At 60.8% G+C, this 228,207-nt stretch carries 207 protein-coding genes, 3 tRNA genes, 1 other RNA gene and 2 pseudogenes (2 of these 213 running past the window's edge); 115 read left to right on the top strand and 98 right to left on the bottom strand.

The window, feature by feature from the left end; all coding sequences use genetic code 11:
* From chrA to AC0KW6_RS02925, 5 genes are all read right to left on the bottom strand, one after another.
* Positions 1-780: the 5' portion of a chromate efflux transporter gene (chrA, locus tag AC0KW6_RS02945; protein WP_323783228.1), read on the bottom strand. The gene continues 492 nt to the left of window position 1, outside the view; only the first 780 of its 1,272 coding nucleotides appear in the window; it begins with the start codon at positions 778-780; its stop codon lies off the left edge, out of view.
* Positions 777-1,592 (bottom strand): chromate resistance protein ChrB domain-containing protein, encoded by an 816-nt coding sequence (locus AC0KW6_RS02940; protein WP_474034026.1) that lies wholly within the window; start codon positions 1,590-1,592, stop codon positions 777-779. The genes chrA and AC0KW6_RS02940 overlap by 4 nt, the downstream gene beginning before the upstream one ends.
* A 140-nt stretch (positions 1,593-1,732) precedes the next feature.
* Positions 1,733-2,158, bottom strand: coding sequence for a nuclear transport factor 2 family protein (locus tag AC0KW6_RS02935; RefSeq protein ID WP_474034025.1), 426 nt, complete (start codon positions 2,156-2,158; stop codon positions 1,733-1,735).
* 305 nt (positions 2,159-2,463) lie between these two features.
* Positions 2,464-2,816: a transfer-messenger RNA gene (gene ssrA / locus AC0KW6_RS02930) on the bottom strand.
* 297 nt (positions 2,817-3,113) lie between these two features.
* Complete coding sequence (locus tag AC0KW6_RS02925) at positions 3,114-3,842, bottom strand: FadR/GntR family transcriptional regulator (RefSeq protein WP_474034024.1); 729 nt, start codon at positions 3,840-3,842, stop codon at positions 3,114-3,116.
* 493 nt (positions 3,843-4,335) lie between these two features.
* Here AC0KW6_RS02925 and AC0KW6_RS02920 point away from each other — a divergent pair, with 493 nt between their 5' ends.
* From AC0KW6_RS02920 to AC0KW6_RS02910, 3 genes are all read left to right on the top strand, one after another.
* On the top strand, positions 4,336-5,430 hold the full coding sequence (locus tag AC0KW6_RS02920) for a dimethylsulfoniopropionate demethylase (protein WP_474034023.1): 1,095 nt from the start codon (positions 4,336-4,338) through the stop codon (positions 5,428-5,430).
* Between the two features lie 94 nt (positions 5,431-5,524).
* Positions 5,525-6,517 (top strand): acryloyl-CoA reductase, encoded by a 993-nt coding sequence (gene acuI / locus AC0KW6_RS02915; RefSeq protein WP_323784197.1) that lies wholly within the window; start codon positions 5,525-5,527, stop codon positions 6,515-6,517.
* 264 nt (positions 6,518-6,781) lie between these two features.
* Positions 6,782-8,377 (top strand): BCCT family transporter, encoded by a 1,596-nt coding sequence (locus AC0KW6_RS02910; RefSeq protein WP_474034022.1) that lies wholly within the window; start codon positions 6,782-6,784, stop codon positions 8,375-8,377.
* A 59-nt stretch (positions 8,378-8,436) separates the two neighbouring features.
* On the opposite strand, the gene AC0KW6_RS02905 is transcribed toward AC0KW6_RS02910, so the two are convergent.
* Positions 8,437-8,850, bottom strand: coding sequence for a VOC family protein (locus AC0KW6_RS02905; protein WP_474034021.1), 414 nt, complete (start codon positions 8,848-8,850; stop codon positions 8,437-8,439).
* Positions 8,851-9,062: 212 nt separating this feature from the next.
* Between AC0KW6_RS02905 and AC0KW6_RS02900 the strand changes: the two genes are divergently transcribed.
* The 9 genes from AC0KW6_RS02900 (at position 9,063) to AC0KW6_RS02860 (ending at position 19,103) form a co-directional block, all read left to right on the top strand.
* On the top strand, positions 9,063-10,298 hold the full coding sequence (locus tag AC0KW6_RS02900) for an aminotransferase class V-fold PLP-dependent enzyme (RefSeq protein WP_323784148.1): 1,236 nt from the start codon (positions 9,063-9,065) through the stop codon (positions 10,296-10,298).
* Positions 10,299-10,315: 17 nt separating this feature from the next.
* On the top strand, positions 10,316-11,740 hold the full coding sequence (locus AC0KW6_RS02895) for a cryptochrome/photolyase family protein (RefSeq protein WP_474034020.1): 1,425 nt from the start codon (positions 10,316-10,318) through the stop codon (positions 11,738-11,740).
* Positions 11,741-11,818: 78 nt separating this feature from the next.
* Positions 11,819-13,024: a class I SAM-dependent methyltransferase gene (locus tag AC0KW6_RS02890; RefSeq protein WP_474034019.1), complete on the top strand. Its 1,206-nt coding sequence runs from the start codon at positions 11,819-11,821 to the stop codon at positions 13,022-13,024.
* Between the two features lie 30 nt (positions 13,025-13,054).
* The gene (locus AC0KW6_RS02885) at positions 13,055-13,495 is read left to right on the top strand and encodes a TrgA family protein (RefSeq protein WP_323784205.1); all 441 of its coding nucleotides are present in this window, start codon (positions 13,055-13,057) and stop codon (positions 13,493-13,495) included.
* Positions 13,496-13,524: 29 nt separating this feature from the next.
* Positions 13,525-14,649: an NUDIX domain-containing protein gene (locus AC0KW6_RS02880; RefSeq protein WP_474034018.1), complete on the top strand. Its 1,125-nt coding sequence runs from the start codon at positions 13,525-13,527 to the stop codon at positions 14,647-14,649.
* A 68-nt stretch (positions 14,650-14,717) separates the two neighbouring features.
* Entirely contained in the window at positions 14,718-15,752 is a 1,035-nt protein-coding gene (locus AC0KW6_RS02875) for a cysteine synthase A (protein ID WP_474034017.1), read from the top strand.
* Entirely contained in the window at positions 15,749-18,223 is a 2,475-nt protein-coding gene (locus AC0KW6_RS02870) for a DUF3772 domain-containing protein (protein WP_474034016.1), read from the top strand. The genes AC0KW6_RS02875 and AC0KW6_RS02870 overlap by 4 nt, the downstream gene beginning before the upstream one ends.
* Positions 18,210-18,935: an alanyl-tRNA editing protein gene (locus AC0KW6_RS02865; RefSeq protein WP_474034015.1), complete on the top strand. Its 726-nt coding sequence runs from the start codon at positions 18,210-18,212 to the stop codon at positions 18,933-18,935. The genes AC0KW6_RS02870 and AC0KW6_RS02865 overlap by 14 nt, the downstream gene beginning before the upstream one ends.
* A 78-nt stretch (positions 18,936-19,013) precedes the next feature.
* Positions 19,014-19,103 (top strand) — tRNA-Ser (locus AC0KW6_RS02860).
* Between the two features lie 31 nt (positions 19,104-19,134).
* On the opposite strand, the gene AC0KW6_RS02855 is transcribed toward AC0KW6_RS02860, so the two are convergent.
* Positions 19,135-19,338, bottom strand: coding sequence for a hypothetical protein (locus tag AC0KW6_RS02855; protein WP_323783591.1), 204 nt, complete (start codon positions 19,336-19,338; stop codon positions 19,135-19,137).
* Positions 19,339-19,928: 590 nt separating this feature from the next.
* Between AC0KW6_RS02855 and AC0KW6_RS02850 the strand changes: the two genes are divergently transcribed.
* Complete coding sequence (locus AC0KW6_RS02850) at positions 19,929-22,163, top strand: Hint domain-containing protein (protein WP_474034014.1); 2,235 nt, start codon at positions 19,929-19,931, stop codon at positions 22,161-22,163.
* Between the two features lie 106 nt (positions 22,164-22,269).
* Here the strand turns inward: AC0KW6_RS02850 and AC0KW6_RS02845 are convergent, their stop codons facing one another.
* The 7 genes from AC0KW6_RS02845 to AC0KW6_RS02815 all read right to left on the bottom strand — a co-directional run bounded on the left by AC0KW6_RS02845 (position 22,270) and on the right by AC0KW6_RS02815 (position 31,263).
* Positions 22,270-22,851: a nucleotidyltransferase family protein gene (locus AC0KW6_RS02845; RefSeq protein WP_474034013.1), complete on the bottom strand. Its 582-nt coding sequence runs from the start codon at positions 22,849-22,851 to the stop codon at positions 22,270-22,272.
* A 243-nt stretch (positions 22,852-23,094) separates the two neighbouring features.
* The gene (locus AC0KW6_RS02840) at positions 23,095-25,512 is read right to left on the bottom strand and encodes a GcvT family protein (RefSeq protein WP_474034012.1); all 2,418 of its coding nucleotides are present in this window, start codon (positions 25,510-25,512) and stop codon (positions 23,095-23,097) included.
* Between the two features lie 108 nt (positions 25,513-25,620).
* On the bottom strand, positions 25,621-27,255 hold the full coding sequence (locus AC0KW6_RS02835) for an MFS transporter (protein WP_474034011.1): 1,635 nt from the start codon (positions 27,253-27,255) through the stop codon (positions 25,621-25,623).
* Between the two features lie 13 nt (positions 27,256-27,268).
* Positions 27,269-28,579, bottom strand: coding sequence for an HlyC/CorC family transporter (locus AC0KW6_RS02830; RefSeq protein ID WP_474034010.1), 1,311 nt, complete (start codon positions 28,577-28,579; stop codon positions 27,269-27,271).
* An 81-nt stretch (positions 28,580-28,660) separates the two neighbouring features.
* On the bottom strand, positions 28,661-29,605 hold the full coding sequence (locus tag AC0KW6_RS02825) for a site-specific tyrosine recombinase XerD (RefSeq protein ID WP_323783311.1): 945 nt from the start codon (positions 29,603-29,605) through the stop codon (positions 28,661-28,663).
* A 1-nt stretch (position 29,606) separates the two neighbouring features.
* A complete protein-coding gene (locus AC0KW6_RS02820) occupies positions 29,607-31,124 on the bottom strand; it encodes a hypothetical protein (protein WP_323783314.1) in 1,518 nt (505 codons plus the stop codon).
* Entirely contained in the window at positions 31,114-31,263 is a 150-nt protein-coding gene (locus AC0KW6_RS02815) for a hypothetical protein (protein WP_323783317.1), read from the bottom strand. The genes AC0KW6_RS02820 and AC0KW6_RS02815 overlap by 11 nt, the downstream gene beginning before the upstream one ends.
* A gap of 81 nt (positions 31,264-31,344) precedes the next feature.
* Here AC0KW6_RS02815 and AC0KW6_RS02810 point away from each other — a divergent pair, with 81 nt between their 5' ends.
* Together AC0KW6_RS02810 and aroB are read left to right on the top strand one after the other, a co-directional pair.
* Positions 31,345-31,935 carry a shikimate kinase gene (locus AC0KW6_RS02810; protein WP_323783320.1) on the top strand — a complete coding sequence of 197 codons (591 nt, stop codon included), beginning with the start codon at positions 31,345-31,347 and terminating at the stop codon, positions 31,933-31,935.
* Positions 31,935-33,041 (top strand): 3-dehydroquinate synthase, encoded by a 1,107-nt coding sequence (gene aroB / locus AC0KW6_RS02805; protein ID WP_474034216.1) that lies wholly within the window; start codon positions 31,935-31,937, stop codon positions 33,039-33,041. Before AC0KW6_RS02810 ends, aroB begins: the two co-directional genes overlap by 1 nt.
* Positions 33,042-33,113: 72 nt before the next feature.
* On the opposite strand, the gene ssb is transcribed toward aroB, so the two are convergent.
* Positions 33,114-33,635, bottom strand: coding sequence for a single-stranded DNA-binding protein (gene ssb / locus AC0KW6_RS02800; RefSeq protein ID WP_323778104.1), 522 nt, complete (start codon positions 33,633-33,635; stop codon positions 33,114-33,116).
* A 233-nt stretch (positions 33,636-33,868) separates the two neighbouring features.
* On the opposite strand from ssb, the gene AC0KW6_RS02795 reads away from it, so the two are divergent.
* Complete coding sequence (locus AC0KW6_RS02795; protein ID WP_323778106.1) at positions 33,869-34,453, top strand: lytic transglycosylase domain-containing protein; 585 nt, start codon at positions 33,869-33,871, stop codon at positions 34,451-34,453.
* A 116-nt stretch (positions 34,454-34,569) separates the two neighbouring features.
* Positions 34,570-34,944 (top strand): hypothetical protein, encoded by a 375-nt coding sequence (locus tag AC0KW6_RS02790; RefSeq protein WP_474034009.1) that lies wholly within the window; start codon positions 34,570-34,572, stop codon positions 34,942-34,944.
* Positions 34,945-35,155: 211 nt separating this feature from the next.
* On the opposite strand, the gene AC0KW6_RS02785 is transcribed toward AC0KW6_RS02790, so the two are convergent.
* From AC0KW6_RS02785 to miaA, 6 genes are all read right to left on the bottom strand, one after another.
* Positions 35,156-37,246 carry an ABC transporter ATP-binding protein gene (locus AC0KW6_RS02785; RefSeq protein ID WP_323778110.1) on the bottom strand — a complete coding sequence of 697 codons (2,091 nt, stop codon included), beginning with the start codon at positions 37,244-37,246 and terminating at the stop codon, positions 35,156-35,158.
* Between the two features lie 93 nt (positions 37,247-37,339).
* The gene (locus AC0KW6_RS02780) at positions 37,340-38,554 is read right to left on the bottom strand and encodes an ABC transporter permease (RefSeq protein ID WP_323778111.1); all 1,215 of its coding nucleotides are present in this window, start codon (positions 38,552-38,554) and stop codon (positions 37,340-37,342) included.
* A 15-nt stretch (positions 38,555-38,569) separates the two neighbouring features.
* Positions 38,570-39,622 carry an ABC transporter permease gene (locus AC0KW6_RS02775; protein WP_024090301.1) on the bottom strand — a complete coding sequence of 351 codons (1,053 nt, stop codon included), beginning with the start codon at positions 39,620-39,622 and terminating at the stop codon, positions 38,570-38,572.
* Positions 39,623-39,745: 123 nt separating this feature from the next.
* Positions 39,746-41,410 carry an ABC transporter substrate-binding protein gene (locus AC0KW6_RS02770; RefSeq protein WP_474034008.1) on the bottom strand — a complete coding sequence of 555 codons (1,665 nt, stop codon included), beginning with the start codon at positions 41,408-41,410 and terminating at the stop codon, positions 39,746-39,748.
* A 306-nt stretch (positions 41,411-41,716) separates the two neighbouring features.
* Entirely contained in the window at positions 41,717-42,523 is an 807-nt protein-coding gene (locus tag AC0KW6_RS02765) for a helix-turn-helix transcriptional regulator (RefSeq protein ID WP_474034007.1), read from the bottom strand.
* A gap of 139 nt (positions 42,524-42,662) precedes the next feature.
* Positions 42,663-43,523, bottom strand: coding sequence for a tRNA (adenosine(37)-N6)-dimethylallyltransferase MiaA (gene miaA, locus AC0KW6_RS02760; protein WP_323778116.1), 861 nt, complete (start codon positions 43,521-43,523; stop codon positions 42,663-42,665).
* Between the two features lie 129 nt (positions 43,524-43,652).
* On the opposite strand from miaA, the gene pyrH reads away from it, so the two are divergent.
* From pyrH to lpxB, 13 genes are all read left to right on the top strand, one after another.
* Positions 43,653-44,402: a UMP kinase gene (gene pyrH / locus AC0KW6_RS02755; protein ID WP_024090297.1), complete on the top strand. Its 750-nt coding sequence runs from the start codon at positions 43,653-43,655 to the stop codon at positions 44,400-44,402.
* A gap of 266 nt (positions 44,403-44,668) precedes the next feature.
* Complete coding sequence (gene frr / locus AC0KW6_RS02750) at positions 44,669-45,232, top strand: ribosome recycling factor (RefSeq protein WP_129370698.1); 564 nt, start codon at positions 44,669-44,671, stop codon at positions 45,230-45,232.
* Positions 45,233-45,240: 8 nt separating this feature from the next.
* A complete protein-coding gene (locus tag AC0KW6_RS02745) occupies positions 45,241-45,999 on the top strand; it encodes an isoprenyl transferase (RefSeq protein WP_323778117.1) in 759 nt (252 codons plus the stop codon).
* Entirely contained in the window at positions 45,996-46,772 is a 777-nt protein-coding gene (locus tag AC0KW6_RS02740; protein ID WP_474034005.1) for a phosphatidate cytidylyltransferase, read from the top strand. Before AC0KW6_RS02745 ends, AC0KW6_RS02740 begins: the two co-directional genes overlap by 4 nt.
* 16 nt (positions 46,773-46,788) lie before the next feature.
* Positions 46,789-47,961: a 1-deoxy-D-xylulose-5-phosphate reductoisomerase gene (dxr, locus tag AC0KW6_RS02735; protein ID WP_474034004.1), complete on the top strand. Its 1,173-nt coding sequence runs from the start codon at positions 46,789-46,791 to the stop codon at positions 47,959-47,961.
* Between the two features lie 4 nt (positions 47,962-47,965).
* Positions 47,966-49,315 carry an RIP metalloprotease RseP gene (gene rseP, locus AC0KW6_RS02730; RefSeq protein ID WP_323778122.1) on the top strand — a complete coding sequence of 450 codons (1,350 nt, stop codon included), beginning with the start codon at positions 47,966-47,968 and terminating at the stop codon, positions 49,313-49,315.
* Between the two features lie 118 nt (positions 49,316-49,433).
* Positions 49,434-49,583 (top strand): hypothetical protein, encoded by a 150-nt coding sequence (locus AC0KW6_RS02725; RefSeq protein WP_474034003.1) that lies wholly within the window; start codon positions 49,434-49,436, stop codon positions 49,581-49,583.
* 125 nt (positions 49,584-49,708) lie between these two features.
* Complete coding sequence (bamA, locus tag AC0KW6_RS02720) at positions 49,709-52,123, top strand: outer membrane protein assembly factor BamA (RefSeq protein WP_474034002.1); 2,415 nt, start codon at positions 49,709-49,711, stop codon at positions 52,121-52,123.
* 73 nt (positions 52,124-52,196) lie between these two features.
* Positions 52,197-52,742: an OmpH/Skp family outer membrane protein gene (locus AC0KW6_RS02715; protein ID WP_323778129.1), complete on the top strand. Its 546-nt coding sequence runs from the start codon at positions 52,197-52,199 to the stop codon at positions 52,740-52,742.
* Positions 52,743-52,817: 75 nt separating this feature from the next.
* Entirely contained in the window at positions 52,818-53,288 is a 471-nt protein-coding gene (fabZ, locus tag AC0KW6_RS02710; protein ID WP_323778131.1) for a 3-hydroxyacyl-ACP dehydratase FabZ, read from the top strand.
* Position 53,289: 1 nt separating this feature from the next.
* On the top strand, positions 53,290-54,075 hold the full coding sequence (gene lpxA / locus AC0KW6_RS02705; RefSeq protein WP_323778132.1) for an acyl-ACP--UDP-N-acetylglucosamine O-acyltransferase: 786 nt from the start codon (positions 53,290-53,292) through the stop codon (positions 54,073-54,075).
* A 4-nt stretch (positions 54,076-54,079) separates the two neighbouring features.
* Positions 54,080-54,868, top strand: coding sequence for an LpxI family protein (locus tag AC0KW6_RS02700; protein WP_323778134.1), 789 nt, complete (start codon positions 54,080-54,082; stop codon positions 54,866-54,868).
* Positions 54,865-56,031 carry a lipid-A-disaccharide synthase gene (gene lpxB / locus AC0KW6_RS02695; protein WP_474034001.1) on the top strand — a complete coding sequence of 389 codons (1,167 nt, stop codon included), beginning with the start codon at positions 54,865-54,867 and terminating at the stop codon, positions 56,029-56,031. The genes AC0KW6_RS02700 and lpxB overlap by 4 nt, the downstream gene beginning before the upstream one ends.
* A 232-nt stretch (positions 56,032-56,263) precedes the next feature.
* Here the strand turns inward: lpxB and mnmA are convergent, their stop codons facing one another.
* Positions 56,264-57,409, bottom strand: coding sequence for a tRNA 2-thiouridine(34) synthase MnmA (gene mnmA, locus AC0KW6_RS02690; protein WP_323781660.1), 1,146 nt, complete (start codon positions 57,407-57,409; stop codon positions 56,264-56,266).
* Between the two features lie 158 nt (positions 57,410-57,567).
* On the opposite strand from mnmA, the gene sciP reads away from it, so the two are divergent.
* From sciP to AC0KW6_RS02665, 5 genes are all read left to right on the top strand, one after another.
* A complete protein-coding gene (gene sciP / locus AC0KW6_RS02685; RefSeq protein WP_024090283.1) occupies positions 57,568-57,855 on the top strand; it encodes a CtrA inhibitor SciP in 288 nt (95 codons plus the stop codon).
* 117 nt (positions 57,856-57,972) lie between these two features.
* Positions 57,973-58,692, top strand: coding sequence for a response regulator transcription factor CtrA (gene ctrA, locus AC0KW6_RS02680; protein WP_323781657.1), 720 nt, complete (start codon positions 57,973-57,975; stop codon positions 58,690-58,692).
* Between the two features lie 202 nt (positions 58,693-58,894).
* A complete protein-coding gene (gene ligA, locus AC0KW6_RS02675) occupies positions 58,895-61,114 on the top strand; it encodes an NAD-dependent DNA ligase LigA (RefSeq protein ID WP_474034214.1) in 2,220 nt (739 codons plus the stop codon).
* Positions 61,111-63,201 (top strand): ATP-dependent DNA helicase RecG, encoded by a 2,091-nt coding sequence (gene recG, locus AC0KW6_RS02670; protein WP_323781654.1) that lies wholly within the window; start codon positions 61,111-61,113, stop codon positions 63,199-63,201. Before ligA ends, recG begins: the two co-directional genes overlap by 4 nt.
* Before the next feature lie 148 nt (positions 63,202-63,349).
* Positions 63,350-63,472: a hypothetical protein gene (locus AC0KW6_RS02665; RefSeq protein WP_024090279.1), complete on the top strand. Its 123-nt coding sequence runs from the start codon at positions 63,350-63,352 to the stop codon at positions 63,470-63,472.
* A 290-nt stretch (positions 63,473-63,762) separates the two neighbouring features.
* Here AC0KW6_RS02665 and AC0KW6_RS02660 read toward each other — a convergent pair whose 3' ends face one another.
* Positions 63,763-64,215, bottom strand: coding sequence for an iron-sulfur cluster assembly scaffold protein (locus tag AC0KW6_RS02660; RefSeq protein ID WP_323781651.1), 453 nt, complete (start codon positions 64,213-64,215; stop codon positions 63,763-63,765).
* Positions 64,216-64,272: 57 nt separating this feature from the next.
* Between AC0KW6_RS02660 and hisI the strand changes: the two genes are divergently transcribed.
* Positions 64,273-64,662 carry a phosphoribosyl-AMP cyclohydrolase gene (gene hisI, locus AC0KW6_RS02655; protein ID WP_323781648.1) on the top strand — a complete coding sequence of 130 codons (390 nt, stop codon included), beginning with the start codon at positions 64,273-64,275 and terminating at the stop codon, positions 64,660-64,662.
* Between the two features lie 43 nt (positions 64,663-64,705).
* Here hisI and gluQRS read toward each other — a convergent pair whose 3' ends face one another.
* The 4 genes from gluQRS to AC0KW6_RS02635 form a co-directional block, all read right to left on the bottom strand.
* Positions 64,706-65,566: a tRNA glutamyl-Q(34) synthetase GluQRS gene (gene gluQRS, locus AC0KW6_RS02650; RefSeq protein WP_474034000.1), complete on the bottom strand. Its 861-nt coding sequence runs from the start codon at positions 65,564-65,566 to the stop codon at positions 64,706-64,708.
* The gene (locus AC0KW6_RS02645) at positions 65,563-66,177 is read right to left on the bottom strand and encodes a class I SAM-dependent DNA methyltransferase (RefSeq protein WP_323781643.1); all 615 of its coding nucleotides are present in this window, start codon (positions 66,175-66,177) and stop codon (positions 65,563-65,565) included. The genes gluQRS and AC0KW6_RS02645 overlap by 4 nt, the downstream gene beginning before the upstream one ends.
* A 33-nt stretch (positions 66,178-66,210) precedes the next feature.
* Positions 66,211-67,566, bottom strand: coding sequence for a methylenetetrahydrofolate--tRNA-(uracil(54)-C(5))-methyltransferase (FADH(2)-oxidizing) TrmFO (trmFO, locus tag AC0KW6_RS02640; RefSeq protein WP_474033999.1), 1,356 nt, complete (start codon positions 67,564-67,566; stop codon positions 66,211-66,213).
* A gap of 383 nt (positions 67,567-67,949) precedes the next feature.
* Positions 67,950-68,738 carry an enoyl-CoA hydratase gene (locus AC0KW6_RS02635; RefSeq protein ID WP_474033998.1) on the bottom strand — a complete coding sequence of 263 codons (789 nt, stop codon included), beginning with the start codon at positions 68,736-68,738 and terminating at the stop codon, positions 67,950-67,952.
* 58 nt (positions 68,739-68,796) lie between these two features.
* On the opposite strand from AC0KW6_RS02635, the gene AC0KW6_RS02630 reads away from it, so the two are divergent.
* Positions 68,797-69,219: a PaaI family thioesterase gene (locus tag AC0KW6_RS02630; RefSeq protein ID WP_323780561.1), complete on the top strand. Its 423-nt coding sequence runs from the start codon at positions 68,797-68,799 to the stop codon at positions 69,217-69,219.
* Here the strand turns inward: AC0KW6_RS02630 and asd are convergent.
* The 4 genes from asd to AC0KW6_RS02610 all read right to left on the bottom strand — a co-directional run bounded on the left by asd (position 69,216) and on the right by AC0KW6_RS02610 (position 72,150).
* Entirely contained in the window at positions 69,216-70,106 is an 891-nt protein-coding gene (gene asd / locus AC0KW6_RS02625) for an archaetidylserine decarboxylase (protein WP_474034213.1), read from the bottom strand. The genes AC0KW6_RS02630 and asd overlap by 4 nt on opposite strands.
* A 187-nt stretch (positions 70,107-70,293) precedes the next feature.
* On the bottom strand, positions 70,294-71,169 hold the full coding sequence (speE, locus tag AC0KW6_RS02620) for a polyamine aminopropyltransferase (protein WP_323780564.1): 876 nt from the start codon (positions 71,167-71,169) through the stop codon (positions 70,294-70,296).
* Entirely contained in the window at positions 71,166-71,672 is a 507-nt protein-coding gene (gene speD, locus AC0KW6_RS02615; protein WP_024090268.1) for an adenosylmethionine decarboxylase, read from the bottom strand. Before speD ends, speE begins: the two co-directional genes overlap by 4 nt.
* 244 nt (positions 71,673-71,916) lie before the next feature.
* Positions 71,917-72,150: a DUF1127 domain-containing protein gene (locus AC0KW6_RS02610; RefSeq protein ID WP_323780567.1), complete on the bottom strand. Its 234-nt coding sequence runs from the start codon at positions 72,148-72,150 to the stop codon at positions 71,917-71,919.
* A gap of 95 nt (positions 72,151-72,245) precedes the next feature.
* On the opposite strand from AC0KW6_RS02610, the gene AC0KW6_RS02605 reads away from it, so the two are divergent.
* From AC0KW6_RS02605 to AC0KW6_RS02585, 5 genes are all read left to right on the top strand, one after another.
* Positions 72,246-73,649 carry an aminotransferase-like domain-containing protein gene (locus AC0KW6_RS02605; protein ID WP_323780570.1) on the top strand — a complete coding sequence of 468 codons (1,404 nt, stop codon included), beginning with the start codon at positions 72,246-72,248 and terminating at the stop codon, positions 73,647-73,649.
* A 166-nt stretch (positions 73,650-73,815) separates the two neighbouring features.
* On the top strand, positions 73,816-74,274 hold the full coding sequence (gene rplM, locus AC0KW6_RS02600; RefSeq protein ID WP_024090265.1) for a 50S ribosomal protein L13: 459 nt from the start codon (positions 73,816-73,818) through the stop codon (positions 74,272-74,274).
* A 5-nt stretch (positions 74,275-74,279) separates the two neighbouring features.
* Positions 74,280-74,765 carry a 30S ribosomal protein S9 gene (gene rpsI / locus AC0KW6_RS02595; RefSeq protein WP_035920078.1) on the top strand — a complete coding sequence of 162 codons (486 nt, stop codon included), beginning with the start codon at positions 74,280-74,282 and terminating at the stop codon, positions 74,763-74,765.
* A gap of 145 nt (positions 74,766-74,910) precedes the next feature.
* The gene (locus AC0KW6_RS02590) at positions 74,911-75,279 is read left to right on the top strand and encodes a group I truncated hemoglobin (RefSeq protein WP_474033996.1); all 369 of its coding nucleotides are present in this window, start codon (positions 74,911-74,913) and stop codon (positions 75,277-75,279) included.
* Positions 75,276-76,334: an adenylate/guanylate cyclase domain-containing protein gene (locus AC0KW6_RS02585; RefSeq protein WP_323780579.1), complete on the top strand. Its 1,059-nt coding sequence runs from the start codon at positions 75,276-75,278 to the stop codon at positions 76,332-76,334. Before AC0KW6_RS02590 ends, AC0KW6_RS02585 begins: the two co-directional genes overlap by 4 nt.
* Positions 76,335-76,358: 24 nt before the next feature.
* Here AC0KW6_RS02585 and AC0KW6_RS02580 read toward each other — a convergent pair whose 3' ends face one another.
* The 10 genes from AC0KW6_RS02580 to guaA form a co-directional block, all read right to left on the bottom strand.
* Positions 76,359-76,976 (bottom strand): TetR/AcrR family transcriptional regulator, encoded by a 618-nt coding sequence (locus AC0KW6_RS02580; RefSeq protein WP_323780582.1) that lies wholly within the window; start codon positions 76,974-76,976, stop codon positions 76,359-76,361.
* The gene (gene ppk2, locus AC0KW6_RS02575) at positions 76,969-77,838 is read right to left on the bottom strand and encodes a polyphosphate kinase 2 (protein ID WP_323780585.1); all 870 of its coding nucleotides are present in this window, start codon (positions 77,836-77,838) and stop codon (positions 76,969-76,971) included. The genes AC0KW6_RS02580 and ppk2 overlap by 8 nt, the downstream gene beginning before the upstream one ends.
* A 61-nt stretch (positions 77,839-77,899) precedes the next feature.
* Positions 77,900-78,880 carry an alpha/beta fold hydrolase gene (locus tag AC0KW6_RS02570; RefSeq protein ID WP_323780588.1) on the bottom strand — a complete coding sequence of 327 codons (981 nt, stop codon included), beginning with the start codon at positions 78,878-78,880 and terminating at the stop codon, positions 77,900-77,902.
* Positions 78,855-79,772, bottom strand: coding sequence for a homoserine O-acetyltransferase MetA (metA, locus tag AC0KW6_RS02565; RefSeq protein WP_323780591.1), 918 nt, complete (start codon positions 79,770-79,772; stop codon positions 78,855-78,857). Before metA ends, AC0KW6_RS02570 begins: the two co-directional genes overlap by 26 nt.
* A gap of 59 nt (positions 79,773-79,831) precedes the next feature.
* Positions 79,832-80,695 carry an ATPase gene (locus AC0KW6_RS02560; RefSeq protein WP_474033995.1) on the bottom strand — a complete coding sequence of 288 codons (864 nt, stop codon included), beginning with the start codon at positions 80,693-80,695 and terminating at the stop codon, positions 79,832-79,834.
* 55 nt (positions 80,696-80,750) lie between these two features.
* Entirely contained in the window at positions 80,751-81,665 is a 915-nt protein-coding gene (locus AC0KW6_RS02555) for a DMT family transporter (protein WP_323784440.1), read from the bottom strand.
* Positions 81,666-81,772: 107 nt separating this feature from the next.
* Positions 81,773-82,867, bottom strand: coding sequence for an OmpP1/FadL family transporter (locus tag AC0KW6_RS02550; RefSeq protein ID WP_474033994.1), 1,095 nt, complete (start codon positions 82,865-82,867; stop codon positions 81,773-81,775).
* 111 nt (positions 82,868-82,978) lie between these two features.
* Positions 82,979-83,857, bottom strand: coding sequence for a DMT family transporter (locus tag AC0KW6_RS02545; protein WP_474033993.1), 879 nt, complete (start codon positions 83,855-83,857; stop codon positions 82,979-82,981).
* Positions 83,858-83,994: 137 nt separating this feature from the next.
* A complete protein-coding gene (locus AC0KW6_RS02540; protein WP_474033991.1) occupies positions 83,995-85,500 on the bottom strand; it encodes a hypothetical protein in 1,506 nt (501 codons plus the stop codon).
* 116 nt (positions 85,501-85,616) lie between these two features.
* Positions 85,617-87,185 carry a glutamine-hydrolyzing GMP synthase gene (gene guaA, locus AC0KW6_RS02535; RefSeq protein ID WP_323775656.1) on the bottom strand — a complete coding sequence of 523 codons (1,569 nt, stop codon included), beginning with the start codon at positions 87,183-87,185 and terminating at the stop codon, positions 85,617-85,619.
* Positions 87,186-87,428: 243 nt separating this feature from the next.
* On the opposite strand from guaA, the gene AC0KW6_RS02530 reads away from it, so the two are divergent.
* Positions 87,429-88,973, top strand: a complete 1,545-nt coding sequence (locus AC0KW6_RS02530) for a trimethylamine methyltransferase family protein (protein WP_474033989.1) — start codon at positions 87,429-87,431, stop codon at positions 88,971-88,973.
* 21 nt (positions 88,974-88,994) lie between these two features.
* Here AC0KW6_RS02530 and AC0KW6_RS02525 read toward each other — a convergent pair whose 3' ends face one another.
* Positions 88,995-89,354, bottom strand: coding sequence for a DUF6477 family protein (locus AC0KW6_RS02525; RefSeq protein ID WP_323775654.1), 360 nt, complete (start codon positions 89,352-89,354; stop codon positions 88,995-88,997).
* A gap of 269 nt (positions 89,355-89,623) precedes the next feature.
* On the opposite strand from AC0KW6_RS02525, the gene AC0KW6_RS02520 reads away from it, so the two are divergent.
* A complete protein-coding gene (locus tag AC0KW6_RS02520; protein ID WP_323775653.1) occupies positions 89,624-90,676 on the top strand; it encodes a DUF6456 domain-containing protein in 1,053 nt (350 codons plus the stop codon).
* Between the two features lie 74 nt (positions 90,677-90,750).
* Here the strand turns inward: AC0KW6_RS02520 and AC0KW6_RS02515 are convergent, their stop codons facing one another.
* Together AC0KW6_RS02515 and AC0KW6_RS02510 are read right to left on the bottom strand one after the other, a co-directional pair.
* Positions 90,751-91,299 carry a peroxiredoxin gene (locus AC0KW6_RS02515; RefSeq protein WP_323775652.1) on the bottom strand — a complete coding sequence of 183 codons (549 nt, stop codon included), beginning with the start codon at positions 91,297-91,299 and terminating at the stop codon, positions 90,751-90,753.
* Positions 91,300-91,484: 185 nt separating this feature from the next.
* Entirely contained in the window at positions 91,485-92,399 is a 915-nt protein-coding gene (locus tag AC0KW6_RS02510) for a hypothetical protein (protein ID WP_323775651.1), read from the bottom strand.
* 221 nt (positions 92,400-92,620) lie between these two features.
* Between AC0KW6_RS02510 and lipA the strand changes: the two genes are divergently transcribed.
* Positions 92,621-93,574 (top strand): lipoyl synthase, encoded by a 954-nt coding sequence (gene lipA, locus AC0KW6_RS02505; RefSeq protein ID WP_323775650.1) that lies wholly within the window; start codon positions 92,621-92,623, stop codon positions 93,572-93,574.
* Positions 93,571-94,713 carry an amidohydrolase gene (locus tag AC0KW6_RS02500; protein ID WP_323775649.1) on the top strand — a complete coding sequence of 381 codons (1,143 nt, stop codon included), beginning with the start codon at positions 93,571-93,573 and terminating at the stop codon, positions 94,711-94,713. The genes lipA and AC0KW6_RS02500 overlap by 4 nt, the downstream gene beginning before the upstream one ends.
* 3 nt (positions 94,714-94,716) lie before the next feature.
* Here the strand turns inward: AC0KW6_RS02500 and AC0KW6_RS02495 are convergent, their stop codons facing one another.
* Positions 94,717-95,091 carry a hypothetical protein gene (locus AC0KW6_RS02495; RefSeq protein ID WP_323775648.1) on the bottom strand — a complete coding sequence of 125 codons (375 nt, stop codon included), beginning with the start codon at positions 95,089-95,091 and terminating at the stop codon, positions 94,717-94,719.
* A 243-nt stretch (positions 95,092-95,334) separates the two neighbouring features.
* Entirely contained in the window at positions 95,335-95,880 is a 546-nt protein-coding gene (hpt, locus tag AC0KW6_RS02490; protein ID WP_323775647.1) for a hypoxanthine phosphoribosyltransferase, read from the bottom strand.
* Between the two features lie 74 nt (positions 95,881-95,954).
* Between hpt and AC0KW6_RS02485 the strand changes: the two genes are divergently transcribed.
* Positions 95,955-96,401 (top strand): type II toxin-antitoxin system RatA family toxin, encoded by a 447-nt coding sequence (locus AC0KW6_RS02485; RefSeq protein ID WP_323775646.1) that lies wholly within the window; start codon positions 95,955-95,957, stop codon positions 96,399-96,401.
* Between the two features lie 93 nt (positions 96,402-96,494).
* Positions 96,495-97,136: a thiopurine S-methyltransferase gene (tmpT, locus tag AC0KW6_RS02480; protein ID WP_474033987.1), complete on the top strand. Its 642-nt coding sequence runs from the start codon at positions 96,495-96,497 to the stop codon at positions 97,134-97,136.
* 98 nt (positions 97,137-97,234) lie between these two features.
* On the opposite strand, the gene AC0KW6_RS02475 is transcribed toward tmpT, so the two are convergent.
* From AC0KW6_RS02475 to AC0KW6_RS02460, 4 genes are all read right to left on the bottom strand, one after another.
* A complete protein-coding gene (locus AC0KW6_RS02475) occupies positions 97,235-98,416 on the bottom strand; it encodes an ammonium transporter (protein WP_474033986.1) in 1,182 nt (393 codons plus the stop codon).
* 163 nt (positions 98,417-98,579) lie between these two features.
* The gene (locus AC0KW6_RS02470; protein WP_323775643.1) at positions 98,580-99,053 is read right to left on the bottom strand and encodes a CinA family protein; all 474 of its coding nucleotides are present in this window, start codon (positions 99,051-99,053) and stop codon (positions 98,580-98,582) included.
* Positions 99,050-99,547, bottom strand: coding sequence for a phosphatidylglycerophosphatase A family protein (locus AC0KW6_RS02465; protein WP_474033985.1), 498 nt, complete (start codon positions 99,545-99,547; stop codon positions 99,050-99,052). The genes AC0KW6_RS02470 and AC0KW6_RS02465 overlap by 4 nt, the downstream gene beginning before the upstream one ends.
* The gene (locus AC0KW6_RS02460; protein ID WP_474033984.1) at positions 99,544-100,680 is read right to left on the bottom strand and encodes a bifunctional 2-C-methyl-D-erythritol 4-phosphate cytidylyltransferase/2-C-methyl-D-erythritol 2,4-cyclodiphosphate synthase; all 1,137 of its coding nucleotides are present in this window, start codon (positions 100,678-100,680) and stop codon (positions 99,544-99,546) included. The genes AC0KW6_RS02465 and AC0KW6_RS02460 overlap by 4 nt, the downstream gene beginning before the upstream one ends.
* Before the next feature lie 181 nt (positions 100,681-100,861).
* Here AC0KW6_RS02460 and dusB point away from each other — a divergent pair, with 181 nt between their 5' ends.
* From dusB to ntrX, 5 genes are all read left to right on the top strand, one after another.
* Complete coding sequence (gene dusB / locus AC0KW6_RS02455; protein WP_474033983.1) at positions 100,862-101,848, top strand: tRNA dihydrouridine synthase DusB; 987 nt, start codon at positions 100,862-100,864, stop codon at positions 101,846-101,848.
* Positions 101,845-102,924: a two-component system sensor histidine kinase NtrB gene (locus AC0KW6_RS02450; protein ID WP_323775639.1), complete on the top strand. Its 1,080-nt coding sequence runs from the start codon at positions 101,845-101,847 to the stop codon at positions 102,922-102,924. Before dusB ends, AC0KW6_RS02450 begins: the two co-directional genes overlap by 4 nt.
* 3 nt (positions 102,925-102,927) lie before the next feature.
* Positions 102,928-104,295: a response regulator gene (locus AC0KW6_RS02445; RefSeq protein ID WP_323775638.1), complete on the top strand. Its 1,368-nt coding sequence runs from the start codon at positions 102,928-102,930 to the stop codon at positions 104,293-104,295.
* A gap of 100 nt (positions 104,296-104,395) precedes the next feature.
* The gene (locus AC0KW6_RS02440) at positions 104,396-106,675 is read left to right on the top strand and encodes a sensor histidine kinase NtrY-like (protein WP_474033982.1); all 2,280 of its coding nucleotides are present in this window, start codon (positions 104,396-104,398) and stop codon (positions 106,673-106,675) included.
* Positions 106,672-108,081: a nitrogen assimilation response regulator NtrX gene (gene ntrX / locus AC0KW6_RS02435; RefSeq protein ID WP_474033981.1), complete on the top strand. Its 1,410-nt coding sequence runs from the start codon at positions 106,672-106,674 to the stop codon at positions 108,079-108,081. The genes AC0KW6_RS02440 and ntrX overlap by 4 nt, the downstream gene beginning before the upstream one ends.
* A gap of 55 nt (positions 108,082-108,136) precedes the next feature.
* Here ntrX and AC0KW6_RS02430 read toward each other — a convergent pair whose 3' ends face one another.
* Together AC0KW6_RS02430 and AC0KW6_RS02425 are read right to left on the bottom strand one after the other, a co-directional pair.
* Entirely contained in the window at positions 108,137-110,425 is a 2,289-nt protein-coding gene (locus AC0KW6_RS02430; protein WP_323775635.1) for a caspase family protein, read from the bottom strand.
* Between the two features lie 486 nt (positions 110,426-110,911).
* Complete coding sequence (locus AC0KW6_RS02425; protein WP_323775634.1) at positions 110,912-111,379, bottom strand: hypothetical protein; 468 nt, start codon at positions 111,377-111,379, stop codon at positions 110,912-110,914.
* A 113-nt stretch (positions 111,380-111,492) separates the two neighbouring features.
* On the opposite strand from AC0KW6_RS02425, the gene trkA reads away from it, so the two are divergent.
* From trkA to hflX, 4 genes are all read left to right on the top strand, one after another.
* Positions 111,493-112,869: a Trk system potassium transporter TrkA gene (trkA, locus tag AC0KW6_RS02420; protein WP_323775633.1), complete on the top strand. Its 1,377-nt coding sequence runs from the start codon at positions 111,493-111,495 to the stop codon at positions 112,867-112,869.
* A gap of 1 nt (position 112,870) precedes the next feature.
* Positions 112,871-114,406: a TrkH family potassium uptake protein gene (locus tag AC0KW6_RS02415; RefSeq protein WP_323775632.1), complete on the top strand. Its 1,536-nt coding sequence runs from the start codon at positions 112,871-112,873 to the stop codon at positions 114,404-114,406.
* 119 nt (positions 114,407-114,525) lie between these two features.
* Positions 114,526-114,765: an RNA chaperone Hfq gene (hfq, locus tag AC0KW6_RS02410; protein WP_005611588.1), complete on the top strand. Its 240-nt coding sequence runs from the start codon at positions 114,526-114,528 to the stop codon at positions 114,763-114,765.
* Positions 114,765-116,036 carry a GTPase HflX gene (hflX, locus tag AC0KW6_RS02405; RefSeq protein WP_474033980.1) on the top strand — a complete coding sequence of 424 codons (1,272 nt, stop codon included), beginning with the start codon at positions 114,765-114,767 and terminating at the stop codon, positions 116,034-116,036. The genes hfq and hflX overlap by 1 nt, the downstream gene beginning before the upstream one ends.
* 47 nt (positions 116,037-116,083) lie before the next feature.
* Here the strand turns inward: hflX and AC0KW6_RS02400 are convergent, their stop codons facing one another.
* Positions 116,084-118,561, bottom strand: a complete 2,478-nt coding sequence (locus tag AC0KW6_RS02400; protein ID WP_474033979.1) for a penicillin acylase family protein — start codon at positions 118,559-118,561, stop codon at positions 116,084-116,086.
* A 115-nt stretch (positions 118,562-118,676) separates the two neighbouring features.
* Here AC0KW6_RS02400 and AC0KW6_RS02395 point away from each other — a divergent pair, with 115 nt between their 5' ends.
* Entirely contained in the window at positions 118,677-119,549 is an 873-nt protein-coding gene (locus AC0KW6_RS02395) for an NAD(P)-dependent oxidoreductase (protein WP_474033978.1), read from the top strand.
* Between the two features lie 104 nt (positions 119,550-119,653).
* Here the strand turns inward: AC0KW6_RS02395 and AC0KW6_RS02390 are convergent, their stop codons facing one another.
* Together AC0KW6_RS02390 and hemB are read right to left on the bottom strand one after the other, a co-directional pair.
* Positions 119,654-120,229: a lipid-binding SYLF domain-containing protein gene (locus tag AC0KW6_RS02390; RefSeq protein WP_323775628.1), complete on the bottom strand. Its 576-nt coding sequence runs from the start codon at positions 120,227-120,229 to the stop codon at positions 119,654-119,656.
* A gap of 151 nt (positions 120,230-120,380) precedes the next feature.
* Complete coding sequence (gene hemB / locus AC0KW6_RS02385) at positions 120,381-121,379, bottom strand: porphobilinogen synthase (RefSeq protein ID WP_474033977.1); 999 nt, start codon at positions 121,377-121,379, stop codon at positions 120,381-120,383.
* Positions 121,380-121,563: 184 nt separating this feature from the next.
* Between hemB and AC0KW6_RS02380 the strand changes: the two genes are divergently transcribed.
* From AC0KW6_RS02380 to AC0KW6_RS02370, 3 genes are all read left to right on the top strand, one after another.
* Positions 121,564-122,085, top strand: a complete 522-nt coding sequence (locus AC0KW6_RS02380; protein WP_474033976.1) for a component of SufBCD complex — start codon at positions 121,564-121,566, stop codon at positions 122,083-122,085.
* A gap of 44 nt (positions 122,086-122,129) precedes the next feature.
* Positions 122,130-125,594 (top strand): transcription-repair coupling factor, encoded by a 3,465-nt coding sequence (gene mfd / locus AC0KW6_RS02375; protein ID WP_474033975.1) that lies wholly within the window; start codon positions 122,130-122,132, stop codon positions 125,592-125,594.
* Positions 125,595-125,684: 90 nt separating this feature from the next.
* Positions 125,685-126,068 carry a hypothetical protein gene (locus tag AC0KW6_RS02370; protein WP_474033974.1) on the top strand — a complete coding sequence of 128 codons (384 nt, stop codon included), beginning with the start codon at positions 125,685-125,687 and terminating at the stop codon, positions 126,066-126,068.
* Between the two features lie 86 nt (positions 126,069-126,154).
* On the opposite strand, the gene AC0KW6_RS02365 is transcribed toward AC0KW6_RS02370, so the two are convergent.
* The 3 genes from AC0KW6_RS02365 to AC0KW6_RS02355 all read right to left on the bottom strand — a co-directional run bounded on the left by AC0KW6_RS02365 (position 126,155) and on the right by AC0KW6_RS02355 (position 129,709).
* Positions 126,155-127,390 (bottom strand): MFS transporter, encoded by a 1,236-nt coding sequence (locus AC0KW6_RS02365; protein WP_474033973.1) that lies wholly within the window; start codon positions 127,388-127,390, stop codon positions 126,155-126,157.
* A gap of 151 nt (positions 127,391-127,541) precedes the next feature.
* Positions 127,542-128,198, bottom strand: coding sequence for a DsbA family oxidoreductase (locus AC0KW6_RS02360; protein WP_474033972.1), 657 nt, complete (start codon positions 128,196-128,198; stop codon positions 127,542-127,544).
* Positions 128,199-128,203: 5 nt separating this feature from the next.
* On the bottom strand, positions 128,204-129,709 hold the full coding sequence (locus AC0KW6_RS02355; protein ID WP_323775622.1) for a class I adenylate-forming enzyme family protein: 1,506 nt from the start codon (positions 129,707-129,709) through the stop codon (positions 128,204-128,206).
* Positions 129,710-129,773: 64 nt separating this feature from the next.
* Here AC0KW6_RS02355 and AC0KW6_RS02350 point away from each other — a divergent pair, with 64 nt between their 5' ends.
* Positions 129,774-130,397, top strand: coding sequence for a helix-turn-helix domain-containing protein (locus AC0KW6_RS02350; RefSeq protein WP_323775621.1), 624 nt, complete (start codon positions 129,774-129,776; stop codon positions 130,395-130,397).
* A 29-nt stretch (positions 130,398-130,426) separates the two neighbouring features.
* Here the strand turns inward: AC0KW6_RS02350 and AC0KW6_RS02345 are convergent, their stop codons facing one another.
* The 3 genes and pseudogenes from AC0KW6_RS02345 to AC0KW6_RS02335 form a co-directional block, all read right to left on the bottom strand.
* Positions 130,427-130,657 (bottom strand): hypothetical protein, encoded by a 231-nt coding sequence (locus AC0KW6_RS02345; protein ID WP_323775620.1) that lies wholly within the window; start codon positions 130,655-130,657, stop codon positions 130,427-130,429.
* Between the two features lie 128 nt (positions 130,658-130,785).
* A pseudogene (locus AC0KW6_RS02340) lies at positions 130,786-131,316 on the bottom strand (aquaporin); the annotation flags it as partial.
* Positions 131,317-131,677: 361 nt separating this feature from the next.
* Positions 131,678-133,393 (bottom strand): extracellular solute-binding protein, encoded by a 1,716-nt coding sequence (locus tag AC0KW6_RS02335; protein WP_474033971.1) that lies wholly within the window; start codon positions 133,391-133,393, stop codon positions 131,678-131,680.
* Positions 133,394-133,818: 425 nt separating this feature from the next.
* Between AC0KW6_RS02335 and AC0KW6_RS02330 the strand changes: the two genes are divergently transcribed.
* Positions 133,819-134,592, top strand: coding sequence for a 3-hydroxybutyrate dehydrogenase (locus tag AC0KW6_RS02330; protein ID WP_323775618.1), 774 nt, complete (start codon positions 133,819-133,821; stop codon positions 134,590-134,592).
* A 100-nt stretch (positions 134,593-134,692) separates the two neighbouring features.
* Positions 134,693-135,721, top strand: coding sequence for a patatin-like phospholipase family protein (locus tag AC0KW6_RS02325; RefSeq protein WP_323782853.1), 1,029 nt, complete (start codon positions 134,693-134,695; stop codon positions 135,719-135,721).
* A gap of 1 nt (position 135,722) precedes the next feature.
* Here the strand turns inward: AC0KW6_RS02325 and AC0KW6_RS02320 are convergent, their stop codons facing one another.
* The 4 genes from AC0KW6_RS02320 to AC0KW6_RS02305 all read right to left on the bottom strand — a co-directional run bounded on the left by AC0KW6_RS02320 (position 135,723) and on the right by AC0KW6_RS02305 (position 139,184).
* Positions 135,723-136,433, bottom strand: a complete 711-nt coding sequence (locus AC0KW6_RS02320; RefSeq protein WP_323782857.1) for a DUF502 domain-containing protein — start codon at positions 136,431-136,433, stop codon at positions 135,723-135,725.
* Positions 136,434-136,513: 80 nt separating this feature from the next.
* The gene (locus AC0KW6_RS02315) at positions 136,514-137,428 is read right to left on the bottom strand and encodes a pseudouridine-5'-phosphate glycosidase (protein ID WP_474033970.1); all 915 of its coding nucleotides are present in this window, start codon (positions 137,426-137,428) and stop codon (positions 136,514-136,516) included.
* A complete protein-coding gene (locus tag AC0KW6_RS02310) occupies positions 137,425-138,333 on the bottom strand; it encodes a PfkB family carbohydrate kinase (protein WP_474033969.1) in 909 nt (302 codons plus the stop codon). The genes AC0KW6_RS02315 and AC0KW6_RS02310 overlap by 4 nt, the downstream gene beginning before the upstream one ends.
* Before the next feature lie 41 nt (positions 138,334-138,374).
* Complete coding sequence (locus tag AC0KW6_RS02305; protein WP_474033968.1) at positions 138,375-139,184, bottom strand: DUF4198 domain-containing protein; 810 nt, start codon at positions 139,182-139,184, stop codon at positions 138,375-138,377.
* On the opposite strand from AC0KW6_RS02305, the gene AC0KW6_RS02300 reads away from it, so the two are divergent.
* Entirely contained in the window at positions 139,183-140,334 is a 1,152-nt protein-coding gene (locus tag AC0KW6_RS02300) for a HupE/UreJ family protein (protein WP_474033967.1), read from the top strand. The two genes, AC0KW6_RS02305 and AC0KW6_RS02300, sit on opposite strands and share 2 nt — an antisense overlap.
* Before the next feature lie 15 nt (positions 140,335-140,349).
* Here AC0KW6_RS02300 and AC0KW6_RS02295 read toward each other — a convergent pair whose 3' ends face one another.
* Entirely contained in the window at positions 140,350-140,982 is a 633-nt protein-coding gene (locus AC0KW6_RS02295) for a thiamine phosphate synthase (protein ID WP_024090198.1), read from the bottom strand.
* A gap of 181 nt (positions 140,983-141,163) precedes the next feature.
* On the opposite strand from AC0KW6_RS02295, the gene AC0KW6_RS02290 reads away from it, so the two are divergent.
* From AC0KW6_RS02290 to AC0KW6_RS02280, 3 genes are read left to right on the top strand one after another with little or no spacing between them, the layout of a single operon-like run.
* Positions 141,164-141,916: an RNA methyltransferase gene (locus tag AC0KW6_RS02290; RefSeq protein ID WP_323782876.1), complete on the top strand. Its 753-nt coding sequence runs from the start codon at positions 141,164-141,166 to the stop codon at positions 141,914-141,916.
* 60 nt (positions 141,917-141,976) lie between these two features.
* The gene (ctaA, locus tag AC0KW6_RS02285; protein ID WP_474033966.1) at positions 141,977-143,122 is read left to right on the top strand and encodes a heme A synthase; all 1,146 of its coding nucleotides are present in this window, start codon (positions 141,977-141,979) and stop codon (positions 143,120-143,122) included.
* A gap of 4 nt (positions 143,123-143,126) precedes the next feature.
* Complete coding sequence (locus tag AC0KW6_RS02280; protein ID WP_474033965.1) at positions 143,127-144,596, top strand: carboxypeptidase M32; 1,470 nt, start codon at positions 143,127-143,129, stop codon at positions 144,594-144,596.
* A 195-nt stretch (positions 144,597-144,791) separates the two neighbouring features.
* Here AC0KW6_RS02280 and AC0KW6_RS02275 read toward each other — a convergent pair whose 3' ends face one another.
* Positions 144,792-145,142 (bottom strand): DUF6614 family protein, encoded by a 351-nt coding sequence (locus AC0KW6_RS02275; protein WP_323779665.1) that lies wholly within the window; start codon positions 145,140-145,142, stop codon positions 144,792-144,794.
* A 130-nt stretch (positions 145,143-145,272) separates the two neighbouring features.
* Positions 145,273-148,014, bottom strand: coding sequence for a DNA gyrase subunit A (gyrA, locus tag AC0KW6_RS02270; RefSeq protein ID WP_474033964.1), 2,742 nt, complete (start codon positions 148,012-148,014; stop codon positions 145,273-145,275).
* A 193-nt stretch (positions 148,015-148,207) separates the two neighbouring features.
* Between gyrA and AC0KW6_RS02265 the strand changes: the two genes are divergently transcribed.
* Together AC0KW6_RS02265 and AC0KW6_RS02260 are read left to right on the top strand one after the other, a co-directional pair.
* Positions 148,208-148,477, top strand: a complete 270-nt coding sequence (locus AC0KW6_RS02265; RefSeq protein WP_323779668.1) for an usg protein — start codon at positions 148,208-148,210, stop codon at positions 148,475-148,477.
* Between the two features lie 54 nt (positions 148,478-148,531).
* A complete protein-coding gene (locus AC0KW6_RS02260) occupies positions 148,532-149,773 on the top strand; it encodes a hypothetical protein (protein WP_474033963.1) in 1,242 nt (413 codons plus the stop codon).
* A 22-nt stretch (positions 149,774-149,795) separates the two neighbouring features.
* On the opposite strand, the gene AC0KW6_RS02255 is transcribed toward AC0KW6_RS02260, so the two are convergent.
* Entirely contained in the window at positions 149,796-150,749 is a 954-nt protein-coding gene (locus AC0KW6_RS02255) for a radical SAM protein (RefSeq protein WP_474033962.1), read from the bottom strand.
* 148 nt (positions 150,750-150,897) lie between these two features.
* On the opposite strand from AC0KW6_RS02255, the gene zwf reads away from it, so the two are divergent.
* The 3 genes from zwf to pgi are packed head-to-tail and all read left to right on the top strand — an operon-like array spanning position 150,898 to position 154,666.
* Complete coding sequence (gene zwf / locus AC0KW6_RS02250) at positions 150,898-152,373, top strand: glucose-6-phosphate dehydrogenase (protein ID WP_474033961.1); 1,476 nt, start codon at positions 150,898-150,900, stop codon at positions 152,371-152,373.
* Positions 152,370-153,041: a 6-phosphogluconolactonase gene (gene pgl / locus AC0KW6_RS02245; RefSeq protein ID WP_474033960.1), complete on the top strand. Its 672-nt coding sequence runs from the start codon at positions 152,370-152,372 to the stop codon at positions 153,039-153,041. Before zwf ends, pgl begins: the two co-directional genes overlap by 4 nt.
* Positions 153,042-153,058: 17 nt before the next feature.
* The gene (gene pgi / locus AC0KW6_RS02240; protein ID WP_474033959.1) at positions 153,059-154,666 is read left to right on the top strand and encodes a glucose-6-phosphate isomerase; all 1,608 of its coding nucleotides are present in this window, start codon (positions 153,059-153,061) and stop codon (positions 154,664-154,666) included.
* Between the two features lie 45 nt (positions 154,667-154,711).
* Here pgi and AC0KW6_RS02235 read toward each other — a convergent pair whose 3' ends face one another.
* The 3 genes from AC0KW6_RS02235 to AC0KW6_RS02225 form a co-directional block, all read right to left on the bottom strand.
* A complete protein-coding gene (locus AC0KW6_RS02235; protein WP_474033958.1) occupies positions 154,712-155,050 on the bottom strand; it encodes a hypothetical protein in 339 nt (112 codons plus the stop codon).
* A 301-nt stretch (positions 155,051-155,351) separates the two neighbouring features.
* The gene (locus tag AC0KW6_RS02230) at positions 155,352-155,783 is read right to left on the bottom strand and encodes a Calx-beta domain-containing protein (protein WP_474034212.1); all 432 of its coding nucleotides are present in this window, start codon (positions 155,781-155,783) and stop codon (positions 155,352-155,354) included.
* Positions 155,784-155,785: 2 nt separating this feature from the next.
* Entirely contained in the window at positions 155,786-155,971 is a 186-nt protein-coding gene (locus AC0KW6_RS02225; RefSeq protein ID WP_474034222.1) for a hypothetical protein, read from the bottom strand.
* An 834-nt stretch (positions 155,972-156,805) separates the two neighbouring features.
* Between AC0KW6_RS02225 and AC0KW6_RS02220 the strand changes: the two genes are divergently transcribed.
* Positions 156,806-157,003: a hypothetical protein gene (locus tag AC0KW6_RS02220; RefSeq protein ID WP_474033957.1), complete on the top strand. Its 198-nt coding sequence runs from the start codon at positions 156,806-156,808 to the stop codon at positions 157,001-157,003.
* A 78-nt stretch (positions 157,004-157,081) separates the two neighbouring features.
* On the opposite strand, the gene AC0KW6_RS02215 is transcribed toward AC0KW6_RS02220, so the two are convergent.
* The 3 genes from AC0KW6_RS02215 to AC0KW6_RS02205 form a co-directional block, all read right to left on the bottom strand.
* A tRNA-Gly gene (locus AC0KW6_RS02215) sits at positions 157,082-157,155 on the bottom strand.
* A 73-nt stretch (positions 157,156-157,228) separates the two neighbouring features.
* The gene (locus tag AC0KW6_RS02210; RefSeq protein ID WP_474033956.1) at positions 157,229-159,277 is read right to left on the bottom strand and encodes an ASKHA domain-containing protein; all 2,049 of its coding nucleotides are present in this window, start codon (positions 159,275-159,277) and stop codon (positions 157,229-157,231) included.
* 146 nt (positions 159,278-159,423) lie between these two features.
* On the bottom strand, positions 159,424-160,590 hold the full coding sequence (locus tag AC0KW6_RS02205) for a CaiB/BaiF CoA transferase family protein (RefSeq protein WP_474033955.1): 1,167 nt from the start codon (positions 160,588-160,590) through the stop codon (positions 159,424-159,426).
* Between the two features lie 185 nt (positions 160,591-160,775).
* On the opposite strand from AC0KW6_RS02205, the gene guaB reads away from it, so the two are divergent.
* The 3 genes from guaB to AC0KW6_RS02190 all read left to right on the top strand — a co-directional run bounded on the left by guaB (position 160,776) and on the right by AC0KW6_RS02190 (position 165,844).
* The gene (gene guaB, locus AC0KW6_RS02200; protein ID WP_323782525.1) at positions 160,776-162,224 is read left to right on the top strand and encodes an IMP dehydrogenase; all 1,449 of its coding nucleotides are present in this window, start codon (positions 160,776-160,778) and stop codon (positions 162,222-162,224) included.
* Positions 162,225-162,260: 36 nt separating this feature from the next.
* Complete coding sequence (locus AC0KW6_RS02195; protein ID WP_474033954.1) at positions 162,261-163,436, top strand: RsmB/NOP family class I SAM-dependent RNA methyltransferase; 1,176 nt, start codon at positions 162,261-162,263, stop codon at positions 163,434-163,436.
* Between the two features lie 92 nt (positions 163,437-163,528).
* A complete protein-coding gene (locus tag AC0KW6_RS02190; RefSeq protein WP_323782529.1) occupies positions 163,529-165,844 on the top strand; it encodes an ATP-binding response regulator in 2,316 nt (771 codons plus the stop codon).
* Between the two features lie 55 nt (positions 165,845-165,899).
* On the opposite strand, the gene AC0KW6_RS02185 is transcribed toward AC0KW6_RS02190, so the two are convergent.
* The gene (locus tag AC0KW6_RS02185; protein WP_323782532.1) at positions 165,900-166,499 is read right to left on the bottom strand and encodes a gamma-glutamyl kinase; all 600 of its coding nucleotides are present in this window, start codon (positions 166,497-166,499) and stop codon (positions 165,900-165,902) included.
* 192 nt (positions 166,500-166,691) lie between these two features.
* On the opposite strand from AC0KW6_RS02185, the gene recA reads away from it, so the two are divergent.
* From recA to AC0KW6_RS02165, 4 genes and pseudogenes are all read left to right on the top strand, one after another.
* Positions 166,692-167,759, top strand: coding sequence for a recombinase RecA (gene recA, locus AC0KW6_RS02180; RefSeq protein WP_474033953.1), 1,068 nt, complete (start codon positions 166,692-166,694; stop codon positions 167,757-167,759).
* A gap of 156 nt (positions 167,760-167,915) precedes the next feature.
* Complete coding sequence (alaS, locus tag AC0KW6_RS02175; RefSeq protein WP_474033952.1) at positions 167,916-170,567, top strand: alanine--tRNA ligase; 2,652 nt, start codon at positions 167,916-167,918, stop codon at positions 170,565-170,567.
* 77 nt (positions 170,568-170,644) lie between these two features.
* The gene (locus AC0KW6_RS02170; protein WP_024089895.1) at positions 170,645-170,932 is read left to right on the top strand and encodes a DUF1330 domain-containing protein; all 288 of its coding nucleotides are present in this window, start codon (positions 170,645-170,647) and stop codon (positions 170,930-170,932) included.
* A 158-nt stretch (positions 170,933-171,090) separates the two neighbouring features.
* Positions 171,091-171,405 (top strand): annotated as a pseudogene (locus AC0KW6_RS02165) (MOSC domain-containing protein); the annotation flags it as partial.
* A 48-nt stretch (positions 171,406-171,453) separates the two neighbouring features.
* On the opposite strand, the gene typA reads toward AC0KW6_RS02165, so the two are convergent.
* From typA to AC0KW6_RS02140, 5 genes are all read right to left on the bottom strand, one after another.
* On the bottom strand, positions 171,454-173,274 hold the full coding sequence (typA, locus tag AC0KW6_RS02160) for a translational GTPase TypA (RefSeq protein ID WP_474033951.1): 1,821 nt from the start codon (positions 173,272-173,274) through the stop codon (positions 171,454-171,456).
* A 93-nt stretch (positions 173,275-173,367) separates the two neighbouring features.
* The gene (locus AC0KW6_RS02155; protein ID WP_323780600.1) at positions 173,368-173,703 is read right to left on the bottom strand and encodes a DMT family transporter; all 336 of its coding nucleotides are present in this window, start codon (positions 173,701-173,703) and stop codon (positions 173,368-173,370) included.
* 396 nt (positions 173,704-174,099) lie between these two features.
* Positions 174,100-175,269, bottom strand: coding sequence for an HD domain-containing protein (locus AC0KW6_RS02150; protein ID WP_474033950.1), 1,170 nt, complete (start codon positions 175,267-175,269; stop codon positions 174,100-174,102).
* On the bottom strand, positions 175,266-175,508 hold the full coding sequence (locus AC0KW6_RS02145; protein WP_474033949.1) for a hypothetical protein: 243 nt from the start codon (positions 175,506-175,508) through the stop codon (positions 175,266-175,268). The genes AC0KW6_RS02150 and AC0KW6_RS02145 overlap by 4 nt, the downstream gene beginning before the upstream one ends.
* The gene (locus AC0KW6_RS02140) at positions 175,508-176,161 is read right to left on the bottom strand and encodes an alpha/beta hydrolase (RefSeq protein ID WP_024089900.1); all 654 of its coding nucleotides are present in this window, start codon (positions 176,159-176,161) and stop codon (positions 175,508-175,510) included. Before AC0KW6_RS02140 ends, AC0KW6_RS02145 begins: the two co-directional genes overlap by 1 nt.
* Positions 176,162-176,347: 186 nt before the next feature.
* On the opposite strand from AC0KW6_RS02140, the gene iscR reads away from it, so the two are divergent.
* From iscR to AC0KW6_RS02090, 10 genes are all read left to right on the top strand, one after another.
* Positions 176,348-176,806, top strand: a complete 459-nt coding sequence (gene iscR / locus AC0KW6_RS02135; protein ID WP_024089901.1) for a Fe-S cluster assembly transcriptional regulator IscR — start codon at positions 176,348-176,350, stop codon at positions 176,804-176,806.
* Positions 176,807-176,935: 129 nt separating this feature from the next.
* Positions 176,936-177,979 carry a cysteine desulfurase family protein gene (locus tag AC0KW6_RS02130; protein WP_474033948.1) on the top strand — a complete coding sequence of 348 codons (1,044 nt, stop codon included), beginning with the start codon at positions 176,936-176,938 and terminating at the stop codon, positions 177,977-177,979.
* Positions 177,980-177,993: 14 nt separating this feature from the next.
* Positions 177,994-179,517: a Fe-S cluster assembly protein SufB gene (gene sufB / locus AC0KW6_RS02125; RefSeq protein WP_474034211.1), complete on the top strand. Its 1,524-nt coding sequence runs from the start codon at positions 177,994-177,996 to the stop codon at positions 179,515-179,517.
* A gap of 39 nt (positions 179,518-179,556) precedes the next feature.
* Positions 179,557-179,871 (top strand): heavy metal-binding domain-containing protein, encoded by a 315-nt coding sequence (locus AC0KW6_RS02120; protein WP_024089904.1) that lies wholly within the window; start codon positions 179,557-179,559, stop codon positions 179,869-179,871.
* A gap of 11 nt (positions 179,872-179,882) precedes the next feature.
* The gene (locus tag AC0KW6_RS02115) at positions 179,883-180,485 is read left to right on the top strand and encodes a hypothetical protein (RefSeq protein ID WP_323780610.1); all 603 of its coding nucleotides are present in this window, start codon (positions 179,883-179,885) and stop codon (positions 180,483-180,485) included.
* A 41-nt stretch (positions 180,486-180,526) separates the two neighbouring features.
* Entirely contained in the window at positions 180,527-181,282 is a 756-nt protein-coding gene (gene sufC / locus AC0KW6_RS02110) for a Fe-S cluster assembly ATPase SufC (RefSeq protein WP_024089906.1), read from the top strand.
* Entirely contained in the window at positions 181,283-182,563 is a 1,281-nt protein-coding gene (locus AC0KW6_RS02105; protein ID WP_323780613.1) for a SufB/SufD family protein, read from the top strand. It abuts the gene before it with no gap.
* Positions 182,563-183,048: a YIP1 family protein gene (locus AC0KW6_RS02100; RefSeq protein WP_474033947.1), complete on the top strand. Its 486-nt coding sequence runs from the start codon at positions 182,563-182,565 to the stop codon at positions 183,046-183,048. The genes AC0KW6_RS02105 and AC0KW6_RS02100 overlap by 1 nt, the downstream gene beginning before the upstream one ends.
* Entirely contained in the window at positions 183,045-183,629 is a 585-nt protein-coding gene (locus tag AC0KW6_RS02095; protein WP_323780618.1) for a YIP1 family protein, read from the top strand. The genes AC0KW6_RS02100 and AC0KW6_RS02095 overlap by 4 nt, the downstream gene beginning before the upstream one ends.
* Positions 183,622-184,842 (top strand): cysteine desulfurase, encoded by a 1,221-nt coding sequence (locus AC0KW6_RS02090; protein ID WP_323780621.1) that lies wholly within the window; start codon positions 183,622-183,624, stop codon positions 184,840-184,842. Before AC0KW6_RS02095 ends, AC0KW6_RS02090 begins: the two co-directional genes overlap by 8 nt.
* Positions 184,843-184,984: 142 nt before the next feature.
* On the opposite strand, the gene AC0KW6_RS02085 is transcribed toward AC0KW6_RS02090, so the two are convergent.
* The 3 genes from AC0KW6_RS02085 to tmpA form a co-directional block, all read right to left on the bottom strand.
* Positions 184,985-185,143 (bottom strand): cupin domain-containing protein, encoded by a 159-nt coding sequence (locus AC0KW6_RS02085; protein ID WP_323780623.1) that lies wholly within the window; start codon positions 185,141-185,143, stop codon positions 184,985-184,987.
* Between the two features lie 353 nt (positions 185,144-185,496).
* Entirely contained in the window at positions 185,497-186,102 is a 606-nt protein-coding gene (gene tmpB, locus AC0KW6_RS02080; RefSeq protein ID WP_474033946.1) for a (R)-1-hydroxy-2-trimethylaminoethylphosphonate oxygenase, read from the bottom strand.
* 3 nt (positions 186,103-186,105) lie between these two features.
* The gene (tmpA, locus tag AC0KW6_RS02075) at positions 186,106-187,239 is read right to left on the bottom strand and encodes a 2-trimethylaminoethylphosphonate dioxygenase (RefSeq protein ID WP_323784189.1); all 1,134 of its coding nucleotides are present in this window, start codon (positions 187,237-187,239) and stop codon (positions 186,106-186,108) included.
* Between the two features lie 98 nt (positions 187,240-187,337).
* Between tmpA and AC0KW6_RS02070 the strand changes: the two genes are divergently transcribed.
* Positions 187,338-188,207, top strand: a complete 870-nt coding sequence (locus AC0KW6_RS02070) for a LysR family transcriptional regulator (RefSeq protein WP_474033945.1) — start codon at positions 187,338-187,340, stop codon at positions 188,205-188,207.
* A gap of 36 nt (positions 188,208-188,243) precedes the next feature.
* Here the strand turns inward: AC0KW6_RS02070 and AC0KW6_RS02065 are convergent, their stop codons facing one another.
* From AC0KW6_RS02065 to mepK, 3 genes are all read right to left on the bottom strand, one after another.
* On the bottom strand, positions 188,244-188,576 hold the full coding sequence (locus AC0KW6_RS02065) for a PilZ domain-containing protein (RefSeq protein WP_323784185.1): 333 nt from the start codon (positions 188,574-188,576) through the stop codon (positions 188,244-188,246).
* Positions 188,577-188,676: 100 nt separating this feature from the next.
* Positions 188,677-188,753 (bottom strand) — tRNA-Arg (locus AC0KW6_RS02060).
* 167 nt (positions 188,754-188,920) lie between these two features.
* Entirely contained in the window at positions 188,921-189,490 is a 570-nt protein-coding gene (gene mepK / locus AC0KW6_RS02055) for a peptidoglycan L,D-endopeptidase MepK (RefSeq protein ID WP_474033944.1), read from the bottom strand.
* Between the two features lie 348 nt (positions 189,491-189,838).
* Here mepK and AC0KW6_RS02050 point away from each other — a divergent pair, with 348 nt between their 5' ends.
* From AC0KW6_RS02050 to AC0KW6_RS02035, 4 genes are read left to right on the top strand one after another with little or no spacing between them, the layout of a single operon-like run.
* A complete protein-coding gene (locus AC0KW6_RS02050) occupies positions 189,839-191,467 on the top strand; it encodes a L,D-transpeptidase family protein (RefSeq protein WP_323779476.1) in 1,629 nt (542 codons plus the stop codon).
* A 39-nt stretch (positions 191,468-191,506) separates the two neighbouring features.
* A complete protein-coding gene (gene lpxD / locus AC0KW6_RS02045) occupies positions 191,507-192,580 on the top strand; it encodes a UDP-3-O-(3-hydroxymyristoyl)glucosamine N-acyltransferase (RefSeq protein ID WP_474033943.1) in 1,074 nt (357 codons plus the stop codon).
* A 48-nt stretch (positions 192,581-192,628) separates the two neighbouring features.
* On the top strand, positions 192,629-192,886 hold the full coding sequence (locus AC0KW6_RS02040) for an acyl carrier protein (RefSeq protein WP_024089920.1): 258 nt from the start codon (positions 192,629-192,631) through the stop codon (positions 192,884-192,886).
* An 8-nt stretch (positions 192,887-192,894) separates the two neighbouring features.
* Positions 192,895-194,103, top strand: coding sequence for a beta-ketoacyl-[acyl-carrier-protein] synthase family protein (locus tag AC0KW6_RS02035; RefSeq protein ID WP_474033942.1), 1,209 nt, complete (start codon positions 192,895-192,897; stop codon positions 194,101-194,103).
* A gap of 70 nt (positions 194,104-194,173) precedes the next feature.
* Here the strand turns inward: AC0KW6_RS02035 and AC0KW6_RS02030 are convergent, their stop codons facing one another.
* Positions 194,174-194,812 (bottom strand): invasion associated locus B family protein, encoded by a 639-nt coding sequence (locus AC0KW6_RS02030; protein WP_323779470.1) that lies wholly within the window; start codon positions 194,810-194,812, stop codon positions 194,174-194,176.
* A 494-nt stretch (positions 194,813-195,306) separates the two neighbouring features.
* Between AC0KW6_RS02030 and AC0KW6_RS02025 the strand changes: the two genes are divergently transcribed.
* Positions 195,307-196,851, top strand: a complete 1,545-nt coding sequence (locus tag AC0KW6_RS02025; RefSeq protein ID WP_474033941.1) for a helicase HerA-like domain-containing protein — start codon at positions 195,307-195,309, stop codon at positions 196,849-196,851.
* Positions 196,852-196,959: 108 nt separating this feature from the next.
* Here AC0KW6_RS02025 and AC0KW6_RS02020 read toward each other — a convergent pair whose 3' ends face one another.
* The 5 genes from AC0KW6_RS02020 to AC0KW6_RS02000 all read right to left on the bottom strand — a co-directional run bounded on the left by AC0KW6_RS02020 (position 196,960) and on the right by AC0KW6_RS02000 (position 202,130).
* Positions 196,960-198,282 (bottom strand): branched-chain amino acid ABC transporter permease, encoded by a 1,323-nt coding sequence (locus AC0KW6_RS02020; RefSeq protein ID WP_323779467.1) that lies wholly within the window; start codon positions 198,280-198,282, stop codon positions 196,960-196,962.
* Positions 198,279-199,289, bottom strand: a complete 1,011-nt coding sequence (locus AC0KW6_RS02015) for a branched-chain amino acid ABC transporter permease (RefSeq protein ID WP_474033940.1) — start codon at positions 199,287-199,289, stop codon at positions 198,279-198,281. The genes AC0KW6_RS02020 and AC0KW6_RS02015 overlap by 4 nt, the downstream gene beginning before the upstream one ends.
* A gap of 3 nt (positions 199,290-199,292) precedes the next feature.
* Positions 199,293-200,006 (bottom strand): ABC transporter ATP-binding protein, encoded by a 714-nt coding sequence (locus AC0KW6_RS02010; protein ID WP_323779463.1) that lies wholly within the window; start codon positions 200,004-200,006, stop codon positions 199,293-199,295.
* 46 nt (positions 200,007-200,052) lie between these two features.
* Entirely contained in the window at positions 200,053-200,838 is a 786-nt protein-coding gene (locus tag AC0KW6_RS02005; RefSeq protein WP_323779461.1) for an ABC transporter ATP-binding protein, read from the bottom strand.
* A gap of 98 nt (positions 200,839-200,936) precedes the next feature.
* On the bottom strand, positions 200,937-202,130 hold the full coding sequence (locus AC0KW6_RS02000; RefSeq protein WP_323779459.1) for an ABC transporter substrate-binding protein: 1,194 nt from the start codon (positions 202,128-202,130) through the stop codon (positions 200,937-200,939).
* A gap of 229 nt (positions 202,131-202,359) precedes the next feature.
* Between AC0KW6_RS02000 and AC0KW6_RS01995 the strand changes: the two genes are divergently transcribed.
* Entirely contained in the window at positions 202,360-203,421 is a 1,062-nt protein-coding gene (locus tag AC0KW6_RS01995) for a PQQ-dependent sugar dehydrogenase (protein WP_474034210.1), read from the top strand.
* 21 nt (positions 203,422-203,442) lie between these two features.
* On the opposite strand, the gene AC0KW6_RS01990 is transcribed toward AC0KW6_RS01995, so the two are convergent.
* On the bottom strand, positions 203,443-204,447 hold the full coding sequence (locus AC0KW6_RS01990; protein WP_323779455.1) for a GlxA family transcriptional regulator: 1,005 nt from the start codon (positions 204,445-204,447) through the stop codon (positions 203,443-203,445).
* Between the two features lie 181 nt (positions 204,448-204,628).
* Between AC0KW6_RS01990 and AC0KW6_RS01985 the strand changes: the two genes are divergently transcribed.
* Positions 204,629-206,002: a class II 3-deoxy-7-phosphoheptulonate synthase gene (locus tag AC0KW6_RS01985; protein WP_474033939.1), complete on the top strand. Its 1,374-nt coding sequence runs from the start codon at positions 204,629-204,631 to the stop codon at positions 206,000-206,002.
* A 167-nt stretch (positions 206,003-206,169) separates the two neighbouring features.
* On the opposite strand, the gene AC0KW6_RS01980 is transcribed toward AC0KW6_RS01985, so the two are convergent.
* The gene (locus AC0KW6_RS01980) at positions 206,170-207,000 is read right to left on the bottom strand and encodes a PAS domain-containing protein (protein WP_323783280.1); all 831 of its coding nucleotides are present in this window, start codon (positions 206,998-207,000) and stop codon (positions 206,170-206,172) included.
* Between the two features lie 239 nt (positions 207,001-207,239).
* Between AC0KW6_RS01980 and AC0KW6_RS01975 the strand changes: the two genes are divergently transcribed.
* The 10 genes from AC0KW6_RS01975 (at position 207,240) to phoB (ending at position 216,867) form a co-directional block, all read left to right on the top strand.
* Positions 207,240-208,136, top strand: coding sequence for a YicC/YloC family endoribonuclease (locus AC0KW6_RS01975; RefSeq protein ID WP_323783284.1), 897 nt, complete (start codon positions 207,240-207,242; stop codon positions 208,134-208,136).
* A gap of 16 nt (positions 208,137-208,152) precedes the next feature.
* Complete coding sequence (gmk, locus tag AC0KW6_RS01970) at positions 208,153-208,794, top strand: guanylate kinase (protein WP_323783287.1); 642 nt, start codon at positions 208,153-208,155, stop codon at positions 208,792-208,794.
* Entirely contained in the window at positions 208,791-209,312 is a 522-nt protein-coding gene (locus AC0KW6_RS01965) for a gamma carbonic anhydrase family protein (RefSeq protein ID WP_323783290.1), read from the top strand. The genes gmk and AC0KW6_RS01965 overlap by 4 nt, the downstream gene beginning before the upstream one ends.
* Positions 209,313-209,414: 102 nt before the next feature.
* The gene (locus AC0KW6_RS01960; protein WP_323783293.1) at positions 209,415-210,455 is read left to right on the top strand and encodes a sensor histidine kinase; all 1,041 of its coding nucleotides are present in this window, start codon (positions 209,415-209,417) and stop codon (positions 210,453-210,455) included.
* 204 nt (positions 210,456-210,659) lie between these two features.
* Positions 210,660-211,700: a substrate-binding domain-containing protein gene (locus tag AC0KW6_RS01955; RefSeq protein WP_323783295.1), complete on the top strand. Its 1,041-nt coding sequence runs from the start codon at positions 210,660-210,662 to the stop codon at positions 211,698-211,700.
* 110 nt (positions 211,701-211,810) lie between these two features.
* Positions 211,811-213,283 (top strand): phosphate ABC transporter permease subunit PstC, encoded by a 1,473-nt coding sequence (pstC, locus tag AC0KW6_RS01950; RefSeq protein WP_474033938.1) that lies wholly within the window; start codon positions 211,811-211,813, stop codon positions 213,281-213,283.
* Complete coding sequence (gene pstA / locus AC0KW6_RS01945; RefSeq protein WP_323779330.1) at positions 213,283-214,635, top strand: phosphate ABC transporter permease PstA; 1,353 nt, start codon at positions 213,283-213,285, stop codon at positions 214,633-214,635. Before pstC ends, pstA begins: the two co-directional genes overlap by 1 nt.
* Positions 214,636-214,648: 13 nt before the next feature.
* Positions 214,649-215,446, top strand: a complete 798-nt coding sequence (pstB, locus tag AC0KW6_RS01940) for a phosphate ABC transporter ATP-binding protein PstB (RefSeq protein ID WP_474033937.1) — start codon at positions 214,649-214,651, stop codon at positions 215,444-215,446.
* Positions 215,447-215,463: 17 nt separating this feature from the next.
* The gene (phoU, locus tag AC0KW6_RS01935) at positions 215,464-216,174 is read left to right on the top strand and encodes a phosphate signaling complex protein PhoU (protein ID WP_323779326.1); all 711 of its coding nucleotides are present in this window, start codon (positions 215,464-215,466) and stop codon (positions 216,172-216,174) included.
* 3 nt (positions 216,175-216,177) lie between these two features.
* The gene (phoB, locus tag AC0KW6_RS01930; RefSeq protein WP_323779324.1) at positions 216,178-216,867 is read left to right on the top strand and encodes a phosphate regulon transcriptional regulator PhoB; all 690 of its coding nucleotides are present in this window, start codon (positions 216,178-216,180) and stop codon (positions 216,865-216,867) included.
* Between the two features lie 73 nt (positions 216,868-216,940).
* Here phoB and AC0KW6_RS01925 read toward each other — a convergent pair whose 3' ends face one another.
* Positions 216,941-217,852: a LysR family transcriptional regulator gene (locus tag AC0KW6_RS01925; RefSeq protein WP_323779322.1), complete on the bottom strand. Its 912-nt coding sequence runs from the start codon at positions 217,850-217,852 to the stop codon at positions 216,941-216,943.
* A gap of 99 nt (positions 217,853-217,951) precedes the next feature.
* Here AC0KW6_RS01925 and AC0KW6_RS01920 point away from each other — a divergent pair, with 99 nt between their 5' ends.
* Positions 217,952-219,172 (top strand): acyl-CoA dehydrogenase, encoded by a 1,221-nt coding sequence (locus AC0KW6_RS01920; RefSeq protein WP_474033936.1) that lies wholly within the window; start codon positions 217,952-217,954, stop codon positions 219,170-219,172.
* 1,193 nt (positions 219,173-220,365) lie between these two features.
* Here AC0KW6_RS01920 and AC0KW6_RS01915 read toward each other — a convergent pair.
* Positions 220,366-221,916 carry a trimethylamine methyltransferase family protein gene (locus AC0KW6_RS01915; protein ID WP_323779317.1) on the bottom strand — a complete coding sequence of 517 codons (1,551 nt, stop codon included), beginning with the start codon at positions 221,914-221,916 and terminating at the stop codon, positions 220,366-220,368.
* A 112-nt stretch (positions 221,917-222,028) separates the two neighbouring features.
* Between AC0KW6_RS01915 and AC0KW6_RS01910 the strand changes: the two genes are divergently transcribed.
* From AC0KW6_RS01910 to AC0KW6_RS01890, 5 genes are all read left to right on the top strand, one after another.
* Positions 222,029-222,874 (top strand): hypothetical protein, encoded by an 846-nt coding sequence (locus AC0KW6_RS01910; protein WP_323779315.1) that lies wholly within the window; start codon positions 222,029-222,031, stop codon positions 222,872-222,874.
* Between the two features lie 243 nt (positions 222,875-223,117).
* Positions 223,118-223,699, top strand: a complete 582-nt coding sequence (locus AC0KW6_RS01905; RefSeq protein ID WP_323779313.1) for an outer membrane protein — start codon at positions 223,118-223,120, stop codon at positions 223,697-223,699.
* 300 nt (positions 223,700-223,999) lie between these two features.
* Entirely contained in the window at positions 224,000-225,547 is a 1,548-nt protein-coding gene (gene cysS, locus AC0KW6_RS01900; RefSeq protein ID WP_474034208.1) for a cysteine--tRNA ligase, read from the top strand.
* Positions 225,544-227,178, top strand: coding sequence for a citramalate synthase (gene cimA / locus AC0KW6_RS01895; RefSeq protein WP_474033935.1), 1,635 nt, complete (start codon positions 225,544-225,546; stop codon positions 227,176-227,178). The genes cysS and cimA overlap by 4 nt, the downstream gene beginning before the upstream one ends.
* A complete protein-coding gene (locus tag AC0KW6_RS01890) occupies positions 227,168-227,944 on the top strand; it encodes a squalene/phytoene synthase family protein (protein WP_474033934.1) in 777 nt (258 codons plus the stop codon). The genes cimA and AC0KW6_RS01890 overlap by 11 nt, the downstream gene beginning before the upstream one ends.
* Before the next feature lie 62 nt (positions 227,945-228,006).
* On the opposite strand, the gene AC0KW6_RS01885 is transcribed toward AC0KW6_RS01890, so the two are convergent.
* A protein-coding gene (locus AC0KW6_RS01885; protein WP_474033933.1) for an MFS transporter crosses the window boundary here: on the bottom strand, positions 228,007-228,207 show its 3' portion. It continues 1,017 nt past the right edge of the window; only the last 201 of its 1,218 coding nucleotides appear in the window; the start codon falls outside the window, past its right edge; its stop codon occupies positions 228,007-228,009.

The following is a 228,207-nucleotide window of genomic DNA, read 5'->3' as shown; positions in this document are numbered from 1 at the left end:
CATCTGCCCGGCGCTGATCCAGCCGAATTGGCTGACCACGGTCTGGCTGATATAGGCCAGCACCGCATAGGCACCGCCAAAGGTCACCACGGCCAGTTTGGAAAAGAACCAGCCGATGTCCGCCAGAAAACCTGCTCCGGACAGCGACAAGGCAATCAGCGGCAGCAGCCACAACCCGCCCCAGACCGCAATTATGCGCAGAGTGCTGCCATTGCGGGCAGGCGTGTTGTGTGCGGGATCACCGGTGCTGCTGTCCTTGCGCAGCAGGCCAAAGCAGGCGGCGGCCAGCACCACCATCGGAAACGGCAGGTTGAACAGGAACAGCGCTGCAAAGCCGAACCCCGCCAGCGCCCAGTCCAGCGGATGGTTCAGGGCTTTGCCCGCCAGCCGCCGCAGCGCTTGCAGGATAATGACAACCACCGCCGCCTTGACCCCCAGAAACGCGGATTGCACCGCGGGCAGGGTGCCGTATTGCGCATAGAGCCAGACCAGCGCCGCAATCACCGCCGCACCCGGCAGCACAAACAGCAGCCCCGCCAGCAGCCCGCCGGCGGTGCCGCGCATCCGCCAGCCGGTATAGGTTGCCAGCTGCATCGCCTCCGGCCCCGGCAGCAGCATGCAAAAGGAAAGGCCGCGCAGGAAGCTGTCCTCGCTCAGCCAGGGGCGGTCTTCAACCAGCTCCTTGTGCATCACTGAAATCTGCGCCGCGGGGCCGCCAAAGCTCAGTACCCCGATACGCCCGAAGACACGGAACATCTCCGTCCAGCTGGGGGGGCTCATGCTGTCCGGTCCGCGGGCCAGTCGTGGCCTTCGCCCTGGCCATCACGAGCCCAGCGGTATAGCGCATCATATAGGGTCATGCCTGCCTCAAGCTGCTGATGGTCGTCCTTGAACTGGCGCGACAGCCCGACCGAGAGGGCCAGCAGCCCCGCTGCCTCGGGCGCCAGGTCGTGCCGGTTGGTGTCGGCGCCTCTTACAACCAGGGACAGCCTGTCCAGCGCCGGTGTCCTCAGCCCGAATTCGTCCAGCATGGTGTCAAAAGTGCAAAGCGGCCCGCGATGCGACCAAAACACGTCCTCAACATCAAACGGCGTGGCGCCAAAGCGGTCTGCAACTCCGGCCACCTCTGACGGCGAGACATACAGAATACGCGCTTTGGGATCCACAAAGCGGCGGATCAGCCAGGGGCAAGCGATGCGGTCGATCTTGGGGCGGTGGCGGGTCACCCACAGAGTGCTGCCGCCCTCCGGGGCAGGCAGGGCGCTGGCAGGGATCCGCGGCGCATCTTTCAGGGTTCGCCAGGCAAACATGCCGCCCTGCAGATATTCCGCCTCAATCCCGTCATTGCGAAGCCAGGCGGCCATGCCTTGCGACAGTTTAATGCCCTTCTGGCAGATCACCACGCAACACCGCCCGTCGAGGCGGGCCTTGAGGCCATCGATATCCCGATGGGGATGGCGGCAGGAACCGGGTATCAGAAACGGATCCGCGGCAAAGTCCTCGTCAATGCAGATATCCACCAGCACCGGCGCAGTGGGCGTGCCGATCAGACGCAGGAGCTGGGCAGGGGTGATTTCATTCGGGGCAGCCATGAGCATGTCTCCTCGCGAGCAAGGTTAACATGCGAACCTTGGGCTTGTCGCCTCACGGGGCGTTCGCGTTTGTCCCCATAGCTCTTAGAGACCGCATTTGCGGCAGCCTTGTCAAGACTGCACGAGGCAGTCAATGCGGGTCACTTCAACCGTTCGCCTGTCATGCAAACCGCGAGGGCCTCGGGCGGCAGCTGTCCCAGTTTCTCAAACATCTGGAAGTAGTCCATATTGGAGTGCAGTTCGGCGATCCTGCCCTCCTCCACCCGGGCTATCAACTGACCGGTGATCTGGAAGGGCGTGCCATCGCTTGGCTTGCTGGTGCGAACCAAAAGCCGGATGGCAACCCAGTCGGCGGCTTCCATTGCATGGGTGAAGGTGACTGTCATCGGCCCCAGCAGGTTGCGCAGAGCCGCGACAACTTCGCCATAGTCGCATTCAGGTTCTGCAAGGGCAGCGATTGCGCCGGAAATCAACGTGTCTGGGGTCATCACTTCGGCAACTGCGTCCATATTCCCTTTGCGCCAAACCTCTTCGAACCAGTAATACAGCAGCCGGGTCACAGGCATATCAGCCGGGCTTGCGGGGTCAAAGGGGGCTGCCATGGCCGGGGCGCAATCCGCTGCATGCTGCGTTAGACCGAGCGCAGGCGCTGTCCGGCGCGGGGACACTGGGTCAAATTCGGGTTTGCTGATAGATTTGGACATCCTAATCCTGAGTGCGTTCTTCTCCGGGCAGATAGCGGCGGGTAGGGGCAGGCCGCAGACCGGTTTTGTTTCAAGCATCGGTGGTATCGCTGCCGCCAGCAGATTTGAACCGCCCATACGATAATTCCGGCAGTTTGGCGTGACAGCAATTTAGTCTCAGGGCGGAAAGTGCAGGTTTCTGTTGCCAGGTACCTGCGAACCCCGCCTTACACTGCTAGGCGCAAGGACTTAGTTTCGGCGACTCGAACTGCTTACGCAGCCAGAGCCATTGCCGGAGCACGATTGTCATTTGCAATTGTACTGTTTGGGCCGGTACGGTGGCACCCCGCCGAGACAAAGCTAACCCCTTTAGACGTCCGTCGATCCTGTTTCGACCCCATGATCCCCAAATGAAGGATGTTTGGTGGAGTCGCCGGGTACCGCCCCCGGGTCCGATCCGCTTATTACGAGCGCGTTTATGTCCATAGTTCCGCAAGGGAACAGTGGCTATATAGTCTGCTTCTTTCGGGTTGCAAAGGGGGGAACCGGAATTCTGCGAGGAATCCGGTCAGATTTCAAGCGCGGAGGACGGGTCATCTGCCGCTGGCCGAGCCGCTGAAAACCCTAGTAGGACTTTGGCCATTTCCCGCACCGGGAAACGGCGGTGTCACGCCAGCCTGCGGATCTTGGTATTGTTCCGGAAAAACAATCACTTGACTGTGGTTTTGCACTGCTTGGAAGGCACAGATATTGTGCAGCCGGATGTCAGATTGAAATCCCGAACGGGGGTTGACCTTGGCCCCGGTGTTCGGTTCACGGTCAGCAATGTGCTGCGCTTCTACTTATGCGCCCGGGCCGCAAAGACATCGGACGCCAGCTTGCGCGTTTCGTTTTCCAGGTCTTGCAGGCCTGCGGTGGCAGCGCCGCCGTTGCCTGCTTCAATGGCATCGGCAATGCGGGTGTGAAGGCCGGTGATCACCTCGCGGTCGCGGGCGGTGAAGGTGATCATGTTCATCAAGGGTTGCATCGCCTCCACCGCGCCGGCCAGCTGATAGGACAGCACCGGATTGCCGGCCCCGTCCACCAGCGCCCGGTGAAACGCCACATCGGAGGCGCAAAATGCCACATCGGTCAGCCCCGGCTGACCCTGGCGGAAGATCTCTGTCCGCATAGTGGCCAGGTGATCGGCGCTGCGCCGCGCTGCCGACAGCGGCGCACAGGCACGCTCCAGCGCGTAACGCGCCTCGCAAGCGGTATCAAAACTCACCGCGTTCATGCTCAGCAGCAGGGTCGAGGTGGTGACCTGCTGCGAATAGGCGTCCTCAAAGCTCAGACGGTTCACAAACGCCCCGCCGGAGGCGCCGCGCTGGGTGCGGATCAAGGATTGCGCAGCCAATCGCTTCAACGCTTCCCGCACGGTGGAGCGGGAGACCTGAAACTGCTCCGACAACTCGCTTTCGGACGGCAGCCGCTCATCCACGATCAGCGCCCCCGAGATGATGGCATCCTTGATAGCCTGCGCTATCTGAACCGAAAGATCGGCGGAACTGTTGGGGTCAATCTTCATGCTCAGGCCCTGACGCAGCACTACGCCGGAGGTGCCCCGGCAAAAAAACATTTGTCCGACATTTAAAAGTCTGACATTTAAAATGCAAGGTGTGAGTCGGGGGAATGCAATGCTCGGATCATCCATGCGCAACGTTCCGCGGCTTGGGTTCATAGCCGCCATACCGGCGTCCGGTGGAGGGTTTGTTCCATGAACGCCGGCATGGGGCTGCAACTAACCGGCCGTCCCGGTCCTATAGCCGGGGCCATGCGCAGGGGAGATCTCGGTGATCGCTTACTCACTCGGTGCCGGAGGATAACCAATTGAAAACCTGCCAGCGTCCAAAGGCCGCGTCAGCCGATCGGGCGGTCACGAAGGAGCTGTTTCTGAACTGCCCTTCAAACGTGCCCAGCCCCTGTGTGGACTCGCTTGGCGCGCCTCCGAAGGCGGGCGGCCTGGACCGGCACCGCCCGAGGCAAACTGCAATGTGTAACGCTCATACGGAGAATTGAGCATGGCGAATATCTTTCCGTCCCGCCGCATCCGGCGCACGCCCTTTTCCAAAGGGGTCGAGGCTGCAGGCGTCAAGGGGTATACTGTCTACAACCACATGCTGCTGGCGACAGTGTTTGAAAGTCTTGAATACGACTGCGCACACCTCAAGGAGCATGTGCAGGTCTGGGATGTGTCCTGCGAACGGCAGGTCAGCATCAAAGGGCCGGACGCGCTGCGGCTGCTGAAACTGATCAGCCCGCGCGACATGGACCGGATGGCGGACGATCAGTGCTATTATGTTCCGGTGGTGGATCATAACGGCGGCATGCTGAATGATCCGGTGGCGGTAAAGCTGGCGGCGGACCACTACTGGCTGTCGCTGGCCGATGGCGACCTGCTGCAGTTCGTACTGGGCATCGCAATTGCCAAGGGATTTGACGTCGAGATCGTGGAACCTGACGTTTCGCCGCTGGCTGTACAAGGCCCCCGGGCCGATGAACTGATGGCGCGGGTGTTTGGCGATGCGGTACGCGATATCCGCTTCTTCCGTTACAAGCGGCTTGCGTTCCAGGGTGCCGAACTGGTGGTTGCGCGCTCAGGCTGGTCCAAACAGGGCGGGTTTGAGGTTTATGTAGAAGGGGCGGATCTGGGCATGCCGCTGTGGGATGCATTGTTCGAGGCCGGAGAGGACATGTACGTGCGGGCGGGGTGCCCGAATACCATCGAACGCATCGAAAGCGGGCTGCTGAGTTACGGCAACGACATGACCCGCGAGAACACCCCATATGAATGCAGGCTGGGCAAGTTCTGCAATTCGCCCGAAGACTACATCGGCAAGGCCGCACTGGCGGAACAGGCGGCATGCGGTCCCGGCCGGCAAATCCGCCCGCTGGTGATCGGCGGAGAGATCCCATCCTGCCTGGACGCTTGGCCGCTTTTTGCAGATGGCCGCCAAGTCGGGCAGGTGGGATCAGCCATCTTCTCCCCCGAATTCGGGGTGAATGCAGCGATTGGAATGGTGGACCAAAGCCATTGGGAGCCGGGAACGGTGATGGAGGTCGACACCGGGGCAGGGATGCTGCCTGCAACGGTGCAAGACAGGTTCTGGCGCTAAGAAAGGGGGGGCGCTGACCCCGCCCCGGCAAGCCACGGCCTGCCGGGAGTATTTTTGGCAAGAGGAAAAACACCTCTGGGAAAGGGAATGTGAAATGTTCAATGCATTGGTCGTAAACAAGGATGAGGACAGCGGGAAAACCTCTGCTGCAGTTCAGCAGCTGAGCCTGGAAGATTTGCCTGAGGGCGAGGTGACCGTCGCGGTCGATTATTCCACCGTGAACTACAAGGACGGCCTGTGCATCGGTCCCGGCGGCGGGCTGGTGCGCAAGTATCCGCATGTGCCGGGGATAGATTTTGCCGGCACGGTCGAAGCGTCCTCCGACGAGCGTTACAAACCCGGTGACAAAGTGGTGCTGACCGGCTGGCGGGTGGGCGAGGCGCATTGGGGCGGCTATTCGCAAAAGGCCAACGTGCGCGCCGACTGGCTGGTCCCGTTGCCCGAGGGGCTGGATACCCGCCAGGCGATGGCGGTGGGAACCGCAGGCTTCACTGCCATGCTGGCGGTGATGGCGCTGGAGGACCACGGGCTGGAGCCTGGCCATGGCCCGGTGCTGGTGACAGGTGCCGCGGGCGGTGTCGGCTCGGTGGCCACTGCAATCCTTGCCAGCCTGGGCTACGAGGTTGCAGGCGTGACCGGCCGGCCGGAAACTGCGGATTATTTGAAATCTCTAGGCGCTGCGCTGATCGTCGCGCGTGAAGAGATCAACGAGACCACCAAACGGCCGCTGGAAAGCGAAAGCTGGGCGGGCTGCATCGATGCGGTCGGAGGCGCTATGCTGGCCCGCGTGCTTGGGCAGATGAAATACGGTGCCTCAGTCTCTGCCGTCGGCCTGGCTGGCGGGGCCGGGTTGCCCGCCACCGTCATCCCCTTCCTGCTGCGCGGAGTGAACCTCTTGGGCATCGATTCAGTCATGCAGCCTTATGACAACCGTCTGCGGGCCTGGCAGCGGATCGCCAATGATCTGCCGATGGACAAGCTGGAAGCGATGGTCCAGCCTGCCGTGCTGAGCGACCTTCCGCAGCTGGGCGCAGATATCCTCAAGGGCCAGGTCAAGGGCCGGGTTGTGGTTGATGTGAACGGCTGATCCAGCCTGGAACGACAGCATCGGAAAGGGCTGGTTCTTCCGGCCCTTTTCCAGTTCCGGACCGCTGGGCCGTCCGCAAACCGGAGGTCTGGAGACTTGTTTGCAATGCGGCATTCCGGTTGATAGTTGCGCAGTTCACGCTGGACACCTCTGTCATTAATCCGTTGCAATGTCGTTTTCCGCCGATGAGGGGTCCAAATTGCAAATCCTCCGGGCGCCATTCCCGCTGATGAAAAGCCCACAGACTATTCGGGGAGACACGCTATGACGACTGAAATCAACGAATCCGAGGCCGACTATGAGGTCGGCCAGGATAACATCCAGGTCATGGGCCTGGATGTTCACAACCCTGTCTTTGCCATTTCCGCGGTGACCATCGTCGCCTTCGTGATCCTCTCCCTGGTGTTCAAGGACCAGGCGGCGGCATTCTTTGGCTGGCTGCGCCCGGCGCTGACCAGCAAGTTTGACTGGGTCTTCATGATCTCGACGAACATCTTTGTGCTGTTCTCGCTGTTCCTGGTGGTATCGCCCTATGGCAAGATCCGGCTGGGTGGCGACGATGCGCGGCCGGACTATTCCTATGCCGGCTGGTTTGCGATGCTGTTCGCCGCCGGTATGGGCATTGGCCTGGTGTTCTGGGGGGTGGCTGAGCCGATCTCGCATTTCGGCGCATCGCTGGGCGGCACCGCTGCCGGCGGCGATGGGCTGCGCACTGACTGGGCGCCCTTGGGGGGCGCTGCAGGCGATGATGCGGCCGCGCAGAGGCTGGCAATGGCTGCAACCATCTTCCACTGGGGCCTGCATCCCTGGGCAGTCTATGCGGTGGTGGCACTGGCACTGGCTTTTTTCTCTTTCAACCGTGGCCTGCCGCTGACTATGCGCTCGGTGTTTTACCCGCTGTTCGGCAATGCGACCTGGGGCGTGCTGGGCCATATCATTGACGTGCTGGCGGTCTTTGCCACCATCTTTGGCCTGGCAACCTCTCTGGGCCTGGGCGCGACCCAGGCGCTGGCGGGATTGAACTATCTGTTCGGCGTGCCTGTCACCGACAGCATGAAGGTGCTCCTGATTGTCGCTATCACCCTGTTTGCGCTGGTCTCGGTTGTGGCCGGGCTGGAAAAGGGCGTGAAGCGCCTGTCCGAGGCCAACATGATTCTGGCTGCCGCCTTGCTGCTTCTGGTGCTGATCGTTGGCCCGACTTTGGCGATCCTGTCCGGCTTTTTCACCAATCTTGCTGATTATGTGGTGACCCTGCCGCAGCTGGCCAACTGGGTGGGCCGCGAGGACACCAACTTTCTGCAGGGCTGGACCACATTCTACTGGGCTTGGTGGATCTCCTGGTCGCCGTTTGTCGGCATGTTCATTGCCCGCATCTCGCGCGGCCGCACCGTGCGTGAGTTTGTCACATGCGTGCTGCTGATCCCGACTGTCGTCGGCGCCCTGTGGATGAGCGTCTTTGGCGGCGCCGCGCTGGATTTGGTGACAGGCGAGACCGGACAGGCGCTGCAGGATGCAGCGCTGGAACTGAAGATGTTCAAGCTGTTCGAGACCTATCCCCTGACCGGGATCCTGTCCTTTGTCGGCATCATCCTGGTGGTGGTCTTCTTCGTGACTTCCTCGGACTCCGGCTCGTTGGTGATCGACACCATCACAGCAGGCGGCAAGACCGATGCACCGACCGCACAGCGCGTGTTCTGGTGCATTCTGGAGGGCGCGATTGCCATCGTTCTCCTGCTGGGCGGCGGTCTGGGTGCGCTGCAGGCGGCGGCGATTGCCACCGGCTTTCCGTTTGCCATCGTGCTGGTGCTGATGTGTGTTTCAGTTCTCATCGGCCTGGCCCGGGAAAAGCGCGGCAACTAAGCCGGCCCAGCAGCAAGACGTCAAAAGAGGCCTCGGGAAACCCCGGGGCCTTTTGCCTGTCATGCGTTGTACTTGAAGAAGCCAAGCGAGTTGCCATCGGGATCGGTGGCATAAAAGAACCGTCCAGGCGGGATCTCGATGGTTTCCGAAACCACTTTTCCGCCGCCATCCGTGACCCGCTCCATCACATCTTCCAACGCGCCCTCAGCCGTCAAGTGCAGCGTCGGGCCGCGGCCATCGCCGGCCGGTTTGCCGGGATAAAGGTGGAGGGCAACGCCTGTTGCCTGATCTGCGGGCTTGAACATTGCGATCGGGTTCGGGCCGCTGGTGTCGATGCTCAATGCTGCACCGGTCACCTTGGAATAAAACGTCACTGCTGCATCCAGATCGCTGACGGGCAACTCGCCCCAGACCAGGAAATCCTTGGGGGTATAGGCCATATCAAATCCTCCGTAATCGCCTGGGGTTAGCATGGCAGGTGCTCCCGACAGTTTCTGGCATTAGCGCCCGGTCCGATCCACCCGCTGCAAGCGGGGGGCACAACCAGCGTGTTATTCGGAAATTCCAGCTTGCAGGGCAGCATGTGTTCCCTCAATCCTTGTGCCGGAACGCAGCCTTGCCGGGACACCTGCCAAGAACCGAAGTCCCCAGACAGGCGCGCGCAATTTGAGGAGATGGAGAAACAATGACCGCATTGGATATCGATTTTGTCCGGGCACAGTTCCCGGCCTTTGCCGAACCCGGCCTTCAGGACCAGGCGTTTTTTGAAAACGCGGGCGGCTCCTATACGTGCCGTCAGGTGATTGACAGGCTGATCCGGTTCTATACCCAGCGCAAGGTGCAGCCCTATGCCCCTTACGAGGCCTCCCGCCTGGGCGGCGCCGAGATGGACGAGGCCCGCTCCCGTCTGGCCGCGCTGATGGGGGTGGCAACTGAGGAACTGAGCTTTGGCCCCTCAACCACCCAGAACACGTATGTGCTGTCCCAAGCCTTCCGCGCGTTCATGAAACCCGGCGAAGCCATCATCGTCACCAACCAGGATCACGAGGCCAACACCGGCCCCTGGCGCCGTCTGGCGGAGGAGGGGATCGAGATCCGCGAATGGCAGATCGACCCGCAGACCGGCCATCTGGACATAGTGCAACTGGAAACCCTGCTGGACGAAAACGTCCGTCTGGTCTGCTTCCCGCATTGTTCCAACGTGGTGGGTGAGATCAACCCGGTCGCCGAGATCACGGCCATGGCCCATGCCGCGGGTGCCTTTGTCTGCGTCGACGGCGTTTCTTATGCGCCGCACGGGCTGCCGGATGTGGATGAGCTGGGCGCCGACATCTACCTGTTCTCAGCCTATAAGACCTATGGCCCTCATCAGGGCATCATGGTGGTCCGCAAGGCGCTGGGTGCGCTGCTGCCGAACCAGGCGCATTACTTCAACGCGGACGTACTTTATAAGCGGTTCACACCGGCCGGCCCCGACCACGCCCAGGTGGCGGCCTCGGCCGGGATGGCGGATTACTTTGAAGCATTGGCGGCCCATCACGGCCACTCCGGCACTCCTGCCGAAACCGGCGCCTTTGTCCACGACCTGATGCGCGCGCATGAGATCGCGCTGCTGCAGCCGTTGCTGGATGCGGTAAAGGACCGCAACGATGTCCGTCTGCTGGGCCCCTCAACAGCAGATACCCGCGCGCCCACTGTTGCCGTAGCCTTGAACCGCCCGGCGGAACCGGTTGCCGCGGCATTGTCGGAATATGGCATCATGGCAGGCGGCGGCGATTTCTACGCTGTGCGCGCTCTTTCCGCCATGGGCGTTGATCCAAGCGAAGGCGTGCTGCGTATGAGCTTTACCCATTACACGTCCGAAGCAGAAGTGGCCAAGCTGGTCGAGGCTCTGGACCGGGTGCTGAGGTCAAACACATAAGAGGAGGGAAGCAGTTTATGAGCACCCGTCCCCTGGCGATCTGGTGGATCAGGCGGGACCTTCGTCTGTCCGACAATCCAGCCCTGACAGCCGCCTTGGCCGGGGACAGTGCTGTCCTGCCCGTCTACATCCTCGACGAACAGGACGCGGCGCTGGGCGCTGCGCCCAAGTTCCGCGTTGGACTGGGTCTGGAGCATTTCGCACGGGAACTGTCCAAGGCCGGCTCCCGTCTGATCCTGCGCCGGGGTAAGGCGCTGGATGTGCTGCAACAGCTGGCCCGCGACACCGGGGCAGGGGCTGTCCACTGGTCCCGCCTGTATGATCCGCAGGCCATTGCCCGCGACACGGATATCAAACAGCAGCTCACGGCGCAGGGGATCGAGGTCCACTCGCACGGCGGGCGGGTGCTGTTCGAGCCCTGGACGGTAGAGACCAAGACCGGCGGAATGTACAAGGTCTACACCCCGTTCTGGAAGGCCGTGCGGGGCCGCAAGGCCGGCAGCTTGCTGCGGGCACCCGCCACGTTGCCAGCACCAAAAGACTGGCCTGTTAGCGAAGACCTCTCCGCCTGGAACATGGGGGCCGCCCTGCGCCGCGGCGCGGATATCGTGGCCCGCTACTGCCGCGTCGGTGAAGCAGCCGCGTCAAACCGCCTGGACGAATTCCTCGGGGATTCTGTGGACGCCTACAAGGAGCGCCGCGACTTTCCGGGCGAGGATGCCACCTCGGGCCTGTCGGAAAATCTCGCCTGGGGTGAAATCAGCCCGCACCGCATGTGGCACTTGGGCCATGCGGCGATGGAGCGCGGCAGCCAGGGCGCCGAGCATTTTCTGAAAGAGGTCGCCTGGCGTGAATTCGCTTATCACCTGATGTATCACTCGCCGCATATTCTGACGGCCAGCTGGCGCGACGAATGGCAAGCCTTCCCTTGGTCGCAGCGGATAACCCCGCGGGTACAGGCCTGGCAGCGCGGGCAGACAGGGTACGGTTTCATAGACGCAGCCATGCGGGAGCTGTATGTGACCGGCAAGATGCACAACCGGGCCCGGATGATCGTCGCAAGTTTTCTCACCAAACATTTGATGACGCATTGGAAAATCGGCATGGACTGGTTTGCGGACACGTTGGTCGACTGGGATCCGGCCTCCAACGCCATGGGCTGGCAATGGGTGGCGGGCTCCGGCCCCGATGCCTCACCGTTTTTCCGCGTCTTCAACCCCAGCGGCCAGTTGGAAAAGTTCGACCCTTCAGGCGCTTACACCGGCCGCTGGATCGCCGAAGGCCAGGCCGCCCCTCCGCAAACCGCTTTGGATTTCTTCGATGCGGCTCCCTTGACCTGGGGCCTGTCGCCAGCGAGCCCCCGCGTGGAGCCGGTGATCAGCCTGAAAGAGGGCCGCGACCGCGCGCTCACCGCCTATCAGGGCGCGCGTGAAAACCGCTGACGCATAGTTTTCTTGCCGGAAGGCCCCCTGTGGCCTAGCTTTTTCCCTAGCCATTCCGTGTCTCACAGGGGGAAGCGCATGAAGCACACGTCCGTTGAGGGCCAGGAGAATCTGCCGCGCTACTTTGCTGCGGTGTTTGCCAAGGTTAAGGCCATGGAAGTCGGGCAGCTGGATATCCACCTGCCGGACGGGCGCATATTTTCCGCAAACGGGCGCAATCCCGGTCCCGCTGCCGACTTGCACATCCGCAATCCCGACTGTTTTGCCCGGCTGATCCGCGAAGGTGATCTCGGTTTTGCCGATGCTTACCTGGAAGGCTGGTGGAGCACATCGGACCTGCAGGCTTTTATGGATCTGGTCCATATGGGCGCCAATACCGTGTATGACGGATTTCCCGGCCAAGGCCTGGCGCGCGCCTATGAACGCTTCCGCTTCTGGCTGCACCGCAATCACCGCAAACAGGCGCAAAAGAACATCTCCTATCACTACGACCTGGGAAATGACTTCTACGGGTTGTGGCTGGATGACACGATGACCTATTCCAGCGCTCTGTTCCGCAGCGGCCAGGATAGTCTTGAGGCGGCGCAGACTGCGAAATACGCCTCGATGGTTGACCAGATGGGGGTGCAGCCCGGCGACCATGTGCTGGAGATCGGCTGCGGCTGGGGCGGTTTCGCGGAATACGCAGCCGGTCAGCGGGGACTGAAAGTCACCGGTCTGACGATCAGTAAGGAGCAGCTGAACTTTGCCCGGCAACGCTTGGAAAAGGCGGGCCTTTCCGGGCAAGTCGATTTACGCCTGCAAGATTATCGCGACTGCTGTGGCACCTTTGACGGAATCGCTTCGATCGAGATGTTCGAGGCGGTGGGTCAGAAATACTGGCCTGCCTATTTCAGCACCATCCACGACCGGCTGAAGCCCGGCGGCAAGGCTACACTGCAGATCATCACCGTCGCTGACAGGCGCTGGGAGATCTACCGCAAAGGCGTCGACTTCATCCAGAAACACATTTTCCCGGGCGGGATGCTGCCGTCGCCGCAAGTCCTGCGCGGCCAAGTCGAACGGGCAGGGCTGGGGGTGGTGCGCTCGATTGAATTCGGCGACAGTTACGACCAGACCTTGCGGCGCTGGCACGACACGTTCAACACCCGCTGGGATCAGATCGCGGGCTTGGGGTTTGATGACCGGTTCCGCAAAATGTGGAACTTTTACCTCACATCCTGTGCCGCGGCCTTTAAGGCTGGCAATTGCGACGTGACGCAGATTACAGTTGCTCATCGCTGATTGAACTGGCCGCACGGATTGTAACCAGACATGCCCACCGGAGCCCGACTGACCGCCGCCTTTTGCCTGGCTTTGGTGGCGTTTGTCGTGTCCTTCTTGGTCATGCCGCAGATGCCCGAAGGTACGGATTTCGGTTATTTCGTGCATGTGAATGTCGTGCTGGGTCTGCTGAGCGGCTGGATCTTCATGGGCAAACGCGCAGGCCGGGGCCTGGTGCCCGCGATCAACAATGGCCTGACAGGCATGGCAGTCATGGTGCTGTGGGCGCTGTTCATCCAAGGCGCGTGGGAGATGTTCCGCCTGGCCATGCGCCACCGCTATGGCGGCCCGTTTGAGGCGCTGTCGCAGATCTTTGTGATTGCATTGGATTATTTCTTTGTTATCGCTGTGCCAACCGTGCTGGTGCCATTGGCCGTGGGCGGGGTTCTGGCTGGACTCGCGGCCGAGAACGCCTCTCGCCGATGGCGCTGAAACTTCTTCTTAACAACAGGTTGTAATCCGTGGCTGATCTCTTTTTCTTTGGCACGCTGCGCCATATCCCTTTGCTTGAACTGGTGCTGGGCCGCAGCGGCGCGGCGCTTAAGGCGCAGGGTGCAAAATTGTCCGGCCATGGTGTCTATCAGGTTGCCGGCCAGCCGTTTCCGGCGATAGAGGCCCGCGACGGTGCAACGGCTGACGGCGTTCTGGTGCAAGATCTGTCGCCTGCCGATCTGGATGCGCTCAATTTTTACGAGGGCGGCTTTGGCTATGCGCTGAAACCGGTTTACGTGCAATTGGAGGACGGCAGCGCCGCCCCGGCGGAGGTTTACTTCCCCGAACCTGGCCTGTGGCGGACAGCCGAGCCCTGGGATCTGGCAGCCTGGGTGCGGAAATGGGGCGCGCTGTCCCTGCGCGCAGCCGAAGAGGTGATGTCCTATCATGGCCGGATGACCGCCGAAGAGGTGGCCCGCTGTTTCCCCTCGGTCCGCCGCCGTGCTGCCGCCTGGCTGGAGGCAAAGGACCGGCCCGGTGACGGGGTGCACGACCTTGCAAAGGACGTGATCGTCCACAGCCACAACCGCGCCTATCTGAACTTCTTCGCAATGGAGGAGATGGAACTGCAATTCCGCCGCTTCGACGGCAGCATGAGTCCGGTAATGGAACGCTCTGCCGCAATGGCCGGGCATGCGGCGGTGCTGCTGCCCTACGATCCGCTGCGTGATGAGGTGCTGCTGGTGGAGCAATTCCGCGCACCGCCGTTCATCATGGGCGAAGCGCACCCCTGGATGTGGGAGCCGGTCGCGGGCGTGATCGACCCTGGCGAGACGCCCGGCGAAACCGCGATCCGCGAAGCGCAGGAGGAGGCAGGCGTCACAGTCCAGCGCCTTGAACCGGTGGCGCAAGTCTACCCCTCCAGTGGCGCTCTGGCGGAATTTATTCATGTTTTCATAGGTATATCTGATCTTTCTGATGTCAATGGCGGCGGTGGAGTTGCGGGCGAGGGCGAGGACATCCGCAGCAGGATCCTCAGCTACGATGAGCTGATGGCGGGCGTTGATGCGCAAGTCTATCAGGACATGCCGCTGGTGACTGCGGCGCTGTGGCTGTCACGCCACCGCGGCCGGCTGCGCAACGCCTCGTCCTGAGCCGCTTCCCGCCTTGTGAACGCCGGGGCGCTTAGATACACCTTGGGGGAACGATCGAAAGGGATACCATGCGCATTGCACGCGATCTGGCTGATGCCATCGGCCACACACCTCTTATCCGCCTGAACCGCGTCAGCGAAGAGACCGGCTGCGAGATCCTGGGCAAGGCGGAATTCATGAATCCGGGCCAGTCGGTCAAGGACCGTGCCGCGCTCTATATCATCAAGGACGCGATTGCCCGCGGCGCGCTGAAGCCCGGCGGCACCATCGTTGAAGGCACTGCCGGCAACACCGGCATCGGCCTGGCGCTGGTCGGCGCCTCGATGGGGTTCAAGACGGTGATCGTGATCCCGGAAACCCAGTCGGAAGAGAAAAAGGACATGCTGCGCCTGGCCGGCGCCCAGCTGGTCCAGGTTCCGGCGGCGCCTTACAAGAACCCCAACAACTACGTGCGCTATTCCCAGCGCTTGGCGGAAAAGCTGGCCAAGACGGAACCGAACGGCGCCATCTGGGCCAATCAGTTCGACAATGTGGCGAACCGCCAGGCCCATGTGGAAACCACCGGCCCGGAAATTTGGGAACAGACTGGCGGCAAGGTTGATGGCTTTGTCTGCGCGGTCGGCTCCGGCGGCACCCTGGCTGGGGTGGCGGAAGCGCTGCAGCCCAAGGGCGTCAAAGTCGCTCTGGCCGATCCGCTGGGGGCTGCGCTGTACTCCTATTACACCACCGGCGAGCTGGCCTCCGAGGGCAGCTCAATCACCGAAGGCATCGGCCAGGGCCGGATCACCAAGAATCTGGAAGGCTTCACGCCCGACTTCAGCTACCAGGTTCCGGATGCTGAGGCGGTGCCTTATGTTTTTGATCTGCTGCACGAGGAAGGACTGGTGCTGGGCGGCTCATCCGGCATCAACATTGCCGGCGCTGTGCGTATGGCCAAGGACATGGGCCCGGGCAACACCATTGTCACCGTTCTGTGCGACTATGGCACCCGCTACCAGTCCAAACTGTTCAATCCGGATTTCCTGCGGGAGAAGAACCTGCCGGTGCCAGAATGGATGACGCATACGCCCGCGTCGATTCCAGGCGTTTTTGAGGACGTATGACACCTATCATAACCGCTTTGCGGGCTGCTTTGCTGGGGCTGGTCTTAACGGCCGGCCTTGCCTTGCCTGCGCTGGCTCAGCTGACAGCTGAATCCCGCGCCTATTACCAGGACTGGCTCAAGACCGCTGAACGCGCCGAGCAGGTGATCGACGCCCGGCGCGCCTCCAGCGCCGCGCTGGAGCAGCTGCGCAAGAAACTGACCGATTACCGCCAAAGTTTCCTGACCCAGCAGCGCGGCAACAGCGACCGCGTTGAGACCCTGCAGGGCCAGCTTGACGCGCTCGGTGCGGCTCCTGGTGAGGGCAAATCCGAACCCGAGGACATCGCCGCCCTGCGCGAGGCACTGAACACCGAACTGGACCAGCTCCAGGTGCCGCGCACGGTGTCGCTTGTGGCCTACAGCCGGGCCGACGGTCTGATCGGCGAGATTGACAAGATTATCCGCGAACGCCGCACCGAGACGCTGCTCGAACGCGGCCCTTCGCCGCTCAATCCCGAGCATTGGGGGCCGGCGGCGCGCGCGCTGAAGCGGGCCGGGCAGGCGCTGTGGAGTGAAACCCTGGCTCAGGTGACCAGCGCCACCACCTTTGAACGGGTCCGCAGTAACCTGCCCGCGATCCTCATCCTGCTGCTGTTTGCCGGGCTGCTGATCTTCCGCGGCCGCCCCTGGGCGCATTCGGCGGGTGACTACCTGCGCCAGTTCGGCAGCAGCGGCCGCGGCGTCTGGGGCTTCATCGTGTCGCTGCTGCAGGTCGGTCTGCCGCTGCTGGGGATCGTCTTTGCGGTGGCGGCGGTTAACCTGGCAGGCCTCACCGGTTCGCGTGGCTCCTTTCTGCTCGATTTCGTGCCGGGCTGGGCGTTCCTGATCCTCTCCTTCCACTGGCTCGGTAACCAGCTGTTTGCCAGCAAGATCGAAAATGACCTGATCCCGGTCCAGGAGGGGCGTCGCAACATCACTAGGCTGATGGTCGATGTGCTGGCCGTGTTGCTGGTGCTGCAGGACGCGCTGGTCAAGCTCGGCGAATTCGAGAACGTCTCTGAGCCCGCCCATGCGGTCCTCAGCTTCCCGCTAATCCTGGCCACGGCCCTGGTGCTGCTGCGGCTGCACCGCATCGGTGCCAAGCGGCGCAAGCTGCAAAGCGCCCAGGGCGAGGAAGCCGAGGACGGCGCCATTGCGGCCGGGGCCGGGCATGTGTTCTCTATCGCGCGCCGGGCGATCTACCTGCTCGGCTTCATCTCGCCGCTGCTGGCGGCGCTTGGCTATGTGAACGCCGCCGAAGCACTGGTCTACCCGGCTGCAACCACACTGGCGCTGCTGGCGGCGCTCCTGGTGCTGCACCGCTTCTTCGGCGATGTCTACGGCTGGCTGTCGGGCAAGGGCAGCGAGGCGCGCGAGTCGCTGTTCTCGGTGCTGATCGGCTTTATGCTGGCTTTGCTGGCGCTGCCGCCACTGGCGCTGATCTGGGGTGCGCGGATCGCTGACCTGACAGAGCTGTGGTCGCAGTTCCTCAAAGGCTTCCAGTTCGGCGAAACCCGGGTTTCGCCCACCGCCTTCCTGACTTTTGCGGTGATTTTTGCCACCGGTTACGCATTGACCCGGGTGCTGCAGGGAAGCCTGCGCAACACGCTGCTGCCCAAGACCAAGATCGACCCCGGCGGCCAGAACGCGATCACCTCGGGCCTCGGCTATGTCGGGATATTCCTGGCTGCGGTGGTGGCGATCTCTATGGCCGGGCTGGATCTGTCGTCGCTGGCGATTGTTGCCGGTGCGCTGTCCGTCGGCATCGGCTTCGGCCTCCAGACCATCGTCTCCAACTTCGTCTCCGGCATCATCCTCCTGATCGAACGGCCGATCTCCAAGGGCGACTGGATCGAGGTCGGCGGGCTGATGGGCTATGTGCGCGACATTTCGGTGCGCTCCACCCGGATTGAGACCTTCGACCGTACCGATGTGATCGTGCCGAACTCGGACCTGATCTCCGGCACCGTCACCAACTACACCCGCGGCAACACCGTTGGCCGGGTGATCGTGCCGGTGGGCGTGGCCTATGGCACCGATCCGCGCAAGGTCGAGGCGATCCTGAAAGAGGTTGCCAAGGACCACCCGATGGTGCTGTTGAACCCGGCGCCTTCGGTGGTGTTCCAGGGGTTTGGCGCCGACAGTCTTGATTTCGAGATCCGCGCCATCTTGCGGGACGTGAACTGGGTTCTGTCGGTGAAATCCGACATGAACTATGAAATCGCCAAACGGTTTGATGAAGAGGGGATCGAGATTCCCTTCATGCAGCGCGACATCTGGATCCGTAACCCGGAGGCATTGAACCAGGCTAAAACGCCCCCTTCGGCCGGCACCGTCTTCGCCGAAGCCCCGGCTGCGGCCTCATCGGCGCCGCCGCCGAAGCCTGACCTTGAAGATTTGCAGCTCAATCCCGACCAAGATGCCGATGGAGACACGGATGCCGACAAATGACCTGCTGTTCCGCAAGGACGCCTATGCCCGGATTAGCGAAGCGATGGTGCTGGGCCATACGGAACAGGGCGGGCTGATCCTGGACCGCACCCTGTTCTACGCCACCGGAGGCGGCCAGCCGGGGGACAGCGGCCAGCTCTTGTGGGATGATGGCCAATGCACCATTGCCACAACCGTCAAAGGCGAAGACGGTGCGGCGGTTCTGGTGCCGCAGGAGGGCGGGACGCTGCCGGCCGAAGGGGCCAAAGTTACTCAGGTGCTCGACTGGGACCGCCGCTACGGCCACATGCGGATACATACGGCGCTGCATCTATTGTCAGTGGTGATCCCGCTGAAGGTGACCGGCGGCTCTATCAGCGCGGATAAGGGCCGGCTCGATTTCAACATGCCAGAGGCGCCGCAGGACAAGCAGGCGCTGCAGGACCGGTTACAGGCCCTGATCGACCGCGATCTGGAGGTGACCGAGGATTGGATCACCGGTGCGGAACTGGACGCGAATCCGCAGCTGGTGAAAACCATGTCGGTCTCGCCGCCGCGCGGGGCAGGGCAGGTGCGCCTTGTCCGCATTGGCTCCGGGGACGCGCAGATCGATCTGCAGCCTTGCGGCGGCACCCATGTGAAACGCACTGGTGAAATCGGCAGAATCCGCCTTGGCAAGGTGGAGAAAAAGGGCAAGCAGAACCGCCGCGTCTATCTGCATCTGGAGTCCTGAAAAGAATGCGGGCCTGGGTGCTTTTTTCCCATTTCGGGCCTTGCATTTCCCCCTGCGATCCTTCAAAAGCCCCCTCACGGAGAGGTGGCCGAGTGGTCGAAGGCGCACGCCTGGAAAGTGTGTAGGCGGGAAACCGTCTCCAGGGTTCGAATCCCTGTCTCTCCGCCATAACCCGCATTGTTGACTGCAATCCTTTTCTTCAGGCCCGGCCTGACAAGGCGGCAAATACATGCTGCAGCGGATGCTGAGGCGTCAAACGAAGACCGGTCAGCGGACGCCTGCCGGTGGATTGAATAAATTCTTTAGCGTTATTTACTTTCTCCGCGGCGGCGCTGACCCTCCGTTTCGGCCGGTTGATTCGAAAGAACGCTCTGGCATTGCCGCCGCGTTGAGAAACAAACATCGGAAACGGTGAGGATTGAAATCAAATCCAAGTTATTTTCCTTGGGGCCGCTTGCGGACGGAGCTGAAAGCCGACGGTATCGCCAAATCTTCCCCTTGTTTCGAATTTGGCAACCAATTTACGCCGCCAAGCAACGAATGCGGGAAATATGTGCTGGAAATGCAATTTTAGCGTCCGATTGCCTCCGGAATCAGAAACAATCTGCGTTATCCGGCATCGGCGGCACAGCTTCAATCGGCCCGTCGGTCACAATTGGGGGAATTTTAGGCAATTTTTCGGCTTTGTGGCCGGAGGCACCTAACGTATGCATGTTTTAGCCCATTGGGGGGGCGAGTTCTGCGAGCTGCTGGATTGTGGCGGACTGCTAAAATTTAGCTTGAGTCCCTGTGCTGAAAATGTCTGCACACCGCTGATCTGAGAGCTTTTGCTTTTCGGCTGCACGCTGTTCCGGTGTGCACTCCAGAGCGTTTGCGCGTTCTGGTCCTCTCTCCGCTTGGGCTGGTGTTTTTTCGCCGGAGTTCCGCATGGCTGTGCGGCTGTCCGGCAGGCCCGAACGATGGTCTTGGGGCAAGACCGGTGAGGAGAGAGTGATGGCGAAGAGTACCGATATGCCGAATGCGGCCTTGAACGGAATTGTCGAGGGCACTTCGGGGGATGACCTGATCAATGCGGGCTACACCGGCGATCCGGAAGGCGACATGGTTGATAACGCCGATGCTACCGACCCGGCAGCAGGGCCGGATGATGATGTCATCCTCGCAGGCAGCGGCAATGACAGCATCTATGCGGGCTCGGGCGATGATACTGTTGATGGCGGCAGCGGCGATGACCTGATCCTGGGCGATGGCGTCTCCGGTGCCAATGAACCGGTCAAGATCACCATTTCCTCGACCAATGCGGCGTTCCAGAACAAGGTCTTTGCCTATACCATCGATCCGTCAACCGGCGAGATCAGCAATGTCGTGATGCTGTCGCAGAATGCCAATGCGGATGTCGGCGAGTCCTATTTTTATGATGCGCCCGCAGGCGCGGTTGTCGGCGTCGGCATCGTCAGTCCGCATGGCACTTATTACTCTTCCGGCTATGGCGCAAATGCGGGACTGAACCCCGACGGTCTGGACCACACCAAGGGGGTCTATGAATTCCCGGACGGTTCCGTCCAGCTGGGTTTTGAAGACAGCCGAAACCTCGGCGACAAGGATTTCAACGACGTCAAGCTGATCGTTGACCTCGGAATTTCCGGCACGACACTCGACACTGCGCATTTCGACTATTCCTCCGATCCTCAGGCTCCGGTTGTGCCGGGCGACGACAGCCTGACCGGCGGCGAGGGCGACGACACTATTTTCGGCGGCGGCGGAGATGACACCATCGACGGCGGCGACGGTTCCGACTCGGTCGACGGCGGGGATGGCGATGATCTGATCGACACCTCCAGGGACAGCGGTCATCCGCTGCCGGACCGGGGCTTTCCGGGCTACAGCGGCACCGACCCCGACATTCCCTTCATTCCGGCGGACGCCGATCCCTATGACGACCGGGATACCGTTCTGGGCGGCGCCGGCAATGATACCATCTCCACCGGGGATGACGCGGACCTGATCGACGGCGGTTCGGGCATGGACGTGATTGACGGCGGCATCGACGATGACACCATCTATGGCGGTTCCGATGCAGACGTTCTGATCGGCGGCGAAGGTTCCGACAGCCTGCTGGGCGGCGGCGGCAACGACACCATTTATGGCGGGCTGAACCCGGCGTTGCCGGATGGTCTGAACATCACTGACGACGGCAGCGACGGCCGTCCTGCGGATCCGGACCCGACCAACGGCAGGGACACGATAGACGGCGGTTCGGGCAATGATCTGATCTTTGGCCAGGACGACGACGACGACATTTCCGGCGGATCGGGCGATGACACCATTGATGCCGGTATCGACGACGACATCGTCCGCGGCGGCGCAGGCAACGACCTGATTACCGGCGGCCAGGGCGCCGATACCCTGTCCGGCGGCGCCGGTCGCGATACCTTCCTGGGCGGCGATGCCGGCGATGAGGTTGATGGCGGCTCAGGCGGCGACGATTTCGACACGCTGGATCTGACCGGCAGCGGCCCGTTTGAGCTGACCGGCGTCACGGTGGATGCGGATGGCAACAGCATCTCCGGCACCGTCAACTTTCTTGACGGCGACGGCGAAGTGACCGGCTCGATGACCTTTGGCGAGATCGAGCAGATCATTCCCTGCTTCACGCCGGGCACGCTGATCGCGACCCCGCAGGGGGAACGCCGGGTGGAAGACCTGCAGGCTGGCGACCGGGTGATCACCCGCGACAACGGCATTCAGGAAATCCGCTGGATTGGCACCCGCACGCTGCAGCGCCAGGAGCTGGACAGTGCTGCCCATTTGCAGCCGGTGCTGATCCGCCAGGGCGCCTTGGGCAATGGCCTGCCGGAGCGCGACATGATGGTTAGCCCCAATCACCGGGTACTGGTCGCCAATGACAAGACGGCGCTGTATTTCGAAGACCGCGAGGTTCTGGTGGCTGCCAAGCATCTGACCGGGCTGGCGGGTGTCGATGCGGTGGAAACCACCGAGGTGACCTATATCCACTTTATGTTCGATCAGCACGAAGTGGTGCTGTCCGATGGCGCCTGGACCGAGAGCTTTCAGCCGGGCGACCAGTCCTTGCGCGGGCTGGACAACGCACAGCGCAACGAACTGTTCGAGCTGTTTCCGGATCTTAAGTCAGAGAAGGGCCGGGCCGCCTATTCCGCGGCACGCCGGTCCTTGCGGAAACACGAGGCGCATCTGCTCGTGCATTGAGAAATGCTGCTGCTGTTTTGGGGGAAACGGCAGACAAGAGCAAAGCGCAGGAAGGCAGGGCCATGGGCCCTGCCTTCTCTGCATATGCAGGGGGAGAGTGCAGGGATCAGCGGCGGCTGCGCCACGCCGCCCAGTCCGCGGGCGTGTCCAGATCGGTCAGCGCATGGTTTTCCGGCAGGGGCACCATCTGCAGCGGTTCGGAGGTCAGGATGCTGCGGGCACCCTGATCCCCGCTGAGGGCTTTCAAGGCGGCGAAACAGCGGCGTGGAAACAGCACCGGGTGGCCCTGGGTGCCGTCCTCGGAGGTCGCCCGCAGGACCGGGCCGCCGTCTCCGGGGAAATGCACGGCGAGATGCAGCATGTCCTGGGTTTCAACCTCTGGCATGTCGGCGGGCAGGATCATCACGGCCTCAGCCTCTGGCGGCAGTGCCGCGACCCCGCAGCGGATCGAGGCGGCCATGCCCTCATCCGCACCGGGAACGGGTACCGGGATGGCGCTGCCGATGGCAGCCGCGCGCGGATGGGTTTTGCTGGGCAAGGTCACCAACACCGGCAGACCGGTAAGCGCCGCCCGGCGGCACATCAGGGCAAGCAGGGGCTGGCCGTCAACATCCTCCATCAGCTTGTCGCTTCCTTCCATCCGGGACGAGGCGCCTGCCGCGAGCAGGAGAATGGCGATGGCGGTCATGCGTTTCCGGGCCTTTGCACTGGGCCGCAAGGTCGGATGCCTCCGGCGGGAGTATTTTGGGAAAGATGAAGGGACGGGTCCAGGGAAAATCCATTAGGTCAGAGAGGCTGACCGAATGTTTCGCGCGCGAAACATTCGGGTAAAAGGGCTGACGTATCTGTTGCGGGGTTGCCGTGAGGGCAGGGTACGCTGCTCCGGCAACAGGGGGCAGGCGGGTCAGCACAACTGACCTGCCTGGGGGAGTTAGCCGCGCATCCGGGCGCCGTCGGCGTCGAACAGCGGTTCAGTGATCAGGCGGGCCTTGTACATCTTGCCAAGGATCTCGATCCCGGCCTCAAGGCCCTCCCGGACGCGATCGGTGGGAACAAACCCCAGGGCGATGGATTTCTGCGCGTGGTGGGAATAGCCGCCGGAGGTGCAGAAGCCCGCTACGGTGCCGTCCAGCCAGACCGGCTCATAGGCGACCACATCGGCGTCGTCTGCATCGACTTCAAAAGCGCAGAGCCGGCGGGCGGGGCCTGCGTCGCGTTCGGCTTCTGCCGCGGCCCGGCCGATGAAATCCGCCTCTTTTTTGAAAGAGATGAAGCGATCCAGTCCTGTTTCCGCCGCTGTGTAGTCGGGCGAGAATTCCCGCAGCCAGGAGCCGAAGAATTTATCGAGCCGCAGGGACATCATCGCCCGCATGCCGAAGGGCTTCATCCCATGCGGCTGGCCTGCGGTCCAGAGCGCATCCCACAAGGCGCGCTGGGAGAGCAGGTCGCAATAGATCTCATAGCCGAGATCGCCGGTGTAGCTGACGCGCTGCACGATGCAGTCAACCATGCCAACGGTCAGGCGGCGCACATCCATGAAACGCATGTCAGAGATGTCCTGGCGGGTGCAGGCCTGCAGCACCTCGCGCGCCTTGGGACCTGCGATCTGGAAGCCGTTACGGGTGTCGGAGATGTTTTCCAGGCTGACACCGTCGTCCAGGTTCTGCAGGAACCAGCGCATATGGTAGGCTTGACTGCCGTAGGAGGCGGTGAGCTGAAACTCTTCTTCCGACAGGCAGGAGATGGTGAAATCGCCGATCAGCCGGCCCTTGGGGGACAGCATCGGGGTCAGCGACAGGCGGCCCGGTTTTGGCACCCGGCCGGCCATGATACGGTCGAGCCAGGCGCGGGCACCAGCCCCCTTGACCAGGTATTTTCCGAAGTTGTGGACCTCGTTGATGCCGACGTTTTCGCGCACGGCTCTCACTTCGCGCGCGATGGCCTCAAAGGCGTTGGAACGGCGGAAGGAGGGGGTCTCGAAACGCGGTTCACCCTCTGCCGCGAAGTAGTTCGGCACCTCCAGCCCGTATTGCGCGCCCCAGACTGCGCCCATGCCATCAAAGATGTCGTACATCGGGGTGGTGCGGAACGGGCGGGCGGCGGGCAGCTCTTCGTTCGGGTAGGCGATGGAAAAACGTTTTTGATAGTTTTCAATGACTTTCGGGCGGGTGTAGCCCGGGGTGATCCAGCCACCGAAGCGGGCGCAGTCCATCGCGAAGGTGTCGCGCTCGCATTCGCCCTCCACCATCCATTGCGCCAGCATCAGGCCGACGCCGCCGCCCTGGGAGAAGCCGGCCATTACCGCACAGGCGGACCAATAGTTGCGCATGCCGGGCACCGGGCCGACCAGAGGGTTGCCGTCGGGGGCAAAGGTGAAGGGGCCGTGGATCACCGATTTGACGCCTGCAGCCTCCAGCGCCGGGAAGCGTTTATAGGCAAAGTTGATGGAATCCTCGATCTTGTCGAAATCGTCCTGCAGCAACTCGTGGCCGAAGTCCCAGGGGGTGCCATCCACTGCCCAGGGTTTGCAGGGCTGTTCGTAGAAACCGATGCAGAGGCCGCGGCCCTCTTGCCTGAGGTAGCTTTCGCCGGCCGGGTCCATCACATGCGGGTGCTCGCCGCCGCCGTCGATGATTTCGGCGATCATCGGCACCTCGTCGGTGACGATATATTGATGCTCCATCGGGTGCAGCGGGAAGTAAACGCCGGCCATTGCACCGACCTCGCGCGCCCAGAGACCGCCTGCGTTGACGACATGTTCCGCGTGAACGGTGCCCTTGCTGGTCACCACATCCCAGGTGCCGTCGGGGCGCTGGTTGGTCTCGATCACCTTGCAGTGGGTCTCAATCGCGGCGCCGCCCATGCGCGCGGCCTTGGCATAGGCGTGGGTGGTGCCGGAGGGGTCGAGGTGGCCGTCGAGCGGGTCGTACAGCCCGCCGATGATGCCGTCGATGTTGGTGACGGGGGCGATCTTCTTGATCTCTTCGGGGGAGACGATCTCGGTCTCAAGTCCCATGAAGCGGTGTTTGGCACGCTCGGCCTTCAGCATGTCGAAGCGTTCCTGGGTTTCGGCCAGGGTAACGCCGCCCACGTGGTGGAGGCCGCAGGACATGCCGGTGATCGCTTCCAGCTCTTTATAGAGCTTGATGGTGTAGCCCTGCAGCGCGGCCATGTTGGTGTCGCCGTTGAGGGTATGAAAGCCGCCTGCCGCGTGCCAGGTGGAGCCGGAGGTCAGCTCCGAGCGTTCGATCAGCATGACGTCGGACCAGCCGAGCTTGGTCAGGTGATACAGGACAGAGCAGCCGACGACGCCGCCGCCGATAACTGCCACGCGTGTGGTGGTTTTCATATGGGCCTCCCAGAATAGGTGTTGCCTGTATTCTGTACATAAGTGAACAGTAGTCCAGCAGAAAAGCGGCACGGCGTGCCGCTTACTGACCTTGAGGGAAGGTAGGTCTTACGCAGAGGTGCGGAAGCGGCTGTACTGGATCACAAAAATCGTGGTGAGGGGGGCGGCTAGGAGGATCACGCCAACGGTGATCAGCAGCATGCCCAACTGGGAATAATCGGCGGGGGTTGCGATATTGCCTTCCGAATCTGTCACCTCGCGCGTCACCAGGAAGATTTCGTTCAGGTACTTAGTGCCGAGGCTGGAGGCCGACAGCGCCAAGTTGGTGAAAGAGGCCATGACCGCAAAGAAGGTGGCCTTGAGCCCCGAGGGCGCGTTGCGGGCGATCCAGGCGAGCATCGGGATCATCGCAACCTGGCCGAGCGGGGATTCGACGGCGGTGTCGACCATGGCGATGAAGCGGGCGTCGACCACGCCGCCGGTCATCGCGGCGGTCCAGTGGTGGGCTCCGTAGTAAAGCGCGATATTGGGCAAGCTGAGGACGGCCTCGGTGATGGCCAGGAAGGCGACGATCCAGGCGATCGGGCGGCTGGCCATCATCGGGCGGAAAATCAGCATGCCCGCCAGCGTCAGTAAAGAGGTGATCAGGCCCAGGACAGACAGGAATTGCTGGTCAAAGCCCAGCACGTCGATCTCAAACCAAGTGGCGCCAGGACCGCGCAGGGGCGTGGCGCGATAGACAAAGATGATGATGGCGGTGCCGATCAGGGCGCGGGCTTGCTCCGTGGGCAGGACCGAAACCAGCTGCCGCATCAGGAACAGCACAATGGCCATGGAACCGGCAAAGACGATTTCCTGCGAGTAGGGAACGTCGCCCAGGCCCACAGCGAGGGAGAGCGCAACAAAAGCACCGCCGCCGAGGAAGTACCAGTGATTGGGGGCGACCGGTTCACGCGGCAGTTCTATGCGGGCGCGAATCTCAGCCTCGGCCACACCGGCGCGGCGCAGCAGGGCGGCCCTGCGCCACTTCTGCCAGATCGCCAGGGCGACACCGGAGAGGGAAATCACCGGGATCAGAAGAGCGAGGGTGAAGACAAAGCCGTAAAGCGCGGCTTTTTCCGGCTGCGGCAGCGCGTCGGCCCCGTCGAACAGGGCGACGTTCAACGCGGCGGCAGCGCTGGAGCCGCCGATCAGCGCAATGCGGCCGAAGGTCTGCATGGTGGTGTGCAGGGACTTGGTTTCAGCCTCGGGCAAGGGGCGGCCATGGTCATCGGTATGGGGCACGGCCTCGACCGACATCGCGTCGGCCACCACATCCTGCAGCACATATCCGCAGGGGGCCAGCAACGCGGCGGTGACATACCAGGCGCCCGGCGGCATCACGGCACCCATCATGGCAGGTTCCAGCACGATGGCAGCAAGGATACCATAACTGCCGGCCATCAGCCCGGCCCCCAGCAGGATCAGCAGGTATTTCCAGCGCCAGATCAGATCGACCAGATGCCCCAGCGGCATCTTCAGCGCCCAGGGCAGGCCGACCCAGAACGCCAATCCGGCCAGAAAGGCGGCGGAGAGGTCCAGGTATTCCTTGACGAAAAACGAGGCTGCAACGGTGGTGATGCCCTGCGTTCCATAGGCAAAGTAGATCAGCAGCGGCGGCATGAAGGACCAGCGCAGCTGGCGGAACAGATCCAGGATGATGCTGTCGAACCAGCGCCAGGCCAGTTCCGCCGCGCGGGTCATGCGGGTATCCCTGTCACGACAAGGGCCGGATCTTGAGGCTGGTCACCCGATTGCCCTCGCGCTCGGTCACTTCAAAGCGGAAACCATGAAAGGAGAACACCTGGCCCTTGGTCGGGATCATCTGCGCCTCGTGGATGACCAGCCCGGCGATGGTATTGGCTTCCTCATCCGGCAGGTTCCAGTCGGTGGCGCGGTTCAGGTCGCGAATGGTGGTAACACCCTCGACCAGATAGCAGCCATCTGCGGTCTTCTTGACAATGCTTTCCTCGTCGGGATCGAACTCGTCAGTAATTTCGCCGACGATTTCTTCCAGAATATCCTCCAGCGTGATCAGGCCTTGCAGCGCACCGTATTCATCAACCACCAGCGCAAAATGCGAGCGCATCCGCAGGAACTGGCGCATCTGTTCGTCCAGCGTGGTGGTTTCGGGCACAAAATAGGGCGCCTTGGCGATCTCGGAGATGTCAAAGGACGCGAGACGGCCGGCATCGCCGTCTGCGCCGCCGGCCTGTTCGTACATCGCCCGGAACAAATCCTTGGCATGGACCACCCCAATGATGTTCTCCTGCTCGCCGCGGAAGACGGGCAGGCGTGTGTGCGGGCTTTGCAGGCACTGTTCGAGGATGACTTCGGGATCCGCGTCCGCGTCGATCATCGCGATGTTGGAACGGTGCAGCATGATTTCTTCGACAAAACGGTCGGACAGATCCAGCGCGCCCAGGATGCGGTCGCGGTCTTCCTTTTCGACCACGCCTTCGGAATGGCCCAGATGCAACGCGCCCGCGATTTCCTCGCGCACCGCCATGATATGGCTGTCTGGGTCGATCTGCACGCCGAAGATCCGCAAGACACCGCGCACCAGCAACCGGACCAAACCGACCACCGGCGCCAGCAGGGTGACAAGCACGCCGATCACCGGCGCAACGGCTGCCGCTGCCTTTTCAGCGTTGGAAATGGCATAAGTTTTGGGCAGCACCTCGGCAAAGACCAGCACCAGAACGGTCATCACCAGTGTCGCCAGGGCCACGCCGCTTTCCCCGAAAGCACGGGTGAACAAGGCGGTTGCCAGCGAGGTGCCGAGGATGTTGACAAGGTTATTGCCCAGCAGCACCGAACCAATCAGTCTTTCACTGTCTTCGGTGACGCTGAGCGCCTTTTGCGCGCCATGCGAGCCCTTGTCGGCCTGGCTGCGCAGTTTCCCGCGCGAGGCGGCGGTCAGCGCAGTTTCCGAGCCTGAGAAAAAGCCGGACAGGACGAGCAGCAGGACAATGGCCCCGGCAGTGGTCCAGAAGGCGCTGTCGAGTACGGTGGAGGCAGTGTCCATGAGGGGTCCAGAGATCCGGTCTGTTGAATGTTCGCTGTATTTATGGGGGTTTGCTGCAGGCGCTTCAAGTTCTAGCAGCGCTTAGCCCGCATCCTTGGCCAGCGGGTGATGCTGCAGCACCAGTTCCTGCAGGCGGGCGTCCAGCACATGGGTGTAAATTTCGGTGGTGGCGATGTCGGCGTGGCCGAGAAGAGCCTGGATCGCACGCAGGTCGGCGCCATTGGCCAGCAGATGCGTGGCAAAGGCGTGGCGCAGCGTGTGCGGCGTGACCTTGTCCGGAGAAACGCCGCCGGTGACCGCCAGTTCCTTGATCAGCAGGTAGAAGCGGTGGCGGGTCAGATGGCCGGATTTGCCGCGCGAAGGGAACAGGAAACGCGAGGCGGGCTTGCCCTTTGCTTCGCGTTCTGCCTCGGTGCCGTCGCGGGCGGCCAGCCAGACGGCCAGCGCTTCGCGCGCGGGCGGCGACAGCGGCACCATGCGTTCCTTGCCGCCTTTGCCGGTGATCAGCAGCATTCTGGGGTCGCCGCGGGCAGCGGAAACCGGCAGCGAGACCAGCTCGGTGACCCGCATTCCGGTGGCATAGAGCAGCTCCATCAGGCAGGTGTTGCGCAGCCGGTCTGCGGTGCTGCGGCCGGTCTGACGGGCGGCGTCGAGCAGGCGGTCGACCTCGATGACCTCCAGCGTTTTGGGCAGCCGTTTTTCGCGCCCCGGGCCGCGGATCCGGATTGCCGGATTGTCTTCGCGCCAGCCTTCCTCAAACGCAAAGCGGTAGATCTGCTTGGCCGCTGACAGCCGCCGCGCCCGGGTTGACCGCGCCAGTCCTTGCGCGTCGCAATTGATCAGATAGGCTTCGATATCGTCCTGGCTGGCGGTCAGGAAATCCAGGGTGCGGTGCTCCAGCCAGCCGGTCAGGTCCTTGAGGTCGCGGCCATAGGCCAGAAGCGTGTTCTGCGATGCACCGGCTTCGGCCGCTTGGGCGTCGAGGAAGGTTGAGATCCACTGGAAATTGTCGCGGGGGGGCGCCATGTCACTGCTGCTCCAGCAGCATCAGCTGCAGGGCGGCGCGGCGGGCGGTGTCTTCCAGCCCGACAGCGCGGAAAGCGGCCAGCGCCGCAGTCAGGTCGCCCAGATTGCCGTCGGCACCTTGGGCAAACAGCACCATGCTGCGCAGGATCGCTTCGCCCAGCTGGCCGTTGTTCAGCATTTGCCGGATCGCGGTCGGCACCGGGGCCGTTGTGTCAAACCCCAAGGATATGGCTTCAGCCATCTCCGACGGGGCGGCCGTGTCATCAGGCCGGCCCTGGGCCAGGGCCGCAAGGAACGGGTCGATCGTGCCGGCAGCCTGGGCATCATGCGCGGCGAGTTCATAGGAGGGCGACAACAGACGGATGCGCCAGGCCAGCGCGGCGGTCTGGCCGTTCAGGCTTGCGCGCGCCAGCGGTTCGCCGAAGAGGTCGGCAAAGACAGTTTCGGTGCCCGCCTGCTGCATTGCCTCCCAAGCGCGGGGCAGGGAGCGGTCAATGGCGTCCGCGTTGCCGGAGCTGAGGTCGCTTTCCAGCTGCTGAACCGCCGCAACCCGGTCCCAGATGCCGCCTGATGCGGCGGGTTTGCGGGCGCTGAACAGGCCAAGATACTGATTGGGGTTGAGCGCACCGCCACGGGCCAACCGTTCAGCCGCCTCCAGCTGCGCCTTCCAGCCGGCAATGTCGCGCAGATCCGCTGCGGCAAAGGCCGGCGGCAGGGGCGCGGTGGGCATCGCCTCGCCGATGCTCTCGAACAGGCGGAAGGTCAGCGGATCCGGGTCCGCCGGGCGGCGCAGCGGCGGTGCCTGCTCGAACAGATCGGGATTCAGGAAGCGGTCCAGCAGCTGCATATGGTTTTCGGGCAGCAGCTCCAGCGCGTGGGCGGTTTCCATCATCAGCGCCGCGGTTGGCCAGTCGCTGCGCCGCGCTGCGCAAAAGATCCTGGCGGCATAGCTGTCTGACAGATGCGGCGAGGCCGTGAGGGCGGCGCAGGAGGCGTCCTCGCTGCCGGTCAGCAGCGTGGCGTTAAACCAGCGGGTGAAGCGGTCCTTGCTGTCCGTGGGCCCTGCATGCTCAACCAGTGCCTGGGCGGGGTCTGTGGCCCCCAGCGCCAGCAGCCGGTCCAGCCGGGCCAGAAGAATCCGGTCGGCTGCCGCAGCTGGCGGCCGGGTTTCCGACAACAGCAGGGTGAACAGCAGTGCCTGCATCGCCGGGCTGCCGCGCACCGGAACGGTTTCAATCAGATGGGTGATATCGCCGGCAGCGCTGCCGCGCCACAGATCGGCCGGCAGGCCGGTTGCCGACGCCGGAACCAGCCCGATGGGAGGCACCAGCGTTTCCAAAGGTGTGACCGAGACTGACGGGAATGCAGCCGTGCCCGCCACCGGCGGCTCCAGCAGAACAATGCCGGGAAGGCCACTGCGCGGCGGCGGCTGGTTCAGCCAGTCAATTGCCGCCAGGGGTTCATTGGCAAAGGCACTGCCGGCCATCATCACCCCGGCGGCAGCCGCCTTAATCCGCATTCAGCAACACCGGCTTGCGCACCTCGGTGCTGGGCGCGCGGAAATCCGCACCGAACCACGGCCCCACATATGCATAGCCCACCAGCCCGATTGCCGCCAGAACCGCCAAATAGACCAAGTACTTAATCAATCGCCTCATGGTACATCCAAAGCCTGTTTCCTGCTCTTTTGCCGAAGTTATATATTCCCTTTTCCGCAAGATCACGTCATTCACTGAAGAATGAGCGAAAAAGAGCAAGACAGCGGCCGGAAGGCAGCAGGCCCGGTGCCGGGGAAACTGAAAAAGACCATCGTGATGGTGGGTATGATGGGGGCCGGCAAGACCGCCGTGGGGCGCGCGCTGGCGGCCCGGCTGGATGTGCCTTTCCTGGACAGCGACCACGAAATCGAGGCCGCAGCCAATATGACGATCCCCGAGATTTTTGCCCGCGATGGCGAGCCGTTCTTCCGCCAAAAGGAACGGCAGGTGATCGCCCGGCTGCTGGAGGAAGAACGCGGTGTCCTGTCGACGGGCGGCGGCGCCTTTCTGGCGGAAGAAAACCGCAATGTGATTACCGCCAAAGGGGTCTCGGTCTGGCTGCAGGCCGATCTGGACGTTCTGTGGAACCGGGTGCGCCACCGCGACACCCGGCCGCTGCTGCGCACGGCTGATCCGCGTGCGACCCTCAGCGGCCTGTTCCGCGACCGGGTGCCGCTTTATGCAAAGGCGGACCTGACCGTCGTTTCGGACAGCCAGGCGGCAATTGAAACCATGGTTGACCGGGTGCTGGAAGCCTTGCAGGCGCGCCCCGATGTATTGGAGTGGACATGATGGAACGCAAGGTTCACGTGCCTCTGGGCGAGCGGGCCTATGATGTGGTGATTGCGCCCGGGTTGCTGGCGCAGGCGGGGGCGCGGATCAAGCCGTTGCTGACGCGGCCGCAGGTGGCGGTGGTGACGGACGAAACAGTGGCGGAAAAACACCTGGAGGGATTGCGCGCCGGGCTGGCCGCTGCAGGCGTTGAGATGAGTGTGCTGGCGCTGCCGCCGGGCGAGGCGACCAAGGGCTGGCCGCAATTCAGCCGTGCGGTTGAGTGGCTGCTGGAGCAGAAGGTCGAGCGGGGCGACGTGGTTGTTGCCTTCGGCGGCGGCGTGATCGGCGATCTTGCGGGCTTTGCGGCTGCGGTGCTGCGCCGGGGGGTGCGGTTTGTGCAGATCCCGACCTCGCTGCTGGCACAGGTTGACAGTTCGGTGGGCGGCAAAACCGGCATCAACGCGCCGCAGGGCAAGAACCTGATCGGGGCCTTCCATCAGCCGTCGCTTGTCCTGGCTGATACATCCGTTCTGGAAACACTGACGCCGCGCGATTTTCTGTCCGGCTATGGCGAAGTGGTGAAATACGGGCTTCTGGGCGATGCGGATTTCTTTGCCTGGCTCGAAGAGCATGGTCCTGCACTGGCTGAAGGCGATGTCCCAGCGCGGGTCGAGGCGGTGGCGCGCTCGGTTCAGATGAAGGCGGATATCGTTGTGCGCGACGAAACCGAACAGGGCGACCGGGCGCTGTTGAATCTGGGTCATACCTTTTGCCACGCGCTGGAAGCCGCCACAGGCTATTCGGACCGGTTGCTGCATGGCGAGGGCGTGGCCATCGGCTGTGCCTTGGCGTTTGAGCTGTCGGCCAGGCTGGGGCTGTGTTCCCAGGAGGATCCCAGCCGGGTGCGGGCGCATCTGAAGGCGATGGGAATGAAGACCGATTTGACCGATATTCCGGGCGATCTGCCGGGGGCGGAGGTGCTAGTGGACTTGATGGGACAAGACAAAAAGGTCGTTGCCGGCCAGCTGCGGTTTATCCTTGCGCGCGGCATCGGCGAGGCCTTTGTCACCGCCGATGTCCCGCCCAAGGCGGTGCTGTCGGTGCTGCGTGACGCGGGCGCCTGATCAGACCTTAGTCTTGCAAAAAGAAAAGAGCAGCCGCAGGGCTGCCCTTTTTTGTTTTCTGATATCCAGCTCTTAGAACGGAATTTCGTCGTCGTCGATGTTGTGCGAGGCACCTCCGCCGAAACCGCCGCCCTGGTTGCCGCCGCCTTGCGGGCCGCTGTCATAGCCGCCGCCATATCCACCGCCTTGGCTGCCACCGCCGTAGCCGCCGCCACCCTGGCCGCCACCGCCGCCGCCTTCACCGCGGCCGTCCAGCATGGTCAGCGTGCCGCCGAATCCCTGCAGCACGATCTCGGTGGAGTAACGGTCCTGGCCGCTCTGGTCCTGCCATTTGCGGGTCTGCAACTGGCCCTCGACATAAACCTTGGAGCCCTTGCGCAGATATTGTTCACACACCCGCACCAGCCCCTCGCTGAAGACCGCGACGGAATGCCATTCGGTCCGCTCGCGGCGTTCACCGGTGTTGCGGTCCTTCCAGTTTTCCGAGGTGGCGATGCGCAGGTTGCACACCTTGCCGCCGTTCTGAAAGCTGCGCACCTCCGGGTCGCGGCCCAGATTGCCGATGAGCATGACTTTGTTGAGTGAGCCGGCCATAGGGTTCCGTCCTTTTATTCCTGAATGTCCTGTCCAGCACCGGTCCGGCGCGAATCCGTCCGGGCTGCTTTGTCGGCACAGTATAGACCTGTGCAAGGTGAGGAAAGCAGCTCTATGGAGATGGTTTTGCAGGAGTTTGCGGTGCAGTGACGGCGGATTGCGCCCGTGTTGCTTTAAATTTCCGCTGGAACGGTTATATTCCCGCAAAGTGGGACAGTGTTGGGACAGCGGAAATGCGCAAAGCCGTTGCAGGGCTGGTGATTGCCCTGGTCGGGGCAGGGCAGCCTGCCGCCGCCGATGTTTTGAGTACCAAGAACCGGCGGGATTTGTTTTCCGCCCACACCAGCGTTCTGGATGGCCGAGCGGCCACCCAGTACAGGAACTCTAACCGGCTGCAGCCCAAGACCTATCAGATACCTTCAGCCGCGGGCACGCTGCCCTACAGCGGCAAGTACCGCGGCCAGTACCTGAAGCTGGCGCGGGTGGCCGCGCGGCAGCACGGTGTGCCAGAAGATCTGTTTTTGCGCCTGGTGCAGCAGGAAAGCAATTGGAACCCGAACGCTAAATCGCACAAAGGCGCCTTGGGCCTGGCGCAGCTGATGCCTGCCACCGCGCGGGCGCTGGGGGTCAATCCGGCTGTGCCGCAGCAGAACCTGGAGGGTGGGGCGCGGTATCTGGCGCGGCAGTTCCGCAAATTCGGGTCCTGGCGGCTGGCACTCGCGGCATATAACGCTGGTCCGGATGCGGTGAAGAAATACGGCGGGGTGCCGCCGTACAAGGAAACCCAGAACTATGTGAAGAAAATCTGGGGCAGCTGAGGCCTGGTGGGTTAACCTGCGGGTAAGATCCCTTAATGCCGCGTTAACTCCGCTGCACTGTCACGCATTTGCCTTAATTTTTCGTGAATCTGCCCTCAAGTTCTGGAGGGAATGACGTGTATTTCAACAGCTTTGACGAACGCCTCAACCGGATTGACTGGCAGCCGAGCGCGGTTCCAACGCGGCAGATGATCGACAGTGTCCTGACCAGCCGTCTGCCCCGGCAGCCGCGCAGTGCGGTGTTGAGCCTGGCCGGCGCTATTGCCGGCATTCTGATCGGCACCGGCCTAAAGGGTATGGCTTTGGCCGGATCCCCTTGGGGACCGGAAACAGGCCTTGCCGGAGCTATCGGCGGAAGCCTGGCGCTGACCGGGCTGGCGGCCTCGGTAACGGCTGCGCTGATTGCTGCGGTCAAAGGGAAAGAAGCGCCGCGGCTGATGCAGTTCGCCTCGATGAACCTGTTGATGATCGTGGTGCTGCTGTTGAGCTGAACAAGACGGCCCCCGTGGGAGTGGGGAAGGGAAATGGCCCCCCATGCGTTGCCTTATAAGCCGCGCGCGGCTTTTGCTTTGCCGCGTCTGGCTTTGGCACACAGGCCAGTCCTGGCGGGCGTGTTACGCGCAGATGCGCTGCACCTGAAATGGGCGCCGCGGCCTGATGAGGCCGCGGCGCAGTACTGTCTGTCAGCCTGGCGGCAAGGGATTACTCCGCGGCGACCTTGATCACCGGTTTCATCCGCTCCAGCACCTCGTCGCTGAGGTGGCATTTAATCTGATGGCCGTCTTCCAGCTGGTGCTGCGGCGGCACCTCGCGCTCGCAGAGGTTGCCCGGCACCTCGGATTTCCAGCGGCAGCGGGTCTGGAACGGGCAGCCCGGCGGCGGGTTCATCGCCGAAGGGATGTCGCCCTCGAGCACGATGTGCTCCTTTTCGACCGAAGTATCGGCAATCGGCACCGCCGACAGCAGCGCCTCGGTATAGGGGTGGTAGGGCGGCGCAAACACCTGATCGGTGGTGCCGAGCTCTACCACATGGCCGAGATACATCACCATCACCCGGTCGCTGAGGTAGCGCACGATGCTGAGGTCGTGGGAGATGAACAGCAGCGTGGTCTTTTCCTTGCGCTGGATCTCCATCAGCAGGTCGGTGACGGCGGCCTGCACCGATACGTCGAGCGCCGAGACGGGCTCGTCCGCCACCACGATACGGGCGCCGCCGGCAAAGGCGCGGGCGATGCCGACACGCTGCTTCTGGCCGCCCGACAGCTGCCGCGGCATCCGGTCAGCAAAGGCGCGCGGCAGTTTCACCAGGTCCAGGAGCTCCAGCATCCTCTTGCGCCGTTCTGCCTCGGAATTGCCGATGCCGAAGATCTCCAGCGCCCGCATGATCTGGCGGCCGACGGTCATCGACGGGTTCAGCGTGTCGAACGGATTCTGGAACACCATCTGCACGTCGGAGATGGTCTTGGTGTCGCGCTCCTCGATCGGGATCTGTTCGATGTTGCGGTTGTCGAGCAGGATCTGGCCTTCGGTGGCGGTTTCCAGCCCCATCAGCACCTTGGCAAAGGTGGATTTGCCGCAGCCGGATTCGCCGACGATGGCGAGGGTCTCGGATTCGCGCGCCTCGAAGCTGAGCGTCTCGTTGGCCTTGACCACCTTCTTGTCGCCGCCGCCGAACAGGGCGTTGGCCGCAACTTCATAATATTTCTTGAGGTTTTCCATCTTGAGAACAACCTTGCCAGGCGCGGTTTTCTCTTTTTGCTCCCCCAGTGTAATCGGGGCGTTCCAGTCGATTTCCTGGAACCTCAGGCAGCGGGTCTCATGGCGGTCGTTGCCATGCACGGGCGACATCGGGATGACCATGTCCTGATCGCAGCGGCCCTGCTCGAAATAGTCGCAGCGCGGCCCGAAATTGCAGCCGGGCGGGCGTTCGTGGGGCAGGGGGAAATTGCCGGGAATGGCCACCAGCGGGCGCGAGTTCTTGTCGGCTCCGGGCAGCGGGATCGAGCGGAACAGCGCCTGGGTGTAGGGGTGCTGCATTTCGTCGAAGACGTCGTGGATCGAGCCGCGTTCCACCGCCTCGCCGGAATACATCACGCACAGCCGGTCGCAGGTTTCCAGCACCAGGCCGAGGTTGTGGCTGATGAACAGCATCGAGGTGCCGTATTTCTTGCCCAGATCCTTGACCAGTTCCACCACCGCGGCCTCAACCGTCACGTCGAGCGCGGTGGTGGGTTCATCCAGGATCAGCAGCGACGGTTTCGACATCAGTGCCATTGCAATCACGATCCGCTGCTGCTGGCCGCCCGACAGCTGGTGCGGGAAGGAGTTCAGCATCCGCTCCGGGTCGGGCAGGCGCACGTCGGTCACCACTTCCAGTGCGCGCTGGTAGGCTTCCTTTTCGCTGACGCCCTCGTGGATCATCGGCACTTCCATCAGCTGCTTGCCGATCTTCATCGCCGGATTCAGCGAGGCCATAGGCTCCTGATAGATCATCGCGATCTCGTTGCCGCGGATGCCGCGCAGTTCTTTCCTGCTCATCTGGGCCAGATCGCGGCCCTTGAACTTGATGGTGCCGCCGACGACACGGCCGTTTTTGCCAAGGTCCTGCATGACACCCAGCGCCACGGTGGATTTGCCGCAGCCGCTTTCGCCGACCAGACCCACTGCCTCGCCGGGCTGCACGGCCACAGAAAAATCCATCACCGCCGGGATTTCACGCAGGCGGGTGAAAAAGGAGATCGACAGCTTTTCAATCTCGAGGATCGGGCCGTCGTAGTCTTCCATTTTACTCATAGTCTTATTCTCCCTGTTGGAGCGGGAGGGGAAGGGACCCCTTCATCTGGCTCCAATTCTCCGGGGGGCTGGTGGCCCTGCCCCCCAGCCGGATCAATCCCTGAGGCTCTCTTCGCGCAGGCCGTCGGCCAGCAGGTTCAGACCAAGAACCAGCGTCAGCAGAGCGAAGGCAGGCGGCAGCGCCGGGTGCAGGTAGATCGACAACAGCTTGCGGCCGTCATTGATGGTCGATCCCCAGTCCGGGCTTTCCGGCGGCAGTCCAAGGCCGAAGAAGCCCAAGGTCCCGAGAAGGATGGTGGTGTAGCCGATGCGCAGGCAGAAATCGACGATCAGCGGCCCGCGGGCGTTGGGCAGGATCTCCCACAGCATGATGTACCAGGGGCCTTCGCCGCGGGTCTGGGCCGCAGCCACGTAGTCGCGCGTTTTGATGTCCAGGGTCAGGCCGCGCACGATACGGAACACCGTGGGCGAGTTGACGAAGACCACCGAAACAAACACCACCAGGATGCCGCCGGGAATGTCGAACATATCCATCGCCCGGGGCAGGCCCCAGATCGCGTATTCCGGCGTGTTGATCAGATAGCCGCCGTTCGAGACCAGCTGCAGGTAGAACCAGATAATGGTTCCCAGTACCAGCGGCAGCATCCAGTTGCGCAGCTTGGGGCGGGTGTAATAGCGCGAGTTCAGCAGCACCCCGACAAAGATGATCGGGAACACGAACAGCACGATGGCCATATAGTTCGGAACACCGGTGGCGACGATTTCCGGGGTCACCAGCAGGTAGAACAGCAGGATCACCGGGAAAGCCAGGATCAGGTTGGCAGCGAAGGACAGGATGGTGTCCAGGCGGCCGCCATAGTAGCCCGCGGGCAGGCCCAGGGTGATCCCCACCATAAAGGCAAAGACCGCGGCCATCGGAGCGATCTTGATGACTTCCCAGGCGCCTTTGACCAGACGGCTGAACACATCGCGGGCCAGATTGTCACCACCCAGCAGATACCATTGGTACTGGCCTTCTTCCGGGTTGCGAAGCGGCGTGCCGGGCACCTTGTTTTTCATGCCCGAAAGCTGGCTCAGCGGGTCATGGGTGATGATCATGTCCATGGCGCCGTAGACGCCGGTGAACACCCAGAACATCACCAGGCCAAAGCCGATCATGCCGATGGGGCTGTCAAACAGCTTGCCGTAAAGGCCAAGCCGCCGTTTGAAGCCGATGGAGGCTGCGTAAAGGATCACCAGGGAAATCCAGACAGGAGACAGCTGGTAGACAATACGCCCTGCAATTTCAATTGCGCTAAGAGGTTCCATTCTCTGCTGCCTTCCTTATGAGATCCGGATACGCGGGTTCAGATACACATAGCCGATATCCGAGATCAGCTGGGTGATCAGAACCACGAAGACTGAGACCACAGAGACGGCCAGCAGCAGTTCGATGTCGTTGTTGCCCGCCGCTTCCACCAGGATCCAGCCGAAGCCCTTGTAGTTGAACAGGGTTTCGACAATCACCACGCCGTTCAGCAGCCAGGGGAACTGCAGCATGATGACGGTGAAAGGGGCAATCAGCGCGTTCCGGAGCGCGTGCTTCAGAACGATGTTGTGGAAGCTCACCCCCTTGAGGCGGGCAGTGCGGATGTACTGCGCGGTCATCACCTCGGTCATCGAGGCGCGGGTCATCCGGGCGATGTAGCCCATGCCGTAGAGCGCAATGGTCAGCACCGGCAGGAAGAAGTTTTCAAAATTCGGGTTGTCCATCGCCGAGGTCGCGGTGCCCTTGAACCATTTCAGGCCGACGGTGGAGGACGTGAAGACCGCGATAAAGATAACTCCGGACACATACTCGGGCGTCGCCGTGGTCAGGATTGAGGCGGTCGACAGGCTCCGGTCGGTAACGGACCCTTCCCGCATCCCGGCCAGCACGCCGATGATCAGCGCCGATGGGATCATCAGCATCAGCACCCAGAACATCAGGCGGCCGGTATTGCCCAGCCGCTCTGCGATGATTGAAGAAACATCGTCCTTAAAACGGGTGGAATAGCCCCAGTCGCCCTGCAGAATACCGCAGAAGGTCGAGGCTTCGGCGGCCACTTCAGCCGAGACGGTGCCAGTCATGCAGCGGCCGCTGAAGCCGTCTTCGGACTCGCGGGTCCAGCCCGGCAGAACGCCCAGCCATTGGCCGTATTTCGAAACCATGGAACCGCCATAGCCATTGGCGTCCAGCCAGCTGGCCACGGCTTCATCCGACATGCGGAAGTTGCCCTGGGTCTTGGCGAGTTTTTCAAGGTTCGGGTAGAGGTTCGTCAGGAAGAACACGATGAACGTCAGGCACAGGGCCGTCAGCAGCATCACGCCTGAACGGCGGAGAATGAATAGTCCCATGAGGGTCCCCTGTCAGTCTGGCGGATCGGACCCGGTTGCCGGTGCGGGTCTCTTGTCGTCTTAGCTGGGAAGCACCGCCCCATCCGGGACGGTGCGGGAGCCAGGAGCCTGGAAGGGCTTGGCCTAGGCAGCCCAGCCCCACTTGTAGTGATGGTGTTCGAAGGACACGTGCATGTCCGCGCCGACAACGCCTTCGCGCATGTGGCGGTAGAGCGAACGCCAGTAAGGCTGGATGGTAACGCCTTCCTCTTGAATCAGCGCCTGGCCCTTGGCAGAGATCTCGCGGCGCTTGTCAGCGTCGGCGATCGACAGGGCTTCTTCCAGCAGGGCGTCGAATTCAGGGTTCGACCAGCCGAATTCATTCCAGGCTTCACCAGACTTATAAGCCAGGGCCCAGATCTGCACGCCCAGCGGGCGGTGGTTCCAGTTGGTCGAGGAGAATGGGTATTTCACCCAGTCGTTCCAAAAGGTCGAACCAGGCAGAACGGTCCGCTTTACCTTGAAACCGGCGTCGCGCAGCTGTGCGGCCACGGCGTCGGTGGTGTTCCGGCGCCAGTCGTCATCAATCGACAGGATTTCATGTTCGAAATCCATCATTCCGGCTTCTTCCATCAGTGTACGGGCACCTTCAGGGTCGACCTTCTGCGGCGGCAGTTCGGAGTATTCCGGGTGGATTGGGCCGACATGGTGGTTTTCGGCAGGTTCACCACGGCCGCCATAGCCGAGTTCAAGGCAGACAGAGTTGTCGACAGCCATCTGGATCGCCTTGCGGACGCGTTTGTCGGCATAGGGGTTTTTGCCGTCGATTTCTGCCAGCTGGTTGGTCCGGACCACGATCGTGGACATGGTCACAACTTCGGAGTTCTTGTAGCCAAGGCCGTCCATCACGTCGATGAATTCACCAACCGATTCATAAAGCATGTCGACTTCATCGGATTCCAATGCAGCCAGCCAGGACGACGGGTCGGTGCCGAAATCGACATATTCGATGCGGTCCAAAGCGGGCGTGCCGTAAATCGCTTCACCCCACCAAGTGTGATTTTCGTTGCGCACCAGCGTTGCTTTCACGCCCACGTCCAGCTCAGTCAGCAGGTAAGGGCCGGTGCCGACGTTGGACAGGAAATCATTGGTTTGGAAAGACGAGTGGACAATCGCCGCCGGATAATCCGCCATGCCTGCGATCAGCGAGATATCGGAGTTCGGCAGGTTCAGTTTCACGGTGTGGCTGTCGACCACTTCGATACCGCCTTCAACCGCTTGACCGGAGTCAGCGTCGATCAGGGTTCCAAAACGGCCGGCCATCGAATTGCCTTCAAGCCCTTTGTCACACCAGGCGGCGATATTGCGGGCAACGTCTTCGGCAGTGAAATCGTCGCCGTTGTTCCATTTGACGCCCTGGCGGACGTTCAGCGTGTAGACGGTGGCGTCCTCGTTGATCTCCCAGCTTTCCAACAGCATGCCGGTGAAGGAGCCGTCGTTGTTGTATTCCACCAGGTACTCTTGGGTTCCGCGGGATAAATTGCCCATTTCCGACCAGTCATAGGTGCGTGGGTCCTTCAGCGGCTTGACCAGCATCTGAACGCGCAGGGTTCCGCCTTCTTGCATGCCCTCTGCAGCTTTGGCCGGCGCGGCCATGCCGATCATGCCATAGGCAGCGGCGGCAGTGACGCCCAGTGAGGTGGCGCGGGTCAGGAACTCACGGCGGTCGAGCTTGCCATCGAGCACTTCTTTGGCGTGCATTTTGACGGCCCAATGTACCGGTGCTCCATTAATTGTGTCATTGGTCATTTAAGTCTCCCTGTTATACCGTTTGGTCATTTGTCTTGCGAAACGGATTTTGGCCCAGCGGAGTGCCGGGCATTTTTGCTAAGCGCTTAGGATTAAAGTTTCCCCATAGCTGTATTCGGGCAGAGATATGCCGTTTCGTCAATGCACAGTTTCGGCGTTTGAAGGTAAAATTACGACATTCTGGGTGTCGTTTTCCCGGTTTGAAACGGTATGCTGCTGAATACTGTTCAATACTGCCCAGTGACTGGAACGAAATCCGCCCTTGCTGGAAAATATACAAAAATCTGCAGGCGGATCAAACTTTTGTCACTTGTTGCGGGTGGCTTTGCGCAATGCGCTGGGTGTTTGCCCGGCGTGCTGGGAAATGAAGCGGGTGAAATAGGCGGCGCTGCCAAACCCCAGCTGAGCAGCAATGTCGCGGATCGGCAGGTCAGAGTAGATCAGCAGCGAGCGGGCGGCATGCAGCTGGCGCTCGGTCAGCAGGGCTGCGGCGCTTTTGCCGGTCTCGGCTTTGCAGACACGCGTCAGGTGGGTTGGCGTCACCTTCAGGGCAGCCGCGTGACCGGCCATGCCGGCCTGGGCGCCGGGCAGACCGGCGATGCGGCGGCAGTAGGCGTGGCACAGGCGTTGCGCCGCGGTTTGCCGGGCTGCCGGGCCGGCGGGGTCCGGTTGCCGGTGCAAGGCGATCGCAGCAAGTTCGCAATGGGCCTGGATAGAGCGGTTCCAGAGAGGGTGCTGAGCATCCTGCTCGCGGCTGATGGCTTCGAACAGGGCGGTCAGCCTGACTTGGTCCTGAAGGCTGGTGAACCGTTTCTGAACCGGCGTGTCGGGGAAGGGCAGCGTCAGCGGACCGGATAGCGACAGAACCTGCCCTAGGCACTGGCGGGTGAATTCGGCGGACCAAAGCGTTCCGGCCGGAAGGAAGATAGCATTGTAAGGGCCAAAGCCACGCTGTACTCCATTGACGCAAATGCGCCCCTGTCCGCGGGTGATCCAGATCAGCAGGTGTTCGCGGCGGGTGTGCGCCAGCCCGGTTTGCCAGGCGCCGTCGGGGGCAAGCCTGGATAAGGGGGCGGCGTGAATGTCGCCGGACAGGTTCGGATCAAATGGCATCAGATATCTTAGGCGCAGGATTAAATATGATGTGATGCAAAAGGGCATGAAACCCTGATTCTGGCAAGTTTTCGCCGGACAGAACGGAAAACGTCTAAATTTTTATCGGTCTGACCGGCTGGCTGGCCGGCGGCGGCGCTCAGGCCAGCGTCACCTGCTGCCAATCTTTCATGCGGGCGCGGAACCAGCTGCGCTGGCGTTTGGCGAACCGCCGGGTGGCGATAGCGGCGCGTTCTTCAGCCTCCGCCAGCGTCATCCGGCCCAGGGCGCAGGCCATCAGTTCGGGAACGCCGATTGCCTTGCAGGAGGGCAGGGCGGGGTCGTAGCGGTTCTGCATTGCGCCGATCTCATCCATCGCACCCTGATCCAGCATCTGGCCAAAGCGTTTGCGGATGCGGGCCTCCAGCCAGGGTTTCTCTGAATTGAGCACCAGGGCGGTGCAGCCGGTCAGCGGCAGCGCCGGGGCAGGGGTATCATCCTGCCAGCTGGCCAGCGGGCGGCCGGTGGCCTTCAGCACCTCCCAGGCGCGCTGCACCCGGGCCCGGTTCTGCAGGTCGATGCGGGATGCAGTTTTGGGATCCAGCTCTGCCAGCAGCGCTTCAAGGGACAGGCTGTCGCCTTCGGCCCGCACGGCAGCCGGGGTAGCGGGAATGTCTGCCATGCCTTCGGTCAGGGCGGTAAAGTAAAGGCCCGTGCCGCCAGTGATGATCACCCGCTCAGGCCCGTTCAGCAGCTCCAGCACTTCGCGCAGCCAATGGCCGGCGGAATAATCTGCATCATAGGGCACATGCCCGTACAGCGCGTGGGGCGCTTGCGCTTCTTCCTCGGCGGAAGGGCGGGCGGTAATCACCCGCCAGCAATCATAGACCTGGCTGGCATCGGCATTGACGATGATGCCGCCCTGGCGCACGGCAATCTCCAGCGCCAGCGCCGACTTTCCCGAAGCGGTGGGCCCGGCGATCAGCACAGGCAGATCCGGGTTGATGTCAGGCAGGTTCATTCAGGCGTGATCCGTCTGTTAGGTCGCGTTCCGCAATACTGTACGGAAAGCGCGCTGCGCGGATTGAAACCGGCAGCGATTTGCTTCATTTTACGCGCAAACTAACCCTCACATCTTCTGGAGTGCAACATGCCTCAACCGCAAGACAAGCCGGAGCTGCATCCGGCCGCCGCCTATAAACGCGTCATGCTGAAAATTTCGGGCGAGGCATTGATGGGCGATCAGGGTTTCGGCCTGCATCCGCCGACCGTGCAGCGCATCGCCCGCGAAGTGAAGTCGGTGCAGGAGATGGGGGTCGAGATTTGTATGGTGATCGGCGGCGGCAACATCTTCCGCGGCTTGTCTGGATCGGCGCAGGGGATGGAGCGCACCACCGCTGACTACATGGGGATGCTGGCCACGGTGATGAATGCGCTTGGCATGCAGTCGGCGCTGGAAGAACTCGGGGTTTTTACCCGGGTGATATCGGCGATCCGCATGGATGAAGTTGCGGAGCCCTATATCCGCCGCCGCGCCGTGCGCCACCTGGAGAAAAAGCGGGTCTGCATCTTTGCGGCGGGCACCGGCAACCCGTATTTCACCACCGACACTGCTGCGACCCTGCGGGCCAATGAAATGGCCTGCGAGGCGATCTTCATGGGCAAGAACGGGGTCGATGGCGTCTATGACAAGGACCCCAAGGAACATGCCGATGCCGTCCGCTATGACGAGATCAGCTATGACGAAGTTTTTGCCAAACGGCTGAAGGTGATGGATGCGTCGGCCATTGCGCTGGCACGGGACAACAATCTGCCGCTGATCGTGTTCCCGCTGGATGAGCCGGGCGGCTTCCGCGGCATACTGGCCGGCGAAGGCACCTATACCAAGGTGCACGGCTAAGTCGTGATCCAGGTTTGATGAAGGACGCGGGCCCATTGCGGTCCGCGTTTTTTGTTCCCTGCTCCGGTGCCCCCCCCCTGGCAGGGAAGTGCAATTTCGTGAAATCGCCTGATAGCAAACTAAATTTCCTGCAGGACAGGAGAGACCGGCAAGGGTGCAATATGCGGTCCCGGAGGCAGCAAATCCTGGCCGACATCGCTATACATCAGCCTTCCAATGGCTTATGAGCCAATGGAAGACCGCCTCAGATAAGGGGAGAGAGCAGCATGTCTGATGATTTTGAACTGGATACCGACGACCTTAAGCGCCGTATGGACGGTGCCATGGCCAACCTGCGGACCGAATTCGCATCCTTGCGCACCGGCCGGGCCTCTGGCTCGATGTTGGAGCCGGTGATGGTGGATGCCTATGGCTCGATGACGCCGATCAACCAGGTCGGCACTGTAAACGTGCCGGAACCGCGCATGGTTACTATCAACGTCTGGGACAAGGGCCTGGTCGGCAAGGTCGAAAAGGCAATCCGCGAATCCGGGCTGGGGATCAACCCGCAGCTAAACGGCACCATCATCATGCTGCCGATTCCGGAGCTGAACGAAGAACGCCGCCGCGAACTGACCAAAGTTGCCGGCCAGTATGCCGAGCATGGCCGGGTTTCGATCCGCAACGTGCGCCGCGACGGTATGGACCAGATCAAGAAGGCCAAAGCCGACGGCATGTCGGAAGACGATCAGAAGTTCTGGGAAGCCGAAGTGCAGGAGCTGACCGACAAGATGATCAAAGCTGTGGACGAGGCGCTTGAGACCAAGCAAGCCGAGATCATGCAGGTCTGACCGGCAGTATGCCAGGAGATGCAAATCCGCAATTGAGCGCCGCCGGAAACTCTCCGGCGGTCCGTTCCGGCCCGCGCCATGTGGCCATTATCATGGACGGCAATGGCCGCTGGGCGCAGGCCCGCGGGCGGCCGCGGCTGTTCGGTCACCATGCCGGCGCGCGCCGGGTGCGGGAAGTTGTCGAGTGCTGCCCGGGTCTGGGCGTGAAATACCTGACCATCTTTGCCTTCTCGACCGAGAACTGGAAACGCACCCAGACCGAGGTCGCCGGTCTGATGAGCCTGTTCCGGCGTTATATCTCCAAGGAGATGAACGCTCTGGCGGAGCGCAATGTCCGGGTGCGCTTTATCGGTGACAGGGTGCGGCTGGATGCCAAGCTGATCGACCTGATGGACAAGCTGGAACTGAAAACCGAAGGCAACGACGGCACCCAGCTGACCATCGCGCTGAACTACGGCGGCCGCGACGAGGTCGCCCGTGCCACCAAGCGGCTGGCACAGGATGTGGCGGATGGCCGGCTGGATCCTGGCAAAGTCGATGAAGAAACCCTGCCGCGTTATTTGGACACCCATGTGCTGCCGGATCCGGATCTGGTGATCCGCACCAGCGGCGAGGCGCGGATCTCGAACTTTCTGCTGTGGCAGTCGGCCTATGCGGAATACGAGTTCATCGACACGCTGTGGCCGGATTTCTCCGGCGAGGAGCTGGCTAGGCTGTGCAACAGCTATGGCTGCCGGGACCGCCGTTTCGGGGCCGTTAAAACATGAGTGCTGCCAGGGGCCGCTGGGCGGACCTGCTGCCGCGGGCCTTGTCTGCCGTGGTGATGGTGGCGGCTGGCGGATATGCCGTGTGGGCTGGCGGGCTGGTGTTTAACGTGCTGATTGCGCTGTGCAGCGGCGGCATGGTGTGGGAATTGGTGCGCATGCTCCAGCCTGCGCGCAGCAGCATTGCACTGCAGCTTGGCGCGATCTCTGCTGTTGCGTTGCTATTGGCGTCGTTCCTGCCCGCGCTTTGGGTGCTGCCGGTGCTGGCGGCCCCTGTGGCGGCAGGGTTCAGCCAGATCCGCGAGCGGCGGCAGTATTTCACCGGCTTTGCCTTGTGGGTTCTGCTGGCGGGTTTCGGCTTTGTCTGGCTGCGCGGCCAGATGGGCTTGGCTTGGATGCTGTGGCTGATCTGTATCGTCGTGGCCACCGACATTGCGGGCTATTTCGCGGGCAAAGCCATTGGCGGGCCAAAGTTCTGGCCGCGGGTCAGCCCCAAGAAAACCTGGAGCGGCACTGCGTCGGGCTGGCTGGCGGCTGCCGTCGTGGGCGCGGTCTTTGCCGGGCAGGCCGGGCTGGGTTATGGCATCGTGGTGCTGTCGGTGCTGTTGTCAATGGCCAGCCAAGCCGGTGATGCAGCCGAAAGCGCCTTGAAGCGGAAGATGGGTGTCAAGGATTCCAGCGGGCTGATTCCCGGCCATGGCGGGCTGTTCGACCGGTTCGACGGCATGCTGGGGGCTGCGGCGATGGTCCTGGCCGTGACCGCCCTCTGGGGTTAACCAGACAGGAAGAACAATGCGGAAAGTCTCGATTTTCGGCGCGACGGGCTCGATAGGTCAGAACACCATCGACCTGATCCGCCGCGCGCCGGACGCCTATGACGTGGTGGCGCTAACCGGCGGCGCCAATATTGCGCGGCTGGCACGGGACGCTGTTGCGCTGCAGGCTGATGTTGCCGTAACTGCCTATGACGACCGCCTGCCGGATCTGCGCGCGGCGCTGGAAGGGACTGGCGTCGAGGCCGCAGCAGGGCAGGCGGCGCTGGTGGAGGCTGCCGCCCGGCCTGCTGATTGGATCATGTCGGCCATCGTCGGCGCGGCCGGCCTCGCTCCGGGGCTGGAGGCGCTGAAACACGGCACCACCCTGGCGCTGGCCAACAAGGAATCGCTGGTCTGCGCAGGCCAGCTGCTGCTGGAGACGGCTGCGGCACACGGCGCCCGGCTGCTGCCGGTGGACAGCGAGCATTCGGCGGTGTTTCAGGGGCTGGCCGGCGAAGACATTGATGCAGTCGAGCGGATCGTCATCACGGCGTCCGGCGGTGCTTTCCGCGATTGGCCGCTGGAAGATCTGCCCAAGGCAAGCTTGGCGCAGGCGTCGTCCCATCCCAATTGGGACATGGGGCAGCGGATCACTATCGACAGCGCGTCCATGTTTAACAAAGCGATGGAAGTCATTGAAACACGAGAGTATTTCGGTGTCCAGCCAGAGAAGATAGAGGTGCTTGTGCACCCAGAATCGCTGGTCCATGCGCTGGTTGGTTTCACCGACGGCGCGCTGATGGCGCATCTGGGCGCGCCGGATATGCGGCACGCCATCGGATACGCGCTGCATTGGCCGGAACGGCGGGACCTGCCGGTGGAGCGGCTGGATCTGGCCCGCATCGGCCAGCTGAATTTCCGTGCGCCGGACCCGGCCCGGTACCCGGCGCTGCGCCTCGCCTATGACGTGATGGCGCGCGGCGGCATGATGGGCGCAGCCTTCAACGCTGCAAAGGAACGGGCACTCGATGACTTCATCGCGGGCCGTATCCGGTTCACTGACATGGCGGCCGTCACCGAGACCGCGCTGGAGCGCATGTCAGCGGAACGTGACCTCCTCGATGCCGCAATGACACTTGATAACGTGACCCGGGTTGACCATCTCGCCCGGCAACAGGCGGCACGCGCCGCAGAAGAACGCATAGGGTAGATCTTTGGACGTACTTGCTTTTGTCCCGCAGTTTGGCGGTTTTCTTTACACGATTGCCAGCTTTGTCATCGCCTTGTCGGTGATCGTGGCGGTGCATGAATACGGCCACTACATCGTTGGCCGCTGGTCAGGGATTCATGCGGAAGTGTTCTCGCTGGGGTTCGGCCCGGTGCTGTGGAGCCGGGTGGACAAGCACGGCACCCGCTGGCAGGTCGCTGCCCTGCCGTTCGGCGGCTATGTGAAATTTCTTGGCGATGCCGATGCGGCCTCGGGCAAGGATGACCAGGCGATGCAGGCTGCGGCTGACGATCCGGCAGCGCTGCGCCGGACCATGCATGGCGCGCCCCTGTGGGCCCGGACTGCAACTGTGGCTGCCGGCCCGGTGTTCAACTTCGTGATGTCGGCGATCATCTTTACCGCTGTGGCGATGTCCCAGGGGATCATGCGCGACCCGCTGACCATTGGCGCGCTGGCGCCGCTCCCGGGGGTCGAGAATGGATTGCAGGAAGGGGATGAGCTGATTACAGCAGGCGGGCTGGCGGTGCCAAGCTATCTGGAACCCGACGCTTGGGAAGCCTTCCGCAAAGCCCTGCCGCAAGAGCAGCCGCTGGAGTATCAAGTGCGCCGCGGCAGCAGTGAGATCAGCGTCAGCGGGCCGTATCTTTACCCGCCCTATGTGCGCGGTGTTGTGCCGCGAAGCGCTGCGGCGGATGCCGGGTTGCAGCCGGAAGACGTGATACTGGCGATGAACGGCGCACCGGTGGTGTCTTTTGACCAGCTTAAGGCGCACGTCGAAGCGGCGGACGGCAAAGTGCTGGTGCTGGATGTATGGCGGGATGGCCAGCAGGTTGAGATGGCGCTGGCGCCGCGCCGCACCGATGAGCCGCAGCCGGATGGCGGCTTTGCTACCCGCTGGCGGATCGGCATCATAGGCGGCCTGGCGTTTGAGCCGGCCACGGAATCCGCGGGCTTCGGCGCCTCACTGGCGGCCGGCACTTATCAGGTATGGGCTGTGGTGGAGACTTCGCTGTCCGGGCTGAAACATATGATCACCGGCGCCATCAGTACCTGCAATCTGTCCGGGCCGATCGGGATTGCCGAAACCTCGGGCGCGATGGCCAGCCAGGGGGCGGAGAGCTTTATCCGTTTCATCGCGGTGTTGTCGACCGCTGTTGGCCTGCTGAACTTGTTCCCGGTGCCCGCGCTGGATGGCGGCCATCTGATGTTTTACGCCTACGAGGCCGTGGCAGGCCGTCCGCCCAGCGACCGGGCGGTGCGGGTGCTGATGTCGCTTGGCATTGCCATCGTGTTGACGCTGATGGTGTTCGCGCTTGGCAATGATCTGTTCTGCTGAGCGGACTGCCCCGATACGATGGCATTGGGCGGCCATTTTGCCGCCCAAGTGCTGCCACATTCTCCCGTTAACTTTTTATCAATCCGCGGATTTCGACAGACGGGAATTTCGCGGACGGGTGGACGATAACTGGGGGATGACCATGCAGACACTCACGCAATCTTACCGGGGCCTGGGCCTGTTGGTCCTTCTGAACCGGGACCGCGCGCTGACGGGTTTTGCCGTCCTGGGCGCCTTGACCGCCGGCGCCTGGCTCGCCACATTGTGATTCCTGCAACCGGCGCGCAAGTCTGCTGTGCCGGTTGCCGCCAGAATGCGCTTTGTTGGTTTTGACAAGCGCTTTCAAACCCGGTACGCACATCCCAAAGCTGCTATAATAATCGGGTTTGAAAAATGGTTTGGGGGAAGTTCGCAGGCAAGTCCTGTGGTGAGCGCAAGACGGGCATCAACATCTTGTACCGCAAAGTTTCGGCTATTTCTCTGGCGGTTGCGCTGGGTTATGCATTGTCTCCGCTGCCGGCCGAGGCGCAAAGCTACCGCTTCAATACGGTCCAGGTCGAAGGCAATCAGCGGATTCAGACGTCTACTGTTGTCGCCTACACCGGGATCGAACGCGGCCAGACCGTCAGCGCGGGCGAACTGAACGACGCCTATCAGCGCATCCTTGACAGTGGCGCATTTGAAACAGTGGAATTGGTGCCGCGCGGAAATACGCTGGTGATAAAAGTCACCGAATTCCCGACCATCAACCAGATCAGCTTTGAGGGCAACCGCCGTCTCAAGGATGACTCGCTGGACCAGATTATCGAATCCGCTCCGCGCCGGGTGTTCAACCCCTCGCAGGCCGAGCGCGACGCCGCCGCGATCGCCGAAGCTTACAGCGTTCAAGGCCGTCTGGCGTCGCGCGTGACACCGCGTATCATCCGCCGCAGCAACAACCGTGTCGACCTGGTGTTTGAGATCTCCGAAGGCGACACCATCGAGGTTGAGCGGGTCTCTTTCACCGGCAACCGGGTCTATTCCGACCGCCGCCTGCGCCGGATCCTGCAGACCAAGCAGGCTGGATTCCTGCGCAGTTTCATCAACTCGGACACGCTGATCGAGGACCGGCTGGAATTTGACAAGCAGGTGTTGCGCGATTTCTACCTGTCCCGCGGTTACGTGGATTTCCGGGTGAACAGTTCCAATGCTGAAGTCACGCGGGAGCGGGATGCGGTCTTCCTGGTGGTTGATGTGACCGAAGGCCAGCAGTTCAAGTTCGGCAGCATTTCGGTGACAAGCGAAATGCCGGAAGCGGATGCCGACCTGTTCAGCTCAACGCTGAAGATCAAACCCGGAGTGGTCTATTCCCCGACCCTGGTCGAGAATGCGATCGACCGGATGGAAGGGCTGGCTGTTCGCAATGAGATCGACTTTCTGCGGGTTGAGCCGCGGGTCACTCGCAACGACCGGGACCTGACCCTGGATATCGAGTTCGTATTGCGCCGCGGGCCGCGGGTGTTTGTCGAACGGATCGATATCGAGGGCAACACCACAACGCTTGACCGGGTGATCCGTCAGCAGTTCCGCTCGGTGGAAGGCGACCCATTCAATCCGCGGTCCATCCGCAACAGTGCGGAGCGCATCCGGGCGCTTGGTTATTTTGCCAATGCCGATGTCGAGACCCGTGAAGGCAGCTCTTCCGATCAGGTGATCATCGATGTTGACGTCGAGGAGCAGCCGACCGGCTCCCTGAACCTTGGTGGCGCGTACTCGGTCACTGATGGGTTCGGGGTCAGCGTCGGTCTGACCGAGAACAACTTCCTGGGCCGCGGCCAGCGGCTGTCTTTCAATATCGCCACGGCAACGGAATCGGATTCCTATGTGCTGGGCTTTACCGAGCCTTACCTCTTGGGGCGGGATCTTAGGTTCGATCTGGATCTGGGTCTGAATGAAACCGACTCCAGCTTCTCGGAATACCGCACCAAACGGATCTTCTTCCAGCCTGCGCTGACCTTCAACACAGGCGAGGATACCTCGCTTCAGGTCCGTTATACGTGGGATTCGGACGAGATGCTGTTCAGCGATAACGAGGATGACGACACGACCTCCTTCCTGGCGAGCCCGGTTATCCGCAATGAAATCGCGCAGGGTGAGCGTTCGTCGAGCGGCGTCGGGTTCACCTACCGCTATGACAGCCGTCTGACGGGCCTGGATCCGAATGCCGGGTTCCTGGTTGAAATCGGTGCCGACTATGCAGGGCTGGGCGGAGATTCGGAGTATATCAAGACCACAACGAAGCTTGTCGCGCAGAAGAAGATTCTGAACGAGGAAGTCACGATCCGTGCAACCTTGGAGGCTGGCTCGTTCCAATGGGAAGGAAACGGCTCCAGCCGCTCGATTGACCGGTTTGTTCTGACCCCCACTATCATGCGCGGCTTCGAACCCGGCGGTATCGGTCCCCGCGATCAATCCGGCGGCGCGCCTGGCGGAGGCAGTTACAATGACTTCCTCGGTGGCAATTATTATGCAGTGGCCCGCTTCGATGCGGAGTTTCCCCTTGGCCTGCCGGAAGAACTGGGGATGCGCGGTGCGCTGTTCTATGACGTTGGCAGCCTTTGGGGCCTGCAGAATGTGGACACGTCCAACCCCGGTGGCGGCAATGCAAATGTAGTCGGACGCAGCCGGTCGTTCCGCCATGTCGTTGGCGTTTCTCTGTTGTGGACCACCGGGATTGGCCCGCTAAGGTTCAACTTCTCCAAAGCCCTCCAGAAAGAGGATTTTGACCAGGAGCAAAGTTTCGACCTGACCTTGCAGGCGCGGTTCTGATCCGGTGCGGCGGCCGGCGCCCAATTATCGGACAGCGCTTGGTCTTGCCATAGCGCTGTCCGGGGCGGGGACAGTGCCGGCGCTTGCCCAGGAGCCGGTTTCACCGGCCCCCAATGCCGCCGGGGAGTTCCAATTGGGGCTGCCGCAGAGCGGTATCCTCACCATCCAGCCTGACCGGTTGTTTTCAGAAAGTGCCTTTGGAAAACGGGTGGAGCGCGAGATCGAGGCCGAGGGCGCGGTGCTGACCGCGGAAAACCGCCGCATCGAGGCTGAACTGCGCGCCGAGGAGCTGGAGCTGACCGAGCGCCGCAGCGACATGGCGCCGGACGCCTTCCGCGCCTTGGCCGATGCTTTTGACCAGAAGGTGCAGGAAACCCGCCGCCGCCAGGACCAGAAGCTGCGAGAAATCAATCAGATGGGTGAGGACGCCCGGCGGGAGTTCATCACCGCTTCACTGCCGGTGCTGCAGCAGATCATGCGGGAAAGCGGAGCAGGGGCGATTCTGGACCATGCATCGGTTTTTCTGAGTGCCGATGCCGCGGACATCACCAGCCTTGCAATCGGCCGGATTGACGCGGTGCTCGGCGATGGCGCGATGGTTGAGGAGAGTGAGCGCTGAGCGTGCGAACTTGCCCAAGGGCCGTCTGCTTGCTAGGGACGGCGCAGCATAATTGACGAAAATGGGAAACCACGCATGACCACCGAGCTGCAAAGTGCTGACATTCAACTGATCCAGCGGATCCTGCCGCACCGCTATCCGTTCCTGCTGGTCGACAAGGTGGTCGATATCGACAGCTACAAATCGGCCCGCGGCATCAAGAATGTCACCATGAACGAGCCGCATTTCCAGGGCCATTTCCCGGGTACGCCGATCATGCCCGGTGTCACCATTGTCGAAGCGATGGCGCAGACCGCGGGTGTGATGCTGGGCGTTGGCATGGACCTGGTCGATACCGACCTGCTGATCTATTTCATGAACATCGACAAATGCAAATTCCGCCGCAAGGTGGTGCCCGGCGACGTGCTGGAAATGCATGTGGAGACGCTGCGCGGCAAGCCGGGCGGCAAGATCTTCAAATTCCTGGGGCGTGCCACGGTGGACGGCGAAGTGGCAGCAGAAGCCGAATTCACCGCGATGGTAGACCGCCAGGCGGAGGGCGCCTGATATGGGCAGCATCCACCCAAGCGCGATTATTGAAGACGGTGCCAAAATCGGCGAGGGCTGCGAGATCGGCCCGTTCTGCCTGGTGGGGCCTGATGTTGTGCTGGGGGACCGGGTTGTTCTGAAATCCCATGTGGTGGTCACAGGTGACACCGAGATCGGCGACGAAACCGTCGTTTTCTCCTTTTCGGTGCTGGGCGAGATCCCGCAGGATCTGAAGTTCAAGGGCGAGAAGTGCAAGACCGTGATCGGCAAGCGCAACCGCATCCGCGAGCATGTGACGGTGAATGCCGGCACCGAAGGCGGCGGTGGCATCACCCGGATCGGCGACGACGGTCTGTTCATGGCCGGCTGCCATATCGCCCATGATGCCCAGGTCGGCGACCGGGTGATCGTGGTGAATTCTGCCGCGGTTGCGGGTCACTGCGTGCTGGAGGATGATGTGATCATCGGCGGCCTGTCCGGCATTCATCAGTGGGTCCGCATAGGTCGCGGCGCCATCATCGGGGCGGTCACCATGGTGACCAATGATGTGATCCCCTACGGCCTGGTGCAGGCGCAGCGGGGCGAACTGGACGGATTGAACCTGGTCGGCCTCAAGCGCCGCGGTGTGGCCCGCAGCGACATCACCGCCTTGCGCGCCGCGTTTCAGATGCTGGCCCAGGGCGAGGGTACTTTTCAGGAGCGCGCCAAGCGGTTGGGGGACGAGGCCGACAGTGAATACGTCCAGCGGATCGTCGCCTTTATCACCGGCGGCAGCGACCGCTCTTTCCTGACCCCGGGGGGCTGAGGTTATGCTGGCAGTGATTGCAGGCACCGGCGGGCTGCCGGCCGAAGTCCTGTCCCGCGTCCCGGGCAGGCCGCTGGTTTGCGCGATGGCAGGGTCCGAACCCGATGCGGTGGATGCGGAAATCACATTCCGGTTTGAACAGCTGGGATCTTTTCTGGAACGCTTGAAGGCCGCAGACGTGACCGGGATCTGCATGGCGGGCGCGGTGCGCCGTCCCAGCATCGACCCTTCGGCCATTGATGCCGCCACGATGCCGCTGGTTCCGGTGCTGCAGGCTGCGCTGGCCGCTGGCGACGATGGTGCCTTGCGGGCCATTATCGGTATTTTCGAACAGGCCGGGTTCACAGTCCTTGCCGCCCATGAGGTGGCACCTGATCTGCTGATGGCAGAAGGCGTGCCGACCAAGGTGCAGCCGGGCGAGCTGGACAAGGCGGATGCTGCGCGGGGGGCCGAGATTGTCGCCGCCATGTGTGCGGCTGATATCGGCCAGTCCTGTGCAGTGCGCAAGCAGCAGGCAATCGCGGTCGAGAACATCTTTGGCACCGACTGGATGCTGGCCTCGCTGCTGCACCGCCCGGACGGGCAGGGCGGATTGCTGTTCAAGGCGCCGAAACCGGCGCAGGACCGCCGCGCTGACCTCCCGACTATTGGCGTTTGGACAGTGGAGGCCGCAGCCAAGGCAGGCTTGTCCGGTATTGCACTGGAAGCAGCCGGCGTCATTGTGCTGGACCAGGATGCGGTGATTTCGGCCTGTGACCGGCTTGGCCTGTTCCTGTGGCTGCGCGCGCCATGAGCCTGCGGGTGTTCATTCTGGCCGGGGAGCCTTCGGGCGACCGGCTGGGCGGAGCGCTGATGGCAGGGCTGAGACAGCTTGCACCCGGAGTGCGTTTTGACGGCATCGGCGGCGCACTGATGGCGGAACAGGGGCTGGTCTCGCGTTTCCCGATGGACGAGCTGTCGGTGATGGGGCTGGCCGAGGTGCTGCCGAAGTACCGCCACCTGAAACGCCGGATCCGGGAAACTGCCGATGCGGTGCTTGAGACCAGCCCGGATGTGCTTATCACCATCGACAGCCCGGATTTTTCTCTGCGGGTGGCACGGCTGGTCAAAGCGCAAAGCAATATCCGCACGGTTCATTACGTGGCGCCCTCGGTCTGGGCGTGGCGCCCGAAGCGGGCGGCAAAAATGGCGGAGGTCATCGACCATGTGCTGGCGCTGCTGCCGTTTGAGCCGCCCTATATGGAAGCGGCCGGGATGGCGTGCGACTTTGCCGGCCACCCGGTGGTAGCCGAGCCGCAGGCTACGCGCGAAGAGGTTGCTGCGTTCCGGCAGGAGTTTGGCCTGGGGGACGCGCCCTTTGTGCTGGCGCTGCCAGGTTCGCGGCGCTCTGAGATATCGCGGCTGGCGCCGGTCTTTGGGGCTGCCTTGAAGCAGTTTCTGGAGACGCATTCGGGTTATCAGGTGGTCGTTCCTGCCGCCGCACCGGTTGCAGGGCTGGTGCAGGAGACCTTGCACAGCTGGCCTGAGGGCACCGTTTTGATCGACCCGAACATTTTTGAGCCTGCTATTGCCAAGGCCCACAAGCGCGCCGCCTTTGCGGCAGCGGATTTGGCACTGGCGGCCTCTGGCACGGTGTCGCTGGAGCTGGCCGCCGCGGCCACGCCGATGGTGATTGCTTACAAATTCCAATGGCTGACCTGGCAGATCATGAAACGCATGGCGCTGATCGACACCGTGACGCTGGTCAATCTGGTAAGCGGTGCCCGCGTGGTGCCGGAATGCCTGGGACCGGAGTGCACGCCGGACAACATCGCTGCCCGGATGGCTGCGGTTTCAGCAGATCCTGGTGCGCAATTGGGCGCCATGGATGTGACCATGCAACGTCTTGGCAAAGGCGGTGAAGAGCCTGGCCTGCGTGCCGCCCGCGCGGTCCTGGACCGTTTGCCCAGCCGGTAGAGCGGGAGCGCGGCGGAGGCTGATGCCTCCGCCACCAGAAGCCGCAGCGATGGCGCAGAACACCAGCGTCAGGCAGAAACGTTAAGCTCCGGACTACTGGCTGGGAAGCGCTTGGGGGCAGATCTGCCCCCAAGCGCTTGTGTACTTTGTTTCAAGGCTTCCGCGTCAAGGACCGGTCGAACTGGCGCGCAAAGGCTGCGCCTTCCTTGACCCGGTGTTGCTGTGTGACGCTTCAGTAGCCGCGCCAGATCCAGCCGCCGCCAAAGATGCGGCTGCCCTCCGTCGCGTAGAACACGCAGGCCTGGCCGGGCGAGACGCCTTCCTCCGGGGTCAGCAGTTCGACTTCAGCGGTGGTGCCGCTCAAGGGGCGGATGATAGCCTCGCGCGGAGGACGGGTGGAGCGGACCTTGACCTTCACATGCCACTCATCCTGCGAGGTGAAGGGCGCGTCGCCCAGCCAGTTGATCTCGCGAACGGGGATGGTGCGGGTTGCCAGCAGCGCCTTGGGGCCGACGACAACCTGTTTCTTGTCCACGTCAAGCTTGACCACATACAGTGGTTCGCTGAGGCCGCCGATGCCAAGGCCGCGCCGCTGGCCGATGGTGTAGTGCAAGACCCCGTTGTGGCGGCCCAGCACCCGGCCGTCGGAATGGACGATGTCACCCGGTTCCGCAGCACCGGGGCGCAGTTTTTCGATCACCCCGGCATAGTTTCCATCCGGCACAAAGCAGATGTCCTGGCTGTCGGGCTTGTCTGCCACGGCCAGCCCGTATTGCGCCGCCATCTCCCGTGTTGCGTCCTTGGAGGGCAGATGCCCCAGCGGAAAGCGCAGGTAATCCAGCTGTTCCGGAGTGGTGGAGAACAGGAAGTAGCTCTGGTCGCGGTTTGCATCCTCGGCACTGTGCAGCTCTGGTCCGTTTGCCCCCATCATGCGCTGGATGTAATGGCCGGTGGCCATGCAGTCGGCCTCCAGATCCTTGGCGGTCTCCAGAAGGTCCTTGAACTTGACCCGTTCGTTGCAACGGATGCAGGGAACCGGGGTTGCACCGGCCAGATAGCTGTCGGCGAATTCGTCAATCACCGCATCCTTAAATATGTTCTCATAATCCAGGACGTAATGCGGGAAGCCGCGTTCTTCGGCGACGCGCCGCGCGTCGTGAATATCGATGCCGGCGCAGCAGGCGCCTTTCTTGGCCAATGCCGCGCCGTGATCATAGAGCTGCAGCGTCACGCCGACCACGTCATAGCCCTGATCGGCCAAGTATGCAGCGACTACAGAGCTGTCGACGCCGCCCGACATGGCAACCACCACGCGGGTTTCCGAGGGCGGTTTCGCAAAGCCGAGCGAGTTTAGGTTTGAGTCGTGGTCCAGCGCCATGGGGCAGCTCCTGAAGGCAAGGGGGCAGGCGCCGCAGAATATAGGAAAATCCTACAGACTCTCAAGGGCCGTGGTTCACGTGCCGTTAAGCCTGATCGGAAATTCTTACGCCAGACCCGACGAACAAGATCTTCAGAGGGAAGTCAGAGGGAAGAAAGATGTTTTTGAAGAAAGTTGACGGGCCGCGCGCCGTCACCCTGCCGGATGGTACCATTATGACCCGGGCGGACCTGCCGCCGGAAACCACAAAGCGCTGGGTCGCTTCGCGCAAGGCCGCGGTGGTGCGCGGTGTTCTCTACGGCCTGCTGCCGCAGAAGGAGGCCATGCAACGCTACGGGCTGAGCGAGGAAGAGTTCCGAAGCTGGGTCGCCGCGGTTGCGGACCATGGCGAAGAAGCCCTGAAAACCACACGTCTCAAAAAATTCCGGGCACCGGAAGCAAAATAGTCAGGGCCGCCCTTGAGTTGCATTTGCAAATTAACCATCATGGTAACGAGGCATTAACTTTTTTCCACCAAGGTTAACAGGACCTGAGGGAAACAGTGTACAGGCGGAGAAAATAATATGCGCATTCTGCTGGTTGAGGATGATCCAACCACGGCCAAAAGCATCGAACTGATGCTGACCCATGCCAACCTGAACGTCTACTCGACGGATTTGGGGGAAGAAGGCATCGATCTGGCCAAACTTTACGACTATGACCTGATCCTGCTGGATCTGGGGCTGCCCGATATGAACGGCCACGAGGTCCTGCGCCAGCTGCGCATGTCCCGCATTGAAACGCCCATTCTGATCCTGTCCGGAGCCGATGATACCGACAATAAGATCAAGGGCTTCGGCTTCGGCGCGGACGACTATCTGACCAAGCCTTTCCACCGCGAGGAACTGGTGGCGCGGATCCATGCGATTATCCGCCGGTCCAAGGGGCATTCGCAGTCTATCATCAAGACCGGCAAGATCGCGGTCAACCTGGATGCCAAGACAGTCGAGGCCGGCGGCAAGGCGGTGCATCTGACCGGCAAGGAATACCAGATGCTGGAGCTTCTGTCCCTGCGCAAGGGGACAACGCTGACCAAGGAGATGTTCCTGAACCATCTTTATGGCGGCATGGATGAGCCTGAACTGAAAATCATTGATGTTTTCATCTGCAAGTTGCGTAAAAAGCTCAGCAATGCAACAGGCGGCGAGAATTATATCGAGACTGTCTGGGGCCGCGGCTATGTTCTGCGCGACCCGCAGGAAGATCACATGGCAGGCGGCCAAAGGTTGGCTGTCGGCGCCTGAAAGGACGATCACCCGGGCGGCACGTGACCCCGTGCCGCCGGTTGCAAGGACCTGCCGGCTGGCAGGTCTTTTTGCTTGTTGCAGCTTGTTGCCGCCGGCCTGACGGATGCGCTGGACGCGGCCGGCCCGGCACCTTATCACGAAAGGGAAGAACGAAGAGGGACCGCGCGTGGTGCAGAAAACAGAAAAAGACGTGGCAAACCTGACGGCTGAAGACGCGCGGGCCGAGTTTCTGGCACTGGAAGAAAAACTGCGCGCGGCGGATCTGGCCTATCACCAGGCTGACGCGCCTGAGATCAGCGATGCGGAGTATGATTCGCTGAAACGGCGTTACCGGGCGCTGGCAGAGGTTCATCCGGATCTCGCGGCGGTTGCCACACAGCTGGATGCGGTGGGGGCCCCGGTTGCCTCTGGCTTTGGAAAGATCCCTCACTCGGTGCGGATGCTGTCCCTGGGCAACGCCTTTTCCAACGAAGATGTCAGCGATTTCGACCGCAGCATCCGCAAATACTTGGGTTTCGGCCCGGCGAATGCGCTTTTGTTCACTGCTGAGCCCAAGATCGACGGGCTGTCGCTGTCCCTGCGCTACGAAAACGGCACTTTGATTCAGGCTGCAACCCGTGGCGACGGCAGTATCGGGGAAAACGTGACCGCCAACGCGCGTACCATCGCAGATATCCCGCACCAGCTTAAAGGGGCGCCGGAGGTGCTGGAGGTGCGCGGTGAAGTTTATATGAGCCATGCGGATTTCGAGGCGCTCAATGCCCGTCATGCGGAACGCGGCGGCAAAAGTTTCGCCAATCCGCGCAATGCCGCAGCTGGATCTTTGCGGCAGCTGGATGCGGAAATCACCCGGGCCCGGCCCCTGCGTTTTTTCGCTTATAGCTGGGGCGAGCTAAGTGAGGATTTGGCAGAAACGCAAATGGAGGCCATTGCGCGCCTGCACGCTCTTGGCTTCCAAACCAATCCGCTGACCCGGCTGTGTGCGTCGGTGGAGGAGATGATCGCCCATTACCGCAGCATTGAGGAACAGCGCGCGACACTGGGCTATGACATCGATGGCGTGGTCTACAAGGTCAACGATCTGGCACTTCAGAGTAGGCTTGGGTTCCGCTCCACCACGCCCCGTTGGGCGATCGCCCATAAGTTTCCGGCAGAGCTCGCCTGGACCCGGCTGGAGGCGATCGACATCCAGGTCGGCCGCACCGGCGCGCTGAGCCCGGTTGCCAGGCTCACCCCTGTGACCGTAGGCGGGGTGGTAGTGTCGAACGCCACCCTGCACAACGAGGATTACATTCAGGGCCGTGATTCAAAGGGTGAGGAAATCCGCGGCGGCAAGGACATCCGCATCGGTGATTGGGTTCAGATCTACCGGGCCGGTGACGTGATCCCGAAAGTGGCGGATGTGGATCTGTCCAAGCGCCGCGCGGAGGCGGTGCCATATGCGTTCCCGCAAACCTGCCCGGAATGCGCCAGCCCGGCGGTGCGCGAGGAAGGAGATGCCGTGCGGCGCTGCTCCGGCGGCATGATCTGCCCGGCGCAAGCGGTTGAAAAGCTGAAGCATTTTGTGTCCCGCGCGGCCTTTGACATTGAAGGGATGGGCGCCAAGCAGGTAGAGCAGTTTCATGCCGATGGATGGGTCCGAGAACCAGCGGATATCTTTGATCTGCAAAAGAATTACGGGTCCGGACTGCAGCAGCTGAAAAACCGTGAAGGCTGGGGAGAAAAGTCCGCCGACAACCTGTTTGCCGCCATCGAAGAGAAGCGCACCATTCCCTTGGCCAAGCTGATCTTTGCCCTGGGCATCCGCCATGCGGGCGAGGTTGCAGGCCGTGATCTGGCGCTGCATTACCGGGACTGGCAGGCAATGGCGGATGCAGTTGACGCCGCACGCCCGGCTGCGCTGGCGCATAGGGCAGCGGATGAGGCTGAAGAGGCTGAACGCAAAGCTGCCGCGGACGCGGGCCGCCGTGCCCGGATTTCAGAAACCCGGGCCGCTGCTGTCGCTGCTTGCGATGTCCCGGCTGAGGCCGCTGCCGCCTGGGCGGACCTCATCGGAGTGGATGGAATCGGCGCGGTGCTGGGCCTGTCTCTGTCCGACGCGTTTGCCAATCCCGACGAGCGCGCGGCCTTTGACCGGCTGGCGGTAAAGCTGACCATCATTCCGCCGGATGCACCGGCTGCAGAAAGCCCGGTGGCGGGCAAAACCGTGGTCTTCACCGGCACGCTGGAAAAGATGACCCGTGCCGAAGCCAAAGCGCGGGCCGAGGCGCTGGGGGCCAAGGTCTCCGGCTCGGTGTCCAAAAAGACCGATATTCTGGTGGCGGGTCCGGGCGCGGGGTCCAAGGCCAAAAAAGCGGCTGAGCTGGGCATCCGGACAATGGATGAAGATAGCTGGCTGGAGCTGATTGCAGAAGCATGAGCGGGCGTCCCGAAATCCTGTTTCCGCTGTTCGCCGGGGCCGAGACCTTGCAGGGGGTCGGCCCGAAGACTGCGCAGTCTTTCGCTCAGTTAGAGATAGAAACGCCGCGTGACCTATTGTTTTCGCTACCGTATTCGGTGGTGGATCGGAGGCGGCGCGATACTATCCGCGGGGTGGAGTTGCCCGCCGTAATTACGGTTGAGGTAACCATTGGCAGCCACCGTCCGGCCCGGAACCGCGGCGGCGCCTACCGCATTCATGCGGAAGACGCAGAGACCGAGTTCCAGCTTGTCTTCTTCCACGGCCGCAGCCGGTATCTGGAGGCGCAGTTGCCCGAAGGAGCGCGCCGCGTGGTCTCGGGGAAACTGGAGCTGTTTGACGGGCTGGCCCAGATGGTTCACCCGGATCATATGCTGCCGGTGGAAGCGGCGCACGAAATCCCGGAATATGAGCCGGTTTACAGCCTGACCCACGGGGTCACGCAAAAGACCATGTACAAGGCGGCGCAAAGCGCGCTGTCGCGGATGCCGGAGCTGGCCGAATGGATCGATCCGGCGCAGATGCTGAAGGAAGCCTGGCCAGCCTGGCATGAGGCGCTGCAAACGGCCCATGCACCGCAGGGCCCCGATGATTTGGACCTGCAGGCGCCGGCCCGGGCGCGGCTGGCCTATGATGAGCTGTTTTCCCACCAGCTGACGCTGGCGCTGGCCCGTCAAACCGAACGCAAAGTTCGCGGCATTCAAAGCGTGGCCTCAGGACGGCTGCAATCCCGCGTGCTGAAGGCGCTTCCGTACCAGCCGACCGGCGCACAAGCCCGCGCGATCGCGGAAATTTCTGGAGATATGGCCTCGGGCAAACGGATGAACCGGCTTCTGCAGGGGGATGTCGGATCTGGTAAAACACTGGTTGCCTTTATGGCTTTGCTGGTCGCTGTCGAAGCAGGCGGACAGGGGGTGATGATGGCTCCCACGGGTATTCTGGCGCAGCAGCATATGGAGGGGCTTGCACCGCTGGCAGAGAACGCTGGCGTTGTGATTGAGATCCTCACCGGTCGCGACAAAGGGGCGGAGCGCAGGGCCAAGCTGGCGGCGTTGAAACGCGGCGATATCCAAATCCTGGTCGGCACCCATGCGGTGTTCCAACAGGATGTGGAATTCCGCGACCTGCGGCTGGCCATTGTTGACGAACAGCACCGGTTCGGGGTGCGCCAGCGGATGGAGCTGGCGGAGAAAGGCAAGGGCGCTGATGTCTTGGTGATGACTGCCACACCGATCCCGCGCTCTTTGGCGCTGGCGCAATATGGCGACATGGATGTGTCAGTGCTGGACGAAAAACCGCCGGGGCGAAAGCCGGTTAAGACAGCTGTGATCAGCACCGAACGGATGCAGGAGGTGGTCGATCATCTGCGCGAAGCCATATCAGAAGGGCGCCAGTGTTACTGGGTCTGTCCGTTGGTCGACGAGTCCGAGCTGAGCGACCTGACCGCGGCGGAGGAACGGTTCAAGCATCTGCGCGCAATTCTGGGCGAAGGCACAGTGGGGCTGGTGCATGGCCAGATGCCGCCTGCCGAAAAGGACGCCGCAATGGCCGCCTTTCAGGCTGGGCAGACCAAGGTTTTGGTCGCCACCACGGTGATCGAGGTGGGAGTGAATGTGCCCAATGCCTCGATCATGGTGATTGAACGGGCAGAGATCTTTGGCCTGGCGCAGCTGCACCAGCTGCGCGGCCGGGTGGGACGCGGCAGCGCCCAGTCGACCTGTCTGCTGATGTATCAGCCGCCGCTGACCGAAGGCGGGCGCAAACGGCTGGAAGTTCTGCGCGAAACCGAGGACGGATTCCGCATTTCGGAAACCGATCTTCAGATGCGCGGGGCGGGCGACATGATCGGCACCGCCCAATCGGGTCTGCCGCGGTTCCGCATTGCCGATCTGGAACGTCAGGCCGGGATGATGGCGGTGGCGCAAAGCGACGCCCGGGCGCTTCTGGCCGCAGATCCCAAATTGGAAGGCAGCCGAGGCAAGGCCGCCCGAGTTCTTCTGTGGCTGATGAAGCAGGATCAGGCAATTCGTTTGATTTCAGTGGGTTAATAGCCATTCTTCTGCTTGTTCCCCTGTGGTGTTCCATTCTGTTCGCAAATGTTCTCAAAAAGTTCTTTACAGGCCTCCGAAATAATGAGAACAAAGGGGCAACAAACTTGCCAGAGAGCGAAGAGACTGACCGGAGGAGGCCCGAGCCATGATTGCACAGATCAAAACCACCATTCAGAATGCCCACTCGACCTTGCTGCAGGACGCTATAGGCGCGGCATCTTTGATGGTGATGCTGGTGGCTGCGCTGCATCTTCCCGGACTGCTTTGACCCGCGATTTTCATTCCTGATTGCATCTGCTGTGCCGGGCCGGCCCTTTCCTGTCCCGGACTGCCCGAGGGATCAACCGCCTGTCCCGATCCCCAATTGGATTGCCTAAACATCCAACCTGGCCTGCCCGGGTCCCGCACAGCAGAGCATGACTGCCGCCGCCATCCTGCCCGGATGCGCGGCGGTTTTTTACAGGAGGGGAAGGAGATTCCGCAGCCCTGTGCTTTGTGCAGGTGCAGGCACTGGTACGGATTTTCCGGATCACATATGCAGGGAGGCAAAGGGCCGCGTCAGGCGCATTGCTCCTTGGCGGCGGTTTGCATCGCCTCCAGCGTTGCCTCCAGCGCCAGCATGATCGAGGCATGGCGGTTTTTGAACTCGCGTGCGGGCTGCAGAACTTCCAGTCCGTCAAATGGCGCGTCCGGCACCGGGCCGTTTTGGGTCAGCATCGCCTTCAGCTGGTCGCGGGCGGTCTCGACCTCTTCCAGCGAGCGGCCGACCACATGGGCGCCCACCACGGCGGCCGAGGCCTGCCCCAGCGCGCAAGCCTTCACGTCCTGGCCAAATTCGGCGATCCGGCCGTCTTCCACAGAAATGTCGACGGTCACGGCCGAGCCGCAGAGCGGCGAGCGTTTCTTGACACTGGCGCTGGGGGATTCGAGTCTGCCGAGATGCGGAATATCCGCGGCCAGCGCCAGAATGCGCGTGGAGTACAGCTTGATCAGATCACTTTCGCCAGACATGTTTTCCCGGGCTTTCCCTGCTTGGTGGTTCCCCATACATAGGGAGCCGAACAGCAGATGCAAAAGGTTTTTGCCATGTCTATTGCCGCACCCTTTGATCCCGCCAGCCTGGTATTCAATGATGCCGGGCTGATCCCATGCATTGCGCAGGACCAAGCCTCGGGCGAGGTGCTGATGATGGCCTGGATGAACGCCGACGCGGTGGCGCGCACGCTGGAGACTGGAAAAGTCACCTATTGGTCGCGCTCACGGCAGTCGTTCTGGGTCAAGGGAGAGACGTCCGGCCATCTGCAGGAGCTGGTGGACCTGCGAGTGGATTGCGACCGGGATTGCCTGCTGGCGCTGGTGCGCCAGACCGGAGCGGCGTGCCATACCAACCGGCGGACCTGTTTCTATACCGCGGTGCGGAATGGCGAAGAGCATGAGCTGATGAAGCCGATGGAATGACGGGGAACGGCCCTGAGGGGCCGTGCCTCCGGCGGGAGTATTTTCAACCAGAAAGAAGCGGCAAGCCTACCATTCCGCGGATGTCCTGCGGAGTGGCGCCTTGGGCGCGGTATTTGGCGATGGCGCGGGCGTCGTCGCGTTTAGCAAGGCGCTTGCCAGCCTCATCGCGGATCAAGCGGTGGTGGTGGTAGACCGGGGTGGGCAGGCCCAGAAGGCTTTGCAGCAGGACGTGGATCTGAGTTGCCTCAAACAGGTCGGCGCCGCGCACCGCGTGGGTAATGCCCTGGTCCGCGTCATCGATGACAACTGACAGGTGATAGGAACTGCCCATAGTGCGGCGTACCAGAATGATATCGCCTGCAGCTGTGATCAGCTGCTCCGGGTCCAAAGCGTGGAGGCCCTGAAACTCCGCTCCGGTTTCAGTGAAACAGCGCAGCTCAGCAGCTTGGACGGCTTTTTCCATATTCAGGCGGATCACGTCACGGTCTGAGGTTTCAGACGGCTGCCGGTTACGGCAAGTGCCGGGGTAGATGCGTCCGTCGGGGCCGAACTGCGGCACGCCCTCCTGGGGGGCTCCGGCGGCTGTTTCAATATCAGCGCGGTTGCAGCGGCAAGGGTAGGTGAGGCCCATGGCAGTCAAGCGATCCACTGCGGCGCGGTAACGCGGCAGCCGGTCCGATTGCCGCATCACTTGCCGCGGCCAGGCCAGTCCAAGCCAAGCGATGTCCTGATAAATCTGCGCCTCCCATCCGGCGCGCGCACGCGACTGGTCGATGTCTTCGATCCGCAGCAGGAAGGCGCCGTTTTCAGCCTGCGCCATATCATGCGCCAGCAGCGCCGAATAGGCATGGCCGAGGTGCAAGGGTCCAGTGGGCGAAGGCGCAAAGCGGGTGGTGAATGTCACGCTTTCTCAATCACATAAACGGTAGACTTGAGGTTGATACCGGGCAGGTGGTCGCCGTATTCCCTAAATAGCAGCCGGGCTGCCGAACAGTCCAGCCAGTCATTGAGTTTACCGGTATAGGCGCGGTCCTCCAACGCGTGGTCATTGTAGGAGAAGGCAAACAGCCCGCCACGCTCCAGCGCGCGCATGATGATGTCGAAAGTGGCAGGCGGTGCCGCCCCCTTGCTGAGCAGACCGCAGCCGATGATGGCACGGTAGGTGCCCGGCTTGACCGGCGTCTTGCCGGCAACATCCAGTTGGGTCAATTGCCGGTAGGTGTCCTTGGCCCGGGCCTGTGCCAGCATTTCGGGCGAGGGGTCCAAGCCGTCGACCACCTGATATCCGGCGAGGCGCAGCGCAAGTCCGGACAGGCCGGTACCGCAGCCGAAATCGAGGATCGGCGCGTCCGGCTCTGGCAGGTACTTCCACAGCGCCGCCGCGATCCGCCCCGGTGTGGCATAGCCGTTTTCAGCGATTTCCGCGTCATAGGAGGCGGCCCAGCTGTCATAATGATCCCGGGTCGCCTCTTCATTTTTCAGGCTGTAGGAGCTGTCGAGGAACTTTTTAATCATGTCGCAATCCTAGACCCGCAGTTTGCGCAGCGTCTAGGGAAAGTTGCTGAGCCAGTCCTGCCAGGCTTCCTTGGCGCGGTCTGTATAGGCCTTGTAACGGTCCTTGCGGCCGCGGCGGCCGCCCTTGAGGCCGTCGACCGGGCGGAACAGGCCGAAGTTCACATTCATCGGCTGAAACGTCTTGGCCTCGGCGCCGCCGGTGATGTGGTGAATCAGCGCGCCCATGGCGCTGTCCTGCGGCACCGGGGGCAGATCCCGGCCAAGAATTTCAGCAGCGGCCAGGCGGCCTGCGAGGAGGCCCATGGCGGCGCTTTCCACGTATCCCTCCACACCGGTAATCTGGCCGGCAAACCGGATGTTCGGTTTCGACTTCATCCGCATCTGTGCGTCCAGCAGAGTGGGCGAGTTGATGAAAGTATTGCGGTGGATACCGCCAAGGCGGGCAAAGCTGGCGTTCTCCAGCCCCGGGATCATTTTGAACACCTCTGCCTGGGCGCCGTATTTCATCTTGGTCTGGAAACCGACGATGTTGAACAGCGTTCCCAGCGCGTTGTCGCGGCGCAGCTGCACGACCGCATGGGCCTTGACGTCAGGCTGGTGCGGATTGGTCAGGCCCACCGGCTTCATTGGGCCGTGGCGCAGGGTCTCGCGGCCGCGTTCGGCCATCACCTCGATCGGCAGGCAGCCGTCGAAATAGCCCGCGGTTTCGCCCTCGTGAAACTCGGTTTTGTCAGCTGACAATAATGCGTCGATGAAGGCCTCGTACTGGTCCTTGTCCATCGGGCAGTTAAGGTAGGCGGTGCGCTCTTCCTCGGTCTCGCCCTTGTCATAGCGGGACTGCATCCAGGCCTGCGACATGTCGATCGACTCGGCATAGACAATCGGTGCGATGGCATCGAAAAAGGCCAGAGCCTCAGCCCCGGTTTCCGCCTGAATGGCTTGACCCAGTTCCGGTGACGTCAGCGGGCCGGTGGCAATGATCCAGTGGCCGTCTGCGGGCAGTCCGGTGATCTCCTCGTAAGAGACCGTGACATTCGGGTGCGCCTTCAGCTTGGCGGTGACGGTTTCGGCAAAGGGTTCCCGGTCCACTGCCAGGGCGCCGCCGGCGGGCAGGCGGTGCTCATCCGCGGTCGCCATGATCAGCCCGTCCGCCGCGCGCATTTCCCAATGCAGCAGGCCGACGGCGTTCTGCTCGTCATCATCCGAGCGGAAGGAGTTGGAGCAGACCATCTCGCCCAGGTTGCCGGTCTGATGGGCAAAGGTCTCCACCCTGGGGCGCATTTCGTGGATTACCACGGGCACGCCCATGTTTGCCGCCTGCCAGGCCGCTTCGGACCCGGCCATGCCGCCGCCCACGATATGCAATGTCTGTGCCGAATGATCTGTCATGCCCGCCACATAGGGCAGGGGGCGGGCTGGTGCAACAGGCTTGGCTGTCCAATAGCGGCTGCAAAAGCTGCCGCACTGCGCAGCGGAGGCAGGGAGAATGCGATTTAACCGGGAGTGAGAGAAATTTGGGGCCGCCGCTGCGGGAATGGTACACCGGTGAGAGAGAACCGGTTGGAGGGACCCTTCCGCAGCAGCAGCCCAAATTGTGCCGGTCAGTGATTAATCAGCGACCGTGCCCAATCTTTGCCATCTTTCCGCCCGAATTGAAAGGCGTTTGGCTGGCGTCTCAAGGAAACAATATGTGCGGATTGGTAAACAAAACCTAAAATTTTCGAAGAATTCCGGAGGACAGGCCGGAATTCCCGTGAATCTATCCGTAGGGATCAGCTTTCCTGCCAGTCGGGCACGCGTTTTTCGATGAACGCCGCCATGCCTTCGATGGTGTCGCGGTACATCAGATTCTCGACAATCACTCCGCTGGTATAGGCATAGGCCTGATCCAGCGGCATTTGCAGCTGTTCGTAAAACGCCTGTTTTCCGACCTTCACTGCGGACCCCAGTTTCGACGCGATGGTTTCGGCCAGCCGGGTGGTTTCGGCCTCCAATTCTTCCAATGGCACGGCGCGGTTGGCCAGGCCCAGATCCACCGCACGGTTGGCGTTGATGAATTCACCCGTGGTCAGCAGCTCAAACGCCTGCTTCCGGGGGATGTTACGCGAGAGTGCTACCATCGGGGTGGAACAGAACAGCCCGATGTTAACGCCGTTAACCCCGAATTTTGTGTCTTTAGCTGCCACCGCCAGATCGCAGGAGGCAACCAGCTGGCAGCCCGCTGCCGTGGCAATACCATGCACCTGGGCAATCACCGGCTGGGGCAGGGACTGCAGCCCCGTCATCACGCTGGTGCAGCGGGCAAACAGGTCCTGGAAATAGGCCTTGCCGCCGTCCTCCGCCGCGCGGCCCGCGGTCATCTGCTTGATATCATGGCCCGCGCAGAACCCTTTTCCGGTCCCGGACAGGATTACCACCTTGATACTGCTGTCTTCGCGCAGGGCATCAATCTGTTCCTGCAGTGCCGCCAGCATCTCGTCCGACAGGGCGTTCAGCTTTTCCGGCGTGTTCATCGTCAGCCGGGCTATCGCCCCCGTGTCGTGACGTTTCAGAATTGTCATCTTGCCCTCCTCGCAAATCTCGGGGCAACTCTATGCAGGGTTAGGGGAAAGGGAAAGCATGGCGCTGGCATTTGATGTCGCAGGTCTGACGGATTACCTGCATGAGATCTTTCCGCAGGTGAAAGACGATTTTGCCATCGACGCGATGGATGAGAAGGGCCTGCGGATGCGCCTTTTGACGGCCGAGCGGCATTTGCGGCCCGGTGGCACGGTATCGGGGCCGTCGATGTTTGCGCTGGCCGACTGCGCGATCTACGCGTTGATCCTGTCGCGGCTGGGGCGCGAGGCGTTGGCGGTCACCACCAATTGTTCGCTGGATTTCATGCGCAAGCCGGTTGCAGGCGCGGATGTGATCGCCGAAGCGCGTCTGCTGAAGCTGGGCCGGGTTCTAGCGGTCGCCGATGTGCTGATGTATTCCGAGGGTATGGCAGAACCGGTCGCCCGCGCCAGTATGACCTATTCGATCCCGCCGAAACGCTAGAGGGCTGTGGCAAGCGGCTGCCCGACCTTCACCAGCGTTTCGCGGCCCTTGGCGCTGTTTGCCACCAGATCATCGGCAAAGCGGATCCTGCCAGGCTCAAACACCACCACCACGGTGGAGCCGCCGAACTTGAAATAGCCTTTCTCGTCCATCTTCTGCACCGCGCCTTCGGTGCGGGTGTTGATGATGCTGCCAACGCCAAAGGCACCCACCTCGACAAAGCAATAGGTTCCGGCGTTCTCGCTTTCGATCAGTGTCCAGCTGCGTTTGTTTTCCCCGAATACGTCCGGCCCGGCCCCCAGCGCAATCGGGTTGACTGAGTGCAGCGCACCGGGAATGTCCTGCGCCGCGATGATCCGCCCGGTGACGGGGAAGTGGTAGCGGTGATAATCCGCCGGACACAGCCGCGCGATTGCCAGCGCGCCGCCAGTGAACCGGTCCGCGATCCCGGGCAACATGGTGCGCACCGACATCGGGTAGCCCTTGACCGGGACAAAGACGTCCTCCGCCAGCTCCGGAAACACCAGCACCCGGCCATCAGCAGGGGAGACGACATCCTTGGGGCCGGTGCTGAAGGGGCGTACTTCGGGTTTCAGATGGCGGACAAAGAAGTCATTGAAGCAGGAGAAACTCTCAGTGTCGGCAGAAGCTTCGGACATGTCGATCGACAGATCCTCGATCACTGCCTTGATCTTGCCCTTGGACAACCGCGAGTCGAACCAGGCGCCCATCAGCCGGCTGATGAGAGACGAGCGGAACAGCAGTTTCTCGATGGGCCGCGCACTGGCGTTCTGATAGGCCCAGCGGATCCATTTTTCGCCCAGCACCGCCTCTTCGAAGGTTACGCCGGTGTCGCGGTCAACAACAAGGATGGGGTCGCGCTGCATCAGTTCCGCCATGTCTTTTTTCGTCCCGCTGCGCCTAGCAAAGCGCGGCGGCCGGGCCAAGGGTGGAAATGACCTGCAACAGCAGGGTTGCGGCCCTTCAGGCCGGAGGGCGCGCACGGGGCGGCCGGGCGGGACCCGGATTGCAGGCATGAAAAAGGGGGCCGCGGCCCCCTCAATCGGATGTCCCTTACGGGAACAGCTTTTTAACGTAGTTCGGCAAGGCGAATGCGGCCTTATGAACCTCCGGATTGTAATAGCCAGTGTCGATCCCGGATGCGGCAAAGCGCTGCTCCAGATCGGCCAGGCTAACATTTCGGGCCTTGTCCGAGTGGCTGCCCCAGCCGAACGCCATCGGCCCGCCGGCATAGGTCGGCACCGTCGCCAGATAGCAGGAAGCGTCAGAGAACAGCGCCTGGAACGCCCGCAGGGTGCCGGTCAGCTCATCGCCCTGCATGAACGGCACGCCGTTTTGCGTCACGATGATGCCTTCCTCGGTAAGCGAGCGCGCGGCATGGCCATAGAAGGTGTCGGTGAACAGCACTTCGCCGGGGCCGATCGGGTCGGTTGAATCGACAATGATCACGTCGAACTTTTCGGTGTTCTCTTTCATGAAGAGCGCACCGTCGTTGATCACCAGATTCAGGCGCGAATCGTCAAACGCGCCGTCGCTCAGCATTGGCAGGTATTCCTTGGAGAAATCCACCACGCCGCCGTCGATCTCTACCATGGTCACATGCTCGACCGAGGCGTGGCGCAGCGCTTCGCGGGCCATGCCGCCGTCGCCGCCGCCGATGATCAGCACGCGTTTGGCGTTCCCATGCGCCAGAATCGGCACATGGGTCAGCATCTCGTGGTAGATGAAGTTGTCGCCTTCGGTGGTCTGCACCACGTCATCCAGTGTCAGAATGCGGCCGAATTGGCCGTTCTGAAACACTTTCAGGCGCTGATGCTCGGTGTTGCTGTCATAGAGCATTTCGTCCACGCGCAGGGCTTGAGCGTAATGCGCGTGCAGGCTTTCCGTCACCCATTCCTGTTTGCCGGCCTGTTTAGCGGTGTCGTTCATGCCGCGACCTCTTTGGCGATCAGCTCCTCGCCGCGCAGCAGTTCGCGCACTTCCACCATGTCGGTGGAGAAGGCCTGTTTCAGAACGTCAACGGCTTTCCACGGCTCGGCGTCGCCGCACATGAAGACGTCAAAGGCGCCATAGCCGATTTCAGGCCAAGTGTGCACCGAGATGTGGCTTTCCGCCAGCACGGCCACGCCAGAGACGCCCTGCGGCGAAAACTTGTGGGTGTGGATGTGCAGCAGGGTGGCACCGCAAACGTCCACGCAGTCGCGGAACGCTTTCTGGATGCGGGCTTCGCAATCCAGGCCGGTGCCTTTCATTACTTCGATGATCAGATGGGTACCTGCAAACACCTTGCCATCCTTGCGGATGAAATGGTCTTCGCGGTCCGAGTCCACAACGGAGTCGATATTCGCGGCTGTTACACCGCGGGCGGTATCTTCCTCATGGGCGCCTGTCTCCAGACCGATCCCCAGTTGGAAGAGGTTGGCGTCTTTCATGACACTCCCCTTCGTTCCAGTAGATGACAATCCAGCCGGCCCTTAGCGCCCCCCCGGATAAGAGTCCGGGGTTGGGATCGGTACCGAAAGTGAGGCGCATTTAGGCCGGGGGAAAGATTCGATCAACCACTAATTTCTGCATAGCCGGTAACACGCGGGCACCTGCATCCTGCGAATCAAAATGCCGCGCAAAAAAAAGGCCGGGGCGAACCCCGGCCGTCAGGTTGTTCTTTTGCCCAGGGGATCATGGGCGCCAGAACGGAAGAGTGGCTTCATAATGGGCGTCCTGGCGGCTCACCCCGATGTCCTTAAGCTGCGCATCGCTCAAATGTTTCAAATGGGCTCGTGTGCAGTGGCGCAGGCTCCACTTGGTCACCAGAACGGCAAAGGAAACGGCCCATTGCGCCAGTACCGGCAGGCCCGGGCGGCTGATCAGATAGGACATGTTCGAGTGTGCCATTTGCGTGTGCTGTGCCATGGGGAGGCTTCCTGTATTGTGTTGATACAATCCTGTTGATTTGTCGTGGTGTTTTGATACAAAGAGGTGATCGCGTTGTCCAAGGATGGATTGTAATGGGTACAATTTGGCCGCAAAGCCTGAGTGAGGCAAAAGGTCCCAAGTACAAAAAGGTAGCAGATACAATCCGGTCTGCCGTCGATTTGGGCAGTTTGAAAACTGGTGCAAAGCTGCCGCCGGTGCGCGATCTTGCGTATCAATTAGGCATTACACCCGGCACCGTTGCCCGCGCTTACAGCATTTTGACCGATGAGGGTGTGCTGGAGGCCGAGGTCGGGCGCGGCACCTTTGTAGCCGAAAAGAAAAAACCGGTGCCCGATGACGTATGGTCGCGGCAGCTGCATTTGCTGGAGGCGCGCGATCCCGGCCATGTCAGCCTGTTCAGCCCGCGGATCGCCGATATGGGGCAGGTGGCCGCGATGCGCGAGGCGCTGCACAAAGTGGCCGAAGGCGAGGCGCGCAGTTTTCTGAATTATCCGACACGGGACGCCTATCTGCCGGTGCGCCAGGCAGCAGCAGCCTGGGTGAGCCAATCGCCGGTCGGCCCGGTCAGCGAAAGTGACGTGGTGCTGACACATGGCGGCCAGAACGGGCTGATGGTGGTGCTGCAGGCAATCCTGACCGGGCCGCAGCCGGTGATCATGGTCGAGGACCTCACCTATGCCGGGTTCCGCCGCGCCGCAGAGTTGCTGAGGGCGCAGGTGGTCGAAGTTGCGATGGATGAACACGGGATCCGGCCGGATTCAATGGAGCTGGCGATCCGCAAGACCGGCGCCTCGGTGCTGTGCACCAGCCCTGAGGTTCACAACCCCACCGGGCTGCACACGCCGCTGGAGCGCCGCAAGGAGATTGTCCGTATTGCCCGCCGTCACGAGGTGCAGATCGTCGAGGACGACTGCTACCGGTTGGGGGAGACGCGGACGTCCAGCTACCGGGCGCTTGCACCTGAACTTGCCTGGCATGTGTCGTCGATCTCCAAGATCCTGACTCCTGCTCTGCGCGTCGGCTTTGCGCTGGCGCCCGAGGGCCGGTCCACAGAGCTGCGGCGGGCGGCCGAATACGGGTATTTCGGCTTGGCGCAGCCGCTGGCCGAACTGCTGCGGATCCTGCTCACCGATCCGCGGATGCCTGACCTGGTTGCGGCTGTGCGCGGGGAGATGGCCCGGTATGTCCGGGTGGCGGTCAACGCGCTTGGCGCGTTTGATCTGACCTGGAACCCGGACGTGCCCTTTGTTTGGCTGCGGCTGCCCTCGGGCTGGCGCGCTGCCGCCTTTACCCGCGCTGCAGAGGCAAACGGGGTGCAGATCCGCTCGGCAGATGAATTTGCCCTGCGCGACGGCCGTGCACCGCATGCGGTGCGCATCGCCATCAACGCGCATGTACCGTTGAAGCAGTTCGAGGAGGCGATGCTGCGCCTGCGCGCCCTGCTGGACAACCCGCCGGAGCAAATCAGTGTGTGAATTATTGGGGTATCAATATACCTATTTTGCAAGCCATTGAAAACAAGCTGTTTTATGTCGATCACCCCTGTTGACGTGCCTCTTTGTTGCCCGTAAACCCCCTCCATCGCATTCAGGCAGTTCCTTTCGGGGAATCTGCCGTCACGACAAACAGGATTGACCTGCCATGAAAACCTTCTCTGCTACTCCGGCAGACATCGAGAAGAAGTGGATCCTGATCGACGCCGAGGGCGTTGTTCTGGGCCGTCTTGCCTCGATTGTTGCCATGCGCCTGCGTGGCAAGCACAAAGCGTCCTTCACTCCGCATATGGACATGGGCGACAACGTCATCATCATCAACGCCGACAAGGTGCAGATGACCGGCAAGAAGCGCGAAGAGCACTTCTACTGGCACACCGGCCACCCGGGCGGCATCAAGTCGCGCACCAAACAGGAAATCCTGGAAGGCGCACACCCGGAACGCGTTGTGACCCAAGCGGTCAAGCGCATGCTGCCGGGCAACCGTCTGAGCCGTCAGATCATGACCAATCTGCGTGTTTATGCCGGTGCCGAGCATCCGCATGAAGCACAGGCCCCCGAAGTTCTGGATGTTGCATCCATGAACAAGAAAAACACCCGGAGCTAATGTAGATGTCTGATCAGATCAACACTCTTGAAGAGCTCGCAGCTGCAACCGGTGTGGAAGCAGTGGCCGAAGAAACCATCACACGTGAGCCGGTTCGCGACGAGCTGGGCCGCGCCTATGCCACCGGCAAGCGGAAAGATGCGGTTGCCCGCGTCTGGATCAAGCCGGGTTCCGGCAAGGTCGAAGTGAACGGTTTGGAAATCAACAAGTACTTCGCCCGTCCGGTGCTGCAGATGATCCTGCGCCAGCCGTTCCAGGTTGCTGGCGTCGAAGGTGAATTCGACGTCTACGCCACCGTCAAGGGCGGCGGCCTGTCCGGTCAGGCCGGTGCGGTCAAGCACGGCATCTCCAAAGCGCTGCAGCTTTACGATCCGGCTCTGCGCGGCGCGCTGAAAGCGGCAGGATTCCTGACCCGCGACAGCCGTGTTGTGGAACGGAAGAAATACGGTAAAGCCAAAGCCCGTAAGAGCTTCCAGTTCTCCAAGCGTTAAGTTTCACGCTATTGCTGTTTTTTGGAAAGGGCCGCCTGATGAGCGGCCCTTTTTGCTGGGGAAACGGGTGATTTACCGGCGCCGTTAACATTTTCGAAAAAATCACATAACATGGCAGGCGCCGCCTTCAGTTGGGGTGACAGCCATGCCGCAAACCATCTATGAAAAATACGGCGGTTTCAGTGCCATCAGCCGGGTCGTGATGACCTTTTATGAAATGGCGCTCGATTCCGATCAGATCGGCGATTACTTCGCTGATGTCGACATGGCGCGGCTGATCGACCACCAGACCAAGTTCATTTCTTCGCTGCTGGGCGGGCCTGCCTCCTTCAGCGACGAGCGGCTGGAGGCGGTGCATCGGGCCCTGGCCATAAGCCACGATGATTTTGATGAAATGAGCGCGCTTTTGAAGGCGGCGCTGGAGCAGCACGGTCTGTCAGAACCGGATGTCCGTGCTGCGCTTGCCTTGATTGAAACCAAACGCAACGTCATCGTCCACCGGGACGCCGCATGAGCATTGCCGCCATAAATGAACAGCTGCTGCGTGCTATTGGCGTAGGGATTGCCGTTGTCCGCGCCTCTGATCTTGGGTTTGTCTTTTATAATCAGTCCTTTGCGGAATGGTTTGGAACACCTGGCCCTGACGCGGCGCTGACGGATGCCATTGCGGGATTGCCGCCACAGGAACTTGGCCCGCTGCGGGCCGAAGGACGGCGCTATTCGGCGGAGCTGAAGATCAAGCGCAAGCGGCGGACGCTGGTTTTTGCCATTAATATCTCGCAGGCCAGCCATTTGAATGAGGCGCTGCTGGTGGTTGAATGCCAGAACATCACCCGCATCCGCGAGCTGGAAAGCATGATTGACAGCTACTCTGCCATGGTGGAGCGCAACACCCGCGAGCTGGAGCGCGAAAAGGAGCGGGTGGAGCGGCTGCTGCTGAACCTGATGCCGCGCTCGGTCTATGAGGAGTTCAAGACCTTCGGCGTGGTCACCCCGCAGCTTTACTCCAAAGTCTCAGTTGTGATGCTGGATTTTGTCAATTTCACCGACTTCGCCTCCCGTACCGACCCGACGGTTACACTGGGTGAGCTGAACGATATTTTCACTGCTTTTGACCGGATCGTCGAACAATTCGGCTGCGAACGCATCAAGACCATCGGGGATGCTTATCTGGCGGTTGCCGGGATGCCGGAACCAACGCCGGACCACGCCACCGCGGTGGCCCATTGCGCCACCCGGTTTCTGCGCTATCTGGACCGGCGCAACCAGAGCCATCAGCATAAATGGCAGGCGCGCATAGGCTTGGGAACCGGCTCGGCTGTCGGCTCCGTGGTCGGTATTCAGAAGTATGTCTACGACGTTTTCGGCCCGGCTGTGAACCTGGCCTCGCGTTTGCAGGTCTTTGCCAACCCGATGAAAATTGTTGCTCCGGAGGAAATGAAAGAAGCCTTGGCGGAAGAGTTTCGCGTCACCGACATCGGCCCCGAAGAGATCAAGGGCATAGGCGAGGTGCATCTGGTCAATGTCGGCCACGAATTGAGCGCCCCGCAGCCCCGCAGCCGGTTCTGAAGGACCGGTATCAAGGGGCGGGGTTTAGTCGTCGGATGCGATCAGCCCCAGCCCGCGCAGGTAGATGCCGATGCCGCTTTCCAGCAGATCTTCGGGTGGAAAGGGGGAGGCGGCGCCGGGTGAATTCCTTGCATAAAGCTCAACCACCCCGTGGCTCATCGCCAGCACATGGGCCGAGAACATCGAGGCCGGCGGGCGTTTGCCCTCCGGGATATGCTGGCTGAGGTCGGCGGCGGCGCGTTCCAGGATCGCCCGCGCCCGGGCGGCGGCATTGGCCAGCTCAGGTGTCCGGTTCACAGAAATTCCGCTTTCGAACATGGCGATGTAATGCCCCGGATGCTTGCGGGCAAAGGCGAGATAGGCGCGGCCTGTTGCCTCAAATGCGGCCAGCGCCGAAGGCTGGTATTTATCATAAGCGTGCTGCATCAGGTCGGCAAACATCACATAACCCTGCCGTCCGGCCTCGGCGATCAGGTCCTCGCGCCCCTTGAAATGACGGTAGACGGCGGCGGGGGTGACGCCGGCCTGCTTGGCAGCTTCTGACAGGGTAAAACCGGTCGGGCCCTTGGCCTCAATCAGATGCAGGGCTGCTTCGACCAGTGCTTGGCGCAGATTGCCGTGATGATAACCGCGTTTAGTCATCCCAGATATCCGGGCCTCCGCAAATTCCTTGGTCCCGTTCGCCAATCGCACCGGTGTCTTTATTGCTGTAGCTGACGCCGCGCAGCACGCAACGCATTGCCGCCAGCCGGGCCCGCCGTTTGTCATCGGATCGAATGACGGTCCAGGGGGCCTCTGCACTATGGCTGCGCGCAAAGGTCTCGGAAATGGCGGCGCTGTAAGCGTCCCATTTTTGCAGCCCTTCCACGTCGATCGGGCTGAGCTTCCACTGTTTCAATGGGTCGGACTCGCGGGACAGCATCCGGCGCAGCTGTTCTGCCCGGCCAACGTTCAGCCAGATCTTGAACAAATGCACGCCATCCTCAGCCAGAGCCTGTTCAAAACCTTGAACCTGATGAAAAAAACGTTCGCGCTGTTCGTCGGTGCAGAAGCCAAAAACCTTCTCCACCACGCCGCGATTGTACCAGCTGCGATCGAAAAACACGATTTCGCCGCCTGACGGCAGATGCTGTATATAGCGCTGGAAATACCATTGGCTTTGCTCGGCGCTGGTGGGTTTGGACAGCGCCACGACCCGTGCACCGCGGGGGTTCAGATTCTCACGGAACCGTTTGATTGTACCGCCCTTGCCGGCCGCATCGCGGCCTTCAAAAACGATCGCAATACGGGCGCCGCTGGATTTGACCCAGGCCTGCAGCTTGACCAGTTCGATCTGCAGCGTCTCCAGCTCGTTTTCATAGGCTTTCCGCTTCATCCGCTCCCGGTGCGGATAGCCGGGGCTCAGGATCTCGTCATTGTCCGCACCTTTGATGGACCTGCGGATCTCATCCGGCGCGCCGGTCTGGTAAAAGCGGCTGATGGCTCCGTCAAATGGCAGCGGCATAAGAAAAACCCTTCTGTCCTCAAACTCTTATATGGGTAAGGAGTATGGAATGTGAATCGTTTTAACGCAATTGTGCGCGCAGGGCGGCCCGCCGCACGGCTGCGGCCACGTCTTCTGTGGCCACATGCTGCGGCATATGCCCGATGCCGTCCAGCAGGGTCAGCTGTGCGCTGTTCACATTCCGGGCCAGGCCCCGGGCATGAAGCTCCGGGCTGACCAGGTCGTCAGCACTGCCGTGAAGAACCTCCACAGGAACCGAAATTTCGCCATAGCGCGGCGCCAGTTCGGTCACCTCGTCGAGCAGGTTCGCCCTTTGCCGGGCATTCGCGCGCAGGGACCCGCGCCGCAGCGTCAGGCCGGGGCCGAAATGCGCGGCATAGCCTTCGGGCACGGCTTGCGGGGCAAAGACGTCCTGCAGCGAGCGGGATACCGCAAAACCCGGCAAAAAGGCGGTCAGCAAGGGCACCACCACCGCACTGCCTGCACGCGAGGACGTGACCCGGTAAAGCGGATCCAGCGGTGTGGTCCAGGGGTAGGCGACTCCGGACACTGTCACCAGCGCCGAAACGCTGTCCGGGTAATCCACCGCCCAGGCCAGCGCGACCGCGCCGCCATAGCTTTGCCCCAGCACGATGGGTCTGTCCGCCCCCATCTGTGCCGCGGCCTGGTGCAGCAGGGCGGCCTGCTGCCGGATGCTGGCCCCGCTGCCATTCAGGCGGTCCGAATATCCAAGGCCGGGACGGTCGAAGATCAGAATGCGGAACTTTTCCGCCAGCGCAGGCGCCAGCCGAAAAGTCATGTCGCGGGTGTTGCCGCTGGAGCCGTGGATCAGCACCAGATCCGGCGCGCTGCCTTTGGGGCAGCCCATCTCCACCACGTGCACCCGGTGGCCGTCCACCGTCAGAATTTGCCCCAAAGGCGGGTGGCTTGCGACCGCCGCAGCCTCGCGGCGGCCCGCTTGCCAGACGGTCAGCGCGGCAGCGGCCGTCAGTGCAAGGCCCGCATAAATCAGCACCTTACTGACCGATCTGGTCCATTTCATATGCCGTGGTCTGGTAGATCTCATTGATCCAGTTGCCATAAAGAAGATGCGCGTGGCTGCGCCAGCGGTTTAGCGGCTGCTGGCTGGGGTCATCGTCCGGGTAGTAGTTGCCCGGCACGTTTATCAGGGTGCCATTGGCCACGTCCCGATCGTACTCCTGCTTCAGCGTATCGTTGTCATACTCAAAGTGGTTAAAGATATAGAGCGCCCGGTGCGCCTTGTCCTCAACCAGGCAGGGGCCGACTTCGTCACTGCCCAGCAGCGTCTGCAGCCCCGCTGCCGCGTTGATCTCTTCCTGCTTCATTTCCGTCCAGCGGCTGACCGGGATCACGAAATCGTCCGAGAAACCGCGTAGATAGGGCGAGGCCGGCGCCAGGTTCCGGTGCCGGAAGCAGCCAAACGCCTTGTGATCCAGCATATGCTTCTTCACGCCGTGGAAATGGTTGATCATCGCCATGCCGCCCCAGCAGACCCCAAAGGTGGAATGCACGTTGGTTTGCGTCCAGTCAAACACCTCGCGCATCTCGTCCCAATACGTCACCTCGGGGAAGTCGAGATGCTCAATCGGCGCGCCGGTGATGATCAGACCGTCGAACTTCTCGTGCTTCACTTCCTGGAACGGGCGGTAGAACTCGGCCATATGCGCGGCAGCGGTGTTCTTGGTGCGGTGCTCGCTCATCCGGATCAGGCTGAGCTCAATCTGCAGCGGCGTGGCGCCGATCAGCCTGGCAAACTGATTCTCGGTCTGAATCTTCTTGGGCATCAGGTTCAAAAGCCCGATGCGAAGGGGGCGGATATCCTGACGCGCCGCCTGATCCGGCGACATCACCATCACGCCTTCGTTCGTGAGAACGTCATAGGCGGGGAGGTCTGCGGGAATCTTGATGGGCATGTCAGCGTCCTGATTTGCGGAAGTTTGTGCGAAATAGCGGAATTCGACAGATAGGCGGGTTAGCCGCGGGCCTCAAGAGCGGAGGCGATCAAATCCTCGAAACCGGCCTCATCCTTGACGGCTGAGATCTGGTCGGCGGTGACGGTAACGCCCCAATTGTCCGCCATTGCCTGATAGCGCGGCTGGCGGTGCGCCAGGGCCTGGGCATAGGTCCAGCGGATAAAGGCGTCGGGGTCCACTTGCCCTTCAGCTATGTCATTTTCCTTGAGATACTCTTGCCAGACCCGGTCCAGGAATTCCGGCTGATAAGACATCGGTTTGGGCGCGCGGTCAAAGCGGCGCACCAGCTCGGCGGTATGATCCTCGCTGCCCTTGATCCAGACCATCAGCGTGTGCTTACTGAGTTCGGTCAGAATATTGTCCTCGGGGTCATCAGCATCGACCCATTCGCAGATCGATCCGCCAGTGTCGCAGATGAAGTTCGGATACCCGTAAAGCTGCTGGGCACGGCCTTCGAAATACTGGGTGTCCAGCAGGGCGCGGATCTCGGCGACCCGGAACTGCTCTTGGCGGCGTTTGTATTCCTTGATCGGCAACCCGCCCTTGGCAGTATCGCCGGGCTTGCCGAGGTAAGAGGCAACCGGTGTCAGGTTCTCAAAGGTGATGTTGGAGCCGATGTAGATCGAATCTGTGAGCAGAAGGTCGCGCAGGAACGGCACTTTCATCGCTTCGGCCTTGGCATTGTCGGCGATGTATTCGCCCATGTACCGGGTGCCGATGCGGTAATCGATTGAATAATGGAACCAGCGGCCGGCCCCGCGCAGGATGTTGCTGACATAGGTTTTGCCAAGCCCGGACATGCCAAAGAACAGCACCCGTTTGTTCGGCGCATCGCGCCAGTCCTGCGCAGAAGAGTACAGCATGAGATCCCAAGTCCTTGAAGGTTTCACGCCTTGCTAATCGCCTGCGCGGGCTTGGTCAATTCCGTGCGCGCTTGCGCCGCAAGACGGGTTTGCCGTTCAGGATGATCAGGCCTGCAGCCAGAAGGGCAAAGCCTGCATAGGCTTGCGGCTTCAGCGCTTCCCCCAGGACCAGCGCGCCTAACAGAATGGCCACCGGCGGGATGATCAGGGTAACCAGCATCAGGTTGCCGCTGCCCGCCAGCTCCAGCACCCGGTAATAAAGCAGATAGGCCCCCGCCGTGGCGAGCAGGGCAAAATAGGCGATGGAGGCCCAAGTGCGCATCTCCAGCGCCAGGACAGGCGCACCGTCGATCAGCAGCGCCGCGGGGGCGAGGAACAGGGTGGAGCCGGTCAGCATTCCGGCGGCCGCGACAAGCGGCGGCAGGCCGCTCAGTTTGAAACGCGCCCAGGCGCTGGCAAATGCATATGAGACGGTGCCCGCGAGCACTGCCAGTTGCGCTGTGCTGCGCAGGTCGAAGCGGGCAAGTTGCTCAAGACCGATGGCGGTTGCCACGCCAAGGAACCCAAGCCCCACTCCCAGCGCCTTGCGGGCCGTCAGCCGCTCATCCGCAAAGAGCAGTGCAGCGACGATCACCCCGAAAATTGCCGTTGCCGCATTCAGGATCGAGGTGAGGCCGGTCTCGATGTGCAGCTGCCCCCAGGCCATCAGCCCGAACGGGATCACGTTGTTCAGCAGGCCCATTATCAGGAACGCCCCCCAGATCCGCAATTCCTTGGGGACAGGTATCCGCATGGCCAGTACCACGGCCCAGAGGAACAGTGCCGCCCAGCCGCAGCGGTGCAGCACCAAAGTGAGAACGGGAATTTCATCCAGGGCGATGCGGATCGACAGGAATGAGGCACCCCAGATCAGACCGAGCAGGATCAGCTCGGCCCAGGCGCGGGGGGAGAGTGTTTTTTGCGGGCTCATGCGGTTCAGCTAGCGTGGCTGACTGTCTCAAGCGACCCGTTTCTTGCGGCAAAAGAAAACCCCGCCCGAAAAAACCGGGCGGGGCTGGATCCGGAACTGCGGCAGGATCAGAAGTGGTAGCCTACCTTGAAGCCGACCCCGACCGATGTGTTGTCGCCAAATTGCGATGTGGCAAAGGGCGCCTGGCTGACCACGGTTTGGGCACTGCCGACGCGGGTGATGTTCACACCGCCGGAGATGCTCATGTTGCCTTGCTTGTATTTAGCACCGACCGTCAGACCCAAGCGGCCGTCCTGCGGGCTGAGATTGGACTGGAAACCGCCCAGTGTTTCCTCATAGCTGACCGACACAGAGCCCGACCAGTTTTCATTGAACTTGCGGCCCACACCCAAGGTGTAGGTGTAGCGGTCATCTGCAAAAGACACCAGCGGCCGGCCGATCAGCGTGCCGCTGTAGAAGGTGGGCGAAATGTTGAACTTGGACCATTCCACCCAGCGCACGCCGCCGAACAGCAGCGTGTCCTTGGCAATGCCGGTCTGGAAATCCAGATTCACTGCCTGCGGCGTGTTGATGGCGGTTGTCGAGGTGAACGGGCCAGGCAGGCCGCCGCCGCTTTCTACTGTGCTGACGTCGTGGTCGACTTCCGAGAAGTAGGTCAGCGCAATCCGCAGTGCGATGTCCGGCCGTTCATAGGCGACGCCGGCCAGATAGCCGAAGCCTTCATCGCGGTCACCGCTGGCTGCATAGCCGCCGAACACAGGGATGGAGACTTCGGCCTCCATCGTCTGAAGCCGCACGCCGCCATAAGCGCTGAAGTTCTGGTTGAATTTATAGCGCAGCACCCCGGTTATAGCATTGGAGTTGAGTTCGGCGGTTGCGCCCTGAAACACATAGCCGGTGCCGGCAGGGTATTCCACGTCGGCGCCGAAAGGCTGATCGAAAATCAGCGCAAAACTCAGCTTGTCATTGATGTCGCGCTTGTAGGCAGCACCCAGCTGCAGGTGCGAGCCGACCATGTCGCCGGAGTTTGCGCCAAGCGCCGTGCCAGATACATCCGGGCTTACATGGCCAATCGAAAACTCGGCGTAAGTGCCCTCTTCAAACAATGCGCCAAGAGATTGGCCGGAGCGGTCGACGCCGCCCGCCATGGCAACACCGGGCAGCAGCGCCAGCGCCAAGGGCGCAGCGTGAATCTTCTTCATATGTTCCTCCCTGTACGAAAGCCTTCCCGGCTTCTTGTCACAGGACCGTAACCAGCAGGAATTCGCCAAATCAATGCTAACGGCACGGAAACCTGCCGGAATAGATCAACTCTAAGCGGGTATTGCGGGCCTTTTTGCAACTATGTTGAGATAGTTCGCAATGCAGATGACCACAGCGCCGCTCAGAATCCAGGCATCCAACGCTTCGCCATAGATCACCATGCCAAGGATCGCGATGGCAGGAAGCCGGGCAAAGTCGACCGGCACCACAACGCTGGCCGGCGCCAGCGACAGGGCAGTGGTCAGGCAGAAATGCGCAGTCAATCCGGCAATGCCGATGAGAATCAGCCAGGGCAGGGTGGTGGCGCTGGGCAGGGCCATGTCACCGTCCCAGCCTGCCGCCAGCAGGCCCATCAGCAACTGCATGGAGGTAAGCCAGAACAGAATAGAGGCCGTTTTTTCGTGCCGGGTCAGCCGTTTGGTCAGGATTGCAGTGAGCGCAAAGAAAATCGCGCCGCTGGCGGCCGCAAAGATGCCGAGGTTCAGCGTTTCCGGGCTGGGGCGGGCGACGATCAGAATGCCGGCAAAACCGATTCCCGCAGCAAGCAACCGGCGCTGGGTGAGGGCCTCTCCCAGCAATAACGGCGACAGGATGATCACCCACAGGGGCGAGGTGAACTCTAAGGCGAAGACCTGTGCCAGCGGCACCAGCGTCACCGCCAGAAACCAAAGGTTCTGACCGGTAAAATGGAAAAGGTTGCGCACCGCATGGGCACCCAGCCGGACACTGCTGACCTGATGCCAGCGGCCCGTTATTGTCAGCAGGCTCGCGACAATGACAAACCCGACCAGGCTGCGATAGGCCATGATTTCGAAGGTATCCAGCGTCAAACCGGCCTCGCGCCCTGCGATTGCCATCGCAGAGAATGAAACAATCGTGCCGATCATCCAAACGGCGGCCAGTCCCGCACGTGCTTCGCCTTGTGCCATGCTTGTCCCCTTGCTTAACCCGTGTGAAAAGAGGCGGAAAATCCGCCGAGGTCAAGGGCAACTGGCACCGGACGCGAAGGGTTCTGCGCAGGCCGTGCAAGCGTCCGGACGTGCCGGAACCGGCCGGGCGTTTGGTTTCAGGCTGCGTTGCGGCGCAGGGCCGGAGAATCCAGGGATTTTCCTGAATTTATATAGGTTGACGCCAAGGCTACCGGGTCGAAATTCAACCGGTTTAAAAGGGTGCGGATTTCCTCCGTCAGTGCCTCAGCCACGTCAGAGGCATTGCGGGTGGCGTTCTTCTTGGGCGGCAGTACGGGTTCTGCCTCATGCCCCAGGGCGGCCAGCAACCGGGCGGCGCCTTCCGGCTTGGTGGCCTCTTCCAGCCGGGCTTCGACAAAGTTGACCCGGTCACTGAATTTTAGCGCGTAATAGGCATAGCGCGCCTCCATCTCCAGTGCGTACCACATCGCCCAGCCGATCTGTCCGAGCTGGCGGAACATCTTGGGGTTCACGATGATATTGGCGTAGCTCATGTCCAGATACCATTGCCAGGGAATGGTGATATTCTGAAAATCATTGCGCCCGACATAGCTGGCGCATTGCTTGGCCAGGTCGCGGCGCAGAATGATAACGGTGCTGCGGTCGGCGATGTCGCTGTTGGCCAGCGCCTCGATCAGCCCGCATTTGCCCAGCGTGTGATTGGATTCCGCATAGGGCGCCCTTAGTCCGGCCAGCTTGTTCTGCCAGAAGGCCTGCATCTTGCCGTCCATGCCCAGCATGTTGAACCGCCGCATGTGGCTGATTTCCGGCATCTTGGTGCCGAAGTCCAGAACCCCCAGCGGTTCATGCACCGAATTCACCGACAGGTTGTCGCCCAAAAACTGCGCCAGCCAGGCGGTACCGGTGCGCCCGGCGGACAGGGTAAATATGAAATCGCTTTGCCCCCTGCCGGACACGGCCGCTTTTGCCGGTGTGATTTCCGGCTTCTGGTAGCCGAACTTCCGGATTTCCGCGGCGCAATGTTTGGCCACGATCTCCGCAGCGGCGGGAAAACGGGAGTAGAGCGTTTCCGGATCGGCACCCTCACGCGGGCGCAGCGCACCCTTGGCCCGCAAGCTGGAGAACCGTTCCCACAGCCCCTCGATCCCGAGTGCCGCGACGTCCTCTTCCAGATGTTCGTAGCGCAGGTAGACATCCAGTGCGGCATCCCCCTCCAGCGGGGCGATGCCGCAGTTTTCCATGAGCAGATTGGGGTATTTCTGCACAAATTGGCCAAAGCTGGTTTTTGCGGCAATCGCCTTCTCCCAGAAATAGCGCGAGATGGCGGCATCAAAGGGATCGCGCCAGATCGTGACCTTGGTGTAGCTGTCCCAAATCTCCTGCGGGATCAGGCCTTTGGCCTGTTTTGCCGGGATATGGTTGAAAAACTGCGACTCGGTCTCTGTACCGTCGGGCCAGACCTGCATTTGATGGTTCTGCGCACCGGGATAGCCCAGGTCAGCGCGGGTTTGCTCGTCCTCGCCGGAAATCGGAGTGATGACGCTGCTGTCATCGCAGAAGCTGGACAGGGCAATTTCGAAAGACGTGCCGCCGACCTTCTTGGTCTTGATGAAGATCAGCTTCAACGGGTGGCAAATAATCATTGGGTTCTCCAAACCGGCCGTGTTTGGGGAACTATCTCAAAAACACCTGATGGATTGGTTAACTAAGGCCGCAACAGAAAACCCCGGCCGCTGGGGCCGGGGCGATAGGGTCTGGGTCATTCCCACTCGATTGTGCCAGGAGGCTTCGAGGTGATATCATAGGTGCAACGGTTGATGCCTTTAACCTCATTGATGATCCGGGTGGCGGTCTCCCCCAGGAATTCATGGCTGAATGGGTAATAGTCGGCGGTCATGCCATCGACCGAGGTCACCGCGCGCAGGGCACAGGCATAGTCATATGTCCGCCCATCCCCCATCACGCCAACGGTGCGGACCGGCAGAATCGCGACAAATGCCTGCCAGATATCATCGTACAGACCATGCTTGCGGATCTGGTCGATATAGACCGCATCCGCTTCGCGCAGGATCTCCAGCTTTTCGCGGGTGATCTCGCCGGGGCAGCGGATCGCCAGGCCCGGTCCGGGGAAGGGGTGGCGGCCGATGAACGACTGCGGCAGGCCCAGTTCGCGGCCCAATGCGCGGACTTCGTCCTTGAACAGCTCGCGCAGGGGTTCGACCAGTTTCAGCCCCATCTTCTCCGGCAGGCCGCCGACGTTGTGGTGCGACTTGATGGTGACTGAAGGCCCGCCTGAGAAGGACACCGATTCAATCACATCCGGGTACAGCGTGCCCTGCGCCAGGAACTCGGCGCCGTCGATGGTGTCGGCATGTTTCTGGAACACATCGATGAACAGCTTGCCGATGATCTTGCGTTTGGTTTCCGGGTCGGACTGGCCGTCCAGTTCGCCCAGGAACAGATCGCTCTCGTCCGCGTGGATCAGCTTGATGTTATAATTGTCGCGGAACATTGCGACAACTTCTTCCGCCTCGTTCTTGCGCAACAGCCCGTGGTCGACAAAGACGCAGGTCAGCTGATCGCCGATCGCCTCATGGATCAGGATCGCCGCGACCGAGCTGTCGACACCGCCGGACAAGCCGCAGATCACCTGCTTGTCGCCAACTTGTTCGCGGATTTTCTCGATCATCTGCTCGCGGTAGGCCCCCATGGTCCAGTCGCCGGAGAAACCTGCCAGCTTGACAAAGTTCTCATACAGTTTGGCGCCATTGGGAGTGTGATGCACCTCCGGGTGGAATTGCACCGCATAGAAATTGCGGCTGACATCGGCGGTGATGGCAAAGGGCGCATTGGGGGAAGTGCCGTAGACCTCGAACCCCGGGGCGATCTTGCTCACGTGGTCGCCGTGCGACATCCAGACCTGTTCGCGGTCGCTGTCATTGGCAAACCAGCCTTCCAGCAGCGGCGGTGTCTCCACAGTGGGGGTGACAAAGGCGCGGCCGAATTCGGCGGTGCCATGGCCGCTTACGACGGAGCCGCCCAGCTGGTGCATCATGACCTGCTGGCCATAGCAGATGCCCAGGATCGGCACGCCATAGTCGAAAATCTCCTGCGGCGCACGCGGGCTGCCCTCGCGGGTCACGCTGTCCGGCCCGCCAGAGAAGATCACCGCTTTGGGCGCCAGCTCGCGCACAAACTCCATCGTGACTTTCTGATAAGGGTGGATTTCGCAATAGACGTTCAGCTCGCGCAGGCGGCGAGCAATCAGCTGCGTGACCTGGCTGCCAAAGTCGATGATGAGAAGGCGGTCATGGGATGTCTCTGTCATGCACGCGCCATAGGGCAGGAACAGGATTTCCGCAAGAGGGTTTGAGCTTGCGCCCGCCTGCAGGCCTGATTTTCACGGCAGAACGGTCCTGAACCCGGTAAAGGTATGCAAAAGTTCACAGCCGCGGTGGAAAATGCCCTGCCAATGTCGCTTTTCAACTTGAATGGCCGCAATCCTGCGGCGGCGCGGTGTGAGGGGGCTATAATACCCATCGCAATGAAATGCCTGTGGTGAGGATAAACCATGACAGAAGCAGCACCGCGCCGTCGCGCACGGGGTGGCGGCGGCGCCGCCCGCCGCGCCGAACGCACCAGCGTCAAGATCGAGACCGCGAAGTACATCGAGCGCAACATTCCGAACTTCGAGATCCTGAACCAAGAAGCGCTGGAGATCATCGAATACAACGCCGACACGATCCTGGAAGAGGTCGGTGTCAACTTCGTTGACAATCCGGCGGCGCTGCAGCGCTGGCGCGAAGCCGGTGCAGATGTCAACGGAGAGCGCGTGCGCATCCCCCGCGGCCTGGCCCGCAAACTGTGCGAAACCGCTCCGTCCGAGTTTACCCAGCACGCCCGCAACCCGGAGAAATCCGTTGTCGTCGGCGGCCGCAACATGGTGCTGGCACCCGTCTACGGCCCGCCCTTCGTGCGTGACCGCAACGGCGGCCGCCGCTATGCAACCATGGACGACTTCAATAAATTCGTGAAGCTCGCCTATATGTCCAAGTGGCTGCACCACTCCGGCGGCACCGTCTGCGAGCCGACCGACATCCCCGTGAACAAGCGCCATCTGGACATGCTGATGGCCCACATGACTCTCAGCGACAAGCCGTTCATGGGATCGGTCACCGAACCCAGCCGGGCTCAGGACTCGGTCGACATGGCCGGCATCCTGTTCGGCCAGGAGTTCGTGCAGAACAACACCGTGATGACCTCGCTGACCAACATCAACTCGCCGATGACCTTCGACGATGTGATGATGGGCTCGCTGGAAGTCTATGCTCAGAACATGCAGGCCTGCATCATCTCGCCGTTCATCGTCGGCGGCGCCATGGCGCCGGTTTCGGTTGCAGGCACCCTGACGCAGGTTCTGGCCGAAGTTCTGGCCGGCATCGCCTACAGCCAGCTGTGCCGCGCCGGCGCGCCGGCGATCTTCGGCGCCTTCGTGTCCTCGATCGACATGAACTCCGGCGCGCCGACCTTCGGCACCCCCGAGGCGTCTCTGGTCACCTATGGCGCAGGCCAGCTGGCCCGCCGCCTGGGCGTGCCGTTCCGTTCGGCCGGGTCGTTCTGCGGCTCCAAACTGCCCGACGCGCAGGCCGCTTATGAAACCGCCAACTCGCTCAACATGGGCCTGATGTCCGGCGTCAACTTCATGCTGCACTCCTGCGGCTGGCTCGAAGGCGGCCTGGTTGCCGATTTCGAGAAGTTCGTGATGGACGCCGACCAGCTGGGCGTGCTGCACGGCCTTGCCAAGGGCATCTCGGTCGACGAAAACGGCCAGGCGATGGAAGCCATCCGCGAGGTTGGCCCCGGCGGCCACTACCTGGGTTGCGCCCACACACAAGCGAACTTCAAATCCGCCTTCTGGAAGTCCGAGCTGCTGGACTACAAGCCGTTTGAGACCTGGGAAGAAGAAGGCGCGCGCGATACCTATGCGCTGGCGACCAACCGTGTCGAGAAACTGCTGGCCACTTACGAGCAGCCGGCCATGGATCCGGCCATCAAGCAGGCGCTTGAGGAATACGTGGCCGAGAAAAAGGCCTCGATGCCCGACGCGTTCATGTAATCGCAAAGCTCTAGCTCTAGCTCAGGGGCAGGGGGCAGCAGCCTCTGCTGCAGCAGAACGGCGGTCCTGAAGGGCCGCCGTTTCCGTTCTCGGAGGGGCGGCAGTATTGCGCAGGAAGGCGGATTCGCCTGCCAGCGCAATCAGCACATCAACATGCCGGATCAGCGAATATCCCGCTTCACCCGCCTTGCGTGCGGTGTCCTGCGTGCTTTCCAGCTCCAAGAGCTGCATTACGGCAGCGGCCGGTTTGGGCAGGGTCCCGTACCCCAGAATCCGGTGCAGATCCCGCTGCCGGCAATAGGTCTGTGCCCCTAGCCGGGCAGCACGTGCCAAAACCCGGGGGCGCCGCAGCAGCGTCAGGCGGGTGTATACGTCCTGCATGGTCCTCTCCTTTCAAATCTCTGTACCGGACGTTCTATAACACAACCTATTGTGGTGTTGCGGGGAGAGGGCTACCGGCGAACGGTGTGTTTTGTGATGATTATGGTTTCTTTGGAAGCAATGGGGCCTGATCCGCGCATTTGTTCAACTACAGTCAGGCGTACGTGGAAAAGCTTCAGGCGCTATTGATCGCGGCTGGCAGGCTGGCCTGGCTAACGACCGGGGCTTGATATATGCAAAACACACCGCGCACTTCTCTGCCTGGCTGGGTGCCGCTTGAGACATGCCGTTACCTTCTGCACACAGAAGCAGGCCGCCCGATCCGGCAGTTGGCCCGCAAGGCGGGGTGCCATCCCTCGACCATTTTGCGGCAGGTCAGGCGGGTGGAGACCTTGCGGGACGATCCGCTGATCGATGAAGTTCTGACATACCTGGCCGGGTGTTACCAATCTGCCTCCGGAAAAAGCTGCAACGCTGGCACTGGCCCGGACAAACCTGCTGGACGTGCATTGACCGCCGGGTTTGAACAGGAGGCGGCCAGTGTTCTGACCCTGCTCAGCCGCGGCGGTGCGGTTTTGGCTGCAGCCGAGGGCATGGAAATGGCAGTGGTCGTGCGCGAAGGTGCCGAGGCGGACGGGCAGAAAGTTGCGGTCTCCCGTCCCCTTGCCGGTGCGTTGGCCTTGTCCGGCTGGATTTCCTGTGCCCGCCGGGGCCGGATCAGCCGCTATACCATCACACCTGCCGGGCGCAGTGCGTTGAACCGGATCATTGCCGATCAGGAAAACCGGGCGCGGGCCCGTCTGGAGGGCGGCTTTGCCGAGGCCCAGACGCCGTTTCTGGCACCCGCAGACAGCGATAATTCCGGCTATGGCCGCAAGACGCGCTACAGCGGTTCGGAAACGCCGCTGGAGATGCTGGCCCGGCTGTCCGACAAGGACGGGAATTCCTTTTTGACCCCGGGCATGATCAGCGCCGGCAAGCGCCTGCGGGAAGATTTCGAGCTGGCCCAGATCAGCAGCCATCTGATGCAAGAGAAGCTGTATTTCAGCCAAGGCAGCCAAGGCAGCCAAGCGCTGCGCAGCAGCAGCCTGGAGGCCGGTGCCGCTGCCCGCAAACGCATGACCGAGGCGCTGCAGGCGCTGGGCATGGGGCTGAGCGATATCGCATTGCGCTGCTGCTGCCATCTGGAAGGGCTGGAAACAGCGGAGCGCAATCTGGGCTGGCCGGCCCGGTCTGGCAAAGTTGTTCTGCGCATCGCCCTTCAGCATCTGACGGACTATTACGGAGAGGCCAGTGCGCAGGAGTCTGAGATGATCGGCTGACCGACGGCAAAACCTCAAAACGAAAACGGGCCCGCGCTTGGCGGACCCGTAGATTTCGCAGAAGCGGCGGCGCCTTAGGCGGCGACTTCAGCCTTGGCTTCTTTCAGGTGCTTCAGCACGGTTTCCGGGGAGGACACGCCATAGGGGTCTTCGCCGTGGTTGTCGGACAGGCCCGGCTCTTCGAACCATGCTTCAACAACACCATCGTTGATGATGGCGGCATAACGCCAGGAGCGGTTGCCAAAGCCCAGGTTGTCCTTGGCGACCAGCATGCCCATCTTGCGGGTGAACTCGCCGGAGCCGTCCGGGATTACGCCGACGTTTTTCAGGTTCTGCGCTTCGGCCCATTTGTTCATCACAAAGCTGTCGTTTACCGACATGCAGTAGATCGCATCGATGCCTTCGGCCTGGAAATCGGCAAAGCCGTTTTCAAAGCCCGGCAACTGGTAGGTGGAGCAGGTCGGAGTGAAGGCGCCGGGCAGCGAGAACAGCACAACACGCTTGCCTGCAAAGTAGTCAGCGGTGGTTTTGTCTTCCCAGCGGAAGGGGTTCGGGCCTTCGACCGCTTCGTCACGGACGCGGGTGTGGAAGGTCACGTCGGGCAGCTTAACGCCAGCTTTCATTTCGGATGCTCCTGAAGGTGGGTGTTCGTTCGGCGGGCAGACTTAAAATGATTCTAAGCCGGTATCAATAAGGCCATGAGCAAGATATGAAGGTTCCGGACAAGACGCCGCAGTTGTACGATCCGGAAGCCGAATGGCGGCAAACCGGGTGCGGGTTTCGCGACCTTCGGAAGAAAGTCTGCCGGTCAGACTGCCGCCTTCTTGATTGTCACCCTGGTGCCGCGCAATTTACGCTCGGCTGCCGTGGTGATGTCATTGAATTTCTTCAATGTGGCCAGAAGCTTCTTCTTGTCCTTGGAATCGTTGATTTTGCCGGGAAACTTCTTTTTCACCGTCTGGTACTGGTCGTTGATTTTCTTCAGATCCTTGTACTTTGCCTCCGCCGCCTTCAGATCTGGCGCTGCTGCCTTCAGGTCCTGCCCGGATTTTTCGATCGCCGACACGCAATGCGCATTGATCGCCTTTGCCAGCACCCCGACCCGGTTGGTGTATTTCTTCAGTTTCCGGTCCACCAGCAGCTGCGGCAGCTCGGTGGCATCCAGATTCTTATCCTGGGACTCATCGCTTTCCTTCAGAATTCTGGCCACGGTTTTCTGGAAATTCGCAGCATAGAATTTCTGTGCTGCGTTCAGCTTGCCCTCATACTGCGCCGCTTTCTTCACTTCGGCGGTTTCCTTGGCCAGCTTGTCTTGCAGCGCCTCGATATCCTTTTTTGAGGCAGACGTTTTGGATCGCTTTTTCAGATCCTTGCCGATGTCCGCCAGCAGTTTGTCCATCTTGGCCAGATGCGCCTTGGCATTGCTGCAAAAGCCCAGCATCGCATCAAGCTCTTTCTGATGAATATCCACCGCCTTGTTCCAGGTGGTCAGCCCGTCCTTGAAGTTCTTGTTCTTTTGAAGGTCCGCCAGTTTCTTGGACACAACACCGTCCTTGCGCGCCTTGGCCAGGCTTTCCCGGAAGTAATCTTCGCCCTCCCAGGCGTTGCCCAACGAAATCCCGACCCGTTTTTTGAGCTTGCCGCCCTCGTCTGCGGTGTATGTCTTGGTGCCTGCTGCCAGTTTCTTATGCTCTGCTTTGAATTTCTCCAGCTCCTTGGCCATGGGCTCCTCCCTGAACGTTTTAACGGCGCATCCTTTTTTTGACAGCTGAATTATGTGGGCCTGGGCGGCGCTTTGGCAAAAGAAAACGGCATTTGCGCCTGTGTTTGGCCGGTCGTAGAGCCATGACAAGACAGCAAGGCAGGGTTGAAGATATGACCGTGCCAAGGCTGATCAGCTATGTTAAACCCGCTATGAAGCCAGAGGCCGGAAGGGAAACCCACGTGAGAGACCTAAAGATCCCGGAGCAGCGCCACCCTGAAAAGGCGCATCGTCCCGATAATGCTCAGCCAAAAAAGCCAAGCTGGATCCGGGTCAAGGCGCCGGGCGGCAAGGGCTATGCCGAAACGCATAAGATCATGCGCGACAACAAGCTGACCACCGTTTGCGAGGAAGCGGGCTGCCCCAATGTCGGCGAATGCTGGAGCCAGGGCCACGCCACCATGATGATCATGGGGGAGGTCTGCACCCGGGCCTGTTCGTTCTGCAACATCGCCACCGGCAAGCCGCCGGAGGCGCTGGATGTGTTTGAACCGGGCCGGGTGGCGGATGCGGTGCAGAAGCTGGGGCTGAACCACGTGGTGATCACCTCGGTCGACCGCGATGATATCAAGGATGGCGGCGCCGAGCATTTTGCCCAGACCATCCGCGCCGTGCGTCACCGCTCGCCGAATACAACCATCGAAATCCTTACCCCGGATTTCCTGAAGTGCGATCCGTCGGTGCTGGAAACCGTGGTCGAGGCCCGCCCCGATGTGTTCAACCACAATCTGGAAACCGTCCCCGGCCTGTACCCCGAAGTCCGCGCCGGTGCGCGCTATTTCCACTCCCTGCGCCTGCTGCAGCGGGTCAAGGAACTGGACCCGTCCATGTTCACCAAATCCGGCATCATGGTCGGCCTGGGTGAGGATGCCCAGGCGGTGAAACAGGTGATGGACGACATGCGCGCGGCCGATGTCGATTTCCTGACCATTGGCCAGTATCTGCAGCCGACGCCCAAACACCATGCGGTGGACCGGTTTGTGACGCCCGAAGAATTCAAGACTTATGAGAAAGCCGCCTATGGCAAGGGATTCCTGATGGTCTCGGCGACGCCGCTGACGCGCTCCTCCTACCACGCGGGCGATGACTTTGCGCGGCTGCGCGAGGCCCGCAACAAGAAACTGGGCCTTGCATGACGCCCGAGCGTTTGGCGCGGCTGACAAGGCTGCGCCATGCCCTGCATCGAATCCCCGAGGTTTCAGGCGCCGAGGAGAAAACCGCTGCCATGGTGGCGGACTATCTGCGCCGTTACGAACCGGATCAGCTGCTGACGGGACTGGGAGGGCATGGAATTGCAGCGGTATATGAGGGCCGGTCAGATGGCCCCACAGTCCTGATCCGCAGCGAGCTGGACGGGCTGCCGATCGAAGAGCTGTCGGATCAGCCCTATCGTTCCATCCATGCGGGCCGCGGCCATCTTTGTGGTCATGACGGTCATATGGCGATGGTTGCCGCACTGGCGGAGGATCTCTCAGCCAACCGTCCCGCAAGGGGCCGTGCCGTGCTGCTGTTCCAGCCGGCCGAGGAAACCGGCCGGGGCGCCGCAGCAGTGATTGCCGATCCCGCTTTTGCGCAGATCGCGCCCGACTATGCGTTTTCGCTGCACAACCTTCCGGGGCTGCCGGTGGGGCAGGTGGCGTTGTGTTCCGGTCCTGCCAATTGCGCGTCGCGCGGGATGCGGATCAAGCTGAACGGCAAGACATCACATGCCGCCGCGCCGCAGGACGGGGTGTCGCCGGCCGGCGCCATCGCGCAGCTTTTGCCCGCCCTTGCAGGTTTGAGCAGCAGCGCTGAGCTGGGGGCGGAGTTTGCCCTGGTCACCGTGACACATGCCCGGCTGGGCGAGGCCACGTTCGGCATCGCGCCGGGATACGGTGAAGTTTGGGCCACATTGCGCACAGTCACGGATGCCCGCATGGAGCGGCTGATATCTGATGCCTCGGCGCTAGTGGCACTGGCCTGCGCTGCAGAAGGGCTGGCATTCTCAACCGGGTTCGATGACGTATTTGACGCCTGTGCCAACCATCCCGACGCGGTCGCCGTTCTGCGCGCTGCTGCCACAGCGGCGGGGTGTCCGGCACAAATGCAGGACGTGCCCCGGCGCTGGTCCGAAGATTTCGGCAAGTTTGCCAAGCAGGCAAAAACCGCGATGTTCTGGCTCGGCTCCGGCACGGATCAGCCGCAGTTGCACAATCCGGATTACAACTTCCCGGATGCGGCGATCCCGGCTGGGGCCGGGATCTTTCTTCAAACAGTCAGAAACCTGCTGGGCTGAGGGCTACTTCAGCAGCGCGTCGACAACGGCAACCGCACCGATGATCGCGAGGGTGTCCTTGACGACTTCGAAGATTTGGTTGTCCTTTCGCACATAGCGGTGCCCCTCGCGCGGTGGCTCCAGCCCCCAGCGGCTGTAGTCGTCAACATAGACCCAATCGTCACCGCGGATGCGGCCGCCATACCGGTCATGATCATGATCATCGTCATGGTCGTGGCCGTGCTTGGCGTGATGGCGTTTCTTCACCTGGCCGGGGGCATAGTGAGCGGCGCTGTTCTTGTGGCCCGGTGCCCATTTCGGCGGCCCGGCATGGGAGGCGGCGGGGGCAAAGGCGAGGCTCGTGGCCGCCGCAGCGGCTGCCATCAGAAACTTCTGCATTGCGGATCTCCTGTGATCTCTGCGTTTGGAGTCCAGATGAGCGAGCCGGCCGGAAAAGGCAAATCGGCTGCGCCGGAATGCGCCGGCTCCGGGTAAAAACCGGCGGACCAGCGCCGGCTCCCGGTCGCGCGCAGGTTCCTGCAATCTGTGGCTTTTTCGCACGAAACCCGCAGCAGGCTGCAGGGACGGTGTACAGGGGGTGCACAGGCGGTGCACGCAGGGTGCTGCCCCTTTCAGACGGGATCAGCCCTCGTCTGTGAACCGCACCTTGCCAATGTGCGGCAGGTTCCGGTTGCGCTGCGCGTAGTCGATCCCGTAGCCCACGACAAATTCGTCCGGGATTTCAAACCCCACCCAATCCGAGCGGAAATCCACCTCGCGCCGGGATGGCTTGTCCAACAGCGCAATGGATTTCAGCCGCGCAGGATTGCGGCTTTGCAGCAGATGGGTCACGTGGTTCAGCGTGTGGCCGGTGTCGACGATATCCTCGACCACTAGCACATCGCGCCCTTCAATGGCGCCGCGCAAGTCTTTGAGAATGCGCACTTCCCGGCTGCTTTCCAACGCGTCGCCGTAGGAAGACGCCTCCAGGAAATCAACCTCGATCGGCAGGTCCAGCTCACGCACCAGATCGGCGATGAACACAAAGCTGCCGCGCAGCAGGCCAACCACGACCAGCTTGTCGGTATCGCCGAATTCGGCCTGAATTTCTCCGCAAAGCTCTTCGATCCGTGCTGCAATGGCCTTGGCCGAGATCATCACATCAATGACATATGGACGCTGTGACATGGCTGCCCCCTTGAATTTTCCGCGCGTACATAGGACATGACGCGGCACAATTGTAGCAGAAAAACAGCAGGCCGATGCCCACACACTCGGAAACCCGCCAGATGCCGTATTCCGCGCAGCAGATGTACAATCTGGTGGCCGATGTCGCGCAATACCCGAATTTCCTGCCCTGGTGCGCTGCAGCCCGTATCCGCAGCCGCGCACCGCTGGGGGAGGCCGAGGTGATGGAGGCGGATCTGGTGATCTCCTTCAAAGTGTTCCGTGAACGCTTCGGCAGCCGGGTGACGCTGTATCCGGGCGAGCGCAGGATCGATACCGAGTATCTGGACGGCCCGTTCCGCTATATGAAATCCCACTGGATATTCGCGCCGCGGGAAGACGGCACCTGCGATGTGTCCTTCTATGTCGATTTCGAGTTCAAAAACGCGGTGCTGCAGGGGATCATAGGCGTAGTGTTCAATGAGGCGATGCAGCGGATCGTGCGCGCCTTTGAGCGCCGCGCGGCGGAACTGTACAGGTAAGGCCGGGCAGGCCGGCCCCCTATTGACCTAAAGCCGGCTTCAAGCTGTATCACCGCAGGACATGCAACTATCCAACGGAAGGAACGGCTCGTAATGGATCAGGATTTCTGGCAGGCACGGTGGCGCGATAACCGCATCGGTTTTCATGAAGCGGCACCTAACTCCCTTTTGGCACGACATTTTACCCGGCTTGGTCTGCAGGCCGGGCAGTCGGTCTTTGTGCCGCTTTGCGGCAAGGCACTGGATCTGGACTGGCTGGTTGGCACAGGTTTGCGCGTGACAGGCGTCGAGTTCAATCAGGGAGCGGTGGAAGAGGTGTTTGCGCGCCAGGGGCTGGTACCGCAGGTGGCGAAGACGGGCGCCCTCACACGGTATCAGGCCGGACCGCTGACCCTGTACGCCGGGGACTTTTTTACTCTGACAGGGGAGCATCTTGCGCCGGTGGATGCAGTTTACGACAGGGCGGCGCTGGTTGCGGTTAAACCTGAAGATCGAAAGACATATGCGGCGCATCTCAACCGGATTTCAGGCACAGAAAAACAGCTGTTGATCGGGTTCGATTATGACCAGTCCCTGATGGAAGGGCCGCCGTTTTCGGTGCCGGGGCCAACCGTGCAGGCGCTCTATCAGGGCAGCCATGACATCACCCTGATCGAGGAACGTGCCGCGGACGGCCGCATCGGCGAACGCTGCAACGCGCTGGAGCAAGCCTGGCTGCTGAAACCCCGGCGCTGAAGACGCCGATTGAAACAGAAAACGGGCCCCCCAAGGGACCCGTCTGGTGCCAATATTGCACCGTCTGCCGTGAGTGGTGGCATTCGTCATCGCCGGGGTCAGCTGTTCATGTCATATGCGCGCTCACCGTGAACTGAAAGATCGAGGCCATTGGTCTCACTTTCAAGATCGACGCGCAGGGATGTGATCGCAGCGGAGACTTTCACCAGCACGATGGTCACAACAATCGTGAAAATACCGACAATCACCAGCCCGCCCAGCTGCGCAGCCCAGCTGCCGGCGCCGAAGACCGCAATCATCAGGGTGCCGAAGATGCCGCCGACGCCATGCACGGCAAACACATCCAGCGTGTCGTCGATCTGCATCTTGTTGCGCACCAAGTTGACCATCTCCTGGCACAGCACGCCGGCAATGGCCCCGATGATCAGTGCTTCCACCGGGCCGACAAAGCCGGAAGCCGGGGTGATCGAGGCAAGGCCGGCAATGGTGCCGGTGACCAGACCCACCAGCGACGCCTTGCCGTATTTGATCTTTTCCCACAGCGCCCAGCTGAGCGAGGCGGTGGCGGCTGAAAGATGTGTTGCGGTCAGTGCCATCGCAGCACCTCCGTCCGCGGCCAGTTGTGAGCCGCCATTGAAGCCGAACCAGCCGACCCAGAGCATCGCGGCGCCGATCATCACATAGCCGGGGTTGTGCGGCGGGATGCTGCGGTTTTTGCGCGGGCCAAGGTAAAAGGCGATGATCAGTGCCGCGATACCTGCGGTCTCATGCACTACGATGCCGCCGGCAAAGTCCTTGACTCCGATCGCGCCGAAAATGCCGCCATCCGCCAGGAAGCCGCCGCCCCAGATCCAATGCACCACAGGCGCGTAGCACAGCAGCATCCAAAGGCCCGAGAAGACGAGGATAAAACCAAAGCCCACGCGTTCCACATAGGCGCCTACAATCAGCGCGGGCGTGATAATGGCAAATGTCATCTGAAAGGCAAAGAACAGAACCTCGGGCAAAGTGCCGGACAGGCTGTCGGCGGTCACGCCGTTCAGGAACAGCTTGTCCAGCCCGCCCCAGAGGCCCGATGTGCCGCTGCCAAAGGCAATTGTATAGCCGAATGCGAGCCACAGGACGCTCATCAAACAGGCAATGGCATAGCAGTGCATGAACACGCTGAGCACATTGCGGGCACGCACCAGCCCGCCGTAAAACAGGGCCAGCCCTGGCAATGTCATGAAGAGGACCAGGGCCGTGGCCACAATGATCCATGCGGTATCCGCTCCGTTCATCCGAGTGTTCCTTCCCCTCAAAAACCGTTGGCCACAGGAGAAAGCCGTTCAAATGCGCAGAAAAAAGAGGCAGAGGTGCGGAAGCCGCCCAAATCGGGGGCTTTTTTGCAAGTGCTGATTTTTTGGGCGGGCATTTGCCGCTGCTGCCCGGAATGCGGCCGGTTTACGAAATCGCCTGGCGTAGCAGAGCCAGCGCATGTTCGCGCGTGGCGCTGCGCACATTGGCGCGACCGATGGCGCCGAACTCCAGCGTTTCGGTGACTGGTGGCTGGCCTGCTCGGCACAGGCCAAAGCATACGCGGCCTTCGGGTTTGAACTCGGAACCGCCGGGGCCGGCAATGCCGGTGACGGACACCGCGAGGGTAACCCCAGCATGTGCCAGCGCGCCTGCCGCCATTTCGGCCGCGACCTGTTCGCTGACTGCGCCATGCGCCTCGAGCGTTTCTGCGCGCACCCCCAGCATCCGCATTTTTGCGGTATTGGAGTAGGTGACAAAGCCGCAGTCCACCACGGCAGAGGACCCCGGCACCTCGGTCAGGGCGGCGGCAATCATGCCGCCTGTGCAGCTTTCGGCGGTGGCTATGGTGATGCCTGCGGCGCTGGCGTGGGCGATCAGTTCTGCGGTGTCGATGGTCATAGTCCAAGCACCCCATGCGAAATTCCGGCCAGCAGGGCCACACCGATGGCGGCCATGATACCGGCAATGACATCATCCATCATGACACCAAGCGGCCCCTCCTGACGGTCGGCCCAACCAACCGGGCCGGGTTTAAGAATGTCGAACAGGCGAAACAGCAGGAAGGCGGCAACCCAGCCGGGCCAGAGAGCGGTGACAGGCAACCCGTGCAGCCAGGCGGGCAGCGAAACTGCCCAGATTGCGATCCATTGGCCTGCAACTTCATCCACTACAATTTCCGAGGGGTCATGATCGGTGCTTCCCTTGGTCATACAGGCGGTGGCCCAGATGCCTGCCGGGATGCAGACCAGTGTTGCCAGTGCCAGCAGGGGAAAGCCGCCCAGCTGGTGCAGCCCATAGGCCAGCGGCAGCGCCGCCAGCGAACCCCAGGTGCCGGGCGCGGGCCGCAAATAGCCCACACCGCAGACCGTGCCGATCAGCTGCGCCGCGGTCATGGTTTCACCAGCGCTGCGGTGGCCAGTGCGGCGATGCCCTCACCCCGGCCGGTGAAGCCCAGCCGTTCGGAGGTGGTGGCCTTGATCGACACGCGGTCTGGGGTGACGCCCAAAATCCCGGCCATCACCGCCTGCATTCTATCGGCATGCGGGCCTATCTTGGGGTATTCGCAGACCAGGGTGCAGTCGACATTGGAGAGCGTATATCCCATTTTGCGGGCCAGATTGACCGCATGGCGCAGGAAAATATCGCTGGCGGCACCTTTCCATTGCGGGTCCGAAGGTGGGAAGTGTCGCCCAATGTCACCCTGCGCAAGAGCGCCATAGATAGCATCCGTCACCGCGTGCATGCCCACATCGGCGTCGGAGTGGCCCTGCAGAGTCTTCTCGTGCGGGATCTCTACCCCGCAGAGGATCACACCGTCGCCGGGGCCGAACCGGTGCACGTCGTAGCCGTTGCCAAGCCTGATATCCATCTGTGCCCCCAGAATGCGTTCCGCCCGGGCAAAATCCTCGGGGCGGGTGATTTTGATATTGTCCGGCTCGCCTGGAATGATGCGGACGTCAAGCCCTGCCGCGCGCGCGACCTCAACGTCATCCGCAGCGCCGCCGGGGTGGGCGTCGTGGGCAGCGAGGATCGCGCCGTACCGGAACCCTTGCGGGGTCTGCGCCGCAAACAAGCCGCTGCGGTCCTGGCTGCCGGTCACGCTGCCCTCTGCGCCGGTCCACAGCGCGTCAGTCACCGGAAGGGCCGGAGCTGCGGCCGGGCATTTATCCAAGGCGCTGATAATGCTGTGGATCAGATCGCTGCTGACACAAGGGCGGGCAGCGTCGTGGATCAGCACCTTGTCTACGCTGTTCTGTTGCAGCGCCCTTAGCCCGTTGACCACCGACGCCGCGCGTTCGGTCCCGCCTTCAGCAAGGATCAGGCCGGGTTTTTGCGAAAACTCATCCCAAGCCTGATGATCGTCTGCCGAAAGCACAAGCACGGTGAGATCCACACCTGCTTTTTCGAAGGCGTCCAGCGTCCAATCGATCACCCGCCGGGTTTTCAGCGGACGCCATTGTTTCGGCGTGCCGCCGCCTGCACGGGTGCCGCGGCCGGCGGCGACGATCAGGGCTGCTGTGGTCATGCGGGCCTCTTGATAAGTTCGGCATTTGTTTATGAGGTGGCGCCGGGATAGGCAATCACCCCGCGGAATGCGCCTAAAAAATAGGCAAATGATGATTTGCTGTGTCTTGCAAGGGGCAGTTTCATTGCTGCATAGCAAAAGCTTCGGGTAAATACCTCTCAATTGCACAAGGATTAGGCAGTTGTCCTTCACGCTTGGAACCACTTCCATGTCGCCGCCGATCGCCCTGGCACCGATGGCTGGAATCACCGACCGGCCGTTCAGGGATCTGGTCCGCTCTTTCGGGGCCGGGCTGATGGTGAGCGAGATGGTGGCAAGTCAGGAGATGGTGCAGGCCAAGCCAGGTGTGCGCGAGCGGGCGGAACTGAGCGCGGATGTGGAAAACACAGCGGTGCAGCTTGCAGGGCGCGATGAATACTGGATCGCCGAGGCCGCCCGGCAGGTCGCAGGGCAGGGCGCGCGGATCATCGACATCAACATGGGCTGCCCGGCGAAAAAGGTGACCAATGGCTATTCCGGGTCAGCCCTATTGAAGACGCCGGACCATGCACTGCGGCTGATCGAGGCTGTTGTTGGAGCCGTGGATGTGCCGGTGACGCTGAAGACCCGGCTGGGTTGGGACGGCAATTGCTTGAACGCGCCGGATGTGGCGCGCCGGGCCTGCGCGGCAGGCGTGCAGATGGTCACGATCCATGGCCGGACCCGCTGCCAGTTCTACAAGGGGGCGGCGGATTGGACGGCGATCCGGGCGGTGAAGGATGCAGTCAGCGTTCCGCTGCTGGCCAACGGGGATATTGTGGACACGGCATCCGCACGCCGGGCGCTGGAACTGTCCGGCGCTGACGGTGTGATGATCGGGCGCGGTGCGGGAGGCAAGCCCTGGCTGCTGGCCGAAGTGGCGCATGAACTGTGGGGAACGCCGGCGCCGAAAGTGCCGGAAGGCGATGCGCTGATCGCAATGGTTTCAGAACATTATCGGGAGATGCTCGATTTTTACGGGCTGGATCTGGGCATACGCGTCGCGCGCAAGCATCTGGGCTGGTACATGGATGAGGCCGGAACCGGTCCTGCAATGCGCCGTGCTGTGCTGACAGAAAAGGACCCGGAACACGTGCTTGCGCTGCTTCCCGAGGCGCTGACCGCGCAACAGCCGGAGGCCGCCGCATGATGGACAGCGCTGCCCTTTGGGCCTCTTTGCCGGTGCCTGCGTTTCTGATCGATGCCCGGGACAAGATCGCCGATGTGAATGCGGCTGGCGAGGGGTTCCTGAATACCTCGCGCAAGGCGCTGGTAGGGCAACCGGTTTGGGATGCGCTGGCCATTGATGCACCCATTGAGGTGGCCTTTGCCCGTGCGCGGATGCAGGGCACGCCGCTGTTCGTGAATGACATCGACGTCGGATCTGGCAGCCGGGCGCCGCTGCAATGCGGGGTTCAGATTGCGCCGCTGCATGGGCAGGAGGGGGTGATGCTGCTGATGGTCACTCCGCGGGAGCTGGCCGGGCGGATGATCCAGACCCATTCCGCCAAATCCGCTGCCGCCTCGGCCATTGGCATGGCAGAGATGCTGGCGCATGAGATCAAAAACCCGTTGGCCGGCATCACCGGGGCGGCGCAGCTTTTGAGCATGAACCTGAGTTCTGATGATTTGGAGCTGACCGAACTGATTGTCAGCGAAAGCCGCCGGATTGTGAAATTGCTGGATCAGGTTGAGCAATTCGGCAACCTGACCGGGCCGGCGTTCAAGCCGGTGAACCTGCACGATGTGCTGGACCGGGCGCGGCGCTCGGCGCTGCTGGGGTTCGGCGCCCGCATGACCATTTCGGAAAACTATGATCCCTCGCTGCCATTGGCCTGGGGGGATGCGGACCAACTGCTGCAAGTGGTGCTGAATTTACTCAAGAACGCCTCGGAAGCCGCTGGTTTGAAGGGGGGAAGTATTTCTATTCGCACTTTCTATGAACATTCCTTCCGGCTGCGCCGAAGTGATGGAACCGGCAAGCTGCTGCCGTTGCAGATTGAAATTTGCGATGATGGGCCGGGGTTGCCGGAGAAGATCAAGGATGACATTTTCGACCCGTTTGTGTCGGGCCGGGAGAATGGCACCGGGCTGGGCCTTGCATTGGTGAGCAAGATCATTTCGGAGCATAATGGCTGGATATCCGTAAGCTCGGTTCCCGGGCGCACGGTGTTCCGGCTGTCGCTGTCGCGCGTTCCGCGTGACAGAAAACCGCAGGAGAGCTGATCCATGGACGGCACCGTACTGGTCGCAGATGACGACCGCACCATCCGCACCGTTCTGACCCAGGCGCTGACGCGCGCGGGCTGCAAGGTGCATGCGACCTCTTCGCTTACCACGCTGATGCGATGGGTGGCAGAGGGCAAGGGTGATGCAGTTATTTCGGATGTCATGATGCCGGACGGGAACGGGTTGGAAATGCTGCCCAAAATCCGGGCCGACCGGCCGGGTCTGCCGGTGATTGTGATTTCGGCGCAGAATACCATCATGACTGCGATCAAGGCGGAGGAGGCAGATGCCTACGACTATCTTCCGAAACCGTTTGATCTTCCGGAGCTGATGAAGCGCACGGCCAAAGCATTGGCGTCCAGGCGGGTGGCGCCTGTAGCGGCAAAGGCCGAGTCGCAAGATCATCCGGAAGAGCTGCCGCTGATTGGCCGCAGCGAGGTGATGCAGACGCTGTACCGGCTGATCGCGCGGGTGATGAATACGGAACTGCCGCTGTTGATCACTGGTGAAAGCGGCACTGGTAAATCACTGATCGCGCAGGCCATTCACGACTTTTCCGACAGACGGACTTTGCCCTTCGTTCATGCTGATGCCGCGGCATTGATCGAGCTGGAAGGGCCGGCGCGGCTGCTGGCTCAGGCCAAGGGCGGCTCGCTGGTGATAGATGAACTGGCCGACCTGCCGGAAGAGGCCCAGGCGCGACTGGTGCGGATGATGGACACACCGGGCGACCACGCGCCGCGGTTCATCGCCTCCAGTCAGAAAGATCTGGCCGCGGCGATGGAGGCCGGGGAGCTGCGCCAGGATCTCTACTACAGGATTTGCGGCACTGCGCTGCATGTGCCCGCGCTGCGCGAGCGGGTGGAAGACATACCGCTGCTGGCGGAGCATTTTTTGATCCGGGCCGAAAACGAAGGCGCGCCGCACCGCGAGCTGAGTGAAGGCGCGCGGGACGTGCTGCGCCATTTCGGCTGGCCTGGCAACGTGCGCCAGCTGGAAAACACCGTCAGGCGGCTGGCGCTGACAGCCCGCGGCGAGGAAATCAGCCAGGCAGATGCGGCAGCGGTGCTGGGGCCGCAGAACGGGCCGGAGCCTGCGACGGCGGGGCTTGCCAATGAAAAACTGTCGGAGTCGGTGGCCCGCCACCTGCAGCGCTATTTCGATCTGCATGGCGATTTGCTGCCGCCGCCGGGGCTCTACATGCGGCTGCTGCGCGAGGTGGAAACGCCGCTTATCGAAATCGCGCTGGCGGCGACCGGCGGCAATCAGGCGAAATGCGCCGAATTGCTGGGGATCAACCGGAATACTTTGCGAAAGAAGATCACGGATCTGGATATTGAGGTGACACGCCGCCGTAAGCTGATGTAATATCGCCACAGAAATGTGGCCTTGCTGTGAATTTCCTCGGCAGGGCCACGAGATATGGCGGTGACTCGCAAAGAGTCACACATCAGGATGAGGGCAGTCAGTGGCGCATAAGTCACATCTGAGGGCGGCATACGGGCCTTTTGCGGCCTTGGACCGGTGGCGGAGAACCCGCCGGGCGCGCAATATCGGTACCATTGGCCTGGTTCTGCTGGGACCGGTGCTGGCCTTGGCGACTTTTTTCATCATCGGCCCGTTGGGGCAGGGGGCATCCTCCAGACCGCTGCGGCTGATTCTGTTGGCAGATCTGGTTTACATCCTGACCATTGCGGCGTTGGTGATGGCGCAGATCGTCCGGCTGTTTGCGGCCCGGCGCTCCAAATCGGCGGGTTCCCGGCTGCACTTGCGGCTGATCGGGGCCTTTGGATTTCTGGCGCTGATCCCCACCGTCATCGTTGCCGTATTCGCCGTGCTGACGGTAAATGTCGGGCTTGAGGGCTGGTTTTCCCAGCGGGTGCGGCAGGTGATCGGCAGTTCACTGGCTGCGGCGGAAGCGTATCAGGCGCAGCAGAAAAACGACCTGACCGAAGATGCCCGCGCGCTGGCGCGCTACTTGGACAACAGCCGTGCCCGGAGTTTTTTTATCAATGACGCTGAGCTGCGTCTGGTGCTGTCACAAGGCCAGCTGCAGATCCAGCGCGGGCTGCGCGAGGCGTATATCGTCGACAGTGCTGGCCTGATCCGGGCGCGCGGCGAGCGGTCTTACGAGTTCGACTTTGAGAAGCCGAACGACCGCCAGATCAGTGCCGCCCGCGAGGATGGCTTCCTGCTAATCGAGGACTGGAGAGATAGTGAGTTCCGCGCGCTGGTGCGGCTGGAGGCGTTTGTCGACCGGTTTCTCTACATCAGCCGTGATGTGGACGGGGAGCTTCTGAATCTTCTGGATGACACCCAGGAAACCGCGCATCTGTATCAGCAGCTGGAAAGTGAGCGCGGAAGGGTGCTGTTTGAATTTGCGCTGCTCTATATCGGTTTTGCTGTGATCCTGATCCTCGCGGCGATGTGGCTGGGCATGTGGTTTGCCGAGCGGTTGTCGCGCCCGGTCGGGCGTCTGACAGTGGCGGCGCAACGGGTTGGATCCGGCAACCTGGATGTGCAGGTGCCGATTGATGACGGTGGCGATGAAATCTCGCAATTAGGCCAGTATTTCAATCAGATGACGCGCGAACTTAAGGCGCAGCACGGCCGCCTTCTCGACAATACCCGGCAAATCGAACGCCGCCGCCGCCTGTTTGATTCTGTGTTGTCATCGGTGACGTCCGGAGTTGTTGGGCTGGACGCCGCCGGGCGTGTCACCTTTGTGAACCGGTCGGCTGAGCGGCTTTTGGACTGGCAGGAGGATCAGCAATCCCTGGCCTTGTCGGTGGCGGTGCCGGAGTTCGGGCCGCTGTTTGTCGAATTGGTGGAAACCAGCGCCGAGGTGGTACAGGAGGAAATCAAAGTCTCCCGTCAGGGCCGGCTGGAAAACCTGCTGGTGCGGATGTCGCTGCGCCGGTCGGAACAGGGGCGGCTGGAAGGCTATGTGGTGGCGTTTGACGATGTGACCGATCTTGTCAGCGCTCAGCGGATGGCGGCCTGGGGCGATGTGGCGCGCCGGATTGCCCACGAGATCAAAAACCCGCTGACTCCGATCCAGCTGAGCGCGGAGCGGATCAAACGCAAATTTGCGCCCAAGCTGGGAGAAGAAAACAGCGACCAGCTGCAATCAATGACCGATGTGATTGTGCGCCAGACCAATGATCTGCGCAGGATCGTTGATGAATTCTCGAAATTCGCCCGCATGCCGGAACCGGAGCGGCGCGAAGAAGATCTGGTTCAGTTGCTGCGGGATGCGGTCATCCTGCAGCAGCAGGGCCAGCCAGGTGTCCGGATCAAGGCAGAACTGCCAGCAGCAGCCATGCCTTCCGATCTGGATGCCACCATGATTGGCCAAGCGTTGACCAATCTAATCAAAAACGCAGGCGAAGCCATTGAAAGCCTGAAGATAAAGAAAAAACCGCAAGGGCTGGTGCCGGAGATCCGGGTGATGGCAGCCAAGGCGGGCAATTTCTACGAAATCCGTATTGCCGACAACGGCATCGGCTTGCCCGAAGACCGGGCCCGGCTGTTCGAGCCTTATGTGACTACGCGGGATGCGGGCACCGGGCTGGGGCTGCCGATCGTTAAGAAAATCATCGAAGAGCACGGGGGCACGCTGACGCTGGAAGATGCCCCGGTATTCGAGGGGCACGCGCATTACGGCGCCATGGCGGTAATCCGCCTGCCTGCCGTGAACCGGACGGCGGCGCCAAACAAGAGCACAGTGAAAGCAGGTCTGACATGAGTGACATTCTGATTGTAGACGACGAGCGCGACATCCGCGAACTGGTCTCGGACATTCTGGAGGATGAAGGCTACGCCACCCGCAAGGCGGCCAATTCCGACGAATGCATGGCCCGTTTGGACGAATCCGAGCCGGCCCTGATGATTTTGGACATCTGGCTGAAGGACAGCCAGATGGACGGTATCGATATCCTAAAGGCGGTTAAACGCGACAACCCGGAGATCCCGGTGGTGATCATTTCCGGCCATGGCAACATCGAAATTGCTGTCGCGGCGATCAAGCAGGGGGCCTATGACTTTATCGAGAAGCCCTTTAACATCGACCAGCTGATGGTGGTGATCCGCCGTGCGATGGAAACCTCGCGCCTGCGCCGGGAGAATTCGGATCTCAAGCGCAGGGATACCGGTCCGGCGGAAATGATCGGAACCTCTGCGTCGTTCCGGACACTGATAAGCCAGCTGGACAAGGTGACCAAGTCAAACGGCCGGGTGATGCTTACAGGCCCGGCCGGCTGCGGCAAGGAAATTGCCGCGCGCTACATCCATGCCAATTCAAACCGGGCCTCCGCCCCCTTTATCACGGTGAATTGTGCCAGTATCGAACCCGACCGGATGGAAGAGGTTCTGTTCGGCCGCGAGTCGTCCGAGCGCGGGGTGGAACCCGGGCTGCTGGAACAGGCCCATGGCGGTGTGGTGTTCTTTGACGAAGTTGCCGATATGCCGCTCGGCACCCAATCCAAGATTCTTCGGGTGCTGGTGGATCAGCAATTCCAACGGGTCGGCGGCTCGGACAAGGTCCGGGTCGATCTGCGGGTGGTGTCGGCAACCAACAAGAACCTCGATGCTGAAATTGAGGACGGCCGCTTCCGTCAGGAGCTGTATCACCGGCTGAATGTGGTGCCGGTTGCGGTGCCCTCGCTGGCGGATCGGCGCGAGGATATTCCGCTGCTGGCCGGCTATTTTATCGCCCAGTTCAACGAGGCCCAGGGGCTGCCGCTGCGGGAGCTGACTGAAGAGGCAGTGGCGCTGATGCAGACCATGCTGTGGCCTGGCAATGTTCGCCAGCTCAAGAACCTGGTGGAGCGGGTGCTGATTCTCGGCGATGGCAGCGGTCCGATCGAGGCCAAGGATTTGCCGCGCGAAGAAGACAAGCCGCAGGAAGAAGGCCGGGTGGTCCTGTCCGGGGCGCTGGCGACATTGCCACTGCGCGAGGCGCGGGAGGCGTTTGAACGTGAATACCTGCTGACCCAGATCAACCGTTTTGGCGGCAATATCAGCCGCACGGCGTCTTTTGTCGGCATGGAGCGTTCAGCACTGCACCGTAAGTTGAAGTCGCTGGGGGTTGTGACCTCCAACAAGGCGGGCGCCCGTGTGGCGCATGTGGAGGCCGAGGAGGAGCAGGCTTGACCAAGCCGCCATTGCGCCCGGAACTTCCGGGCGCGGGCGGTTTTGCATCGCCGGTTTAGAACAGGTCCTGGCGGACCGGATTCAGCGCGAAATGGACCTGTGCGGCCAGTTGCAACTGGCTGATGGCATCACTGGGAACAGTTGCGGGCAGACCTGATTGGCGCGCCCAATTCGCCAGCTGCTTGCGCGATGCCGGACCGAACTGGCCGTCAATGGCGATTCCCGACCCCAGCTGGCGCAGGATGTATTGGGTGCCTGCGGCGACGTCTGTTTCGGCCATGCCGGACAACAGCTCCCGCGCTGCGGCGCTTGCATCGGGGTTATTCAACGCCATCGCCTTGCCCGCCCGCGCGGCGGCGGCATGGGCGGGGATCCGGTCCGGCAGGCTGTTGAGGGCAACCCAGGCACCATTGGCGCCGCCCCAGGCGTCGCCACGCGACAGCCCCATGTCATACCATTCCAGCGCTTCGGCTGCGTCGCTGCCTGGCAGGTCGCCGTTCATGATCATCCGGCCGATTTCAGCCGGCGCATGGGGGTGGCCCAGCTGTGCTGCTTCGGCAAACAGCGCGCGCGCCTGTTCCTTGTCTACTGTCTGGCCCGCGCCGCCATCGCGGTACACATAGCCAAGGTTGGCAGTGCCATAGATATCGCCGCGCCCGGCAGAGGCCTGCAGGTAGGAAAAGCCGCGTTCCGGCTGCGCCAGTTCATCCCCGCTCCACAGAAAGAAAACCCCCAGCTCATTCATTGAATAAGTATGGCCCAGCTCCACTGCCCGGCTGAGCAGGTCAAAGCCGCGCTGCTTTTCTTCCGGCGTGCCGCTTTTGCGCAAAAGCCGCTTGCCGCGGGCGTGCATCGAGAAGGGGTCGCCCGCCTCGATCCCCTTTTCCCACAAAGCAAAGGCCTTGTCCGGGTTATAGGGAATGGGCACAGTTTCGCGGTCGACATTCGGGGTGACATGCAGATAAGCGACCGCGTTGTAGGCGCGGACATGGTTCAGTTCCGCTGCCTTTTCAAAGGCCTCATAGGCTTCGATCAAGCGCCCTTGGCCCTGCAGAGCGCGGCCAAGCTGATAGTGCAGTCGGCCGATTTCCGGCGCGGCCCCGACGGCGTCACGGCAGGCAGCCTCGGCCTCCTTGAGGTTGATTTCATTGGGGTAACGGTACAGGCCAACCCCCTGCAAATCCAGTAAATCACCGGCTTCTAGGTCGCATTGCCGGGCGATCATTTCCAGATTCACGGTCACGTCGCGCACCGCGCCGGCTTGGGCCAGGCGCAGCACCATCCGGTCTTTACGGACCTGACCGCCGTCTTTGCGGGCAGGAAGTTCGGTCAGTTTCGGCGCGTAGCTGAGGCTGAGACCGGTACTGTCCCCGGTTTGCAGCGACGTCACCCCGGAGGAGGGCGATTCAACAATCGACACCGTGGTTCCGGCGCGGACATAGGGGCTGATTTCCGGCGCCAATTCCAGCGCGCGGCCCAAGGGGATTTTCACCGACAGTTCGGCGGGCATCCGGTCAAGGCTGGCCACTTCGGTTTCGGATTCAGCCTTGGCAATGTTCAATGACCGCTCTGCCGGGCGCAGGTAGACCTTCTGCATCAGCGTCGAGCTTTCCCAAGGCACCTGGGTGTTGCCGGTCGCCGCATAGACGTCGCCGCGTATTGCGGAAAGAACGGTCATCGCATCTTCGTCAGGCCGGTCCGGAAAATGCCGCACGACTGAGGCGGTATAGGGGCTGTTGCCGCCAGGCTCGCCATCCAGCGCCGTGGCGCCGGGCGACGTGGAAAATGCCACCAAAGTGTTGAGCGGCGGGCGGAACACGTCGAACCCTTCGCGCGCTTCATAAAGCTGGGCGCCGACCTCGGCGTTGAGCTTGGCGTCTGGCACCGGGTTGTCGCGGCAGGAATCCAGCATCAGGATCTGGCTGCCCGCCTTGCCGCCGAGAATGGCAGAGACACGGTCAAGGGTGACCGACTGAAAGGGCAGATCGTGAATGCCTGTAAGCTCCGCATCGCTGGTCAGCAGGTAATTGCGCCGCCCCAGCTGGATACCGTGGCCTGCATAATAGAAGAACACCTGGCTGCCGTCGCGGATGTTCAGAGCGGCCTGGCGCAGCAGCGCTTCAAACCCGCGCTTGTCCAGGTCATAGCCCTCGTAAACCGTGTAGCCGAAGGAGCTGAGCATTTCTGCCATTGCCTTGGCGTCCTGGCGGGTGTTGGTCAGGTCGGTGACGTGGTCATAATCCTGAATGCCGATCACGATGGCGGTTTCTGAAGCCTTGCCCCGTTCGCTGGTTTCATAGGCCGCCTGGGCAGCCGAGGACAGCAGCAGTGCTGTACCGGTCAAAAGGGCTGCTGCAAGGGAGGGGAATCTAGACAGATGGGGGATCATGGCAGCGCCCGGGATTAACCCCAGCCTCCGCCGCCGCCGGACCCGCCGCCGCCGCCGCCGGAGCCACCACCGCCGGAGCCACCACCGCCGCCAGCTCCGCTGCCCGACCCGGGGTCACTGCCTCGATAGGCGGGTTCAGGCGCTTCTTCTGCCGGGATGACCGGGGCCCTGGTGGCCGCCGCAGGTGCCGGCCGCGCTGACGGTGTGATATAAGTTGCAGGTGCAGACGCCGGGGCTGCCGTTGGAGGCGGGGCAATCGGAGCCACTGGCTCACAGGCTGCTGTCACAGCTGCAAGAGGGAGCGCGGCAAACAGGAAATGTATCCGCATCGGGTACCTTTCTCTATGAAATACTGGTCACAAACAATCCGGGACCAGCTTAGGTGATCTGGTGGCGCAAATCAAAGTTAGCCTGCCGCGCACCGCCGGCAAGGGAGTGAGCCTAACCGTCTGTGCGGATGCTGGTGCTGCCATCCTTGTTGCGCTGCGCGCAGGATGCGTCGCTCAGCGGGGCCAGCTGCGGTCCGGCCACCGCGGCCGGGCTATGGCGGGTGCAGCGTTTCAGCGCGATCTGCTGGTAGCCCTTGGTTGCCATGCAGGATTTCTCCAGACGCTGGCGCAGGGGCTTGTTCACATCCACCGAGTAGATGCCGGCGTCCGCCCAATAACCGGGCCGGTAATAGCAGCTGCCGCCGGAACAGACTGTGCGGCCAGGGTAGAAAACCGGGGGATGCTGGCGGATTTCATTTGCAACGGGCGCCTCCCGCAGTGCCTGTGCCGCACAGCCAAGCTCATCACTTTGCAGGCGGGATACATCCGCCCCCTGCCTGTAGTAAACGGGAACCGGGCCGCAAGCCGCTGTGCCAAGCAGCAGAACCAGGGCCGCCATGATCGACCGATCGTTGCACATACGCAAAGAATGGCTGCAATCAGAGCAAGTTACAATTAAATTGACCGTGAAAGCGGCTTCTGTCATTCACATCGGGCGAAACTCCGCCCGAAATTCCGCCAAGGGACACGCAAATGAAGGTCATTATATGCGGTGCGGGCCAGGTCGGCTGGCAGATCGCCCGCCATCTGTCCGGCGAGCACAATGATGTGACAGTTGTCGACAACAACCCGGACCTGGTGCGGCGGGCGACAGATACATTGGACGTGCAGGGCATTCATGGTTTTGCCTCTTATCCGGATGTGCTGGACCGGGCCGGGGCGCGGGATGCCGACATGATCATCGCGGCCACCCATTCGGACGAGGTCAACATGGTGACCTGCCAGGTGGCGCATTCGGTCTTCAAGGTCCAGCGCAAGATCGCGCGTCTGCGGGCCAAAAGCTATCTGACGGCTATCTATTCCGACCTTTACCAGCGCGAGCATCTGCCGATCGACGTGGTAATCAGCCCCGAGCGGGAGGTGGCGGCAGCGGCAATGCAGCGGCTGTCGGCTCCGGCGGCGTTTGACACCGAGACCTTCATGGGCGGCAAGGCGCAGCTTTTGGGGATTCATATCGACGCCGATTGCCCGGTTGTGAATACGCCGTTGCGGCAGCTGACCGATTTGTTTTCGACGCTGCGCGCGATCGTGGTCGGGGTGCGGCGCGACGGCACTTTGTTTGCGCCGGAACCTGGCGACCAGCTGTTTGTGGGCGACAGCTGCTATGTGTTCAGCCACGCCGATGACGTGCCCCGCACCATCGAAGTGTTCGGCAAGCACGAAAAGCGCCAGGACCGGGTGGTTGTGGTCGGCGGCGGCAACGTCGGCCTGGAAGTGGCCAAGGCGCTGGAGGCCAGCACAACACGGATCCGGGCCAAGATGATCGAACGCGACCGCGCCTGTGCCGAGCGGGCGGCGGAAACCCTGGAGCGCACCATCGTGCTGAACGGCGACGGGCTGGACCGGGCGCTGATGATCGAAGCGGGCATCGAAAAGGCGGACGCGATGCTGGCGGTAACTGATGACGACAAGACCAACATGCTGGCCGCTGTGCGTGCCAAGGCCGAGGGCTGCCCGCTGGCGATTGCGCTGATCAACGACCCGACGCTGGTGCCGCTGCTGCCGCATCTGGGTATCGATGCCTATATCAACCCGCGCTCCACCACCGTCAGTTCAATCCTGCGCCATATCCGCTATGGCCGGGTGCGCCAGGTCTACTCATTGGGCGATGCCGAGGCAGAGATGATCGAAGCCGAGGTGCTGTCGACCTCGCCGATTGCCGGTCAGATGATCCGGGAAACGGATTTCCCCGAAGGCGTGCTGGTCGGCGGGGTGCTGAAAAACGGCGAGATGCTGCGACCCTCGGGACAGATGCGGATCGAGGAGGGCGATGTGATTGCACTCTTTGCGGTGGCGGCCGATGTGCCCGAGGTCGAGCGCCTGCTGCAGGTTTCGATCGACTATTTCTAAGATGCGCCGCCCTGTCAAAGCTCCCATTGGCGTGCTGCGCCTGCCTCTGTTTCTGCTGATCTGGGGCATTGCCTCGCTGGCGATGTGGCTGCCGGCCGTTCATGCGCTGGTGCTGGACGACCATCATACTTCGCGCAGTTTTTTCTATGCCGGTATTGCCGGGCTTATTCTGGTGGTGCTGATCGGCCTGTCGATGGGCAACCGGGTCCCGCGCTACGGGATGCCTGGGCAATTGCTTTCGCTGCTGGCAACCTTCACCGTGCTGCCGTTGTTTCTGGCGGTGCCGGTTCAGGATGCGCTGGTCAGCACCAGGTTTTTGAACGCCTATTTCGATATGGTCAGCGCCATCACCACCACCGGCGCCGACGTTTGGGGCGACCCGGGGCGGCTGCCGCCCAGCGTGCATCTGTGGCGGGCGCTTGTCGGCTGGCTTGGCGGGCTTTTGATGTGGGTGGCCGCGTCAGCGGTGCTGGCGCCAATGTCATTGGGCGGGTTTGAAGTCACGGCCAAAGGGGAACCCGGCGGCGGCATGGCCGGTCCATTGCATATGGAACGGGCAGACCCCCGCCGTCAGCTGGTACTGGTCACCCGCACCTTGGCGCCGGTTTATGCCGGTTTGACGCTTGTACTGTGGCTTTTGCTGATGATCACCGGCGAGCAGGCACTGGCCGGTCTCAGCCATGCGATGTCTGTCATGGCGACCTCGGGGATATCTGCGACTGGTGGCGTCGAGAACGCCGCCAGCGGTCTGGCGGGCGAAATGGTGATGTTCCTGTTCATGCTGTTCGCGTTGTCGCGGCTGACCTTTTCCAGTGACACAGTCACCGCAGGGGAGGGGCGGCTGGACAAAGACCCTGAGTTCCGAACCGGGCTGTTGATCGTCTTTGGAGTGCCGCTGCTGCTGTTCCTGCGCCACTGGGTGGCCGCCTACGAAGTGGACGCCGGTCAAGATCTGCTGCAAGCCTTGCGGGCGCTATGGGGCACCGTGTTTACGGTGCTGTCGTTCCTGTCGACAACCGGTTTTGAAAGCGCTCATTGGGAAGCCGCCCAGGCCTGGTCGGGGCTGGAAACGCCGGGGATGATCCTTCTGGGGCTGGCGGTGTTCGGCGGCGGCGTCGCCACCACTGCGGGCGGGGTCAAACTGCTGCGGGTCTATGCGCTTTACCTCAACGGGCTGCGCGAAATGGAGCGTCTGGTGCATCCCAGCTCGGTGAGCGGTGAAGGCAACCGCACGAAACGGCTGCAAAAGAACGGGGCGTTTGTGGCTTGGGTGTTTTTCATGCTTTTTGCCCTGTCGCTGGCCGTGGTCAGCACTGCACTGGCCGCGGTTGGCTCGGATTTTGAGCAATCGCTGGTGCTTGCGGTTGCCGCGCTGTCGACCACCGGCCCGCTGGCCGAAGCGGCCGGCAGCACGCCGATTGTTCTGAACCTGCTGACAGCGCCGGCCAAGCTGATCTTGTGCATTGCGATGGTGCTGGGGCGGCTGGAGACGCTGGCGTTCATCGCGCTGTTGTCGCCCAACCTCTGGCGCAGCTGATCGCTGTTCAGGGGGAATGGTGTTTTTCGGGTGGAAACTTGCAATTTCTCCGTTCATAGTGAACTTAATGTGCGCGCTGGTCCGCGGCGCGCGGCAAGAACAAAGGCGAGATAATAAAAATGGCTTCGGACAGACAGAATCTTCAGGATGCCTTCCTGAATCACGTTCGCAAAACCAAGGTTCCGGTTACAATCTTTCTGATCAACGGGGTCAAACTGCAGGGTGTGATCACCTGGTTCGACAATTTCTGCGTGCTGCTGCGCCGCGACGGACAGTCGCAGCTGGTCTACAAACACGCGATTTCGACTATCATGCCTGCCCAGCCGATCAGTCTCTATGAGGGTGAAGACTCCAATTGATGGAGCATGAAAGGACGCGCACCCGTGCCTGGGTGCTGCATCCGGAAATCAAATCCGACAGCGGGCGCCGCGAGGCGGCTCCTGCGCTTGAGGAGGCCATTGCGCTGGCAGCGGCCTTGCCCGATCTTGATGTGATCGGTTCCAATGTGGTGCGCCTGCCCAAGGCGCACGCGGGGATGCTGTTCGGCTCTGGCAAGATCGAAGAGCTGGCAGGAATCCTGAAGGCGAATGAGGTGGAACTGGTCCTGATTGACGGGTCGGTGTCGCCGGTGCAGCAGCGCAATCTGGAGAAAGCCTGGAAGGTCAAGATCCTCGACCGGACCGGGTTGATCCTCGAGATATTCTCGGACCGTGCGGCCACCCGAGAAGGTGTATTGCAGGTCGAAATGGCGGCGCTCAGCTATCAGCGGACCCGGCTGGTGCGGGCCTGGACCCACCTGGAGCGCCAGCGCGGCGGATTGGGATTTGTCGGCGGACCCGGCGAAACCCAGATCGAGGCCGACCGCCGTGCCATCGACGACCAGTTGGTGCGCCTGCGGCGGCAGCTCGATAAAGTGGTGAAGACCCGGACGCTGCACCGTGCCTCGCGGGCCAAGGTGCCCTATCCGATTGTGGCTTTGGTGGGCTATACCAACGCTGGAAAATCGACGCTCTTCAACCGTCTGACCGGGGCCGAAGTGATGGCCAAGGACATGCTCTTTGCCACGCTTGATCCGACCATGCGACGGGTGCAGATCCCGGACGGACCCGAAGTGATCCTGTCCGATACAGTGGGGTTTATCTCGGACCTGCCGACCGAACTGGTGGCTGCCTTCCGTGCGACGCTGGAGGAGGTTCTGGCTGCGGATGTGATTCTGCATGTGCGCGACATCAGCCATGATGAAAGCAAGCAGCAGGCTGCGGATGTAGAGGCAATCCTGGCCTCATTGGGGGTGGATGAGAACCGCGCCCGGATCGAGGTCTGGAACAAGCTGGACCAGTTGCCCGCAGAAGACGCCGAAGCCCGCCGCCAGCGTGCGGAACGTGAGGATGGCATCCACGCAATCTCGGCCCTGACGGGTGAGGGGCTGGATGGCTTGCTGGCCGATATCGCAGAGCAGCTTCAGGGCGTGCGGCACGAGGAGTTGTTGAATCTCACCTTTGCCGAGGGCAAGCAGCGGGCCTGGTTGTTCAGGGAGGATCTGGTTCAGAGCGAAGAACAGACCGAAACCGGTTTTGACATCACCGTGCTGTGGACCGACCGGCAAAAGGCCAAATTCGAAAGACTGTGAACCATTGGGTCATGCGAGAACGGAAAAGGGCGCCGCAGCGCCCTTTTTTATTGCCTTGGAGTGATCCGGGTGATGCCGACGGCTGCGGCGCGGGCCAGATCCTCGTCCAGCGACATCGGGATGTATTCGCCGCGGCGCCACAGCTGGGCCATGTCATCATAGTATCGCGACAGGGGATGGCCGGACTGGCCGGTTGAAACGATAAAGACGGAACTGTCGGGGTCGGCGAAATCATAGACCCCGCGGTAGCCGGCGGAATGGGTGTTCTGAAAAGGATCGGGGTCCCTGCCTGAACTTTTACCGCGCTGCAGGGTGTTGCCGCTGCCGCTGGTGGACTGGCGGATGTTCACGAAATAGCGCAGCATCGGGACCTCGCCTAGAACCGGGTGGTCCTGTGCAGCCTGATGGGCATCGCCCCAGCGCAGCGATTCCAGCGCGTCACCATAGCGTTCCTCGATCCAGGTCAGTGCATCATCCAGTGCCAGCCGGGCCATTTCGGTGCAGTTTTCCTGCGGTGCGCTATGGCGCACATTGCACCAAACGGCAGCGCCCTCAACGTCGCGGTAGACCCGTTCAATAAACAACGGCTCAACATGGCGAAAGGATTTAGCCACCGGTCCCAGCTCGTCGGTAATCAGACGGGTCTGCAGCGCCCGCAGCCAGGCGGCATATATCAGCGGTTCCGGCAGATGCTCGTTCATCTCGCCGTTCCATTCCGACAGCAGGGTCAGGGCAATCTGGCGCTGGCGCTCGCGGGTGCCGGAGGGCGCGGCCTCGCCGGTGAACCACAGGTCGGCTCCGACCAGCGGCAAAAGTGTGCGGGCGGTGTAGGAAACAGTGTCCAGCTGCGCCTCGATGAAACTGTCGCGGGTATGCACCTCGCGGTTCTGCATCAGCTTTTGCCAACGGTGAATGCGCTGGGTGTCGCCCCAGTCAAAGGAGACATGGTTCGGGAAAGGCCGGTCCAGGATCTTGTTGTTGGTATTGCCCAGAATACCGCCTGCGGGGCTGATGAATTCCGGGTTATCCGCATAAGGCGCGCGGCCCTGCCAGCGGTTCTCCGGGCGCCAGCCCTGGCTTGGCATCCGGCCTTTGCTTTGGTGCGCGGCGTCTCGCACCGGAAAGGCGCCGACGGTCTTCAGCGCAATTGTATCCTGATCCGCCAGTGTCAGGTTTTGCGAAGGGGCGACAAAGCCTTCTCCGGCTATGATTGCGTCCTGCACTGTGGTGCTGCGCATCAAGCCGATGGCGGCGCTCATCGAGGTATCCTTGGGGCTGAGCACAGTCCAGCTGAGCGACACCACATGGCCGGGCGGGGTGATCTCGGCCAGTTTGAACATCGAACCGGGAAGCACCGGCCCGTTGTCGGTCCAGCGCAGGGTCAGGGTGACCGGGGCCTTGTCCTTGATCTTGATGATCGAGGGGCGGGAGATGAACTTCTTGTAGCCGTCAACGCCGAGATATTCCTGGGGGTTTTCCGGGTTCAACCGCTCAATGAAAAGATCCTGGTCGTCGAGGTAAGAGGAGGTAACACCCCAGCCCAAAGCGTCCGACCGCCCGGTGATCACAGCCGGTATTCCGGGGATGGTGCCGCCAATCACTCCGCCGCTGCCCAGCTCCAGCCGGGCCAGATACCAGACCCCGGGAGCGGTTAGTTGCAGATGCGGGTCATTGGCCAGCAATGTGCCGCCCGCCGCTGAACGGCCAGGGGCAGCCGCCCAGGCATTCGAGGCCCCTGCCAGTCCGCGCGGCGCCACCGGGAACAACAGTTTGCCTTCCTCAGCAGGTGCGGCCAAGGCGGACTGCCGGACGCCGGGAACCAGAGCGGCATATTCCGGCAGTGCGGTCAGTCCCTTGCCGGGCGCATCCGGCAGGATGTCCTTGATCCGGGCGGTGTCATTCAGCGCCAGCGAGGTGCGGGCACGCAGGATCTCCTCCTTCATATGGCCGGAGAGCTGCAGCGCCATCAGCTTCATGACCGCGATACTGTCGGCAGGCTGCCAGGGAGCCACCGGCATGTTGAACAGGAACATTTCCGGTGCACCGCGGCCAAGCGCGTCTTCGTTGATTTCCAAAAGGCGGGCGTTGACCCCGGCGGCATATGCGCTCAGCGCGGCCATTGCTTCGGGGGATTGCACCGCCACAGATTGCTGCGCCAGGCGGTAGATATCCAGGCGGCGCAAGTAGGTATCGGTTTCCAGCGTGCGGGTGCCGAAGATTTCCGACAGGCGGCCCTGGGCGGTGCGCCGCATCACCGTCATCTGCCACAGGCGGTCCTGCGCATGGGCATAGCCAAGGCCAAAGTATACATCCTCGTCGCTGGCACCGAAACTGCCGAAAATATGCGGCACATTGGCGTTGTCGCGGACAATCTCGACGGGCGAGGAGAGGCCGGGCAGGGCAAGCTCCTTGTTATAATCTGGCAGCGATTGCGAAGCGAGGTAGTAGACCAGTGCTATGGCCAGAACGCTTAGTAGAATCAGCCCCGCAGCAAGTCGCAGAAGCCAGCGGAAAAGATGTCCCATCAGCGTTTGTTTTCCCTTAGTTTTGTTGTGTCCAGCCACATGCCAGATTGCGCCCGGCGGCGGCGGTGTTAGGGTTGGCGCCAACATAAGCGAAGACAGATCAAGGGAAAAGCAGATGGCAAAAATCGCGTTTCTGGGGCTCGGCGTCATGGGCTATCCGATGGCCGGGCACCTGCAGGCCGCGGGCCATGAGGTTACCGTCTACAACCGCACCGAAGCCAAGGCCAAGGCTTGGGCCGCCGAGCATGGCGGCAAGTTCGGCGCCACACCGCGGGCGGCTGCGGTCGGGGCGGAATTTGTAATGGCCTGCGTTGGAAATGACGATGATCTGCGCTCGGTCTGCCTGGGGCCGGATGGCGCCTTTGCCGGAATGGGCGAAGAGGCGGTGTTTGTTGATCACACGACGGTGTCGGAAACCGTGACCCGGGAACTGCATGGCGCCGCAAAGGAGAAAGGCGTGTTTTTTGTTGATGCACCGATTTCCGGTGGTCAGGCTGGGGCGGAGAACGGCGGGCTGTCAGTGATGTGCGGCGGGGACGAGGCCGCTTACGCCCGGGTTGAGCCGGTGATTGATGCCTACTCCAAAATCTGCCGCCGGATCGGCGGCAGCGGTGCGGGGCAGCTGACTAAGATGTGCAATCAGATTGCCATTGCCGGGCTGGTCCAGGGATTGAGCGAGGCGCTGCATTTTGCCGAGAAGGCCGGATTGGACGGCCGCGCGGTGGTCGAGGTGATCAGCCAGGGCGCGGCGGGAAGCTGGCAGATGGCCAACCGCTATGAAACCATGCTGGACGATCATTTCGAGCACGGCTTTGCAGTGGATTGGATGCGCAAGGATCTGGGCATCTGCCTGGACGCCGCTGATGCGACCGGTGCCAGCCTGCCGGTGACGGCCCTGGTGGATCAGTTTTACAAGGACGTGCAGAAGATGGGCGGCGGGCGCTGGGACACCTCATCGCTGTTCAAGCGGTTGCGCAAGCTGGACTGAGAAACAAACAAAATGGCCTTTCCTGAAGGAAAGGCCATGCCTCCGGCGGGAGTGTATCCGGTCAGAAAGAAGCGAAGGCCGTGCGCCCCCGCCTTTCGGGCCGGTCAGGGGATGATGCGGGTGTATTTGGTGCCTTCCAGCGTCGCGCCGACGCGCAGGCCGGCCTGGCCGAAGACCACTGCCAGAACTGGGGAGGTCAGGGTGTTTGTGTCGGCAGTCAGCGCATTGCCTTCATCTTTGATCACGTATTCCACATCTGCCCCTGCCGCCCAGCCGGTTGAGCGGCGGAAGGAGGCCAGCGCGTCCTGTGTCATGAAAAACAGCACATGGGCGTATTGCTGGGCGCCGATCTGCAGGCCGGCGTTGCCCTTGACGGTGGAGTAGTAATCCACCGTCACACCGTTGATCAGCAGCGCGCCACGGCCATAGGCGCCGCCAAAGACAAAGCCTGCCTCGGTGACCAGCGGCATCACAAGCATGCCTGTAGCCTTCTCGGCCAGGGTGCGGGTGTTGGGATACTGGCTGTACATCTGGTTCAGTGTTGCATCGACGCGGGCGTCGATCTTGGCGCCGTTGCTGTTGCCAACACCGTTGCCGCAGGCGGCGGTGACGCCGGCGCCGGCCAGGGCCGTCAGGGCAAAACCGCGGCGGGTCATGCGGGAAGAGGAAAAACTGCTCATTTTTCAGATGCCTGTAATGATTTGCTCCAAGGCCGGTATGCTCCGGCTCTGATCAAATGTATACGCGGAAAACCGCTGCCTGTCATCCGCTGCAAAGCGGATGGCGGCGGCTTCCCGCTGAACTGATCGCCTGCCGCGGCAATCGGCAGTGTCAGCCGTTCAGCAGCCGGGCCGCAGCGGGTGCGAAATAGGTCAGCATGCCGTTGCAGCCCGCCCGTTTGAAAGCCATCAGGTTTTCCATCATCACCTTTTCGCCGTCGATCCAGCCGTTTTGCGCCGCGGCCTGGATCATCGCGTATTCGCCGGAGACCTGATAGGCATAGGTCGGCACGCCAAAGGCGGATTTCACCCGGTGGCAAATGTCCAGATAGGCGATGCCGGGCTTTACCATGACCATGTCGGCGCCCTCCATCAGGTCGCGCTCAACCAGCCGCAGCGCCTCGTCGCTGTTGGCCGGATCCATCTGATAGGTTTTCTTGTCGCCCTTCAGCGCACCGGCTGCGCCGACTGCATCACGGAACGGCCCATAGTAGCCAGAGGCGTATTTGGCCGAGTAGGAGAGGATCGCCACATTTTGGTGGCCTGCCTTTTCCAGAGCGCCGCGCATTGCCCCGATACGCCCGTCCATCATATCAGAGGGGCCGATGATATCGGCACCGGCATCCGCTTGGGCGAGGGCCATCTTGACCAGCGCCTCGACGGTGGCGTCATTGACGATTTCGCCGTCCACCACATAGCCGTCGTGGCCGTTGGTGTTATAGGGGTCCAGCGCCACGTCGGTCATCACCGCGATATCCGGCGCGGCATCCTTAATCGCGCGGATCGCGCGATTGGTCAGGTTATCCGGATTCCAAGCTTCGGCGCAGTCCTCGGTCTTGAGCGAGGCATCGGTATAAGGAAACAGGCAGATTGCCGAAATCCCCAGCGCTTGCGCCTCAACTGCGGCTTCGGCAATCTTGTCCACCGATCGGCGCACCACGCCGGGCATCGCAGCGATCGGTTCCTCGATACCTTCGCCGTCGCGGACAAACACCGGCCAGATGAATTCAGCGGGGGTCAGAGTGTTTTCCCGGACCAGGTCACGGATGGCTTGGCTGGCACGGGTGCGGCGCAGGCGGGCGGCGGGAAAAGGCGCGACGGTAGGCTTCATGGCGGTCTCTCGTTTTGGCTTGCCCATGGGTGGCATGGAAGCGCCCCCGGGAACAAGAGGCACAATCGCCGCGCCGGAAAACTTGTGCAGCAGGCAGGGCTTGCCTGCGCGCGCTTCCCGGTTGATATAGGGCCGGTTGACAAATTCCAGCCCGAAGACCTGCGGGCAGAACAGGGGGGCTGGCGTGGATCTGCTTCATATTATCTATGAGATGATTGAGCTGCGGTCATTCTCCAACCTGTGGTACTGGATTGCACTGGCGGTGCTGTGGTCGACTGCCAGCCATTGGATCCTTGGGGTTCCCTATGACATGGTCCAGCGGGCGCAGCGCAACGGCGGCCAGGCGGAGCGCGATCTGGAGGATGTCGTTCGGGTCTATGTGACCCGTCTGCTGTACATTGCCGAGGTTTCAGGTCCATGGATTGTGGCGCTGTCCTGTTTCGTGATGTCGGGTCTGGCTGTGCTGGGTTTTGTATTCCTGCTGGAGATCGCCCAAGCGGTTTTCCTGCTGGTATTCCCTATGGCCGTGGTCGGGCTGATCAGCTTATTGACCGCGCGCCGGATCTCGCAGGAAGGTACCAAAGGCGAGGCTCTGCGCAAGCGATTGGCGTTCTGCCGGCTTTATGTGCAGCTCGTGGGCGTCATCTCCATAGTGGTCACCGCGTTTTGGGGCATGTATCAAAACCTGACCATCGGGGCATTCTAACTGGCGGGTTGTGACCCATTGAGGACACCTGGAAAGGATAAGGCATGGCACAGCGTGCAATCACCATGGGCGGCGCGCCTGAAGGGTTCGATGCCCGGCTGATCCTGAAGGAAGTGCAGAAATCCGGTGCGCCGGTTCTGCATGTGGCCCGCGACGACAAGCGGATGGAGGCATTGCGGTCTGCACTTGCCTTTTTCGCACCGGAGATGCCGGTGTTTGCCTTTCCGGGCTGGGATTGCCTGCCGTACGACCGGGTATCGCCGAATGCCGATATCTCGGCTGCACGGATGGCGACTCTGGCCGCCCTGGTGCACCAGATGCCCAAGCAGTTTGTGCTGCTGACCACGTTGAATGCTGCCAGCCAGCGGGTGCCAGCGCGCGAGGTGCTGCGCGAGGCGGCCTTTACTGCCCGCGTCGATCACCGGATTGACGAAGGGGCGCTGCGCAGTTTCCTGGTGCGTATGGGGTTCACCCAAAGCCCGACGGTGATGGAGCCGGGCGACTATGCGGTGCGCGGCGGTATCATCGATATCTTCCCGCCGGGTGAAAGCGGCCCGGTGCGGCTGGATCTGTTCGGCGATGTGCTGGATGGCGCGCGCCGGTTCGATCCAGCCACGCAACGGACCACCGAGAAACTGGACGTGGTGGAACTGGCACCGGTATCCGAAGTGATCCTGGACGAGGCGGCGATCACCCGGTTCCGGCAGAACTACCGGATCGAATTCGGCGCTGCGGGCACCGATGATCCGCTGTATGAAGCGGTCAGCGCTGGCCGCAAGCATCAGGGGATCGAGCACTGGCTGCCATTCTTCCATGAGAAGCTGGAAACCCTTTTTGACTACCTGCCGCAGGCGACCGTGACGCTGGACGACCAGGTAACACCGGCGCGGCTGGCGCGCTGGGACACAATCGAAGACCAGTTTGAAACCCGCAAACACGCAATGGCGCAAAAGGGGCGGATTGATACGGTTTACAAACCTACGCCCCCAGGATTGCTGTATCTGGATGATGCCGCCTGGGAGGCTGCTTCGGCAGAACACCGTGTGGTGCAATTGCACCCGCTGCCACAGGCCTCGGGACCAGGGACTGTGGACGCAGGCGGGCGGATCGGGCGCAATTTCGCACCCGAGCGGCAGCAAGAAAGCATAAGTCTTTTTGGTGCCTTGGCGTCCCATATCAAAGCACGGATGCAGGATGGGCCGGTTGTTATTGCCTCCTACTCCGAAGGCGCGCGGGAGCGTTTGACCGGACTGATTGAAGATGAAGGCCTGGCAGAAGCCATCCCGGTGATGGATGGAACGCGGATCGGAAAAAGCGGGTTGCATCTGGCGGTTTGGGCGCTGGAGCATGGGTTCGAGGCGCCGGACATGACGGTGATCTCGGAGCAGGATGTGCTGGGCGACCGGCTGATCCGGGCGCCGAGGAAACGCCGCAAGGCCGAGAACTTCCTGACCGAGACGCAATCTCTCAGCCCTGGCGATCTGGTGGTGCATGTGGACCACGGCATCGGCCGTTACAAGGGGCTGGAAGTGGTGACAGCTGCAGGTGCCGCGCATGAGTGCATTCTGCTGGAATATGCCGAAGCGTCCAAGCTGTACCTGCCGGTCGAAAACATCGAGCTGCTGTCCAAATACGGCCATGACGAAGGCCTGCTGGACCGGCTTGGCGGCGGTGCCTGGCAGGCGAAGAAGGCCAAGCTGAAGGAACGCATCCGCGAGATGGCGGACAAGCTGATCCGCATCGCTGCCGAACGCGCCCTGCGCAAGGCGCCGGTGATGGACCCGCCGCCGCACGCCTGGGAAGAGTTCTCAGCGCGATTCCCGTATCAGGAAACCGACGATCAGCTGCGCGCAATCGAAGACGTGATGGAAGACCTGCACTCCGGCCAGCCGATGGACCGGCTGATCTGCGGCGATGTTGGTTTTGGCAAGACCGAGGTGGCGATGCGGGCGGCCTTTGTCGCGGCGATGACCGGGCTGCAGGTGGCTGTGGTGGCGCCGACCACGCTGCTGGCACGGCAGCATGCCGCGTCCTTTGCAGAGCGTTTCCGCGGGTTTCCTTTGCAGGTCAGGCAGTTATCGCGGTTTATTTCCGCCAAGGAAGCCGGCAAGACCCGCGAAGGACTGGCAAAGGGAACCGTCGATATCGTTGTCGGCACCCACGCAGTCCTGGCCAAGAACATCAAGTTCCAGAACCTTGGGCTGCTGATCATTGACGAAGAACAGCACTTTGGCGTCGGCCACAAGGAACGGTTGAAACAGCTGCGCAGCGACATTCACGTGCTGACACTGACCGCAACGCCGATCCCGCGGACGCTTCAACTGTCGCTGACCGGTGTTCGGGACTTGTCTATCATCGGCACCCCGCCGGTGGATCGTCTGGCGATCCGCACCTACGTCAGCGAATTCGACACCGTCACCGTCCGCGAGGCATTGCTGCGCGAGCACTACCGCGGCGGGCAAAGCTTCTATGTGGTGCCTCGGATCACCGACCTGCCGGATGTCGAGGCTTTCCTGCAGGCACAGTTGCCGGAGCTGTCCTATGTGGTGGCGCATGGGCAGATGGCAGCGGGCGAACTTGATGACCGTATGAACGCATTTTATGACGGCAAGTACGACGTGCTGCTGGCGACGACGATCGTGGAAAGCGGCCTGGATATTCCTACCGCCAACACCATGGTGGTGCACCGCGCCGACATGTTCGGCCTCTCGCAGCTCTACCAGATCCGCGGCCGGGTGGGGCGGTCGAAAACCCGTGCTTACGCCTATCTGACGACCAAGCCGCGCCAGCGGCTGACACCGGCGGCCGAGAAGCGGCTGCGGGTTCTGGGCTCTCTGGACACGCTGGGCGCCGGCTTTACCTTGGCCTCGCAAGACCTTGATATCCGGGGCGCCGGTAACCTGTTGGGAGAGGAGCAGTCCGGCCAGATGCGCGATGTTGGCTATGAACTGTACCAATCCATGTTGGAGGAGGCGATCGCTAAAATCAAAGCGGGCGAGATGGAAGGTCTTTCAGATGCTGATGAGCAATGGGCGCCGCAGATCAACTTGGGCGTTCCGGTGCTGATCCCCGAGGACTATGTGCCGGACCTTGACGTGCGCCTGGGCCTCTACCGCCGCTTGTCGTCGCTGTCGACCAAGGTGGAGCTGGAAGGTTTTGCCGCTGAGCTGATCGACCGTTTCGGCAAGCTGCCCAAGGAAGTGAACACGCTGATGCTGGTGGTTCGGATCAAGGGAATGTGCAAGCGCGCAGGCATTGCCAAGATGGACGGCGGGCCAAAAGGCGCGACGATCCAGTTCCATAATGACAAATTCGCCTCGCCTCAGGGGCTGGTGGAGTTCATCCAGGGCCAGAATGGTCTGGCTAAGGTCAAGGACAACAAAATTGTCATAAGGCGGGACTGGAAGAAGGACAGCGACAAGATCAAAGGGGCCTTTGCCATTGCCCGCGACCTGGCGGAGAAAGTCGTGGCGGAGAAGAAGAAGGCCAAGGCAAACGCGAAGGTTTGATACTTGGAACCAAGGAAATTCAAATTTCCTTGGTAAATTTCTTCGAAGAAATTTTGCTCAGCTGCAGCTGCGGGTCGGCTTCATGGGGGCATGGGCGTGAAAACAGGCTGCAGCTACCACCTGATCGGCGCGGGCAGGCGCCCTATCGGGTTTCTGCTTTATGTTGCGGATTTCAACAGGTTCGCAGCGGACCATCTGGCAATCATGCAATTCTTTCAGGCTCCGGATTTTGACCGGATGGATCGACGCGCGCGGCAGAGTGCCATCAATGCCCAGGTCAGCCCCAGGACTCATCATAGCGCTGGCATTCGACTGGCAGAATGTCCTGCGCGTTCTTCTTGGGGCAATTTCCATCTGCGCCGGGAACATCGCGCCGAAGATGTCGAAATGGCAGTTATTTTTGCAGTAGCCGGTTTGTCGCGTTTGAGCCAAAGCGGTGCTTGCTGCGAAGGGGAGAAGAGCGGGCAGGATTAGCTGCCGAGGGTTTGATCGTGCCCCATGACTAAACCTCTCCCATCGTCTGGAAGGGTCAGGCAGGGGCGCTGATCCGGGCGAGTTGGTTATTCGGCGGGCAATTGCGCCTCCGCCCGTGCCATTCGCAGCATCAGCAGGAACGCAAGCCCGGCCATTGTCAGCAACCCGGCGGCCAGCGGCAGCAGCGAACCGTCGAACAACAGGCCCACGGGGGCGGCAATTGCGGCGGCAAGAATAGTGGAGATCGCACCGATCACCGAGGCCGCCATGCCGGCGATATGGCCCATCGGCTCCATCGCAATGGCGTTGAGATTGCCAAGCGTGGTGCCCGCAAGAAAGAACACGCTGGTTTGCCATGCGACAAACAGGCCAAACAGAGGCGTTTCCGGCAGAGCCTGGCCGCTGAGCATCAGCATGATGGCGGAAATGCAGACCTGCGCAGCCAAAGACCAGGTCACGATCCTGCGCATGCCAACGCGGACAACGATGGCTGCGTTCAGCAGGCTGGCGGTTCCTGCCATCAAGGCCACAAACCCAAACCAGAAGGGGAAGCTGCCGGCACGGTCAAAGATCACGTCATAGACTTGCTGCACCATTGTCAGCATAGTGAACAGCATTCCGAGGCAAAGGGTCTGCACCAGGATCGACAGGCGCACGGCAGGATGGGCGAACATCTCTTTCACCGCGCCCAGAAGCAGCGGCAGACGAAAGGGACGGCGGTTCGCCAGTGCCAGGGTTTCCGGGAGGCGCAGACCCATCCACATCACGATGAGGATGGCGAAAACAGCAAAGGCCAGAAAGATACCGCGCCAGCTGGAAAACGCGATGATTCCTGCACCCAGCATCGGCGCAAAGGCGGGAACCAGCGTGAAGATCATCATTGCAATCGACATCAGCCGCGCCATTTCCCGGCCCGAATAAAGGTCACGCACAATGGCAATGCCAACCACCCGCGGCCCGGCGGCACCCAGCCCCATGACGACGCGGGAGGCCAGCAGAAGTTCCAGCGATTGCGCCTGCCAGGCAACGGCTGCTGCGACAATATACAGCGCTGCGCCGCCGGCAATGACCTGCTTGCGGCCAAAGGCATCGGACAGCGGACCGGTAAAGAATGTGCCGATCCCCATGCCCAGCACAAAGGAGGTCAGCACCAGCTGGGCACGGTTGATGTCATCGGGGCTTAGCGTCTGGCCGATTTCGGGCAGCGCGGGCAGCATCGCATCGATTGAAAAAGCAATTGTGGCAAACATCATCGCAATAAGCGCAATGAATTCAGCCTTGGCCATGCCATGGGCCGGAGAGTGAACCTGGGACTGAGACATTTGAATCCTCTAACAGCTCTTCAGATGGTTCCGGGGAACAAGGCCGGTCCGGGAGCTGTCCGGTTCCGCTAGCACGAATCTGTTTGCCGGACCAGCGCCCGGCTGCACAGGAAACTGTGCATTGTTGCGATGCTAAGTAGTTTCCGCGCGGTTATTCGGCCTCTGCGGCCTTCTGCTGCTGCAGGATGTCCTCAATTACCTGTTTCCACAGTTCCGGCGGCTGGGCGCCGGGCACGGCGTGCTGGCTTGCAACAATAAACGTCGGCACCGAACTTACCCCCATTTTACGGGAGTGGGCGTCGCGGTTCTGGATGGCCTGCACATCGCTGTCGCCTTGAAGCAGCCGCGCGGTGACGCCAGCCTCCATTCCAACCCCGCTTGCGATTTCCGTCAGAACCGCGTGGTCTCCAATGTCCTTGGCGTCAATGAAATAAGCTCTGAACAGGGCGTCTACCACTTGCGTCTGCTTGCCCTCAATCCCGGCCCAATGGATCAGCCGGTGCGCATCCAGTGTGTTGGGGGTGCGTGTCATCGCCTCTAAATTGATGGCGAGGCCGGCCTTTTCGGCGTGTTCCACCACTGGCGCATAAGCCTTCACCGCGCCGTCCTTGCCGCCGAATTTACGCTCCAGGTAGTCGCGCCGTGCCATGCCTTCACGCGGCATATCAGGGTTCAGCTGGAAAGGATGCCATTCGATGACAAAGGGATGATCGGGCACTTCGGCCAGTGCCTTATCCAGATGGGTCTTACCGATATAGCACCAAGGGCAGATCGGGTCCGACAGGATGTCGAGCTTGACGTCGGTCATTGGGGTCATCCTTTGAACAGGGCGGGCAGGGCGCGGCGCAGCAGCTTGCCATTGGCACCCATAGGCAGGGCGTCCAAGTGGACGTAAGCGCGGGGCTGCTTGTAACGGGCCAGGCGCTGGGATGCAAAGGCCTGCAGCTGTTCCGGGATCAACTCTTCGGGACCGGTATAGAAGGCCGCGATGACATAGGTATCCGGCTTTACCTCAACTGCCGCGGCACCGGCCTGGGTGATGCCGGGATGGGCGGCAAGCGCGGTTTCAACTTCGATCGGCGAAACCCGGTAGCCGCCGGCGTTCATCATGTCGTCGGCACGGCCCAGATAGCGGATCTGGCCGTTCTCAGACATTGTGCCCTGATCACCGGTCAGGAACCAATCCCCCTGATAGCGGGCAGCGGTTTCTTCAGGCGCATTCAGATAGCCAAGCATCAGCCCCGGGTCCGAGCGGTGGATTGCGATGGTGCCTTCCTCCCCCATCGGAACCGGTCCGTCGCTGCCCAGTATGGCGGTTCTGCGGCCGGCTTGCGGCTGCCCGAGCGCGCCGTCCTGTGCAGGGCAGGACGGCGAAGAGGAAATGAAAGTGGAACATTCCGACATGCCGAAAGCCTCGAACAAGCCGCAGCCTGTTGCGGTCTCCCAAGCTGCGTGAAGATGGCGTGAAAGCTTTTCACCAGCGCAAAGCCCATGCCGCAAGTCCGGCAGATCGAGCGGGCCGGCGTGCAGGAATTTCCGGTAGACGCCGGGGGCGGCGGCAAAGAGGGTTGCCCGGTGGCGGTGCAACAGTGCGGGCAGGGCGGCTGGCGGGGTCCCAGGCTGCGGGATCAGCGCCGTTGCGCCTGCCGCCCAGGGGTCCAGCAGGCCGGTGCCCAGCGTGTAAGTCCAGTTGAAAGCGCCAGCATGCAGCAGCCGGTCGTCTGCTTTCAGACCGTACCAGCCCTCCACCATCATCTGCCGCGCCCAAACAGCCCGGTGTGCGTGGGCGACGGCGCGCGGATTTCCGCTGGTGCCGGAGGTGTAGACCACATAGGCGAGCCGCTCCGGGTCCACAAAAGCGTATTCACAGGGAGGCAGCCGGTGCATTTCCAGCAAGCTGGCGCTGCTGATTTGCAGCGGGTGACTCGCACAAGCCACAGCAGGGTCGCGCAGAACTGCAGCCGGGTTCAGATCGGCGATCATCCGGGCGGTTTCGGGCGCTGTCAGCTGGGCTGAGGTCGGAACCGGCACCAGCCCGGCCGCAATGGCGCCGAGATAGGCAATCGGAAACTCCACCGTGTTCCCCAGCCGCATCAGCACGATGTCTCCGGGTTTCAGCCCTGCCTTGAGCAGCCCGGTCCCGGTGCCGCGTACGGCGGATTCAAGCCGGGCGTATGTCCAAACTTCGCTGCCATCGCCTTGCAGAACCGACAACGCGGGTTTATCCGCCAGCCGCCGGGCATGGCGCAGCACATGGGCCGCGAGATTGAAGGGTGCGGGGCAGGGCGCAAAGGGTCCCTGATCAAAAACAGACAGCATGGCAATTGGGTAGCCTGCACCGTCCTGCGTTGCAAGCTGCGCCGGTGCGGCTTATAGAGTGGCTATGACTGACCGTGACCCGAAATCCCTGATTACCATCGCCCGTGCAAACGGCGGAGATGACGAAGCAGAGCCATTGGACTTGGGGGCACGCGTGCGCGAACTGCGCAAGGCGAGGGATTGGACACTGGAGCATGCAGCCAATCAGGCCGGGCTGGCGCGTTCGACCCTGTCCAAGATCGAAAATGGCCAGATGTCACCGACATATGAGGCGCTTAAGAAGCTGGCTGTGGGCTTGCAGATCTCGGTGCCCCAGCTGTTTACCCAGCCGCAGCGCGATCAGGTGAATGGGCGGATGACGGTGACCAAATCGGGGGACGGTTCGGCCCATGCCACCGCGACATATGAACACGAGCTGCTGGCGGACGGTCTGTCGCGCAAGCAGATGCTGCCTTACAGGGCGCGGGTGCGGGCACGGTCGCTGGATGAATTTGACGGCTGGGTGCGCCATGATGGCGAGGAATTCCTGTATGTGCTGACCGGGGTGGTCAAGCTTTATACGGAGTTTTATGAGCCGATCGAAATGCGCCGCGGGGACAGCGCCTATTACGACGCGGCCATGGGGCACAATGTCATATCCGTCAGCCCTGAAGACGCAATGATCCTTTGGGTGACGTCGCTGGTTTGATTCCGGGACCTGAAACAGGGGCTGTGCTGCTAATGCGGCCGCCCGTCCAGTTCTCTCAGCAGACTTTCGATATAGAGAAAATCGTCCACTTCCTCCCTGGCTTCGTTCAGGGTGAGGTGATGGGTGCGGGCCAGATAAGCAACAAATCTTTCCCGGTCATCCACAAGTGACGGCGCGTTGCTGGCTTTCAGATGCGGAAAGCGCTGTTTGATGCGGGGCATCCTGTCAATCCAGCTGGCAGCTGCTGTCTGTACAGGCATTGGGGGGCCTCCCTGACAAACGGATTTGGGTTGTTGGACCCTCATGCTAGCATTTTTCAAGCTTTGTGTAACGGCGGCCGCGGGGCATCAGCCCGGGGCCGCCGCATTCAGCGGAATTCCGCCAATGATCAACCCCGTGTAAACAGCCGAGGCAGAGTGATGTGGCCAATGCCCATCACGTACACCTGTATGGCAATGAACATCGGGATATCGCCCGGATAGATGCCTGCAAAGGTATCGCTGAAGCCGCGCGCGATGGTCACCGCCGGGCTGGCAAAGCTGGTGGAAGAGGTGAACCAGTAAGCCCCGGTGATATAGAGGCCGACCAGCGCGGACACCGCCTTGAGACGTGACCGCAGCCCGCCGAAAATCACGAACAGCAGGCCGAAAGCGGCCAGGATTTCGGAAAACCACTGAGCTGTTCTGCTGCGGAGCATGGTTGCGGATCTTTGCAAAATTGCAAGATCAAACATGATGTGGCAGGCCCAGCCCCCAGGATGCCACCAATGATCTGCACTCCGATATAGGGTGTTGCCGCGCTCCAGGATGGTCGCCACGCTACGCAAAGGCGAGCGTCACCGCCGGATCCCGGAAACCGGCCCCAGCGTGGTGATGATTGCATAGAGCATGCAGCCGGTGGCCATTAGATTGGCCAGCAGTTTCTGCCCGGTCACACGATCTCTCCTATCCGTTTGAACTGCTGTGTCAATTCGGCTGCGCCCGGCCGTGTTGTTCCAGCAGGAGGGAGCGGGCAGAGTTGCCCGCGCAGAGGAACAGGATGTTCAACGGGCGCTCACCCGATGGCATGGTCGGTCCTTTACTCGTTACAGAACTGCAGAAATCGGGTTGGTTCTGGCAGCACCCGGACAGCAGGTCATCAGCAAACGGAACAGGACCAGGCGGTTTGGATGCGCCAGAGCACTGAGTTTATCCGTGATATTAAGTTACATATTTCGCAAAATGTGGAATTAGTTGCCGTAAGTCAATTGCTCTGGCCGCAAGCTGCCGCTGGCCGGCGCGTCAGTCTGTCTGATACCACCAGACATCCGGCATGAACTCTGTCCGGTCGCCGTAAATCGGCAGATATTCCGGGAACCGCATTTCCTTGACATGGGCGATCCGCCCCGCATCGAACCGCCAGAAAGGAATGACATAGCGGCCTGCGGTTAAAACCCGGTCCAGCGCCCGCACCGCGGCTGTGAAGTCGTCCGGCTCCGACGCGGTTAGCATGGCATCGATCATCGCTTCAGCCGCCGGGCTGTCCATGCCCATCAGATTGCGGCTGCCGGGCTGGCTGACACCGTCGCTGCCCCAGTAATAGCGCTGCTCGTTTCCGGGGCTCAGCGACAACTCCAGGCGGTAGCGGGTTAGGTCGAAATCATAGGCATTCTGGCGTTCGACATATTGTGCATTGTCGACGGTTTCCGCCGTCAGCGAGATTCCCAGTCGCTCAAGTGCGCGGGCATAGATTTCAGTGATGGTTTTCATCTCACCGTCGCCCTGGCGGATTAAAACCGTGAAGTTTAATGCCGCACCATCGTTATTGCGCAGCACGCCATCGGTGACGCTCCAACCCGCGTCGGCCAGCAGTTTCATTGCTTTGCGCAGGTTTCTGCGGTTTCGCTTGGTGCCGTCACCCTGTGGCAACGCGTAGCCATCCAGAGTGCCGGGCAGCAGCGTGTCTGCAAAGGGTTCCAACAGTGTTTGAACTTTGCCGGCAGCTGGGCCGGGCTGCATGCCAAGTTCGGACCCCGAGAAATATGAGGTGATCCGCGGTTGCACGCCGCCTGTCACCGTGCCGTTGATATATTCGAAATTGAACGCCAGTAGCAGCGCCTCGCGCACGCGCCAATCGTTCAGCGGGGCACGGCGGCTGTTCATCACCAACCCGGTCATGCCCGAAGGGCGCTGATGCGGTATTTCGCTTTTGACCACATCGCCGCGGGTCACGGCAGGAAAGTTGTAGACGCTGTCCCATTTGTCGGCGTTGAATTCCCGCACCGCACTCAGCTCGCCTGCCTTGAAGGCTTCAAACAGCACGGTTGCGTCGCCAAAGAAATCCAGGCGCATTTCGTCAAAGTTCCGGGTGCCGCGGTGCAGTGGCAAATCCTTGCCCCAGTAATCCGGATCCCGGGCCAGGGTTATAAAGCGGCCGGGTTCAAAATTCTTGACCACATAGGCGCCGGTGCCGATCGGCGCGCCGGGCAGTGCATCCGTGCCGAAGTCCTTGTCCTGCCACTGCGCCTTCTTGAGGATCGGACGCATTCCTGCGATCAGCGCCAGCTCGCGGTCTATCGTGTTGAACGTCAGCCGCAGGCTGCGCGGCCCGGTCTGTTCCATCCGCTCGACCTTGGTCCAGAAACCTCGGTAGCGCGGGTGGCCTTTGGTGCCCAAAGTTTCATACGACCAGAGCACATCTTCGACGGTCACCGGACTGCCATCGGAGAATCGCGCCTCCTCCCGCAGGGTGAATTCGACCCAGGAGCGGTCCTCGGGCACCTCAATCGATTCGGCTAAAAGACCATAAAGCGTGAACGGCTCATCCCAGGAGCGGCCCATCAGGCTCTCGTATCCCCAGAACCTCAGCTGCCACGGCGCGGTCCCTTTAAGGGTGAACGGGTTCAGCGTGTCAAAGCCGCCGGTGTTGCCGAAAACCACCTTGCCGCCTTTGGGGGCATTCGGGTTGGCATAGGGTAAAGACACAAAATCCGGTGGCAGGGCGGGTGCGCCATACATAGCTATGCCATGACCCGATTCTGCCTGCGCAAAGTTCGCAGCAAAAGCCAAGGTGATTCCGGTCAGTGCCGTACGGAGCTTGACGAAATTTTCTATACACAGTTTCACAACAATCCCGCTCTGCCCTTATTTTCTTGCTTCCGCACGCTACGTGCGCTTTTTCGTCTTTTCAAACTTTTAGCTTGGACGAAAGCCGGAAATTGCTTATAAAGGGATCACTGCTCGATAGGTTTCTTGCCTGTATGAAACCTGCCTCAATAACTAACGCCCGCCTTGTGCGGGCGTTTTTTTTGGACAGTTCCACACCACCTCTGAAGGGAAATGCCCCCGCGTTGCAAGGGACGATCCGTAGTCTTACGCGTTTCTTTTGCATCTGCAGCATGGCACAGTGGCGGCAGTTTCATTCAGCCGAGGGAAAGATGCCGATGTCCTTGCAAGGGAAGACCGCCGTTATCACCGGATCGAATTCAGGTATTGGCCTGGGGGTTGCACGCGAACTGGCGCGGGCTGGGGCCGATGTGGTGCTGAATTCATTCACCGACCGGGAAGAGGATCACGCCCTGGCGGCAGACATCGCCCGTGAATTCAGCGTCAACGCCCGGTACATCCAGGCCGATATGTCCAAAGGGGCCGATTGCCGGGCGCTGATTGAGAAGGCCGGCGTTTGCGATATCCTGGTGAACAACGCCGGCATCCAGCATGTGGCGCCGATCGATGCGTTCCCGCAGGACAAATGGGACGCGATCATCGCGATCAACATGAACTCGAATTTCCATACCATGGCGGCGGCCTTGCCCGGAATGCGCGCGGCTGGCTGGGGGCGGATCGTCAATATCGCCTCAGCGCACGGGCTGACTGCCTCACCGTTTAAGGCGGCCTATGTGGCAGCCAAGCACGGGGTCGTCGGCATGACCAAGACAGTGGCGCTGGAAACAGCGGAGGAGCCAATTACCTGCAATGCGATTTGCCCGGGCTATGTGCTGACGCCGCTGGTGGAGGCGCAAATTCCGGACACCATGGAAAAATACAACATGGGCCGGGACGAGGTGATCAAGAAGGTGATGCTCGAACGCCAGCCGAGCCGCGAGTTTGCGACTGTGGAGCAATTGGGTGGCACCACGGTGTTCTTGTGTTCCGATGCCGCAGCGCAAATTACCGGCACGACGCTGAGTGTCGATGGCGGCTGGACGGCGCTGTAGGCGTCGCCTGGAAGCGGCGGGAGGGGCCGGCCCCCAATGCCGCAGCCGGGAAAATTCAGCCCCGGAGCATTTTCGCAAAGATGAAATGGGCAGGTGCATTTTGGTGAAACGCATTAATCTGGCCCTGCAGGGCGGCGGCGCGCATGGAGCGTTTACCTGGGGCGTGCTGGACCGGCTGTTGGAAGATGAGAGTACCGAGGTGGCCGGGATTACCGGAACTTCGGCTGGCGCGCTGAATGGCGCAGCATTCAAGTCCGGTATGGTTCAGGGCGGGCGCGAGGGCGCCAAGGCGGCGCTGAACAGTCTGTGGCGGCGGATGGGGGCGGTGGGGGACATGCGTTTTGCCCATTGGCTGACCCGGTTTGATGCGGTGGCCTGGGCAGGCGCCTGGGAGGCGGCAATGCCGTTTTCTCCGATGGAATCCATGAGCCAGGCGATCTCACCCTATCACTATGGTCCGTTCTACAAGAACCCGCTGCAGGAGGTTGTGGAGGCGTTCAATTTTTCGAAAGTCTGCGCCGAGGAAGGCCCGGAGCTGTTCGTTTGCGCCACCTGTGTGCGCAGCGGCAAGATCCGCATTTTCGAGGGGCAGGAGATCAGCACAAATGCGATCCTCGCTTCGGCCTGCCTGCCGGACATGTTCCAGGCGGTGGAGATCGAGGATCCGGACACCGGGCGGATGGAGGCCTATTGGGATGGCGGATTTACTGGCAACCCGGCACTGTTTCCCTTGTTCCGCGCCGGGCTGCCGGGGGATGTGGTGATTGTGAACATCAACCCGCTGGAGCGCGACGAGATTCCCAAGACGCCGCAGCAGATCCGCAACCGGGTGAATGAGATCAGCTTCAACTCGTCATTGCTGCGGGAGTTGCGGGCTATCAGCTTTGTTCAGCGTCTGCTGGCGGATGGAACGCTAGCACCCGGGCGGATGAAGAAAGTGCGGGTTCACATGATTGCCGATGATGAGCTGATGACGCAGCTGTCAGTCACCACCAAGCTGTTTCCTGTGCCGCAGATCCTGGCGCGGCTGAAACAGGCGGGGCGGGATGCGGCAGACAGCTTTCTGGCGCGGGACGGGAAGAACCTCGGAGTGCGTTCTTCGACGGATTTGCCCGCGATGTTCAGCTAGGTCAGGCGCTTTCTTTCACTGCCGCTTTCTTGCCGTTCTCCAGCGGTTTTGAGGGGTCCTTGGGGTTCGGATAGACAAGGCCTGCCGAGATTACCAGCTTGGCAGAATCCTCCACTGACATGTCCAGCTCGATCACATCTTCTTCGGGGACGAACAGCAAAAAACCGGATGTCGGGTTTGGAGTGGTTGGCAGGAAGACACTGGTAAGGCCGCGGCTGGTTTCGACCTTCTTGGCGATCTCACCCTTCGCAGCGGTGGAGATGAACCCGATCGCCCAAATGCCCTTGCGCGGGTATTGCACCAAGCAGGCCTTTTCAAAACTGCGTTCCGACTGGGCGAAAACGGTCTCTGAAATCTGCTTGATACCGGAATAGACCGTGCGGACCACCGGCATGCGTTCTACCAGGCTCTCGGCAAAACTGATCAGCGACCGGCCGAGGATACCCTTGGCAATCCAGCCAACAACGATTGTGAACAGCAGGAAGATGATCAGCCCGACACCGCGCAGGTTGATGCCGATGTACTGTTCGGGCCGGAAGGTGGTTGGAACCAGCGGCAGCACCACGCTGTCGATCCAGCCCATCACCGACCACAGCAGCCAAATGGTCAGGCCCACCGGTGCAATGACGACGATCCCGGTAAAGAAAGAGGCGCGCAGACTTGCAAACAGTCCGCGGCGGCGGTGAGGTTCTTCGTCGAAGGGCGTTGTCATGGGGCTGCTTCACCTGAATTTCGATTGGAACCTAGGCACTGATTGCGGGCGGAGCAATGGCATCCGCCCGGAAAATCAAATCATTGTGGCCGTTTGTTCAGTTCCTGTGCGATCTTTGCCGCCAGACGGGCGTTGTTGCGCACCAAGGCGATATTGGCGGTGAGCGAGCGTCCCCCGGTCAGCTCAAAGATCCGGCGCAGCAGGAAGGGGGTTACATCCTTGCCTGAGATGCCCTGTTCATCGGCCTCGGACTGGGCTTGGGCGATGACCGGCGCCAGCTCTTCGGCCGGGATTTCGGCCTCTGCCGGGATCGGGTTGGCGACCAGCTGGCCTCCGGGCAGGCCCATGGCCTTCCGGGTGGCATGGGCGCGAGCGATCTCGGCGGCCCCGTCCATACGCAGAGGCGCCTTCAGGTCGGACTGCGCGGACCAGAATGCCGGGAAGCTGTCCTGGCCATAGGCGATAACCGGCACGCCCTGGGTTTCCAGCACTTCCAGCGTTTTCGGCACGTCGAGAATGGCTTTGGCGCCCGCAGCCACCACGGTGACCGGGGTTTGCGCCAGTTCCATCAGGTCGGCGGAAATGTCGAATGTGGTCTCGGCCCCTTTATGCACGCCGCCGATACCGCCGGTTGCAAAGACTTCGATCCCGGCCAGCCGTGCGGCAATCATAGTCGCCGCAACCGTGGTCGCACCGGTGCCGCCAGTGGCGATGCAGGCGGCCATATCGGCGCGGGAGATCTTGGCAACCCCCTTTTCCTGGCCAAGCACCTGCAATTGATCGGGTTCAAGCCCCACATGCAGCACGCCTTTCATAACGGCCATTGTGGCGGGCACGGCACCGGCATCGCGGATGTCCTGCTCCACCTGGGCGGCGACTTCGACGTTCTGCGGGTAGGGCATGCCATGGGTGATGATGGTGCTTTCCAGCGCAACAATGGCCTGACCTGCGGTCTTGGCGGTCTGGACTTCGGATGAATAGCGAATTTCGATCACAACGGGGGTTCTCCTGAAACATATGTGGCCGCGGCCGCGAGGGCGGAGGCCAAAGCGGTCTTGCGGTCTTCGCCCCGTGCCTCGGCGACGATATGGGCGGCCATAAAGGTATCTCCGGCGCCGGTCACCCGGGCGACGGTCACGCGGGGCGGAACAAGGGTGATGGCGCCTTCGGCATCGGCGACGGTGGCAGAGGAGCCGCCATCAGTGACCAGCACCCGAGCCGCACCGCGATCCAGCATTGCCTGCGCAGCGGTTTCGCTATCGGTAAACTCTGCCTGGCATAGGATGCCAGCCTCTTCGAGGTTCACATAAAGCGTGCCGCGGGTGCGGTTGAGAAATGGACGCAACCGTTCCGCCTTTCCCGGTGAAGCTGGAGCGACGCGCAGGTCGGCACTGGCAAAGGCGGGACTGGCCACGATGTCATCCAGCACCGAAAGCGTCAGGTTGCCATCCAGCGCAACCTGACCCCGGTACGGGGCATCGCAGGTGCCCAATGCGCCGTCGGACAGCGGACGCAGGATCTTGTCGCCAGCGGCCTCCAGCGAGTGGGCGTCGGCAATGGCGGCAATCAGCCCGTTGGCGCCTTCGACTGCCATGTAGCGGTCGGTGGGCAGATCCTCGGACCGGTAGATGTAATCCGTGATCAGGCCAAAGTGGCTGCAGGCGTGGATCAGCTCGTCACCTTCGGGATCGCGGCCCACGGCCGTCAGCAATGCAGGCTGCATCCCGAAACGCGACAAGGTCATGGCGATGTTCATGGCAACGCCGCCGGGCAGCCGGGTGATGCGCCCGGGCATGTCCGAGCCGCGCTGCATCTCCGTACTGCAGCGACCGATAATGTCCCAAAGGACCGACCCGATGCACAGCATGGCGGGGCGCTGGGGAGCGGAGTTTTGTGTCATAATGACCTATTGCCGCCTTTGCCGGTTCATCGCAAGAGGCATCACGGTGCAGGCACCGCAAAGGTCAGCGCCGCCCAGAGGCTTTCCCAAACATAATCCTGGCCTTCACGGGCGGGACGAAGCACCACAGCGTCAAGCAGGTAAGACTGCCCTGGGGTAACGGGGATGACCGCCTCACCCCGTGCATCGGTTGGCATGGTACTGATGCTGATGCTGCCATCCGGCGCTTTTGCAAAAATCTCAACCTGTGCCTGGGGGCGTGGCTTGCCTTGATACAGCACCTGAACCGGGAGACCTGATGACAGGTCATCGGTATAGGGATTGGCGAGGGCAACGATCTCGGTCTCCAGCCCCGTGTCCTGATCGGAGCCTGCACCGCTGCCGATGGCGATCAATGCCTTGGCATAGCGGGTGTATTGCTCGGCAAAGCCCGCGTCCGGCAGGCCAAGCGCGTGGTGCTGACCGGGAATGCCGGCAAAACCCTTGTGATCGATGAAGGCCTGAAAGTCCTCCCAGGTGTCATAGATCAGCATCTGCGGCTGTGTCTGGTGGATGATCACGGCCAGACCGTCACCTTTTTCGTCGGCGGTCAATGCAGGCATGTCGCCCATCCGGCCTTCATAAGCCGTTGCAGATCCGTTCTGAACAACCTCGAACCGGGCAATCCGGTGATCCAAGTAAGGCTGTTCGGCCCCCTTGAATTCCTGTCCGTTGCGTAATCTCGCCACCACCCCGGTGCCGATAGGCACTTGATATTTTTCCGGCTCAATCCAAAACTCGTGGGATAACAGCGGGGCGGCCCCCAAAGCCAGCCCGGCGCAGAGAGTTGAGCAGAACAGGCGGTATTGCATGAAATTGTCCTTGGCTGTCAGGCGCGGTGTGACTTGGCTGCAGATCCTATTTGCGCTGCTGTTCAGTGTGGTTGCAATAGCAGCTGCAAATGTCCGCGCGCATGAGGTCACACCGGCGATTGCCGATTTCCGGGTGGAGGACGGGCAGATCACCCTGGGGCTGCGGCTGAATGTCGAGGCGTTTGTCGCCGGCATTGATCTGGATGGCCTGTCGGACACAAACCAGACGGCGCAGGCCGCTGACTACGATGAACTGCGCGGACTGGGGATGCAGGATCTGGAACCGATGGTCCGGCTGTTCGCCGAAGAATGGCTGGAAACGTTTTCCTTGCGGGCCGGCAGGGCAGTGGACCTCCGCCTGTCGCATGTCACTATACCGGAGGTTGGCGATGCCAGCCTGCCGCGCGCGTCTTTTCTGGAGCTGACCGGGAAAATTCCGGCAACGGCCGACAGCCTGCGGATTTTCTGGCCTGCCGGGTCCGGCGGCGTGGTGCTGCGGCAGAACGGGGTCAAGGAACCCTATACCGGTTACCTCCAGGGGGGAGAGACATCGCCGCCGATCCCGTTGAAGGGCGGTGCAGCCAAGACACCGGTCGAGGCCTTTGCGGAATACATTCCCGTCGGCTTTACCCATATCCTGCCGAAGGGGCTGGATCATATCCTGTTTGTACTGGGGCTGTTTTTTCTCAGCCCGCGGGTAAAGCCGCTGCTGCTGCAGGTGAGCGTCTTTACAGTGGCGCATACCATTACACTGGCGCTGGGCGCCTTGGGGGTGGTGTCGGTCAGCGCCAGTATTGTCGAGCCGCTGATTGCACTGTCGATTGTCTTTGTCGCGGTCGAGAACATCTTCGCCCGCAAGCTGCACGGCTGGCGGGCTTTTGTGATTTTTGGGTTCGGGCTGTTGCACGGGCTGGGCTTTGCCAGCGTTTTGGGCGCGTTCGGTCTGCCGGCCAGCCAGTTCCTGCCAGCCCTGATCGGTTTTAACATCGGCGTGGAACTGGGCCAGCTTGCAGTGATTGCGGCGGCTTACCTGGGCGTGCGGCTGTGGTTCGGGCAACATCCGAAATACCGCGGCCGTGTGGCGATCCCGGCCTCGGTCACCATTGCGATGATAGGGGGGTACTGGTTCGTCGAGCGGGTGTTCCTGTAAAACCCCGCTAAACGGTCAGCCCATTGCCCGCATCAGGGTTTTGATCTGTGCAAGCGGGTCCTCGGCATGCCAGATTTCGTCTCCGATGCCAAAGAAATCGGTATAGGGGGCGATGCTGCGTACCAGATCCTCGGTCAGGCCGCCCTCTGCGACCACAGGAACCTCGATCATCTGGGACCACCATTGGAACAGATCAGCCTCAGCCTGTGCGCCATCCCCCAGGCCCGAAGTGCCGACGGGCCCGAAGCTCACGTAGTCCACGCCCGCTTCACCTGCTACCATGCCGTCGTGCTGCGACGCGCCGCAGAAACAGCCGACAATCGCATCCGGCCCCAGCGCCTTGCGCGCGGTGCGCACGGATTTGGACGCGTCTGTCAGATGCACACCGTCAAGGCCCAGCCGCTCTGCCAGGATCTGATGATCCGAGATTACCAGCGCCACATCGCGTTCCATGGTGACCTCGCGCAGTGCGTCGCCTGCACGGCTGAGGGTGTCTTCGTCTCGGCTGGCCAGATCCAGGCGCACGCAGGCCACGCCGATCTCGTCCAGTACCCGTGCCAATTGGCCGGGAAACTTGCCCAGTTCAAAGCTCGGCGGGGAGATCAAGTAGATCTGCGGCTGTTCCGGTGCGTCAGAAGGGCTGTCCATGGTGGCGCTCCATTGTTCAGGCGATTGAACGGTGTTTAGCCGATTTGCCGCCGGACGCAAGGATTTGCGCAGCCAGCGCAAGCGGGAAATACCGGCAAGTCAGGTGCCGGACCTTGCCCCGGACGCCTGCGGGGATTACAGCAAGGCGGATTTTACGCGCAACAGACGGATGCCTGCAGCAATGCCCACTGATACGCCTCAACCTGCCTTTGTCCTGGTCCGCCCCCAGATGGGCGAGAATATCGGCGCCGCGGCGCGGGCAATGTGGAACTTTGGCCTCGATCGGATGCGCATCGTGGCGCCGCGGGACGGTTGGCCGAACCCCAAGGCGGTTGCGATGTCATCAGGTGCCGGCCGGCTGCTGGACGAGGCACAGCTTTGTGCGGATGTGCCCGAGGCGCTGGGCGATTGCACCTATGTCTTTGCCACCACCGCCCGCCAGCGCGGGCTGACCAAACCCGTCTACAGCCCCGAACGCGCGATGCAGATCGCAGCTGGCAAGATCGCGGCGGGCGAGAAGGTCGCGGTTATGTTCGGGCCCGAGCGCGCGGGACTGGAGAATGAAGACATCGCCAAGGCCAACGCCATCATCTCGGTGCCGGTGAACCCGCTTTATGCCTCCTTGAACCTGGGCCAATGCGTGCTGCTGACCGGCTATGAATGGATGCGCCAATCCGGTGAAGTGGAGCATGAAACCACTGACCTCGGCCGCAAGGGCGACTGGGCGAGCGGTGTGGAAGTCGAGAAACTGGTGGAGCATTACGAGAACCGCCTGGACCAGGCGGGCTTTTTCTTCCCGCCGGAAAAAGCTGAGAGCATGAAGACCAATCTGCGCAATCTGTGGAGCAGGATGCGGATGACCCGCGCGGATGTGCAGATGCTGCACGGGATCATGCGGCAGATGGTTCGTTGGAAAGAGCGCGGCGGCGAGTGAGCCGCTCTGGACCAATCCCAAATCCGTCCTTAGCTTGGCAGCAATGGTAAAGAGGCAAGCATGAGCAAGCGCAGCATTTTCGAAGAGGTTGAGGGCGAGAAGTCCGACGTGCCCGCAGTACAGCCGGGACTGATCGACCGCGGCCGCGGCGGCGCCCGCAAGGGTATCCGGGCCTGGCTTATGGTGCTGTTTGCGCTGGTGGTTGCGATGATTGTGGTGGGCGGGTTGACGCGGCTCACGGACTCTGGCCTGTCGATTACCGAATGGCGCCCCGTGACCGGAGCCATCCCGCCTATGTCCGAAGCAGAATGGCAGGCGGAATTCGACAAATACCAGCAGATAGACCAGTGGCGCATCCAGAACAAATGGATGCAACTATCTGATTTTAAATCTATTTACTGGTGGGAGTGGGGCCATCGCCAGCTGGGCCGCATCATTGGTCTGATCTGGGCAGTTGGCTTTCTGGGCTTTCTGGCCGCACGCAAAATCCCGGCGGGCTGGGCCGGACGGCTGGCACTGCCTGGTATTATGGGCGGTGTGCAGGGCGCGATTGGCTGGTGGATGGTTTCCTCAGGTGTGAACCCGGGCGAAGGGATGACGGCTGTCGCCTCCTACCGGTTGGCTGTGCATTTGGGGCTGGCGTTTGTGATCCTTGGCTTCATTGCCTGGTACATTATGATGCTGGGCCGCGAAGAACGTGAGCTGATGCAGGCGCGCCGTGCCAAGGAGGCCAAGCTGTTCAGCCTCTCGACCGGTCTCATGCATTTCGCATTCCTGCAGATCCTGCTGGGCGCGCTGGTGGCGGGGATCGATGCGGGCCGCTCTTATACCGATTGGCCGCTGATGGGCGGTCAGGTGATCCCGCCGAACCCCTTCATGATCGAGCCGGTCTGGAAGAACTTCTTTGAAAACCCGGGCCTGGTGCAATTCATTCACCGGCTGGCAGGCTATCTGCTGTTTGCCTTTGGCGCAGTGACCTGGCTGCGCGGACGGGGAAGTGCCCACGGCCGAACCCGCTTTGCCTTTAATGCAGTTTTTGCGGCGCTGTCCCTGCAGGTTCTGCTAGGGATCATTACCGTTCTATATGCCGCACCGCTGCACGCCGCGATCACCCATCAGCTGATCGCAATCGGCCTCTGGGTGCTGATCCTGCGCGCCCGTTTTCTGTCTGCCTATCCGATTGCAACTTCGATCAAGGACCATTGACCCCATGAGCGCATTTGACGAACTGATGGCCTTCCAGCGCGACACGCAAGCGCTGGGGCAGATTGCGGGCCGGCTGGGCTGGGATCAGGAAACCGTGATGCCACGCGGCGCGGCGCCGCAACGGGGCGAGGAGATGGCCGCGATCGAGGCTGTGCTGCACGCCCGCCGGTCCGATCCGCGGGTGGCTGAGTGGCTGCAGCAGGCGGTGGCGCCGAATGAGGCGGGCGAGGCCCAGCTGTGCGAGATCCGCCGAAGCTATGAGCGCACCGTCAAGGTGCCCGCTGATCTGGCCAAGAAAATCGCGCAAGTCACTTCCGAAGCGCAAGGCAAATGGGCTGCTGCGCGCGCGGACGAGGATGTCGCTGCCTTTGTTCCGGTGCTGGAGGAAGTCGTTGCGCTGAAGCGCGAGGAAGGTCTGGCGCTGGCGGAGGGCGGTAACGTCTATGACGCGATGGTCGAGGATTACGAGCACGGCATGACCGGGGCAGGGATCGCCGAAATTTTCGACGCCATGCGCCCCGGTCTGGTGGAGTTGCGCGCCAAAGTGCTGGAGAAGCCCGCGCCGAAAATGCTGCAAGGCACTTTTGACGAAGCGGCCCAAATGAAACTGACCCGCAAATTGGCCAAGGTATTCGGCTATGACATGGCGCACGGGCGGGTGGACAAGGCTGTGCATCCATTCAGCTCAGGCTCGGGTCTGGATGTGCGGATCACCACCCGGACCAGCGAGACCGACCCGTTCAACTGCTTCTATTCGACCATCCACGAGGTCGGCCACGGCGCCTATGAGCAGAACATCAGCCGCGATTACCTGCTGACCCCGCTGGGCAGCGGGGTGTCGATGGGCGTGCATGAAAGCCAAAGCCGGATCTATGAAAACCAGATCGGCCGCAGCCGCGCGTTCACCGGTTGGCTGTTTGAGGAAATGAAAGATGCCTTTGGCGATTTTGGCATTGTTGATGCGGATGGATTCTATGCCACGGCGAACGCTGTGCATAAGGGCTATATCCGCACCGAGGCGGATGAATTGCAGTATAACCTGCATATCATGCTGCGGTTCGGCCTGGAGCGCGCGCTGATGAGCGGTGAGCTGGCTGTGAAGGATCTTGAGGGTGCCTGGAACGACCGTTTTGAGGCGGATTTCGGCTACGCTGTCGACAAACCCTCGAACGGCTGCCTGCAGGATGTGCATTGGTCGGTGGGGCTGTTTGGCTATTTCCCGACCTATTCGCTGGGCAACGTCTATGCCGGCTGCCTGTACCAGGCGCTGCGCCGGGATGTTCCGGGGCTGGATGCGCAGCTGGCCGAAGGCGACACCAGCGGCGCAACCGTCTGGCTGAAAGAAAACCTGCAGCAGCACGGCAGCCTGCGCAGCCCGCGCGATACCATCGTGCATGCGTCTGGCATGGAGCCCGGCCACGCGCCGCTGATGGCTTATCTCGAAGAGAAGTTCAGCCTGCTGTACGATCTCTGAATCGGCATCAAAGCACGGCTAAGACCTTCTGGCGGCAGCGGAAATTCCGCTGCCCCGGAAATGACGCATTTTAATGGTATTCTCGGGGTCTCATAGGGGTGTGAGTTGAGAGAGTAATCCGATGCATACAGCCGTAGCCTATCTGATCTTTGCCAGCTTTGTTCTGGGAACCACCCTGACCTGACGCGTCAGCCGTCAGATCAGCGCCATCCGTTCGGCCCGTTCCGGATCCGGGAAGGGACGGTAGAGGCCGATGTCGGCGGTGGCGATCAATGCTCTGACATGGGAGTAGAGCTTCTCCACCTCCTCGTCATGTTCGCCCAGAACCCGGAAGGCCTGATCCAGCTGGGTCATGTCCCGGAATTCGATTTCCAGCAGGAAGTCGCGGCAGTTGTCGCTGGCCATGTCCAGCTTGCGGCGCAGAAGCCGCCAGCCCTGAACCACGCCGCGTTCCTGCAGGTAGCCCATCCATTGATCGACGGCGCTGGCAAAGTTCAGCGCCTTGGCTTCGTGGTGAAGGTCGATGGAGCAGTGGTACAAGTTCATTGGGGTATTTCCTTCATGAGAAAATGAGAACTTGACCATAAGAATAACTAACATCCGTTAGGGGGCCGTTAACAATGCGAACGCCGCCCCGGCAACGGGACGGCGTTCAATCTGTCCATGCGAAAGGGGCTTATTCCTCTCCGCCGCCTTCTTCCTCTTCGCCGTTCTCGGCAATCCAGGCTACTGATACCACTTCTTCGCCCTTGCCGGTGTTGAACACCCGGACACCGCCGGCCGAGCGCGAGCGGAAGGAAATCCCGTCCACCGGAACCCGGATCGACTGGCCCTTGGATGTCGCCAGCATGATCTGGTCATCCATTTCGACCGGGAAGGAGGCCACGATTTCGCCGCCGCGCATTGCTTTGTCCATCGCGGTGACACCCATTCCGCCACGGCCGCGCACCGGATAGTCATGCGAGGAGGACAGCTTGCCCGAACCACCGGTGGTGATCGTCAGGATCAGGTTTTCCGCTGCCGACATTTCCGCGTAAAGCTCGGTCGAGAAATCCGGATCCTCGACCGCATCCTCGTCAGCGGTTTCGGCATCGTCGGTCAAACCGGCCATGGCGCGGCGCATCTTGAGGTAGGCGGTACGCTGTTCCGGCGTGTATTTTGAGTGCCGGATCACGGACATGGAAACCACCCGGTCCTCGCCGCTCAGCCTGATGCCGCGCACACCGGTGGATTCGCGCGAGTTGAAGACGCGCACATCAGTGGAGCGGAACCGGATCGCGCGGCCCGAGTCGGTGAACAGCATCACGTCATCGTCTTCCGAGCAGATACGGACATTCACCAACTGAACCGATCCGTCCTCGGGCAGCTTCATCGCGATCTTGCCATTGCGGCGGACGTTGGTGAAATCTGACAGCCGGTTGCGGCGCACGTCGCCGCCGCTGGTGGCAAACACCACCTGCAGGTTCTCCCATTCTTCATCCGGCACATCGACCGGCATGATCGCGGCAATGGAAACGCCGGCCGGGATCGGCAGGATGTTGACGATGGCCTTGCCCTTTCCGGTGCGCCCGGATTGCGGCAGGCGCCAGGTCTTGAGCTTGTAGACCATGCCATCGGTGGTGAAAAACAGCAGCTGGGTATGGGTATTGGCGACAAAGAGGGTGGTGATCACATCCTCTTCTTTGGTCTGCATGCCCGATACCCCCTTGCCGCCGCGTTTCTGCGAGCGGAAGTCGGCCAGCGGAGTACGTTTGATATAGCCGCCCGAGGTCACGGTCACCACCATGTCCTCGCGCTCGATCAGGTCTTCGTCCTCCATGTCACCGGACCAGTCGACGATCTCGGTGCGGCGCGGTACGGCAAAGTTGTCGCGCACTTCGCGCAGCTCGTCGCCGATGATGCCCATGATGCGTTCGCGCGAGGACAGGATTTCAAGGTATTCCTTGATCTTGCGGGCCAGCTCTTCCAGCTCGTCTGTGACCTCTTTGACGCCGATCTGGGTCAGACGCTGCAACCGAAGTTCCAGAATCGCGCGGGCCTGGGTCTCCGACAGGTTGTAGGTGCCGTCTTCGTTGGCTGTATGGGTCGGATCATCAATCAGCGCGATGTATTCCAGGATCGGCTGCGCCGGCCAGCGCCGGGTCATCAGCTTTTCGCGCGCCTCAGCCGCATCGGCAGATTGCCGGATTGTGTTGACAATTTCATCAATATTGGTGACCGCAACCGCCAAGCCGCACAGGATGTGGCTGCGTTCACGGGCCTTGCGCAGAAGATGCGCCGTGCGGCGTGCTACCACGTCTTCGCGGAAATCGATGAAGGAGGTCAGGAACCGGCGCAGCGTCAGCTGTTCCGGCCGGCCGCCGTTCAGTGCCAGCATGTTGCAGCCGAAGTAGGTCTGCATCGGGGTAAAGCGGTACAGCTGGTTCAGCACCACTTCGGGTGTTGCGTCCCGCTTCAGCTCGATCACCACGCGCACGCCGTTACGGTCGGATTCGTCCTGCACGTGGGCGACGCCTTCGATCTTCTTTTCGCGGACCTGCTCGGCGATCTTTTCGATCATCGCAGCCTTGTTCACCTGATAGGGAATTTCGTCCACAATAATGGCATAGCGGTCTTTTCTGATTTCTTCGGTGCGGGTCTTCGCACGGATGACCACACTGCCGCGGCCCTCCAGATAGGCCTTGCGCGCACCGGAGCGTCCCAGCATCACACCGCCGGTCGGAAAGTCCGGGCCGGGCACGTATTCGATCAGCTGTTCGCTGGTCAGGTCCGGTTCGTCGATCAGCGCCAGTGTGGCATCGACGACTTCGCCCAGGTTGTGTGGCGGGATATTGGTAGCCATGCCGACCGCAATACCGCCCGCACCATTGACCAGCATATTCGGAAACCGGGCCGGCAGAACCGTCGGCTCGCGGTCCTTGCCGTCATAGTTGTCCTGGAAATCGACGGTTTCTTTTTCAATGTCCGCCAGCAGCGCCGCGGCAGGTTTGTCCATGCGCACTTCGGTGTAGCGCATGGCCGCCGGGTTGTCGCCATCCATGGAACCGAAGTTGCCCTGGCCGTCCAGCAGCGGCAGCGACATCGAGAAGTCCTGCGCCATCCGCACCAGCGCATCATAGATCGCGCTGTCGCCGTGCGGGTGGTATTTACCCATCACGTCGCCGACCGGGCGGGCCGACTTGCGGTAGGACTTGTCATGGGTGTTGCCGGATTCGTGCATTGCATAAAGAATGCGCCGGTGAACCGGTTTCAGCCCGTCCCGCAGGTCCGGGATGGCACGGCTGACGATGACCGACATCGCATAGTCCAGGTAGGACGTGCGCATTTCGGATTCAATGGATACCGTGGGGCCGTCATATACTGGCCGTTCCGGCAGGTTTTCGTCCATGTTTTCAGGAGTTTCCGGCGTATCGCTCACGTTGGCTGCCCGCTCTTTCTTCTGGCTCTATATATTGTGTTCGCACCCTATCAGATACCGTATATGGGGCGCAAGCAAACAGCCGGGAAAGCTGGAAACAGGCCGTTCACGTGGCGGTAACACACTGTTTTTGGGGAAATTAACGAATAGAAACCTAGCATCAGTAAGAGGGGGCAATTTTTGGAGGCTGTAAATGGCGACCACTGAGACCGAGCTGATGCTGAAAGGATACGGGCTGACCACGGCGGAGTTCACCTATTGTATGCCCGATTACATCCACGTTCTGAACACCTTTGTGTGGCAGGAGTACGACCTTGCCCCGGATCATCCGCGGTTGTTTGAATTTATTGAGTTCTGGCAACGGGAAATTGACGGCCCGCTGCATTCAGTCCGCTTCAATCACCGCAAGATGATTGGCCCGGGAGAATGGCGTAACGTGGTTGGAGAGTTTCAGCTGCATTGAGCCAGCTGGCATTTTAACCTGATTACAAGGCCGTAGGGCTTTCTTTGCCGTTGCGTGTATGGAGGGTTCGTCTTAACCCTATGCGTGTTTGAAGCTCCCGGCCGGGGGCCGGTCCCCGGCATTCCCGTACCGACCCCGGGGCGCACTGAAATCAGGCAGGTATTTATGCGCAAGAATTTTTTTGGAAACCAGTTTGGAAACTTCTATGCGGCGTCCTCGACGATCCGGGAGAGTTTTTACGGGCGGGGCGGCGACGATTATTTCACGCTGTACAGTCACGATCCGGATGGGGTTGATATTCCGGATCTGACCGACCGTTTCTTTGGCGGCAGCGGCGATGACACGCTCGATCTATTGAGTTTCAGCGTGACCACCGAAAGTGACAATCTCACTAGGTACAGTCAGCTCAGCTTTGATGGCGGCAGCGGTTACGACACTGTAAAATCGCAAGTATCTGCGGTCATGTCAGGCGGCTCCACTCTGGATCTGGATACTATAGAAACCAGCGTTATTTCGGTTGAACATTGGTTTTATGACATGTTTCTTTACGGAAACACGGAAAATGGCGACTTCACGATCCGGAGCGGGATGAAGGACGACACGCTGAATATCTTTCAGCAGGCTGACGCGAATGAAAACAGCATCCGTGTCAACACATTCGCGGGCGCGGACAGTGTTCTGTACACCGCGAACGCCAACGTGAACGACCTGAAAGTAAACACAGGCAGCGGCAAGGATTATTTCGAGTTTAACGGCAATTGGGGCGTTACTGCAGACATCGAAGTGAAAACCGGCAAAGGGAAAGACATAGTTGTCATCAACGGTTCGACAGTCACCTCGCCGGGCGGGCTGGACGCGGTCATCAATACCGGCAAAGGTGCTGACACAGTCGTTCTGGAAGGCATGCATTCGGAATATCTGAATGCTGGCGGCGGGTCGGATGACATCTATGTGCTGACCGGCAGCTTTTCGAACGCTGCGGATACGATCAGGACGGGCGGCGGCAAGGATCGTCTGTTTGTGGAATTGGATGCCTATTCCACCGTTGCAGTCGTCGAAGATTTTTCCGCTGCAAAAGATGTGTTTGTGTTTGACCGCGAAGAAGCCCGCCGAACGGTTCCGCGGGACACAGACGTTCTGTTCGACCGGGAGGAATGGGAGGCTTCGGAAGAAGACCGGCTGTTTATGGATAACGACGCGGACAGGCTTTATTACGGCAGCAACGTCCTGGTCGAGTTCTCAACGGATGTTGAATTGACAGCCGGCAATTTCACTGTGGGCAGCTGGGACTACTGAAACCAGCTCGAAGGAGGGGGCGCTAAGCGGAGCAGCTGGCGCCTCCCAGAACGCAGAACTTTGCGCAGTGCGGGTGGTTCAGCTGCACCGGGCGTTCTGCTTCGGCAAGGGTTTCGCCCATCTCGAACTCCGGCGCATAGGGCAGCAGCGTGCAGGCCAGCACTGCGGGCGACTTGGCCCCTTTGCGTTTGACGACCATGCGGGACGAGGCGCACATGACGCTGTCAGGGGATTTTCCCAGGATGCTCCAGCAGTCGGAGGTGATTTCGGGCACTTCCACGGTTTCGTCCATTTCCGGGAACAAGATGGTCTGACCCGGGTTGTACGCATCAATGGCAAAGCCATGTGCGGCAAACAGCGCCGCATAGCCGTCCCGGGCGTCCGCCTCGCTTTCGTCCCATAGGGTGCGGCCGGCCACAGTCATCTGGACGCCATTATCGCGCAGCCACTCCATGCCTTGGATGGTTTTGGCAAAGCTGCCGGTGCCGCGTTCCTTGTCGTGCAGTGCCTCACAGTGATGATCGACCGAGATACGCAGTGTCAGTTTGTCCCCGAACGCCTCCCGCAGGGCCAGCAATCCGGCCTGCACTGTCTTGCGCATCATCGGGCGCATGGCATTGGTCAGGATCAGTACATCAAACCCGCGTTCCAGCGCCGCCCGGGCCATGTCAATCATCCCGGGGTTCATAAACGGCTCGCCGCCGGTAAAGCCGATTTCCCGGATTGGCCAGTTGCGGTCCCCGATCTGGCTGAGAAAGATTTGCACTTCGGCCTCGGTCAGATAGACCAGCGCGTCATTGGCGGGAGAGCTGAGAATATAGCAGTTTGTGCATTCGATATTGCACAGTGTGCCGGTGTTGAACCAAAGGGTCTCCGGATTGGTGAGCGGCACCGAAGCGCGCGTCTGACCATTTGCCGTCACAAAGGCGTCTTGAAACTTGCCTAGGTTCGCAACGGGTTTTTGCAGGTCTTTCATGCGGATGTCCTTTGGGGCAGTTCCTTTCGCGGCAAGCTACCTTATACTGTGCCGGAATTGAAAGCAGCCGGGCGGGCACATGACAGGGATGTGAGCGGCAGTGTGCTGCGCCTGCACCGGCTTAGACAGTTAGACAGGAAGAATAAGAATGGTTTCGCGTGTGATACCGGTCGACCCGTTTGACCTGGTGATTTTTGGCGGCACTGGCGATCTTGCGCAGCGTAAGATCCTGCCGGCCCTGTTCCGCCGTCATTGCGCTGGCCAGCTGACAGGGGCGGAGCGGATCATCGGGGCCGCGCGCGCCGGTTTGTCCAATGCCGAATACCGCACAATCGTGGCCGAAGCGGTGCGCGCGCACGCAGGCACCAAGGCGTGCGGCGGCGGGGCGCTTGAGGCTTTTCTCGAGCGGGTCAGTTATATCGCGCTGGACGCGCTTGGGGAGGCGGGCTGGCAGGAGTTGAGCCGCCAGTTGCGGCCGGCCGGTGAGGCGCCGGTCCGCATGTTCTATTTCTCGGTGGGGCCGGGTCTGTTCGGGCCGCTCGCAGAGCGGCTGCACGGCCATGGGCTGGCCAATGCCGATACGCGGATTGTTGTGGAAAAGCCGTTCGGCCGGAACTTGGCCTCTGCGCAGGAGTTGAACCGGACGCTTGCCAGCCATTTCGATGAAAGCCAGATCTACCGGATCGACCATTATCTGGGCAAGGAAACGGTTCAGAACCTGATGGCTGTCCGCTTTGGCAACATGCTGTTCGAGCCTTTGTGGAACAGCCAGTATGTCGATCACATCCAGATCACTGTGGCGGAAACGGTCGGCGTCGAAGGGCGCGAGGAGTACTATGAACGGGCCGGCGCCATGCGCGACATGATGCAGAACCACCTGATGCAGTTGCTGTGCCTGATCGCAATGGAACCGCCGGCCAAGTTTGACCCCGACGCGGTACGCGACGAAAAACTGAAAGTGATCCGCGCGCTGGATCCGGTAGAGCCGCACCACATCGTGCGCGGCCAGTATCAGGCGCGGCTTGACCCGTCAGATCCGCATCCCTCCTACCGTGGGCTGGTCTGCAATCCGCGCAGCAGCACCGAAAGTTATGTCGCGCTGAAGGCGCATATCAGTAATTGGCGGTGGGCGGGCACGCCGTTTTATCTGCGCACCGGCAAGCGGCTGGTGAACCGGTCCTCGGTGATAAACGTGATGTTCAAGGACGCGCCGCATTCTATTTTCGGGGCCGAGGCCGGGCGCCATGCCAACCACCTGAAGATCCGCCTGCAGCCCAATGAAGGCATCACACTGAGCGTGACAATCAAAGAACCGGGGCAGGGCGGAATGCGCCTGGTCGACGTGCCGCTGGACATGAGCTTTGCAGAGGCGCTGGGGCCTGAAGGCGGCGATCCGCCTGATGCTTATGAACGGCTGATCATGGATGTTGTGCGCGGCAACCAGACGCTGTTTATGAGGGGGGACGAGGTTGAGGCGGCCTGGGCCTGGACGGATCCGCTGATTGCGGGCTGGAAGTCCCGCGGCGATGTGCCTAAACCCTATGAGAGCGGCAGCACCGGACCTGGCGATGCCGATTTGCTTATGCGCCGCGACGGGCGTGAATGGAGAGGGATAAACCCATGAAATTCAACGAATACCCTGATCAGGATATGCTTGCGATCGAAGTCGCAAATGAAATTGCCGGCGATCTGAAAACCCATCTGCTCACCCATGATGCGGCCTCTTTCGCGGTGCCCGGCGGCACCTCCCCGGGGTTGATCTTCGACGCCCTTTGCGCCGCCGATATTGAGTGGGGCCGGGTACAGGTGATGGCCACTGATGAGCGCTGGGTGCCTGCAGACAGCGCGCGTTCCAATGCCAGGATGATCCGCGCTCGGCTGCTGCAAAACCGGGCGGCTGCGGCGCACTTGCTGCCGTTTCATGTGCCGGAGGGGCAGCCCGAAGCGGTGCTTGCGGAATTGGAAGCCCAGGTTGTTCCGCAACTGCCGCTGTCCGTGCTGCTGTTGGGCATGGGCGAGGACATGCACACCGCCTCGCTGTTTCCCGGCACCGATGGGATCGAGGCCGCGCTGGCTGCCGATGCGCCTGCTCTTATCGTCATGCGGCCGGACAGCCAGCCTGAAGCACGCATCAGCCTGACAGCACGGGTGCTGGATTCCGCCATAGCCAAACATTTGGTGATTTTCGGCGACGCCAAACGGCGGGCGCTTGAGCAGGCAATGGCATTGCCGCCGGAAACTGCACCGGTCCAGGCCGTAATGTCCGAGGTAACCGTGCATTGGGCGCCTTGAATTCAGGAAAGATTGATATGTTCAAGGACTTGAAGTCGCTGCGTTCCCAGCAATGCAGTGAGAGTATTTCCGAGTTATTTGAAGACGACCCGAACCGCGCTGACATGTTCAGCGTGCGGTTTGAAACACTTCTGTTCGACTACTCCAAGACACAGATCACTGCCGCGGTGCGCGACGGGCTGATAGAATTGTGCAACCGGCAGAATGTAGCCGGGCGGCGTGAAGCCATGTTTGAAGGCGGAAAGGTTAATGAAACTGAGCAGCGTGCTGTGCTGCATACAGCGCTGCGGGACCCCGACGGTCCTGAGTTGATTGTTGACGGAGAGGACATCCGCGTACCTCTGCGCGCGACGCTCGGGCGGATGGAGCGTTTGGCACGGCATGTGCGTTCAGGCAAACTGGCAGGCCCTGGCGGCCCGTTCACCGATGTTGTGAACATCGGCATCGGCGGTTCTGACCTGGGGCCGGTCATGGCGGCGCTGGCGCTGGCACCGTATCACGATGGGCCGCGGTGCCATTTCGTGTCCAACGTCGACGGCGCTCACATTCACGATATTCTGCAACGGATTGATCCAAAAACTACTTTGGTGATTGTCGCCTCCAAAACTTTTACCACGGTTGAAACTATGACCAATGCCGCGACCGCGCGGCGCTGGGTCGAGTCCGGCGGCGGTGACCCTGCGCGCCAGTTCCTGGCGTTGTCGACATCCGAGGAGGAAACCGCGGATTTCGGCATTCCGCGGGAACATGTGTTCGGATTTGAGGACTGGGTTGGCGGGCGTTATTCGGTTTGGGGCCCGATCGGGCTGAGCTTGATGCTGGCGGTCGGCCCGGATCATTTCCAGGCGTTCCTGGCAGGCGGTAAGTCGATGGATAATCATTTCCGTGCAGCGCCTTGGGAACAGAACATGCCGGTGATGCTGGCCTTGACCGGAGTGTGGCACAATCAGGTTTGCGGCTATCCGACCCGCGCCGTGCTGCCCTACGACCAGCGGCTGCGGCGCCTGCCGGCCTATCTGCAACAGCTGGAAATGGAATCAAACGGTAAATCTGTAGCGATGGACGGTTCGCCTTTGCCCCACCTGTCAGGACCGGTCGTATGGGGCGAGCCGGGCACCAACGGGCAGCATGCCTTTTATCAGCTGCTGCATCAGGGCACCTCCGTCGTGCCTGCGGAATTTCTGGTTGCAGCCAATGGGCATGAGCCGGAGCTGGAGCAGCATCACCGGTTGCTGGTGGTAAACTGCCTGGCCCAATCCGAAGCTTTGATGCGCGGACGCAGCCTGGATGATGCCTGTGCGCTGATGCGGGCCGCCGGGTATACGGGCACCGAACTGGAGCGCCAGGCGCGCCACCGGGTTTTCCCGGGCAACCGGCCGTCGACCACGCTGATCTATCCGCAGCTGACACCTTATGTGCTGGGCCAGATAATTGCGCTTTATGAACACCGGGTGTTCGTCGAAGGCGTGATTCTTGGCATCAACTCTTTCGATCAATGGGGTGTGGAGCTGGGCAAGGAGCTGGCAAACTCCCTGTTGCCGCTTCTGTCGAGAGCGAACGGTGATGCGGAAAAGGACGGGTCCACCCGGGCCCTGCTGGACTTCGTGCGCAAGTTCAAAGCCTGAGGCAGGCCTATGTGCAGGCCGGCCCGGGCAAGCCCTGGCGTCAGTTCAGGGCATTGTCACACTGCTGGTAATGGTGTTGACGAATTTCCCGGTTTCCGGATCTGTCAATGAGGAGAAGCCGCCGCCGCCTTCAGCATCAGACCAGTGCCCGGTGCCGCCAGTCAGTTTCCAGCTGCCGGTCAGGGCACCGGACGGATCCATCGCCTCAGCGGTCCAATGCAGCACGACCTTGTCACCGGCGCTGTCGGTGAAGGCGCAAATGCCACCGCCGCCAACGTTCCCGGACGCAACTTCGACCGCTCCGAAACATGGCCCTGCCGCTCCGTTCATCGGATGGCCGGCATCTGCCATTTCCACATTCTCATAGGAACTGCTGATTTGCATCACCATGTGCCCTTCGGCGATTTCAGTGACAGAGCTGGTTGAGATACCCGTTCCAGTGCCTGACTGATCCCAGGACGTGCCCGCAATTCCGTTTCCTGCGCTGAAGGCGCAAAATAGTGCCATTGACAAAAAATGCCGTGTCATACTGGTACCCTCTCGAAACTGCCCGCCTGCACCGCGCAGACGCGCAGCGTCAGGCTAGCACAAATTTCGAAATCACGCGGTATTGGCTTGAATGCGGTAAGGCCATTTTGGCGGTGCAACTTTCAGCGTGTGCAAGCGGCTCGAACTGCCGCCGCATTCAGAATATCAGATCCCGTGCACCGAACACATTTAGACCATCGAAATCAATTCTCATTTCAGCAGCCGGATCCCCGACCAGGTTGATTTCCAAAAGTGAACGGGCGGTATCTAAGCTGACCTCGCCCGCGCCGTTGATATCGTCCTTTTTGCTTGTTCCCCTGATGTCGTCGTCTAGGACCTGGCCCTTCGCGGCAGTGATGTTGCCGGCCTCGTTCAATCCGGGCAGCAAGCTGCTTTGCTTCAGCACCATTGAGAAGGATTCAGTTCCTTCAGCCGGGTAATACGGCAGCAGTTCCACATTGACAGCGGCCGTGGTCTGACTTGGTGCAAAGGTTAATGCCCCTTTGGTTTCCACGTAGTCTTGCCCGGCCTTGGCGTTGTCTTTGGTGGTGCAGCAGACTTCTCTGCGCTGCGGAAAAAGGGCGCACAGGGTTATATCAATGATTGCAAACCGGCTGCCTTGAGCGGGGCCTCAGGCTGAGTTGAAGTCATCTGGATGCTGGGGTCCAAATCCACGCCGTCATCATCAAGGATAAAGGCATCGCTGCGCAGAACCTCGGAGCTGCCGGTGAACACGCCGCTGGAGGGGGGCAAACAGTTCGATGCCAAAGCTTTCATCGGTCTCAGAAAGGTTGTCGTGCCTGACCCGCACCTCTACCGTTTTGGAAATTTCACCCGGAGAAAAGGTCAGGATGCCGCCGAACCCGGCTCCTAGGCTTTCAGTCGCGTCTGCGGACGCGATTCTGATGGTCGCGATATTGCACCCTGCTGGCCTGCACCGCCGTTAGCTGAGCGTTACAATAGCCGCCTGGCATCCCGCAGTCGCGCTGCGATACAGCCTTTGGCGGCCCCTGACAGTACCAGCACCCCAGCCGCTGCAAAGCGGGACCGATGGAAGAACGGATATCTCGGCTGGCAGGCGAAAAGCTGCCGCCCCGCCACTAACAAGACAGTGCTGGCACAGCCGGTTTTCAATAGATTAGCATTTCCAGAATGCATTTTGCTCTGCCGTGACAGGCAGAGTGCATCGCCAGAACCATCCCCAATTACCCAAATAATCAACAACACCCAACGCGTGAGATACCGTCAAAAGGTAATGTCGTGCGGTTGTTCTTGTCAGCAGTAGCAGAGGATCTTGCGCATTGTCCTTAAAATCCCTGAACGTTGGCAAGTGATTCTGTTGTCTAAACGGTGGAGAAGATGAGGTATGCCAAGCCAGTCGTCCGGGAACTTAGTTAACGGCTTTCAGCGGCACTTGGACAAAGATGGGCAATGCGCCATCTCTCTCGGCACGCTGCAGCGGCAAAGCGGTTTTCTTTCGGCGGTGCGGCCCGCACAACTGGTTAAAAAATCATTCGTCACCTGCGGGCCGCTGCCCCTGTTGGTTAAGGGGCAATGTAAGGGTAGCGCCAGGGTTTTGCCTTTTACGGGGAATTATCGTTTCTAAATGTCATGACTGACGGCACGTCCGTTGCCAACGCCGTTGTTTTCTTCTTTCAGGTGTTCCCGGCACTTTCAGCACTAAATCGCCTGGCCGCCGGCAATTCTGGCGGAATGCCTGCAGGGGTATTTGAAATGGAGGGTCGTAGGGTGAGGCGGAGCGTCAAACCGGTAAAGAACCGCGCCGGGTTAAACGCTCCCGCAGGCTAGGAAGGGTCGTCCCTTCCTGCATTGGCCACAAGGGGCTGATTGGGTCTGGCGATCTGAAAGATGGGAAGGCGGTCGTCTTGGAGCGGGTAGCGGGAATCGAACCCGCGCGTTCAGCTTGGGAAGCTGACAGGCTACCATTACATCATACCCGCCTGTGCGATGCAGGAGTATGCTGCAGCGCCAATGACGTCAAGAGGCGCTGCAGCGTATTTTCCTGCGGAAGTATCAGCCGCGGCGGCGGCGACGGCGGCCTCCGCCAGCGCCTTCTCCATCACCGCCTCCGGTGTTGAAGTTCACCTGCGGCAGGGTCACCACGGTGGCCAGGATCGGGAACGGTTCGGCCGAGTTCGGAATGGCCGACGCGTTTACAAAATGCTCCTGGAAGCGGGGCTCCACGGCGGTTTCGATTTTCTCGATGTTGCGGACGGTTTCCTCGATCTCGCTGCGCGCTTCGGTGTTCAGGAGCGCAATGCGGGCACCGGTGCCGGCGGCGTTGCCGGCAGAGGTGACTTTGTCCAAAACACAATCGGGGATCATGCCCAGAACCATCGCGTGCTTGGCCGAGATATGCGCGCCAAAGGCACCAGCCAGAACCACCCGGTCTACCGTTTCGACGCCGAACTTGTCCATCAGCAGGCGCGCACCGGAATAAAGCGCCGCCTTGGCCATCTGGATCGCGCGGATATCCGGGTTGGTGACCGTAATGGTCGGGCCGCCGTCGGCGGAGCCGTCCCACAGCAAGTAAGCGTTGGTGCGCCCGTCCTGGATACAGCGGGCCGAGCCGGTTTGTTCTGCCGAACCGATCAGGCCGGAGGCGTCCAGCACACCGGCAAGACGCATCTCGGCAATCGCTTCGATAATGCCGGATCCGCAGATGCCCGAGATGCCGGTGGTGGCGATGGCCTCGGCAAAGCCGTCCTCGTCCGACCAGATTTCCGAACCGATCACCCGGAACCGCGGTTCTTTGGTCTCCGGGTTGATTTCGACCCGCTCAATGGCGCCAGGGGCTGCGCGCTGGCCGCTGGAAATCTGCGCGCCCTCAAAGGCCGGGCCGGTGGGGGACGAACAGGCCAGCACCTTTTCCTTGTTGCCGAGCAGGATTTCCGCATTGGTGCCGACGTCAACAACCAGCACCAGATCTTCGGATTTGTCAGGTGCCTCGGACAGGGCGACCGCAGCAGCATCGGCACCGACGTGTCCGGCGATGCAGGGCAACAGATAGACGCGGGCAGCCGGGTGGATGTTCAGGTCCAGTTCCGCCGCACGCAGGGCCAGCGCGTTGGAGGTTGCCAGCGCAAATGGTGCCTGGCCCAGCTCGAACGGGTCGATTCCAAGGAACAGGTGGTGCATTACCGGGTTGCAGACAAAGACCGCATCCACGATCAGTGTCTTGTCGATTTCAGCCTCAGTCGCGATCTGGGTGAACAGGGCGTTCATGCCTTCGCGCACGGCGCGGGTCATTTCCTGATCGCCGCCCTTGTTCATCATCGAATAAGAGACCCGGCTCATCAGGTCTTCGCCAAAACGGATTTGAGGGTTCATAATGCCGGAGGAGGCGACCACCTCGCCGGTCTTCAGATCGCACAGATGCGCGGCGATGGTGGTGGAGCCAAGGTCGACCGCCAGGCCATAAACAGTGCCTTCGTAGAACCCGGGCCAGATATGCATGATTTTGGGCGGGTGGCTTTCGTCACCCAGATGCACGGCCACTGTGACCTTCCAGCCGCCTCTGCGCAGGGCGGGCTGCAGCGTATGCAGGATATGCAGATCGGTCTTGACGCCCTTGAGGCCCCATTGGGCATCCAGCGCCTCGATCAGCCGTTCCATGTCGCCCGTGGGCTTGTGCATGTCGGGTTCTTCCACCTCGACATAGAACAAGCGGGTGGAGGGGTTCATAGTGATGTCGCGCGCCTCGGCGCGTTTGCGCACCACCTGGCGGTGGACCTGGCTTTCCGGCGGCACGTCGATGACGATGTCGCCCTGGACGGTGGCCTGGCAGCCCAGACGGCGGCCGTCGATCAGGCCGCGCTTGTCCTTGTAACGCTGTTCAACCTTGTTCCATTCGCTGAGCGCGCCTTCCTCGGCGGTCACGCCATGCTTGGAAAACTCGCCATAGGAGGGGGTGATCTGGCATTTCGAGCAGATCCCGCGGCCGCCGCAGACCGAGTCGAGGTCGACCCCAAGCTGCCGGGCGGCAGTGAGGATCGGCGTGCCCGCGGGGAAACGCCCGCGCTTGCCGGATGGGGTAAACACAACGAGGGGTTCGTCAGTCATGCCTGTAGCCTTCTCATTCCGCAATTTAGGCGGAGCATATGGGCTTTTGCGGCAGACGAAAGGCAAGGGGCGGCATTTTCCCGTCTGCTGGCGCCATTTTTCCAAATTTGATGACTTTGGGATGCGGTTTTTCGGCAGGCCGACGGTCAGGGGACGGCTTCTGCCTCAACCTCTTCCAGCCACGCCAGAACCTCTGCCCGGTCCCCATCCAGCTGCGGGGCCGGGGCGCGGGTTTCAGGGTCTTCCAGTCCGCTCATCTTTATTGGATTTCCAGCTGACAAATTTGCAGATTTGCCGTTTCTGCCTAGAATCTGGACGACCATATTGCGGGCCAGGATCTGCGGATCCAGCATTACCTGATCCACTGTCTGGATCGGCCCTGTCGGAATGCCGGCCCCGGTCAGAACCCCGATCCAGTGGTCTTTGCTGTTCCCTAAGGTTATCGCTTCGATCAAGCGTTTCAGAAGGCGCGCATTTTCGCATCGCGCCGGATTGCTGGCAAAACGCGGGTCCCTGGCCAGTGGAAGCCGCAGCGCGTCGCAGAGCCGGACAAACAGCGCGTCATTGCCAGCGGCAATCACAAACAGCCCGTCTGATGCGTGGAAGGTTTCAAACGGGGTGATCGACGGGTGCCGGGCGCCTGAGGGCTGGGGGGCTTTGCCGGTGACCGATGTGATGGCGATGGCGTGTTCCAGCAGCGCCAGCTGGCTGTCCAGCATGGCGACATCGATAAACCGGCCCTCGCCGGATTTCGCTACGTCCAGAAGTGCTGCCAGAATACCGTGCCCAAGGAACATGCCGGCAACGATATCGCCGATCGAGGCACCGACGCGCACCGGGTCGCGGTCTTTTTCACCGGTGATCGACATCACCCCGCCGCGGGCCTGGACCACCATGTCATAGGCCGGTTTCTGAGCATCGGGACCGGAGTGGCCAAAGCCGGACACAGCGCCATAGATCAGCCGCGGGTATCTGGTGTGCAGATCCTCCCAGCCATAGCCCAGCCGCTGCATCACGCCGGGACGGAAGTTTTCGAGCAGCACGTCGGCCTGCGCCAGCAGCCGCTCAAAGACGGTGCGATCGTCCGGTGTCTTCAGGTCGAGCGCGATGCTTTTCTTACCGTGGTTGATGGTGGCAAAATATGCGCTTTCGCCATCCTTAAATGGTGGAAATGCCCGCGTGTCGTCGCCTGATCCGGGGCGTTCGACCTTGATGACCTTGGCACCGAGATCCGAAAGGATCATTGAGCAGTAAGGACCGGCCAGAACATGGGTGAGGTCCAGAACAGTGACGTTTTCCAGTGGGGCGGGCATGGCAAATCCTGCATCATCTTTGCAGGTTTTCTAACACGCCATGCAGGCCAGCACGCCTTGACCCAGATCAGAACAGCACCAAAGAGATTGCTGCACTGCAGGAATTCTTGCCCGCGCCTCTTTCCCCCCGGTTGGTTCTGTGCCATAGGGTCACCGCCAAACGGGGTTATGCATGAGGATGACCAATGCAGATTCGTGAGGCTCTCACCTTTGATGATGTTCTACTGGTGCCAGGCGCGTCGAGCGTGCTGCCCAATACCGCTGACACGCGCACCCGGGTGACGCAATCGGTGTCGCTGAACATCCCGCTTCTAAGCTCGGCAATGGACACGGTGACCGAGTCACGCATGGCGATTGCCATGGCCCAGGCCGGCGGCATGGGGGTAATCCACAAAAACCTGAACGTTGAAGAGCAGGCCCGCGAAGTGCGCCGGGTCAAGCGCTTTATCTCGGGTATCGTCTATAACCCCATCACGCTGACCGCAGACCAGACCCTGGCCGACGCCAAGGCGCTGCAGGAGCGCTATCGGGTGACCGGATTCCCGGTGGTGGACGGCGCAGGGCGCGTGGTCGGTATTGTCACAAACCGAGACATGCGCTTTGCCTCAGACGACAGCACACCGGTGTCTGTGATGATGACCTCGGACAATTTGGCAATGCTGCAGGAGCCCGCCGACCTGGAAGAAGCCAAATCGCTGATGAAGGCGCGCCGGATCGAAAAACTGCTGGTCTCTGACAAGGATGGCAGGCTGACGGGCCTGCTGACCCTAAAAGACACTGAACAGGCAGTGCTGCACCCGACCGCTTGCATGGATGAGCTGGGCCGCTTGCGGGTTGCTGCCGCCAGTTCGGTTGGCGACAGCGGTTTTGAACGTTCCGAAGCGCTGATCGACGCCGGTGTCGATATCGTCGTTGTGGATACGGCCCATGGCCATTCGGCGGGCGTGATCGACGCAGTGAAGCGGATCAAGGCGCAGTATGGCGCGGTGCAGGTGATTGCCGGGAACGTCGCCACAGCCGAAGCCACCCGCGCGTTGATCGATGCGGGTGCCGATGCGGTCAAGGTCGGCATTGGTCCGGGATCGATCTGCACCACCCGCATGGTGGCCGGTGTCGGCGTGCCCCAGCTGACTGCGATCATGGATTGCGCAGAGGCTGCAGGCGATGTCCCGGTGATCGCCGACGGCGGCATCAAATTCTCGGGAGATTTTGCCAAGGCGATCGCGGCTGGTGCATCCTGTGCCATGGTCGGTTCAATGATCGCCGGCACCGATGAATCCCCGGGTGAAGTGATCCTGTATCAAGGCCGTTCATTCAAATCCTACCGGGGTATGGGCTCGATGGGCGCTATGGCACGCGGCTCGGCTGACCGGTATTTCCAGAAAGATGCCGCCAGCGACAAGCTGGTGCCCGAAGGCATTGAGGGCCAGGTCCCGTACAAAGGCGGGGCAGGTCCGGTCGTTCACCAGCTGGTCGGCGGTCTGCGCGCAGCAATGGGCTATACCGGCTGTGCGACTGTGGATGAGATGCGCAAGAACTGCAATTTTGTCCGTATCACCGGCGCCGGGCTGAAGGAAAGCCATGTGCACGATGTGCAGATCACCCGCGAAGCACCGAATTACCGGGCTGGATAAGCTGATGATGGCCGCGTCCAACCAAGGGGCAGGGGCATGACCCCCGCCGCCCGCCTGCAGGCGGCCATCGAGGTTCTAGACCAGATTCTGGAGGGCGAGCCTGCGGAGAAGGCTTTGACGTCTTGGGGCCGCCGAAGCCGGTTTGCCGGATCGAAAGACCGGGCCGCAGTGCGTGATCATGTGTTCTCTGCCCTGCGTTGCCAGCGGTCGCACGCAGCCCTTGGCGGCGCGCGCAGCGGACGGGGGCTGGTTTTGGGCGCACTGCGGGAAGCAGGGCAGGACCCGGCAGACGTCTTTAGTGGACAGGGATACGGGCCTGCACCTTTGACCGAGACGGAATGTCAGCTGCCCTCTCCGCCCGCAGGGGCCGAGGCATTGGATATTCCCGATTGGCTGTGGCCTGAATTCCGCAGCAGCCTTGGGGATCAGGCAGAAGCCGCAGCTCTTGCCCTGCGTGGCCGGGCACCGGTGCATCTGCGGGTGAACATTGCCCGCGGGACACTTGCGCAAGCGCAAACCGCGCTTGCCGCAGAAGGCGTCGCCACCCGGCCGCACCCGGCCGCTGCCACGGCGCTGGAAGTGACCGAAGGTGCCCGTAAACTGCGCAATACGAAAGTGTACCAGGACGGTCTTGTTGAACTACAAGATGCGGCGAGCCAGGCTGTAACCGCGCTTTTGCCGTTGCAAGACGGAATGAAGGTGCTGGATTACTGCGCTGGCGGCGGCGGCAAGGCATTGGCCATGGCGGCGCAGGCGAAACTCCGTCTGTTTGTCCATGATGCCGATTCCAGGCGTATGAAAGACCTTCCCGAGCGCGCGGCCCGGGCGGGTGTGCAGGTGCAGCAACTGCTGACTTCGGACCTTGACCGCAGCGGGCCGTTCGACCTGGTGCTGTGCGATGCACCCTGCTCCGGTTCCGGATCCTGGCGGCGGGCACCCGAAGGCAAATGGCGGCTGACGCCTGAAAACCTGCAGTCTCTGCACCAAGTCCAAGCAGATATCTTGCGTGAAGCGGGAAGCCTGACGGCACCTGGCGGAACTTTGGCCTATGCCACCTGTTCAATGCTGAACAGCGAAAACACAGAGCAGGTTCAAAAGTTTCTGCAAGAGAACTGGGGCTGGTCTCTGGCGGCCCAGCAAAGCTGGCAGGTCCAGAACAGCACCGATGGTTTCTTCGTTGCCGTGTTGACGCGTGCGAAGGGTGGTTGTTAGGGTCTCCGCCGGGAAACATTTGTGTTTCTTAACGTGGTTTTAACCAAATCCGCCGCGTTATGGCGTCACTTTGCATTTTCCATGGAGCCGCAATGCCCGGTCGCCAAGAGACTTCCGTTCCGGAACTGCGGGTTTATGCGCCCGAGCACGCCCGGTTAGCAGCGACGCTGCTGCTGGCGCTGATGCTGATGTTCAGCCCCTGGCTGGTGCCGCTGCCCGATTGGATGGGCCGCGGCTTTTTCATGGTAGGGCTGACATTGACGGCTGTGGCGGCTCTGATGGTCATCCAAACCCGGATGCGGCTGAATGCGCGGGCGATGGCGGCCGACCTGCTGACCGGTTTTATCGAAAAAGACGCGACACCCAGCTTTGTCACAGACGATGATGGGGTGATCCATGCCTGCAACGGGGCAGCAGTGAAACGGTTCCAAGACGGCAACCGCGACACATTGGCTGGAACCTTGCGGTCGATCCTGGCCAACCCGTCGGCGGTCTTGTACCGGCTGCAAAGCCGGGCCCGTGTCGATGGTGCCGCGCGAGAGGATATCGTGACCCGCCGCGGCCAGGTGCGGCTGGCGGTGCACCAGATGAATGGCGGCAGCTTTTTATGGCGGGTTGAGGATATTCTGGATCGCGGCGGCAATGGGCGCGGTGCTGAAACGATGCCGGTTCCGATGATCACGGTGGGCCGGACCGGTGCTGTTTTGTTCATGAACGAGGCGGCCCGCAGCCTGATTGGTGAACGGGTGAAGTCCACCGACCGTTTGTTTCCTGCACTGCCGGTCATGCCCGGTCAGGTCAACACGCTCAGCACCAAGTCCGGCCCGGTCCAGGTTCTGGTCAGCGAGAAAAACCGCACTCAGGGCCGCAGCGAGCTGTTTCTGATGGAGGTGGATGAATGCAATTTCGACCCCGCCCAAGCCGGGCTGGAGGCGCTGCCGGTGCCGTTTCTCAAGGTTGCTCCCACAGGTGAAATTCTGACCAGCAACCGCATGGCCCTGCGCCTGTTGGGGGTTGAAAGCTGCGCTAATCTTAAACTTGGCCAGCTGATGGAGGGCCTCGGACGCCCGATGTCTGACTGGCTGCGCGATACAGCCGATGGGCTGGCGCCGAACAAGTCTGAATTCCTGCGCCTGTCACGATCCGACAAGGAAGTTTTTGTTCAGGTTACCCTAACCCGGGTGGTGGAAGAGGGCACCCCGATGCTGATCGCAGTGCTGAATGACGCGACCGAGCTGAAAACGCTGGAAGCGCAATTTGTGCAAAGCCAGAAGATGCAGGCAATCGGGCAGCTTGCCGGCGGTGTTGCGCATGACTTCAACAACTTGCTCACCGCGATTTCCGGCCATTGCGACCTTTTGCTGCTGCGGCATGACCAGGGCGATCAGGACTATGGAGACCTGATCCAGATCCATGAAAACGCCAACCGGGCGGCCTCGCTTGTCAGCCAGCTGCTGGCATTTTCCCGCAAGCAGACCCTGCAGCCGGAAACCCTGGATGTGAGGGAAACGCTGTCGGACCTCACGCATCTGCTGAACCGTCTGGTCGGCGAGAAGGTCACCCTGACCCTTAGCCACGATCCGGTGATGAAGGCGATCCGCGCCGATAAGCGGCAGCTGGAACAGGTACTGATGAACCTCGTGGTGAACGCGCGCGATGCGATGCCGCAGGGCGGCGAGATCCGGGTTGAGACGGAAGTTATCGCGCTTGACAAGCCGCTGGAGCGGAACCGTGCCACAGTTCCAGCGGGCGACTGGGTCACCGTGAAAGTGTCCGACGAAGGTGTCGGAATTGCTCCGGATAAGCTGCAAAAAGTTTTTGAGCCCTTTTACACCACAAAACGTACCGGCGAGGGGACCGGCCTGGGCCTGTCCACTGCCTATGGCATCCTCAAGCAGACAGGCGGCTACATCTTTGTTGACTCGGTGAAGGGCCACGGCACCCAGTTCACCTTGTTCTTCCCGGTGTACAAACAGCAAGCCGATCAGACGTCTGCTGAAAAGCCGGCTGGGTCCTCGGAGAAAGCCGCCGCCGCCCAGCATGGCGAGGGCGTGGTGCTGCTGGTTGAGGATGAGGCACCTGTGCGGGCCTTTGCGTCCCGGGCTCTCAGGATGCGGGGCTATACGGTTCTGGAAGCCGAATCCGCCGAGGACGCCCTGCGCACGCTGGAAGATCCCGGCCTGACGGTGGATGTCTTCGTCACCGATGTGGTGATGCCCGGCATGGATGGTCCCAGCTGGGTACGACAGGCGCTGAAAGAACGTCCTGACACCCGGGTGGTGTTCGTCTCCGGCTATGCCGAAGGGGCCTTTGGCGAGGCCGATCCGGATGTTCCGAATTCGGTTTTCCTGCCCAAGCCGTTTTCGCTCAACCAGTTGACCGAAACGGTTCACGAACAACTTCACTGAGGCTGGTAAACACAGGGATGGAAAAAGCCGCCGTTCCTGGCGGCCTTCTTAATGTTCAGCGGAGCGGAATCGACTCGTAAAGTTCAAATTCCGCGGCGCGTTTTCGCCGGACATGGCTCTCGGCATCCGGGCTTAATGTCAGCCTTGCCTGGGGGCTGACATTCCTGCGCTCCAGCCGAAGGTCCAAGTCCAAGCGCTGCTCCAGAAATTTCCTGAATGCGTCTTGATCCTCATAGCGGAACAGATGGTTTACTTTGCAGCCGTTAGGCTGGGATTCCAGGAACTTTGCCTGGCTGCCGACATTGGCAAAGGCGGGCGGTTTCCCCTTGCAATAGGCATGCAGGAACTCATCAAAGCTGACATCCTTGGTCGAGTTTGCCTTGCCATCCAGCGCGGGCCGTTGCCGGTACCGGTACCAACTGCCCAGCCAGCTGACCGGTTCCCGCATCACTGCGGCCACTTCCAGTTCCGCGCCGCAGACTTTTTCAAACATCGGCCGTATCCAGCGGTTGTAGCGGTAAAGCGGCGCATGCTTCAGTTCCGGCGGATCAGTGATCACAAGATCCGCCTGGCTGCGCAAAGCCGCCTGAAAGGCTGTGGTCCCGGTCTTGGGAACAGAGAGAAGCGCCAGCCGTTTCTTGAAAAATATCATCATTCCGTCAACTGCCCGGTAAAATTTCTTGCTGCGGATTAACTATAAACCAATCTTTAACATCCGCACCGTGAAGTGGGTATACCAGTTTTCTGTTGCAATGTTCTCCCTTTGATCCCATAAGGAACAAGAGGTGAACAAAGCAGTGATTGCCGCACGCCCCGGTGTGTGACACATAGAAAGGGACAAGGGACTATGGCGGATCTTTTGACCATGAAAAATAAAGTAAGCGGTGACAAGCAAAAGGCGCTCGACAGCGCGCTTGCGCAAATTGAGCGGCAGTTCGGCAAGGGCTCGATCATGAAGCTCGGCGATGGCACCGCCTTGCAGGAGATCGAGGCCAGCTCGACCGGCTCTTTAGGGCTGGACATCGCGCTGGGGATTGGCGGTCTGCCGATGGGGCGGATTGTTGAAATCTACGGGCCGGAGAGTTCCGGCAAGACAACGCTGACGCTGCATTGCATTGCGGAACAGCAGAAAAAGGGCGGTGTTTGTGCTTTTGTCGATGCGGAGCACGCGCTGGATCCCCAGTATGCGGCCAAGCTGGGTGTCGATCTGGATGAGCTGCTGATTTCCCAGCCCGATACCGGCGAACAGGCGCTGGAAATCACTGACACGCTGGTGCGTTCGGGTGCGGTCAACATGGTGATTGTCGACTCGGTTGCCGCACTGACCCCCAAGTCCGAGCTTGAGGGCGATATGGGCGACAGCAGTGTCGGCGTGCAGGCCCGCCTGATGAGCCAGGCAATGCGCAAGCTGACCGGCTCGATCAGCCGTTCCAAGTGCATGGTGATTTTCATCAACCAGATCCGCATGAAGATCGGCGTTATGTTCGGCTCGCCCGAAACCACCACCGGCGGCAACGCGCTGAAGTTCTATTCCTCCGTCCGCCTGGACATCCGCCGCATCGGTGCGATCAAGGACCGGGACGAGGTGGTCGGCAACTCGACCCGTGTCAAAGTGGTGAAAAACAAGGTGGCGCCGCCGTTCAAGCAGGTGGAGTTCGACATCATGTATGGCGAAGGCATCTCGAAAATGGGGGAGCTGCTGGATCTGGGCGTGGCGGCCGGTGTCGTCAATAAGTCCGGGGCCTGGTTCTCTTACGGGGATGAACGGATCGGGCAGGGGCGTGAAAACGCCAAGACCTTCCTGCGGGACAACCCGGCGATTGCTTTTGATATCGAAGACAAGATCCGCGCCTCGCACGGGTTGGAATTCGACCGTCCGGATGTGGGTGGCACAGACGATATCCTCGAGGCCTAAGCGCCGGATAATTTGATCGGATCTTGGAAAAACGGGGGCGTGGCGCAAGCTACGCCCTTTTTCATGGGAGACGCGGCTTCGCGCTGTAGACAGTGCGCCGGCTGGGGGGTAAACCTGCCCGGAACGCTTATTTTAAGCCCGCAAGAGATCCTGTATATGCCGACGCTCAACGATATCCGCTCAACCTTTCTGAACTACTTTGCCAAACAGGGGCACGAAGTGGTGGATTCCAGCCCGCTGGTGCCGCGCAACGACCCCACCCTGATGTTCACCAACTCAGGCATGGTACAGTTCAAGAACTGTTTTACCGGGGTTGAGAGCCGCGATTACAAGCGCGCGACCACCTCGCAGAAATGCGTGCGCGCCGGCGGCAAGCACAATGATCTGGACAATGTGGGCTATACCGCACGCCACCACACATTTTTCGAGATGCTCGGCAACTTCTCCTTTGGCGACTATTTCAAGCACGAGGCAATCCCTTTTGCCTGGGAGTTGATCACCAGAGAACTCGACGTTCCCAAGGACAGGCTTTACACCACCGTCTACCACACTGACGATGAAGCCTTTGAAATCTGGAAGAAGATCGGGGTGCCGGAGGACCGGATCATCCGGATCGCAACCTCTGACAACTTTTGGCAGATGGGCGATACCGGCCCTTGCGGTCCTTGCACAGAAATCTTCTATGATCACGGCGATCATATTTGGGGCGGCCCTCCGGGTTCGGCTGAGGAAGACGGTGACCGTTTCATCGAGATTTGGAACCTCGTTTTCATGCAGAACGAGAAGTTCGCCGACGGCTCGATGGTTGATCTGGAGATGCAGTCGATCGACACCGGCATGGGGCTGGAGCGAATTGCCGCGCTGCTGCAAGGCACCCATGACAACTATGAGACCGATCTGTTCAAATCGCTGATCGAAGCTTCGGCAAATGTGACCAACTCGGATCCGTTCGGGGATCAGAACGTGCATCACCGGGTGATCGCGGATCATCTGCGGTCCTGCTCTTTCCTGATTGCCGAAGGCGTGCTGCCCTCGAATGAAGGCCGCGGCTATGTTTTGCGCAGAATTATGCGCCGCGCGATGCGCCATGCATCGCTGCTGGGCGCCTCCGATCCCGTGATGCACAAGCTGGTGCCCGCGCTGGTTCAGAAGATGGGCGCGGCCTATCCGGAACTTGGCCAGGGCCAGGCGCTGATCGAAGAGACCTTCGAGCAGGAAGAAACCCGTTTTCTCAGGACATTGGACCGTGGCCTGAAGCTGCTGGATGATGCCTCGGGCGACCTGGGCAAGGGCGATGTCCTGCCCGGAGAAACTGCGTTTAAACTCTATGACACTTATGGCTTTCCGCTCGATTTGACGCAGGACGCGCTGCGTGCCAAAGAAATTGAGGTCGACATCGAGGGTTTCGATGCGGCGATGAAAGCGCAAAAGGAGAAATCCCGCGCTGGTGGAATCGGCCTGGGTGAAGCGGCGGATGTGAAGGTGTACTTCGACATTCTCGATGCAGTCGGGCCAACGGAATTCCTGGGCTACGAGACCGAAAATGCCGAAGGCCAAGTTGATGCGATCGTCAAGGATGGCGCGCAGGTTCAATCGGCTGCCAAGGGCGAAACGGTTCAGATCATCCTGAACCAAACGCCGTTTTATGGTGAAAGCGGCGGTCAGGTCGGCGACAGCGGCGTGCTGACCGTCGAAGGCGGCGCGGCCCGGATTACCGACACCAAAAAGGTAGAAGGGTTGTTCCTGCACATCGCCGAAGTGACTGAAGGCAAAATTGCCGTTGGCCTTGGTGCGGCCATGGAGGTCGATCACAAGCGCCGCAGCCGGATCCGTGCCAACCACTCGGCCACTCACCTGCTGCATGAGGCGCTGCGCAATGCGCTGGGGGAGCATGTGGCCCAAAAGGGATCGCTCAACGCCGCTGACCGCCTGCGTTTTGATTTCAGCCACAATAGGGCTATGAGCGCTGTTGAACTGAAGAGGGTCGGTGCAGAAGTAAATGATTTCATTCGCCAAAACACTACTGTTTCGACCCGGATCATGACCCCGGATGATGCGCGGGGCCTTGGCGCGCAGGCGCTCTTCGGCGAGAAATACGGGGATGAAGTGCGGGTCGTTTCCATGGGGCGGGCGGCAACTGGCAAGGGCCACAATGGCGACACGTATTCGATAGAATTGTGCGGTGGCACCCATGTCAAGCAGACAGGCGATATCGGTACCTTTGTGATCCTTGGCGACAGTGCGTCCTCGGCTGGTGTGCGGCGGATTGAGGCGCTCACCGGTGCCGCAGCGTTTGAGCATCTGGAGCGCGAAGCAGGCCGGATGGCAGAGATCGCCACAACTTTGAAAACGCAGCCCGCGGATGTCATGGACCGTCTCAAGGCGATGATGGATGAGCGCAAGGCGCTGCAGAACGAGATTTCGAACCTCAAACAGCAGGTTGCGATGGGCGGCGGTTCTGGAAATGCTGCTGATGCCAAGCAGATTGGCGGCAAGATGTTCCTGGCCCAGGCTTTGAAGGGAGTGTCCGGTAAAGACCTGCGCGGCCTCATTGATGCACATAAGCAGAACATCGGCTCCGGTGTGATCCTGCTGATCGCAGAGGAGGATGGCAAGGTTGCTGTGGCCGCCGGCGTGACCGACGATCTGACTGGCCAAATCTCGGCTGTGGACGTGCTGAAAGCGGCTGTTCCGGCCGTGGGTGGCAAAGGCGGCGGCGGCCGTCCGGATTTGGCCCAGGGCGGCGGCAAGGATTTCTCTGGCGCTGACGAGGCGATCAAGGCAGCCGAGGCCATACTGGCTGGTTGACCATTTGGTCAAAAAACACTTGGTCTTTCCGGCAAATCGCCTAATCTGCCGGAAATATCATAACTTGGGAGGCTCCGATGCCTGCACTCTGGATTGCACATGTCACCGTTACCGATGCTGATGCCTACGGTAAATATGCCGAACTGGCGGGGCCTGCCATTGCCAAGCACGGCGGCACCTTTGTTGCCCGCGGCGGGCGTTTCGTGCAGCTGGAGGGAAAGGAGCGACCGCGCAATGTGGTTGCCAGATTTCCAAGTGTCGACGCCGCAGTCGATTGTTATCACAGCCCGGAGTACCAAGAGGCGCTGAGCCACGCGCGCGGTGCGTCCGAGCGGGAACTGATGGTGGTGGAAACCTCCGAATAGCGATCACCGCTTTTGCGGACATGCTGAAGCGCCGCGCCGGCCAGAGCCGGGTGGCGTGCATGGGTGTGCGACCTGCGCGGGGGCATGAAGTTCTGACACCATAAACTGCGGATGTATCGGCAGCGGGTCTTTGCGGCGATCATGCCAAAGAGGGCAAACGCGCTGTAGCCTTGATCCAGGCCGAACATCTGCCGGTGATTGCCGCGCTTGCCGGACTGAAGATTTTGCAGCCAGCGCAGCTGCGCCGGAACTTTGCCGTTTCAGGGATCAATCTGGCGGCTTTGCGCAAAGCCAAACTGCAAATCGGGAGTGCTGTTTTGCGTGTGACGGGCCCCTGTCCGGCCTGTTCGCGGATGGAAGAGGTGCTGGGCCATGGTGGCTATAACGAGATGCGCGGGCATGGCGGTTGCTACGCCGAAGTCGTCGAGCCGGGCAGGGTGGCCTTGGGGGACAGCGGCACAGCAATGATTTAGGCGGAATAAAAAACGGCGGCAGAAGTCTCTGCCGCCGTTTGATTATTATCAGGCGTTGGCCTTGGCCATCCGCTTACGTTCATGCGGGTCCAGATAGCGCTTGCGCAGGCGTATGGAGTTCGGTGTCACCTCGACCAGTTCGTCGTCATTGATGTAGGCAATCGACTCTTCCAGCGACAGTGTCACCGGGGTCGTCAGACGCACCGCGTCATCGGTGCCAGAGGCGCGAACGTTGGTCAATTTTTTACCTTTCAGCGGGTTCACTTCCAGGTCGTTTTCGCGGGAATGTTCGCCGATGATCATACCGGTGTAGACGTCGGCCTGAGCGCCGATCATCATCTTGCCGCGTTCTTCCAGGTTCCATAGCGCAAACGCAACCGAAGTGCCGTTCTCCATAGAGATCAGCACACCTGCGCGGCGGCCCGGGATTGCACCCTTGTGCGGGGTCCAGCCATGGAACACGCGGTTCAGAACGCCGGTACCGCGGGTGTCGGTCAGGAATTCGCCGTGATAGCCGATCAGGCCGCGCGACGGCACGTGGGCGATGATGCGGGTCTTACCTGCGCCTGCGGGCTTCATCTCGACCAGTTCACCTTTGCGGGTGCCGGTCAGCTTTTCGATCACCGCGCCGGAGTATTCGTCGTCCACGTCAATGGTGGCTTCTTCGACCGGCTCCATGCGGACGCCGTCAACTTCCTTCATGATCACCTGCGGGCGCGAAATTGAAAGCTCGAACCCTTCGCGGCGCATGTTTTCAATCAGAACGCCCATCTGCAGTTCACCGCGGCCCGAAACCTCAAAGGCCTCGCCGCCAGGGGTGTCGGCGATCTTGATCGCGACGTTGCTTTCGGCCTCTTTCATCAGGCGGTCTCGGATGACGCGCGACTGGACTTTTTTGCCGTCACGGCCGGCCAGAGGGCTGTCGTTTATGCCAAAAGTCACAGTGATGGTGGGCGGATCGATCGGCTGGGCGTCCAGCGGTTCATCCACGGCGAGGGCGCAGATGGTGTCGGCCACGGTTGCCTTTGCCATGCCGGCGATGGAGACGATGTCGCCCGCCTGCGCTTCTTCGATGTCCTGCTGGGACAGGCCGCGGAACGCCTGGATGCGGGTCACGCGGAACTGCTCGATCTTCTGGCCGATGCGGGTGAGTGCCTGAACGGTTGCGCCGACCTTCAGTTTGCCGGATTCGACGCGGCCAGTCAGCAGGCGGCCTACAAAGGGATCGCTGCCCAGAGTGGTGGCCAGCATCCGGAAGTCATCGTCCTGCTGTTTGATCTGCTTTGGTTCCGGCACGTGGTTCACGATCAGGTTGAACAGCGCGTGCAGGTCCTTGCGGGGGCCGTCCAGGTCCGCGTCGGCCCAGCCGGAACGGCCGGAGGCGTACATGTGTGGAAAGTCCAGCTGGTCTTCGCTTGCTTCGAGTGAGGCAAACAGGTCAAAACATTCGTCGAGCGCGCGGTCGGGCTCGGCGTCCGGCTTGTCGACTTTGTTCAATACCACGATCGGGCGCAGGCCCAGGGCCAGCGCCTTGGAAGTCACGAATTTGGTCTGCGGCATCGGGCCTTCGGCGGCGTCCACCAGCAGCACCACCCCGTCGACCATCGACAGGATCCGCTCAACTTCGCCGCCGAAATCGGCGTGGCCAGGGGTGTCGACGATGTTGATACGGGTGCCGTTCCACTCGACCGAGGTGGGTTTGGCAAAAATGGTAATGCCGCGCTCGCGCTCCAGATCGTTGCTGTCCATGGCGCGTTCCGCCACAGCCTGATTTTCGCGGAAGGCGCCGGATTGTTTCAGCAGCTCGTCGACCAGAGTGGTTTTGCCGTGGTCAACGTGAGCAATGATCGCAATGTTGCGCAAGTCCATGAAGTTCGCCTTTGTAAGGAAGTTGGGCCGCGCATAGCCCGAACCCGGTACAAAGGCCAGAGGAAATGCGTCCAAAGGCGCCGCAAATGCGGATCAATGGGCGGAAGACTTGGAAAACAGATGAATGATAACGATGCCGGACATGATCAGCACCATGCCGATCACGGCTGGAAGATCAAGCTTCTGGCCAAAGGCAAAGAAAGCAATCACAGCGATCAGCAGGATGCCAAGCCCGGACCAGATCGCATAGACGATACCCACCGGCATGAATTTAAGCGTCAGCCCCATCATATAGAAAGAGAAGGCATAAGCGACCAGAACAATCAGCGACGGCCCCAGCTTGCTGAACTGCTGGCTGGCCTGCAGGGCCGTAGTGCCAATGGTTTCTGCTGCAACCGCGATAATCAGGTAGAAGTAGTGAACCGGCATCTCTGCCTCCGTGTGCGCGTTTTGCCCAGCCTCTGGCGGAGCCGTGTTGCTTTCTCCGGTACCGTATTCAAAGCAAGGCAGGAAGTCTTAATGCGTCGCAGAATGCCTTGTTTTCGGCCGCCGCGTCTGTGAACAGATGACTGTGCGAAGAAACGCCGTGCGCCGACGTTGGGCAGTATTAGGAGATCGTTCCAATTATTGCAATCGGTGTGGGAGAAAGAACCCGAGAGCAGCTTGTTTCAAGGCGCGCAAAAAGTGCCGTCAGATTGCCTGAAGAGCCTGACGCCTACCCGGGTGCCGTGCCCCGCATATGCGCTAATCCGTTGCTATGCCGGATGAAGGGGGGGCATTGTGCTGCACGCTATTTCTCTGGCGGCACTGTTCCCCAGTCTGCTGTCAAAGGCGCCCGGTTTCCCTGAACCATGGTTCGATCATGGCCCGAACAGAACACCAAACGTTTGGTGCGCCGAGGTTGACCTTTTTGCCAACCCGCGCGTCGAGTTGCGGCAGGTTCACGTCATAATCGACCCAGCTGCCGCCGCCGTTCAGCAAGTTAAGCATTACCGGTTGAACCCGGTCAATGGCTTTGGCGAACACAGCGTCAGTGGTTTCCGCCGCTTCGAATTCGCCCCAGATGGCCCGCATCGGCACGCCTTGGTCGGCGGGCAGTAGGCCAAACAGGCGGTCTGCGGCAGATTCCTCCTTGGCAGCGAGCGCCTTTAGGGCTGCGGGATCAAATACGCCGTGGATCGGCGTATCGCCTGCATCGATTTCGACGAGGTCATGCAGCAGCAGCATTTGCAGCACCCGGTCAAGATCAAGAGGGGCTGCGCTGTGCTCTGCGAGAACCCAGGCGTAAAGCATGATGTGCCAGCTGTGTTCGGCCGAGTTTTCGTGCCGGGAACCATCCCCCAACATGGAGGCGCGGGTGACTAACTTCAGCTTGTCTGCTTCATTCAGAAAGAGCAGACGGGCGGTCAGCCGGCTGCAGTCAAAGCCAGTACCCTCATCCAGCAGGGCCAGCGCAAGGTGGTAGGCTTCGGGGAATTCCTGCTTTAGCGCTGCAGCGCGCCCGCCGTTCAGGTTTTGCCGGACCACATCGACATGCCAATCCAGCGGTTTGACGCCGCAGAGCGTTTGAAAAATCGGCTGGCAATGGTCCACCCGTTTGGCAAATCGCGCATCGGGGCTGTCCGCAGCCTCAAATTCCTGCCATAGCTCTAGGAATTCAGCGCCCTGATCCTCGGGCAGTAAGCAGAACAGGCGTTTGGCGGCGGCTTGCTCTGCCTGTGCTACCGCGCCCCAATCGACATTATCTGTAATCGGGTGGTCGCCGGCGTCAATTTCGACCAGATCATGCAGCAGCAGCATCCGGATCGCGCGGAAAATATCCACGTCCGGCGATGCAAACGGGGCCAGGACCAGCGCATAAAGCGCCAGATGCCAGCTGTGTTCAGCCGAATTTTCGCGTCGGCTGCAATCAATGATCAGGTTTTGGCGGTCAATGCGGCGAAGCTTGTCCGCTTCCAGCAGGAAGGCGAATTGTGCGTCCAGCCGGCCGTTCATGCTTCGCCCTTTGCTTCAAGCTGCTCTTGAATTTCGCTGACTTTCTGATTGAGAAACTCGCGCGCCTTGCGTTCGGCCAGACGCACGCGCATTTCTGTCAGAAACGCTTCTTCCAGCGACTGGGAGGCGGCGCCCAAAACCTGGCCCACCTCCACATACAGCCGGTCTTCGCCGCTGGCGTCCTGCACTTTGATCGTATCGACCGCCAGTTTTTGGGCCAGCGTCTCGATCGAGCTCATCAGCGGGTGTTCTCCGTCAGGCGGCGCTTCACGTAATCGGACACATCGCTGATCATCGTGTCCATATGGGGCTCCTGAAAGAAGTGATCCGCACCCTCGATCTCATTGTGAGTGATGGTGATCCCTTTCTGCTCATGCAACTTGCCAACCAGATTGGCGGTATCCGCAGGCGGCGCCACACGGTCTGAGGTGCCGTTGATGATCAGGCCGGAAGACGGGCAGGGCGCCAGGAAGGAAAAGTCATACATATTGGCTGGCGGCGCAACCGAAATGAAGCCTGTGATCTCCGGACGGCGCATCAAGAGCTGCATGCCGATCCAGGCGCCAAAGGAGAAGCCCGCAACCCAGCAATGCTTGGAATTGGTGTTCATCGACTGCAGGTAATCGAGCGCCGACGCCGCATCCGACAGTTCGCCCACGCCCTGGTCGTATTCGCCCTGACTGCGGCCGACGCCGCGGAAATTGAACCGCAGAACGGTGAAGCCCATGTTGTAGAATGCATAGTGGAGATTGTAGACCACCTTGTTGTTCATGGTGCCGCCGAATTGCGGATGCGGGTGCAGCACGATGGCGATCGGGGCGTCTTTTTCTTTTTGCGGGTGATAGCGGCCTTCGAGGCGGCCTTCGGGTCCAGGAAAGATGACCTCGGGCATGGGTGGTTCAAATCCTACTCTCGTTCTCGCGACTGCCGGCAGAAAACTTGACGGGTTCCGACGGGCATCTTAGAACAGTTCTAATCAAGGGCGCTGGCCTCGCCATACACCGTCAGGCTGAGATACGCACAGACGCGGGGAAGGTCAATGTTTTCGCACTCCCGCCCTGGTTTCGAGGGGTAAATTATGAAGCTTTCCACCAAAGGGCGCTATGCAATGGTCGCACTGGCGGATATCGCGCTGCAGCCGCAGGGCAATTTGGTGCCGCTGGGAGACATTTCCAAGCGCCAGGATATTTCGCTGCCGTATCTGGAGCAGTTGTTTGTCAAGCTGCGCCGTGCGGGGCTGGTCGAGTCGGTGCGCGGCCCTGGCGGCGGTTACCGGCTGGCGATGATACCGTCGGAGATCCGGGTGGTCGATGTGCTGTCTGCCGTGGATGAAACGGTTGATGCGATGCACAAAGGGGCAGGAGCTTCGGGCGCGTTGTCCGGCAGCCGGGCGCAATCTTTGACCAACCGCCTTTGGGAGGGGCTGAGCGCGCATGTTTATGTGTTTCTGCACCAGACCCGCCTGTCGGATGTCATTAAGAACGATCTGGCGCCATGTCCGGCAGTGCCGAACCTGTTTGCTGTCGTGGATGATTGAGGTGCCAGGAATACGCTTTCCTCATCTGCCCGGTTTCGGCGTGCACGCCGCACAATTTATGCGGGAAAGCTTTGCGAAGTGCTGCGAGGCAGCGTATGAGGCAGCAGCGATCCGCAAAAAGATGACTCTATGACTCGCGTTTATCTTGATCATAACGCCACTGCCATCCTGCGTCCCGAGGCGCGGGCTGCAATGATTGCGGCGATGGATGTTTGCGGCAACCCGTCGTCGGTGCATGCTGAAGGCCGCGCTGCCAAGGCGCTGGTTGAGAAGGCACGGGCGCAGGTTGCCGCTGCTTTTGGCGCGGATGGGGCGGATATCGTGTTTACCTCTGGCTCCACGGAAGGTGCCTCGTTGGCTTTGGCGGGCCGCGGACTGCATGGTGCCGCAGTGGAGCATGATGCGGTGCGGGCCTGGACCATGGAGGATCTTGAAGTAAGCGCTCAAGGGACGGTCAGGGTCACCGATCCCGCAGCCTGCACAGTGCAATTGGCCAATTCCGAAACCGGTATAGTGCAGCACCTGCCTCAGGGGCTGGCTGTGACTGATGCGACTCAGGCTTTTGGAAAAATGCCGGTGGCTTTCAACTGGCTGGGCGCGCAAATGGCGCTGATTTCAGCGCATAAATTCGGCGGGCCCAAGGGTATCGGCGCTGTTGTGATCAAACGCGGTACGGATCTGCCTGCCCAGATCAAGGGTGGCGGCCAGGAAATGGGCCGCCGGTCGGGCACCGAAAATGTCATTGGAATCGCAGGTTTGGGCGCCGCAGCTGAAGCTGCGGAAAAAGATCTGGCAAATGGTGTCTGGGACAGGGTTGCGGAACTTAGAAATATTCTAGAGAAGGCGCTTGTGTCTGGCGCAAGCCATACTATTTTTGTCGGGAAGGATCAGAAGCGGCTGCCGAACACATTGTGTTTTGCTACACCGGGCTGGAAGGGCGAAACCCAGGTCATGCAGATGGATCTGGCGGGATTTGCCATCAGCGCGGGCAGCGCCTGCTCCAGCGGCAAGGTGCGCGCCAGCGCGGTGTTGACCGCAATGGGATATGACGAGGCCACGGCATATAGCGCAATCCGCGTGTCGCTGGGGCCGCAGACAAAAGAAGAAGACGTGCTGCGCTTTGCCGATGCGTGGCTGCAAAAAGAACAGAAACATCGCGCCCGCGCGGCGTGAGTGAGGAGATGACAATGGCCGCTTTGGACCAGACCCAAGTCAAGGAAGGTGTTGACCAGGAAACCGTGGACGCCGTCCGCGAGGTTGGCGGTGCTTACAAATACGGCTGGGAAACCGATATTGAGATGGAATACGCCCCCAAAGGGCTGACCACGGATATTATCCGGCTGATTTCTGAAAAGAATGAAGAGCCCGAATGGATGCTGACCTGGCGGCTGGAGGCGTACGAGCGCTGGCTGCAAAAGGAAGAACCCACCTGGGCGATGGTCGACTATCCGGAAATCGATTTCCAGGATCAGTATTACTATGCCCGCCCGAAATCGATGGAAGTGAAGCCGAAATCGCTGGATGAGGTCGACCCCAAGCTGCTGGCGACCTATGAAAAGCTGGGTATCCCGCTGAAAGAACAGATGATTCTGGCTGGCGTCGAAGGCGCTGAAAATGCGCCCGCCGAGGGCCGCAAAGTGGCCGTGGATGCTGTTTTCGATTCGGTTTCTGTTGGCACCACCTTCCAGAAAGAGCTCAAAGAAGCAGGTGTTATCTTCTGCTCGATCTCCGAAGCCATCCGCGAACATCCAGAGCTGGTCAAGAAATACCTCGGCACCGTGGTTCCTGTTTCTGACAACTTCTACGCCACGCTGAACTCTGCTGTGTTCTCGGATGGTTCTTTTGTCTACGTGCCGCCGGGTGTGCGTTGCCCGATGGAACTGTCGACCTATTTCCGCATTAATGCGGAAAACACCGGCCAGTTTGAACGCACGCTGATCATTGCCGATAAAGGCAGCTATGTCAGCTACTTGGAAGGCTGTACCGCACCGGCGCGCGATATCGCCCAGCTGCACGCCGCAGTGGTCGAAATCATCATCGAAGAAGATGCCGAGGTGAAATACTCCACCGTCCAGAACTGGTATCCGGGCGATGAGAACGGCAAGGGCGGCATTTACAACTTCGTCACCAAACGCGCCGATTGCCGCGGTGACCGCGCCAAGGTGATGTGGACCCAGGTTGAAACCGGTTCTGCCGTAACCTGGAAATACCCCTCCTGCATCCTGCGCGGCAATGAAAGCCAGGGCGAGTTCTATTCGATCGCCATCGCCAACAACATGCAGCAGGCTGATACCGGCACGAAAATGGTGCACCTAGGTAAAAACACTAAATCCCGCATCGTGTCCAAGGGGATCTCTGCGGGCAAGGCGCAGAACACGTACCGTGGTCTGGTGTCGATGCACCCCAAGGCCAAGAACAGCCGCAACTACACTCAGTGCGACTCGCTTCTGATTGGCGATAAATGCGGCGCGCACACGGTTCCCTATATCGAGGTCAAGAACAACTCCTCCCGCGTGGAGCATGAGGCGACGACGTCCAAGGTGGACGACGACCAGCTGTTCTACTGCCGCCAGCGCGGCATGGACGAGGAAGAGGCAGTTGCTCTGGTGGTCAACGGTTTCTGCAAAGACGTCCTGCAGGCGCTGCCGATGGAGTTCGCCATGGAAGCGCAGCAACTGGTAGCGATCTCGCTGGAAGGCTCGGTCGGCTAAAGGCCGGCCCTTGGGGTGCCGTTACAAGGAAGCAACAGCATGATCGTCACAACCACACCAAACGTCGAAGGCTACCAGATCGCCGAATACAAAGGCATCGTGGTGGGCGAGGCGATCATGGGCGCCAATGTGGTGCGCGATGTTTTCGCATCGATCACCGATATCGTCGGTGGCCGCTCCGGGGCTTATGAAAGCAAGCTGCAGGATGCCCGTGAAACGGCCTTGGCGGAGCTGGAAGACCGTGCTCGGGACAAGGGCGCCAATGCCGTTGTGGGCGTGGATCTGGACTACGAAGTGGTTGGGCAGTCCATGCTTATGGTTTCGGCCAGCGGCACCGCTGTGGTGCTGGGCTAAGGGGCCGGGCTATGGCAAAAGACGAACAGATCATCGTGCGCCCGCAGCTTACTCTGCCGCCTGAAGAGGCCGACTGGGTTCGCAGCCATTACCGGGATGCAGGTGTCATTCTGGAGTATGGCAGCGGCGGCTCGACCGTTCTGGCGTCTGAGCTGAGCGGAAAAAAAATCTTTTCCGTCGAGTCCGACAAAATGTGGTACCGCATGATGAAGCGGTATCTGCGTCAGGCTGGCAGCAAGTCGGAAGTGCATCTGCACCATGCCAATGTCGGCAAGACCGGCAAATGGGGCAGGCCGTTAAACAATGATATGTGGCGGCGCTTTCATCAGTATCCCAATACGATCTGGGACCTGCCGCACTTCGAGGCACCGGACCTGGTGCTGATTGACGGACGGTTCCGGGCCGCCTGCTTCCTGACTGTCATGCTGCGGACGGAGAAGCCTGTAACCGTGCTGTTTGACGATTATGCCGGACGGGCATTGTACAATCAGGTCGAAAAATGGGTGAAGCCGGTTGAGATCCGCGGCCGCATGGCCCGGTTCGAACTGCTTGCCAACGAACTTCCGCGTCAGGATCTGACACAGATTCTTACGCTTTACACAAAAACCTTCTAGGCGCCAACGGCTGCCGGAACAGTACTATGCGAGAGGCAAAAATGCTCGAAATCAAAAACTTGCACGTCAAGCTTGAAGATGAGGATAAGCAAATCCTGAAGGGCGTCGACCTTAAGGTCGAAGCAGGCAAGGTGCATGCCATCATGGGGCCGAACGGTTCGGGCAAATCCACCCTGTCCTATGTGCTGTCGGGCCGCGACGGCTATGAGGTCACTGACGGCTCAGCTGAGCTGGAAGGTGCGGACATCCTGGAGATGGAACCGGAAGAACGCGCCGCAGCCGGCATGTTCCTGGCGTTCCAGTACCCGGTGGAAATCCCCGGTGTCGGCAATATGACCTTCCTGCGCACCGCGGTGAACGCACAGCGCAAAGCCCGCGGTGAGGAAGAGTTGTCGGCTTCCGACTTTCTGAAAATCATCCGCGCCAAAGCCAAGACCCTCAAGATCGACGCTGAAATGCTGAAGCGCCCGGTTAATGTCGGCTTCTCCGGCGGTGAGAAGAAGCGCAACGAGATCCTGCAGATGGCGATGCTGGAGCCGAAGCTGTGTATCCTTGATGAAACAGACTCGGGCCTCGACGTGGACGCGATGAAGCTGGTGGCCGAAGGCGTGAACGCCCTGCGCGACGAGGGCCGCGGCTTCCTGGTGATCACCCACTATCAGCGTCTTCTGGACCACATCAAACCGGACGTGGTTCACATCCTGGCGGGCGGCCGTATCGTCAAAACCGGCGGTCCTGAGCTGGCGCTTGAAGTCGAGAACAACGGTTACGCCGGCATCTTGGCAGAGGAGGCGTAAATGGCCCTGCCCGAAGTCAAGCAAAGCGCAACCGAGGCGCGGCTGTCCGCGCTGACCCTGCCGGAAAGCGGCTGCCTGACGGCAGCCCGGCAGGCAGCGCTGTCGCGGGTCCAAACCATGGGTCTGCCCAGCCGTCGTGATGAGTACTGGAAATACACCCGCCCCGAAACACTGGTTCAGGCTGAGGCAGTCAAAGCCGCGGTGTTTACTGCGGATGAGACACCGATGTTCAGCGATTTCGAGCGTCTGAATATTGTTTTTGTCGATGGTGTCTTTGACGCTGAAGCCTCTGATGATTTGGCGATGGAAGGTGTGACCATCGACCGGATCGAGGACATCTGCTGCAAAGATATTCATTGGGCCAAGGACTTGTACGGTGTTCTTGAAGCGCGCGGGCAAACCCCGGTGGAACGCCCTCTGGCGGCTTTGAATACTGCTTTTGCCACGGATGGCGTTGCCATCCGGGTGACTGGCAAGGTGTCCAAACCGATCAACTTCACCTATGTGCACTCGGATGAGAGCTCTGACGCGATCCTGCATCACGTGGTTCGCGTCGAAACGGGCGCCGAAGTGACGATCTTGGAAAATGGCCCTGCGGCCTCGCGCTTTAACAAGTGCGCGGAGATCGACATTGCGGACGGCGGCAAGCTGCATCTGGTACGTGCGCAAGGCCGGGACCACGAGCGCCGTGCGGCAACGCATCTGTTTGCCCGCCTTGGCTCCGAGTCTGTGTTCAAGTCTTTCACTCTGACCGTGAACGGCGTGCTGACCCGTGACGAGGCGGTGATTGAACTGACCGGCGATGACGCGGTCGCGCATATTGCAGGCGCATGCGTTGGCGATGGAGATTTCCACCACGACGACACGGTTTTCGTTACCCATGACGCGGTGAATTGCGAAAGCCGCCAGGTTTTCAAAAAGGTGCTGCGAAACGGTGCAACCGGCGTGTTCCAGGGGAAAATCCTGGTAAAAGAAGGCGCGCAAAAGACGGATGGGTATCAGATTTCCCAATCCTTGCTGCTGGACGGAGACAGCCAGTTCCTGGCCAAGCCGGAATTGGAGATCTATGCTGATGACGTCGCCTGCTCGCACGGGTCGACCTCTGGTGCGATCGACGAAGAAGGTCTGTTCTATTTGCGCTCGCGCGGTGTTCCGCACGCCGAGGCGACCGATCTGATGACACTGGCCTTCCTGGCCGAAGCAGTGGAAGAGATCGAGGACGCGGAAATCGCGGCCGACATCGTTTCCCGCCTCGAAGGCTGGCTGGCCCGGCGCCGCTGATGTCCGTCACCACGGATATCCCGGCGACCTATAAGGGGCCGCGCAAGGTGTTTGCGCGGCTTCTGGACATGGGCGCGCGCGAAGACCGGCTGCTGATTTTCGTGCTCAGCGGCTGTGTGCTGACCTTTGTGGCGCAGATGCCGAGGCTGGCGCGCGAGGCGCATCTAAGCGGCCAGGACCTGAATATGCTTTTGGGCGGGTCACTGCTGGGCATCGTCTTCATCGCGCCGCTGATCTTATACGTTCTGGCATTGGCGGCGCATTGGATCGCCCGCGCTGCAGGCGGGAAGGGTGAGGCCTATTGCGCCCGGCTGGCGCTGTTCTGGACCTGTCTGGCAGCCAGTCCGCTGATGCTGCTGAATGGGCTGGTCGCAGGGTTTATCGGAGCGGGACCCGCCTTGAACCTGGTGGGGGCGCTGTGGTGTGCAGTCTTTCTGTGGTTTTGGGTGTCCGGCATGATCCAAGGGTATTGGGTAAATCAATGAACGCACTGGCCGCCTTTGCCCTGCTGACGGTGAAATCGCCGCGAGATGCTGCGCAGCAGATCCTGGCACAGGATTGGCCGCGCGAGGCCCTATGGACAGGCTTTCTGCTGTCTGTGGTGCTGAATACTTGTGTCTATACTTTGCAGCAAGTGCTGTTTCCGCTGCCGCCTGAGGTTCTGATACCAAGGTTTGCGCCTGGTGCCTATTTCGCGGTTATTCTGGTGCTGCAATTCAGCTTCATTGCCATGCTTGCAACCACCGGCCGATGGCTGGGCGGTCAGGGAAGTCTGGCAGCTCTGCTTGCACTGGTGACCTGGCTCCAGTTGCTGCAGGCGGGTCTTAACGCTGCTGTTGTCGCGATGCTCCTGGTTTTGCCGGCCCTGGCTGCCCTGCTGAATATTGCGGCGAACATCATGGTGTTCTTCATCCTCTTGCACTTCGTGAATTCGGCGCACAAATTCGGCTCTGTGTGGCGATCGCTTGGGGTCGTTTTGATGGCCAGCATGATCCTGGTGTTTGCCCTTCTCTTTATCGTGGGCCTGATCGGTCCAGCCAATCTGGGACTTCCCGAACATGTATGACGTGGAAAAAATCCGTGCCGACTTCCCGATCCTTGCACGGCAGGTGAACGGCAAGCCGTTGACCTATCTCGACAACGGTGCGTCTGCGCAGAAGCCGCAGGTGGTGATTGACGCGGTAACACGCGCCTATGCCGAGGAGTATTCCAACGTTCATCGTGGCTTGCACTTCCTTTCTAACCTGGCGACGGAGAAATACGAGGCCGTGCGCGGGACTATTTCCCGCTTCCTGAATGCAGGTGATGAGAACACCATCGTGCTGAACTCTGGCACAACTGAGGGCATCAATCTGGTCGCATATGGCTGGGCAATGCCGCGGTTCGAGGCCGGGGATGAGATCATCCTGTCGGTAATGGAGCATCATGCCAACATTGTGCCCTGGCATTTCCTGCGCGAACGGCAGGGTGTGGTGCTGAAATGGGTCGACGTGGCTGATGATGGTAGCCTGGATCCGCAGAAAGTTATCGACGCGATTACCCCCAAGACCAGGCTGATTGCAGTCACGCAATGCTCCAACGTGCTGGGCACTGTGGTGGATGTGAAGGCCATTACTCAGGGTGCCCATGCCAAGGGCGTGCCGGTACTGGTCGACGGCTCGCAAGGGGCGGTGCATATGCCGGTGGACGTACAGGATATCGGCTGCGACTTTTACGCCATCACCGGCCATAAGCTTTACGGTCCGTCCGGCTCGGGTGCGATCTATATCAAACCCGAACGCATGGCGGAAATGCGCCCCTTCATCGGCGGCGGCGACATGATCAGGGAAGTTTCTAAGGAGCAGATCATCTACAACGACCCGCCGATGAAATTCGAGGCCGGAACACCCGGCATCGTGCAGACCATCGGCCTGGGCGTTGCGCTGGAATACATGATGGAGCTTGGCATGGACAACATTGCCAAGCACGAGGGCGGGCTGCGCGACTATGCACTGGAGCGGCTGACCGGGTTGAATTGGATCAACGTGCAGGGACAAGCACCTGGCAAGGCGGCGATTTTCAGCTTTACAATGGAAGGGGCCGCCCATGCGCATGACATTTCGACGATCCTCGACAAAAAGGGCGTTGCGGTGCGCGCCGGCCACCACTGTGCCGGCCCGCTGATGGATCACCTGGGTGTGTCCGCCACCTGCCGCGCGTCTTTTGGCCTTTATAACACCAAGGAAGAGGTCGACACGCTGATCGCTGCGCTGGAGCTGGCACACGATTTGTTTGCCTGATCCTATTATGCAACAAGACGAAAACGGCGCCCCCAGAGGCGCCGTTTTATGTTCAGGGGCAATAAGCCAGCCTTGGATCTTCTCCGTGCGCAGCGGGCAGCGCAGGTAGATGCCAAACTCCTTGCCCAGATCCCCAATTCCCTCACTGGCGGTCGCGGAAACGCTGGTTGTCCTCGGCAGGTAAGATTCCCTCGTGCCAGATATTCGAATGGATATAGAGCCCCTTGGCCCCGTCGCGGCAAAAGGCGACAATCTTGTCCAGCGGAAAGAACATTTGCCCGTCGCCCGGATGATAGGTCATGTGCTACAGCAGCACTTGGTTCCGCGGCGCGCTGGTACGTTTCAGCTGCGCCTGCTGCGGGTCAGCCGGCCAGCCCGGCACATTTTTGCCGTTGACCGCTACGTTCTCGCCGTAAAGTACATCGCCGCGCCATTTGCAGCGGAAGGTGCCCTCTACTCAGCCGCCTTTATCTCCGGTGCCCTCGTCAATCGGACGTCAGCCCTGGGTGGGCTATTGAATGTTGTCGATTTCAAAGGTGTCCGGATTCTCTACCAGGCAGCCATAGCCTTCGACGCAATCCTTGGTCGCCCGGACCAACAGCACCACATGCCAAGGCAGTGGGGGAACTTGCCTCAAAATGTACTCAGGCGGGCTCATAATGCGGAACCTCCTGCGGCCATGTGTTTGTCGACCATCCGTTGGACCATAGGCGCAAAGTGCCAGTAATCGGGCGTTTCCATATCAGCACGTTTGCCGGCGTCATCCAGATACCTGACAGCAATGATCTGCTTGAGGTTCGGGTTCTTTTCCAGTTCCGCTATCTCTTCCGCCCTCATTGGTCCGCCCTGCAGGTTCAAGGAGTGAATGGAAGCCGCTGATAGACGGTTTAAATATTCAGGTTTGGTGGCGCAAAGATAGCGTTTTGCCGCCACGTGGTAACGTACACAGTCGGTGATCACAGACGGGAAGAACTGTTCCAGCACCTTGGCGCCGGCCTCCTCGTGAAATCGGTCTTTGGTGTCATCCATGGAGAATGTTCCGAACTCGCTTGTGAAATGGCCGATATCGTGGAGAAGCGCCCCCACGATGATCTCTTCCGGCTGACCGTTGGCTTCCGCGATGGTGGCACCCTGCAGCATATGCTCGGTCATGGTGACAGTTTCACCAAGGTATTCCTCATCACCGCGGCGGTCAAAGATATCGCCAATGAAGGCGGCAATGTTGTCCTGGGTCAGCGTGCTGAAATCCGGCTTGCTCATTGTTCAGCCCTCCAACCGGGCGTTCAGAACGTTCAAGGTCGACAGAAGCCCATCCTTGTCGGCGTAGCATCCCTGCAGCCAGCGCGAGCCGGAACCGGAGTAGCCGAGGCGTGCGTGCATCACCCGGGTGTTGTCTACGATAAAGCTTTCACCCGGTTCCAGCTTGAAGGAAACGCCCATGTCCGGATCGTCTATGAGTTCACCCAGCCGGCGGTAGGCGGTGTAATAGGCCTCCATCATTTCAAACGGAACATCCACAAACGGGGCCGAAGACCGGTTGTTGAACCGCACACCGATCATTTCGCCGTCAGGCGACAATTCAATCATCGGGCGGCGCGAGCGAAGATGCACGCCATCAGAGCTCTTGTACTCGAACCGCGCCGGGTATCCGGCCAGCAAGGCAAAGGCTTCGGGGTTTTCGTCGCGCAGGCGTTCAGCGGCGCGGAAACCGTCTACCACAATGCTGTCACCGCCTTCAGCCGAGTTCTCTAAGCAGTAAAGGATCTGAAGGGACGGCACCGGGTCGCGGTAGGGGTTGTCGGTATGGGCTTGCAGGCCCAGGCCGGTAAAGGCCAGGTTGGTCGGGTTCACCTCAGTGCGGACTTCGAAATACTTGCCGTAGTTGGTCTCGCGGACAAAGCCGAACATTGCTGCGCATTCAATCACCGCGCCTTCGGCTACCGGGCCGTTCGCCAGCTTGGCAAAGCCGAACCGGACGATGGTGTCCAGCCAGTCACGTTTGACTTCCGGATCCGTCTGTAGGGTGTTCCAATCGAAGGTTGGGGCGGGCTGGCTGCTGCACCAGGTTTCAACGCCCGGCGCCAGGCGGCCAAATCCAGTTTCTTTTTCAACGTCGTAAGCGTGTGACTTCAACCAAACTGCAGGGAAAGTCACGGTCTTGCCTTCGGGTGCGAAGGTCACTGTCAGGGTGTCGCTTTCCACCAATGCGGTGCTGATCCTGGTGTCCGCGGGTATGCCGCCGATAGTGATCAGGCGCTGGCCGTTGCCCGGTGCGCGGGTTTCGGGATCCAGAGCATTATCGCGCAGCCATATCGCGTGGAAGCGGCTCTCTTGGCCGTCCTCAAAAGTCAGGGTCAGAAAACTGCCGGAAGTGTCAACGGTTACGGAACGGGGCATGGGATCTCTCCGGTTGGCTTGGTTCTTCCTTGCGTTGATACAGAGGCTGAGCCATCAAGAGAACGACGGATATTAAGGTGTTAGAGTTAGGTTTTCTTATGGCTAAGAAGGCAATCAAACAGGGCTTACCGCCGCTTGACTGGCTGAAGGTGTTTGAAGCAGCTGGACGGCTTGGCAGTTTCACAGCTGCGGCAGAAGAGTTCGGTGCCACACAGGCCGCGGTCAGCCAACGGATCCGCAACCTGGAAAACTGGCTGGGCAGGCAACTGTTTCTTCGCTCAGCGCGTGGAGTTTCTCTGACTGTGGAAGGGGAAAGTTACCTGCCGCTGGTGCACGATTCCCTGCGATCTCTGGAGCAAGGCACCGAGAACCTGTTTGGCCAAACTGTCCGCGAACTGCGCATTGCGGGCCTTCCATCGCATCTGGAAATGCTACTGCTTCCACGGCTTGAAGCGTTTTCAAAGGCCTGGCCGGAACTTCATCTGGTCATCGAAACGGTGCCAAAACGACTGGATTACAACGCCGTCGACAGCGCCTTACATCTCCGTTATGGCCGCGGGGGCTGGGGACGGCGGGAGGAGGTTCTCCTGGCCAATGAGGTGCTTCAGCCGATGACTGCGCAAGGGCGGGCTGAAGAGTGGCGCCAGCTGCCAGTGATAGAATTGCGCGGTGAGCGGCCGGGCTGGACGGAATGGGCCCGGGTAACGGGGGAGGCTGAACCGGAAACCGGTCCGGTTTCCGTTGATTCTATGGCGCATGCACTCCTTGCCGCCCGGCTTGGCATGGGTGTTGTACTGGGGTCTAAGGCGTTGGCCGCAGATCTGCTGCGATCCGGGCAATTGGAATGTGCCCCGGCACCGGAACTGCAGACGATAGACGGTTATTGGCTGACCTGGCCGCCAAGTTTGGGAAAATCCAAGAGGCAAAGTGAAGTACTGGCGGCATTGACCGCCGCCTTGCGGCACTGAGAAACTTGCTGCCATTGAGGCGGCAGGTTACTCTCTTCAAACCGGGTACTCGCCGCTGATGGCAAAGTAGGCATCAAGCAGGGGACGGGCCCCACGCTTACTCAAAAAGGCGAAGCCGATGTTGCCATTTTTACGCCAGCGCGCCTCTACGGCAAATTCGCCGATTCCGGAAATCGTCACGGTTTGTATCTGTGCGAGCTCAAATGTGCTCTGACCCTCGGGGAGGGAGACTGCAAACCCCTGGTAGCTGATGTTGTAGAGGACTGCTTCGACCTGCGTATCAGAAAGGTTGATCACACACGGCAGGTTCCGGCTGAGACGGGGCGCCGTCGGAATTGGGTTCTTCGCGTAAGGACTGGAAGTTGCCATGCAGTCGCACCCTGAAATTACCGCCCATCAGGTATTGGTAGGCGAAAAGGGTTACGAAAGTATGAACTGTCGGCAAGAAGCCTGCGCGATATGTGGGAAATGGCGCACCTGAGAGGATTCGAACCTCTGGCCTCTGCCTTCGGAGGGCAGCGCTCTATCCAGCTGAGCTACAGGTGCGTCGTTGAAGCGGGGTATAACCGTGCATCGCTGCCTCTGCAACGGGAAAAAACGGCTGTTTACAATTTCATGAGCTCAGCTGCAGACACCCCAGATTAGCGTGCGTATTGAAACAAAAAAGCCCGCACCAGGATGTGCAGGCTTGCATTCTCGTAAAGAAACGGTGGTCAGCCGCGCCAAGTGCGAACCACGCCGCAATCCATATGCACGAAATTCGAACGCTGGTATTTACCGACACCGCCGGCATGACAGGCCTCGGCAGCCTTAGCCATTTGCGATACCGACCGCGAGGCCAGCCGCAGATCGGCGGCTTGGCCGCGCATATGCAGGGAGTTCTTGGCGACCCCGCGTGAGCGGCTGCGCAGCATTGCATTGGTTTTCGGGCTGCGGTAGCCGGACAACAGCATATACGGTTCGTTCACATCCAGCAGATTGTGCGAAGCGGCCATGATATCTATGGTGCGCAGGTCCATATCCTTGACTTGATCAGTCCGCCAATCGCGCATGAAGTGATTGACTTCCTTCACTGCATCTTTGATGTATTGGCCATCAATCCAATAAACCATGTCCAAGCGTTCACCAGTGCGGCCAGAGTACATGCGGATCCTGCGGATATCGCCGCCGCCGCGTAGAAAGCCTGCTGCGTTGGAAAAAGTCGGGGCTGCTGCCACTGCGGTTGCAGCAAACACACCCAAAAGAGAACGCCGGGAGATACCCGTGCCCGTGGTTTTCGCCATTTTCACTGCGCCGTCCCGTACGATTCTAGTCCTGCCTAATCGCCCGATGTTACGGGCTCGCCAACGGTCTTAGTTAACGTGCGGCATGTATGGCACAGCGTGATTCAGGTTCCAACATTTCTTTGCCGCGCTATAACGGAACGCCCCTTTTTCGGCAATTTCTTGCGCAAAAGGGGAGGGCCAGGGAACTTTTCCCCAAGACTGTAGTTGCAGGGCTTCTTAGACGCGGCATCGGTGCATCAATGTTAACTTTTCGCATTTGTGAATGGACAACACCGGCTGGCATTTACCAGAATTTCAGGTAGGCACCGCTAAGATTGGAAAAAATCGGCTCAAGGACCGGATATTATGACGCGCGCATCCGCAGGAAACTTTATGCCGGGGATCAAAGCGGGGCTGTTTGCCCTGGCATTGGGCGGCCTGACCGCCGGGACTGTTGCCAGTTCAGCGCAGGCTGAAATCTCGGCGGCTTTCCGCCAAGCGGTCGCTGAAGCGGCCTCCGGCAGCGATCCTGTGGCCAGATTCTACCGTGATAACGGATATCAGGCGATTTGGACTGGTGGAGATGAGGCGTCGCGCCAGCGCCGGAACGCTCTGTTGGCAGCCTTGAACGAAACCAGCGCCCACGGGCTGCCGGACCGCTCTGCTGAAGTCAGCGCGCTGATGCAGCAGATGCGCGGCGTCCGCACCACGCGGGACATCGGTTCCATCGAGGCCGCGCTGAGCCAGGCACTGGTGGATTATGCGACAGACCTGCAAACCGGCCTGCTGGTGCCGTCGCGGATCGACGGTGGCATGGTGCGCAAGAAACACACGGTTGACGGTTCCAGCTTTTTGGCCGGCATCCGGGATCAACAGCCTTACGCCTATATGCGCAGCTTGGTACCGGTGTCACCTCAATACCGTGGCTTGATGCGCGAAAAACTGCGGCTGGAGCAGATCCTTGCGGCCGGTGGCTGGGGGCCGGCTGTCAATGCCAAGAAGCTGGAACCCGGCGATCAGGGTCCCGCTGTTATTGCCCTGCGGAACCGGCTGATGGCGATGGGTTATCTGCAGCGGAGTGCTGCACGTAGCTATGACGCGGCACTGGAAAAGGCTGTGCAAAGCTTCCAATCCGATCATGGTTTAGAGACTGACGGCGTGGCGGGTGCCGGTACAATCACCGAGGTAAACAAACCCGTTTCCAACCGCTTGAAATCCATCATTGTCGCGATGGAGCGCGAGCGCTGGCTTCAACCCGACCGCGGCGAACGGCACATTCTGGTCAACCAGACTGATTTCACTGCCAAGATCGTTGACAACGGTGATGTGACCTTCGAAACGCGATCTGTGATCGGCAAGAACACGCATGACCGCCGCAGCCCCGAGTTCTCAGACGAGATGGAGCATATGGTGATCAATCCTAGCTGGTACGTGCCGCGCTCGATCATCACAAAGGAGTATTTGCCCAAGCTGCAGAGCAACCCCAATGCAGTCGGCCATATCCAAATCACCGACCGGCGTGGCCGGGTTGTGAACCGCGGGTCCGCTGATTTTTCCCAGTATACGGCACGGAACTTCCCGTTTTCCATGCGCCAGCCTCCGAGCAGCCGCAATGCGTTGGGGCTGGTCAAGTTCATGTTCCCGAACAAATACAACATCTATTTGCACGACACCCCGCAGAAGAGTCTGTTTGCCCGAGAAGTACGGGCTTTCTCGCACGGCTGTATCCGTCTGGCGCAACCGTTTGAATTTGCTTATGCGCTGTTGGCAAAGCAGAGCGAAAACCCCAAGGATTTCTTCCACCGCATCTTGAGCAGTGGCAAGGAAACCAAAGTAGCGTTGGAGCAAAAAGTGCCTGTTCATATCATCTACCGAACGGCGGTTGTAACGCGTAAAGGCCGCGCTGAGTTTCGCCGCGATGTCTATGGCCGCGACGCCAAGGTTTGGGCGGCGCTGGAGCGGGCGGGGGTGGTGCTGCCCGGCGTTCAGGGGTAAATACAAGGCCCACACAGGATTATTCTGAAAGGGCCTGACATGTTCACAATCCGCCAGATCGCTGAGTCTCTGGGAGCCGAGGCCCAGGGCGACCTGGATCTGCAAATTGCAGGCGCGGCGGAACCGCAGGATGCCCATACGGGTCAGATCGCCATGGCCATGGCCCCGAAATATGCCGAAGGCCTGCAAACAGGCAATGCGCAGGCCGCGGTGCTGTGGGAGGGGGCGGATTGGCAGTCTTTTGGGTTGAAGGCCGTCATCTTTGCTCCGCGGCCGCGAATGACCTTGTCCGGCGTTACTGCAATGCTGGACCGCGGGCAGGGCATCCCTCCTGGCATCCACCCCTCGGCCGTCATCGATCCCGCGGCTGTCCTTGGCGAAGACGTGACCGTGGGCCCGCTGGCTGTCATCGGTGCAGGTGCAAAAATCGGTGCCCGTTCGATCATCGGTCCGCACTGTTACATCGGAACGGATGTCGTCATTGGCGAGGATGCCATTCTGCGCGAAATGGTTTCGGTCGGAGCCCGTGCAATCATCGGCAAGCGCTTTCGTGCCCAGCCCGGTGCCCGGGTGGGTGGCGACGGATTTTCCTACGTCACACCTGAGGTCTCAGGCGCTGAAAACGCCCGTAAGACATTGGGTGATCAGGGTGAAGCCAAGGCACAGGCCTGGGTCCGTATCCACTCTTTAGGCGCTGTCACCATTGGCGATGACGTGGAAATCGGCTCTAACTGCACGCTGGACAACGGCACTATACGTGACACGGTGATCGGCAGCGGCAGCAAACTCGATAACCTTGTGCATGTCGGGCACAACACGCGGGTCGGCAATGACTGCCTGCTCTGCGGCCAGACAGGTATCTCCGGCTCGGTCGATATTGGCAACAACGTGGTGCTGGGCGGCCAATGCGGCGTGGTCGACAATATTTTCATCGGTGACGGGGTGATCGCCGGCGGCGGCACCAAGATCCTATCCAACGTCCCGGCCGGCCGGGTCATCATGGGCTATCCCAGCGTCAAAATGGAAACTCATACTGAGATGTACAAAGCACAGCGCCGCCTGCCGCGTTTGATGCGTGACATCGAATTGTTAAAAAAGGCTGTTTTCAAGTAACGGCGGAATAACTACATCAGCCTAAGCTAAAACGTCGGGGGTTTCTAAATGAGCACGCAGGACAAGGTCATTGCAATTATTGCTGAACAGGCGGTTCTTGAGCCGTCGGATGTGACCCTTGACAGCACGTTGGAGGATCTGGGCATCGACAGCCTGGGCCTGGTTGAAAGCATCTTTGCCATTGAAGAAGAGTTTGATGTTTCTATTCCCTTCAACGCTAACGAACCCGAAAACAGTGATTTCAACATTTCCAATGTCGCGGCAATCGTTGCAGGCATCGACAAGCTGATCTTGGAAAAAGCGTGATATAATCGATGAAACGCGTCGTCATCACCGGGGCTGGAACCATCAATGCCCTTGGCCATTCCGTCGCCGCTACTATGGAGGCCATGCGCGAAGGCCGCTGCGGCATCGGAGAGCTGCAGTTCCGCGATGTGGACCGGTTGGCGATCCGCATCGGTGGCCAGGTCCGCGGGTTCGAGGCTGAGGGACGGTTCAACCGGCAGCAGATAAGCCTTTATGACCGGTTCACTCAGTTCACTCTTACTGCTGCCAAAGAAGCGATTGAGCAATCAGGTCTGGAGTTCCACGGCGATCTGTCGGCCAAGGCCGGCGTGGTTCTGGGCAATTCCGGCGGCGGCATGCAGACGCTGGATGAGAACTACCGCAGCGTTTACGAGGACGGCAAGAACCGGGTGCATCCCTTTGTTGTGCCCAAGCTGATGAACAATGCGGCAGCCGGTCATGTGTCAATGCAGTTTAACCTCAAGGGGCCCAGTTTCACTGTGTCCACGGCCTGCGCCTCTTCCAACCATGCAATGGCGCAAGCGTTCCAGATGGTGCGTTCAGGCATGAGTCCGGTGATGATTACCGGCGGCTCTGAATCCATGCTGTGCTTTGGCGGGGTCAAGGCCTGGGAAGGTCTGAGGGTGATGTCCAAGGACGCCTGCCGTCCGTTCAGTGCCAACCGGAATGGCATGGTGCAGGGCGAGGGCGCAGGTATTTTCGTGTTCGAGGAATATGAGCATGCCAGGGCGCGCGGTGCTGAAATTCTGTGCGAAGTGATTGGCTTTGCCATGTCCTCGGACGCTGCCGACATCGTGATGCCCAGCAAGCAGGGGGCCGCCAGAGCGATTTCCGGCGCGCTGCAGGATGCGCGCGCGGATGCTTCGGATGTTGGATATATCAATGCCCACGGCACCGGCACAGCGGCCAATGACAAGACCGAATGCGCGGCCGTGGCAGATGTGTTCGGTCCGCATGCGGACAGACTGATGATCTCCTCCACCAAATCCATGCATGGCCATCTGATTGGCGGCACCGGCGCGGTGGAGCTTCTGGCCTGCATCATGGCGCTGCGCGACGGGGTGATTGCGCCAACGATCGGCTATGAAGAACCCGACCCGGAATGTGCGCTGGATGTGGTGCCGAACGAGGCCCGGGAAGCCAAAGTTGACGTGGCGCTGTCCAACGCTTTTGCCTTTGGCGGGCTCAATGCGGTGCTGGCGCTTCGCAGGATCTGACCCCCGACATTCAAAACGCCGCGGCCCAAATGGAGCGCGGCGTTTTCTATCTCCTGACTGAAATCGCGGCTTATTGCTTGACCACATCCACTACGTCAAAGCCGGCGGTGAAGCCGCTCAGAGACAGTTTCATCTCCACTATCTGATCCGGTGCCGGCGCCGGGCGCAGCGACAGGACAGCTTCCTTGCCTTTCCGGAAGGCGTCGATATCGCCCTGGGTCAAGCCGATCTGCGCCACGCAGCCCAGCGGATTGCAAAAGGAATAGTTGTAGCGTTTGGCCGGCGCACCATCGATCGAGATTGTCAGCGCGGCAGGCAGCAGGGTTTCCAGCGGCACAATGACGGTGGCCCCGGCAACGGCTTGGCCGCCCTGCTGATCGATACGGAACAACGATACTTCGGCTATCGGGTTGCCTTGCGGGCCTGCCAGCACCTGCAGCAGCGAGCAGGGATCGGTGCCGCTTTCGGTTTTGATGCAGGCCAGGTCCCAGTCACCGTGTTTTTCCTTGGAGTAGCGGTCGCCAGCCCGGGGGCCGTCGGCGACCGGTTCGCCCAGGTCCAGCAGCTGATCTGCGGTGGATTCCGTTTGCTCTGTCTGCTCAGCAGATTCCGCCCCCGCGGTCTCTTCCGCGGCTGTTTCTTGCGCCGCCAGCGGGGCGCTCATGGCCAGCACTGCGGCAAGCGTGATCGGGGTCAGGGACTTCAACATGAATGCCTCATTTTTCTAAAGACGCTGGATTTTCGTCTAACACGCCGGCCAGGTGGTGTCAGGCCGATAACAAGTGATCAGGGGGATTCCGCTCAAAATGTTTCAAGCCCGGAAGTCACTGTATCCGCACAAAAAAGGGAACCCGATGGCCCCCTTTTTCGTGTTGTGTCTCCCCGTCGGACTGGCCGACTTAGTTATTGCGTAGGACGTTACGAAAGGGCCGTCCATCGGTCAACATGCAAGTTCAAAAAAATGTAATGCAGCTCGTATTTGTTGGACATCACTGGGTTTGCGGGAGCTTTGCGGTGTTGAATGCCCGAATTCCCGGCAGTTTCCAGGTAAAAGAAGGCCGTGCACAAGGCACGGCCAGTCTGACAGGGAGGAAATGTCCGCCACGGCAACCGCATTCGCAGGGGCGGGCAAGATTGACTATCGCACTGAAAAGTTAAGGTTGTATTGTTATCCACAGGGACAAGGAAAGGCAGGGGACAGGCATGGCAGACAGCATTTTTCTAGGTGGCGGCGGTGAGGATTACGGTGTGCCGCAGGGGCTGGCATTGAGGTATGCCAATCGGCACGGGCTGATTGCCGGCGCAACCGGCACCGGTAAGACGGTAACGTTGCAAATCCTGGCTGAAGGATTTTCAAACGCAGGCGTGCCGGTGATTCTGGCGGATGTAAAGGGAGATCTGTCCGGCCTGGCCAAATCGGGCTCGGCAGACCACAAACTGCATGGCGCCTTCACCAGCCGGGCGGAAAAAATCGGCTTTGCGGACTACATTTATCACGCTTGCCCGGTGACCTTTTGGGACCTTTATGGGGCACAGGGCCATCCCGTGCGCACGACGGTTGCGGAAATGGGGCCGTTGCTGCTGTCCCGCCTGCTTGAGTTGAGCGAAGCCCAGGAAGGCATACTGAACATCGCTTTCCGGCTTGCGGATGAGGAAGCGCTGCCGCTGTTGGATTTGAAGGACTTGCAGGCATTGCTGGTCTGGATCGGTGAAAACCGGTCGCATCTGTCACTGCGGTACGGCAATGTCTCGTCCGCTTCGATCGGGGCCATTCAGCGGCGGCTTCTTGTGCTGGAGAACCAGGGCGGAGACCGGTTGTTCGGGGAGCCGGCGCTGGCGCTAAGCGACCTGATGCGCTGTGACGCGGCTGGTAAAGGCATGATCAATATTCTGGCCGCGGACAAGCTGATGGCCGCACCGGGGCTTTATTCCACTTTCCTTTTGTGGCTGCTGAGCGAACTGTTCGAGGAACTTCCCGAGGTCGGAGACCCTGAGAAGCCGCGGTTGGTTTTTTTCTTTGACGAGGCGCATCTGCTGTTCGAGGACGCTCCGAAGGCGCTGATCGACAAGGTTGAACAGGTGGCGCGGCTGATCCGGTCCAAAGGAGTGGGGATCTATTTCATCACCCAGAACCCTGCCGATGTGCCGGAGGATATCCTCGGCCAGCTTGGCAACCGCATCCAGCACGCACTGCGCGCCTTTACTGCCAAGGACCGCAGGAACCTGAAACTGGCGGCGGAAACCTATCGCGAAAACCCGCGTTTTTCCACCGGGGAGGCCATTCGCGAGGTTGGCGTGGGGGAAGCCGTCACCTCAATGCTGCAGAAAAAGGGGGTTCCGGGCGTAGTGGAACGCACGATGATCCGCCCGCCAAGTACCCAGCTCGGACCGGTTGCAGTGCAGGAGCGGACGGCCATGCTGAAAGCGTCGGACATGGCGGGAAAATACGATCAACCGCTGGACCGGCGGTCAGCTTATGAAATCCTGGCACAGCGCGCGGCGGCGGCAGCGCAGGAAGCGGAAGCATCCGAGGTTGCGGCAGAAGAAGCTCCCCAGCCGATGACGCGGGAATTCAACGCGGCCCGCCGGTATTCCGGTTCCCGGGTCAGCCGGTCTTCTGCCAAGGTCGCCCGCAAGAAGGACAGCTTCACCTCGGCAATGTCGGAAGCGGTGATCAAGGAACTGAAGGGCACGACCGGGCGCCGGATTGTCCGCGGCATTCTCGGCAGCCTTTTCAAAGGGCGCTGAACAAACGAAAACGGGTTCGGCTGTCGCCAAACCCATGCCTCCGGCGGGAGTATTCTCCACCAGAAAGAAGCAAAGAGCGCCGCCCGTATCTGCCGGGCGGCGCTTGTTTCATTTTTCTGGAATCAAACCGCGCGGGCTGAACCTGAGAACAAGCAGCAGTATCAGGCCCATCGTGAACAGCCGCATGTGCGAGGCGCTCTCTACCAGATGCGCCTTCAGAGCGCTGCCTTCGGCCATTCCAGAGGTGACAACTTCCATCAGAAGGATGCCCATCGGCTCCACCTTGATCCAGAAGAACCAGATCAGCATGCCGCCCAGTACTGCGCCGAAGTTGTTACCGGAACCGCCGACAATCACCATCACCCAAATCAGGAAAGTGAAGCGCAGCGGATTATACGTTCCAGGCGTCAACTGACTATCGAGCGTCGTCATCATTGCACCGGCAATGCCGCAAATGGCAGATCCTAGCACAAAAATCTGCAAATGGCGGCGGGTGACATCCTTACCCATCGCCTCAGCTGCGGTTTCATTGTCGCGGATCGCGCGCATCATCCGGCCCCAGGGGCTTTTGAGGGCCATCTGTGCCATCCACAACAAAGCCAAAAGCACCACGGTGAACATCAGCGCATATCCTGCCTTGACGTAGATGGTCGAGGCCAGAACCGGATCGAGGCCAAGTCCTGCAGCGCTTTCCACAAATCCAGGATCGTTTTGCAGATCCACCTCATAAGGCAGCGGACGAGGCAGGCCGACGACGTTTTTGACACCGCGCGACAGCCAATCCTCGTTCTTGAGCACGGCAATGATGATCTCGGCAATGCCCAGTGTGGCAATCGCCAGATAGTCGGACCGCAGGCCCAAAGCTGTTTTGCCGATTAGCCAGGCAGCGCCAGCCGCCAGCAGGCCGCCTGCAGGCCAGGACAGCAGTACCGGCAAACCCAACCCGCCGATGTTGCCCTGCAGCGCGGGGTTGATGGCTTCCACCGAACCCACCGCCGGATCAAAAATCGCACGATAAACAAAGAAACCAACAATCATGATACCGGCCAGCACCAGCATCCGCAATTTTCCGGGGGCCATGAATTTGGTGATCATCACCCCGGCAGCCACAGTCATCGCGCCCATGACCAGCGCGATTACGATACTGACGCCGCCCGAAGACCAGGCTGCGGGGATCACGGGGGTTGACGTCAGCACCACTGCCAGCCCGCCAAGCGCGGTAAAGCCCATGATGCCGACGTTGAACAGCCCTGCAAAGCCCCATTGGATGTTCACCCCGATGGCCATGATGGCTGAGATTAGCCCCATGTTCAGGATTACCAGCGCCGAGTTCCAGGAGCCGGAAAAGAACAAGAAGTCCGTCATGCCTTCCAGCATGATCATCACGCCGACAAAGACGAAGAGGAGGGTATGTTTCATGGTCTCGGTCATACCGCTTTCCCTTTGAAAAGGCCGGTGGGCTTGAACAGGAGGACGACAATCAGGATCGCAAAAGAGACCGCGAACTTGTAATCGGTGCTAAGAAGCTGAACCAGCCCGTCTGGTGACAGGCTGTCAGGCAGCCCGTAGGTCAGAACCTTTTTCCAGGCATAGGTGATCGTCACTTCGGAGAAAGCGATGATGAAACCGCCCGCGATCGCGCCCAGCGGATTGCCAAGCCCGCCCACGATGGCCGAGGCAAAGATCGGCAGCAGCAGCTGGAAATATGTGAAGGGCTTGAACGATTTGTCGAGGCCATAGAGAACGCCTGCAACGGTCGCCAGCGCCGCCACGATCATCCAGGTGTACATCACCACCCGTTCGGGGTTGATACCGGACAAAAGCGCCAGATCCTCGTTATCCGAATAGGCGCGCATGGACTTGCCGGTTCGGGTTTTGTTCAGGAACCAGAACAGCGCCGCGACCACGATGATCGCGGTGATCACGGTGATGCCCTGGGTGGTCTTGACCGCCAGGCCCTCGTCCAGACCGGTCATCTGTTTAAAGGTGCGCGCCGTGATGATGAAGCGTTCGCCATCCGCAAACCGCTGGTCGCCGGGGCCGATAATGAAACGGACGATGCCGTTCAACATGAACATCACGCCGAGCGAGACCATCACAAAGATCACCGGTTTTGCCTTTTGCTGGCGATAGAACTTATAGACGGTCCGGTCGGTCAGCAGCACGAGGCCGATGGTGCCGAGGATACCAAAGGGCAGGGCAAGCAGCGCGGTCGGCAGCACGCCAAAGCTGATCCCCATAGACTGGAACATCCAGGTGACCAGGATTGTGACCATCGCGCCGAACGCCATGGTGTCGCCATGGGCAAAGTTCGAGAACCGCAGGATCCCGTAGATCAATGTCACCCCCAGCGCCCCAAGCGCCAGTTGGCTGCCATAGGCTAACCCGGGAACAACAACAAAATTGGTAAGCGCCACAAGGGCGTTCAGAAGATCCATCTATCAGCCCCCCAAGAAAGATTTGCGCACTTCGGGATCGGCCAGCAGTTCCTTGCCGGTGCCGGTATAGGCATTGCGCCCCTGCACCAGAACATAGCCTTTGTCCGCAATCTCAAGCGCTTGCTTGGCGTTCTGCTCCACCATCAGGATCGGCAGCCCGGTGCGGGCGACCTCGATGATGCGGTCGAACAGCTCATCCATCACAATGGGGGAAACGCCCGCTGTGGGTTCGTCCAGCATCAGAACCTTCGGTTTGGTCATCAGCGCCCGGCCCACCGCCACTTGCTGGCGCTGGCCGCCGGACAGCTCTCCAGCCGGTTGGTTGCGCTTTTCCTTAAGGATCGGGAACAGGCTATAGATCTGCTCGATTGTCCCGGAAAAATCATCCGTTCGGATAAACGCCCCCATCTCCAGGTTTTCCTCCACCGTCATCGAGGTGAAGATGTTGCTGGTCTGGGGCACAAACCCCATCCCCTTGACCACCCGGTCCTGCGGTGACAGCGCGGTGATATCCTCGCCGCCCAGCCGCACCGTGCCCGAGTGCACGTTCAGCATCCCGAACACCGCCTTCATGGCGGTGGATTTCCCGGCCCCGTTCGGGCCAACAATTACGGCGATCTCGCCGGGGTTCACGGCGATCGTGCAGTCATGCAGGATATCCGGCCCCTTGCCGTATCCGCCTGTCATACAGTCGCCAATCAAAAATGGTTCAGACATTCATATGCTCCGTTCCCCTATGCAGGGGGCAACGCGGCCAAAGGCATCAAGCCTTGGCCAGCTTGTCTTTGTTCTTCAGGCCGGTGCCCAGATAGGCCTCGATCACCTGTTCATTCGCCTTGATCTCGTCCAAGGTGCCCTCGGCCAGTTTTTTGCCCTCAGCCATGCAGATCACCGGGTCGCACAGGCGATCGATGAATTCCATGTCATGCTCAATCACCACAAAGGTATAACCGCGCTCTTCATTCAGGCGCTTGATGGCGTCGGCAATGGTGTAAAGCAGGGTGCGGTTCACGCCGGCGCCAACCTCGTCCAGGAAAACGATCTTGGCATCCACCATCATGGTGCGGCCCAGTTCCAGCAGCTTTTTCTGGCCGCCCGAAATTTCGCCCGCCTTCAGATCGGCGATATGGCTGATGGTGAGAAATTCCAGCACCTCATCGGCCTTGGCCCGCAGCGCCCGTTCCTCGCCGGCGATCCGCTTGCGGCCGAACCATGTGTTCCACAGGGTTTCGCCCGACTGGTTGCCGGGCACCATCATCAGGTTTTCCCGGCACGTCATCGAAGAGAACTCATGCGCGATTTGGAAGGTGCGTAGCAGCCCCTTGTGGAACAGCTCGTGCGGGGGCAGACCGGTGATATCTTCTCCATCCATAGTGACACGGCCGGAGGTCGGCGGCAGAACACCCGCGATTACATTGAATAAAGTGGTTTTGCCGGCCCCGTTCGGGCCGATCAAACCGGTTATGGACCCCTTAGCGATTTCCAGCGAAGCGCCGTCCACCGCGTGGAACCCGCCGAAGTGCTTATGCAAGTCCTCGACGACGATCATGACATTTCATCCCCTGCCGCGATTTTGCGGCGCTTTTAATTTGGAACAGCCCGGGCGGAACCCGGGCTGATCTTTCGCTGTGTGTTTTCAGTTGCTTATCAGCGGAATTTGACGGTTTCGATCTTGCCGCCTTTGACTTCGACTTCGCGGTAAGAACCTGCGCTTTCACCTGGGCCGATCAACTCAACGCCGGTTGCGCCCTGATAGTCGACCTCACCGCCGGCAGCGAGAATTTCCAGTGCCTTGCCCAGCTCACCCGGATTGATGGGTTCGCCCGGTGCGTTGGCAATTTCCAGAACCTTGCCCATGTAGTCTGCAGGTGCGGTTGAATTGGCAGCCTGCATTGCCAGCAGGAACAAGGCCGCCGCATCGTAGGACTCAGGTGCATAAGCCGAAGTGCCGTCAAAGCCTGCTTCCTTGGCCATTTCAGCAAAAATCTTGGAGCCTTCGCTGTCCGAACCTGCGATTTGACCGAAAGACCCATCCAGGTCCGGGCCGATGTTTTTCGGCAGGGAATCCCCGATCATGCCGTCGGGCAGGCCAAACATGTCAAACGCTCCGCTGTCCAGCGAGCCTTGGATGATGCCCAAACCGCCTTGGTCGAGATAGCCGGCAACGACCAGAACATCGCCGCCTGCAGAGGCCAGCGCACCAACTTCAGCCGAATAGTCGCCCTTGCCGTCTTCGTGAGCGGCAACGATGGTGACTTCGCCGCCTGCCGCCTCGAACGCAGCCTGGATCGAGTCGGCAAGACCTTTGCCGTAGTCGTTGTTGGTGTATGTCAGGGCAATCGACGACACGCCGCGCTCTTTCAGCACCTCAGCCATGATTTCACCCTGGCGCGCGTCCGAAGGGGTGGTGCGGAAGAACAGGCCATTGTCTTCCATCGTGGTCAGGCCGGGAGAACTGGCGGAAGGAGAAATCATTACCATGCCGTTCGGAATGGCCACGTTTTGCAGAACTGCGCCTGTCACGCCGGAGCAGTCGCCGCCGACAATGCCGTTGACGCCTTCAGAGATGATTTTCTCGGCGTTGGCAACAGCCAGGCCGTTGTCGACGCAGCCGTTGTCAGCGCGAACAGAGCTGACGGTCGCGCTGTCCAGCAGTTTGCCGGACTTGGTGACTTCCTCCATCGCCAATTCTGCGCCGCTGGCCATTGCCGGCGTCAGCGATTCAATCGGGCCGGTGAAACCGAACAGGATGCCGAGCTTGACTTCCTTGGCATGGCCGCCGGCAAATGCAGTGCCAGCCGTCAGCGCAGCGGCCGCGGTGGCCATCAGCAGTTTCTTCATTTGAAAACTCCCATTGTTGGAACAAAAATGTTCACATCGGACCCTAGGCAAGCCGGTTCAAAAAGAAAAGTCTTATTGAACCGGAACAGTTTTCCCTGGGCCGCTTGGTTTATGCTGCACCTCCATATGCATCCCCGGATGCAGAGCGGGCGCGGATTTACAGGGGAATCAAAAGAAGGAAAAGACCTCAATGCTGAAGTATGCACGCCTTTTGACAGCCGCCGTGCTGATGGTTGTTTACACTGCGTCTTATGCAGAAAAACTCCCGACCAGCCAGGGAAACCTTGTTGTAACGCTGATGGCCGATGGCTTTGATGTGCCTTGGGCATTTGATTTCCTGCCGGACGGCAGCCTGCTGGTGACAGAACGGGATGGGCAGTTGTTTCATGTCAGTGCGGGACGCAAGCAACGTGTTGAAGGAACACCTCGCGTGGCCGCCGAAGGGCAGGGCGGCCTGTTGGATGTGATGGTGCCAAGGGATTTTGCGCAAAGCCAAGAGATCTTTCTAACCTTCGCCAAACGTCAGGGGCGCGGCGCCGGCACCGCCTTGGCTGTTGCGCGGTTGAAACCGGACAACATGCGCCTGAACAGTCTTCGGGTTTTGTTCGAAGCTGTGCCCGGTGCCTCGGGCGGGCGGCATTTCGGCTCCCGTGTGGTGGAAGCAAGGGACGGAAGCCTGTTCATTTCGCTGGGCGAACGCGGCGACCGGCGAAGTGCACAGAACTTGCGGCTCCACCAGGGATCGGTGGTGCGGATCAACCGCGACGGTTCGGTACCCGCCGGCAATCCCTTTGCGGGCGCGGAAGGCGCACAGCCGGAGATCTGGTCTTACGGACACCGCAATCCGCAAGGTATGGCGCTGGATCTTCAAGGCAATCTATGGGTCGCTGAACACGGTGCCAAAGGCGGCGATGAGGTGAACAGGGTCCGCGAGGGGGCCAATTACGGCTGGCCGGTGATTTCCTACGGGCGTCATTACTCGGGTGGCAAAATCGGAGAAGGCACCACGAAATCCGGAATGGAGCAGCCGGAATGGTACTGGGATCCCTCCATCGCGCCGTCTGGCATGATGGTTTATTCCGGCCGGATGTGGCCCGAGTGGCGCGGAGATATCTTTGTGGGCTCGCTGAAATTCGACTATATCTCCCGCCTTTCAGAGCGGCCGCTGAAGGAAGTTGAGCAGATTCGCAGCGGTGCAACCGGGCGCATCCGTGACGTGCAGGAGGCGCCCGACGGCAGTATTTGGTTTGCTTCGGAAAGCGAAGGCGCGGTGTTCAGACTATCCCGCTGACCGGAAGACAGGCCGCGCGGCTCACACTTTGTACGTTGCCGCCTTGCTGCCGCGTTCGCGGTAGGGGGTGGTGTCGTAATGCGCCCGGTAGCATTTGGAAAAATGCGACGGTGAGGCAAAGCCGCAGGCCAGCGCCACGTTGATCACGCTCATATCCGTCTGCATCAGCAGGTTGCGCGCCTTTTGCAGCCGGATCTCCATATAATAGCGCTTGGGCGACCGGTTCAGGTAGCGGCGAAACAGGCGCTCCAGCTGACGGGTGGACATGCCGACATCCTGCGCCAGAACCGACGGGCTGATCGGCTCTTCGATATTGGCTTCCATCATCTGGATCACCATCGACAGCTTCGGATGGCGCACTCCGATGCGGGTCGGGATCGACAGCCGCTGCGTGTCCTGGTCGGTCCGTATCGAAGAATAAATCAACTGGTCCGCCACCGCATTGGCCAGCTCCTCGCCATGATCATTGGCGATCAGCTTGAGCATCAAATCGATGGACGAGGTGCCGCCGGCGGTGGACAGGCGGTTGCCATCGATCACAAAGACCGATTTGGTCAGGTCAACCTCATCGAATTCCTCGGCAAAGCTGTCGGCGTTTTCCCAGTGAATGGTCGCCCGTTTGCCGTCCAGGAGCCCCGCTTTGGCCAGTGTGTAGGAGGCGGTGCAAAGCCCGCCAATTGTGAGCCCCTTACGGGCTTCGCGGCGCAGCCAGGCCAAAAGCTTTTTGGTGGTGGATTCTTGCACATCAATGCCGGAGCACAGCATGACCACATCGTCCCGGTGCAGATCGGTCAGATCACCGTCCAGATTGAACGTGGTGCCGGCCGAACAGGTTACTGTTTCACCGCCTTCACCGATCAAGGTCCAGGAATAAGTGTCCACGCCATTCATCCGGTTGGCAATCCGCAGGCATTCGACGGCCGATGCGTAGGAAAGCATGGTGAACTTATCGAGCAGCACAAAGACGAACCTCTTCGGCTGGCCGGCCTCAACTCCAGAAACAGCAGGCTTGCGTGGCGTCTGCATTGCAAGGGTCCTTCAAGAAACAAGTCGGGCCGCGGCAGCAGGCTCCGCGGCAGGTCGGGAAACCGTGTTCACAGCTTGGACCCGGGGTCAAGTGGGCGCAATTCTAAACTGGCCACCCCGGTGCGGATTTTGTATAGAGCACCCAACCCAAATTAAAGACCTCTGATGCGGAGATAAAGTCATGAGCGAATGGCAAAAAACGGACTGGCGCAATAAGCCGCGGGTTCAGATGCCGGACTATACGGATGCGGCAGCGCTGAATGCTGTCGAGGCTCAGCTTTCCAAATTTCCGCCGCTGGTTTTTGCCGGCGAGGCGCGCCGCTTGAAACAGAATCTTGGTGCTGCAGGGCGCGGTGAAGCCTTCCTGCTGCAAGGCGGCGACTGCGCCGAGAGCTTTGACCAGTTCAGCGCGGACGCGATCCGCGACACCTTCATGGTGATGCTGCAGATGGCGATGGTGCTGACCTACGGGGCCAAAGTGCCGGTCGTAAAAGTGGGCCGCATGGCGGGCCAGTTTGCCAAGCCGCGCAGCGCACCGACTGAAACCATTGATGGCGTTGAACTGCCCAGCTATCGCGGCGACATCATCAATGAGCTGGAATTCACCTCTGCTGCGCGCATTCCTAACCCGCAAAAGATGTTGCAGGCCTATACCCAGGCCGCCGCAACGCTGAACCTGTTGCGCGCTTTCTCTACCGGCGGGTTTGCCGATATGAGCCGGGTGCATTCCTGGACCCTGGGCTTTACCGATGAGCAGGAAGTCCAGAAATACAGCGAGATTGCGACCCGTATTCAGGACACCATCGATTTTATGGCCGCCGCCGGCATCACCGCCGACACCACCCATGAATTTTCGACCGTTGATTTCTACACCAGCCACGAAGGGCTTCTGCTTGAATACGAAGAAGCGCTGACCCGGCTTGATTCGACCTCCGGAAAATGGCTGGCAGGTTCCGGCCACATGATCTGGATCGGAGACCGCACCCGCCAGCCTGACGGTGCCCATGTGGAATTCTGCCGCGGCGTGCTGAATCCGATCGGTCTCAAATGCGGCCCGACCACCACGGCTGAAGACCTGAAGGTTCTGATGTCGCGCCTGAACCCGGAGAACGAAGAAGGCAAGCTGACCCTGATCGCCCGTTTCGGTGCAGGCAAGGCCGGCGAGCATCTTCCTCGCCTGATCAAGGCCGTGAAGGACGAGGGCGCCAATGTCACCTGGGTCTGCGACCCGATGCATGGCAACACCATCAAATCCTCGACCGGTTACAAGACCCGCCCCTTCGACAGCGTTCTGCGCGAAGTGCGCGACTTCTTTGGCGTACATAATGCCGAAGGCACTATCCCGGGCGGCGTGCATTTCGAGATGACCGGCCAGGATGTGACCGAATGCACTGGTGGTGTCCGGGCGGTGACTGATGAGGATCTGAGCGACCGCTACCACACCGCCTGCGATCCGCGCCTCAATGCCAGCCAATCGCTGGAACTGGCCTTCCTGGTGGCCGAGGAACTGTCTGCCTTGCGGGCCTCGCAGAAGAACACCCGTCAGGCTGGCTGAGGCCCTAACAGACGCGCGCTGTCACGGCGCGTGGCTTGCAGATCTCTGCACATGCAAAAAAAGCGCCCCGGGGGTTATCCCGCGGGGCGCAGTCCCTTCAAGTGCTATGACCTTGGACTTGAAAAGATGATACTTTTGCGCCGCGGACGTATCGCGGCGCCCGCGTGTCAGTCCCGGCTAATCACCAGACGCAGATGCGAAGCAGCCCTGCGCTTACCGTTATCCGGGGCCGCTGCGGCTGTGTCCGCCGGTTCCCCAAGCTTCCCTGCGCGGCTGCGTTCCAGCAGCGCCTTGGCCTCGTCCAGGATTGAGCGTTCGGGTTTGAACCGGGCCTGCGTCTCCGCAAAACCCGGATTAGGCTGGTTTGCGTCCTGGCGCTTGTCGGCAACTGCGTCCCGCGGTTTGGCTTTGAACCCGGCAGCGCCAGCGGCTTTGCCGACCGTGCGCATTTCGATCGACGAGATCGAGAAACGCTGCGAGGTGGCGGCGGCCCCATCATCTGCGACCAAAACCCCCAGGACCCGGCTGATATCGCCCAGATCGCTGCGCAATGGCAGCAGCAGCATACGGGCATCGCGCGGCGCGCGCTGGCGCGGCGCTTCGATTTGCAGCATCAGTTCAACAATGGCGGGTGTTTCGAACATGTGCTCCATCGCCGAGCTCAGCTGTTTGCGGGCCCCGGTGGTAAAGAACGCGGTCACCGGCATGCCGCGCACCTCCATGCCTGCCATTTCATTCACCAGCGTTCCAGCGAGGCGGAAGCGGGCGATGCCAGGCGCGATCCGTTCCAGAATGAATGTATTGCTCAGGATGTTCTCCAGCCCGCGCGGATCAATCTGCGAGCGGCTGGGCACATCGTCGCCGCGGCGCAGCGCGGTCCAATAGGCTTCCGCTTGGCGCAGTGGCGATGGCGAGCCGCCCTTGCGGAAGCGGTTCATGGAAACAACCTTGTCCTGACCAGTGGTCACTTCAGTTCCGCTGCGGCTGCCAAAAATCATTTCTTCATCCCCTCCAACCCCGGCCTTCCCTTTGGTTGCGGCAACCGGCGGCTGCGTTAACTCTTAGGGCCGGTTTGGTTACCTTGAAGTTAAGATGACACAATATAATTCAAATTTGGACTACTTCTTTAAGCAATGGTTAACACGATGGTCGTCCCGCGGTTATGCGATTGCACTTGCACCCTATACTTTCGAGACAGTAGAGCTGTCCAATCATCAGCGACAAGAGAGCCAGTCCCATGACCATCCGCAGCATGACCGCCTTTGCCTCGGAGCAAGGCAGCGCTGACCAGCACAGCTGGAGCTGGGAGCTCCGATCTGTCAATGCCAAGGGCCTGGATCTGCGTCTTCGGGTGCCGGATTGGCTGGAAGGCCTTGAAACTCATGTTCGTTCAACCTTAGGTAAAGCTCTTGCGCGCGGAAATGTCTCGCTTACCCTGCGGATTTCGCGCAGCGAAGACGGCGCCGGGCAGATGCAGATCAACGCTGCCATTCTGCAATCGGTGATCAAGTCGCTGGCTGAGACACAATCCATTGCCAAGCAGAACAGGGTGGAAATACGCCCGGCCTCTGCCGCCGAAGTTCTTACCTTCAAAGGGGTTCTGGAGCAGTCCGCGGGTGATGATGATCCGGCGCCGCTGGTTAAGCGGCTGAGCAGGGAATTGGAAACTCTCGTGGCCGAATTCGTGCAGATGCGCGAGGCCGAGGGTGCTGCGCTTGCCCAAATCCTTAACAGCCAGCTGGAGGAAGTTGCCGCGCTGACGGCCCAGGCCGGGAAACGCGCCGAAGAGCGCAAACTGAAAATGGGTGAAACGCTTAAGGCTAATCTGGCGCGGGTTATGGACAATGCCGAAGGCGCAGATCCGGACCGCGTGGCCCAGGAGTTGGCCCTGATCGCGGTCAAGGCAGATGTCACCGAAGAATTGGACCGTCTCGGCGCCCATGTTACCGCTGCCCGCGATCTTCTGGCCAACGGCGGCGCGGTGGGCCGCAAGCTGGACTTTCTGATGCAGGAGTTCAACCGCGAGGCCAATACGCTGTGTTCAAAAGCGCAGCACAGCGCCTTGACGGCGGTCGGGCTTGAGCTGAAAACCGTGATCGACCAGATGCGCGAGCAGGTGCAGAACATAGAATAAGAAAAGGAGAGCCCAGATGGCGGACCGCCGCGGCCTTTTGATCATCCTCTCATCGCCTTCGGGCGCCGGTAAATCCACTTTGGCCCGCCGCCTCATGGCCTGGGATCCCGGTCTGAAATTTTCGGTCTCCGCCACTACTCGCGCCCCGCGTCCGGGCGAGGAGCACGGCCGCGAGTACTTCTTCATCTCCGAGGACGAGTTCCGCCAGAAGGTGGCAGAAGGCGGCATGCTGGAGCATGCTCATGTGTTTGGTAACTTCTACGGTTCCCCTGCGGGGCCGGTGAAGGACACCATCGAGGCAGGCCAGGACGTTCTTTTCGACGTCGACTGGCAGGGCGAAATCCAGATCCGCAACTCGGACCTCGGCAAGCACGCACTGTCGATATTCATTCTGCCGCCGTCGATTCCTGAACTTCGCCGACGCTTGGAAACCCGCGCGCAGGACAGTGACGATGTGATCTCCAAACGGATGCAGAAAAGCTGGGACGAGATCAGCCACTGGGGCTATTACGATTATGTGCTGGTCAACGATGATCTGGACGAGACCGAAGCCCGCCTGAAGACCATTGTCGAAGCCGAGCGCATGCGCCGTATTCAGCAGCCCCGGCTTCAGGACCATGTCCGCACCCTGCAAACCCAGTTCGAGGAACAGTCATGACGTTGTATGCACTAGGCGATCACCAGCCGCAGATTCATGAAGACACCTGGGTCGCCCCGGATGCCAACCTGATCGGCAAGGTGGTGATGGAGGCAGGCGCGTCGGTCTGGTTCGGTGTCACCATTCGCGCTGATCACGAGGAAATCCGCATCTGCGAGGGGACCAACGTGCAGGAAAACGTGGTGATGCATATTGATGCTGGCTACCCGCTGACCATCGGCAGGAACTGCACCATCGGCCATAAGGCAATGCTGCATGGCTGCATTATCGGTGAAAACACCCTGGTCGGCATGGGCGCCACCATTCTGAATGGCGCCAGGATCGGCAGGAATTGCCTGATCGGCGCCGGCGCCCTGATCACTGAGAACAAGGAAATTCCCGACAACTCTCTGGTGATGGGCAGCCCCGGCAAGGTGGTGCGCGAGGTGGATGCAGCGCTGGCTGAAAAACTGACCCAAAGCGCGCTCTTGTATCAGAGCAACATGCGCCGCTTCCGGGCCGGGCTGAAGCCGCTGTAAGCGGGCCGGCGTCTGCCGTTTTTTGCGCTGGTTGCGCGGGTCCGCCATATCAGCTTTACACAGCGGCGCTAGGCAGGCCGTAAACATTTACGCGGAGGTCTGATGACAACTGATCTGATTGACGGATTTCTGGCGGCGATCCCGATGCCTGCTGTGCTGGTGGACCAGACCGAACGACTCATCGCCGAGAACAGCGCCGCTGCCCCCTTGCTCGGCCAGGAGGGGAAGGGGCGTCACTTCGCTACTGTTCTACGCCAGCCCAGCGTCGCAACCGCGATTGAAGCCTGCCTTCGGGACCGGAAGCCCCGAACAGCCCGCCACCTGGCCAATGACGGCGCCCAGGACACCACCTTTGCTGTCACGCTGCGCTATGTGCCGGGTATCGGTGCGGTCAGCGGCGGCGCGGTACTGGTCTGCTTTGACGACGTGACCGAGCGTGAGCAGGCCGGCCAGATGCGCCGCGATTTCGTCGCCAATGTCAGCCATGAGTTGCGCACCCCGCTGACGGCCTTGATCGGCTTTATCGAAACACTGCGAGGCCCGGCCAAGGACGACACCGCCGCCCGCGATCGGTTTCTCGCGATTATGGAGGGTGAGGCCAGCCGGATGAACCGCCTGGTCGGAGATCTCCTTTCCCTGAACCGGGTTGAAAGCGAAGAGCGGGTGCGGCCAAAGCAGAGCGTCGATCTGGGTGCCCACCTAGGTTCGACGCTGAAAACCCTCGTCCCGGTTGCCGAGGCCCGCGGCGTGTCAATGAACCTGGAGGCACCGCAAGGCGGCATCATGGTCACTGGTGATCCGGATCAGCTGCAACAGGTCTTCACCAACCTGGTGGAAAACGCCGTGAAATACGGCGGCGATGAGGTTCGGGTGCTGCTAAGCCGGTCCGAAAGGGACCCGGCCGTGCGCGCAGCAGCCGCGCGGGTCCAGGTGATAGATAACGGTCCAGGAATCGATCCCGTGCACCTGCCGCGCCTGACTGAGCGCTTCTATCGCGCCGACAGCCACCGCTCGCGCGAAATGGGCGGCACCGGGCTGGGGCTGGCAATTGTGAAACACATCATCAACCGCCATCGCGGGCGGCTGCGGGTAGAAAGCGAATTAGGGCAAGGGTCCGTTTTCACAGTCATCCTGCCGGAATAAGCTCCTCAAGCTGCTAGCAAGCTATCCAAGCTGCCGCCGAACGACCCGGCGGTGGTTCTCTTTTCCGCGTCACTTTTTACTGACGAAACGCGGTTTGTCATGCAGCTGTTACACGGACGTCACAAAAGGCTCATCAGCGGCTTCTAAGTGGGGGCGCAAGATCATCGACGGGGTGATCGACCATTGAAACTCTTGGAGACACAAATGTCTTTTGTGAAACTGACCGCTTCCACCTTGGCAATCGCCGCCGTATCGGCCACCGCAGCAGCAGCCCGCGATCAGGTGCAGGTTGCCGGTTCGTCCACCGTGCTGCCTTATGCCTCGATTGTCGCAGAAGCCTTTGGCGAAAACTTCGACTTCCCGACCCCGGTTGTTGAATCCGGCGGCTCCTCGGCGGGGCTCAAGCGGTTCTGCGAAGGCGTCGGTGAAAACACCATCGACGTCGCCAATGCCTCGCGCAAGATTAAAGACAAGGAAATCGCCGCCTGCGCGGAAAACGGCGTCACCGACATCATTGAGGTCCGTATCGGTTACGACGGCATCGTCTTTGCCTCCGACATTAACGCCAACGCCTTCGAATATACCCCGACGGACTGGTTCCTGGCTCTTTCCGACAAGGTGCTGGTCGACGGCCAGCTGGTCGAGAACACCAACCAGACCTGGGCCGATGTGAACCCGAATTTCCCGGCGGTGGACATCCAGGCCTTTGTGCCGGGCACCAAGCACGGCACCCGCGAAGTGTTCGAAGACAAGGTGATCCTGGCGGGCTGCGAAGCCACCGGCGCCTTTGACGCCTTCAAGGAAGCCAACGGCGGCGACAAGAAAGCGGCTGAAAAGGCCTGTATCGCCCTGCGCACCGACGGCAAATCCGTCGACATCGACGGCGACTACACCGAGACCCTGGCCCGCATCGAAAGCAACAAGGACGGCGTTGGTGTCTTTGGCCTGGCGTTTTATGAAAACAACACCGACAAACTGCAGGTGGCGACCATGTCCGGCGTTGTCCCTTCGACCGAGAGCATTGCAACCGGTGAATACCCGGTTTCCCGCCCGCTGTACTTCTACGTCAAGAAAGCCCACATCGGCGTCATTCCCGGACTAAAGGAATATGCCGAGTTCTTCGTCGCTGATGAGGTTGCCGGCCCCGATGGCCCGCTGGCCGAATACGGTCTGGTTGCCGATCCGGAACTGGCGGACACCCAGGAAGCCGTGACCCAAGAGGCGGTGATGAGCGGCAACTCCTGATCCTGCCCCGGACCTGAACCAGTGACGCCGGGGCGGATCCGACCGCCCCGGCTCTCGTTGCCTGCCCGGCACTGTCGCCGCCTTTTCGCAACCACCCAACGGAGCCCTCCATGCCTACGATTTGGCTTGTCGTTCTCCTGCTTGCGCTGGCCGCAGCAGGGTTTTACTGGGGGCGCGCCCGCGCACTCAGCACAGCAGGAGGGGATGCCCGAGAGCTGCATTCCCTGCCGTCCTACTATGGCTACCATGTTGCCCTGTCGGCTTTTGTGCCCGCCATCACCGTGCTGGTAGTCTGGCTGCTGGTGCAACCAATGCTGATCGAAAACCGCGTCTCGGCGCTGATTCCTGCTGAGGTCGTCCCCGAAAGCACCACCCTGGGCCTGTTGATGAGCGACGTGCGCCGGGTCGCCGAAGGGCTGGATCTGGCGGTGGAGCAGGGGCTGTTGTCGCGCAATGACGCCCGTGACCTCGACAGCGGCCGCAGCGACGTACGGGCGTTGCTGGGCGAGGTCGGCGTGGCGCTTGGTAATGACGTGCGCCCGGAGGTTTTGTCTGCCGCACAGGCCTTCCGCAATTTCGCTGCCACAGGCAAGACCGCCATGGCCGCGGTTGTCTCGCTGCTGGCGCTTGGCGGTTTTGCCTGGGCCTACAGCCGCACCCACAAGGATTTCCGCGCCCGCAACGTGGTGGAACGCGCGGTTCTGGCCCTGCTGATCCTAGCCGCATCGCTGGCGGTCCTCACTACCATCGGCATCGTTCTGTCGATGCTATTCGAGACCCGCAACTTTTTTAGCCTGCACAGCTGGACCGATTTCTTCTTTGGCACAACCTGGGCGCCCAACTTCCGCGGCGACAGCGAACTGTCGATCCTGCCGCTTCTGTGGGGCACTCTTTACATCTCATTTATCGCATTGCTGGTTGCGGTACCTGTGGGTTTGTTTGCCGCCATCTATCTATCGGAATACGCGAGCGGCATGGTGCGCGCCTTTGCCAAGCCTCTACTGGAAATCCTGGCGGGTATTCCAACCATTGTTTACGGCCTGTTTGCGCTGCTGACGGTTGGACCAGCGCTGGCGAACCTGTTTTCCAAGGGCGGCCTGTTGGGCGTTGAATGGATGGCGGGCGCCACTTCTGTTCTGACTGCCGGTTTGGTGATGGGGGTGATGCTCATTCCGTTCGTCTCGTCGCTGTCGGACGACATCATCAACGCGGTGCCGCAGGCGATGCGCGACGGCTCGCTGGGGTTGGGCGCTACCAAATCGGAAACCGTGCGCCAGGTGGTGATTCCGGCAGCCCTGCCGGGTATCGTCGGCGCGGTGCTTCTGGCCGCTTCCCGCGCTATCGGCGAGACCATGATTGTGGTGATGGGGGCAGGGGCGATCGCCAAGTTCTCGGCCAACCCGTTGGAGCCGATGACCACAATCACCACCCGTATCGTAAGTCAGCTGACCGGCGATACAGACTTTGCCAGCCCCGAAACCCTTGTAGCCTTTGCCCTGGGCCTCAGCCTGTTCGTGCTGACCCTCGGCCTGAACGTCCTGGCACTCTATATTGTGCGCAAATACCGGGAGCAGTACGACTGATGACCGACCTCAGCCAATCCCCCGCCACGCCCCGCAAGCACGGCGGCTCGCTGCTGGAGAAAACCCCGCATACCCAAATACGCAATGCCGCAGAAACCCGGTTCAAGGCGTATGGTATGGCGGCCATCGCTGCTGGCCTTCTTATGCTGGCGATCCTGGTGACCACCATCGTCGGCAAGGGAACCGGTGCCTTTCAGCAGACCTTTGTGACGCTTCAGGTTGAGTTGCTGGAAACCAAACTCGACAAGAAAGGCAACCGCGACCTGACCGACATCAGAAAAGTCACCACCTTCGGCTATGCCCCGATCATCAAGGGCGCGATGACTGCCGCGGTTGAGGAATTGGGGATCGAGACCAGCCTCAAACCCAAGGCGCTGGCCGGCATCTTGTCTAAAAACGCCGCCGCCCAACTGCGCGAATTCGTGATCGCCAACCCGGACCAGATCGGCCAGACGGTGGAGTTCAAATTCCTCGCCTCTGGCCGCGTTGACGGCTACCTGAAAGGCCGGGTGACCCGGCAGAGCATCGTCAACGACAAGAATATCTCGGCCGAACAGTTGGATTTTGTTGACGCTTTGACTGACGCTGGTGTGCTGAAAAAGACATTCAACCTTGACTTCATCATCGGCGCAGATGCCTCCGACGCCCGCCCCGAGGCGGCCGGTATCGGTGTGTCGATGCTGGGCTCACTGTTCATGATGCTGGTAGTTCTGGCGCTGGCACTGCCCATCGGAGTTGCAGCCTCGATTTACCTGGAGGAATTCGCGCCGCAAAACTGGCTCACCGACATGATCGAGGTGAACATCTCCAACCTTGCCGCGGTTCCCTCTATTGTTTTCGGCATTCTGGGTCTTGCCGTCTTCATCAACTACATGCACCTGCCGACCTCGGCACCGCTGGTGGGCGGCCTGGTGCTGACGCTGATGACCCTGCCGACAATCATCATCTCCACCCGCGCCTCGCTGAAATCGGTGCCGCCATCGATCCGTGATGCGGCGCTGGGGGTAGGGGCGTCCAAGATGCAGGCGGTGTTCCACCACGTGCTGCCGTTGGCTGCGCCCGGGATCCTGACTGGCACCATTATCGGCCTCGCGCAGGCGCTGGGGGAAACCGCACCGCTCTTGCTGATCGGCATGGTCGGCTTCATCGCCTCCAACGCGCCGGAAACCCTGGCCGACGGTCTGCTGGCGCCGAACTCGGCAATGCCCGCGCAGATCTACGAATGGGCCAAACGTGCCGACCCGGCCTTCTACGAGCGCGCCTGGGGCGGCATTATCATCCTTCTCATCTTCCTGGTGACCATGAACACGCTGGCCGTGATCCTGCGCCGCCGCTTTGAACGCCGCTGGTAAAAGGGGCATAATAATGAACGACATGACCTTGATGGAACACACCGTGGACACTCAGCCAACCAAAATCGCCGCCAAGGACGTGAACGTCTATTATGGCGATAGCCACGCGATCAAAGACGTGAACGTCGAGATCGAGAGCAACACCGTAACTGCCTTTATCGGTCCTTCGGGCTGCGGCAAGTCGACTTTTCTGCGTTGCTTGAACCGGATGAACGACACCATTGACATCTGCCGCGTCAAAGGTGACATCCTGCTGGACGGCGAGGACATCTATGACCGCCGCGTCGACCCGGTGCAGTTGCGCGCCAAGGTTGGTATGGTGTTTCAGAAGCCGAACCCGTTCCCCAAGTCGATCTATGACAATGTGGCCTATGGGCCGCGGATCCATGGCTTGGCGAAGAATAAGGCGGAACTTGATGAAATCGTGGAGAAATCCCTGCGCCGTGGTGCGATCTGGGATGAGGTGAAGGACCGTCTGGACGCCCCCGGCACCGGCCTGTCCGGCGGTCAGCAGCAGCGTCTGTGCATCGCCCGCGCGGTCGCCACCGAACCCGAGGTTCTGTTGATGGACGAACCTTGCTCGGCGCTCGATCCCATCGCCACCGCCCAGGTGGAGGAACTGATCGACGAACTCCGCGCTTCCTATTCCGTGGTGATCGTCACCCATTCGATGCAGCAGGCCGCCCGCGTCAGCCAAATGACCGCCTTCTTCCATCTTGGAAACTTGGTGGAATTCGGCCCCACGGGCCAGATCTTCACAAATCCAGAAGATCCGCGAACCGAAAGCTACATCACCGGCCGGATCGGCTGATTTATAGGAATATCAACATGGTAGAACAGCATATTGCATCGGCATTCGACCGCGATCTGGAGGCTATCCAGGCCCGGATCATGAAAATGGGTGGCTTGGTTGAGAGCGCCATCCGCGAAGCTGCCCAAGCCTTGGAAACCCGCGATGAGGAACTGGCGTTGACCGTGCGTCAGGGCGATATGGCGATTGACGGGCTGGAAGAGCTGATCAACGAGGAAACCGCCCGCCTGATCGCACTGCGCTCCCCCGCCGCCTCGGACCTGCGGCTGGTTCTCTCGGTGATGAAGATTGCCGGCAACCTGGAACGCATTGGCGATTATGCGAAAAACATGGCCAAGCGCACCGGGGTTCTGGCCCAGGGGCCAAGTATCAGTGAAGGCACCTCTGCCCTGCGACGGATGGCGCGCGAGGTGGAACGGATGCTGAAGGACGCGCTGGATTCCTACATTCAACGCGACGTGGAACTGGCCCGGGACGTGATAGAGCGCGACCGCGACGTGGACCAGATGTACAACGCCCTGTTTCGCGAGTTCCTGACCCACATGATGGAAGACCCGCGCAACATATCGGCCTGTATGCACTTGCACTTCATCGCAAAAAATACCGAACGCATGGGGGATCATGTGACATCGATTGCCGAACAGGTGATCTATCTGGTTACCGGCGAAAAGCCGGAGGAAGACCGCAAAAAATACGACACCACCTCAACCACACCGCAGGAGATCTGACCAATGGCTGCCGATCAGCCCACTGTTCTGGTTGTAGAAGACGAAATGGCCCAGCGGGAAGTGCTGGCCTATAACCTCGAAGCTGACGGTTTCCGCGTGCTGCGGGCCGAACATGGCGAGGAAGCGCTGCTGGTGGTTGAGGAGGACATGCCCGATATCATCATCCTGGACTGGATGATGCCGAACCTCAGCGGTATTGAAGTGTGCCGCCGTCTTAAGACCCGCGCCGAAACCCGCAATATTCCGGTGATTATGCTGTCGGCCCGGTCCGAGGAAGTGGACAAGGTCCGCGGACTGGAAACCGGTGCCGATGATTACGTGGTGAAACCTTATTCAGTGGTTGAGCTGATGGCCCGCGTGCGCACTCAGCTGCGCCGGGTGCGGCCGTCCACTGTCGGGGTACGGCTGGAGTATGATGACATCGTGCTGGATGCAGAAACCCACAAGGTCAGCCGTTCGGAACACCCGTTGAAACTGGGTCCCACCGAATTCCGACTGCTCTCTACTTTCATGGAAAAGCCGGGACGGGTATGGAGCCGCGAACAACTCTTGGATCGGGTCTGGGGCCGCGACATCTATGTTGATACCCGCACTGTTGACGTCCATATCGGGCGGCTGCGCAAGGCGCTGACCCAGCATGGCGGCAGTGATCCGGTGCGCACCGTGCGCGGCGCCGGATATGCGCTCGGCTGATCGTTCTTCAAGGCGTGCAGAGGCGGTGCACAGGGGGCGCAGTTATGGCGTCCCCTTATTTCGCCGCGGAAATTCACCGCGGCAGCGGATCCTCTGGCTGCGCCTTGCCAGCCAGCCAGCTGCGGAATTTCTTTAGCGCCGGCGCGGTTGATTTGCGCTCCGGCCAAACCAGGTAATAGGCGCCTTCTGTCTCCACCGGTTCCGGGTGCAGCGCCACCAGGCGGCCCGTCGCCAGGTCCTGTTCCACCAGATAATCCGGCATCAAGGCGACCCCCAATCCATGCAAGGCCGCCTGAGTTATGGTTGCGAATTGATCATAGATCGTGCCGCTCAGGTCGCCATTGGTAGCGATGCCGAGCTGCCCAAACCAGTCACGCCAAGCCATAGTCCGGGTTTGAATATGCAGCAGTGGCAGTTTCAGAATTTCTTTTGGTTCGCTGATTACCCGCCCGGCCAGCAGCTGTGGTGCGCAGACCGGCAGTAGCTGTTCGTGCTTGAGCAGCAGAGAGTCCGTGCCAGGCCAAGATGCGTCACCAAAATGAATAGCCGCATCAAAGAGTTCTGTGCCAAAATTAAACGGCTCCAACCGGGTCGACATGTTGATGGTGACATCCGGGTGCAGCCGGGAAAACTCCGGTAATCGCGGCATCAGCCAGCGCATTCCAAAGGCAGGGAGAATGGCCAGATTCAGCGTGCCCGCCAGCGGCGCGGCCTGCAGCCGCAAGGTAGATTGCACGATTAGGTTCAACGCCTGCCGGATCTCGGCCGCGTAATCCTGCGCTTCCGACGTCAGCATCAGCCGTTTCTGGTCGCGCTGCACCAGCGCCATCCCCAGTTGCCGTTCCAACGTCTGCAATTGGCGGCTGACAGCGCCTTGCGTCAGAGCCAGTTCCTCCGCCGCTGCAGAGGCACTGCCCAGCCGGTCAAGCGCCTCCAACGCGCGCAGTGAGGAGATTGATGGCAGGAATTTCCGCGGAACGTTCATGTATGACTATTTGTCATGGTTTGTTGCGAAAGTCTCGCTGTTTTTTCAGGTTACTTCCCGTTAGGGTTTGGAAGAATTCCGATCCACTGAGGTGATAAAATGACCGACAAACCCGCGCTGCGCGCCAAGGATGCCCCGGATCTGGGCCGCTTCAACTGGGAAGACCCGCTGCGGCTCGAGGATCAGCTGACTGAAGACGAGCGTATGATTTCCGCATCGGCCCGCGCCTACGCCCAGGAAAAACTTCAACCGCGTATCCTAAGTGCTTATGAAAACGAGGAAACAGATCCGGAAATCTTCCGCGAGATGGGCGAAATGGGCCTTTTGGGCACTACTATTCCGGAACAATACGGTGGCCTTGGCGGCGGCTATGTGTCTTATGGCCTGGTCGCCCGCGAAGTTGAGCGTGTTGACAGCGGCTACCGGTCGATGATGTCGGTGCAGAGTTCGCTGGTGATGTATCCGATTTACGCATACGGCAGCGAGGAGCAGCGCCAGAAATACTTGCCCAAGCTTGCCACCGGCGAATGGATCGGCTGTTTCGGCCTGACGGAGCCTGACGCGGGCTCGGATCCTGCCGGAATGAAAACCCGGGCTGAAAAGACCGAAGGCGGTTACCGGCTGACCGGATCCAAGATGTGGATTTCCAACGCCCCCATCGCTGATGTCTTTGTTGTCTGGGCAAAGTCCGAAGCCCACGGCGGCAAGATCCGCGGTTTTGTACTGGAGAAAGGCCTGAAGGGCCTAAGTGCGCCAAAAATTGAAAATAAGGCCAGCCTGCGTGCGTCTGTCACAGGTGAAATCGTTATGGACGGCGTTGAGGTCGGCGAGGACGCGCTTTTGCCGCATGTTCAAGGGCTCAAAGGTCCGTTCGGCTGTTTGAACCGCGCGCGTTACGGCATCAGCTGGGGCGCGATGGGGGCGGCAGAGGCTTGCTGGCACGCCGCCCGGCAGTATGGCCTGGATCGCACGCAATTCGGTCGTCCGCTTGCCAACACCCAGCTGTTTCAGCTGAAACTGGCGAACATGCAGACGGAAATTACTTTGGGTCTGCAGGCATCGTTGCAGGTTGGCCGGCTGATGGATGCAGCCAATGCGGCGCCAGAAATGATCTCGATCATCAAACGCAATAACTGCGGAAAAGCATTGGAAATTGCCCGGATGGCGCGGGATATGCATGGCGGCAATGGAATCAGTCTGGAATTCAACGTCATTCGCCACATGGTGAACCTGGAGACAGTGAATACCTATGAGGGCACCCATGACGTGCATGCCTTGATCCTGGGCCGCGCGCAGACCGGACTGCAGGCATTTTTCTAAAAGACCCAAGCAGCGCGGGGAACTGGCCTCGCGCTGCATTTGCGCAATTCCGAGTTGCAATTATGCAATGATGCCGCCTCCGTGAATTTCTGCAAAGTTCTGTGGGGGCTGACGGTGGGGGGGCTGTTTGAAGTTGGATTCAAAAGTGTTAATCGGCAGCCGAATTAAGATCCTGATTTTATTGGTGGAATGTTACTTGCTGTGTGCACGTTGGTTAATTTCACGAAGACAGGATTGCGATTGCGCAAAGTAAAGCAATGACTTTTCGAGTTTCCTTTGCGCTGGTGCAGGCCTTTGCCTGATTAGGCGAGAGCTATTCAATCGTGCATTTCCGCAAAGCTGCTGGGCCCGCCCTTCAACGGCGTCCGTGGATTTTTCATTTTCGCAAGATCGAATTGCAGAAATGCCATGTAGATTCTGCCTGGCGGATGGCTGGTTGGGCAGGAATCTTTGTGAAATTACATTATTAACAACAGGTTATCACCCAGAGGGGCGCAGGAAAAGGGTTTTGGTAAAACTTTTTCAACTTGTTTAGCGGATGGGTTCGGCGCCTAGTGGCAACGGCTTATGGGCGCTTTCTTACCCGATCTTGAGGCGTGGTGACTACCCGATGATGGTCAAAGTGGTTTTCGCCAGGGAGGTCGTGATCTTCCATGCCAGAAGCCTGTCGGCCGGCCAAAGCAGAGCCGACAGACGGCTGGGGACCTGTTTCAGGACCTGCTCATGGCGGGCTGGCGTCAAAAGCCTAGCGACAAGTTTTTAGTTCGTCTGGACCGAGGAAGCCAGTTCGCCAGCATGAAGGGGGTCTCGTTCCTGGGATCCCGCAAAACTGCATGATTTTATGAGCTGCTACGGTAATTGTCATGGCTACGCCGTCGTCGAGAGTTACCTAGATCTGCTGGTGCGCGAGAGGATCAGGCGGTGTACCTACCGGATCCGCAAGGGAGCCTGACAGCATGTGTCCGATTGCATCGTGATGGCCTGCAACCCGAAGCGAAAGCCTGCGAGGAGCGGGCGTCCGGTAAACGCAATGTTCGAGCGACGGCAGAGGCTGAAACCAGCAGGTGTCTCAAAAGCGCGGAGTTCTTCAAACACAAACATGCCCAAGGTGTCGGAGTGCAGTTCGCTTTTTGAGCGGGCCGCAATAAAAAGCGGACCGGTAGACTCCGGTCCGCCTGATATGATGCAGCAAGTTAAGCCGGGAGATGGATGTTGAACGCTTTCCGGATTGCCATGTCTGTTGCAGCATCGAACCGGGCAGCGGACCGCTGCGACAGGATCTTCTCCTTCTTCGCAACTGCCTTTTGGATCAGATCGGGTTTCTCTAGTTCGACCCACTCCTTGGGTGAAGTCCGGTCGCCCAGATCCGGGTAAACATAGTCGATCTGCATCCGGCCAAGGGTCTGGTCGGTGCCCAGGTAATGGCCGGGTCCGCCGAGGCAGGTTGCCCGCATCTGATCCAGGGCGAGGGTATCGTCGTTCACCTCAATCCCACGCACGCACCGCTGCGCCTGACCCAGCAAATCGTTGTCCAGGATCAGCGACTCAAGACAGAACCCGAGCAGTGACGCATGCATTCCGGCAGCTTCGTAGGCCATGTTGAGGCCGGAAAGACCTGCCATGACAGCAGAGCACATCTGTTCCCAGCCGGCCTGCATGTCCGGCAGCTTGGAATCCGATGCGCCAGCTGCGGCGCCGCCTGGCAGGTTGTAGAACTTGTGCATCTGAGCACAGCCCGCAGTGAGCAGCGCCTGTTCGCCGGAGCCCACGGACATCGCGCCGGTGCGCAGATCCAAGCCAAAGGGCCAAGTGCCGAAAATTGCAGGCGCACCGGGCTTTACAGCGTTGACATAAACCAATCCGGCGAGACATTCCGCAACCGCCTGGGTGATGGCGCCGGCGATGGACGAAGGGGCGGTTGCCCCGGCCATGCCCGCGGACAGCAGCAGCACCGGCATGCCGCCTTTGATACATTCCTCCATCACACCACAGGATTCGGTCGCAAACTTCATTGGCGGAACCACAAAGCAGTTTGAGTTCGACACAAAAGGCCGCTCGCGCCATTTGTCTTCGCCGCCTGCAATCATGTGCAGCAGTTCCAGGCCCGGCTTCACAAAATCCGGTTCGGTAAAGGAAACGCCAACATGTTTGGTGGTGCCGGCGGTGGTGGCATAGATGGAGTTCAAGTCCATCTCGAGATTGTCAGGGATATCGCGGCACACCATCGGACGCTGCACAAAGTGAATATTGTCCAGCTGGTCGCAGATGCGCGCGGCGTCGTGCAGATCCTGCACGGTCGAGTCGCGGTACTCCTTGCCGTGCACGTCAACAACGCTCACCGCAGCGCCGGCGGTGCCGTAATGAACCCGGCCGCCCGACAGCAGCAGGTCGGTTTTGCCGTCCCGGCTGAAGAGGGTAAGGGAGCGGTTTGCCCTGGCAATTGTATCTTCAACCAGCGCGCGCGGGAAGCGGATCCGGCCGTCATCGCCCAGGATGCAGCCTGCGGAGGTCAGATAATCAATGCCGCTTTGCGGTGCGTCGGCAAGACCGATTTCTTCCAGCGCGGTCAGGGCAGCCTGGTGGATTTTTTCCATGTCTGCCTGGCTGAGCAGCTTCAGCGCTGTGGTTTCCATGCCGGGACGCACCGGCCGCAGGTGTTCGGGCAATCCTGCAGCGCGGGCTGCGCGGCGTGCGTTGCGCCCGCCGCTACGGGCAGCGCGGGACGGGGAGGCCTGATCGTTCATTGTGTGAGCCTTTCAAGTGATGGGAGTCAGAGCATTGAAATTTAACTCACTGAGGCCGGCCCCTTGCCGCACGGCCCCGTGCCGCACCGATGGTGCGGCAGATTAGGCTGACATGGCAGCGTTCACCCTGCATGCGGACTCCTGTTCTACTACCTGCAACTTGGCACGCTTTTGCGCCGTTTCTAGCACAACAGCGACCTCGCTGAAAAAAGCGACATATTTTTCATTAATGAGAGTTTGTGCCGTAAGCCCTGAACGGCCGCCTGTTTTTTCTAAAATGTCAGTATTGTTGATGCTGCATTCTCGTTTGTTAACGCTTCGCAGACTGTTCCATTGTTGGCAATGTGGCATCGGGAACCAAATATTAAGCATTAACGGCTATACTGGATCTCCTGGGGACGGGGCACTGAAACAGCGCATTTCAAAAGGGCACAGCCACATGCCGATGATTGAAAAGGCCAATTGCAGCCGCCCCCTAATTACAATTTTTGCAGTGGCGGCCCTGATCGCCCAGACATCTGCTGCGCAAGAATGGCGCACAGTGCAGCCTGGACAATCGGGTTGGGCTATTGCCGCAGCTGGCGGCGCCGGGGCGGGGCGTTCCTTTCAGTTTGCATATGGTCGTCAGCTGGGTGGAATGATCGTGTCGGGCACCGTCACGATGGAGCAGTCAGGGCTTCTCACAACAGCTGTGCAAGCGGAAGAAACCCATCAGCTGCGGTTGCATGCAGGCTATGACTTTGGCCCCGCAACCGGGTTTGTCACCCTTGGTGGGGTGCAGGCGGAAACATCCAGCGGATCCCGGCAAGGTCCATTGTTTGGCCTGGGCATGCGGGTTCCGCTGACCCGCACGTTGCAGGTGACCGGGGAATTGCTGCACCACGAGGCCGGACCAAGGGATGGAAGTGCCAGCCCGCACGGGGAGACCCTGTCGGTGAGTGCCGCTTTCCGGTTCTGATCTTGTCCTTTGCATATGCGCGAGTGAGATCGCCCTAGGATCGGGGAGGCCGGATTTCAATGGATTGGCAATTTCCGGCCTCTGGATTTCGGCGGAAAAACGCATGCGACAGGGGGCTTTCGGCCAGTCACTGCCAGTTCAACGGGCGTGATCATTGGGGCTCTGGAAGTTCCTGCGCGGAATCCTTTTGTAGCAGTCATCGGCGCACAGCTTGCGCTCTGACTGCAAAAAGGAGAAGTCTGAATGACTCGTTTCGTAGCTATGACAGCTATTGCCGCCGTAATGGGCAGTGCGGCCTTTGCCGGCAATTTAAGTGAACCGGTGATTGAACCCGCTCCGGCCCCGGCGCCTGTTCCGGTGGCCGATTATGGCGGCGACTGGACTGGATTTTACCTGGGTGGCCAGATCGGCCAGCTTGATGCCGACGCAAGCAACGGCGCCACCGGGGACGATACTTCCTATGGTATCCATGGCGGCTACAATCATGATTTCGGCCGTTTCGTTCTGGGGGGTGAACTGGAATATGATGCGACCGACGTAAACCTGGGCGGCGGAGCAACTGTTGACTCGGTAGCCCGCGCCAAGGTGAAGGCGGGTTACGACTTTGGCAAAGTGCTTGCATATGTGACCGGCGGTGTAGCCGAAGCTGACAGTTCTCTGGGCAGCGAAACCGGTGAGTTCTACGGTGTCGGCATTGCCTATCAGGTAACCGACCAGTGGCAGATCGGCGGTGAAGTGCTGGAGCATGAGTTCGATCAATTCGGCAACTCCGGCGTGGGTGCCGATGCCACATCGGTATCGCTGCGCGCGTCCTATAAGTTCTAAGCCTGCCAAAGACTTGGGCGCGGCACTCCTGTTCCGCTGCGCCCTTGTCCGCCCGGTCCGGGTCCAGGACGGACCGGGCGGCTGTTGCTATTTGAGGCAAAACTCTTGGCGGGCTGAATGTCCCGTGCTAAGCAGCCTCCATGAACCATAAATGCCCCATCATCATCTGCTGCATTACCTGCTGACATATCAGCGGGCTGGTTTCTGTCGTTTTCATTTCTCTGACAAGTTGCTAAGCCCGCGCTGCGCGCAATGGGTGATGCCGGCCGTCTGTGGCTGGGCATGGGAAAGGAACCGGGCATGGGAGCCAAGGACACAGTGATCAAGCTGCACAATACAAAGACCCGCAAGAAAGAGGTCTTTGAGCCGATCGACGCCAGCAACGTGCGGATGTATGTCTGCGGCCCCACCGTCTATGACCGCGCGCATCTGGGCAATGCGCGGCCGGTAGTCGTGTTTGATGTGCTTTACCGTCTGCTGCGAGAGGTTTATGGCGCAGACCAAGTGACTTACGCGCGGAACTTCACTGACGTAGACGACAAGATCAACGCCCGCGCCGCCGAAAGCGGACGGCCGATCGGCGATATCACCGCAGAAACTACCCAGTGGTTCCTGGACGACATGGGCGAGCTTGGCGCTCTGCAGCCCAACCATATGCCGCGGGCAACCGAATACATCCCCCAAATGGTCGCGATGATTGGGGGTCTGATCGCCAAGGGCCACGCCTATGCGGCGGAGGGCCATGTGCTGTTTGCCGTCGACAGCTGGAAGGCGCAGTATGGCAAGCTGTCGGGCCGCTCGGTTGATGACATGATTGCCGGCGCCCGGGTGGAAGTGGCGCCTTACAAGAAGAACCCGATGGATTTTGTGCTGTGGAAACCTTCCACCAATGAACAACCGGGCTGGGACAGTCCCTGGGGCCGCGGGCGGCCAGGCTGGCACATCGAATGCTCGGCCATGTCGTATGAGCTGCTGGGCGAGACCTTTGATATTCACGGCGGCGGCAACGACCTGATGTTCCCGCACCACGAGAATGAAATTGCGCAAAGCTGCTGTGCCCATCCGGAGGGGGAGTTTGCACAGTACTGGCTGCACAATGAGATGCTGCAGGTCGAAGGCAAGAAAATGTCCAAATCCCTGGGCAACTTCTTCACCGTGCGCGACCTGCTGGATCAGGGCTATCCAGGCGAGGTGATCCGGCTGGTGTTCCTGCAGACCCATTACCGCAAGCCGATGGACTGGACCGAGAAGAAGGCTCGTGAAGCGCAATCCACTTTACAAAGCTGGACGCGGGCAACCTATGGCATCGACCGGGAAGCCGAGTTGGTTAGCGACGAAGTTGTTGATGCCCTCAAACAAGACTTGAACACTCCCTTTGCAATCTCGATTCTTCAAAAGCTGGCAAAAGAAAAACGGCATAACGAACTAAAAGGGTCCGCAAGATTGCTTGGGTTGACTTTCTATCCAGACGAAGATGATTCAACAATTCGGTCCTTCGGAGATGCACAAAACAGGTTTGTCGATCCGTTCTACCGCCCCGACTCGTTGGTGGAACAGTTGAGAACATTTGCGTCTGAACCGGCTCAGCAGGGAATTATTACGCAAATTTATCAGAAGATACAGCGTGACTACCTAGAGGAGGCACGAACGGTTCATGGCGAAACTGCATTCCGCCTCAAGTATTTTGAAGAGGCCAACTCTAAAGGCATTGCTGATATAACGAAGGCCTACCAAACCGCACGAGAGAGCAAAGACTTTGTGCAAGCTGACCTGTTAAGGGATCAGGCAAAAGAGCTTGGCTTTCAACTCGTCATTCAAGATGGACAAGCGAAGTGGTTAAAAAGATGATTCGCGACCGCCTTTATCTCTACGACACCACCTTGCGGGACGGGCAGCAGACCCAAGGGGTGCAATTCTCCACCGCGGAAAAGAAGCAGATCGCCCAGGCACTCGACGGTCTCGGTATCGACTACATCGAAGGCGGCTGGCCGGGGGCGAACCCGACCGACAGCGCCTTTTTCAATGAGGTACCGGCGACCCGCGCCACGATGACCGCCTTTGGCATGACGAAACGGGCCGGGCGTTCGGCTGAGAACGATGACGTTCTGGCCGCGGTGATGAATGCGGGCACCCCGGCCGTGTGCTTGGTCGGCAAAGCCCACGATTACCACGTGACCCATGCACTCGGGATCACGCTCGAGGAGAATCTGGAAAACATCCGCGCCTCGGTTGCTCATATCGTGGCGCTGGGACGCGAGGCGCTGTTCGATGCCGAGCATTTCTTTGATGGCTACAAGGATAATCCCAGCTATGCGCTGAATGCCTGCCGGGCTGCCCTGGAGGCCGGCGCTCGCTGGGTGGTATTGTGCGACACCAACGGCGGCGCACTGCCGTCTGAGGTGAAGCGGATCGTCAGCGCGGTCGTCAACGCCGGAGTTCCAGGTGAGAAACTTGGCATACACACTCATAACGACACAGAAAATGCCATTGCCTGCTCGCTCGCTGCCGTGGAGGCCGGAGCGCGCCAGATCCAAGGCACGCTGAATGGTCTGGGGGAGCGCTGCGGCAATGCCAATCTGACCGCGCTGATTCCGACGCTGTTGTTGAAAGAGCCCTACGCCAGCCAGTTTGATACCGGGGTGAGCCTTGAGGCGCTTACCGGAATGACCCGGATCAGCCGGATGCTGGACGATATCCTGAACCGGGTTCCGGTGCGGCAGGCGGCTTATGTGGGGGCTTCGGCCTTTGCTCATAAGGCGGGATTGCACGCCAGTGCGATTCTCAAAGATCCGTCGACTTATGAACACATTGAACCGGGCAAGGTCGGGAATGCGCGGGTCATTCCGATGTCGAACCAGGCCGGGCAGTCGAACCTGCGTAAGCGGCTGACAGATGCAGGCCTGAACGTTGAAAAAGGCGATCCAGCGCTGGTTCGGATTCTTGAACGGATCAAGGCGCGTGAGGCGGAAGGTTACTCCTATGACACAGCGCAGGCGTCGTTTGAGCTGTTGGCGCGCAATGAACTGAGCCAGCTTCCGGAATTCTTTGAGGTCAAGCGCTATAAGGTCACTGTCGAGCGGCGCAAGAATAAATACAACCGGATGGTCAGCCTTTCTGAAGCGGTTGTGGTGGTCAAGGTGGATGGCGAGAAGCGGTTGTCTGTCAGTGAGTCACTGGATGATACCGGTAGTGACCGCGGGCCGGTGAACGCGCTTGCGCGGGCGCTGAGCAAGGACCTGGGGCGGTATTCCGCGCAGCTGGAAGACATGCGGCTGGTGGATTTCAAAGTGAGGATCACCCAGGGCGGAACCGAGGCGGTAACGCGTGTGATCATTGACAGCGAAGACAGCCAGGGCCACCGCTGGTCGACCGTAGGCGTAAGCCCGAACATCATTGATGCGTCGTTTGAGGCACTGCTGGACGCAATCCGCTGGAAGCTGATCCATGACGGCAGGGCCGGGCAGGCGGATGCAGTTTGATTCCGACCTGACCGCTTGTGCGGAATTGGTTCAAAAATCAGATCCGGACCGGTTTCTGGCCACTATGGCGGCACCGGTCCAGTCCCGGCCGTTGCTGTTTGCACTCTATGCTTTCAATATTGAACTGGCCCGCGCCCCTCGAGCCAGCCAAGAGACCATGATCTGCGAAATGCGATTGCAATGGTGGCGCGATGCCGGTGCGGAGATTGCCGGGGGCGGCTTAGTCCGCCGACACTATGTGGCGACGCCGCTGGGACAGCTTCTGAAGCCGGATCTGGCTGTCTGCATCGACGGCATTGCGGAGGCGCGGAGATGGGACATCTACAAGGATCCCTTTGAAGATGAAGCTGAATTCGACAACTACATCGACCGCACCAGCGGGTCTCTGATGTGGATGGCGGCTGCCTCTCTCGGCCAGGCCGATGAAGCCGTTGTGCGCGGTTTCGCCTATGGCGCTGGTATTGCCAACTGGCTGCGCGCAATCCCGGATCTGACGGCGGAAAAACGGATCCCCTTACTGGATGGAACTATGGATGGCGTGAAAGCTTTGGCCTGCAAGGGTTTGGACAGGCTTTATAATTCCCGTTCCAACAGCGGCGGGGTTTCCAAAACTTCCAGGGCGGCACTACTGGCTGGCTGGCAGGCTGAGGCGTTTCTGAAACAGGCTATCCGTGAGCCGGAGAGGGTTGCGAACGGCGCCCTGGGGCAAAGTGAATTCCGGCGCAGAACGGCTTTGATGTGGCGGGCCGCCACCGGGCGCTGGTAACCTCGCTGCAATGAAAAAGGCGCCCGCTTAGGCGCCTTTCACTTCTGCAGTGGATGCCGATATCAAGCGTCTTTGGGCCGTATAACCAGCCACAGAAGCGCGCCGCCCGCCAGCACCAGGAAGGGGGCCATCGCCATGTTCACGGCGCTCCAGCCTTCGACCGGATTGCCGCCCGAGCAGTTCATCAGTCCGCCCGACGCCAGTGAGGCCATTGTCACCCCGCCGAACACCAGCAGATCGTTCAACCCTTGCATCCGGCCGCG

This window comes from Leisingera sp. SA215 (assembly GCF_055902035.1).
Note: the sequence above shows the minus strand (reverse complement) of the source record. Positions and strands in the feature narration are given on the sequence as shown.

Coding starts and splice junctions, on each gene's coding strand:
- AC0KW6_RS02940 (WP_474034026.1), bottom strand. CDS start 1,592: ATGGCTGCCCCGAATGAAATCACCCCTGCCCAGCTCCTGCGTCTGATC.
- AC0KW6_RS02935 (WP_474034025.1), bottom strand. CDS start 2,158: ATGCCTGTGACCCGGCTGCTGTATTACTGGTTCGAAGAGGTTTGGCGC.
- AC0KW6_RS02925 (WP_474034024.1), bottom strand. CDS start 3,842: ATGAAGATTGACCCCAACAGTTCCGCCGATCTTTCGGTTCAGATAGCG.
- AC0KW6_RS02920 (WP_474034023.1), top strand. CDS start 4,336: ATGGCGAATATCTTTCCGTCCCGCCGCATCCGGCGCACGCCCTTTTCC.
- acuI (WP_323784197.1), top strand. CDS start 5,525: ATGTTCAATGCATTGGTCGTAAACAAGGATGAGGACAGCGGGAAAACC.
- AC0KW6_RS02910 (WP_474034022.1), top strand. CDS start 6,782: ATGACGACTGAAATCAACGAATCCGAGGCCGACTATGAGGTCGGCCAG.
- AC0KW6_RS02905 (WP_474034021.1), bottom strand. CDS start 8,850: ATGCTAACCCCAGGCGATTACGGAGGATTTGATATGGCCTATACCCCC.
- AC0KW6_RS02900 (WP_323784148.1), top strand. CDS start 9,063: ATGACCGCATTGGATATCGATTTTGTCCGGGCACAGTTCCCGGCCTTT.
- AC0KW6_RS02895 (WP_474034020.1), top strand. CDS start 10,316: ATGAGCACCCGTCCCCTGGCGATCTGGTGGATCAGGCGGGACCTTCGT.
- AC0KW6_RS02890 (WP_474034019.1), top strand. CDS start 11,819: ATGAAGCACACGTCCGTTGAGGGCCAGGAGAATCTGCCGCGCTACTTT.
- AC0KW6_RS02885 (WP_323784205.1), top strand. CDS start 13,055: ATGCCCACCGGAGCCCGACTGACCGCCGCCTTTTGCCTGGCTTTGGTG.
- AC0KW6_RS02875 (WP_474034017.1), top strand. CDS start 14,718: ATGCGCATTGCACGCGATCTGGCTGATGCCATCGGCCACACACCTCTT.
- AC0KW6_RS02870 (WP_474034016.1), top strand. CDS start 15,749: ATGACACCTATCATAACCGCTTTGCGGGCTGCTTTGCTGGGGCTGGTC.
- AC0KW6_RS02865 (WP_474034015.1), top strand. CDS start 18,210: ATGCCGACAAATGACCTGCTGTTCCGCAAGGACGCCTATGCCCGGATT.
- AC0KW6_RS02855 (WP_323783591.1), bottom strand. CDS start 19,338: ATGTTTGTTTCTCAACGCGGCGGCAATGCCAGAGCGTTCTTTCGAATC.
- AC0KW6_RS02850 (WP_474034014.1), top strand. CDS start 19,929: ATGGCGAAGAGTACCGATATGCCGAATGCGGCCTTGAACGGAATTGTC.
- AC0KW6_RS02845 (WP_474034013.1), bottom strand. CDS start 22,851: ATGACCGCCATCGCCATTCTCCTGCTCGCGGCAGGCGCCTCGTCCCGG.
- AC0KW6_RS02840 (WP_474034012.1), bottom strand. CDS start 25,512: ATGAAAACCACCACACGCGTGGCAGTTATCGGCGGCGGCGTCGTCGGC.
- AC0KW6_RS02835 (WP_474034011.1), bottom strand. CDS start 27,255: ATGACCCGCGCGGCGGAACTGGCCTGGCGCTGGTTCGACAGCATCATC.
- AC0KW6_RS02830 (WP_474034010.1), bottom strand. CDS start 28,579: ATGGACACTGCCTCCACCGTACTCGACAGCGCCTTCTGGACCACTGCC.
- AC0KW6_RS02825 (WP_323783311.1), bottom strand. CDS start 29,605: ATGGCGCCCCCCCGCGACAATTTCCAGTGGATCTCAACCTTCCTCGAC.
- AC0KW6_RS02820 (WP_323783314.1), bottom strand. CDS start 31,124: ATGCGGATTAAGGCGGCTGCCGCCGGGGTGATGATGGCCGGCAGTGCC.
- AC0KW6_RS02815 (WP_323783317.1), bottom strand. CDS start 31,263: ATGAGGCGATTGATTAAGTACTTGGTCTATTTGGCGGTTCTGGCGGCA.
- AC0KW6_RS02810 (WP_323783320.1), top strand. CDS start 31,345: ATGAGCGAAAAAGAGCAAGACAGCGGCCGGAAGGCAGCAGGCCCGGTG.
- aroB (WP_474034216.1), top strand. CDS start 31,935: ATGGAACGCAAGGTTCACGTGCCTCTGGGCGAGCGGGCCTATGATGTG.
- ssb (WP_323778104.1), bottom strand. CDS start 33,635: ATGGCCGGCTCACTCAACAAAGTCATGCTCATCGGCAATCTGGGCCGC.
- AC0KW6_RS02795 (WP_323778106.1), top strand. CDS start 33,869: ATGCGCAAAGCCGTTGCAGGGCTGGTGATTGCCCTGGTCGGGGCAGGG.
- AC0KW6_RS02785 (WP_323778110.1), bottom strand. CDS start 37,246: ATGAGTAAAATGGAAGACTACGACGGCCCGATCCTCGAGATTGAAAAG.
- AC0KW6_RS02780 (WP_323778111.1), bottom strand. CDS start 38,554: ATGGAACCTCTTAGCGCAATTGAAATTGCAGGGCGTATTGTCTACCAG.
- AC0KW6_RS02775 (WP_024090301.1), bottom strand. CDS start 39,622: ATGGGACTATTCATTCTCCGCCGTTCAGGCGTGATGCTGCTGACGGCC.
- AC0KW6_RS02770 (WP_474034008.1), bottom strand. CDS start 41,410: ATGACCAATGACACAATTAATGGAGCACCGGTACATTGGGCCGTCAAA.
- AC0KW6_RS02765 (WP_474034007.1), bottom strand. CDS start 42,523: ATGCCATTTGATCCGAACCTGTCCGGCGACATTCACGCCGCCCCCTTA.
- miaA (WP_323778116.1), bottom strand. CDS start 43,523: ATGAACCTGCCTGACATCAACCCGGATCTGCCTGTGCTGATCGCCGGG.
- pyrH (WP_024090297.1), top strand. CDS start 43,653: ATGCCTCAACCGCAAGACAAGCCGGAGCTGCATCCGGCCGCCGCCTAT.
- frr (WP_129370698.1), top strand. CDS start 44,669: ATGTCTGATGATTTTGAACTGGATACCGACGACCTTAAGCGCCGTATG.
- AC0KW6_RS02745 (WP_323778117.1), top strand. CDS start 45,241: ATGCCAGGAGATGCAAATCCGCAATTGAGCGCCGCCGGAAACTCTCCG.
- AC0KW6_RS02740 (WP_474034005.1), top strand. CDS start 45,996: ATGAGTGCTGCCAGGGGCCGCTGGGCGGACCTGCTGCCGCGGGCCTTG.
- dxr (WP_474034004.1), top strand. CDS start 46,789: ATGCGGAAAGTCTCGATTTTCGGCGCGACGGGCTCGATAGGTCAGAAC.
- bamA (WP_474034002.1), top strand. CDS start 49,709: ATGGTTTGGGGGAAGTTCGCAGGCAAGTCCTGTGGTGAGCGCAAGACG.
- fabZ (WP_323778131.1), top strand. CDS start 52,818: ATGACCACCGAGCTGCAAAGTGCTGACATTCAACTGATCCAGCGGATC.
- lpxA (WP_323778132.1), top strand. CDS start 53,290: ATGGGCAGCATCCACCCAAGCGCGATTATTGAAGACGGTGCCAAAATC.
- AC0KW6_RS02700 (WP_323778134.1), top strand. CDS start 54,080: ATGCTGGCAGTGATTGCAGGCACCGGCGGGCTGCCGGCCGAAGTCCTG.
- lpxB (WP_474034001.1), top strand. CDS start 54,865: ATGAGCCTGCGGGTGTTCATTCTGGCCGGGGAGCCTTCGGGCGACCGG.
- mnmA (WP_323781660.1), bottom strand. CDS start 57,409: ATGGCGCTGGACCACGACTCAAACCTAAACTCGCTCGGCTTTGCGAAA.
- sciP (WP_024090283.1), top strand. CDS start 57,568: ATGTTTTTGAAGAAAGTTGACGGGCCGCGCGCCGTCACCCTGCCGGAT.
- ctrA (WP_323781657.1), top strand. CDS start 57,973: ATGCGCATTCTGCTGGTTGAGGATGATCCAACCACGGCCAAAAGCATC.
- recG (WP_323781654.1), top strand. CDS start 61,111: ATGAGCGGGCGTCCCGAAATCCTGTTTCCGCTGTTCGCCGGGGCCGAG.
- AC0KW6_RS02665 (WP_024090279.1), top strand. CDS start 63,350: ATGATTGCACAGATCAAAACCACCATTCAGAATGCCCACTCGACCTTG.
- AC0KW6_RS02660 (WP_323781651.1), bottom strand. CDS start 64,215: ATGTCTGGCGAAAGTGATCTGATCAAGCTGTACTCCACGCGCATTCTG.
- hisI (WP_323781648.1), top strand. CDS start 64,273: ATGCAAAAGGTTTTTGCCATGTCTATTGCCGCACCCTTTGATCCCGCC.
- AC0KW6_RS02645 (WP_323781643.1), bottom strand. CDS start 66,177: ATGATTAAAAAGTTCCTCGACAGCTCCTACAGCCTGAAAAATGAAGAG.
- trmFO (WP_474033999.1), bottom strand. CDS start 67,566: ATGACAGATCATTCGGCACAGACATTGCATATCGTGGGCGGCGGCATG.
- AC0KW6_RS02635 (WP_474033998.1), bottom strand. CDS start 68,738: ATGACAATTCTGAAACGTCACGACACGGGGGCGATAGCCCGGCTGACG.
- AC0KW6_RS02630 (WP_323780561.1), top strand. CDS start 68,797: ATGGCGCTGGCATTTGATGTCGCAGGTCTGACGGATTACCTGCATGAG.
- asd (WP_474034213.1), bottom strand. CDS start 70,106: ATGCAGCGCGACCCCATCCTTGTTGTTGACCGCGACACCGGCGTAACC.
- speE (WP_323780564.1), bottom strand. CDS start 71,169: ATGAACGACACCGCTAAACAGGCCGGCAAACAGGAATGGGTGACGGAA.
- speD (WP_024090268.1), bottom strand. CDS start 71,672: ATGAAAGACGCCAACCTCTTCCAACTGGGGATCGGTCTGGAGACAGGC.
- AC0KW6_RS02610 (WP_323780567.1), bottom strand. CDS start 72,150: ATGGCACAGCACACGCAAATGGCACACTCGAACATGTCCTATCTGATC.
- AC0KW6_RS02605 (WP_323780570.1), top strand. CDS start 72,246: ATGGGTACAATTTGGCCGCAAAGCCTGAGTGAGGCAAAAGGTCCCAAG.
- rplM (WP_024090265.1), top strand. CDS start 73,816: ATGAAAACCTTCTCTGCTACTCCGGCAGACATCGAGAAGAAGTGGATC.
- rpsI (WP_035920078.1), top strand. CDS start 74,280: ATGTCTGATCAGATCAACACTCTTGAAGAGCTCGCAGCTGCAACCGGT.
- AC0KW6_RS02590 (WP_474033996.1), top strand. CDS start 74,911: ATGCCGCAAACCATCTATGAAAAATACGGCGGTTTCAGTGCCATCAGC.
- AC0KW6_RS02585 (WP_323780579.1), top strand. CDS start 75,276: ATGAGCATTGCCGCCATAAATGAACAGCTGCTGCGTGCTATTGGCGTA.
- AC0KW6_RS02580 (WP_323780582.1), bottom strand. CDS start 76,976: ATGACTAAACGCGGTTATCATCACGGCAATCTGCGCCAAGCACTGGTC.
- ppk2 (WP_323780585.1), bottom strand. CDS start 77,838: ATGCCGCTGCCATTTGACGGAGCCATCAGCCGCTTTTACCAGACCGGC.
- AC0KW6_RS02570 (WP_323780588.1), bottom strand. CDS start 78,880: ATGAAATGGACCAGATCGGTCAGTAAGGTGCTGATTTATGCGGGCCTT.
- metA (WP_323780591.1), bottom strand. CDS start 79,772: ATGCCCATCAAGATTCCCGCAGACCTCCCCGCCTATGACGTTCTCACG.
- AC0KW6_RS02560 (WP_474033995.1), bottom strand. CDS start 80,695: ATGCTGTACTCTTCTGCGCAGGACTGGCGCGATGCGCCGAACAAACGG.
- AC0KW6_RS02555 (WP_323784440.1), bottom strand. CDS start 81,665: ATGAGCCCGCAAAAAACACTCTCCCCCCGCGCCTGGGCCGAGCTGATC.
- AC0KW6_RS02550 (WP_474033994.1), bottom strand. CDS start 82,867: ATGAAGAAGATTCACGCTGCGCCCTTGGCGCTGGCGCTGCTGCCCGGT.
- AC0KW6_RS02545 (WP_474033993.1), bottom strand. CDS start 83,857: ATGGCACAAGGCGAAGCACGTGCGGGACTGGCCGCCGTTTGGATGATC.
- AC0KW6_RS02540 (WP_474033991.1), bottom strand. CDS start 85,500: ATGATTATTTGCCACCCGTTGAAGCTGATCTTCATCAAGACCAAGAAG.
- guaA (WP_323775656.1), bottom strand. CDS start 87,185: ATGACAGAGACATCCCATGACCGCCTTCTCATCATCGACTTTGGCAGC.
- AC0KW6_RS02530 (WP_474033989.1), top strand. CDS start 87,429: ATGACAGAAGCAGCACCGCGCCGTCGCGCACGGGGTGGCGGCGGCGCC.
- AC0KW6_RS02525 (WP_323775654.1), bottom strand. CDS start 89,354: ATGCAGGACGTATACACCCGCCTGACGCTGCTGCGGCGCCCCCGGGTT.
- AC0KW6_RS02515 (WP_323775652.1), bottom strand. CDS start 91,299: ATGAAAGCTGGCGTTAAGCTGCCCGACGTGACCTTCCACACCCGCGTC.
- AC0KW6_RS02510 (WP_323775651.1), bottom strand. CDS start 92,399: ATGGCCAAGGAGCTGGAGAAATTCAAAGCAGAGCATAAGAAACTGGCA.
- AC0KW6_RS02500 (WP_323775649.1), top strand. CDS start 93,571: ATGACGCCCGAGCGTTTGGCGCGGCTGACAAGGCTGCGCCATGCCCTG.
- AC0KW6_RS02495 (WP_323775648.1), bottom strand. CDS start 95,091: ATGCAGAAGTTTCTGATGGCAGCCGCTGCGGCGGCCACGAGCCTCGCC.
- hpt (WP_323775647.1), bottom strand. CDS start 95,880: ATGTCACAGCGTCCATATGTCATTGATGTGATGATCTCGGCCAAGGCC.
- AC0KW6_RS02485 (WP_323775646.1), top strand. CDS start 95,955: ATGCCCACACACTCGGAAACCCGCCAGATGCCGTATTCCGCGCAGCAG.
- tmpT (WP_474033987.1), top strand. CDS start 96,495: ATGGATCAGGATTTCTGGCAGGCACGGTGGCGCGATAACCGCATCGGT.
- AC0KW6_RS02475 (WP_474033986.1), bottom strand. CDS start 98,416: ATGAACGGAGCGGATACCGCATGGATCATTGTGGCCACGGCCCTGGTC.
- AC0KW6_RS02470 (WP_323775643.1), bottom strand. CDS start 99,053: ATGACCATCGACACCGCAGAACTGATCGCCCACGCCAGCGCCGCAGGC.
- AC0KW6_RS02465 (WP_474033985.1), bottom strand. CDS start 99,547: ATGACCGCGGCGCAGCTGATCGGCACGGTCTGCGGTGTGGGCTATTTG.
- AC0KW6_RS02460 (WP_474033984.1), bottom strand. CDS start 100,680: ATGACCACAGCAGCCCTGATCGTCGCCGCCGGCCGCGGCACCCGTGCA.
- AC0KW6_RS02450 (WP_323775639.1), top strand. CDS start 101,845: ATGATGGACAGCGCTGCCCTTTGGGCCTCTTTGCCGGTGCCTGCGTTT.
- AC0KW6_RS02445 (WP_323775638.1), top strand. CDS start 102,928: ATGGACGGCACCGTACTGGTCGCAGATGACGACCGCACCATCCGCACC.
- ntrX (WP_474033981.1), top strand. CDS start 106,672: ATGAGTGACATTCTGATTGTAGACGACGAGCGCGACATCCGCGAACTG.
- AC0KW6_RS02425 (WP_323775634.1), bottom strand. CDS start 111,379: ATGTGCAACGATCGGTCGATCATGGCGGCCCTGGTTCTGCTGCTTGGC.
- trkA (WP_323775633.1), top strand. CDS start 111,493: ATGAAGGTCATTATATGCGGTGCGGGCCAGGTCGGCTGGCAGATCGCC.
- AC0KW6_RS02415 (WP_323775632.1), top strand. CDS start 112,871: ATGCGCCGCCCTGTCAAAGCTCCCATTGGCGTGCTGCGCCTGCCTCTG.
- hfq (WP_005611588.1), top strand. CDS start 114,526: ATGGCTTCGGACAGACAGAATCTTCAGGATGCCTTCCTGAATCACGTT.
- hflX (WP_474033980.1), top strand. CDS start 114,765: ATGGAGCATGAAAGGACGCGCACCCGTGCCTGGGTGCTGCATCCGGAA.
- AC0KW6_RS02400 (WP_474033979.1), bottom strand. CDS start 118,561: ATGGGACATCTTTTCCGCTGGCTTCTGCGACTTGCTGCGGGGCTGATT.
- AC0KW6_RS02395 (WP_474033978.1), top strand. CDS start 118,677: ATGGCAAAAATCGCGTTTCTGGGGCTCGGCGTCATGGGCTATCCGATG.
- AC0KW6_RS02390 (WP_323775628.1), bottom strand. CDS start 120,229: ATGAGCAGTTTTTCCTCTTCCCGCATGACCCGCCGCGGTTTTGCCCTG.
- hemB (WP_474033977.1), bottom strand. CDS start 121,379: ATGAAGCCTACCGTCGCGCCTTTTCCCGCCGCCCGCCTGCGCCGCACC.
- mfd (WP_474033975.1), top strand. CDS start 122,130: ATGGCACAGCGTGCAATCACCATGGGCGGCGCGCCTGAAGGGTTCGAT.
- AC0KW6_RS02370 (WP_474033974.1), top strand. CDS start 125,685: ATGGGCGTGAAAACAGGCTGCAGCTACCACCTGATCGGCGCGGGCAGG.
- AC0KW6_RS02365 (WP_474033973.1), bottom strand. CDS start 127,390: ATGTCTCAGTCCCAGGTTCACTCTCCGGCCCATGGCATGGCCAAGGCT.
- AC0KW6_RS02360 (WP_474033972.1), bottom strand. CDS start 128,198: ATGACCGACGTCAAGCTCGACATCCTGTCGGACCCGATCTGCCCTTGG.
- AC0KW6_RS02355 (WP_323775622.1), bottom strand. CDS start 129,709: ATGCTGTCTGTTTTTGATCAGGGACCCTTTGCGCCCTGCCCCGCACCC.
- AC0KW6_RS02350 (WP_323775621.1), top strand. CDS start 129,774: ATGACTGACCGTGACCCGAAATCCCTGATTACCATCGCCCGTGCAAAC.
- AC0KW6_RS02345 (WP_323775620.1), bottom strand. CDS start 130,657: ATGCCTGTACAGACAGCAGCTGCCAGCTGGATTGACAGGATGCCCCGC.
- AC0KW6_RS02335 (WP_474033971.1), bottom strand. CDS start 133,393: ATGTATGGCGCACCCGCCCTGCCACCGGATTTTGTGTCTTTACCCTAT.
- AC0KW6_RS02330 (WP_323775618.1), top strand. CDS start 133,819: ATGTCCTTGCAAGGGAAGACCGCCGTTATCACCGGATCGAATTCAGGT.
- AC0KW6_RS02320 (WP_323782857.1), bottom strand. CDS start 136,433: ATGACAACGCCCTTCGACGAAGAACCTCACCGCCGCCGCGGACTGTTT.
- AC0KW6_RS02310 (WP_474033969.1), bottom strand. CDS start 138,333: ATGACACAAAACTCCGCTCCCCAGCGCCCCGCCATGCTGTGCATCGGG.
- AC0KW6_RS02300 (WP_474033967.1), top strand. CDS start 139,183: ATGAAATTGTCCTTGGCTGTCAGGCGCGGTGTGACTTGGCTGCAGATC.
- AC0KW6_RS02305 (WP_474033968.1), bottom strand. CDS start 139,184: ATGCAATACCGCCTGTTCTGCTCAACTCTCTGCGCCGGGCTGGCTTTG.
- AC0KW6_RS02295 (WP_024090198.1), bottom strand. CDS start 140,982: ATGGACAGCCCTTCTGACGCACCGGAACAGCCGCAGATCTACTTGATC.
- AC0KW6_RS02290 (WP_323782876.1), top strand. CDS start 141,164: ATGCCCACTGATACGCCTCAACCTGCCTTTGTCCTGGTCCGCCCCCAG.
- ctaA (WP_474033966.1), top strand. CDS start 141,977: ATGAGCAAGCGCAGCATTTTCGAAGAGGTTGAGGGCGAGAAGTCCGAC.
- AC0KW6_RS02280 (WP_474033965.1), top strand. CDS start 143,127: ATGAGCGCATTTGACGAACTGATGGCCTTCCAGCGCGACACGCAAGCG.
- AC0KW6_RS02275 (WP_323779665.1), bottom strand. CDS start 145,142: ATGAACTTGTACCACTGCTCCATCGACCTTCACCACGAAGCCAAGGCG.
- AC0KW6_RS02265 (WP_323779668.1), top strand. CDS start 148,208: ATGGCGACCACTGAGACCGAGCTGATGCTGAAAGGATACGGGCTGACC.
- AC0KW6_RS02255 (WP_474033962.1), bottom strand. CDS start 150,749: ATGAAAGACCTGCAAAAACCCGTTGCGAACCTAGGCAAGTTTCAAGAC.
- zwf (WP_474033961.1), top strand. CDS start 150,898: ATGGTTTCGCGTGTGATACCGGTCGACCCGTTTGACCTGGTGATTTTT.
- pgl (WP_474033960.1), top strand. CDS start 152,370: ATGAAATTCAACGAATACCCTGATCAGGATATGCTTGCGATCGAAGTC.
- pgi (WP_474033959.1), top strand. CDS start 153,059: ATGTTCAAGGACTTGAAGTCGCTGCGTTCCCAGCAATGCAGTGAGAGT.
- AC0KW6_RS02235 (WP_474033958.1), bottom strand. CDS start 155,050: ATGCAAATCAGCAGTTCCTATGAGAATGTGGAAATGGCAGATGCCGGC.
- AC0KW6_RS02225 (WP_474034222.1), bottom strand. CDS start 155,971: ATGAAAGCTTTGGCATCGAACTGTTTGCCCCCCTCCAGCGGCGTGTTC.
- AC0KW6_RS02220 (WP_474033957.1), top strand. CDS start 156,806: ATGACTGACGGCACGTCCGTTGCCAACGCCGTTGTTTTCTTCTTTCAG.
- AC0KW6_RS02210 (WP_474033956.1), bottom strand. CDS start 159,277: ATGACTGACGAACCCCTCGTTGTGTTTACCCCATCCGGCAAGCGCGGG.
- AC0KW6_RS02205 (WP_474033955.1), bottom strand. CDS start 160,590: ATGCCCGCCCCACTGGAAAACGTCACTGTTCTGGACCTCACCCATGTT.
- guaB (WP_323782525.1), top strand. CDS start 160,776: ATGCAGATTCGTGAGGCTCTCACCTTTGATGATGTTCTACTGGTGCCA.
- AC0KW6_RS02195 (WP_474033954.1), top strand. CDS start 162,261: ATGACCCCCGCCGCCCGCCTGCAGGCGGCCATCGAGGTTCTAGACCAG.
- AC0KW6_RS02190 (WP_323782529.1), top strand. CDS start 163,529: ATGCCCGGTCGCCAAGAGACTTCCGTTCCGGAACTGCGGGTTTATGCG.
- AC0KW6_RS02185 (WP_323782532.1), bottom strand. CDS start 166,499: ATGATGATATTTTTCAAGAAACGGCTGGCGCTTCTCTCTGTTCCCAAG.
- recA (WP_474033953.1), top strand. CDS start 166,692: ATGGCGGATCTTTTGACCATGAAAAATAAAGTAAGCGGTGACAAGCAA.
- alaS (WP_474033952.1), top strand. CDS start 167,916: ATGCCGACGCTCAACGATATCCGCTCAACCTTTCTGAACTACTTTGCC.
- AC0KW6_RS02170 (WP_024089895.1), top strand. CDS start 170,645: ATGCCTGCACTCTGGATTGCACATGTCACCGTTACCGATGCTGATGCC.
- typA (WP_474033951.1), bottom strand. CDS start 173,274: ATGGACTTGCGCAACATTGCGATCATTGCTCACGTTGACCACGGCAAA.
- AC0KW6_RS02155 (WP_323780600.1), bottom strand. CDS start 173,703: ATGCCGGTTCACTACTTCTACCTGATTATCGCGGTTGCAGCAGAAACC.
- AC0KW6_RS02150 (WP_474033950.1), bottom strand. CDS start 175,269: ATGAACGGCCGGCTGGACGCACAATTCGCCTTCCTGCTGGAAGCGGAC.
- AC0KW6_RS02145 (WP_474033949.1), bottom strand. CDS start 175,508: ATGAGCTCGATCGAGACGCTGGCCCAAAAACTGGCGGTCGATACGATC.
- AC0KW6_RS02140 (WP_024089900.1), bottom strand. CDS start 176,161: ATGCCCGAGGTCATCTTTCCTGGACCCGAAGGCCGCCTCGAAGGCCGC.
- iscR (WP_024089901.1), top strand. CDS start 176,348: ATGAAGCTTTCCACCAAAGGGCGCTATGCAATGGTCGCACTGGCGGAT.
- AC0KW6_RS02130 (WP_474033948.1), top strand. CDS start 176,936: ATGACTCGCGTTTATCTTGATCATAACGCCACTGCCATCCTGCGTCCC.
- sufB (WP_474034211.1), top strand. CDS start 177,994: ATGGCCGCTTTGGACCAGACCCAAGTCAAGGAAGGTGTTGACCAGGAA.
- AC0KW6_RS02120 (WP_024089904.1), top strand. CDS start 179,557: ATGATCGTCACAACCACACCAAACGTCGAAGGCTACCAGATCGCCGAA.
- AC0KW6_RS02115 (WP_323780610.1), top strand. CDS start 179,883: ATGGCAAAAGACGAACAGATCATCGTGCGCCCGCAGCTTACTCTGCCG.
- sufC (WP_024089906.1), top strand. CDS start 180,527: ATGCTCGAAATCAAAAACTTGCACGTCAAGCTTGAAGATGAGGATAAG.
- AC0KW6_RS02105 (WP_323780613.1), top strand. CDS start 181,283: ATGGCCCTGCCCGAAGTCAAGCAAAGCGCAACCGAGGCGCGGCTGTCC.
- AC0KW6_RS02100 (WP_474033947.1), top strand. CDS start 182,563: ATGTCCGTCACCACGGATATCCCGGCGACCTATAAGGGGCCGCGCAAG.
- AC0KW6_RS02095 (WP_323780618.1), top strand. CDS start 183,045: ATGAACGCACTGGCCGCCTTTGCCCTGCTGACGGTGAAATCGCCGCGA.
- AC0KW6_RS02090 (WP_323780621.1), top strand. CDS start 183,622: ATGTATGACGTGGAAAAAATCCGTGCCGACTTCCCGATCCTTGCACGG.
- AC0KW6_RS02085 (WP_323780623.1), bottom strand. CDS start 185,143: ATGACCTATCATCCGGGCGACGGGCAAATGTTCTTTCCGCTGGACAAG.
- tmpB (WP_474033946.1), bottom strand. CDS start 186,102: ATGAGCAAGCCGGATTTCAGCACGCTGACCCAGGACAACATTGCCGCC.
- tmpA (WP_323784189.1), bottom strand. CDS start 187,239: ATGCCCCGTTCCGTAACCGTTGACACTTCCGGCAGTTTTCTGACCCTG.
- AC0KW6_RS02070 (WP_474033945.1), top strand. CDS start 187,338: ATGGCTAAGAAGGCAATCAAACAGGGCTTACCGCCGCTTGACTGGCTG.
- AC0KW6_RS02065 (WP_323784185.1), bottom strand. CDS start 188,576: ATGGCAACTTCCAGTCCTTACGCGAAGAACCCAATTCCGACGGCGCCC.
- mepK (WP_474033944.1), bottom strand. CDS start 189,490: ATGGCGAAAACCACGGGCACGGGTATCTCCCGGCGTTCTCTTTTGGGT.
- AC0KW6_RS02050 (WP_323779476.1), top strand. CDS start 189,839: ATGACGCGCGCATCCGCAGGAAACTTTATGCCGGGGATCAAAGCGGGG.
- lpxD (WP_474033943.1), top strand. CDS start 191,507: ATGTTCACAATCCGCCAGATCGCTGAGTCTCTGGGAGCCGAGGCCCAG.
- AC0KW6_RS02040 (WP_024089920.1), top strand. CDS start 192,629: ATGAGCACGCAGGACAAGGTCATTGCAATTATTGCTGAACAGGCGGTT.
- AC0KW6_RS02035 (WP_474033942.1), top strand. CDS start 192,895: ATGAAACGCGTCGTCATCACCGGGGCTGGAACCATCAATGCCCTTGGC.
- AC0KW6_RS02030 (WP_323779470.1), bottom strand. CDS start 194,812: ATGTTGAAGTCCCTGACCCCGATCACGCTTGCCGCAGTGCTGGCCATG.
- AC0KW6_RS02025 (WP_474033941.1), top strand. CDS start 195,307: ATGGCAGACAGCATTTTTCTAGGTGGCGGCGGTGAGGATTACGGTGTG.
- AC0KW6_RS02020 (WP_323779467.1), bottom strand. CDS start 198,282: ATGACCGAGACCATGAAACATACCCTCCTCTTCGTCTTTGTCGGCGTG.
- AC0KW6_RS02015 (WP_474033940.1), bottom strand. CDS start 199,289: ATGGATCTTCTGAACGCCCTTGTGGCGCTTACCAATTTTGTTGTTGTT.
- AC0KW6_RS02010 (WP_323779463.1), bottom strand. CDS start 200,006: ATGTCTGAACCATTTTTGATTGGCGACTGTATGACAGGCGGATACGGC.
- AC0KW6_RS02005 (WP_323779461.1), bottom strand. CDS start 200,838: ATGATCGTCGTCGAGGACTTGCATAAGCACTTCGGCGGGTTCCACGCG.
- AC0KW6_RS02000 (WP_323779459.1), bottom strand. CDS start 202,130: ATGAAGAAACTGCTGATGGCCACCGCGGCCGCTGCGCTGACGGCTGGC.
- AC0KW6_RS01995 (WP_474034210.1), top strand. CDS start 202,360: ATGGTTGTTTACACTGCGTCTTATGCAGAAAAACTCCCGACCAGCCAG.
- AC0KW6_RS01990 (WP_323779455.1), bottom strand. CDS start 204,447: ATGCAGACGCCACGCAAGCCTGCTGTTTCTGGAGTTGAGGCCGGCCAG.
- AC0KW6_RS01985 (WP_474033939.1), top strand. CDS start 204,629: ATGAGCGAATGGCAAAAAACGGACTGGCGCAATAAGCCGCGGGTTCAG.
- AC0KW6_RS01980 (WP_323783280.1), bottom strand. CDS start 207,000: ATGATTTTTGGCAGCCGCAGCGGAACTGAAGTGACCACTGGTCAGGAC.
- AC0KW6_RS01975 (WP_323783284.1), top strand. CDS start 207,240: ATGACCATCCGCAGCATGACCGCCTTTGCCTCGGAGCAAGGCAGCGCT.
- gmk (WP_323783287.1), top strand. CDS start 208,153: ATGGCGGACCGCCGCGGCCTTTTGATCATCCTCTCATCGCCTTCGGGC.
- AC0KW6_RS01965 (WP_323783290.1), top strand. CDS start 208,791: ATGACGTTGTATGCACTAGGCGATCACCAGCCGCAGATTCATGAAGAC.
- AC0KW6_RS01960 (WP_323783293.1), top strand. CDS start 209,415: ATGACAACTGATCTGATTGACGGATTTCTGGCGGCGATCCCGATGCCT.
- AC0KW6_RS01955 (WP_323783295.1), top strand. CDS start 210,660: ATGTCTTTTGTGAAACTGACCGCTTCCACCTTGGCAATCGCCGCCGTA.
- pstC (WP_474033938.1), top strand. CDS start 211,811: ATGCCTACGATTTGGCTTGTCGTTCTCCTGCTTGCGCTGGCCGCAGCA.
- pstA (WP_323779330.1), top strand. CDS start 213,283: ATGACCGACCTCAGCCAATCCCCCGCCACGCCCCGCAAGCACGGCGGC.
- pstB (WP_474033937.1), top strand. CDS start 214,649: ATGAACGACATGACCTTGATGGAACACACCGTGGACACTCAGCCAACC.
- phoU (WP_323779326.1), top strand. CDS start 215,464: ATGGTAGAACAGCATATTGCATCGGCATTCGACCGCGATCTGGAGGCT.
- phoB (WP_323779324.1), top strand. CDS start 216,178: ATGGCTGCCGATCAGCCCACTGTTCTGGTTGTAGAAGACGAAATGGCC.
- AC0KW6_RS01925 (WP_323779322.1), bottom strand. CDS start 217,852: ATGAACGTTCCGCGGAAATTCCTGCCATCAATCTCCTCACTGCGCGCG.
- AC0KW6_RS01920 (WP_474033936.1), top strand. CDS start 217,952: ATGACCGACAAACCCGCGCTGCGCGCCAAGGATGCCCCGGATCTGGGC.
- AC0KW6_RS01915 (WP_323779317.1), bottom strand. CDS start 221,916: ATGAACGATCAGGCCTCCCCGTCCCGCGCTGCCCGTAGCGGCGGGCGC.
- AC0KW6_RS01910 (WP_323779315.1), top strand. CDS start 222,029: ATGGCAGCGTTCACCCTGCATGCGGACTCCTGTTCTACTACCTGCAAC.
- AC0KW6_RS01905 (WP_323779313.1), top strand. CDS start 223,118: ATGACTCGTTTCGTAGCTATGACAGCTATTGCCGCCGTAATGGGCAGT.
- cysS (WP_474034208.1), top strand. CDS start 224,000: ATGGGAGCCAAGGACACAGTGATCAAGCTGCACAATACAAAGACCCGC.
- cimA (WP_474033935.1), top strand. CDS start 225,544: ATGATTCGCGACCGCCTTTATCTCTACGACACCACCTTGCGGGACGGG.
- AC0KW6_RS01890 (WP_474033934.1), top strand. CDS start 227,168: ATGCAGTTTGATTCCGACCTGACCGCTTGTGCGGAATTGGTTCAAAAA.